Source organism: Streptomyces odontomachi (assembly GCF_024435355.1).
GTDB classification, from domain to species: Bacteria; Actinomycetota; Actinomycetes; order Streptomycetales; family Streptomycetaceae; genus Streptomyces; species Streptomyces odontomachi.
Map to the genome: position 1 here is coordinate 1 of NZ_JAMJWG010000016.1, position 230,686 is coordinate 230,686.

General features: G+C 71.3%; 185 protein-coding genes, 2 tRNA genes and 6 pseudogenes (1 of these 193 cut by a window edge). 69 read left to right on the forward strand and 124 right to left on the reverse strand.

The window, feature by feature from the left end; genetic code table 11:
* Positions 1 to 380 precede the first annotated feature (380 nt).
* The 4 genes from proC to NQO67_RS28545 all read right to left on the reverse strand — a co-directional run bounded on the left by proC (position 381) and on the right by NQO67_RS28545 (position 3,877).
* Positions 381 to 1,190 (reverse strand): pyrroline-5-carboxylate reductase, encoded by an 810-nt coding sequence (gene proC / locus NQO67_RS28530; RefSeq protein ID WP_255953178.1) that lies wholly within the window; start codon positions 1,188 to 1,190, stop codon positions 381 to 383.
* Positions 1,191 to 1,335: 145 nt separating this feature from the next.
* Positions 1,336 to 2,142 (reverse strand): ABC transporter permease, encoded by an 807-nt coding sequence (locus tag NQO67_RS28535; RefSeq protein ID WP_255953179.1) that lies wholly within the window; start codon positions 2,140 to 2,142, stop codon positions 1,336 to 1,338.
* On the reverse strand, positions 2,139 to 2,954 hold the full coding sequence (locus tag NQO67_RS28540) for an ABC transporter ATP-binding protein (protein WP_255953180.1): 816 nt from the start codon (positions 2,952 to 2,954) through the stop codon (positions 2,139 to 2,141). Before NQO67_RS28540 ends, NQO67_RS28535 begins: the two co-directional genes overlap by 4 nt.
* Positions 2,955 to 3,106: 152 nt before the next feature.
* Positions 3,107 to 3,877: a class I SAM-dependent methyltransferase gene (locus NQO67_RS28545; RefSeq protein WP_255953183.1), complete on the reverse strand. Its 771-nt coding sequence runs from the start codon at positions 3,875 to 3,877 to the stop codon at positions 3,107 to 3,109.
* 167 nt (positions 3,878 to 4,044) lie between these two features.
* Here NQO67_RS28545 and NQO67_RS28550 point away from each other — a divergent pair, with 167 nt between their 5' ends.
* Positions 4,045 to 6,723, forward strand: a complete 2,679-nt coding sequence (locus NQO67_RS28550; RefSeq protein ID WP_255953184.1) for a serine/threonine-protein kinase — start codon at positions 4,045 to 4,047, stop codon at positions 6,721 to 6,723.
* A 123-nt stretch (positions 6,724 to 6,846) separates the two neighbouring features.
* Here the strand turns inward: NQO67_RS28550 and NQO67_RS28555 are convergent, their stop codons facing one another.
* The 5 genes from NQO67_RS28555 to NQO67_RS28575 all read right to left on the reverse strand — a co-directional run bounded on the left by NQO67_RS28555 (position 6,847) and on the right by NQO67_RS28575 (position 12,198).
* A complete protein-coding gene (locus tag NQO67_RS28555) occupies positions 6,847 to 7,185 on the reverse strand; it encodes an SH3 domain-containing protein (RefSeq protein WP_255953185.1) in 339 nt (112 codons plus the stop codon).
* 228 nt (positions 7,186 to 7,413) lie between these two features.
* Positions 7,414 to 9,264, reverse strand: coding sequence for a dihydroxy-acid dehydratase (ilvD, locus tag NQO67_RS28560; RefSeq protein WP_255953186.1), 1,851 nt, complete (start codon positions 9,262 to 9,264; stop codon positions 7,414 to 7,416).
* Positions 9,265 to 9,527: 263 nt separating this feature from the next.
* Positions 9,528 to 10,157: a TetR/AcrR family transcriptional regulator gene (locus tag NQO67_RS28565; protein WP_255953187.1), complete on the reverse strand. Its 630-nt coding sequence runs from the start codon at positions 10,155 to 10,157 to the stop codon at positions 9,528 to 9,530.
* Positions 10,154 to 10,978, reverse strand: a complete 825-nt coding sequence (locus NQO67_RS28570) for a sugar phosphate isomerase/epimerase family protein (protein ID WP_255953188.1) — start codon at positions 10,976 to 10,978, stop codon at positions 10,154 to 10,156. Before NQO67_RS28570 ends, NQO67_RS28565 begins: the two co-directional genes overlap by 4 nt.
* A gap of 287 nt (positions 10,979 to 11,265) precedes the next feature.
* Complete coding sequence (locus NQO67_RS28575) at positions 11,266 to 12,198, reverse strand: Ppx/GppA family phosphatase (protein WP_255953189.1); 933 nt, start codon at positions 12,196 to 12,198, stop codon at positions 11,266 to 11,268.
* 71 nt (positions 12,199 to 12,269) lie between these two features.
* On the opposite strand from NQO67_RS28575, the gene NQO67_RS28580 reads away from it, so the two are divergent.
* Positions 12,270 to 13,160 carry a DUF3109 family protein gene (locus tag NQO67_RS28580; protein WP_255953190.1) on the forward strand — a complete coding sequence of 297 codons (891 nt, stop codon included), beginning with the start codon at positions 12,270 to 12,272 and terminating at the stop codon, positions 13,158 to 13,160.
* Between the two features lie 133 nt (positions 13,161 to 13,293).
* Here NQO67_RS28580 and NQO67_RS28585 read toward each other — a convergent pair whose 3' ends face one another.
* Positions 13,294 to 14,304 carry an RNA polymerase sigma factor gene (locus NQO67_RS28585; RefSeq protein WP_374119181.1) on the reverse strand — a complete coding sequence of 337 codons (1,011 nt, stop codon included), beginning with the start codon at positions 14,302 to 14,304 and terminating at the stop codon, positions 13,294 to 13,296.
* 647 nt (positions 14,305 to 14,951) lie between these two features.
* Between NQO67_RS28585 and radA the strand changes: the two genes are divergently transcribed.
* Positions 14,952 to 16,361 carry a DNA repair protein RadA gene (radA, locus tag NQO67_RS28590; RefSeq protein ID WP_255953191.1) on the forward strand — a complete coding sequence of 470 codons (1,410 nt, stop codon included), beginning with the start codon at positions 14,952 to 14,954 and terminating at the stop codon, positions 16,359 to 16,361.
* A 115-nt stretch (positions 16,362 to 16,476) separates the two neighbouring features.
* A complete protein-coding gene (gene disA / locus NQO67_RS28595; protein ID WP_255953192.1) occupies positions 16,477 to 17,601 on the forward strand; it encodes a DNA integrity scanning diadenylate cyclase DisA in 1,125 nt (374 codons plus the stop codon).
* A 135-nt stretch (positions 17,602 to 17,736) separates the two neighbouring features.
* Here the strand turns inward: disA and NQO67_RS28600 are convergent, their stop codons facing one another.
* Together NQO67_RS28600 and NQO67_RS28605 are read right to left on the reverse strand one after the other, a co-directional pair.
* Positions 17,737 to 18,555, reverse strand: coding sequence for a hypothetical protein (locus NQO67_RS28600; protein WP_255953193.1), 819 nt, complete (start codon positions 18,553 to 18,555; stop codon positions 17,737 to 17,739).
* 303 nt (positions 18,556 to 18,858) lie between these two features.
* Positions 18,859 to 19,647, reverse strand: a complete 789-nt coding sequence (locus NQO67_RS28605; protein ID WP_255953194.1) for a phosphotransferase — start codon at positions 19,645 to 19,647, stop codon at positions 18,859 to 18,861.
* Positions 19,648 to 20,157: 510 nt separating this feature from the next.
* Here NQO67_RS28605 and NQO67_RS28610 point away from each other — a divergent pair.
* The 5 genes from NQO67_RS28610 to cseC all read left to right on the forward strand — a co-directional run bounded on the left by NQO67_RS28610 (position 20,158) and on the right by cseC (position 25,666).
* The gene (locus NQO67_RS28610; protein ID WP_255953195.1) at positions 20,158 to 21,249 is read left to right on the forward strand and encodes an HhH-GPD family protein; all 1,092 of its coding nucleotides are present in this window, start codon (positions 20,158 to 20,160) and stop codon (positions 21,247 to 21,249) included.
* Between the two features lie 568 nt (positions 21,250 to 21,817).
* Entirely contained in the window at positions 21,818 to 22,357 is a 540-nt protein-coding gene (locus NQO67_RS28615; RefSeq protein WP_255953196.1) for a SigE family RNA polymerase sigma factor, read from the forward strand.
* An 89-nt stretch (positions 22,358 to 22,446) separates the two neighbouring features.
* Entirely contained in the window at positions 22,447 to 23,076 is a 630-nt protein-coding gene (locus tag NQO67_RS28620) for a hypothetical protein (RefSeq protein ID WP_255953197.1), read from the forward strand.
* A gap of 168 nt (positions 23,077 to 23,244) precedes the next feature.
* Positions 23,245 to 24,165, forward strand: coding sequence for a response regulator (locus tag NQO67_RS44635; protein ID WP_374119182.1), 921 nt, complete (start codon positions 23,245 to 23,247; stop codon positions 24,163 to 24,165).
* Between the two features lie 7 nt (positions 24,166 to 24,172).
* Positions 24,173 to 25,666 (forward strand): two-component system sensor histidine kinase CseC, encoded by a 1,494-nt coding sequence (gene cseC / locus NQO67_RS28635; RefSeq protein ID WP_255953198.1) that lies wholly within the window; start codon positions 24,173 to 24,175, stop codon positions 25,664 to 25,666.
* Between the two features lie 64 nt (positions 25,667 to 25,730).
* Here cseC and NQO67_RS28640 read toward each other — a convergent pair whose 3' ends face one another.
* The 3 genes from NQO67_RS28640 to NQO67_RS28650 form a co-directional block, all read right to left on the reverse strand.
* Entirely contained in the window at positions 25,731 to 26,177 is a 447-nt protein-coding gene (locus tag NQO67_RS28640) for a VOC family protein (protein WP_255953199.1), read from the reverse strand.
* Between the two features lie 97 nt (positions 26,178 to 26,274).
* On the reverse strand, positions 26,275 to 26,697 hold the full coding sequence (locus tag NQO67_RS28645; RefSeq protein ID WP_255953382.1) for a helix-turn-helix transcriptional regulator: 423 nt from the start codon (positions 26,695 to 26,697) through the stop codon (positions 26,275 to 26,277).
* A gap of 244 nt (positions 26,698 to 26,941) precedes the next feature.
* Positions 26,942 to 28,582 carry an MDR family MFS transporter gene (locus tag NQO67_RS28650; RefSeq protein WP_255953200.1) on the reverse strand — a complete coding sequence of 547 codons (1,641 nt, stop codon included), beginning with the start codon at positions 28,580 to 28,582 and terminating at the stop codon, positions 26,942 to 26,944.
* A gap of 160 nt (positions 28,583 to 28,742) precedes the next feature.
* Between NQO67_RS28650 and NQO67_RS28655 the strand changes: the two genes are divergently transcribed.
* The gene (locus NQO67_RS28655; RefSeq protein WP_255953201.1) at positions 28,743 to 29,342 is read left to right on the forward strand and encodes a TetR/AcrR family transcriptional regulator; all 600 of its coding nucleotides are present in this window, start codon (positions 28,743 to 28,745) and stop codon (positions 29,340 to 29,342) included.
* Positions 29,343 to 29,449: 107 nt separating this feature from the next.
* Here NQO67_RS28655 and NQO67_RS28660 read toward each other — a convergent pair whose 3' ends face one another.
* Positions 29,450 to 30,196, reverse strand: a complete 747-nt coding sequence (locus tag NQO67_RS28660) for a M23 family metallopeptidase (RefSeq protein WP_255953202.1) — start codon at positions 30,194 to 30,196, stop codon at positions 29,450 to 29,452.
* A gap of 517 nt (positions 30,197 to 30,713) precedes the next feature.
* Between NQO67_RS28660 and NQO67_RS28665 the strand changes: the two genes are divergently transcribed.
* Positions 30,714 to 33,860 (forward strand): NACHT domain-containing protein, encoded by a 3,147-nt coding sequence (locus tag NQO67_RS28665; protein ID WP_255953203.1) that lies wholly within the window; start codon positions 30,714 to 30,716, stop codon positions 33,858 to 33,860.
* Between the two features lie 79 nt (positions 33,861 to 33,939).
* Here the strand turns inward: NQO67_RS28665 and NQO67_RS28670 are convergent, their stop codons facing one another.
* From NQO67_RS28670 to NQO67_RS28720, 11 genes and pseudogenes are all read right to left on the reverse strand, one after another.
* Complete coding sequence (locus NQO67_RS28670) at positions 33,940 to 36,465, reverse strand: ATP-dependent Clp protease ATP-binding subunit (RefSeq protein ID WP_255953204.1); 2,526 nt, start codon at positions 36,463 to 36,465, stop codon at positions 33,940 to 33,942.
* Between the two features lie 1,011 nt (positions 36,466 to 37,476).
* Positions 37,477 to 37,812: a histone-like nucleoid-structuring protein Lsr2 gene (locus tag NQO67_RS28675; protein WP_255953205.1), complete on the reverse strand. Its 336-nt coding sequence runs from the start codon at positions 37,810 to 37,812 to the stop codon at positions 37,477 to 37,479.
* Between the two features lie 229 nt (positions 37,813 to 38,041).
* Positions 38,042 to 38,572, reverse strand: coding sequence for an amino-acid N-acetyltransferase (locus NQO67_RS28680; RefSeq protein WP_255953206.1), 531 nt, complete (start codon positions 38,570 to 38,572; stop codon positions 38,042 to 38,044).
* Positions 38,573 to 38,581: 9 nt separating this feature from the next.
* A complete protein-coding gene (locus tag NQO67_RS28685) occupies positions 38,582 to 39,178 on the reverse strand; it encodes a BlaI/MecI/CopY family transcriptional regulator (protein ID WP_255953207.1) in 597 nt (198 codons plus the stop codon).
* 399 nt (positions 39,179 to 39,577) lie between these two features.
* Entirely contained in the window at positions 39,578 to 39,766 is a 189-nt protein-coding gene (locus NQO67_RS28690) for a hypothetical protein (RefSeq protein WP_255953209.1), read from the reverse strand.
* A 13-nt stretch (positions 39,767 to 39,779) separates the two neighbouring features.
* Positions 39,780 to 40,841, reverse strand: a complete 1,062-nt coding sequence (locus NQO67_RS44640) for a hypothetical protein (protein ID WP_374119183.1) — start codon at positions 40,839 to 40,841, stop codon at positions 39,780 to 39,782.
* Positions 40,842 to 41,336: 495 nt separating this feature from the next.
* Positions 41,337 to 42,134 carry a type III pantothenate kinase gene (locus NQO67_RS28700; RefSeq protein ID WP_255953210.1) on the reverse strand — a complete coding sequence of 266 codons (798 nt, stop codon included), beginning with the start codon at positions 42,132 to 42,134 and terminating at the stop codon, positions 41,337 to 41,339.
* A gap of 134 nt (positions 42,135 to 42,268) precedes the next feature.
* Positions 42,269 to 43,336, reverse strand: a complete 1,068-nt coding sequence (nadC, locus tag NQO67_RS28705) for a carboxylating nicotinate-nucleotide diphosphorylase (RefSeq protein WP_255953211.1) — start codon at positions 43,334 to 43,336, stop codon at positions 42,269 to 42,271.
* A gap of 179 nt (positions 43,337 to 43,515) precedes the next feature.
* Positions 43,516 to 45,228, reverse strand: a pseudogene (locus NQO67_RS28710) (L-aspartate oxidase); the annotation flags it as partial.
* Positions 45,229 to 45,329: 101 nt separating this feature from the next.
* A complete protein-coding gene (gene panC, locus NQO67_RS28715; protein ID WP_255953212.1) occupies positions 45,330 to 46,379 on the reverse strand; it encodes a pantoate--beta-alanine ligase in 1,050 nt (349 codons plus the stop codon).
* Positions 46,376 to 47,347: a Rossmann-like and DUF2520 domain-containing protein gene (locus NQO67_RS28720; protein WP_255953213.1), complete on the reverse strand. Its 972-nt coding sequence runs from the start codon at positions 47,345 to 47,347 to the stop codon at positions 46,376 to 46,378. Before NQO67_RS28720 ends, panC begins: the two co-directional genes overlap by 4 nt.
* A gap of 257 nt (positions 47,348 to 47,604) precedes the next feature.
* On the opposite strand from NQO67_RS28720, the gene NQO67_RS28725 reads away from it, so the two are divergent.
* Positions 47,605 to 48,882 carry a threonine aldolase family protein gene (locus tag NQO67_RS28725; protein WP_374119184.1) on the forward strand — a complete coding sequence of 426 codons (1,278 nt, stop codon included), beginning with the start codon at positions 47,605 to 47,607 and terminating at the stop codon, positions 48,880 to 48,882.
* Between the two features lie 39 nt (positions 48,883 to 48,921).
* Here the strand turns inward: NQO67_RS28725 and NQO67_RS28730 are convergent, their stop codons facing one another.
* Both NQO67_RS28730 and NQO67_RS28735 read right to left on the reverse strand, forming a co-directional pair.
* Entirely contained in the window at positions 48,922 to 49,584 is a 663-nt protein-coding gene (locus NQO67_RS28730) for a response regulator (RefSeq protein ID WP_255953384.1), read from the reverse strand.
* A gap of 328 nt (positions 49,585 to 49,912) precedes the next feature.
* Entirely contained in the window at positions 49,913 to 51,127 is a 1,215-nt protein-coding gene (locus tag NQO67_RS28735) for a sensor histidine kinase (RefSeq protein WP_255953214.1), read from the reverse strand.
* A 250-nt stretch (positions 51,128 to 51,377) separates the two neighbouring features.
* On the opposite strand from NQO67_RS28735, the gene NQO67_RS28740 reads away from it, so the two are divergent.
* Complete coding sequence (locus tag NQO67_RS28740) at positions 51,378 to 52,481, forward strand: SAM-dependent methyltransferase (protein WP_255953385.1); 1,104 nt, start codon at positions 51,378 to 51,380, stop codon at positions 52,479 to 52,481.
* 17 nt (positions 52,482 to 52,498) lie between these two features.
* Here the strand turns inward: NQO67_RS28740 and NQO67_RS28745 are convergent, their stop codons facing one another.
* From NQO67_RS28745 to NQO67_RS28755, 3 genes are all read right to left on the reverse strand, one after another.
* Entirely contained in the window at positions 52,499 to 53,254 is a 756-nt protein-coding gene (locus NQO67_RS28745; protein WP_255953215.1) for a hypothetical protein, read from the reverse strand.
* On the reverse strand, positions 53,251 to 54,570 hold the full coding sequence (locus NQO67_RS28750; RefSeq protein WP_255953216.1) for a hypothetical protein: 1,320 nt from the start codon (positions 54,568 to 54,570) through the stop codon (positions 53,251 to 53,253). The genes NQO67_RS28745 and NQO67_RS28750 overlap by 4 nt, the downstream gene beginning before the upstream one ends.
* A 95-nt stretch (positions 54,571 to 54,665) precedes the next feature.
* Positions 54,666 to 55,817: an NADH-quinone oxidoreductase subunit D gene (locus NQO67_RS28755; protein WP_255953217.1), complete on the reverse strand. Its 1,152-nt coding sequence runs from the start codon at positions 55,815 to 55,817 to the stop codon at positions 54,666 to 54,668.
* A gap of 88 nt (positions 55,818 to 55,905) precedes the next feature.
* Between NQO67_RS28755 and NQO67_RS28760 the strand changes: the two genes are divergently transcribed.
* On the forward strand, positions 55,906 to 56,487 hold the full coding sequence (locus tag NQO67_RS28760) for a PH domain-containing protein (RefSeq protein ID WP_255953218.1): 582 nt from the start codon (positions 55,906 to 55,908) through the stop codon (positions 56,485 to 56,487).
* A 221-nt stretch (positions 56,488 to 56,708) separates the two neighbouring features.
* Positions 56,709 to 57,989, forward strand: a complete 1,281-nt coding sequence (locus tag NQO67_RS28765) for a PH domain-containing protein (RefSeq protein ID WP_255953387.1) — start codon at positions 56,709 to 56,711, stop codon at positions 57,987 to 57,989.
* Between the two features lie 29 nt (positions 57,990 to 58,018).
* On the opposite strand, the gene NQO67_RS28770 is transcribed toward NQO67_RS28765, so the two are convergent.
* From NQO67_RS28770 to NQO67_RS28780, 3 genes are all read right to left on the reverse strand, one after another.
* Positions 58,019 to 58,951, reverse strand: coding sequence for an aminoglycoside phosphotransferase family protein (locus NQO67_RS28770; protein ID WP_255953219.1), 933 nt, complete (start codon positions 58,949 to 58,951; stop codon positions 58,019 to 58,021).
* A 172-nt stretch (positions 58,952 to 59,123) separates the two neighbouring features.
* Positions 59,124 to 60,740, reverse strand: a complete 1,617-nt coding sequence (locus NQO67_RS28775) for a hypothetical protein (RefSeq protein ID WP_255953220.1) — start codon at positions 60,738 to 60,740, stop codon at positions 59,124 to 59,126.
* A 397-nt stretch (positions 60,741 to 61,137) separates the two neighbouring features.
* Positions 61,138 to 62,403, reverse strand: coding sequence for a serine hydrolase domain-containing protein (locus NQO67_RS28780; RefSeq protein ID WP_255953221.1), 1,266 nt, complete (start codon positions 62,401 to 62,403; stop codon positions 61,138 to 61,140).
* Positions 62,404 to 62,843: 440 nt separating this feature from the next.
* Between NQO67_RS28780 and folP the strand changes: the two genes are divergently transcribed.
* The 5 genes from folP (at position 62,844) to NQO67_RS28805 (ending at position 66,197) form a co-directional block, all read left to right on the forward strand.
* Positions 62,844 to 63,854, forward strand: coding sequence for a dihydropteroate synthase (folP, locus tag NQO67_RS28785; RefSeq protein WP_255953222.1), 1,011 nt, complete (start codon positions 62,844 to 62,846; stop codon positions 63,852 to 63,854).
* The gene (locus tag NQO67_RS28790; protein WP_255953223.1) at positions 63,851 to 64,318 is read left to right on the forward strand and encodes a nuclear transport factor 2 family protein; all 468 of its coding nucleotides are present in this window, start codon (positions 63,851 to 63,853) and stop codon (positions 64,316 to 64,318) included. Before folP ends, NQO67_RS28790 begins: the two co-directional genes overlap by 4 nt.
* 259 nt (positions 64,319 to 64,577) lie before the next feature.
* Positions 64,578 to 64,937, forward strand: a complete 360-nt coding sequence (gene folB, locus NQO67_RS28795; protein WP_255953224.1) for a dihydroneopterin aldolase — start codon at positions 64,578 to 64,580, stop codon at positions 64,935 to 64,937.
* Positions 64,934 to 65,545, forward strand: coding sequence for a 2-amino-4-hydroxy-6-hydroxymethyldihydropteridine diphosphokinase (gene folK / locus NQO67_RS28800; protein ID WP_255953225.1), 612 nt, complete (start codon positions 64,934 to 64,936; stop codon positions 65,543 to 65,545). The genes folB and folK overlap by 4 nt, the downstream gene beginning before the upstream one ends.
* 160 nt (positions 65,546 to 65,705) lie before the next feature.
* Entirely contained in the window at positions 65,706 to 66,197 is a 492-nt protein-coding gene (locus tag NQO67_RS28805; RefSeq protein WP_255953226.1) for a DUF3180 domain-containing protein, read from the forward strand.
* 458 nt (positions 66,198 to 66,655) lie between these two features.
* Here NQO67_RS28805 and folE read toward each other — a convergent pair whose 3' ends face one another.
* The 6 genes from folE to dacB form a co-directional block, all read right to left on the reverse strand.
* Positions 66,656 to 67,261 (reverse strand): GTP cyclohydrolase I FolE, encoded by a 606-nt coding sequence (gene folE, locus NQO67_RS28810; RefSeq protein ID WP_255953388.1) that lies wholly within the window; start codon positions 67,259 to 67,261, stop codon positions 66,656 to 66,658.
* A gap of 253 nt (positions 67,262 to 67,514) precedes the next feature.
* Complete coding sequence (gene ftsH / locus NQO67_RS28815; protein WP_255953389.1) at positions 67,515 to 69,551, reverse strand: ATP-dependent zinc metalloprotease FtsH; 2,037 nt, start codon at positions 69,549 to 69,551, stop codon at positions 67,515 to 67,517.
* A 286-nt stretch (positions 69,552 to 69,837) separates the two neighbouring features.
* A complete protein-coding gene (hpt, locus tag NQO67_RS28820; protein WP_255953227.1) occupies positions 69,838 to 70,398 on the reverse strand; it encodes a hypoxanthine phosphoribosyltransferase in 561 nt (186 codons plus the stop codon).
* Between the two features lie 68 nt (positions 70,399 to 70,466).
* Positions 70,467 to 71,687, reverse strand: a complete 1,221-nt coding sequence (gene tilS, locus NQO67_RS28825; RefSeq protein ID WP_255953228.1) for a tRNA lysidine(34) synthetase TilS — start codon at positions 71,685 to 71,687, stop codon at positions 70,467 to 70,469.
* 439 nt (positions 71,688 to 72,126) lie between these two features.
* A complete protein-coding gene (locus NQO67_RS28830; RefSeq protein ID WP_255953229.1) occupies positions 72,127 to 73,269 on the reverse strand; it encodes an Rv3626c family coenzyme F420 biosynthesis-associated protein in 1,143 nt (380 codons plus the stop codon).
* Positions 73,270 to 73,984: 715 nt separating this feature from the next.
* Positions 73,985 to 75,544 (reverse strand): D-alanyl-D-alanine carboxypeptidase/D-alanyl-D-alanine endopeptidase, encoded by a 1,560-nt coding sequence (dacB, locus tag NQO67_RS28835; RefSeq protein WP_374119191.1) that lies wholly within the window; start codon positions 75,542 to 75,544, stop codon positions 73,985 to 73,987.
* 133 nt (positions 75,545 to 75,677) lie between these two features.
* On the opposite strand from dacB, the gene NQO67_RS28840 reads away from it, so the two are divergent.
* Both NQO67_RS28840 and NQO67_RS28845 read left to right on the forward strand, forming a co-directional pair.
* Positions 75,678 to 76,169 (forward strand): inorganic diphosphatase, encoded by a 492-nt coding sequence (locus NQO67_RS28840; protein WP_255953231.1) that lies wholly within the window; start codon positions 75,678 to 75,680, stop codon positions 76,167 to 76,169.
* Between the two features lie 527 nt (positions 76,170 to 76,696).
* Positions 76,697 to 78,364 (forward strand): threonine/serine exporter family protein, encoded by a 1,668-nt coding sequence (locus NQO67_RS28845; RefSeq protein WP_255953390.1) that lies wholly within the window; start codon positions 76,697 to 76,699, stop codon positions 78,362 to 78,364.
* 231 nt (positions 78,365 to 78,595) lie between these two features.
* On the opposite strand, the gene NQO67_RS28850 is transcribed toward NQO67_RS28845, so the two are convergent.
* Together NQO67_RS28850 and NQO67_RS28855 are read right to left on the reverse strand one after the other, a co-directional pair.
* Positions 78,596 to 79,324 carry a DedA family protein gene (locus NQO67_RS28850; RefSeq protein WP_255953232.1) on the reverse strand — a complete coding sequence of 243 codons (729 nt, stop codon included), beginning with the start codon at positions 79,322 to 79,324 and terminating at the stop codon, positions 78,596 to 78,598.
* A gap of 452 nt (positions 79,325 to 79,776) precedes the next feature.
* Positions 79,777 to 80,571 (reverse strand): MerR family transcriptional regulator, encoded by a 795-nt coding sequence (locus NQO67_RS28855; protein WP_255953233.1) that lies wholly within the window; start codon positions 80,569 to 80,571, stop codon positions 79,777 to 79,779.
* Positions 80,572 to 80,804: 233 nt separating this feature from the next.
* On the opposite strand from NQO67_RS28855, the gene gad reads away from it, so the two are divergent.
* On the forward strand, positions 80,805 to 82,256 hold the full coding sequence (gene gad, locus NQO67_RS28860; protein WP_255953234.1) for a glutamate decarboxylase: 1,452 nt from the start codon (positions 80,805 to 80,807) through the stop codon (positions 82,254 to 82,256).
* Positions 82,257 to 82,311: 55 nt separating this feature from the next.
* Here gad and NQO67_RS28865 read toward each other — a convergent pair.
* From NQO67_RS28865 to NQO67_RS28875, 3 genes and pseudogenes are all read right to left on the reverse strand, one after another.
* A pseudogene (locus tag NQO67_RS28865) lies at positions 82,312 to 82,910 on the reverse strand (DinB family protein).
* Positions 82,911 to 83,170: 260 nt separating this feature from the next.
* On the reverse strand, positions 83,171 to 84,628 hold the full coding sequence (locus NQO67_RS28870) for an aldehyde dehydrogenase family protein (RefSeq protein ID WP_255953235.1): 1,458 nt from the start codon (positions 84,626 to 84,628) through the stop codon (positions 83,171 to 83,173).
* Positions 84,629 to 85,013: 385 nt separating this feature from the next.
* Positions 85,014 to 85,907 carry a Sco1979 family transcriptional regulator gene (locus NQO67_RS28875; protein ID WP_255953236.1) on the reverse strand — a complete coding sequence of 298 codons (894 nt, stop codon included), beginning with the start codon at positions 85,905 to 85,907 and terminating at the stop codon, positions 85,014 to 85,016.
* Positions 85,908 to 86,198: 291 nt separating this feature from the next.
* Between NQO67_RS28875 and NQO67_RS28880 the strand changes: the two genes are divergently transcribed.
* Entirely contained in the window at positions 86,199 to 86,687 is a 489-nt protein-coding gene (locus NQO67_RS28880) for an ATP-binding protein (protein WP_255953237.1), read from the forward strand.
* Between the two features lie 61 nt (positions 86,688 to 86,748).
* Here the strand turns inward: NQO67_RS28880 and NQO67_RS28885 are convergent, their stop codons facing one another.
* The 3 genes from NQO67_RS28885 to NQO67_RS28895 all read right to left on the reverse strand — a co-directional run bounded on the left by NQO67_RS28885 (position 86,749) and on the right by NQO67_RS28895 (position 89,304).
* On the reverse strand, positions 86,749 to 86,988 hold the full coding sequence (locus tag NQO67_RS28885) for a DUF397 domain-containing protein (protein WP_255953391.1): 240 nt from the start codon (positions 86,986 to 86,988) through the stop codon (positions 86,749 to 86,751).
* 893 nt (positions 86,989 to 87,881) lie between these two features.
* Positions 87,882 to 88,388, reverse strand: coding sequence for a hypothetical protein (locus tag NQO67_RS28890; protein WP_255953238.1), 507 nt, complete (start codon positions 88,386 to 88,388; stop codon positions 87,882 to 87,884).
* Between the two features lie 190 nt (positions 88,389 to 88,578).
* The gene (locus tag NQO67_RS28895) at positions 88,579 to 89,304 is read right to left on the reverse strand and encodes a class I SAM-dependent methyltransferase (RefSeq protein WP_255953239.1); all 726 of its coding nucleotides are present in this window, start codon (positions 89,302 to 89,304) and stop codon (positions 88,579 to 88,581) included.
* Between the two features lie 199 nt (positions 89,305 to 89,503).
* Between NQO67_RS28895 and NQO67_RS28900 the strand changes: the two genes are divergently transcribed.
* Complete coding sequence (locus NQO67_RS28900) at positions 89,504 to 91,207, forward strand: bifunctional 3'-5' exonuclease/DNA polymerase (RefSeq protein ID WP_255953240.1); 1,704 nt, start codon at positions 89,504 to 89,506, stop codon at positions 91,205 to 91,207.
* 81 nt (positions 91,208 to 91,288) lie between these two features.
* Here NQO67_RS28900 and NQO67_RS28905 read toward each other — a convergent pair whose 3' ends face one another.
* Entirely contained in the window at positions 91,289 to 92,104 is an 816-nt protein-coding gene (locus NQO67_RS28905) for an RNA-guided endonuclease InsQ/TnpB family protein (protein ID WP_374119185.1), read from the reverse strand.
* Between the two features lie 712 nt (positions 92,105 to 92,816).
* Here NQO67_RS28905 and NQO67_RS28910 point away from each other — a divergent pair.
* The 4 genes from NQO67_RS28910 to NQO67_RS28925 all read left to right on the forward strand — a co-directional run bounded on the left by NQO67_RS28910 (position 92,817) and on the right by NQO67_RS28925 (position 99,654).
* Positions 92,817 to 95,456 carry a polysaccharide lyase family 8 super-sandwich domain-containing protein gene (locus NQO67_RS28910; protein ID WP_255953241.1) on the forward strand — a complete coding sequence of 880 codons (2,640 nt, stop codon included), beginning with the start codon at positions 92,817 to 92,819 and terminating at the stop codon, positions 95,454 to 95,456.
* Positions 95,457 to 95,623: 167 nt separating this feature from the next.
* Complete coding sequence (locus tag NQO67_RS28915; RefSeq protein ID WP_255953242.1) at positions 95,624 to 96,532, forward strand: leucine-rich repeat domain-containing protein; 909 nt, start codon at positions 95,624 to 95,626, stop codon at positions 96,530 to 96,532.
* On the forward strand, positions 96,529 to 98,451 hold the full coding sequence (locus NQO67_RS28920) for a hypothetical protein (RefSeq protein ID WP_255953243.1): 1,923 nt from the start codon (positions 96,529 to 96,531) through the stop codon (positions 98,449 to 98,451). The genes NQO67_RS28915 and NQO67_RS28920 overlap by 4 nt, the downstream gene beginning before the upstream one ends.
* A gap of 198 nt (positions 98,452 to 98,649) precedes the next feature.
* Positions 98,650 to 99,654, forward strand: a complete 1,005-nt coding sequence (locus NQO67_RS28925; protein WP_255953244.1) for a GlxA family transcriptional regulator — start codon at positions 98,650 to 98,652, stop codon at positions 99,652 to 99,654.
* A 24-nt stretch (positions 99,655 to 99,678) separates the two neighbouring features.
* Here the strand turns inward: NQO67_RS28925 and NQO67_RS28930 are convergent, their stop codons facing one another.
* Positions 99,679 to 101,019 carry an MFS transporter gene (locus NQO67_RS28930; RefSeq protein ID WP_255953245.1) on the reverse strand — a complete coding sequence of 447 codons (1,341 nt, stop codon included), beginning with the start codon at positions 101,017 to 101,019 and terminating at the stop codon, positions 99,679 to 99,681.
* A 118-nt stretch (positions 101,020 to 101,137) separates the two neighbouring features.
* Complete coding sequence (locus NQO67_RS28935) at positions 101,138 to 102,046, reverse strand: LysR family transcriptional regulator (RefSeq protein WP_255953246.1); 909 nt, start codon at positions 102,044 to 102,046, stop codon at positions 101,138 to 101,140.
* A 139-nt stretch (positions 102,047 to 102,185) separates the two neighbouring features.
* On the opposite strand from NQO67_RS28935, the gene NQO67_RS28940 reads away from it, so the two are divergent.
* Positions 102,186 to 102,566 carry a YybH family protein gene (locus tag NQO67_RS28940; RefSeq protein ID WP_255953247.1) on the forward strand — a complete coding sequence of 127 codons (381 nt, stop codon included), beginning with the start codon at positions 102,186 to 102,188 and terminating at the stop codon, positions 102,564 to 102,566.
* 115 nt (positions 102,567 to 102,681) lie between these two features.
* Complete coding sequence (locus tag NQO67_RS28945) at positions 102,682 to 103,452, forward strand: type 1 glutamine amidotransferase (RefSeq protein WP_255953248.1); 771 nt, start codon at positions 102,682 to 102,684, stop codon at positions 103,450 to 103,452.
* Between the two features lie 69 nt (positions 103,453 to 103,521).
* On the opposite strand, the gene NQO67_RS28950 is transcribed toward NQO67_RS28945, so the two are convergent.
* Positions 103,522 to 104,154, reverse strand: coding sequence for a GntR family transcriptional regulator (locus NQO67_RS28950; protein ID WP_255953392.1), 633 nt, complete (start codon positions 104,152 to 104,154; stop codon positions 103,522 to 103,524).
* 292 nt (positions 104,155 to 104,446) lie between these two features.
* Between NQO67_RS28950 and NQO67_RS28955 the strand changes: the two genes are divergently transcribed.
* Positions 104,447 to 105,250 carry an aminotransferase class IV gene (locus tag NQO67_RS28955; RefSeq protein WP_255953249.1) on the forward strand — a complete coding sequence of 268 codons (804 nt, stop codon included), beginning with the start codon at positions 104,447 to 104,449 and terminating at the stop codon, positions 105,248 to 105,250.
* 110 nt (positions 105,251 to 105,360) lie between these two features.
* On the opposite strand, the gene NQO67_RS28960 is transcribed toward NQO67_RS28955, so the two are convergent.
* Positions 105,361 to 105,768, reverse strand: a complete 408-nt coding sequence (locus NQO67_RS28960) for a hypothetical protein (RefSeq protein ID WP_255953250.1) — start codon at positions 105,766 to 105,768, stop codon at positions 105,361 to 105,363.
* A gap of 499 nt (positions 105,769 to 106,267) precedes the next feature.
* Between NQO67_RS28960 and NQO67_RS28965 the strand changes: the two genes are divergently transcribed.
* The 3 genes from NQO67_RS28965 (at position 106,268) to NQO67_RS28975 (ending at position 109,486) form a co-directional block, all read left to right on the forward strand.
* A complete protein-coding gene (locus NQO67_RS28965) occupies positions 106,268 to 106,915 on the forward strand; it encodes an RNA polymerase sigma factor (protein WP_255953251.1) in 648 nt (215 codons plus the stop codon).
* A complete protein-coding gene (locus NQO67_RS28970) occupies positions 106,912 to 108,078 on the forward strand; it encodes a CU044_5270 family protein (RefSeq protein ID WP_255953252.1) in 1,167 nt (388 codons plus the stop codon). Before NQO67_RS28965 ends, NQO67_RS28970 begins: the two co-directional genes overlap by 4 nt.
* A 409-nt stretch (positions 108,079 to 108,487) precedes the next feature.
* Positions 108,488 to 109,486 carry a hypothetical protein gene (locus NQO67_RS28975; RefSeq protein ID WP_255953253.1) on the forward strand — a complete coding sequence of 333 codons (999 nt, stop codon included), beginning with the start codon at positions 108,488 to 108,490 and terminating at the stop codon, positions 109,484 to 109,486.
* 148 nt (positions 109,487 to 109,634) lie between these two features.
* Here NQO67_RS28975 and NQO67_RS28980 read toward each other — a convergent pair whose 3' ends face one another.
* Entirely contained in the window at positions 109,635 to 110,726 is a 1,092-nt protein-coding gene (locus tag NQO67_RS28980) for a LacI family DNA-binding transcriptional regulator (RefSeq protein ID WP_255953254.1), read from the reverse strand.
* A 275-nt stretch (positions 110,727 to 111,001) separates the two neighbouring features.
* Between NQO67_RS28980 and NQO67_RS28985 the strand changes: the two genes are divergently transcribed.
* The 5 genes from NQO67_RS28985 to NQO67_RS29005 all read left to right on the forward strand — a co-directional run bounded on the left by NQO67_RS28985 (position 111,002) and on the right by NQO67_RS29005 (position 117,691).
* Positions 111,002 to 112,339, forward strand: coding sequence for an ABC transporter substrate-binding protein (locus NQO67_RS28985; RefSeq protein WP_255953255.1), 1,338 nt, complete (start codon positions 111,002 to 111,004; stop codon positions 112,337 to 112,339).
* A gap of 91 nt (positions 112,340 to 112,430) precedes the next feature.
* Positions 112,431 to 113,420: a carbohydrate ABC transporter permease gene (locus NQO67_RS28990; protein ID WP_255953256.1), complete on the forward strand. Its 990-nt coding sequence runs from the start codon at positions 112,431 to 112,433 to the stop codon at positions 113,418 to 113,420.
* Positions 113,421 to 113,425: 5 nt separating this feature from the next.
* Positions 113,426 to 114,292: a carbohydrate ABC transporter permease gene (locus tag NQO67_RS28995; RefSeq protein WP_255953257.1), complete on the forward strand. Its 867-nt coding sequence runs from the start codon at positions 113,426 to 113,428 to the stop codon at positions 114,290 to 114,292.
* A gap of 65 nt (positions 114,293 to 114,357) precedes the next feature.
* Positions 114,358 to 115,665, forward strand: a complete 1,308-nt coding sequence (locus tag NQO67_RS29000; protein ID WP_255953258.1) for a family 1 glycosylhydrolase — start codon at positions 114,358 to 114,360, stop codon at positions 115,663 to 115,665.
* Positions 115,666 to 115,726: 61 nt separating this feature from the next.
* On the forward strand, positions 115,727 to 117,691 hold the full coding sequence (locus NQO67_RS29005; protein WP_255953259.1) for a glycoside hydrolase family 2 protein: 1,965 nt from the start codon (positions 115,727 to 115,729) through the stop codon (positions 117,689 to 117,691).
* 94 nt (positions 117,692 to 117,785) lie between these two features.
* Here the strand turns inward: NQO67_RS29005 and NQO67_RS29010 are convergent, their stop codons facing one another.
* The 8 genes from NQO67_RS29010 to NQO67_RS29045 form a co-directional block, all read right to left on the reverse strand.
* Positions 117,786 to 118,943 (reverse strand): Gfo/Idh/MocA family protein, encoded by a 1,158-nt coding sequence (locus NQO67_RS29010; RefSeq protein WP_255953260.1) that lies wholly within the window; start codon positions 118,941 to 118,943, stop codon positions 117,786 to 117,788.
* Positions 118,937 to 119,248, reverse strand: a complete 312-nt coding sequence (locus tag NQO67_RS29015) for an EthD family reductase (protein ID WP_255953261.1) — start codon at positions 119,246 to 119,248, stop codon at positions 118,937 to 118,939. Before NQO67_RS29015 ends, NQO67_RS29010 begins: the two co-directional genes overlap by 7 nt.
* Positions 119,249 to 119,298: 50 nt before the next feature.
* Positions 119,299 to 120,537 carry a Tm-1-like ATP-binding domain-containing protein gene (locus tag NQO67_RS29020; protein WP_255953262.1) on the reverse strand — a complete coding sequence of 413 codons (1,239 nt, stop codon included), beginning with the start codon at positions 120,535 to 120,537 and terminating at the stop codon, positions 119,299 to 119,301.
* 29 nt (positions 120,538 to 120,566) lie between these two features.
* Positions 120,567 to 121,457, reverse strand: coding sequence for a carbohydrate ABC transporter permease (locus tag NQO67_RS29025; protein WP_255953263.1), 891 nt, complete (start codon positions 121,455 to 121,457; stop codon positions 120,567 to 120,569).
* Positions 121,454 to 122,422: a carbohydrate ABC transporter permease gene (locus NQO67_RS29030; RefSeq protein ID WP_255953264.1), complete on the reverse strand. Its 969-nt coding sequence runs from the start codon at positions 122,420 to 122,422 to the stop codon at positions 121,454 to 121,456. Before NQO67_RS29030 ends, NQO67_RS29025 begins: the two co-directional genes overlap by 4 nt.
* Positions 122,412 to 123,704 (reverse strand): ABC transporter substrate-binding protein, encoded by a 1,293-nt coding sequence (locus NQO67_RS29035; RefSeq protein WP_255953265.1) that lies wholly within the window; start codon positions 123,702 to 123,704, stop codon positions 122,412 to 122,414. The genes NQO67_RS29030 and NQO67_RS29035 overlap by 11 nt, the downstream gene beginning before the upstream one ends.
* 235 nt (positions 123,705 to 123,939) lie before the next feature.
* On the reverse strand, positions 123,940 to 125,169 hold the full coding sequence (locus tag NQO67_RS29040) for an MFS transporter (RefSeq protein ID WP_255953266.1): 1,230 nt from the start codon (positions 125,167 to 125,169) through the stop codon (positions 123,940 to 123,942).
* 119 nt (positions 125,170 to 125,288) lie between these two features.
* The gene (locus NQO67_RS29045) at positions 125,289 to 126,530 is read right to left on the reverse strand and encodes an ROK family transcriptional regulator (protein ID WP_255953267.1); all 1,242 of its coding nucleotides are present in this window, start codon (positions 126,528 to 126,530) and stop codon (positions 125,289 to 125,291) included.
* A 112-nt stretch (positions 126,531 to 126,642) separates the two neighbouring features.
* On the opposite strand from NQO67_RS29045, the gene NQO67_RS29050 reads away from it, so the two are divergent.
* Positions 126,643 to 127,476, forward strand: a complete 834-nt coding sequence (locus NQO67_RS29050) for a phosphoenolpyruvate hydrolase family protein (RefSeq protein ID WP_255953268.1) — start codon at positions 126,643 to 126,645, stop codon at positions 127,474 to 127,476.
* A gap of 63 nt (positions 127,477 to 127,539) precedes the next feature.
* On the forward strand, positions 127,540 to 128,400 hold the full coding sequence (locus NQO67_RS29055; RefSeq protein WP_308295710.1) for a methyltransferase domain-containing protein: 861 nt from the start codon (positions 127,540 to 127,542) through the stop codon (positions 128,398 to 128,400).
* A gap of 115 nt (positions 128,401 to 128,515) precedes the next feature.
* Here the strand turns inward: NQO67_RS29055 and NQO67_RS29060 are convergent, their stop codons facing one another.
* The gene (locus NQO67_RS29060) at positions 128,516 to 131,380 is read right to left on the reverse strand and encodes a lectin (protein WP_255953269.1); all 2,865 of its coding nucleotides are present in this window, start codon (positions 131,378 to 131,380) and stop codon (positions 128,516 to 128,518) included.
* A gap of 212 nt (positions 131,381 to 131,592) precedes the next feature.
* On the reverse strand, positions 131,593 to 132,165 hold the full coding sequence (locus tag NQO67_RS29065) for a rhodanese-like domain-containing protein (protein ID WP_255953270.1): 573 nt from the start codon (positions 132,163 to 132,165) through the stop codon (positions 131,593 to 131,595).
* A gap of 71 nt (positions 132,166 to 132,236) precedes the next feature.
* Between NQO67_RS29065 and NQO67_RS29070 the strand changes: the two genes are divergently transcribed.
* The gene (locus tag NQO67_RS29070; RefSeq protein WP_308295711.1) at positions 132,237 to 132,515 is read left to right on the forward strand and encodes a metal-sensitive transcriptional regulator; all 279 of its coding nucleotides are present in this window, start codon (positions 132,237 to 132,239) and stop codon (positions 132,513 to 132,515) included.
* A gap of 147 nt (positions 132,516 to 132,662) precedes the next feature.
* On the opposite strand, the gene NQO67_RS29075 is transcribed toward NQO67_RS29070, so the two are convergent.
* From NQO67_RS29075 to NQO67_RS29085, 3 genes are all read right to left on the reverse strand, one after another.
* Positions 132,663 to 133,406: a sulfite exporter TauE/SafE family protein gene (locus tag NQO67_RS29075; RefSeq protein ID WP_255953271.1), complete on the reverse strand. Its 744-nt coding sequence runs from the start codon at positions 133,404 to 133,406 to the stop codon at positions 132,663 to 132,665.
* On the reverse strand, positions 133,403 to 133,798 hold the full coding sequence (locus tag NQO67_RS29080) for a rhodanese-like domain-containing protein (protein ID WP_255953272.1): 396 nt from the start codon (positions 133,796 to 133,798) through the stop codon (positions 133,403 to 133,405). The genes NQO67_RS29075 and NQO67_RS29080 overlap by 4 nt, the downstream gene beginning before the upstream one ends.
* Positions 133,799 to 133,924: 126 nt before the next feature.
* Positions 133,925 to 135,298: a rhodanese-like domain-containing protein gene (locus tag NQO67_RS29085; protein ID WP_255953273.1), complete on the reverse strand. Its 1,374-nt coding sequence runs from the start codon at positions 135,296 to 135,298 to the stop codon at positions 133,925 to 133,927.
* Positions 135,299 to 135,465: 167 nt separating this feature from the next.
* Between NQO67_RS29085 and NQO67_RS29090 the strand changes: the two genes are divergently transcribed.
* The 7 genes from NQO67_RS29090 (at position 135,466) to NQO67_RS29120 (ending at position 145,037) form a co-directional block, all read left to right on the forward strand.
* Positions 135,466 to 135,744, forward strand: coding sequence for a hypothetical protein (locus NQO67_RS29090; RefSeq protein ID WP_255953274.1), 279 nt, complete (start codon positions 135,466 to 135,468; stop codon positions 135,742 to 135,744).
* Positions 135,741 to 136,133, forward strand: a complete 393-nt coding sequence (locus NQO67_RS29095) for a DNA-binding protein (protein WP_255953275.1) — start codon at positions 135,741 to 135,743, stop codon at positions 136,131 to 136,133. Before NQO67_RS29090 ends, NQO67_RS29095 begins: the two co-directional genes overlap by 4 nt.
* 170 nt (positions 136,134 to 136,303) lie before the next feature.
* Positions 136,304 to 136,669, forward strand: a complete 366-nt coding sequence (locus NQO67_RS29100) for a hypothetical protein (protein WP_255953276.1) — start codon at positions 136,304 to 136,306, stop codon at positions 136,667 to 136,669.
* Between the two features lie 9 nt (positions 136,670 to 136,678).
* The gene (locus NQO67_RS29105; protein WP_255953277.1) at positions 136,679 to 137,623 is read left to right on the forward strand and encodes a hypothetical protein; all 945 of its coding nucleotides are present in this window, start codon (positions 136,679 to 136,681) and stop codon (positions 137,621 to 137,623) included.
* A complete protein-coding gene (locus NQO67_RS29110; RefSeq protein WP_255953278.1) occupies positions 137,623 to 142,470 on the forward strand; it encodes a CHAT domain-containing tetratricopeptide repeat protein in 4,848 nt (1,615 codons plus the stop codon). Before NQO67_RS29105 ends, NQO67_RS29110 begins: the two co-directional genes overlap by 1 nt.
* Before the next feature lie 195 nt (positions 142,471 to 142,665).
* Positions 142,666 to 143,724: a tyrosine--tRNA ligase gene (locus tag NQO67_RS29115; protein ID WP_255953279.1), complete on the forward strand. Its 1,059-nt coding sequence runs from the start codon at positions 142,666 to 142,668 to the stop codon at positions 143,722 to 143,724.
* Positions 143,725 to 143,792: 68 nt separating this feature from the next.
* Complete coding sequence (locus NQO67_RS29120) at positions 143,793 to 145,037, forward strand: ATP-grasp domain-containing protein (RefSeq protein WP_255953280.1); 1,245 nt, start codon at positions 143,793 to 143,795, stop codon at positions 145,035 to 145,037.
* Positions 145,038 to 145,100: 63 nt separating this feature from the next.
* On the opposite strand, the gene NQO67_RS29125 is transcribed toward NQO67_RS29120, so the two are convergent.
* From NQO67_RS29125 to NQO67_RS29165, 9 genes are all read right to left on the reverse strand, one after another.
* The gene (locus NQO67_RS29125; protein WP_255953281.1) at positions 145,101 to 146,060 is read right to left on the reverse strand and encodes an LLM class flavin-dependent oxidoreductase; all 960 of its coding nucleotides are present in this window, start codon (positions 146,058 to 146,060) and stop codon (positions 145,101 to 145,103) included.
* 2 nt (positions 146,061 to 146,062) lie between these two features.
* Complete coding sequence (locus NQO67_RS29130) at positions 146,063 to 146,935, reverse strand: LLM class F420-dependent oxidoreductase (RefSeq protein ID WP_255953282.1); 873 nt, start codon at positions 146,933 to 146,935, stop codon at positions 146,063 to 146,065.
* A gap of 24 nt (positions 146,936 to 146,959) precedes the next feature.
* Positions 146,960 to 147,943 carry an aldose epimerase family protein gene (locus NQO67_RS29135; protein ID WP_255953283.1) on the reverse strand — a complete coding sequence of 328 codons (984 nt, stop codon included), beginning with the start codon at positions 147,941 to 147,943 and terminating at the stop codon, positions 146,960 to 146,962.
* A 1-nt stretch (position 147,944) separates the two neighbouring features.
* Positions 147,945 to 148,736: a phytanoyl-CoA dioxygenase family protein gene (locus NQO67_RS29140; protein ID WP_255953284.1), complete on the reverse strand. Its 792-nt coding sequence runs from the start codon at positions 148,734 to 148,736 to the stop codon at positions 147,945 to 147,947.
* Positions 148,737 to 148,754: 18 nt separating this feature from the next.
* Positions 148,755 to 150,179: a cysteine--tRNA ligase gene (locus NQO67_RS29145; protein WP_255953285.1), complete on the reverse strand. Its 1,425-nt coding sequence runs from the start codon at positions 150,177 to 150,179 to the stop codon at positions 148,755 to 148,757.
* Positions 150,176 to 152,110: a hypothetical protein gene (locus tag NQO67_RS29150; RefSeq protein ID WP_255953286.1), complete on the reverse strand. Its 1,935-nt coding sequence runs from the start codon at positions 152,108 to 152,110 to the stop codon at positions 150,176 to 150,178. The genes NQO67_RS29145 and NQO67_RS29150 overlap by 4 nt, the downstream gene beginning before the upstream one ends.
* Before the next feature lie 112 nt (positions 152,111 to 152,222).
* The gene (locus NQO67_RS29155) at positions 152,223 to 152,411 is read right to left on the reverse strand and encodes a hypothetical protein (protein WP_255953287.1); all 189 of its coding nucleotides are present in this window, start codon (positions 152,409 to 152,411) and stop codon (positions 152,223 to 152,225) included.
* A 197-nt stretch (positions 152,412 to 152,608) separates the two neighbouring features.
* On the reverse strand, positions 152,609 to 153,895 hold the full coding sequence (locus NQO67_RS29160; RefSeq protein ID WP_255953288.1) for a cysteine--tRNA ligase: 1,287 nt from the start codon (positions 153,893 to 153,895) through the stop codon (positions 152,609 to 152,611).
* Between the two features lie 33 nt (positions 153,896 to 153,928).
* Positions 153,929 to 154,804, reverse strand: a complete 876-nt coding sequence (locus NQO67_RS29165) for a TauD/TfdA family dioxygenase (protein ID WP_255953289.1) — start codon at positions 154,802 to 154,804, stop codon at positions 153,929 to 153,931.
* Positions 154,805 to 154,944: 140 nt separating this feature from the next.
* On the opposite strand from NQO67_RS29165, the gene NQO67_RS29170 reads away from it, so the two are divergent.
* Positions 154,945 to 155,562, forward strand: coding sequence for an HAD family hydrolase (locus NQO67_RS29170; protein ID WP_255953290.1), 618 nt, complete (start codon positions 154,945 to 154,947; stop codon positions 155,560 to 155,562).
* Between the two features lie 63 nt (positions 155,563 to 155,625).
* The gene (locus NQO67_RS29175; protein WP_255953291.1) at positions 155,626 to 156,273 is read left to right on the forward strand and encodes a Type 1 glutamine amidotransferase-like domain-containing protein; all 648 of its coding nucleotides are present in this window, start codon (positions 155,626 to 155,628) and stop codon (positions 156,271 to 156,273) included.
* 51 nt (positions 156,274 to 156,324) lie between these two features.
* Here NQO67_RS29175 and NQO67_RS29180 read toward each other — a convergent pair whose 3' ends face one another.
* From NQO67_RS29180 to NQO67_RS29235, 12 genes and pseudogenes are all read right to left on the reverse strand, one after another.
* Positions 156,325 to 157,908 carry a class I adenylate-forming enzyme family protein gene (locus NQO67_RS29180; protein WP_255953292.1) on the reverse strand — a complete coding sequence of 528 codons (1,584 nt, stop codon included), beginning with the start codon at positions 157,906 to 157,908 and terminating at the stop codon, positions 156,325 to 156,327.
* Entirely contained in the window at positions 157,905 to 158,171 is a 267-nt protein-coding gene (locus NQO67_RS29185; protein ID WP_255953293.1) for a phosphopantetheine-binding protein, read from the reverse strand. Before NQO67_RS29185 ends, NQO67_RS29180 begins: the two co-directional genes overlap by 4 nt.
* Positions 158,172 to 158,375: 204 nt before the next feature.
* Positions 158,376 to 158,885: an N-acetyltransferase gene (locus NQO67_RS29190; protein ID WP_255953294.1), complete on the reverse strand. Its 510-nt coding sequence runs from the start codon at positions 158,883 to 158,885 to the stop codon at positions 158,376 to 158,378.
* A complete protein-coding gene (locus NQO67_RS29195) occupies positions 158,882 to 160,489 on the reverse strand; it encodes a pyridoxal phosphate-dependent aminotransferase (RefSeq protein ID WP_255953295.1) in 1,608 nt (535 codons plus the stop codon). Before NQO67_RS29195 ends, NQO67_RS29190 begins: the two co-directional genes overlap by 4 nt.
* A 58-nt stretch (positions 160,490 to 160,547) precedes the next feature.
* On the reverse strand, positions 160,548 to 161,399 hold the full coding sequence (locus tag NQO67_RS29200) for a ParB/RepB/Spo0J family partition protein (protein WP_255953296.1): 852 nt from the start codon (positions 161,397 to 161,399) through the stop codon (positions 160,548 to 160,550).
* 776 nt (positions 161,400 to 162,175) lie between these two features.
* A pseudogene (locus NQO67_RS29205) lies at positions 162,176 to 162,479 on the reverse strand (iron-sulfur cluster-binding protein); the annotation flags it as partial.
* A gap of 203 nt (positions 162,480 to 162,682) precedes the next feature.
* Positions 162,683 to 162,756 (reverse strand) — tRNA-Thr (locus NQO67_RS29210).
* Between the two features lie 117 nt (positions 162,757 to 162,873).
* Positions 162,874 to 164,679: an alpha/beta hydrolase gene (locus NQO67_RS29215; protein WP_255953297.1), complete on the reverse strand. Its 1,806-nt coding sequence runs from the start codon at positions 164,677 to 164,679 to the stop codon at positions 162,874 to 162,876.
* 281 nt (positions 164,680 to 164,960) lie between these two features.
* The gene (locus NQO67_RS29220; protein ID WP_255953298.1) at positions 164,961 to 166,166 is read right to left on the reverse strand and encodes a DNA polymerase III subunit delta'; all 1,206 of its coding nucleotides are present in this window, start codon (positions 166,164 to 166,166) and stop codon (positions 164,961 to 164,963) included.
* A gap of 217 nt (positions 166,167 to 166,383) precedes the next feature.
* Positions 166,384 to 169,602 carry a dTMP kinase gene (gene tmk, locus NQO67_RS29225; RefSeq protein WP_255953299.1) on the reverse strand — a complete coding sequence of 1,073 codons (3,219 nt, stop codon included), beginning with the start codon at positions 169,600 to 169,602 and terminating at the stop codon, positions 166,384 to 166,386.
* A gap of 169 nt (positions 169,603 to 169,771) precedes the next feature.
* Positions 169,772 to 172,597 (reverse strand): type I DNA topoisomerase, encoded by a 2,826-nt coding sequence (topA, locus tag NQO67_RS29230; RefSeq protein WP_255953395.1) that lies wholly within the window; start codon positions 172,595 to 172,597, stop codon positions 169,772 to 169,774.
* A gap of 464 nt (positions 172,598 to 173,061) precedes the next feature.
* Entirely contained in the window at positions 173,062 to 174,606 is a 1,545-nt protein-coding gene (locus NQO67_RS29235) for a DUF7059 domain-containing protein (protein ID WP_255953300.1), read from the reverse strand.
* A 40-nt stretch (positions 174,607 to 174,646) separates the two neighbouring features.
* On the opposite strand from NQO67_RS29235, the gene NQO67_RS29240 reads away from it, so the two are divergent.
* Positions 174,647 to 174,940: a hypothetical protein gene (locus NQO67_RS29240; RefSeq protein ID WP_255953301.1), complete on the forward strand. Its 294-nt coding sequence runs from the start codon at positions 174,647 to 174,649 to the stop codon at positions 174,938 to 174,940.
* Positions 174,941 to 175,196: 256 nt separating this feature from the next.
* On the opposite strand, the gene NQO67_RS29245 is transcribed toward NQO67_RS29240, so the two are convergent.
* The 4 genes from NQO67_RS29245 to bldG form a co-directional block, all read right to left on the reverse strand.
* Positions 175,197 to 175,754: a small secreted protein gene (locus tag NQO67_RS29245; protein WP_255953302.1), complete on the reverse strand. Its 558-nt coding sequence runs from the start codon at positions 175,752 to 175,754 to the stop codon at positions 175,197 to 175,199.
* A 455-nt stretch (positions 175,755 to 176,209) separates the two neighbouring features.
* Positions 176,210 to 178,675, reverse strand: coding sequence for a sodium-translocating pyrophosphatase (locus tag NQO67_RS29250; RefSeq protein ID WP_255953303.1), 2,466 nt, complete (start codon positions 178,673 to 178,675; stop codon positions 176,210 to 176,212).
* A gap of 1,160 nt (positions 178,676 to 179,835) precedes the next feature.
* On the reverse strand, positions 179,836 to 180,264 hold the full coding sequence (locus NQO67_RS29255) for an ATP-binding protein (protein ID WP_255953304.1): 429 nt from the start codon (positions 180,262 to 180,264) through the stop codon (positions 179,836 to 179,838).
* Between the two features lie 95 nt (positions 180,265 to 180,359).
* Complete coding sequence (gene bldG / locus NQO67_RS29260; RefSeq protein ID WP_010986038.1) at positions 180,360 to 180,701, reverse strand: anti-sigma factor antagonist BldG; 342 nt, start codon at positions 180,699 to 180,701, stop codon at positions 180,360 to 180,362.
* Between the two features lie 161 nt (positions 180,702 to 180,862).
* Here bldG and sftH point away from each other — a divergent pair, with 161 nt between their 5' ends.
* Positions 180,863 to 183,466: a DEAD/DEAH box helicase gene (sftH, locus tag NQO67_RS29265; protein WP_255953305.1), complete on the forward strand. Its 2,604-nt coding sequence runs from the start codon at positions 180,863 to 180,865 to the stop codon at positions 183,464 to 183,466.
* A gap of 225 nt (positions 183,467 to 183,691) precedes the next feature.
* Here sftH and NQO67_RS29270 read toward each other — a convergent pair.
* From NQO67_RS29270 to ssd, 7 genes and pseudogenes are all read right to left on the reverse strand, one after another.
* Positions 183,692 to 184,165: pseudogene (locus NQO67_RS29270) on the reverse strand (Rv3654c family TadE-like protein); the annotation flags it as partial.
* 3 nt (positions 184,166 to 184,168) lie between these two features.
* Positions 184,169 to 184,639: a TadE family type IV pilus minor pilin gene (locus NQO67_RS44370; RefSeq protein WP_374119186.1), complete on the reverse strand. Its 471-nt coding sequence runs from the start codon at positions 184,637 to 184,639 to the stop codon at positions 184,169 to 184,171.
* 136 nt (positions 184,640 to 184,775) lie between these two features.
* Positions 184,776 to 185,291 (reverse strand): DUF4244 domain-containing protein, encoded by a 516-nt coding sequence (locus NQO67_RS29280; RefSeq protein WP_255953307.1) that lies wholly within the window; start codon positions 185,289 to 185,291, stop codon positions 184,776 to 184,778.
* 135 nt (positions 185,292 to 185,426) lie between these two features.
* Complete coding sequence (locus NQO67_RS29285) at positions 185,427 to 186,161, reverse strand: type II secretion system F family protein (protein ID WP_374119192.1); 735 nt, start codon at positions 186,159 to 186,161, stop codon at positions 185,427 to 185,429.
* Between the two features lie 260 nt (positions 186,162 to 186,421).
* A complete protein-coding gene (locus tag NQO67_RS29290; protein ID WP_255953308.1) occupies positions 186,422 to 187,453 on the reverse strand; it encodes a type II secretion system F family protein in 1,032 nt (343 codons plus the stop codon).
* Positions 187,450 to 188,652 (reverse strand): TadA family conjugal transfer-associated ATPase, encoded by a 1,203-nt coding sequence (locus NQO67_RS29295; protein WP_255953309.1) that lies wholly within the window; start codon positions 188,650 to 188,652, stop codon positions 187,450 to 187,452. Before NQO67_RS29295 ends, NQO67_RS29290 begins: the two co-directional genes overlap by 4 nt.
* Before the next feature lie 68 nt (positions 188,653 to 188,720).
* A complete protein-coding gene (gene ssd / locus NQO67_RS29300) occupies positions 188,721 to 189,881 on the reverse strand; it encodes a septum site-determining protein Ssd (RefSeq protein ID WP_255953310.1) in 1,161 nt (386 codons plus the stop codon).
* Between the two features lie 581 nt (positions 189,882 to 190,462).
* On the opposite strand from ssd, the gene NQO67_RS29305 reads away from it, so the two are divergent.
* Positions 190,463 to 191,305, forward strand: a complete 843-nt coding sequence (locus tag NQO67_RS29305) for an HAD family hydrolase (protein ID WP_255953311.1) — start codon at positions 190,463 to 190,465, stop codon at positions 191,303 to 191,305.
* A gap of 439 nt (positions 191,306 to 191,744) precedes the next feature.
* On the opposite strand, the gene NQO67_RS29310 is transcribed toward NQO67_RS29305, so the two are convergent.
* Complete coding sequence (locus NQO67_RS29310) at positions 191,745 to 192,569, reverse strand: Fic family protein (RefSeq protein WP_255953312.1); 825 nt, start codon at positions 192,567 to 192,569, stop codon at positions 191,745 to 191,747.
* A 135-nt stretch (positions 192,570 to 192,704) separates the two neighbouring features.
* On the opposite strand from NQO67_RS29310, the gene NQO67_RS29315 reads away from it, so the two are divergent.
* The 7 genes and pseudogenes from NQO67_RS29315 (at position 192,705) to NQO67_RS44645 (ending at position 202,686) form a co-directional block, all read left to right on the forward strand.
* Positions 192,705 to 193,745, forward strand: coding sequence for an ATP-binding protein (locus NQO67_RS29315; RefSeq protein ID WP_255953313.1), 1,041 nt, complete (start codon positions 192,705 to 192,707; stop codon positions 193,743 to 193,745).
* A gap of 517 nt (positions 193,746 to 194,262) precedes the next feature.
* Complete coding sequence (locus tag NQO67_RS29320; protein ID WP_255953314.1) at positions 194,263 to 196,788, forward strand: SulP family inorganic anion transporter; 2,526 nt, start codon at positions 194,263 to 194,265, stop codon at positions 196,786 to 196,788.
* Positions 196,789 to 196,914: 126 nt separating this feature from the next.
* Positions 196,915 to 198,911 (forward strand): annotated as a pseudogene (gene acs, locus NQO67_RS29325) (acetate--CoA ligase).
* A 266-nt stretch (positions 198,912 to 199,177) separates the two neighbouring features.
* Entirely contained in the window at positions 199,178 to 200,449 is a 1,272-nt protein-coding gene (gene nhaA, locus NQO67_RS29330) for a Na+/H+ antiporter NhaA (protein WP_374119187.1), read from the forward strand.
* A 441-nt stretch (positions 200,450 to 200,890) separates the two neighbouring features.
* Positions 200,891 to 201,394, forward strand: coding sequence for a phage holin family protein (locus NQO67_RS29335; RefSeq protein WP_255953317.1), 504 nt, complete (start codon positions 200,891 to 200,893; stop codon positions 201,392 to 201,394).
* A complete protein-coding gene (locus NQO67_RS29340) occupies positions 201,391 to 202,329 on the forward strand; it encodes an alpha/beta fold hydrolase (RefSeq protein ID WP_255953318.1) in 939 nt (312 codons plus the stop codon). Before NQO67_RS29335 ends, NQO67_RS29340 begins: the two co-directional genes overlap by 4 nt.
* A 171-nt stretch (positions 202,330 to 202,500) precedes the next feature.
* A complete protein-coding gene (locus NQO67_RS44645) occupies positions 202,501 to 202,686 on the forward strand; it encodes a hypothetical protein (protein ID WP_255953319.1) in 186 nt (61 codons plus the stop codon).
* A 248-nt stretch (positions 202,687 to 202,934) separates the two neighbouring features.
* On the opposite strand, the gene NQO67_RS29350 is transcribed toward NQO67_RS44645, so the two are convergent.
* The 3 genes from NQO67_RS29350 to nth all read right to left on the reverse strand — a co-directional run bounded on the left by NQO67_RS29350 (position 202,935) and on the right by nth (position 206,281).
* The gene (locus tag NQO67_RS29350; RefSeq protein WP_255953320.1) at positions 202,935 to 204,134 is read right to left on the reverse strand and encodes a MarP family serine protease; all 1,200 of its coding nucleotides are present in this window, start codon (positions 204,132 to 204,134) and stop codon (positions 202,935 to 202,937) included.
* A gap of 271 nt (positions 204,135 to 204,405) precedes the next feature.
* Positions 204,406 to 205,170: an NUDIX hydrolase gene (locus NQO67_RS29355; protein ID WP_255953321.1), complete on the reverse strand. Its 765-nt coding sequence runs from the start codon at positions 205,168 to 205,170 to the stop codon at positions 204,406 to 204,408.
* A 13-nt stretch (positions 205,171 to 205,183) separates the two neighbouring features.
* Complete coding sequence (nth, locus tag NQO67_RS29360; RefSeq protein WP_374119188.1) at positions 205,184 to 206,281, reverse strand: endonuclease III; 1,098 nt, start codon at positions 206,279 to 206,281, stop codon at positions 205,184 to 205,186.
* A gap of 411 nt (positions 206,282 to 206,692) precedes the next feature.
* On the opposite strand from nth, the gene NQO67_RS29365 reads away from it, so the two are divergent.
* The gene (locus NQO67_RS29365; RefSeq protein ID WP_255953323.1) at positions 206,693 to 207,367 is read left to right on the forward strand and encodes a Crp/Fnr family transcriptional regulator; all 675 of its coding nucleotides are present in this window, start codon (positions 206,693 to 206,695) and stop codon (positions 207,365 to 207,367) included.
* A gap of 57 nt (positions 207,368 to 207,424) precedes the next feature.
* Here the strand turns inward: NQO67_RS29365 and NQO67_RS29370 are convergent, their stop codons facing one another.
* The 4 genes from NQO67_RS29370 to sp36 all read right to left on the reverse strand — a co-directional run bounded on the left by NQO67_RS29370 (position 207,425) and on the right by sp36 (position 210,279).
* The gene (locus NQO67_RS29370; protein ID WP_255953324.1) at positions 207,425 to 208,258 is read right to left on the reverse strand and encodes an MBL fold metallo-hydrolase; all 834 of its coding nucleotides are present in this window, start codon (positions 208,256 to 208,258) and stop codon (positions 207,425 to 207,427) included.
* Entirely contained in the window at positions 208,255 to 209,352 is a 1,098-nt protein-coding gene (locus tag NQO67_RS29375; RefSeq protein WP_255953325.1) for an NUDIX hydrolase, read from the reverse strand. Before NQO67_RS29375 ends, NQO67_RS29370 begins: the two co-directional genes overlap by 4 nt.
* A 248-nt stretch (positions 209,353 to 209,600) precedes the next feature.
* On the reverse strand, positions 209,601 to 210,071 hold the full coding sequence (locus tag NQO67_RS29380; protein WP_255953326.1) for a RidA family protein: 471 nt from the start codon (positions 210,069 to 210,071) through the stop codon (positions 209,601 to 209,603).
* 49 nt (positions 210,072 to 210,120) lie between these two features.
* Positions 210,121 to 210,279: a Sp36 family protein gene (gene sp36, locus NQO67_RS29385; RefSeq protein WP_009189813.1), complete on the reverse strand. Its 159-nt coding sequence runs from the start codon at positions 210,277 to 210,279 to the stop codon at positions 210,121 to 210,123.
* Between the two features lie 183 nt (positions 210,280 to 210,462).
* Here sp36 and bagA point away from each other — a divergent pair, with 183 nt between their 5' ends.
* Together bagA and bagB are read left to right on the forward strand one after the other, a co-directional pair.
* Entirely contained in the window at positions 210,463 to 211,446 is a 984-nt protein-coding gene (bagA, locus tag NQO67_RS29390) for an ATPase BagA (protein ID WP_255953327.1), read from the forward strand.
* Positions 211,447 to 211,624: 178 nt separating this feature from the next.
* Complete coding sequence (bagB, locus tag NQO67_RS29395) at positions 211,625 to 213,106, forward strand: ATPase BagB (protein ID WP_255953328.1); 1,482 nt, start codon at positions 211,625 to 211,627, stop codon at positions 213,104 to 213,106.
* A gap of 289 nt (positions 213,107 to 213,395) precedes the next feature.
* On the opposite strand, the gene NQO67_RS29400 is transcribed toward bagB, so the two are convergent.
* Entirely contained in the window at positions 213,396 to 213,755 is a 360-nt protein-coding gene (locus tag NQO67_RS29400) for a WhiB family transcriptional regulator (protein ID WP_255953329.1), read from the reverse strand.
* Between the two features lie 1,024 nt (positions 213,756 to 214,779).
* Here NQO67_RS29400 and NQO67_RS29405 point away from each other — a divergent pair.
* Complete coding sequence (locus NQO67_RS29405; protein ID WP_255953330.1) at positions 214,780 to 217,092, forward strand: transglycosylase domain-containing protein; 2,313 nt, start codon at positions 214,780 to 214,782, stop codon at positions 217,090 to 217,092.
* A gap of 258 nt (positions 217,093 to 217,350) precedes the next feature.
* Here NQO67_RS29405 and NQO67_RS29410 read toward each other — a convergent pair whose 3' ends face one another.
* Entirely contained in the window at positions 217,351 to 217,818 is a 468-nt protein-coding gene (locus NQO67_RS29410; RefSeq protein WP_255953331.1) for a GatB/YqeY domain-containing protein, read from the reverse strand.
* 339 nt (positions 217,819 to 218,157) lie between these two features.
* Between NQO67_RS29410 and NQO67_RS29415 the strand changes: the two genes are divergently transcribed.
* Together NQO67_RS29415 and NQO67_RS29420 are read left to right on the forward strand one after the other, a co-directional pair.
* Positions 218,158 to 219,087 carry a metallophosphoesterase gene (locus NQO67_RS29415; RefSeq protein ID WP_255953332.1) on the forward strand — a complete coding sequence of 310 codons (930 nt, stop codon included), beginning with the start codon at positions 218,158 to 218,160 and terminating at the stop codon, positions 219,085 to 219,087.
* Positions 219,088 to 219,248: 161 nt separating this feature from the next.
* Positions 219,249 to 219,322 (forward strand) — tRNA-Pro (locus NQO67_RS29420).
* Positions 219,323 to 219,589: 267 nt separating this feature from the next.
* Here the strand turns inward: NQO67_RS29420 and NQO67_RS44890 are convergent.
* The 14 genes and pseudogenes from NQO67_RS44890 to NQO67_RS29485 form a co-directional block, all read right to left on the reverse strand.
* Positions 219,590 to 220,808 (reverse strand): annotated as a pseudogene (locus tag NQO67_RS44890) (site-specific integrase); the annotation flags it as partial.
* A complete protein-coding gene (locus NQO67_RS29430) occupies positions 220,805 to 221,011 on the reverse strand; it encodes a helix-turn-helix domain-containing protein (RefSeq protein WP_255953333.1) in 207 nt (68 codons plus the stop codon). The pseudogene NQO67_RS44890 and the gene NQO67_RS29430, both read right to left, overlap by 4 nt.
* Positions 221,008 to 222,315 carry a replication initiator gene (locus NQO67_RS29435; RefSeq protein WP_255953334.1) on the reverse strand — a complete coding sequence of 436 codons (1,308 nt, stop codon included), beginning with the start codon at positions 222,313 to 222,315 and terminating at the stop codon, positions 221,008 to 221,010. The genes NQO67_RS29430 and NQO67_RS29435 overlap by 4 nt, the downstream gene beginning before the upstream one ends.
* Positions 222,316 to 222,444: 129 nt before the next feature.
* On the reverse strand, positions 222,445 to 222,702 hold the full coding sequence (locus tag NQO67_RS29440; RefSeq protein ID WP_255953335.1) for a SpdD protein: 258 nt from the start codon (positions 222,700 to 222,702) through the stop codon (positions 222,445 to 222,447).
* Positions 222,703 to 222,738: 36 nt separating this feature from the next.
* Positions 222,739 to 222,933 (reverse strand): hypothetical protein, encoded by a 195-nt coding sequence (locus NQO67_RS29445; protein ID WP_255953336.1) that lies wholly within the window; start codon positions 222,931 to 222,933, stop codon positions 222,739 to 222,741.
* A gap of 18 nt (positions 222,934 to 222,951) precedes the next feature.
* On the reverse strand, positions 222,952 to 223,143 hold the full coding sequence (locus NQO67_RS29450) for a mobile element transfer protein (protein WP_255953337.1): 192 nt from the start codon (positions 223,141 to 223,143) through the stop codon (positions 222,952 to 222,954).
* Positions 223,143 to 223,340 (reverse strand): hypothetical protein, encoded by a 198-nt coding sequence (locus NQO67_RS29455; RefSeq protein ID WP_255953338.1) that lies wholly within the window; start codon positions 223,338 to 223,340, stop codon positions 223,143 to 223,145. Before NQO67_RS29455 ends, NQO67_RS29450 begins: the two co-directional genes overlap by 1 nt.
* Before the next feature lie 23 nt (positions 223,341 to 223,363).
* Positions 223,364 to 224,050, reverse strand: a complete 687-nt coding sequence (locus tag NQO67_RS29460; RefSeq protein ID WP_255953339.1) for a DUF2637 domain-containing protein — start codon at positions 224,048 to 224,050, stop codon at positions 223,364 to 223,366.
* Positions 224,051 to 224,133: 83 nt separating this feature from the next.
* Positions 224,134 to 225,504: an FtsK/SpoIIIE domain-containing protein gene (locus tag NQO67_RS29465; RefSeq protein ID WP_255953341.1), complete on the reverse strand. Its 1,371-nt coding sequence runs from the start codon at positions 225,502 to 225,504 to the stop codon at positions 224,134 to 224,136.
* 5 nt (positions 225,505 to 225,509) lie between these two features.
* Positions 225,510 to 225,860 carry an SCO3933 family regulatory protein gene (locus NQO67_RS29470; RefSeq protein ID WP_255953342.1) on the reverse strand — a complete coding sequence of 117 codons (351 nt, stop codon included), beginning with the start codon at positions 225,858 to 225,860 and terminating at the stop codon, positions 225,510 to 225,512.
* A 124-nt stretch (positions 225,861 to 225,984) separates the two neighbouring features.
* Complete coding sequence (locus NQO67_RS29475; RefSeq protein WP_255953343.1) at positions 225,985 to 226,713, reverse strand: GntR family transcriptional regulator; 729 nt, start codon at positions 226,711 to 226,713, stop codon at positions 225,985 to 225,987.
* A 400-nt stretch (positions 226,714 to 227,113) separates the two neighbouring features.
* Positions 227,114 to 227,356: a hypothetical protein gene (locus tag NQO67_RS29480; protein WP_255953401.1), complete on the reverse strand. Its 243-nt coding sequence runs from the start codon at positions 227,354 to 227,356 to the stop codon at positions 227,114 to 227,116.
* A gap of 153 nt (positions 227,357 to 227,509) precedes the next feature.
* Complete coding sequence (locus NQO67_RS44830) at positions 227,510 to 228,070, reverse strand: DUF7848 domain-containing protein (protein WP_445195107.1); 561 nt, start codon at positions 228,068 to 228,070, stop codon at positions 227,510 to 227,512.
* Positions 228,071 to 228,813: 743 nt separating this feature from the next.
* Positions 228,814 to 229,554, reverse strand: a complete 741-nt coding sequence (locus NQO67_RS29485; RefSeq protein ID WP_255953344.1) for a GntR family transcriptional regulator — start codon at positions 229,552 to 229,554, stop codon at positions 228,814 to 228,816.
* A gap of 84 nt (positions 229,555 to 229,638) precedes the next feature.
* On the opposite strand from NQO67_RS29485, the gene NQO67_RS29490 reads away from it, so the two are divergent.
* Positions 229,639 to 230,686 carry the 5' portion of a DUF1152 domain-containing protein gene (locus tag NQO67_RS29490; RefSeq protein WP_255953345.1) on the forward strand. It continues 53 nt past the right edge of the window, so the window shows 1,048 of its 1,101 coding nt (coding positions 1–1,048); its start codon is at positions 229,639 to 229,641; the stop codon falls past the right edge of the window.

Below are 230,686 nucleotides of genomic sequence, written 5' to 3' on the forward strand. Positions count from 1 at the left end.
CTTCCCTTCGGTGTTTCCGACTCTATCAGACCGTCTTGCGTGGTCTGACGCCCTGTCATTGGGCTTCACGGGTTCCGCCGTTAAGCGGTTGCCGTGGTGTGAACCTTAGCGGAAACCTGTCCGCCGGGGCGAATCGAGGTCGCCTTGGCGTACGCGGTATTCCTCATTCCGGCACGCGCACATAACGAAAGAGACGACACGAAGTCGACAGTCTCGAGATGGTTGATGCGGAATGGTGTCCGGGGACCGACGGGTCGGCGCTCACGGCGGACAACTCGAGAGACACTACGAGCCGGGCCCAGGCGTGTCAACTTCATTTCGCCTGGCCAGCTCCTGCCAGAGCACGGTCCACTCCGAAGTCGACGTGGGGGACGGGCCGTTCAGCCGGTGCCGGTGGCGAGTTGACGGCTGCGGTCGCGGGCGGCTTCGAGGGCCGCGATGAGTGCGGCGCGTACGCCGTGGTTCTCCAGCTCGCGGATGGCGTTGATGGTGGTGCCGGCGGGCGAGGTGACGTTCTCACGGAGTTTGACGGGGTGCTCGCCGCTGTCGCGGAGCATCACCGAGGCTCCTATGGCGGCCTGGACGATGAGGTCGTGGGCCTTGTCGCGGGGCAGGCCGAGGAGGATGCCGGCGTCGGTCATGGCCTCGACGAGGAAGTAGAAGTACGCGGGGCCCGAGCCGGAGAGCGCGGTCGCGGCGTCCTGCTGGGTCTCGGGGACGCGCAGCGTCTTGCCGACGGCGCCGAAGACGGCCTCGGCGTGGGCCAGGTGCTCGCCGGTGGCGTGGGTGCCGGCGGAGATGACGGACATGGCCTCGTCGACGAGCGCCGGGGTGTTCGTCATGACGCGCACGACGGGGGTGCCCTCGGCGAGGCGTTGCTCGAAGTACGAGGTGGGGATGCCGGCGGCGCCGCTGATGATGAGGCGTTCGGCCGGGGTGTGCGGGGCGAGCTCGTCCAGGAGCGTGCCCATGTCCTGGGGCTTGACCGTGAGGATCAGGGTGTCCGCGGTCTTGGCGGCCTCGGCGTTGCTGACCGGTGCGACGCCGTAGCGGGTGCGCAGTTCTTCGGCGCGCTCCGCACGGCGGGCGGTGACCAGCAGGTCGGCGGGGGCCCAGCCGGCCCGGATCATTCCGCTGAGCAGGGCCTCGCCGATCTTTCCGGTGCCGAGGACTGCAACTTTCTGGGTCATGAGCCGTGCCCTTCGGGGAGTGCGTCGTCCGGCTCCAATCCTTGCACCCGGGGTGTGGAGCGGGGCGGACCGTCCGCGAGGCGGACGGCGTGGCGTGGGCCCCCCTGCCCACGGCAGCGGGGCCCACGTCCGTTCCGCCGGGCGGTCAGTTGGTGCGGCGGCGCAGGGTCGCGGCGCCGAGGCCCAGGACGAGCAGGGCGCAGCCGGCGACGATCACGATGTCTCGTACGAATTCGCCGGTGAGGTCGGTGTGCAGGACGACCTCGTTCATGCCGTCGACCGCGTAGGACATGGGCAGGACGTCGGAGATCGCTTCGAGTACCGGGTGCATGTTGGAGCGCGGTGTGAAGAGGCCGCAGAGCAGGATCTGGGGGAAGATCACCGCGGGCATGAACTGGACCGCCTGGAACTCCGAGCGTGCGAAGGCGGAGACGAACAGGCCCAGGGCGGTGCCGAGCAGCGCGTCGAGCAGGGCGACCAGGAGCAGCAGCCAGGGGGAGCCGGTCACCTCGAGGCCCAGGCCCCAGACGGCGACCGCGGTGGCGAGTGCCGACTGGATCACGGCGAGTCCGCCGAAGGCGAGAGCGTAGCCGCCGATCAGGTCGGACTTGACGAGGGGCATCGCGAGGAGGCGTTCGAGGGTGCCCGAGGTGCGTTCGCGCAAGGTCGCGATGGAGGTCACCAGGAACATGGTGATCAGGGGGAAGATGCCGAGCAGGGCGGCCCCGATGGCGTCGAAGGTGCGTTCCTGGCCGTCGAAGACGTAGCGCAGCAGTACCAGCATCACGCAGGGGACGACGATCAGCAGCGCGATGGAGCGCGGGTCGTGGCGGAGCTGGCGCAGGACGCGGGCGGCGGTGGCCACGGTGCGGGAGAGCGAGGGGCCGGAGTGGCGCCGGGGCGGCGTGGTGGTCGGAGCGGCCGGCTGGTCGGTGCGGGGGCCCGCGTTCATCGGGTGGTCTCCTTGCCTTGACGTGCGGGGTCGGTCGCCCGGGACGGTGTGGTGGTCCGGCCGGAGGCCTGGTCCACCAGGTGCAGGAAGGCCGCTTCCACGGTCGGGGTGTCGGTGGCGCTGCGCAGGTCGTCCGGCGTGTCGTCGGCGAGGATCTCGCCCTCCCGCATCAGCACGAGCCGGTGGCAGCGCTCGGCCTCGTCCATGACGTGCGAGGAGACCAGCAGCGTGGTGCCGCGTTCGGTGGCGAGGGAGTGGAAGAGGTGCCACAGGTCGCGGCGGAGCACCGGGTCGAGGCCGACGGTCGGCTCGTCGAGGACGAGCAGTTCCGGCGCGCCGAGCAGGGCGGCGGCCAGCGAGACGCGGCCCAACTGGCCGCCGGAGAGGTTGCCGGCGAGCGCGTCGGCGTGCGTGGTGAGGTCGACGTCGGTGATGGCGCGGGTGACGGCCTCGTGGCGGCGGCTTGCGGCGGCCCGGCCGGGGTCCAGGACGGCCGCGAAGTAGTCCAGGTTCTGCCGGACCGTCAGGTCCTGGTAGACGGACGGTGCCTGGGTGAGGTAGCCGATCCTGGGCCGCAGCGCCACGCTGCCCGCCGGTTCGCCGAGGACGTCGAGCGTGCCCGTGACGTTGGCCTGGGTGCCGACGATCGCCCGCATCAGGGTGGACTTGCCGCAGCCGGACGGGCCGAGCAGGCCGGTGATCTGACCTCGCGGAACGGTGAAGCCGAGACCGCGCAGCACGGTACGCCCGCCGCGTACGACGGTGAGGTCCGCGGCGTGCACCGCCGGGGGCTGGGCGGAATTATTCATCATGCGATGAATAATGGCGGGAGGCGGGTCGAGCGTCAAGCGGCTCGCTTCCCTCTCGGGTCTCGCTCGGGTCTTACTCGCCTCCCTCTCGCTTCCCTCTCGGTTCTCCCTCGGTTCGCTCCCGCTTCCCTCCCGGTGTCGGCGGCGACGGGGCCTCAGGTGGTCGGGCGTCTGGTCGTGAGGAGGTCGACGACGTAGGACTCCTCCAGCATCTCGTCGGGGAACTCCTTCCTCAGGTGCGCGCGCTCCTCGGTGAGGAAGGCGGTGGCGTCGTCCCTGGCCATGACCAGGAAGTGCGAGTGGCTGCCGAGGTTGGCGAGGTGTGCGTCCAGGTGCACGCGGCGGCTCCAGCGCACCTGGCTGTGGGTGAAGTCGACGTCCAGCTCGGTGCCGAGGGCTCTGAGACGGTCGGCGGTGCCGCGCGCGCCCGTCGTGGCGCCGCAGTGTCCGCTGATCCGTTCGTGCTGGGCGGCGAGCCAGGGGACGTCGGGGTCCGGGACGTTCCACCACAGGGCGAGCGTGCCGCCGGGGCGCAGCACGCGCATGGCCTCGGGGGTCGAGCGGGCGGGTTCGGTCCAGTGCCAGGACTGGGCGTAGGTGATGACGTCGGCGGTGGCGTCGGCCAGGGGCAGGGCGTTGCCGTTGCCGCGGACCAGGGGCACGTCGGGGAGAGTGCGGCGGAACTGCGACGCCATGCCGTCGCCCGGTTCCACGGCGACGACGTGCGCACCGCGGCCCGCCAGCAGCGCGGTGGCGATGCCGGTGCCGGCGCCCACGTCCACCACGCGGGCCCCGGAGAGCGGGCGGCCGGTGAGTTCCTCGACGGTGTCGAAGAGGGCGGGCGGGTACGAGGGGCGGTGGGCGGCGTACTGGGCGGCCACGGCGTTGAAGGAGTGGGCGCGGGACGGCCTGGGCGGGGTGGTCATGGCCCCATCCTGACCCTGACGAGGGGGCATGACCGCGTGGTGCCGGGCCACTGGGGCTACTGGCCGGTACCGCGGGCCGCGTCGGTGTGGCGCGATGAAGCCGCTACTTTGGTCGCAGACGACGGGACGGGACAGACGGGTCGGGGTTCCGGGGGAGGTCGACCACGATGCGGCTCCGTGCGGGGGATCCGGAAGCGATCGGCGGGTACACGCTCCAGGCGCGCCTCGGCGCGGGTGGCATGGGCACGGTCTTCCTGGGGCGCACGCCATCCGGCCAGCCGGTTGCGATCAAGCTGATCCACCAGCAGTTTCTGCACGACGACGAGTTCAGGACGCGGTTCCGGCAGGAAGTGTCGGCGGCGCGGCGGGTCAGCGGCAAGTTCACGGCGGCCGTGGTCGACGCGGATCCGGACGGTGCGTACCCGTGGATGGCGACCACCTACATCTCCGGGCCCACCCTCGCCCAGCGGATCGGCGAGCACGGCGCGCTGCACGGCCCGGAGCTGCGCACGCTGGCCATCGGCCTGGTGGAGGCGCTGCGGGACATCCACCGCGCCGGGGTGGTGCACCGCGATCTGAAGCCGTCCAACGTGGTGCTCTCACCGGACGGTCCGCGCGTCATCGACTTCGGCATCTCCCGCGCCACCGATCACCAGACGCTCACCATGACGGGGCGGGTGATCGGCACGCCGCCGTTCATGTCGCCCGAGCAGCTGCGGTCGCCGCGCGAGGTCGGGACCGAGTCGGACGTGTTCTCGGTCGCCACGCTGCTGGTCTACGCGGCCACCGGGCAGGGGCCCTTCGACGCCGACAGCCCGTACATGGCGGCGTATCAGGTGGTGCACGAGGCCCCGGCGCTCGGCCGGGTGCCCGCGCCGTTGCGGGCCGTGGTCGAGCCGTGTCTGGCCAAGGACCGCAGCGGCCGGCCCAGCGCCGACGAACTGCTGCGGCAGCTGCGCAACCTCCCCGAGGACCTGGTCCCACCACCGGCCACCGAGGAGCCCGCGAACGAGCACGAGGTGGCCGGTGCGGAGGGCGGCACGGAAGGCGGCGCGGAAGGCGGCCCGCCCGCGAGAAGGGATGCGGGGACGGCGGTCCCGGACTGGGTGATCGCGGGGAAGGACGCGGCAACGTCCCGTTCGCTCGGGAACGGTGCCGTCTCGGGCGCCGCGAAGGACGCGGACGACGAGGCGGACGCGGACGTGGCGACCCGGCTGCTGACCGGCGGTGCGTCGCAGGCGGCCACCGCCGCGGCGCCCGAGGCCACGCAGGGCCGGGGCACCGACGCCGACCCCGGTTCCGCCGACCGCCCCACCCTCTCCACCCGAGCGTCCGCAGCCGCACCCACCTCGGCGTCCGACGCCGACGACTTCCCCACCCACGTGGCCGCCGCCGTGACCACCGCGTCCGCGGCGTCCGGCGCACCCGCCGCCGCGGACGCCGGCACCGACAAGGACCCCGGAGCGCCCGCGCGCACGGCGCACGAGGCCCCGCTGTCCGAGGTCCGTGACCGCCCCCACGCCACGTTCACAACCCGTGTGCTGCGCAGGCGCTGGCGGACCGCCGTCGCCGTCGCCGCCGCGGTGGCCGCGATCAGTACCGGGGTCGCGCTGCTCGGTTCCGGCGGGAGCGACCAGGAGCGGGCGGCCGGCGGGGGTGCCGGCGCGGGCGGGAACGGGCGCGGCTCGGTCACCGTCAAGCAGGCCCCGTTGCCGCCCGGTTTCCAGCCGTGGCAGAAGACGGTCTCCGGCGGGCGGCAGATCCCGGACGAGCTGCGCTGCGTGGCGCGCGGCGACTCGGCCTACTGCGGTGGTGGCGGGCTGGTCGCGGCCCGGCTCAAGGTGGCGGACGGCACGCTGGTGTGGAAGCAGGCCTCGCCCGGGTTGCCCGTGCACGGCATGCACATGGTCGGGGTCGCGGACGACACGGTCGTCGGCTACCAGATCGCCGCCTCCGGCAGCGGCCCGTTGCAGATCGTGGGGCTGTCCACCACCGACGGCAGGCAGTTGTGGTCGGCACGGATCGCGGACAGCGCTGCGGCGTTCACGGGGCAGCCGACCGAGGCGACGTTGCTGGACGACACGGTGTTCTCGGTCAACGTGGACCGCACGGCGATCGAGGCCCGCCAGGCGCGCACCGGCAAGCTGCGCTGGGCCAGTGCGTTCCCCGCCGGTTCGCGATGCATCCCCTTGGTGGCCGGGAGCCACGCCTACGCGATGTGCGGGCCGGTGTCGGAAGCGAACGCCGCCGATGTGACGCACCCCGTCTTCCACACCCTCGATCCGGCGACCGGGCGGCTGGGCAACCCGGTACCGGTCACCGGGCACCTGGTGCCGATGGGCACCGCGGACGACGGTTCGCTGGTGGTGCTGCGGGAACGCACGGAGGGCACGGTCTTCGACGGGTACACGCACGTCGTGCGGATCGACCCGCGCCGTGCCCGGGCCACGTCCGTGCCCGTCGCCTCCTACTCGGGCACCGCGCCCGGCATGGCGGGCGGCACGCTCTACTTCTGCGGCGACGACGGTGTGATCCACGCGGTCGATCCGGTCACGGGCAAGGAGAAGTGGTCGACCCAGACGAGCGTGGAGGCGGCGTCGGGTCCCCGACTGGCGCGCGGGGTCCTGTACTTCGGCGCGGCGAGCGGGCGGGTGGTGGCCCTGGACGGGCGTACCGGGCGGATGCGGTGGAGCACGAATCCGCGTTCGCCGTCGTCCCACGGGGAGTTCACGGGGGAGTTCGGGTCGGAGCCGCGGGTCGCGGTGGCCGGGGGCGCGCTGGTCGTGACGGCGCGCGGCAACCTCGTCTTCTCGTTCGCCGCGGGGAAGCCACCGAAGGCTTCCTGAGCGCCGGGGCGCGTCCGAATGCCTCGCAAGCCCCGGGGGGGGCGTCCGAATGCCTCGAAAAGCCCCCGGGAGCGTCCGAATGCCTCGGAGTGCCGGGGCATCCGGACGTCCCTCCGTGCCTTCTCAGCAGCGCGGCGCCACGTAGCCGTCGGTGCCCGTGTCGATGTACGCGTCGGAGACGTAACGGCCACTGCCGACCCGGTCCCAGATGTTCGACGGGCCGAGGGGCCCCGGCACGTTCTCACCCGGTGTCTGGCAGTCGATGCTGACCCGGCTGCCGGCGCTCAGGCTGCCCACCTTGGAGTAGGTCGTGCCCGGTCCCGAGCGGACGTTGACGTTCGCGACGACCCGGTAGCTGGCGGCGGTCACGGCGGCCGCCGTGGCCACGTCCGCGGCGCCGATGGCTTCGGCGACGGCTGCGTCGGGCTCGGCCGCTCTGGGCGTTTCCATCCTGTCCGTCATCTGTCCTCCCCCTGATGTGCACGGCCCACGTCCGACGCGTGCCGTGCTCCCCCAATGGATGATCTCCGGCTGGTTCGCCACAGACAGAGACGTTCCGGGCGGCGCCGCAGTTGCACCGTTGGGCAACCGCGGTACCGGCCGGGGACGGAGGCGAGCACGGGGCCGAGAAAGGGCCGGGAAAGGACCGAAAAAGGGTCGAGAACGGGCCGAGAACGGGACGGCTGGTGGTCAGCCGAGCTTGGACACGTCGCGCACCGCTCCCTTGTCCGCGCTGGTCGCCATCGCCGCGTAGGCACGCAGCGCGGCGGAGACCGGGCGGTCACGGTCGGCGGGGGCGTACGTGCCGTTCAGGGCGGCGCGCCGGGCCTCCAGGGTGGCGTCGTCGACCAGCAGCTCGATGGCGCGCCCGGGAATGTCGATGCGGATCCGGTCGCCGTCCTCGACGAGCGCGATGGTGCCGCCGGACGCCGCCTCCGGGGAGGCGTGACCGATCGACAGGCCCGAGGTGCCGCCGGAGAAGCGGCCGTCGGTGACCAGGGCGCACGCCTTGCCGAGGCCGCGGCCCTTCAGGTACGAGGTCGGGTACAGCATCTCCTGCATGCCGGGACCGCCCTTGGGGCCCTCGTAGCGGATGACGACGACGTCGCCCTCCGTGATCTCCTTGCGGAGGATCTTCTCGACGGCCTGCTCCTGGGACTCGCAGACCACGGCGGGTCCCTCGAACGTCCAGATCGACTCGTCCACGCCGGCCGTCTTCACGACGCAGCCGTCGACCGCGAGGTTGCCGCGGAGCACCGCGAGCCCGCCGTCCTTGGAGTAGGCGTGGTCGACGTCACGGATGCAGCCGTTCGCGGTGTCGGTGTCCAGGCTCTCCCAGCGCTCCGACTGCGAGAACGCCTCGGCCGACCGCTTGCAGCCGGGTGCCGCGTGCCACAGCTCGACGGCCTCGTCGGACGGCGATCCGCCGCGCGCGTCCCAGGTCTCCAGCCAGGCCTTCACGGACGGGGCGTGGACGGTGTGCACGTCCTCGTTGAGCAGGCCGCCGCGGTACAGCTCGCCGAGGATCGCGGGGATCCCGCCGGCGCGGTGCACGTCCTCCATGTAGTACGTGCCCTGCGGGGCGACGTTCGGGGCGACCTTGGCGAGGCAGGGGACGCGGCGCGAGACGGCGTCGATGTCGGTCAGGTCGTAGTCGACGCCGGCCTCCTGGGCGGCGGCGAGCAGGTGCAGGATCGTGTTGGTGGAGCCGCCCATGGCGATGTCGAGGGCCATGGCGTTCTCGAACGCGGCGTGGGTGGCGATGTTGCGCGGCAGCACGGACGCGTCGTCCTGCTCGTAGTACCGCTTCGCGAGGTCGACGACGGTGCCGGCGGCCTTCTCGTAGAGGGCGCGGCGGGCGGTGTGGGTGGCGAGCACCGAGCCGTTGCCGGGCAGGGCGAGGCCGATGGCCTCGGTGAGGCAGTTCATCGAGTTGGCGGTGAACATGCCGGAACACGAGCCGCAGGTCGGGCAGGCGTTCTCTTCGATGCGGAGCATGTCGGCGTCCGAGACGGACTCGTTCACCGCGTCCGACATGGCGTTGATCAGGTCGAGCTTGCGGACCGTGCCGTCGACGAGGGTGGCGCGGCCGGCCTCCATGGGGCCGCCGGAGACGAAGACGGTCGGGATGTTCAGGCGCAGTGCGGCCATCAGCATGCCCGGGGTGATCTTGTCGCAGTTGGAGATGCAGATCAGGGCGTCCGCGCAGTGCGCCTCGACCATGTACTCGACGGAGTCGGCGATCAGGTCGCGGGACGGCAGGGAGTAGAGCATGCCGCCGTGGCCCATGGCGATGCCGTCGTCGACGGCGATCGTGTTGAACTCGCGGGGCACCGCGCCGGCCGCCTTGATGGCCTCGCTGACGATCCGGCCGACCGGCTGGAGGTGGGTGTGGCCGGGCACGAACTCGGTGAAGGAGTTGGCGACGGCGATGATCGGCTTGCCGATGTCCTCGCTGGCTACACCGGAGGCGCGCATGAGGGCGCGGGCTCCCGCCATGTTCCGGCCGTGCGTGACTGTGCGGGACCTCAGCTCGGGCATCGTCGCTCGTTCCTTCCTACGGGTTCGACCGCCGCGTACGAGCCTGACGTACGCAGCTCGCCCACGGGCGTGACACCTGCTGCGCCGGCCTCGTGGCTCGTCTCGGTGCGTATCGGTGCGTACGTCTCGTACGGCCGTCTCTCCGGGTACGACTCCTGCGCCGAGCCTACGCCGCGTCTCCAGGATTCGGACCGTCCGTCCGTCATCCGGGATGCGGACGGTGCCCGGGGCGGCGCGGACGCCGGCGGTGGGGGTGAGGTGCGTCACTCGGGGCTGGTGGCGAACCCCGTCAGGTGCCCCTGGACGACCGGGGCGATCCGCACGATGACGTCCTCCGCCGGCACGGACGCCAGCGGCTCGACCCTGATCACGTAGCGCAGGATGGCGGCGCCGACCAGCTGGGCGGCGGCGAGCTCGGCGCGTAGCCGCGCGTCGGGCAGCTCGATCCGGCCGGCGATCCGGCTCAGCAGCTGGGCCGAGACCAGTCGGCGCACGACGGCGGTGGCCGCCTCGTAGTTCAGCGCCGAGCGGACGATCGCCAGCAGTGGCGCCCGGGTCGCCGGATTCTCCCAGACACCGAAGAAGAACCTGGTCAGGCGCTCGCCGACATCTGTCACCGATCCGGCGGTCAGCACCTCGGAAGCGTGCAGGGCGGGCACGAAGGCGACCTCGACCGCGGCCTCGAAGACCTGCTCCTTGGTGCCGAAGTAGTGGTGGACGAGCGCGGAGTCCACACCCGCCGTCTTGGCGATGGCGCGCACCGACGCCTTTTCGTAGCCGCGCTCGGCGAACTCCGTGCGGGCCGCTTCGAGGATCCGGTCGCGGGTCGCCGGGCCCTGGCCGACCTGGCTGCGCGAGGGGCGCCCGCGGCGGCGCGGCGCGGCGGCGGTCATGACCCGGGCACCCGCAGCGGCGCGGCGAGGTGGAGCCGGGTGAAGGCGAGCGCCTCGGCGAGGTCCGCCTCACGCTCGGCGCTGGACATCGCCCGCCGGGTGTTCACCTCGATCACGATATGGCCGTCGAAGGCGCTGGTGGCCAGGCGTTGCAGCACCTCGGCGCAGGGCTGCGTGCCACGCCCTGGCACCAGGTGCTCGTCCTTGCCGGAGCCGGCGCCGTCCGCGAGGTGCACATGGCCGAGACGGTCGCCCATCCGGTCGACCATCTCCAGCGCGTCACAGCGGGCGGTCGCGGTGTGCGAGAGGTCGACGGTGAAGTGGCGGTAGTCGTGCTTGGTGACGTCCCAGTCGGGGGCGTAGGCGAGCATCTCGCGCTCGCGGTAGCGCCAGGGGTACATGTTCTCCACGGCGAACCGCACGTCCGTCTCGCCGGCCATCCGCCAGACGCCGGCGACGAAGTCGCGCGCGTACTGACGCTGCCAGCGGAACGGCGGGTGCACCACGACGGTGTCGGCGCCGAGCCGCTCGGCGGCGGACCTGGCGCGCTGGAGCTTGATCCAGGGGTCGGTGGACCACACCCGCTGGGTGACCAGCAGGCAGGGCGCGTGCACCGCGAGGATCGGGATGCGGTGGTAGTCGGACAGCCGGCGGAGCGCCTCGATGTCCTGGCTGACGGGGTCGGTCCAGACCATGACCTCCACGCCGTCGTAGCCAAGGCGCGCAGCCATCTCGAAGGCCGTCGCCGTCGACTCCGGGTACACGGAAGCCGTCGACAGAGCGACCTTCGCGTCCGGGATGCGTACGGCTGGTTCTGCCACGGGGACAAGGGTACGGGGGGTTCTGGGGCCCTGGATTGTGGCCCTCTTCACGTCAGGGTCCGGAAACGGGGTGTTGCCGGACGAGACCGGCAAAAGGCTCCTGATCCAAACAAATGGGCACGATCTGTACGAGCGGGCCTGATCTGGAGGAGCGAGCCTGATCTGTACGAGCGGGCCTGATCTGGAGGAGCGGGCCTGATCCCACCTGTCCCGACCTGATCCAAACAGGCGGCCCGTTCCATACCGGCGGTGCGTTCCGAACAGGCGGTGCGTTCCGAACAGGCGGCCTACATGCCCGGCATCCGGTCCAGGTGGCGCAGGATGACCCCCTCGCGCAGGGCCCACGGGCAGATCTCCAGGGTCTCGACACCGAAGAGATCCATCGCACCCTCGGCGACCACCGCCCCGGCGAGCAGCTGCCCGGCCCGCCCCTCCGAGACGCCGGGCAGCTTCGCGCGCTCGTCCGCCGCCATCCCGGCCAGCCGCGGCACCCAGCCCTCCAGCTCCTCCCGCTTCAGTTCCCGCTGCACGTACAGGCCCTCGGCCGACCGGGCCGCCCCGCCGATGCGGGCCAGCTGGCGGAACGTCTTGGAGGTGGCGACGACGTGATCGGGTGCCCCGAACCGGCTGAACTCGCCGACGACCCGAGCGATCTGCGCCCGTACGTGCTTGCGCAGCGCCTTGACGTCCGCCTGCTCCGGCAGGTCGCCGGGCAGCCAGGCCGCGGTCAGCCGGCCCGCTCCGAGCGGCAGCGACACCGCGGCGTCCGGGTCCTCGTCCAGGCCGTAGGCGATCTCCAGCGAGCCGCCGCCGATGTCCAGCACGAGCAGCCGGCCGGCCGACCAGCCGAACCAGCGGCGGGCGGCGAGGAAGGTGAGCCGGGCCTCCTCCTCGCCGTCCAGCACCGTCAGCGCCACGCCGGTCTCGCGCTTCACCCGGGCCAGCACGTCGTCCGCGTTGGAGGCCTCGCGCACCGCGGAGGTCGCAAAGGTGAGCAGGTCCTCGACGCCCTTGTCCTCGGCGGTCTGCAACGCCTCGCGCACCGTGTCGACGAGCTGCCCGACGCCCTCCGGCCCTATCGCGCCCCGCACGTCCAGCAGCTGGGCCAGCCGCAGCTCCGCCTTGTGCTTGTACGCCGGGAGTGGACGGGCGCCACGGTGCGCGTCCACCACCAGCAAGTGCACTGTGTTCGAACCCACATCGAGCACGCCGAGTCTCATATGCGGAACGCTACTGCCCGCGCCCCGCCCGGCCTCCCACGGGAGCGGCCCGGCACGCCTACTCTGGATGCGTGCCAAAGACGAACAAGGCAAACGAGTCGAACACAGCGAAGGTCGCGAAGGGGAAGAAGCGGTCGGCGCACACCGGCGGATCGGGGCACCCGTCCGAGCCGGACGAGCAGGGCCTGGACTTTCCGCGCGCCTGGGTGGAGTTCCCTGACCCGGCCGACGAGGAGCAGGTCTTCCGGTGCGACCTGACCTGGCTGACCTCCCGGTGGAACTGCATCTTCGGCTCCGGCTGCCACGGCATCCAGCCCGGTTATCCCAGCGACGGCTGCTGCTCGCTCGGCGCGCACTTCTCCGACGAGGAGGACGAGGAACGCGTCGCCTCCCATGTGGCCAGGCTCACGCCCGACATCTGGCAGCACCACGGGGTCGCCCAGCACACCGGCTGGGTCACGCAGACCGACGACGATGAGGGCGAACCGGACCGCCAGACCAGGCGCTACCAGGGCTCCTGCATCTTCCACAACCGCGACGGCTTCTCCGGCGGCGCGGGCTGCGCCCTGCACATCCTGGCGCTGCGCGAGGGCCGGGAGCCGCTGGAGACCAAGCCGGACGTCTGCTGGCAGCTGCCCATCCGCCGGACCTACGAGTGGATCGACCGGCCCGACGACACCCAGGTGCTCCGGGTGTCCATCGGTGAGTACGACCGCCGCGGCTGGGGTCCCGGCGGGCACGACCTGCACTGGTGGTGCACGTCGGCGCGGTCCGCGCACGGCGCGGGGGATCCGGTGTACGTCTCGTACCGTGCCGAGTTGATCGAGCTGATGGGCAAGGCGGGCTACGACCAGCTGGCCGAGTTGTGCCGTGACCGCCTCGCCGGAACCCTGCCCCTACTGGCCCCGCACCCGGCGGACCCGCCCCGGCTCCGGGAGGACTCCGGGGCACGGCAGGAGTAGCGGCTTTTTTCGGCGGGGCTGCGGGGGCGGTCCTGCCGGGTGCAGTCCCGCTGAGGTGCAGTCCCGCTGAGGTGCAGTTCCGCTGAGGTGCTGGGCTACGCGGTGCCGAGCCATGGCGCAGGAGCGGCGGAATTCACGGCCGGCGCAGCACCGGATAGCCGCGGCGATCGAAGCGGGGGCCGCCGGCCCGGGTGCGTGGGGCGGCGGCCGTCGCGTGCCGGAGCCCCGTGCGCGGGGCCACGACCAGCGGCAACGCGGTGTGCATCAGGCTGGTGCCCGGCCAGGTCCGTGCGTCGGCACGTTCCGCGGCGCGGCGGCAGCGTGGGCAGTCGTCGACGTGCCGGACGAGCCGGCGGCACAGCAGGGCGCCCAGCAGGTGCGGATCCCCGCCGAGCCAGGCCATCGCCGGGCAGCCACCGGTCCGCACCGCGAACACGGCGGCCTGGACGCGCTCCACCTCGCAGGCCGCGGCGGCGATCAGCTCACGCGCGGCGCCCGCACCACGCATCCCGAGCACGGCGGCGACCTCGGACGCGGTGAGGCCGTGCCGCACGGTGAGCTCCAGCGCCTCCCGCTGCTCGGGCGCCGTACCGGTGGCCTCCGGCCACACCAGCAGGGCCAGCTCACGCTCACACAGCTTGCGACGCTCGTCGAACGCGTACGGCTCGTCGTCGGGTCGGCCGTGGCGACGCGCGTCGCGCGGGGGGTCTGCGGGCTCCGCGCGGCGCTCGTCACGGAAGCAGCGGGCGGCGGCACGGGTGGCGAGGCCGCAGAGGGTTCCGCGGGTGTCCTGGGACACGGTCCCGGTGTGCGGGCCGGCTCCTCCGTCGGACGGCGTGCCGGTGACGGCCGGGGGCGCCGTGCGGGCCCGCCGGGTCGCCGCGAGCCGGGCCAGGCACGCCCAGCGGGCGAGCGCGTACAGCCAGGCGCGACGCTCGGCGACGTCACGAGGGGCCCGCCCGCGACGGCGCTCGGCCACCGCCAGTGCCGCCCCGAGCGCCGTCACGGCGGCGTCGTGGTCCCGCAGCACGGACAGGCAGTAGGTGAACAGGCCGTCGAGCTGGGCGTCCTCCCAGACGTGCGGGGACGCGGACCGGTCCTGCCGCACGGGGGCCACGGGTACCGAGCGGATCACGGATATCACCGGCGTCACCGGTGGCACGGACGTCACCGGTGGCTGGGGCGTCACAGACGGCACGGACGGCGCGGCCGGGACAGGCGACGCGATCGGGACAGGCGCCACAGACGACACGGGCAGCGCGGGCGGCGCAGGCAGCGCGGGTGCCACAGACAACCCAGGCGGTGCGAGTGGCGCCGATGACACGGGCGGCACGGGCAGCACGGGCGGCACGGGCAACGCGGGCGCCACAGACGACACAAACGCCACGGGCGGCACAGGCGGCGCCAGTGGCGCCGATGACGCGGATGTCAGCGGCACGACGGGTCGGGGCGCGGGTGGCGCTCCCCGCCCGCGCGTGCCACCCGGCGCGCCGGCCGTGCGGGATGCGCGAGGTGCGCGGGATGCGTGGTGTGCGCGGGCGATTCGCCCGGACTCGTCCGACCTGCTGTTCTTCACCTGTGTGACCGTATGCCGAACCTGCTGAATCCTTCCTTCAGAGGCGGGCGATTTAATCCTTACGGGTGATGAGATCAAGTAAATGCGGACATGCCGGTTGAGCCGTACGAGAGTTGGCGGTTTGGACCGAGTCGGACGTTCCCTTCGTCGTCCCACGCCGTGCTCGGTCCGCGCACCCGCCCGGTTGTCAGCGCCGGGCGCTACCGTTCCGTCCCATGGCTGCCCGTACGAAGTCCGCCAAGGACCGCCCCTCCTACCGCTGCACCGAATGCGGCTGGCAAACCGCCAAGTGGCTCGGCCGCTGCCCCGAGTGCCAGGCCTGGGGCACGGTCGAGGAGTACGGCGCGCCCGCGGTCCGCACCACCACACCGGGCCGCGTCACGACCTCCGCGCTCCCCATCGGCCAGGTCGACGGCCGCCGCGCCACCGCCCGCAGCACCGGCGTGCCGGAGCTGGACCGGGTGCTCGGCGGCGGCCTGGTGCCCGGCGCCGTGGTGCTGCTCGCCGGCGAGCCGGGGGTGGGCAAGTCGACGCTGCTGCTGGACGTGGCGGCGAAGGCGGCCGGCCCCGACCACCGCACGCTGTACGTCACCGGTGAGGAGTCGGCCGGCCAGGTGCGGCTGCGCGCCGACCGCATCAAGGCGATCGACGACCACCTCTACCTGGCCGCCGAGACCGATCTCGCAGCGGTACTCGGCCACCTCGACGAGGTCAAGCCCTCCCTCCTCGTACTGGACTCGGTGCAGACGGTGGCCTCGCCGGAGGTGGACGGCGCGCCGGGCGGCATGGCGCAGGTACGCGAGGTGGCCGGGGCGCTGATCCGGGCCTCCAAGGAGCGCGGCATGGCGACGCTCCTGGTGGGCCATGTCACCAAGGACGGCGCGATCGCCGGGCCCCGCCTGCTGGAGCACCTGGTCGACGTGGTGTTGCAGTTCGAGGGCGACCGGCACGCCCGGCTGCGCCTGGTACGCGGCGTCAAGAACCGCTTCGGCACCACCGACGAGGTCGGCTGCTTCGAGCTGCACGACGAGGGCATCACCGGCCTCGCCGACCCCTCCGGTCTCTTCCTCACCCGGCGTGCCGAGCCGGTGCCCGGCACCTGTCTGACGGTGACCCTGGAGGGCCGCCGCCCGCTGGTCGCCGAGGTGCAGGCGCTCACCGTCGACTCGCAGATCCCGTCCCCGCGGCGCACCACCTCGGGTCTGGAGACCTCCCGGGTGTCGATGATGCTGGCGGTGCTGGAGCAGCGCGGGCGGATCAGCGCGCTCGGCAAGCGGGACATCTACTCGGCGACGGTCGGCGGGGTGAAGCTCTCCGAACCCGCCGCCGACCTGGCGATCGCGCTCGCGCTGGCCAGCGCGGCGAGCGACACCCCGCTGCCGAAGAACCTGGTCGCGATCGGCGAGGTCGGCCTGGCGGGCGAGGTGAGGCGGGTCACGGGCGTCCAGCGGCGGCTCGCCGAAGCCCACCGGCTGGGCTTCACGCACGCCCTCGTTCCGGTCGATCCCGGGAAGATCCCGTCCGGCATGCGGGTCACCGAGGTCGCCGACATGGGAGACGCGCTGCGGGTGCTCCCGCGGAGTCGTCGTCGGGAGGCCCCACGGGAGACGGCGGAGCGCCGGTAGACTTTGCCCTGGTCTCGCCCATCCGTACGAAAGCGGAGTACTCCCCGAGTGCCTTGATGGCCTGGGAGGTGGCCTCCAGGAGGGCGGTCCTGACCCGCGACCGGAGGAGTGCGCAGTGGCAGCAGGCGAGCGGGCGTCGGCTCCCGGGAAGCCCGGCGGGAGCGCGGGCGCCGACGGGCTGATGCGCGCCTCCTTGAGCGCTGTGGCACCGGGGACGGCCCTGCGTGACGGCCTGGAGCGGGTCCTGCGGGGCAACACCGGAGGCCTGATCGTGCTCGGCTCCGACAAGACCGTCGAAGCGATGTGCACCGGCGGTTTCGTGCTCGACGTCGAGTTCACCGCGACCCGGCTGCGCGAGCTGTGCAAGCTCGACGGCGGCATCGTGCTCGACAGGGACCTCACCAAGATCCTGCGGGCCGGCGTGCAGCTGGTGCCGGACCCGACGATCCCCACCGAGGAGACCGGCACCCGGCACCGCACCGCGGACCGCGTCAGCAAGCAGGTCGGCTTCCCCGTCGTCTCCGTCTCCCAGTCGATGCGACTGATCGCGTTGTACGTGGACGGGCAGCGGCGGGTGCTGGAGGACTCCGCGGCCATCCTGTCCCGGGCCAACCAGGCCCTGGCCACCCTGGAGCGGTACAAGCTGCGGCTCGACGAGGTCGCCGGCACGCTGTCCGCGCTGGAGATCGAGGACCTGGTGACCGTGCGCGACGTCGCCTCGGTCGCGCAGCGCCTGGAGATGGTGCGCAGGATCGCGACCGAGATCGCGGAGTACGTGGTCGAGCTGGGCACGGACGGGCGGCTGCTGGCGCTGCAACTGGACGAGTTGATCTCCGGAGTCGAACCCGAGCGCGAGCTGATCGTGCGCGACTACGTGCCGACCCCGACGGCGAAGCGGTCGCGCACGGTGGACGAGGCACTCGCCGAGCTGGACTCGCTCTCCCACCCGGAGCTGCTGGAACTGTCCACGGTGGCGCGGGCGCTGGGATACACGGGAGCACCCGAAACCCTGGACACCGCCGTGTCACCGCGCGGTTTCCGGCTGCTGGCGAAGGTGCCGCGGCTGCCGCGGGCGATCATCGACCGGCTCGTGGAGCACTTCGGCGGACTCCAGAAACTGCTTGCGGCCAGCGTGGACGACCTCCAAACCGTGGACGGCGTCGGGGAAGCGCGGGCCCGGAGCGTACGGGAGGGGCTGTCGCGACTGGCGGAGTCGTCGATCCTGGAGCGCTACGTCTAGGACCGTCTTCCCGTCGCTGACAGCGGCTCGGGACCCCGCCTCTTCCCGTCGGCGCCAGCCCTTGCGCGGTTCCCGTCGGTGTCAGTCCTTGCGCGGTCCCCGTCGGTTTCAGTCCTTGCGCGGTCCCCGTCGGTTTCAGTCCTTGTCGAGGACGAACGACGTCTGGGTCTTGGCGAAGCCGGGGGCCTTGGCCTCCGCCAGGTAGGTGCCGGGGGCGGCGGAGTTGGCCGGGGGTGTGGCGCAGTGCGGGGCGCTGGGCTTGCGGTCCCAGGTGACGGTGTGCGTGATGCTGGTGCCGGCCGGGACACGGAGGAAGAGGCTGCCGCTGCCGGAAGGACAGTCGTCGGAGGCCCAGAGCTGCTTGTCGCCGTCGGCCTGAGTGATCGTCAGGACCGCGTTCTTCGCGCCGAGATCGAGCTTGCAGTCGGTGCCCGAGGTGTTCTTCGCGGCGAGTTCGAGGCGGGGTTTCTCGCCCGGGTCGTAGGTGTTGGCGTGGGTGTGCAGGGTCAGCTTCACGGCGCCCGAGGTGCAGGTGGGCAGGCTCGATCCGGCGGGGACCTCGTGGCCGACCGAGCCACCGCCGGTCTGCGCACCGCCCTCGCCCGCGCCACCCGTGGCGCCACCGTCCGTGGCACCGCCGTCCGTGCCGCCGGCGGAATCGCCGCCTCCGGAGTCGCCACCGCCACCGGACGAACCGCCGTCGCTCGACTCGTCACGACCGCCCGGATGCTGGCTGATCGCAGGCCCCGAGCTGGACGGACCCGGGGTGATGGACGGGGCGGGGCCCTTGCCGTCCGAACCACCGGAGTCGTGGTGCTTGTCGTTGCCGCTGCCGAAGACGACCAGCCAGACCAGGACCAACCCCACCACCACGAGCAGGGACAGCAGAGCGGCCCTCCGTCGCCAGTAGATGGAGGAGGGAAGCGGTCCAACCGGATTGCGCAGAGATCCCACGCGCAAACCTTACGAGACTCCGGGGCGTCCACCCGGCCCACCCTCCGTACCCGGTCCCAACTTTTGCGGATCATCGTCACGGGCTCGGGGGGCGGAGCGCCCGAACTGCCCGTTCCGGTACCGGCGGTGGCCCCGGCGCCGGACCCGGACCGACCGGATGTGTACGGAAGTCTCCGCTTCGTACGGCATGTGACCGACGGCGATCTCTACAGCGGCGTCACAGAGTTCGCCCATGACGCACCCAGGGCGATGGGCGGCTTCCGACCCGGCCAAGCCCCGCGCCCTACGGTTTTCGTACCCGCGTCATCCGTCCAGGAGCGCCCGTAGCCACTCCGCCTCGCGCTGCTCGATGTACTCCGCGTCGCTCCGCCAGACGTCGCCGTGTCCCTCGGCCCACAGCCTGGCCCACGGCTGGCGGTGCTCGGCGGCCTCGGTGCGCAGGAAGTCGTACATGGCGCGGGTGCGGCGGCCCAGCAGGGGCACGAGGCGGCGGCGTTCGGCCTCGTCCAGGCCGTAGGCGTCGACGAAGGTGCGCAGCCGGGCGGCGGCGTCGGCGCGCCGGAAGGCGGGGTTGGCGGAGAGCGGGAGGAAGCTGTGGGCGGCGTAGGCGAGGTCGCCGAGGCGGGTGCCGGGCGCGGCGCCGTCCCAGTCGATGAACACCCAGGACGCGGCGCCGTCCGTCACCAGGTTCCACGGCGCCAGGTCGTTGTGCGCGACGATCTCGTCGCCGCCGGTGGGCATGAGCGTCTGCCAGCGTGCGGTGGCGGGTGGCGTGAAGTCCCTTACGGCGTCGTGGAATTCACGGATCAGCCGGGCCACCCGCGCCAGGTGCGCCGCCGGGTCCATTAGCCGGAAGTGGTGCGGCCACACCGCGTCCCCCGGCGCGAACGCGAGGACCTCACGGCCGTGCTCGTCGCGGCCCAAGGGCCGTGGCGCCGCCCGGAACCCCACGTCCCACAGGTGCTGCAACAGGGCGTGCACGGCGGGTGTCCAGAAACCCGCGGGCCGGCGCACGGTGTCACCCACCCGCACCACGCCGGCGCTGACGTTGCCGCCCGTCAGCGGCACCTCTTCCTCGTCCGGTTCCGGCACCTGTTCCTCCCCCGGTTCCTGCCGCCCTGCCCCACCGCCCCGAACGGGCCTCCCCCCACCACCCTCAACGGGCGTGGGAGGTACCCCCATCAACCCCCTCAGTCTCACGCACCCGCCCACCCCGCCTCACCACGTTTTCCACCCGCTCCCCCACCGGCACCCGGCCGGGGCACAGCCCTCTCTCCACCTCACCGGCCTCACCGGCCTCACCGGCCTCACCCACGCCCGGTACCTCGCCCCCACCGGCGTCACCCACGTCCCACCGGACACGTCACTCACACGCCACTCACCTCCCGCCGGGTCGAGTACGCGACGGGCGGGCGGGCACACGTCCCACGTCCGCCCCCGCCCATCCCCCACAATGGGCGCCCACGCCCTGCCGGGGCGTACCGACCACCCGCCCCCCGTCCAAATGGCCCCACACCCCCACACCCCCACACCCCGGCCGGCCCACACCCCGGCCGCGTAAACCACGCACGCCCCACCCCCCATGGGAGGATCGGCCCTGCCATGACTGCGCCGCCGAAGAACACCCCCTGCACCGCGCCCGACGCCCCCACCACGCCCATGCCCCCCACACCCACCGCACCGGACACCGGCACCACGCCACCCTCCGGCCTCGCCACGCCCGCTGCCGCAGGCGCCCCCTCCGTCCCCGCCGCCACACACGCGCCGGCGACCCCCGAAGCCGTGCGCACCGACGCCGTGCCCACCGACGCTCTCGCCGCCGCCACCGCGCTGCACTCACCGGTCCTCGCCTGGTTCGACCAGCACGCGCGTGACCTGCCGTGGCGGCGTCCCGAGGCCGGGGCGTGGGGCGTGATGGTCAGCGAGTTCATGCTCCAGCAGACGCCGGTCAGCCGGGTGCTGCCGGTCTACGAGCAGTGGATGGCCCGCTGGCCGCGCCCCGCCGACCTGGCCGCCGAGGCCCCCGGTGAGGCGGTTCGCGCCTGGGGGCGGCTGGGCTATCCGCGGCGCGCCCTGCGGCTGCACGGTGCCGCGGTCGCCATAACGGAGCGGCACGGCGGCGACGTGCCCACGCAGCACGCGCAGCTGCTCGCGCTGCCCGGCATCGGCGAGTACACCGCGGCGGCCGTGGCGTCGTTCGCGTACGGCCAGCGGCACCCGGTGCTGGACACGAACGTGCGCCGGGTCCTCGCCCGTGCGGTGACCGGCGTCCAGTACCCGCCCAACGCCACCACGGCGGCCGAGCGCAAGCTGGCCCGCGCCCTGCTGCCCGACGACGCGGCCACCGCCGCCCGCTGGGCCGCCGCCTCCATGGAGCTGGGCGCGCTGGTGTGCACCGCCAAGAACGAGAACTGCGCCCGCTGCCCGGTCACCGACCGGTGCGCCTGGCGGCTCGCCGGCAAGCCGGAGCACGCCGGCCCGGCCCGCCGCGGCCAGACCTACGCGGGCACCGACCGCCAGGTGCGCGGCAAGCTGCTGGCCGTCCTGCGCGAGGCGCCCGGCGCCGTCCCCCAGCACGTGCTCGACCGGGTGTGGCACGAGCCCGTCCAGCGGGCCCGGGCGTTGGACGGGCTGGTCGCCGACGGCCTGGTCGAGCCTCTCCCGCACGGTATGTATCGGCTGCCCCTCACCTGACGGTCCGGTTCACCTGACCGTCAGGTCCGCCACGCCCCCTGCCCCCGCACCGCCCGGCATCGCCCGGTGCCACCGCCTGACCAGGCAATACCGCCCCCGCGCGCCCCCGTCCAGACCGTGTCGAACACCCCTCGCCGTCCGCCCCGTCACCGCACCGCTCGGTCACATCACGGCCTCGTCACACCGCCGCCGTACGGCTGTTACACAACCGACGGACAGCCGTGCGTCTGCCGCATGCTGGCCCCCGGATGGCCGTGACAACGCTGCCGTAGCGTCACATCCAACGTCGGAAGCGGTCCTCGCACCGCCACCACCAGGGCCTCAGTGGCCCGGGGCGGCGCGGACGACCGCACGGCAGCCGGCACACCGCCGGCAGCACACGACAGACGACAGACGACACACACGCACGGCAGGCGAGGCCCCCGGCCACGCCCGGACCCGCGGCACATCCGCGGCGCCGCACACGCCGTGCACCACAGGCGGCGCGCGACGGGGCGACCGGACGGCAGGGGGCCGTACGGGCCGCGCTGTGGACGAGACGCAACGGTCCGAGCGGAGGCGGTTTTCGATGGCGCATGGCCAGGTACTTGAGTTCGAGGAGTACGTACGCACCCGGCAGGACGCCCTGCTGCGCAGCGCCCGGCGCCTGGTGCCGGACCCGACCGACGCCCAGGACCTGCTCCAGACCGCTCTGGCCCGCACCTACGGCCGCTGGGACGGCATCGCTGACAAGCGGCTGGCCGACGCCTACCTGCGCCGCGTCATGATCAACACGCGGACGGAGTGGTGGCGCGCCCGCAAGCTGGAGGAGGTGCCCACCGAGCAGCTGCCCGAGTCCTGCATCGACGACTCCACCGAGCAGTACGCTGACCGCGCCCTGCTGATGGACGCCATGAAAGTGCTGGCTCCCAAGCAGCGCAGTGTCGTGATGCTGCGACACTGGGAGCAGATGTCCACAGAGGAGACCGCCGCCGCGCTCGGCATGACGGTCGGCACGGTCAAGAGCACGCTGCACCGGGCACTGGCCCGGCTCCGCCAGGAGCTGGAGCGCCGCGCCCTGGATGCGCGCGCGCTCGAGTACGGAGAGCGGGAGCGGTGCGCGGCGTAGGCAGAGCACATCCCCGGGGCGGCGGTGCCCCGGAGACGGCGGGCGGCCCTGAGCGGCCCGCCGGAACCCACGACCGCGCACGCGCCGGCGTGGATCACCGCCCGGCCGTCCGGCTCGCCGCGGCGGCGCTGCTGGCCACCACCGCGCTGCTGACCGGCTGTTCACCGACCAACGGCGTCGGCGCACGGGACGAGGGCCCGGCGCGCACCGACACCGTCGGCCACACCGCGGCCTCCCCGGCGTCGTCCGCGTCCCCCTCACCGGCCCTCGAGCGGGTCGACGCGGTCAAGCTCGTCATGGCGGACGAGCAGGTGGGCAAGGACGTCAAGCGGGCCCTCAAGCGCTGCGGGGCCAATGGCTACCCGGTCGACGTCAGTTACGGCAAGCTCACCGGAGCCGCCTCGGCCGACGTCGTGGTGAACGTGATGACCTGCGACTCGGTCGGCGTAGGGTCGTATGTGTACCGCCCGGACGGGGACCGCTTCCGCGACGTCTTCCGTAACGAGCAGCCGCAGGTCTACGCGGAGATCGATCGCGGCGATCTGGTGGTCACACAGAAGGTGTACCGGGAGGACGACCAGCTTGCGTACCCGTCCAGCGAGGACGTGATCACCTACAGCTGGTCGGCGTCGGAGGGCCGTTTCACGGAGCAGGACCGCACGCACAACGACTACAGCAACCCGGTGGGCGGCGGCAAAGCCCCCACCTCGGACAACTGAACGCGACCGGACTCCCGGTGGACCCGAAGGGCCCGGGCGCACAGCACACGGCCCCGCGCAGAGCGGACGGACAACGGACACAGCGGCGTGCAGAACACCGGCACGCGGGCACAAGACCCTCGCGGGCACACGGACATGCGAATAAGTGAAGGGGAGCGGCGGATTCGGATGGCGCAGCGGACGGAGCACACCCATGTCCTCTTCGTCGAGGACGACGACGTCATCCGCGAGGCCACGCAGCTGGCCCTGGAGCGGGACGGCTATGTGGTGACGGCCATGCCCGACGGCCTGTCGGGTCTCGAGGCGTTCCGCGCCAACCGCCCGGACATCGCCCTGCTCGACGTGATGGTGCCGGGCCTCGACGGGGTGAGCCTGTGTCGCCGCATCCGCGACGAGTCCACCGTCCCGGTGATCATGCTCTCGGCCCGTGCCGACTCGATCGACGTCGTACTGGGCCTGGAGGCGGGCGCGGACGACTACGTGACCAAGCCGTTCGACGGGGCGGTGCTGGTCGCGCGGATCCGTGCGGTGCTGCGGCGCTTCGGGCATGCGAGCGGGCCGCTGTCCGGCGCGGGCCAGGGTGCCGGCGGCAGCTTCGGAGCGGGCCAGGGCGCGGGCGGCACCTTCGGAGCAGGCTTCGACGGCGGACCGGCGGCAGGCGGCGGCGCCGTGCAGGGCCAGGGCGGGCACGGTGGGCACGGCGGAGGCGGTGGGCACGGCGGAGGCGGTGGGCACAACGGTGCCGACGAACGTGTCGCCCCCGACAGTGTGGAGCGGATAACCGCGACCTCTGCGGGCCATCGCGGGGTGCTCCGCTTCGGCGACCTGTGGGTCGACACGGAAGGCATGGAGGTGCGCCGGGGCGGTCAGCCGGTGGCGCTGACGCCGACCGAGATGCGGCTGCTGCTGGAGTTCTCCGCCTCGCCCGGCACCGTGTTCTCCCGCGACAAGCTGCTGCAACGGGTCTGGGACTACGGCTGGGGCGGCGACACACGGGTCGTCGACGTGCATGTGCAGCGGCTGCGCGCCAAGATCGGCCAGGACCGGATCGAGACGGTCCGCGGCTTCGGCTACAAGTTGAAGGCCTGACCCGGGCATGCGAACCCCACGCACTCCCCACACCCAGGCCAAGCCCCCGGCGGGCGACGGCGCCACGGCGCGCGTCGGTGCGGCGGCAGCGGGCTCCACCTCCGCACAGACCCGGGCCTCGGGCCGGCCCCTGAGACGCCGGCTGTTCGGCCGGCTGCGGCTGCACACCGGCCTGCGCTGGAAGGTGAGCGGGGCGATCGCGCTGGCCAGCGCCCTGATCGCGGTGATCCTGAGCCTGGTGGTGCACAACGCCGCGATGGTGTCGATGCTGGATTCCTCGCGTGATGTGCAGGACGAGCGCCTCCAGTTCGCGCAGCGGATCTACGAGGCCACCCAGCGGTTGCAGTTCGGCGCCGTGGTCGACGATCCGAAGCTGCCGCAGGAGCTGCGGCAGCGCACCGCTCAGGGCCGCCGGGCCACCTACATCTCGCAGGGCTCGACCGCGGACGGAGGCGCTCCGGACGTCTGGGCGGCGGTGCCGCTGAAGGACGGCCACGTCCTGTCGCTGCACACCCAGCTCGCCGACGGCACCACCCGGGTGATGCGGGATCTCGACCAGGCGCTCATCCTCGGCTCGATCGCGGTCGTGGTCGGCGGCTGCGCGCTGGGCGTGCTGGTCGGCGGCCGGATGTCACGGCGGCTGCGGAAGGCGGCAGCGGCGGCCGGCGCGGTGGCGCAGGGGCAGACGGACGTACGGGTGCGGGAGGCGCTCGGCGGGGTGGTGCGCGACGAGACCGACGACCTCGCGCTGGCCGTGGACGCGATGGCGGACACGCTGCGCCAGCGTCTGGAGGCCGAGCGTCGGGTGACCGCGGACATCGCCCACGAGCTGCGCACTCCGGTGACCGGCCTGCTGACGGCCGCGGAGCTGCTCCCGCCGGGGCGGCCGAGCGAACTGGTCAAGGACCGGGCCCAGGCGCTGCGCACCCTGGTGGAGGACGTCCTGGAGGTGGCCCGGCTGGACAGTGCGGCGGAGCGGGCCGAGCTTCAGGACATCCTGCTGGGTGAGTTCGTCAGCCGCCGGGTCGCGCTGCTGAACCAGGACGTACGGGTGCGGGTGGTCCACGAGTCGGAGGCCACCACCGATCCGCGTCGTCTGGAACGCATCGTCGGCAATCTGCTGGCGAACGCCGCCAAGCACGGCCGCCCGCCCATCGAGGTCACCGTCGAGGGGCGGGTGATCCGGGTGCGGGACCACGGAGAAGGCTTTCCCGAGGAGCTGGTCAGCGAGGGGCCGAGGCGCTTTCGCACCGGCAGTGCGGACCGGGCCGGGCACGGCCATGGCCTGGGCCTGACCATCGCCGCAGGTCAGGCGCGGGTACTCGGAGCCCGGCTGGCCTTCCGCAACATCCGCGGGCCGGGCGCGGCGCCCGATGCCGCGCCCGAGGGGGCCATGGCCGTGCTGTGGCTACCGGAGCACGCTCCGACGAGCACCGGCAGCTACCCGATGCTCCAACTGCCGGCCCAGTCGAGGGACAGCGGCCCTGGCCGCTCGGGGTGACACGCTCACCCCGGACGGCTCGGTCGGCTCAGCCGGCGCAGGCACTGCCCTCATCTGGGACGGCTCAGCAGGACCACTCCTTGTCCAGGTCCAGGCCGCCCTCGCGGGCCTGGGTGAACGAGAACCAGTTGCCGGAATCGTCACGGAACAGGGCCTCGGTGCCGTAGGGGCGCTCCTGGGGTTCCTGGACGAACTCCACGCCGCGCGCCTTGAGCCGCTCGTAGTCCCCCCACACGTCGTCGGTACGCAGCACGCCCGCGCCGAGCATGCCCTTCGCGACCAGTGTCCTCAGGGCCTCGGCCGACTCGGGGTCCGTGTTGCCCGTTCCCGGGACCATCAGCGTGAGCTCGACATCGGGCTGGTCCTTGGCTCCCACGGTGATCCAGCGCATGCCGCCCTCGCCCAGGGTCATGTCGTTACGGAGCTCGAGGCCCAGCTTTTCGGTGTAGAACTCCTTGGCGCGGTCCTGGTCCAGAACCCAGACGGTGGAGATGGCGAGTCCCTTGATCATGGTGTGCTCCATCAGTGCGAAAGGGCGTGCTTTCTTGCCTGCTCAGGGTGGCTTTCCCGGCCCTGGCGGGGTGTGCTCTCCTGCCCTGTCACGGTAGTCAGCCGCCGGCTGCCTGCGCTTCTCCAGAAGTGCGCTCTCCGCGGCTGGGGTAGCCGCCCATCCAGAGCATCACGTAACACCCGGGAACCAGGGCGCCGCCGCCCACGTGCTTCGCGCGGTACTCGCTGGGGGCCAGGCCGGTCTGTGCCTTGAAGCGGGCCGAGAAGGAGCCGAGGCTGGTGAACCCGACGAGATGGCAGATCTCCGTCACGGAGAGGTTCGCCGACCGCAGCATGTCCTCGGCCCGCTCTATTCGGCGGGCGGAGAGGTACTGGCCGGGCGTGCGACCGTAGACCGCTTTGAAGGTGCGGATGAAGTGATACCGGGAGTAGCCCGCGTGCGAAGCTATCGCGTCCAGGTCGAGATCGGGGTCGGCCCAGTCGCGGTCCATTGCGTCTTTGGCGAGGCGCAGCTGCCGCAGTCTTTCCACAGCTCCGATGCTGGCACACCCCACTGACAACGCCACGGGCAACGCCACGGGCAGCGCCTCTTACAACGCCGCTGACCTGTACTGATACCCGAGTCTCCGCCTCTGACGACTCCCTCGACGGGCTCCCGTGGACCTGCCCCGGCCGCGTGCACGGCGACGAACCCTCGGTGCGCGGCAAAGGACCCCCGGTGCGTGGGACGCGCACCGGGGGTCTCGGGGGCCGAGGTGGGCCCGCTCAGACGGCCTCTGCAACCGCCTTCGCGTGCCGCGCGGTGTCCCCGTCCGCGCCCTCGGCCGGCTTGGGAGGCTCGGCGGACTTGCCGGGCTCGACGGGCTCGGGCGACTTGGCACCCAGCCCGCGAAGCGGCGTCTCCTTGACGAACAGCGCCCCCAGCAGGGCGAGCACGGCCACCACGGCGCCCAGCAGGAACGCCGCGTGGGTGCCGGCGGTCACCGCGTGCTGGTAGGCGTCGCGTGCCAGGGCGGGCAGCTTGCCGAGGCTGTGGGCGTCCAGCTGGGTCGACTTCTCGGCGATCTTGCTGCCGAGGGTTCCGGCGCGCTGCGCCATCTCGTCCTTCACCTGGCTGTTGAAGACCGCACCCATGATCGCGACACCGAAGGACGAGCCGAGCGTGCGGAAGAGCGTGGTGGTGGAGGAGGCGACGCCGATGTCCTTCATGTCGACGCTGTTCTGCGCGACCAGCATGGTGATCTGCATCAGGCACCCCATGCCGGCACCGAGCACCGCCATGTCCAGACCGGAGACGAACCGCGAGGTCTCGGTGTCCATCTGCGCCAGCAGGACCAGGCCGACGATCATCAGCAGGGTGCCGGCGATCGGGAACACCTTGTACTTGCCGGTGCTGGTCGTGAACCGGCCGGCGACCAGCGAGACGGCCATCATCGACAGCAGCATGGGGAGCAGCAGCAGCCCGGAGTTGGTGGCCGAAGCGCCCTGCACCGCCTGCTGGTAGAGCGGCAGGAAGAGCGTGGCGCCGAACATCACGAAGCCGGTGATGAAGCCGATCACGGAGGTCAGCGTGAAGTTGCGGCTGCGGAAGATGTGCAGCGGCACGATCGGCTCGGCGGCCTTCGTCTGCACGACGAGGAACGTGACCAGCGCGAGAACGCCGGCGGCGGCGAGCCCGACGATGACGCCCGAGCTCCATGCGTACTCGCTGCCGCCCCAGGTGGTGACCAGCACGATCGCGGTGATGCCGATGGTCAGCAGCACGGCGCCCAGGTAGTCGATGCGGCCCTCTGCGCGCTTCTTCGGAAGGTGCAGCACGGCACTGATGGCGAGCAGGGCGACGATGCCCAGCGGGATGTTGATGTAGAAGGACCAGCGCCAGCCGAGGTGGTCGGTGATGGCGCCGCCCACCAGCGGTCCGCCGATCATGGCGGCGGCCATGACGCCGGACATCATGCCCATGTACTTGCCGCGGTCACGGGGCGGGACCAGGTCGCCGATGATGGCCATCACGCCGACCATCAGGCCGCCCGCACCCAGGCCCTGCACGGCCCTGAAGCCGATCAGCTCCCCCATGTTCTGCGACATGCCGCTCAGTGCGGAGCCGATGAGGAAGATGACGATGGACGTCAGGAAGCTGCCCTTGCGTCCGTACATGTCGCCGAGCTTGCCCCAGATGGGGGTGGAGGCGGCGGTGGCGAGGGTGTACGAGGCGACCACCCAGGAGAGGTGATTCAGGCCGCCGAGCTCCCCTACGATCGTGGGCATCGCGGTACCCACGATCATGTTGTCCAGCATGGCGAGCAGCATGGCGATCATCAGGGCAAGCAGCACCACCCCAACGCTCCGCGGCTCTTTGACACTGTCCTTGGGTACGGCATCATCCACCTGCTGAGCTTGTGTCATGTCCACTACTCCTTTGGGACTAAGGAGAACGACGTCATGCAGCAGGGCGGGCACTGTACGTTAACTTACTTGCCGCCCGGCTAGTCGAGCACAGCAGCAAGGTAATCTGGAAACTAGCCGGGCGTCAAGTAAGTACCGGGGAAGCAAGAGGGGTACCACGATGGAAGCCACGAAACAGCAGCGACGCGGGAACACCCGCCAGCGCATCCAGGACGTGGCCCTCGAACTCTTCGCCGAGCAGGGCTACGAGAAAACGTCCCTGCGGGAGATCGCCGAGCGCCTCGACGTCACCAAGGCCGCGCTGTACTACCACTTCAAGACCAAGGAGGACATCCTCCACGGCATCTTCGAGGACGTCGGCCGGCCGATGACCGAGCTGATCGAGTGGGGCAACCAGCAGCCGCACACCCTGGAGACCAAGCTGGAGGTGCTGCGCCGCTACAGCGACGCCCTGGCCACCGCCTCGCCGATCATGCGCTTCATGCAGGACAACCAGGCGACGATAAAGGAGCTGAACACCGCGGAGGCGTTCCGACACCGGATGCTCGCGCTGAACGACCTGCTGAAGGAGCCGGACGCCCCCCTGGTCGACCAGGTGCGCTGCATCTCCGCCCTGTTCACCATGCACGCGGGCACCTTCGCGATCAAAGACGCCGAAGGCGACCCCGAGGACAAGCGCAAGGCCGTCCTGGAGGTCGCCATGGATCTGGTGATACAGGCGCACGGCGGGGAGCACCGCACGGACCACAGCGGCCGGTGAGCCGCCGATCGACCGCCGATGAGCCGCCGCACGGGCGCGGGCCCGGCCGAAGCCGGGCCCGCCGTCCGTCACACGTGCCGGTCACACCTGCCGGTCACCCGCGTCCGTCACACATGCAGGCCGTGACGGTCCAGGAAGTGGACCGGGTTGACCGCGGACCCGTAGTTCGGGGTGCTGCGGATCTCGAAGTGCAGGTGCGGGCCGGTGGTGTTACCGGTGTTACCGGAGAGGGCGATGTGCTCGCCCGCCTTCACCGTCTCGCCGACGTGCACGTCGATCCGGGACAGGTGCGCGTACTGCGAGTACGTGCCGTGACCGTTGCTGATCACGATCGCGTTGCCGTACGCGGGACCGTCACCGCCGCCGTTCGGGCCGGCCTTGACGACCACACCGCTGTGCGCGGCCTGCACCGGCGTGCCGATCGGCACCGCGAAGTCCTGGCCGGAGTGCTTGTGCGACCACATGCCGCCGGCCTGGTCGAAGGACGCGGTGAGCTTGTACTTGTGCACCGGCTTGACCCAGCTCTTCGTCTGCTGGTGGGCCTTCTTGTGCGCGGCCTTCTTATGGGCGGCCTTCTTGTTGTCCGCGTCCTTGTCCGTGGCCTTGTGGGCGGCGGCGTGCGCACCGTCATGGGTGTCGCCGAAGTGACCCGCGGCACTCTGGCCGTGCCCGGTGACCTGGAGATGAGCAGAGGCAGTGTGGGCGGCCGGCGCGTGGTGCGCGGTCGCTCCGTCCGCAGCGGACGCGACCCCGACACCCAGCGCCGTCGCAACCCCCAGGCCGGCGGCCACGACAGTCGCACGGGTACGGATACGGGACGCGGCGGGACGGTGGGAGAGGGCACGCTTCAGCATTCGGTTACCTCCGTGTAGGGGAACCCGGTCGAGCAGATTCACTCATTGGCGTATGTGCCGGTATGCCGGGCTTGCTCCCCCTTGGTAAGCGGCCGGCGCCCGCCGGGTCAAAGAGCCCTCCTACTAGGCGTGGCCGTAGGTGCCCTTTCAGCATTCGATCGCCCACCATTCACCCCATTCACGCCCCTTACTCTCTAATCGGACTTATAAGGTCAAATAACACCAGACTGGAAGCCCATATCCACGCCCGGAACCGCCTCCGATGGCGCCCGACCTCCCGACGCATCAACCTGGAACCCCATAGCCCGTTTCGCCCCTTTACGCTCCACTATCTTCCCTAGTACCGTCGAAAACCCTGTGCGCCATGTCACCGCGAACGGCCTTTGGACAGCCGGGAAATGTGACGTGGGCTACGCCGGATTGGCGCCGCAGGATTCGTCACCGCTCGGGGGCACTCCGGGATTACGCTCATCGAGGCGACACGACGGCTCACGCACCGTATTCGGGGGAACATCGCATGGAGCCCGCAGTTCTCGGCAGCCGGCTGGCGTCCAGCCTGATGAGCACGCTGATCAAGAAGCTGTTCGTGGCCGAGGCCCCGGGCGCCGGCCTGGTGGACCAGCCGGTACGCATCTCGCGCCTCGTCTCCTTCCGCGGTGAGAAGCGCACGCTCACCTTGGCAGACGTGCGCAAGATCGCAGCGACGCTGGTGGGGCGGGCCGTCGGCGGACCCGGCGAGCGCCCCTTCCCTTCCGACGAGGACGATCTGGTCACCGAAAGGCTGACCTGGGCCCTGGCCGGACTCGGCGACCTCGACATGGACGACGTCCATGCGGTCCGCCTGGGCCACCGGGAACTGGCCAGGGAACTCCTCACCCGTTCCCCGGCCGCGGAGCTCTCCGAGGACGCCGCCCTCTTCGTGCGGTCGGCCACCGAATGGGCCTGCCTGCACATCCTGCACTTCTTCACGCAGCGCTCCACCTTCGTCGCGCGCACGCTGGTCGAGCAGAGCCGAGGCCAGGCCGAGCTGATCGCGAAGGTCGACGAACTGATCCGCCGCACACCGCGCCCCGACCACCACGACACAGCGTTCGAACGGCGCTACCGCGCGTACCTCACGACCCGGCACGGCAAGCTGACGATCTACGGCATCGACCTGAGCAACTCGCCCGGGAAGTGGCCGCTGGACACCGCGTACCTCAGCCTGGAGGCGACCTCCCCGAGCGGGGCGGTGGTCGGAGCGGGCGGGGATCACGCCCTCGATGCGCGCGGTCACCGAACGACGTCACCGGGCCCCTCCCCCGCCGACCAGGCCCTCGCCGCGCACGAACGCGTCCTGTTACGCGGCGTCGCGGGCTCCGGCAAGACCACCCTCGTCCAGTGGCTCGCCGTCTCCGCGGCAGCCGATGACCCGGGTGACCGGATGACCTACCTGCACGGCCTCGTCCCCTTCGTGCTCCCGCTGCGCACCCTCACGCGCCACGGCGAGCGGCTGCCCGCGCCCGCAGGCTTCCTGTCCGCCGTCGGCTCGCCGCTGGCCGGCGCCCAGCCGCCCGGCTGGGAGACGCGAGTGCTCACCGCCGGCCGCGGGCTGCTGCTGGTCGACGGCATCGACGAGGTGCCGGAGGCGGAACGCGGCCGCGCCCGCGCCTGGCTGAGCGAGCTGGTCGACGCCTTCCCCGGCAACCGCTGGCTGGTCACCTCACGCCCCTCGGCGGTCCGCGAGAACTGGCTCGCGGACGACCGCTTCACCGAGCTCACCCTCACCGCCATGAACCTGTCCGACGTGACCGCCTTCGTCCGGCGCTGGCACACCGCCGCACGCACCGGCGACCCCGACGAGGACACCCGGCTCGCCGCGTACGAGACCCAGCTCCTGGACGCTGTCAGGGCCAAGCCGGACCTCGGACGGCTCGCCACCAATCCGCTCATGTGCGGCCTGATCTGCGCCCTGCACCGGGACCGCCGCGGCTACCTGCCGCACGGCCGCAGGGAGCTGTACGAGGCCGCCCTGTCCATGCTGCTGACCCGGCGCGACCGGGAGCGCGACATGGCGGGTCCCGAGCTGAGCGAGGAGCCGCAGCTCCAGCTGCTGCAACGGCTCGCGTACTGGCTGATCCGCAACGGGCGCACGGAACTGGACCGCGAACGGGCGGAACGGATCATCGCCGAGGGGCTGCCCGCGGTCCCGGCCGCCAGGACGCTGGGCGCCGCCCCGGACGTGCTCCGGCACTTCCTCGTCCGCACCGGCCTGCTCCGGGAGCCCGCGCCCGGTGCGGTGGATTTCGTGCACCGCACCTTCCAGGACCACCTCGGCGCACGTGCCGCCGTGGAGGCGGGCGATTTCGGCCTGCTCGCCGCGCACGCGACGGATGACCAGTGGGCGGACGTCATCCGGATGGCGGTCGCGCAGGGGCGGCCACGGGAGCGGGCGGAACTGCTGGGGCTGCTGCTGGAGGCGGGGGATGCGGCCCCCGACCGCCACACCCGGGCCCGGACGTGGCTGCTGGCGATGGCGTGCCTGGAGCATGCGACGGAGCTGGCTCCAGGTGTGCGGGCGGAGGTCGAGGACCGGGCCGCGCTGCTGATACCGCCGCGGTCGGACGAAGAGGCACGATCCCTGGCGGCGTTGGGGCCGCTGGTGCTGGAGTTGCTGCCGGGGCCGGCAGGGTTGTCGGCCGACGAGGCACGGCGAGTGGTGGGCACGGCAGGGCTCATCGGGACGGATGCGGCATTGCCCGTGCTCGCACAGTTCAGTTCACATCCTGACATGGACGTGCGGATTCACCTGGGAAGGGCCTGGGGGCGCGTCGACGTCGACCAGTATGCGGGCGAAGTGCTCACCCACGTCGATTCGGACGACTTCTTCATCGAGGTGAAGTCGGCCGAGATGCTGCGGGCGCTTCGGTTCCTCGGCGACCGGGCGAAAATCACCGTCTACGGAAGTTTCGAGGCGTCGGAGCTGGCGGCTGCGCTACCCCCCGGCTGTCGAGAGCTGGTCGTCGCGGACAACCCCGACATACGGTCCCTGGCCCCGTTGACCGAGCTGAGGTCTCTGGAACGGCTGGGCCTGTACGAATGCCCGAACATCGCGGATCTCATGCCCCTGGTTGAACTGGGCCTCAAGAGCCTCAACCTGCTGGGTCTCGACGAGACCATCCCAGGCCTTCGGGAGCTCACCACGCTTCGAATGCTGGATGTGCGGCAGCCGCTTCCCGCAGGGCTTCTGGAATCTCTGCCCGTGGACGCAGCGCTCACCTCGATCTGCCTCAGCAGTGGCGCCTTCTCAGCCCGGGGGTTGAGGGGGCTCAGCCACTGGGCAACCTTGGAGGACCTCACCCTGATCGAAGCCGGAAACCCGCTCACCGCCTGGGACTGGGCTGAGATGGCCCAGCTGCCGTCCCTGACGGGACTGAGTCTGGACTCCGGTCTGCTGTCGCCGCGCATTACCGTGCACGCCCCGGCTCTGCCGAGTCTCAGGAAGCTGCGTCTGTACCAAGCCGATGACGGCATGGACCCGTCTGACCTGCCGCGGATCTTCCCGGGGCTGCGCGTGATCCGCCTTCTCCCGCCGCGGAGCACAAGCGTCGACGTGACCCGGTACGCCCGGCTCTTCCCCGATGCCGAGATCACGGTGTCCGAGCCCAAGCCCTGGCTCCTGTAACCGCTGCCCGCACACGAAGCTGCCCCTGGACCGAAACCGGCCCAGGGGCAGCCTCACAGTGAACGCACCGCGCGAGCGGCTACGCCTCCTTGCTCAGGTTCGGCCCGGCGCCGCCGGCCGCCTGCTCGACGGGCGGCATGTCGGGGAGCGCCGTCTTCTCCTCGCCCCGGAACGTGAAGGTCTTGGCGTCACCTTCACCCTCCGTGTCGACGACCACGATGTGACCGGGGCGCAGGTCTCCGAAGAGGATCTTCTCGGAGAGCAGGTCCTCGATCTCCCGCTGGATCGTCCGGCGCAGCGGCCGGGCGCCCAGGACGGGGTCGTAGCCCTTCTTGGCGAGCAGCGACTTGGCGGCCGAGCTGAGCTCGATGCCCATGTCCCGGTCCTTCAGCCGCTCGTCCACCTTGGCGATCATGAGGTCGACGATCTGGATGATGTCTTCCTCGGTGAGCTGGTGGAAGACGACGGTGTCGTCGACACGGTTGAGGAACTCGGGGCGGAAGTGCTGCTTCAGCTCGTCGTTGACCTTGGCCTTCATGCGCTCGTAGCCGGTCTTGACGTCGCCCTGGGCGGCGAAGCCCAGGTTGAAGCCCTTGGAGATGTCCCGGGTGCCGAGGTTGGTGGTCATGATGATGACCGTGTTCTTGAAGTCCACGACCCGGCCCTGGGAGTCGGTCAGGCGACCGTCCTCAAGGATCTGCAACAGGGAGTTGAAGATGTCCGCGTGGGCCTTCTCGACCTCGTCGAAGAGGACCACGGAGAACGGCTTGCGGCGCACCTTCTCGGTGAGCTGGCCGCCCTCTTCGTAGCCCACGTAGCCGGGGGGCGAACCGAACAGCCGCGAGACGGTGTGCTTCTCGCTGAACTCCGACATGTCGAGGGCGATCAGCGCGTCCTCGTCGCCGAAGAGGAACTCGGCGAGCGTCTTGGACAGCTCGGTCTTACCGACGCCGGACGGGCCGGCGAAGATGAACGAGCCACCGGGGCGCTTGGGGTCCTTCAGGCCCGCACGCGTACGCCGGATGGCCTGGGAGAGCGCCTTGATGGCGTCCTGCTGGCCGATGACGCGCTTGTGGAGTTCGTCCTCCATGCGCAGCAGCCGGCTGGACTCCTCCTCCGTGAGCTTGAAGACCGGGATGCCGGTGGCGGTGGCGAGGACCTCGGCGATCAGCTCGCCGTCGACCTCGGCGACGACGTCCATGTCGCCGGCCTTCCACTCCTTCTCCCGCTTGGCCTTGGCGGCGAGGAGCTGCTTCTCCTTGTCGCGCAGCGAGGCGGCCTTCTCGAAGTCCTGCGAGTCGATCGCGGACTCCTTGTCACGGCGGACACCGGCGATCTTCTCGTCGAACTCGCGCAGGTCCGGCGGCGCGGTCATCCGGCGGATCCGCATCCGGGAGCCGGCCTCGTCGATCAGGTCGATCGCCTTGTCCGGCAGGAAGCGGTCGGAGATGTACCGGTCGGCCAGCGTGGCGGCCTGCACCAGGGCCTCGTCCGTGATCGAGACGCGGTGGTGCGCCTCGTAGCGGTCGCGCAGACCCTTGAGGATCTCGATGGTGTGCGGCAGCGACGGCTCGGCGACCTGGATGGGCTGGAAGCGGCGCTCGAGGGCCGCGTCCTTCTCCAGGTGCTTGCGGTACTCGTCGAGCGTGGTGGCACCGATGGTCTGGAGCTCGCCGCGGGCCAGCATCGGCTTGAGGATGCTCGCCGCGTCGATGGCGCCTTCGGCGGCGCCCGCGCCGACCAGGGTGTGCAGCTCGTCGATGAACAGGATGATGTCGCCGCGGGTGCGGATCTCCTTGAGGACCTTCTTCAGGCGTTCCTCGAAGTCACCGCGGTAGCGGGAGCCGGCGACCAGGGCGCCGAGGTCGAGGGTGTAGAGGTGCTTGTCCTTGAGGGTCTCGGGCACCTCGCCCTTGACGATGGCCTGGGCCAGGCCTTCGACGACCGCGGTCTTACCGACGCCGGGCTCGCCGATGAGCACCGGGTTGTTCTTGGTACGGCGGGAGAGCACCTGCATGACGCGCTCGATTTCCTTCTCGCGCCCGATGACCGGGTCGAGCTTGGATTCGCGAGCGGCCTGGGTGAGATTCCGGCCGAACTGGTCGAGGACCAGGGACGTGGAGGGGGTGCCCTCGGCAGGACCGCCGGCGGTGGCGGTCTCCTTGCCCTGGTAACCGGAGAGCAGCTGGATGACCTGCTGCCGCACGCGGTTGAGGTCGGCGCCCAGCTTGACCAGGACCTGGGCGGCGACGCCCTCGCCCTCGCGGATCAGGCCGAGCAGGATGTGCTCCGTGCCGATGTAGTTGTGCCCCAGCTGGAGGGCCTCCCGGAGCGACAGCTCCAGGACCTTCTTGGCGCGCGGGGTGAAGGGAATGTGGCCGGACGGGGCCTGCTGGCCCTGGCCGATGATCTCCTCCACCTGCTGGCGGACAGCCTCAAGCGAAATCCCGAGGCTCTCCAGGGCCTTAGCGGCGACACCCTCACCCTCGTGGATCAGGCCCAGGAGGATGTGCTCGGTGCCGATGTAGTTGTGGTTGAGCATCCGGGCTTCTTCCTGAGCCAGGACGACAACCCGCCGCGCGCGGTCGGTGAACCTCTCGAACATCGTTAATCGCTCCTCAGAGCGGTCAGGCAGTAAGGGGACGCTCCCCTCCCTGTCCTTCCGCAGCTTAGTCCCGCAAGCGGGGACCGCTCATTCCAACTGCCGACTTCTGTCCGGATGACCCCCGCACAGGCGGGGAAACCAGCTGCCGAAGTAACGACAATTGCTCCAACCCGATGGTGCGAGACGATGTTCCCCCAGGCCAGACAGATAGCCTCCGCTCCACTACGCCCGTGGCGAACGGAACCGGTGCCCGTCCTGCGTGTCGCCCCTCCCCACTAGCAATCTCTTACCCGCAGCTACAGACGGTCCATGCGGCGCGCACGGTTTCCCTCCGCTACGGGCGAACATCCTTGCGCCACCGCGCGCTCAGACACGCCCTCCGAAGTCATACGGAGAGTACGTGGACAGACACGGAGAGGAATCGAACGGTACGGCGCGCTACGGCGACGCCTCCAGCGCATGCGGATACTTAGTTGACCATGTCAGCATTTGCCCGTTATGACCAGCTTTTCGCTGAGTGCGGTCGGTATTGGCCTGAAATGGGCGCTCTGAGGTGCGGACGTCCCAAAGGCGCGGGCGCGCTCAGCGATGGAGGGCGCAAGAGGGCACAAGGTGGAGGGCACAAGAAAGCGGCGCCACACAGCTGCGGCGCCGGAGCGCGGGCGTCTCGGAGAAGCGCACGCCGCGGCGACGCGCTCGCCGCCGTACAGACTCGCCGCCGTACGGACGGGAGCGTGCTCGAGCGCTCACCGCGGCGGTGTGCCGGCCACCTGGGGCAGCACGGGGGCCGCTCGGCCGGGACAGACCCGCAGGGGGCCGCGCTCGGCTGCGGCCCCCCGATCCCGGCTGCGGACCGGGTCGGCGACCCTGGCCCGCCGTCCCGACCGCAGGCGTGCCGTACGACCGCCCCCCGTCAGCGGACGGACCGGATGAACGCGTGCACCCGGTCGGGTACGGATGGTGCACCGGCGACTGTCTGCGCCGCCGGATCGGGCTACGAAGCGACCGCGCTCAGCGGTGGGAGTCTTCGTAGGCCTGGCGGATGTTCGCCGGAACTCGGCCACGGTCGTTGACCTCGTACCCGTTCTCCTTCGCCCAGGCGCGGATCTGCGCGGTGTCCTGGCTGCTGCCAGCCGCGGCACGCGCCTTTCCACGACCACCCGAAGCACGACCCCCGGTACGACGGCCGCCCTTGAGGTAGGGCTCCAGCAGACCACGGAGCTTGTCCGCATTCGAGGTGGTGAGGTCAATCTCGTAGGTCTTGCCATCCAGGGCGAACGTGACGGTCTCGTCCGCCTCGCCCCCGTCGAGGTCATCAACAAGAAGGACCTGAACCTTCTGTGCCACCGCAATTTCCTTTCAATCGATAACGTGCGGGCCGGTGTCCCGCGGCTCCGGCCGCCGTTTCGCCGTCCCCTTGTTATATGCACTACTGCAGTACGTCGGAAAGCAAACCGCTTTTCACGGAAAAACACAAACCCCTGGCAGAGTCCAACCGCTCCAAGGGCCCTGGAAACATGCGCGTTTCGGACATAGGGCACCGCGGCAGGAGTGACGGTGGGAATACCGTCGGCGATCACAGATGCAGAAGCATCCGGCTGTTGCCCAAGGTGTTCGGTTTCACCCGTTCGAGTCCGAGGAACTCCGCCACGCCCTCGTCATAGGAACGCAGCAGCTCGCTGTAGACATCGGTGTCGACAGGCGTCTCACCGATCTCCACGAACCCGTGCTTCGCGAAGAACTCGACTTCGAAGGTCAGGCAGAATACGCGTCGAACACCTAGCCACCCCGCCGTCTGTAGCAACTTCGTCAGCAGTTGGTGTCCCACTCCCGAGCCCTTGACCACCGGGTTCACCGCGAGGGTGCGTACTTCCGCGAGGTCCTCCCACATCACATGCAGGGCGCCACACCCCACGACCTGCGCGTTGTCGTCCCGCTCGGCCACCCAGAACTCCTGGATGTCCTCGTAAAGAGTCACCGTCGCTTTGTCCAGCAGGATGCCCTTGCGGACGTAGGTGTCGAGCAGGGCCCGCAGTTGGGCGACATCGCTCGTCCTGGCCCGGCGGACAGTGAGGGCTTTTGCGGTGACTTCGGGCTCGGCAGGCATGCCGGGACGCTATCGCCCGTGCCCTGTGCGCAGTGAGCCGGGGTTCTGGGAGCTGCCGTTCCGGGAAGGCGACGGGTTCTCCCGGGGTTCGTCCATCTCGCCCTGTTCGCCGTTCTCAGGGTTCTCGCCGTTCTCGGGGCGGCCCGGCTTCTCGGCCTTCTCCGCCTTCTCGGAGCCGTGCAAGTGTTCTGGCTCTTCCGGCTTCCCGGCCTCTTCGGCGTTCTCGTCCGGCGCGGGGCTCTCCTCATGTCCTTGGACGAGGCGTACCGCATCCCGCAGGGCTTCGCGCTGCTGGGGGGACATCATGCCGAAGAAGGCGACGAGAGCGGCCGCCGGGTTGTCGCTGCGGGACCAGGCTTCGTTCATCAGAGCGGCCGCGTACGCCGCACGTGTGGAGACCGCCTCATATCGATAGGCGCGGCCTTCGGCCTCTCGGCGTACCCAACCCTTCTGGTGAAGATTGTCCAAGACCGTCATCACCGTCGTGTACGCGATGGTGCGTTCCTGCTGAAGGTCTTCCAGGACTTCTCGGACGGTCACGGGGCGGTTCCACTTCCAGACCCGCGTCATGACCGCATCTTCGAGTTCTCCCAAGGGCCGAGGCACACCTGAACAATAGTCGGAGAAGTAGCCAATAGCAGCGCCAACGAGGCTTAGTGCGACAAACAGCAAAAAGGGAGCCCGTTGTTGATCTTCAATGTGGATCTTTGGTGGAGATCTCGGGAGTCGATCTCGGCGTCATCTCGGATGCGAGGTCAACGCCGGTGATGCGGCTCTGCCACGGGCGCGATAGCGCGCGCTCTACCACGCTTCGCCGGGGGCTCTGCCACCGTTCTTTCCCACGTTCTCGGGTCTCGGGTTCTCGGGTTCTCGGATGAGTTCCGTGGTCCCCGCGTCCTCCGGACGGGTGCCGTGGGCCGGCCGGGCCGACAGTTCCGTGTCGCCGGCCGTGAAAGGGCCGTATCCCGATTCGCGTACCGAAGGCGTCGGGCAGCCCGCCGGGTGTCAGGCGCCGGAGTCGCCGGTCGCGCCGGTGCCGCCGGTGCCGTGCTCGCGGCGCGCGATCGCGGCGTCCACGGCAGCGTCCTCCTTGGCCTTGTTCGCCCCGCCCTGGTTCTTCACCATGGTCACGATCACGCAGACGAAGAGCGTGGCCATCACCACGGGGGGCACGAGCGCAGAGACGTAGTCCATGCCCCCAGAGTAGCTAGCCCGCGGCCAGCTGCCGTGGGCACCTCCCGGCCACCGTCGACGAGCTCTTCCCGGGCGGCGCGGACCTGCGCTTGGGCGGGAAGACCTCGGCCGGGGTCGGCACGGGACGGCCCGGCGCGGCCGGCCTGGCGGGGGCGCGACGCTTCGGCTCCGACTCGGGCTTTGCCGGTTCGGGCGCGGGCTCGGACTCGGGAGCACGCTCCGGCTCGGGCGCCGTCTGGCGGTCGGGCGCCCCCTCTTCCTGCTCCGACTCCGGCCCGGTCTCCGGGGCACGAGACGGCTCTTCGCGCGGCTCAGCCGGCCCGGACGGCTCGGGTGCGCCGGCCGCCTCGGCAGCGTACGGGGCGTCGGCGGCCAGCCCGCCGGGGAGCGCCAGCAGCCGGCGGCGGGACACCGGGAAGACCGCCAGGGCGGGCGGCGGGACGGTCGCGACCGGGCGCGGCAGCGGGGCGCCGTGCGGCGGCGTGGCCCCGCGCGGGGCGGGCTCCTGCGGCACCGGTTCGTGCGGCACCGGCGCGGGGGGCGTGGCGCGCGGCCCGCTCGGAGCGCCGAGCGCCGTGCTGCGGGTGCCCGCGTGCACGCCCGAGGAGGTGCCACCGGAGCGGGGCGACGGTGCGCCGGGCGCACGTTCGGCGCGTGCCGCCGGGAGCGGAGCGCGGTCGGCGGGCCGGGCCTGGACGGTCTCCGCCACGACGGCGCGGCACCGGTCGAGCAGGGCGGCGGCGACCGGGTTGCCGCGCAGTGCGCGCAGCGCGGCGAAGTCGGCGGTCTCCGGCCGGTACCCGGTGTCCAGCACATCGCTCAGCAGGGCGAAATACCCGCTGGCGGTGCCCGGTAGGGCGGTGCGGTAGCGGGCGAGGTCGGCCAGCAGGAAGGCACGGAACCGCGCGCTCTCGCGAGCCGCATCGTCGACGGACTCGGCGAGACGGTAGCAGTCCTGAACGTCCTGCACCGTGGCGGAGCTGGGGTGAAGGGCGAGGGCGAGGGCACGGCGGAGCACACGCAGCTCTCCTGCGCCGAACGCCATGCCGCCGCGGGATCCGTAGGGCGTGGGCATGGTGTGACGATAGGGGCTAATCCGACAATTTTGTCTCACCGCTGGAGTTCGGCGTGTACGGCGCGCAGCGCACCATCGGCCAAAGCAGAGCACCCCCGGTCTGCGACCGGGAGTGGTCTGTACGGGCGTGGAAGAGACCGTATGGGCGTGAGAAAGGCCGTCCTGCCACCCGAGCAGGCGCACCCGAGCGGGCCCCGCCCGAGTGCCCGGCGGCTGCCCGGCCGCAGTGGTGTGCCCGCTTCGTGGTGGCGTCGTCGCCTAGGTCCTGTCGTCAAACTCCCGTCGTTGCCCGAAGGGCGGCCCGGCGGCGTCAGGTGCGTGTTCTGGGGGTCCCCCCTGCTCGAAGAGCTTGGGGGAGCGCCGGGCGCGAGTCCGCGTACGCATGGGGGCACCTCCCACGCCCTTCAGGCAGTGGGGGAGTACGTGGGCTTGTGCCCGGTGCGGCGAGAGGGCGTGCATGACGCCGCCGGGCAGACGGGAGTTTGACGACAGGGCCTAGAGCCGGCTCGCGTTCCGCTCGTACACCAGGCGCAGGCCGATCAGGGTCAGCCACGGCTCGTGCTCGTCTATCACGGTGGCCTCGCCGAGCACCATGGGCGCTAGGCCCCCGGTGGCGATGACGGTCACGTCGTCGGGGTCGTCGGCCAGCTCGGCGGCCATCCGGTGCACCACGCCGTCGACCTGTCCGGCGAAGCCGTAGACGATGCCGGCCTGCATGGCCTCGACGGTGTTCTTGCCGATCACGCTGCGCGGCCTGGCCAGCTCGATCTTGCGGAGCTGGGCGCCGCGCATGCCGAGCGCGTCCACCGAGATCTCGATGCCGGGGGCGATCACACCGCCGGTGTACTCCCCGCGCGCGGAGACCGCGTCGAAGGTGGTCGCCGTGCCGAAGTCGACGACGATCGCCGGGCCGCCGTACAGCTCGACCGCGGCGACCGCGTTGATGATGCGGTCGGCGCCGACCTCCTTGGGGTTGTCCATGAGGATCGGCACCCCGGTCTTGATGCCGGGCTCGACGAGGACGGCGGGCACGTCGCCGTAGTAGCGGCGGGTGACCTCGCGCAGCTCGTGCAGCACGGAGGGGACGGTCGAGCAGATGGAGATGCCGTCGATGCCGTCGCCCAGCTCCTCCCCGAGCAGCGGGTGCATGCCCATGAGGCCCTGGAGCAGCACGGCGAGCTCGTCGGCGGTGCGGCGGGCGTCGGTGGAGATCCGCCAGTGCTCGACGATCTCGTCACCGTCGAAGAGGCCGAGGACGGTGTGGGTGTTGCCTACGTCGATCGTCAGCAGCACGCGGCCACTCCTTCTTGGGAACCGTACGGTCTCCGGGACCATTCGGGGGTGGCTGGTGGGGCGACGGGAGGGCCGATCGTCAGCAGCACGCGGCCACTCCTTCTTGGAAACCGTACGGTCAAGAGCATGCTCGCCTACTCCGCCCCGCCCCGGTCCGTCTCGTCCGCCGCGGCGCCCGGGTCGGACTCCTGGGGTTCCCGCAGATCGAGCCCGATGTCGAGGATCCGCGCGGAGTGCGTGAGAGCGCCGACAGAAAGATAGTCGACGCCCGTTTCGGCGTATGCCCGGGCGTCCTCGAGCGTGAGCCGGCCCGAGGACTCCAGGAGCGCACGCCCCTGGGTGAGCGCGACGGCCTCCTCGGTCTCCACGACGGTGAAGTTGTCCAGCAGGATCAGGTCGGCGCCCGCGTCCAGCACCTCGCGCAGCTGGTGGAGGGTGTCGACCTCGACCTCGATGGGCAGGTCGGGGAAGGCGGAGCGGACCGCCTGGAAGGCGGGCGCCACGCCGCCCGCCGCGACGACGTGGTTGTCCTTGACGAGGGCGGCGTCCGACAGGGACATGCGGTGGTTCACACCGCCGCCGCAGCGCACCGCGAACTTCTCCAGGGCGCGCAGCCCCGGCGTCGTCTTGCGGGTGTCGCGCACCTTGGCCTTCGTGCCCTGAAGGACGTCCGCCCAGGCGCGGGTGGCGGTCGCGATGCCGGAGAGCCGGCACAGGATGTTGAGCGCGCTGCGTTCCGCGGTGAGCAGGTCGCGGGTGCGGGCGGTGACGCTGAGCAGCGGCTGGCCGGCGATGATCCGGTCGCCGTCGTCGACGTGCCGCTCGACCTCGAACTCCTCCGTGCAGACCACCGAGAGCACTGCTTCGGCGACGCGCAGCCCGGCGACGACACCGTTCTCGCGCGCGGTGAAGTCGGCGGTGGCGACCGCGTCCTCCGGGATGGTCGCGACGGTGGTCACGTCCACGCCGGCGTCCAGGTCCTCGGCGACGGTCAGGTGCGCGACGTCCTCGACGAGGATCGGGTCGAGCCCCTGGTCGGCCAGGAGGTCGGCGAGCGCCGGGTCGAGACCGCAGGCCATGGGGTCTTCGGCGCCCGCCTCGTGCGCATCGGCGTCGCCGGCGCAGCCACAGCCGTGGCCGCAGGAGTCGGTGCCGCCCTGGGGGCCGGGGGCGGCGGCGCTGGGAAGGTCGGGGGTGCTCACGTGGGTCACTGCTCCTGGGGGCGGGGGTGGTGCGGGCGCGCGGCGCCGGCGGCGGGGGTGGACGGGGCCGCCGGGTCGGCGGCGGGCGTGGGGCGCCCGGCTTCGGCGGCGGACGCGAGGGGTGCGGGGGTGGCTTCCGGGTCGGCCGCGAGGGGAGTTTCCCGATCGGGCGCTGGGGACGCTTCCGGGGTGGTCGGCGGGAAGGCCTCCATGGCGGTGGTGCGCAGGGCGAGGGTCCGGTCGGGGTTCAGGCGCACGACGATATGGCGGCGCCAGGTGTCGTCATGCCGCTCGGGGTGGTCCTCGCGCCAGTGGCAGCCGCGGGTCTCGGTGCGCTCGCGGGCCGCGGCGAGCAGCACCTGGGCGACGCACAGCAGGTTGGTCGCCTCCCAGCTGTCGACGCCGGGCTCCGCGGTCTTGCCCTGCTCGGCGAGGGCGTCGCAGGCGTCTTCGTGGAGCCGTCGCAGCTGGTCGGCGGCGTGCGCGAGGGAGGCTTCGGAGCGCAGTACCCCGGCGCCCTCGGTCATGATCCGCTGGATCGTGAACCGGGCCTCGGGGCCGAGCAGCGGGTGCGCCGGCACCTCGGGGGCCGCCACGGGAGCGGGCACGCGCTCCTGGAGGGCGCCCTGGGGCCCGTCGAGGGCAGGGGCGGAGCGCCGGGCCGCGATGTCGTCGGCGATGCGCTCCGCGTAGACGAGGCCTTCGAGGAGGGAGTTGGACGCGAGCCGGTTGGCGCCGTGCACGCCGGTGCAGGCGACCTCGCCGCAGGCGTAGAGCCCGGGGACGGTGGTACGGCCGCGCTGGTCGGTGCGTACCCCGCCGGAGGCGTAGTGCGCGGCGGGCGCGATGGGGACGGGCTCCGTGACCGGGTCGATGCCGTGTGCGCGGCAGGCGGCGAGGATGGTGGGGAAGCGCTGCTCCCACATGGCGGCGCCGAAGTGCCGCGCGTCCAGGTACATGTGGGCGGCGCCGTGCTCCCGCATGCGGCGCATGATGCCCTTGGCGACGATGTCGCGCGGGGCGAGCTCACCGAGTTCGTGCTGCCCCGTCATGAAGCGCACCCCGTCGGCGTCGACGAGGTGGGCGCCCTCACCGCGTACCGCCTCGGAGACCAGCGGCAACTGGCCCTCGGCGTCCGCGCCCAGGAAGAGCACGGTGGGGTGGAACTGCACGAACTCCAGGTCGCTGACCTCGGCACCGGCGCGCAGCGCGAGGGCGACGCCGTCGCCGGTGGACACCGGCGGGTTCGTGGTGACGGAGAAGATCTGCCCCATGCCGCCGGTGGCGAGCACCACCGCGGGGGCGTGCACGGCGCCCACGCCGTCGTGCTGGCCCTCGCCCATGACGTGCAGGGTGACGCCGGCGGCGCGGCCTTCGGCGTCCGTCAGCAGGTCCAGGACCAGGGCGTTCTCGACGGTGGGTATGTCGTGGGCGCGGACCGCGGCGACCAGGGCGCGGGAGACCTCGGCGCCGGTCGCGTCGCCGCCCGCATGGGCGATCCGGCTGCGGTGGTGCCCGCCCTCGCGGGTGAGGGCGAGGCCGCCGGTGGTGGCGGAGGTGTCGAAGTGCGCGCCGCTCTCGATGAGGCGGCGTACCGCGCCGGGGCCCTCGGTGACGAGGGTGCGCACCGCCGCGGGATCGCACAGGCCGGCGCCGGCGACCAGGGTGTCGTCGAGGTGCTGCTCGGGGGTGTCGCCCTCCCCGAGGGCGGCGGCTATGCCGCCCTGCGCCCAGCGTGTGGAGCCGTCGTCCAGCCGGGCCTTGGTGACCACGACGGTGCGCAGCCCGGCGGCCGAGCAGCGCAGCGCCGCGGTCAGGCCGGCCACGCCCGACCCGACGACCACCACGTCAGCGGTGAGCGACCAGCCCGGGGCGGGCGCGTGCAGACGGATGCCGGTGGGGGCGGGGGCCCCGGGAGCGGCCGGTGCACCGGCCGGGTGGACGGGTGGCTCGGGGTCGGGTGTCGTGCTCCGTACCGAATGCTGCGTGCCGGTCACTGGGCGGCTCCCAGGGGTCCGAAAGTGAGCGGGAGGTTGTCGATCAAACGGGTGCCGCCGACCTTCGCGGCGACCGCGAGGACGGCCTCCCCGGTGTGGTCGTCGGCGATCGGGGTGAAGTCGGCCGGGTCCACGAGGGCCACGTAGTCCAGGTGGAGCGGCGGCTTGCGGGTGGCCGCCTCGTCGAGCACCTGGCGGGCCGCGGCGAGCACGGCCTCACCGAGCACCCGGTGTGCCGGTGCGGTGTCCCCCGGACCACCGGGCACCGCTTCCGCGACGGCGTGCGCATCGGCTGCCGCGCGGGCCTCGCCGAGCGCCGTCAGGGCGTCGACGCGCTCCTGGGAGGTGGGGGTGAGCCGGGCGCGAGCGCGCAGCGCCTCCAGGGCGGCGAGCCGGTCGCGGGCCGCGAAGAGGGCCTGGGACAGCGCCAGGGCGGTGCGCCGCTCGGTGCCGGACAGGTAGCGGTTGCGGCTGGAGAGGGCCAGGCCGTCGTCCTCCCGCACGGTGGGGGCGGCGACGATGTCCACGGCGAAGTTCAGGTCCCGCACCATGCGCCTGATCAGCGCGAGTTGCTGGGCGTCCTTCTGCCCGTAGAGGGCGATGTCCGGGCGGGTGAGGTTCAGCAGCTTGGCGACGACCGTGAGCATCCCGTCGAAGTGGCCGGGGCGCGAGGCGCCCTCGTAGCGCTCGCCCATGGGGCCCGCCGCGATGGTCACCTGGGGCCTGCCGCCCGGGTAGACCTCCTGCGTGTCGGGCGCGAACACCACGTCGGCGCCCGCCTCCTCGGCGATCTTCAGATCGGCGTCGAGCGTCCTGGGGTAACGGTCCAGGTCCTCCCCCGCGCCGAACTGCAACGGGTTCACGAAGACCGTGACGACGACCTCGCCTCGCCGCTTGCCCTGGGATGCCGCGTCGGCGAGCTGTCGGGCCGTGCGGATGAGGGTGGCGTGGCCCTCGTGCAGGGCGCCCATGGTCATCACGACCGCGCGTGATCCGGTACGGGCGCGCGCGGACAGCTCGTCCGCGGTGTGCAGCAGCGTGGTCACCGGTTGCCTCCGTCCGAGCCGCCCTGACCGCCTTGGCCACCTTTGGAGCGCCCGGTGCCGCCCTCGGCACCGTGCGCCAGCACGCCGAGCAGGTCCTCGGCGAACTCGGGCTTGAGCAGTCCGTGGGACAGGGCCCGGTCGGCGGTGGCGCGTGCCATCGCCAGATAGCCGGCCACCATGGCCGGTGCGTGCTCGCGCAACTCGGCGACGTGCGCCTCGACGGTGCCCGCGTCGCCGCGCGCCACGGGTCCGGTGAGGGCGGCGTCACCGGACCGCAGGGCGTTGTCCAGGGCGGCGCCCAGCAGCGGGCCGAGCATCCGGTCCGGGGCCGCGACGCCTGCGGCGCGCAGCAGCTCCATGGACTGGGCGACCAGGGTGACCAGATGGTTGGCGCCGAGTGCGAGGGCCGCGTGGTACAGCGGCCGGGACGACTCCGGGATCCACTCCGGCTCGCCGCCCATCTCGATCACCAGCGCCTCGGCGGCGAGCCGCAGCTCCTCGGGCGCGGTGGTCCCGAAGGAGCAGCCGGCCAGCCGCTGGACGTCGACGGACGTGCCGGTGAACGTCATCACCGGGTGCAGCGCGAGCGGCAACGCACCGGCCCGCAGCGCGGGGTCGAGCACGCGGGTGCCGTACCGCCCGGAGGTGTGCACGAGGAGCTGCCCGGGGCGTACGGCGCCGGTCTCGGCCAGTCCCTCGACGAGGGCGGGCAGGGCGTCGTCGGGCACGGTCAGCAGGACCAGGTCGGCCCGCGCGAGTACCTCGCCGGGCGGCACCACCGGCACGTCGGGCAGCAGTGCCGCGGCCCGCCGGAGGGAGGCGTCGGACACCGCGGAGACGGCGACCGGACGGTGTCCGGCGAGCTGGAGCGAGGCGGCCAGGGCGGGCCCGACGCGGCCCGCGCCCACCACGCCGACGTCAAGACGCGCGGGGCGGGTGCTCGGATCGGGTGGGTGAGAGGTGTTCACTCGACGCGGCCCTTCCGTTCCAGTCCGCTGGGGTACCGGACGATTTCTCGTCATGTTAACGCTATTGGCGCACGAGCCTGTTCCGTTATCCACAGGCTGTGATCAACCGAAACGGCCTCGGAGGCGGAAACCGCGCGGAGTGGGGCGCTCCCGCACCCCGTGGGGCCTACGGAATGTGATCGTCCAGAAGTCCGGACACCAGCCGGCGACGGGACAAGCCGGTGGGCGCTCACGGTCGCGTAGGTCATGCTCATGGGATGGTCGAGAGCAATACGGACAGCGCCGACGAGGCCGACGAGGCCCGCAGCACCGGCGGCACGGACGACGGTGACGCCGGGGGCGCCATAGGTGACACCGGCGTGGACGCGGACACCGGCGACGCCGTGCACACCACCGGGACGGCCCCCGCGAAGGACACGTCCCAGCGCGCCCTGGCCGCCATGCGGACCGTTCGGCGTTCCCTGAACACTCCCAAGTTGAACGTCTCCATGGGCGAGCGCCTGAGACAGCTCCTGGCGGACGGCGCGGGCGTCCACGATCTGGAGCAGCCCGTCGACTTCTACGGCAACGGGATCGTGACGGCCCTGGAGGAGCGGGTCGCCGACCTGCTCGGCACCGAGGCCGCGGTGTTCTTCCCCACCGGCACCATGGCCCAGCAGGTCGCCCTGCGCTGCTGGGCCGCCCGCACCGGGAACCCGACCGTGGCCCTGCACCCGCTGGCCCACCCGGAGGTGTACGAACGCGGCGCCCTGAGCACGCTCAGCGGCCTGCGCACCGTGCACCCGACGACCGCGCCGCGCCAGCCGACCGCCGAGGAGGTGCGTGCGCTCGACGAGCCCTTCGGGACGTTGATGCTGGAACTGCCCCTTAGGGACCCCGGTTTCCTGCTGCCCTCCTGGGAGGAGCTGACGGCGCTGGTGGGCGCGGCGCGGGAACGCGACGCCGTGGTGCACATCGACGGGGCCCGCCTGTGGGAGTGCACCACCCACCTGGGGCGGTCGCTGGAGGAGATCGCCGGGCTCGCGGACAGCGTCTACGTGTCGTTCTACAAGTCGCTCGGCGGCCTCGGCGGCGCCGCGCTCGCCGGGCCCAGCACGCTGACCGACGAGGCGCGGGCCTGGCGGCACCGCTACGGCGGGATGGTCTACCAGCAGTTCCCGACCGCACTCGCCGCGCTGACCGGCCTGGACCAGGAGCTGTCCAGGCTGCCCTCTTACGTGGCCCACGCGCGCGTGGTCGCCGGTGCGCTGAAGGACGGCTTCGGTGCGGCGGGCGTGCCCTGGGCACGGGTGCATCCGGAGGTGCCGCACACGCACCAGTTCCAGGTGTGGCTGCCCTACGACGCCGGCGTCCTCCGGGAGGCGGCCCTGCGGCAGGCCGAGGAGACCGGCACCGGCCTCTTCTGGCGCTGGGCCGCGCACGGCGCCCCCGGCACCGCGTTCACCGAGGTCACCGTCACTGCCGCGGGCTTGGAGTGGACCCCGGACGACGTCAAGGAGGCGGTCGCGGACTTCGTGGCCCGGCTGCCGGAGTGAGTGGTCATACCGAAGGCCCGGTCGCGCCGGGGTGCGTGCTCACAGGGTGGTGCCGCCGCCCGCGCGCACCAGGCCGGTCTCGTAGGCGAGCACCACCACCTGTACCCGGTCGCGCAGGTTCAGCTTGGTGAGGATGCGTCCCACGTGGGTCTTCACGGTGGCCTCGGACAGCACCAGCCGGGCGGCGATCTCACCGTTGGACAGGCCCTGGGCGACCAGCACCATGACCTCGCGCTCCCGGTCCGTCAGCCGCTCCAGGTCCTTGTGGCGCGGGTCGCGCGGGGTACCCGGCAGCATCGGCGCGAACCGGTCGAGCAACCGCCGTGTGGTGGACGGCGCGACCACCGCGTCCCCGCTGTGCACGGACCGGATCGCGGTCAGCAGGTCCGCAGGGGGCACGTCCTTGAGCATGAAGCCTGACGCGCCCGCCTTCAGCCCGGAGAAGGCGTACTCGTCGAGGTCGAAGGTGGTCAGGATCAGCACCTTCGGGGGGTCGGCGGCCGCACAGATGCGACGGGTGGCCTCGACGCCGTCGAGCCGCGGCATACGGACGTCCATCAGGACCACGTCGACGGCGACCGACCGCAGCACGTCGACGGCCTCCAACCCGTCGCCGGCCTCCGCCACCACCGCCATGTCCGGCTGGGCGGCGAGCACCATGCGGAAGCCGGTGCGCAGCAGCATCTGGTCGTCGACGAGCATCACCCTGATCGGCTGCTCGGGCCCCGGTGGCGGGGGTGCGGCAGCCGGCTCGGGGGGAGTGCGGGGCGGGGGTGGCGTGGGCGGCAGCGGAGGCATCGGGGACATCCCTTCGTGGGCCGGGCGAAACAGCGTAGGAGGTGCGAGGGGGCGTGCAGGGGCGCACGCGGGTATCCGGGTCCGACGAGCGGTCGTGCCGCCGAGCGGCCGTGCCGACGAGCGCGCATGGACGGGGGTGCTGGATCGGCGGGCAGGGGTGAGCGTGCGACGCTCGGTGAGGGTGCGACGCTCGCCGGTGCGCACCGCCGCTCCATACGCGCTGCCACCACCATCAGTGCGCGGGTTTGAGCGGCAACAGGGCACTGATACGGAAGCCTCCCCCGGGGCGCGGGCCGGCGTCCAGGGTGCCGCCGACCATGCCGACGCGCTCCCGCATGCCGATCAGGCCCTGCCCCCGCCCGTCGGAGCCGCCCTCCTCGTACGCCTCGTCGGAGGCACCGGCACCGTCGTCCTCCACCAGCAGCCCCAGGCCGTCGTCGAAGTAGACCAGGCGCACGCTCGCACCGACCTCGGGACCGCCGTGCTTGCGGGTGTTGGTGAGCGCCTCCTGGACGATCCGGTAGGCGGTCAGCTCCACCCCGCTGGGCAACGGGCGGGGCGTGCCCTCCACCTTGAAGTCGACCGGCAGGCCTGCCGCGCGCACCTGGTCGATCAGCTCGTCGAGCTGCTCGACGTCCGGCTGCGGCACGTACTCGCCGCTCTCGCGCTGTTCGCCGGTGCGCAGCACGCCCAGCAGCCGGCGCATCTCAGCGAGCGCCTGGCGGCCGGTGCCGGAGATCGTCTCCAGGGCCTTCTTGGCCTGGTCGGGGGCGGCGTCCAGGACGTAGGCCGCGCCGTCCGCCTGGACCACCATCACCGAGACGTTGTGCGCCACCACGTCGTGCAGCTCGCGCGCGATGCGGGCGCGCTCCGCCGCGACCGCGACCTTGGCCTGCGCCTCGCGCTCCCGCTCCAGGCGGGCCGCGCGCTCCTCCAACTGGGCGAAGTAGGCGCGACGGGTGCGCAGGGAGTCGCCGAGCACCCAGGCCAACGCGAACGGCACCATCTGGAAGACCGTGACGAGCACCTTGCCGAGGGTGCTCGGGTTGTCCATGGGCCCCGTGAGCCGCGCCAGCTCCGCCACGGGTGCGGCGCACAGCCCCGCGATGAGACCGAAGCGCGACGCCCACCGCTGATCGTTGGCGGCCACCGTGAAGATGATCACCAGCATGGCGAAGTCGAGGGGCATCACCTGCACCCCGGCGGCCACCTGTGCGAGCCCGGCGACCGTGGCGAGCACCAGCATCCGGTCGGCCATGCGCCGACGCAGCGCGATCACCAGACCCAGGGCCAGGGAGATCGGGATCGCCGCAAACGACGGCTCGTCGTTTCGGACCTCGGGGCCGCTCGCCGCCAGACTGACGCCTTGGACACCGAGCAGGACGACGGCCCAAAAGCTGTCGACCCATGTCGGGTGTCTGCGGAGAAAGTCGTAAAGGCGCTGCACGTAACCCAGCGTAGAGACGCGTGCACCATGCAGGAGTCAGCCGAAGGGTCGATCCATGCGCTCGCCGTGTACTCCGCAAGGTGGAGGTCGCCTCGGAGCCGATGCCTAACCTGGGGCTGTGACGGATGAGCCGAACGCAGGACCGACACGGGACGCCGGCCCCGTGGCCGGCGGTGCAGTGACCAGCGCCGACAGCGGCGCCCATGGCGCCAGCGCCGCCGGGACGGGCGGGGCCGGGGGTTCCGATCCCGTGCACGCGGGGCTCGTCGGCTGGCGGCAGGCGGCCGAGGCGGCGCTGTACGGGCCCGGGGGCTTTTACCTGCGCCCGGAGGGCCCGGCGGGCCACTTCCGGACCTCCGTGCACGCCTCACCGCTGTTCGCCGAGGCGGTGGCACGGCTGTTGTGCCGGGTCGACGAGGCGTTGGGCCACCCGGCCGAGCTGGCGTTCGTCGACATGGGCGCGGGCCGCGGCGAACTCGTGACCGCCGTCCTCAAGGCACTCCCCGCCGACGTGGCCCCCCGGGCACGCGGCTACGCAGTGGAACGAGCGGCGCCCCCTCGCCCGGCGCCCGGCACGCAGCCGGACAGCGCCGACGCCGCCGTGCCGACCTGGTGCACTGAGCCGCCGCACGGCGTCACCGGCCTGCTCTTCGCCAACGAATGGCTGGACAACGTCCCGGTGGACGTCGTCGAGACCGACGCCGCCGGGGTGCCGCACCGCGTCCTCGTGCGCCCGGACGGCACCGAGGCGTTGGGGGACCCGGTCGGCGCCGGGCCCGACGCACGGTGGCTGGAGCGGTGGTGGCCGCTCGCGTCACGCCCCGGGCTGCGGGCGGAGATCGGCCGGCCGCGTGACGCCGCCTGGGCCGCGGCCGTCGGCTCGCTGCGCGCCGGTCTCGCGGTCGCCGTCGACTACCTGCACGTGCGGGCCGCCCGTCCGCCCTACGGCACGCTGACCGGCTTCCGGGAGGGCCGCGAGGTGCCCCCGGTCCCGGACGGCTCGTGCGACATCACGGCCCATGTGGCGCTGGACGCCTGCGCGGCGGCGGGCACGGGCGGCGCGGCGGGCGCGGGCGTACGCCCGGAGGACCATCCCCGTCTCGTCACCCAGCGTGCGATCCTCCAGGCGCTGGGCGTGCGCGGGGCGCGCCCACCACTGTCGCTGGCCGGCACCGACCCCACTGCGTACGTGCGCGCCCTGGCCGCCGCGGGAGAGGCCGCCGAGCTGACCGCGCGGGACGGGCTCGGCGCCTTCGGCTGGCTGATGCAGCCGGTGGCGATGCCGTATCCCGCCGGGTTCCCCCATCTGCCACCCGAGCATCTGCCAGCCGAGCCGCCACACCGGCGCCCATAGGACCCCGTCCGGACCCGTCAGCCGGTCGAGGCGGCCGTATCCCCGTCTTCCCTGCCCCCTCCGTCTCCCCCGTCTCCCCCATTTCCTCCGTCTCCCCCATCTCCTCCGTCTCCCCCGTCGGCGTGCCCCTCGATCTTCACGAAGGCATCGATCACGTAGTCCAGCTCCGTCTCGGAGCCCTTTCGGGCGATCACCAGACGGCGCAACTCGGCGTCGAGGTTCTGCAACCGGTTCACGCACAGCATGGTGCTCAACCGCACCTGCCGCTCCGGATGGCGCAGCAGCCGCTCCACCGCGGCCCGGTGCCGTGGGCCGAGGGGTGGCTCCGCAGCCGTGCCCATGGCGAGCGCCACCACGTACGCGGACGTCAGCAGACGCAGGCCGCGGAGTACGGCGCGCGGCGCGGTGTCCTCGGCCAGCAGCTCGTCCAGCACGGTGTCCAGCGGCACCGTCGGCACCGCCTGCGCCACGGCTCGGGCCAGCTCGGCGACGGTCTCGGCATCGTCGCCGCTCACGGACACGCAGCGGGTGCCGTGAGCGTGGTGCTCCAACTCCCGTACGAGCGTGTCGTGATCCGGATCGGCCGCGTTCTCGCCCCCGTCGCGCGAGGGGGTTTCCACCACCCACACCCGCTGAGTCGTCCCGCCGTGCTCGAACGGCTGGATGTAGTCGAGGCGCCAACCGCTTCGCGCGGCGAGAGCGGTCAGGGCGGCCGTGTCGGCGCTCTCGGCGAGCAGCAGGGTCCGCTCGCCGGCCGGTGCGCTGCCGCTCATGCGTCGTCCTCCTCGTCCTCGTACGTCTCGTCGCTCTCGTCGCCTTCGTCGTACTCGTCGTCTTCGTCGTACTCGTCGTCGTCGCCGTCCTCGTCGCCCCAACTCGCCACGGGACGGCCGGCGGCATCGACGATGATCGGAAGGTCGCTGAAGTAGTCGTTGAAGGCGTTGGAGCGGTCCGGTTCCCCGCCGCCGACGGTCAGGTCCTCGAAGACCTCCCGCAGCTCCGGATCGGTCTCGGCGAGGGCCGTCTCCTCGGCGAGCCACGGATATCCGTACCAGTTGGCCAGGCGGGCCAGCTCCACGCGGACCTCGCGGGACGGGTGGCCGACGAAGTCCGCGAGCCGCCGGGTGCGACGGACGTCCCCGCACCACAGCCCGGCGTGGACGCGCAGCGTCGTCGGGTCCACGTCGTCGTACGGCACGTCCAGGTGGTGGGCCAACTCGCCCTCGCTCGACACGAGGAAGCCGTTCAGCGCGCCGATGACGTCCAGTGGCAGGTCGGTCGGGTAGTCGACGTCCAGTTCCTGGTTGAGCCGCTCCACCACCGGGCGGTGGGAGGCGGGGGACGGCCGGTAGCGGACGGAGACGAACACCTCGTACCGGGTGTGGATCTCGAACGAGAGGTACGCACGTGAGTGCAGCATGCGCCAGGTCATGGACGGGACACGGCCGAGCCGCTGGGCCTGCGAGTTGTTGTCCCTGCCGGCTGCGAGGAAGGCGATCGGGGAGGCCTGGAAGTCGTCACGCAGCGGGTCGTTCGTCAGGGAGCTGGCCCAGTGGCCCGTCTCCGCGTACTGGACTCCGACGAAGTAGCGGTCCAGGTCGTGGCCGTTGAACTCGACCATGTCGCCGGAGTACACGTTCGGTAGCGCGACCTGAGTGGTCCGCCCCAGGTACGCACGGGTGAAGCCGGCCATGTCCAGGTCGTTGAGCGCGGGCTTGGGGTGGCTGTGGGAGACGACCTCGGCCAGGGCCTCGGGCTCCGGCTCCACCGGGACCCACAGCCAGGCGAAGTAGAAGGACCCGAGTGCGCACCACAGGCGCGACGGATCGGCGGGGTCCAGGTACCAGTGCACCGGCACCTCGCTGGGGATGCCGCGCTGCTCCACTTCGGGCCCGGTGCCGACCAGGACCTTGCCCTCGCGGATACGCGCGTCCAGGGACTCGTCGGAACCGGTGCGCATGGTGCCGAAGAGGGACACCTCGTCTTTCGGGTCGTCATCCCACGCCGAGGGAGGACGCCAGCCGATGCCCAACCGGGCAGTGCGGGGCGAGGCGGTGAGCTCCGCCCACCAGGGGGGTATCTCCGTCATGCGGAGACTGTAGGAGACACCACCGACATCACCGGGCCGCCCCGGGAAACCGGCAATCCGGTTCTCCGAGCCTCTACGTGGCCTCCACGCGGCCCCTACTTGTCGATGTCTCCCACCACGAAGAACATCGACCCGAGGATCGCCACCATGTCCGCGACCAGCGTGCCGGGCAGCAGCTCCGTGAGGACCTGGACGTTGTTGTACGAGGCCGAGCGAAGTTTCAGCCGGTACGGGGTCTTCTCGCCGGTGGACACCAGGTAGTAGCCGTTGATGCCGAGCGGGTTCTCGGTCCAGGCGTACGTGTGCCCCTCGGGGGCCTTGAGCACCTTGGGGAGCCGCTGGTTGACCGGACCCGGCGGCAGGTCGGCGAGCCGGTCGAGGCAGGCGTCGGCGAGGTCGAGTGCGTTGTGCACCTGCTCCAGGAGGCACTCGAAACGCGCCAGGCAGTCACCCTCCTGCCGGACGGCCACCTTGAGGGTGTCCTGGAGCTCCCCGTACGCCAGGTACGGCTCGTCGCGGCGCAGGTCGAAGTCGACCCCCGAGGCGCGCGCCACCGGGCCGCTCGCGCCGTAGGCGTGCACGGTCTCGGGCGCCAGCACACCCACGCCCCTGGTCCGCCCGCGGAAGATCTCGTTGCCGAGCACCAGACGGTCGTAGACGTCGAGCCGGGAGCGCACGGAGGCGATCGTCCCGCGCGCGCGAGTGGTCCATCCGGCCGGAACGTCCTCCTTGAGGCCCCCGACCCGGTTGAACATGTAGTGCATCCGGCCGCCCGAGACCTCCTCCATCACCGCCTGGAGCTCCTCGCGCTCACGGAACGCGTGGAAGACCGGGGTGATGCCACCGAGCTCCAGGGGATACGAGCCGAGGAACATCAGGTGGTTCAGGGCGCGGTTCAGCTCGGCGAGCAGGGTGCGCAGCCACACCGCGCGCTCGGGGACTTCCATGCCGAGCATGCGCTCGACGGCGAGCGCCACGCCCAGTTCGTTCGAGAAGGCGGAGAGCCAGTCGTGGCGATTGGCCAGCATGATGATCTGGCGGTAGTCGCGCGCCTCGAAGAGCTTCTCTGCACCACGGTGCATATAGCCGATGACGGGCTCGGCCTGGAGGATCCGCTCGCCGTCCAGCACCAGACGCAGCCGCAGCACACCGTGGGTCGACGGATGCTGCGGTCCGATGTTGAGCACCATGTCGGTGCTCTCCGCCGCACCACCGACCCCGACCGTGGTCTGTGTCCTGGGACTCATCACCGGCAGCGTCTCCTCCCATGCTCATCGATGGGCCCACTTGCTCATCGATGGCCCACTGCCAGTGTCTCCTACGTACGCTTGCGGCATGGAGACGGGGACTGGCGGCGCGATCGGATCCGGCGGGGCGGACGGGTCCCCAGTGGACGGGACCGGGACGGACGGGACCGGGACGGGCGCGTCCGAGACGGGCGGGTCCCGGCAGCCCGGGGACGGATGGCTCGGGTTGCCGCGCGGGCTGCTGCGGATGCGCCAGCTGATACTGGTCGCGTGGCTGGTGCCGGCGACGGTGGCCGCCGGCGTGTTGCCGGGAGTGCTCGCCGGGCCCGGCTGGGCGGGGTGCGCGGTCGTACCGTTCGCGGCACTCCTGGCCGGCCACCGCATGCTGGTGCGCAACTGGCGTTCCTGGAAGTACGCCGAACGGGCCGATGACCTGCTGATCAGCCGGGGCGTGCTGTGGCGCGAGGAGACGGTCGTGCCGTACGGCCGGATGCAACTCGTGGAGGTCACCTCCGGACCCGTCGAGCGGTACTTCGGCCTGGCCGGCCTCCAACTGCACACCGCGGCCGCGGCGACCGACGCCCGTATCCCCGGCCTGCTGCCCGAGGAGGCCGAGCGCCTCCGGGACCGCCTCACCGAACTCGGCGAGGCCCGATCGGCGGGGCTGTGACGACCGCCGGGACGGACGGGGCGCAGGACAACGCGCGACCCGTGGGCGACACGCCGGGGGCGGGTGGCATGCCGGGGGCGGGCGGCACGGCAGGGGCGGGAGGCACGGCGCGCGTGGGCGTGGGTGGCACACCGGGCGCGGGCGGCTCCCCGCGCGCAGACGGCTCCCCGGGCGAAGCGGGGACGCCTGCCCAGCGCGCCCCCGAGCCCGTCACCGCCGGGATGGAACGGCGCCTGCACCCGATCACCCCATGGCGTCGCGCCTGGGCGCCCATCGCGCTGGTGATCGGCTGGGCGGTGCACGACCCCGACACGGTGCAGCACCGGGTCTCCCAGCTCACCACCGCCGCGCTGCTCGCCGGCATCGCGGTACTGGTTGCGGGCGGCGCCCTGTACGGGTTCCTGACCTGGTGGTTCACCCACTTCGCCGTCACCGACACGGAGCTGCGGATCCGCACCGGACTGGTCTTCCGGCGCACCGCGCACATCCGACTCGACCGCTTGCAGGCGGTGGACGTCACGCAGCCCCTGCTGGCCCGTTTCGTCGGCGTGGTCAAACTCAAGCTGGACGTCGTCGGCACGGACAAGAAGGACGAACTGGCCTACCTGGGCGAACGCGACGCCCGGGAGCTACGCGCCGAGCTGCTCGCCCGCGCCGCCGGTTTCGCCCCCGAGACGGCGCACACGGTGGGCGAGGCACCGGCCCGCCAACTGCTGCACGTGCCACCGCGCACCCTGGCGCTCTCGGTCGCGCTGACCGGCTCCGCCTGGGGGCCGGTGGTCGTCGCGCTGGTCGTTCCGCCGGTGCTGTGGGTGCTCACGCACAGCCCGTGGACGGTCATCGCAGTGGCCCTGCCGCTGCTGGGCGGTGCGGGCGCGCGGAGCGTGGGCCGGTTCATCGCCGAGTACGACTGGACGGTGGCCGAGTCCCCCGACGGCCTGCGCATCGACCACGGCCTGCTCGACCGGGAGCACGAGACGGTGCCGCCGGGCCGGGTGCAGGCCGTCCGCATCATCGAACCGCTGCTGTGGCGCCGGCTCGGCTGGGCGCGCGTCGAACTGGACGTGGCGGGCTCGTCCAACTCCGTCCTGCTGCCGGTCGCGCCGCGCACCGCCGTGCCGGGCCTGATCGCCCGGGTGCTTCCGGGGGTGACGGCGCCGCAGGACTTCTCTCCTTCGCCCCGGCGGGCACGGTGGTGCGTGCCCGTCTGGTGGCGGGGTTACGGGTTCGCGGTCACCGAGGCGGTGTTCGCCGCGCGCCACGGGCTGCTGCGGCGCAGCGTGTCCCTGGTGCCGCACGCGAAGGTGCAGAGCGTCCGGCTGGTGCAGGGACCCTGGCGACGGGCCTGGGGGCTGGCCGACGTCCACGTGGACACCGGTGCGGGCAGCACCGTGTCGGCCCACCTGCGGGACGGCGCGGAGGCCGAGACCCTTCTCTATGCCCAGGCCGACCGTTCCCGCACGGGCCGGCGCACCGCACGGCCCGACCGGTGGATGGCGTAGAGCCCGGCCTTCGGTACCGCCGGCCCCGGCTAGCCGGGCTCCATGAGCAACTCCGCCATGTGCTCAGCGAATGCCGTGAGCCGGGCCAGCTCTGCTCCGCCGCGCGCGATCCGGAATCTGTGGCGGTGGCCCCACAGCGCGCCTTCGACGGCACGGAACTGGGCCCAGCGCCGGACACGTGCACGATCGAGTTCCGCGGCCTCGGCGAAGACGTCCACCGTGTGGTGGATGGCCTTGCGGACGTCGTCCGCTGCGAGGAAGGCCAGCGCCCGCGTCTTGAGCAGCGTGCCACCGTCGTATCCGGGGTCTCCCACGTATCCCTTGGGGTCGACGGCCAGCCATGGCTCACGGTCGGCCCGCAGGATGTTCCCGGGGTGGAGGTCGCCGTGGACGAGGCTGTGCGGCTGGCTGCGGCCCAGTTCACGCACGGTCGCCACAGCGGCGTCGACCAGGCGCTGCGGCATGCTGTGGGCCACCTGCGCGGCGTCCTTGCGCAGCTGCTCCTCCCAGCCCTCGGCCTGGTCCGCAAGCCGGGGCAGGCCGGGTGGTGCGGGCACGGCCAGCCGGCGGCTGATCCGTCCGGCGACCCTCGCCACCTCCTCGCCGCCTTCGAGCTCCGCCAGGGTCGTGCTCCTGACCCGTTCGAGCAGCATCGCGAAACGTTCGTCGTCGCGCTCGTACAGCAGGACGGCACCACGCCCGCCCCACGCCGCGAATCCGTCCGGCTCGTGGACGTTACCGGGGTGCGGATACGACACCTTCAGCACCGCAGGTCCCTCGGCCCGGCGTCGCACCGGGACGACGACCCCGACGCCCCCGTGCATGACCGCACCGTCCGGCACGCACCCCCAGCGCTCCAGCAGCTCGTCCACGATCCCGGGCAGCTCGGCGATCCAAGCCGCCCCGGCCGCTCCCTCGCGCTCGACGGTGTACCGCACGAACGCTTCCGGTACCACGATCATCTGGGCACCCTACGCGCCACCCCGATGCCGCCCCTCCCTGAGAAGCGACGTTCCGCAGGCCGCCTCAAGGACGGGGCTCCTAAGAGCGACGCTCCTTAAGAGACGCCTGCGGGTGAAGAGAGAGCTGCGGGGCTCTTTATAGGACGGGGACGGGGGCGGGGACGGGGACTGTTCAAGACACGGCGTTCCGCAACCCGGACACGTCGATCTGTTCCGTCTCGTCATGGGCGGTGAGGTCGATGACCTGGCCCGCACCGGTCTCCATCGCGCCGGCCGGTTTGAACCCGGCCTCCGCTTCGGCCTTGTGCAGGGCCAGCGCCTCGTCGCCCACCACGTCGGCGAGGTCCGCGTTGCGCACGGTGTCCAGCGCGGACGGCGAGTTGGCCGGCGGCGCCGTATCGGCCGCGGACTGGTTGCCGAAGAAGTCGAAACCGCCCTTGGGTGCGGGCCGCATGGGTGCCGCGGGGGGCACTGCGGTCGCCGCCGCCGGTATGGCGGGGTAACGACCCGATGCCGACGGCCCGCCGTCCGTCCGCCCGTCACGCTCACCACGCGCCTCGGCTTGCTGCTCCCCGGCGCCGGACGCCCGCTGCCGGGCCGCCACGGCCGATGGGGGCACCCCGAGACCGGGCCGCTGCGCCACCACACCCGGCCTGGCCGCCGCCCCACCCGGGCGGGGCGGCGGCTCCTGTGGCGGCACCCGTGGTACGACGTCCGCGTGCTTGTCGTCGGCCGGACGCGTGTCGTCCTGTCCACGCTCGCGTGCTCCATCGCCCCCACGCTCGCGTGCTCCATCGCCACCACGCCCGGGTGCTCCATCGCCCCCACGCTCGCGTGCCTCGCCACTCCCGTGTTCGCGTATGCCGTCGCTCGCACGCTCCCGTGTGCCGTCGCTCCCATGCTCGGCGGTGTCCGCCTCGGACGTTCCCGCCCGGCCCAGCGTGTCGAGCGCGGCCTTGGCCCGTCGGAACAACGCCGGAGTCGGTTTCGGGGCCGCAGGCGGCAGGGCACGCCTCCCAACGTCGGACCGCGGTTCCTCGCCCTTTCGCTGCTGCTCGACCTGCCCCGTCCCGGACGGCGCCCCGCCCGACCGCTCCGCCTCGCGCGCACCGGATCCGACGGGCGCCGCTCCGAACGGCGCGTCCTCGTACGGCGCCACTCCGGACCGTACGACTCCGGACTCCATCGTCTCGGCCGCCCGCTGGACCTCGGGCACCCGGGCGGTCGGCTGCTGGCCGTCGTGCCCCTGGCGCGACGAAGCCCGCGCCGCCTGCCACGGGGACACCGGACGCTGCGGTTCCGCCGGTACCGGAGTCATCGCCCGGGACGAGGGCGCCGCTTCGATGGCCAGCCGACGACGGCCTTCGAGGGCGCTGGCCCGCTCGGTCTCCGCCGTGGCGTACCGCCGCAGCAACGCGGCATGCTCGGTCCGCAGCGCGGTCAGCTCGGTCCGCTTCTGGCGGAGGCCCTGCTCCAGCTTGGTGCGTATCGCGCGCGACTCCTCAAGGTCGCCTTCGAGCTCGGCCACCCGTTCTTCGTGGCTCCACGCATCGCTTTCGCGTGCCCGACGCAGGTCCGCGACGCGCTTGCCCGCCACCCGGTCCCAGCTGCGCATCACGATGGCGCACACGACGGTCGCCACCGCGGCCGCCGCCGCCAGGGCACGCAGCACCTGCACATTCACCGACAACCAGGTGGCCGCGGCACAGACGAGGGAGATGCCGGCAATCGCCGAAGGCGGCAGCATCTTGTGCAGAGGCGGGGAGTGGCGGTGACGTCCAGGTGACATGGCCAGAAATTTACCGCGCGTAGCGCCCCCGTGGTGAACTGCCCGGCAAAATCGCCGTACCAGATGCCGAAGACATTCACCAGACATCGGAGAAGAGACGCCGGACACTCCTTTCGGCAGTCAAAAGCGGTCAAACATCGCATACTTGGAGTCGCCGCGCACTCACGCCCGGCGTCCCCCGTCTCGGCACATCACCACTCCGGAATGTCCGAAGTCGTACTGGACGAGCGCCCCGTGACCAGGTACTCGACCCGCCGGAAGCACGGACCGTCGGAGGTCCTGAGTACGCCCGATGTCTCCGAGTACGTCCAAGGCCGCCGAGTCCGTCCGGTCACGGAGTACCCCCACGACGTCCGAGTCCGTCCGGTCGCGGGTCCGTCCGCGTGCACGGAAACCGTCAGGCGGAGGCGCCGGTGAGCACGGCAGCCACGCGTATGGTCATCTCCTCCTCCGGCTCCAACGGGGTCGGGGTGTAGTTGAGTACGAAGCGGCGGCTCAGGTCACGGGTGGCCATCACGCGGGTGCGGCAGCCGGGGACCTCGCCGGTCTTCCCCCAGAAGGTCATGCCGCCCACCGGTGCCTGCTGGAGGCCCATGCTGTAGCGCGCGGGCGTGCCGTCCAGCATGCGCACGCTGTCGGGCGGCAGGGTGAACAGCTTGTCCATGGCACGCGGTGGCAGCAACCGCCCTGAGAACAGCGCCTGGAGGAACCTGTCGAGGTCGTCGACGGTCGAGACGATCTCCCCCTCCCCCCAGCTCGTGGACATGTTGAAGTCGGTGATGTCCGTCAGCGAACCATCGCTCATGCGCAGGTAGTTGTGGACATGGCGGCCGTGTAGACGGATGTCGTCACCGGGCAGGACGGTGCGGTGCAGGCCGAGCGGGCGCAGCACACGGGCCTGGATCGCCTCCGCGTACGGCCGCCCCGTGACCTGCTCGATGAGCAGGGCCAGCAGTACGTAGTTGATACCGCGGTACTCCTGCTTGGTACCGGGGATGAACTTCAGCGGGCTGTGCGTCACCGTGTCGACCCAGGCGCGTGGCGTCCACTGCTCGAAGCGGTTTCGGACGACCGCTTCGGGGGTGCTGTCGTCCGGTATGCCCTGGTGGTCGGGGAGTCCGCTGGTGTGCTGGAGGAGTTGGGTGACGGTGATACGGGCGGATTCGTCCGGCAGCAGGCCCGGGAGGTACCGCCCGATCGGCGCCCCGAGGTCCACGCGGCGCTCCGTCCACAGCTGGAGGACGACCGTCGCCACGAACGCCTTCGTCACGCTGCCCGCGCGGAAGGCGTCGTCCGGCCGGGGAGCGCGCCGGCTCCGGAGGTCCGCCATCCCGGCGGTGCCGTACCAGTCGTCCCCCGAGCCGCCGACCCGCAGCTGCGCGCCGACGGACGGGGGATGGGACAGGTCGGAGATCGCAGCTTGGAGCGCACGGGTGTCGAGCGGCGGCGGTGCGGCAGCACCCGCGGCCTTGGCACGGGCGGAACGGGAAACGCCGGCGGAAGCGGCCTCGGGCGCCGGGCCGGACGTCCGGGACGGCGCGGCCAGCGCCGTCCAACTGCCCGCCGAGACCCCCGCCACCCCGGCCAGCGAGCCGCCGATCAGAACGCGGCGAGACAGTGCACGGTGCGCGGCAGCAGGCCGTCGATGCAGGTGAGGTGTCATGCGTCCATGCTGGTCGCTGTGGCTCCCGCTGCCATCCGGGATGCCCCGCAGCCGTACCCTGACCCGCCCCCGACCCGTTTCCAACCCGAACACCCATACGCCTCAGGGGCGCGCGGCAACCACTCTCAGGGGCGCCCGACCGCTCCCCCTTCCCTCCGGGCGCCCGCCGCTCCCCCACCACCAGCCACACCACCGACACCCGCACAAGGCAGCCGGCAGACGCAGACGGCACACGGCACACGGCACACGGACACGCGCCACCCACCCCGCGCCCCGCGCCCCGCGCACCACGGCGACAGCCACGCGCCACGCGCCGCGCCACGCTCGCCCCGCACACCACGCCCGAAGCACGCGCCACGCCCCACGCACACACCCACCCTCACCCACGCCACGCCCACCACGGACCACAGACCACCCGCCCCCGGGCCTAGGCTGGACCCATGAGTACGTTGCGTGGTCGCGGCCAAGTCGCGGGGCTGCCCGAGTGGGGCCGATGCGCGGTGATGGGAGTCGTCAATGTGACGCCCGACTCCTTCTCCGACGGCGGCCGCTTCTTCGACACCACGACCGCGGTCAAGCACGGCCTCGACCTGGTCGCCCAGGGTGCGGACCTGGTCGATGTGGGCGGCGAGTCCACTCGACCCGGCGCCGCACGCGTGGACGAGGCGGAGGAGTTGCGGCGTGTGGTGCCGGTGGTGCGCGGGCTGGCGTCCGAGGGCGTGCTGGTCTCCGTGGACACCATGCGTGCCTCGGTCGCCGAACAGGCGCTCGCGGCCGGCGCCATGCTCGTCAACGATGTCAGCGGCGGCCTGGCCGACCCCGCGATGATCTCCGTCGTCGCGGACGCCGGTGTGCCGTTCGTGGTCATGCACTGGCGCGGCTTCCTTCAGGGCCCGAACATCCGCGGGGTCTACGCCGACGTGGTCAGCGAGGTCGTCGACGAGCTGCACGCGCGCGTGCAGGCCGTCGTGGCCGGCGGAGTCGACATGAAGAAGATCATCGTCGATCCGGGTCTCGGTTTCTCCAAGGACGTCGAGCACGACCTGACCCTCCTGGCGCACCTCGACGGGCTCGCCGCCCTGGGGCGTCCGATCCTCGTCGCCGCGTCCCGCAAGCGCTTCCTCGGCCGTGTCCTCGCGGGCCCCGACGGCACGCCGCCCCCCGCACGTGAGCGGGACGCGGCCACCGCTGCCGTCTCCGCGATCGCCGCGCACGGACGTGCCTGGGCGATCCGGGTGCACGACGTGGGCGCCAGCGCGGACGCGGTCCGTGTCGCGCAGGCCATCGAGAGCGCCAGGGATGCGAGCCCGCACCCGCACCGGCAGGACACGACCGCCGGTGCGCCCGGCACGACCGACGGTGCGAAGGAAACAGGACGCACCGGGGCTCCACGGAGCCCCGGACACCCGTCGGCCCGCACGGCCCCCCAGGGCACGGAAGGCGTCCTATGACCGGTCCCACCAGCACCGCCGCCGAGCAGGTGGAGGCCGTGAACACCGCCTATTACGAGGCGCTGGAACGCGGTGACTTCGAAGAGCTGGCGATGCTCTGGCTGGCCGACGGCGAGCCGGAGGTGTCCTGCGTGCACCCGGGTTGGCCGGTGCTCACCGGCCGCGGCGAGGTGCTCAGGTCGTACGCCCTGATCATGGCGAACACCGACTACATCCAGTTCTTCCTCACCGACGTCAAGGTCACCGTCACCGGCGGTACCGCCCTGGTGACCTGCACGGAGAACATCCTCAGCGGCGGCCCCGCGCCCGAGGACGGCGAGGATCCCGGGCCTCTCGTCGGCCAGCTCGTCGTGGCCACGAATGTGTTTCTGCGCACATCCGACGGCTGGCGGATGTGGTCCCACCACGGCTCGCCGGTTCTGGCCGAATCCGATGACGACGAGGGTGACGACACCGCCGACTGAGTGGGTATGGGGTGTGGTACGCCGGGGCTCTGGCCTGGTCGTCACGGTCTGCGCACGGCCCGAGTGGTCGGCCGGGCCGGGTCCCACGACCGGACGTCCCGCGTCGGTGAGGTGTGTCGGACGCCACAGCATCGCGCCCGGGGGTTACGCAGGGTCACAGCCCCAGGGCCGAGGGCCGTCGATGCTCACGGGTACATTCGCCCGGGGCAGGTGACCGACACCCGGCCCGACCACGACCGACGACGGCAGGAGGATTCGCGTGGACCGCATCACGCTGCACGGTCTTCGCGCCCGTGGGCACCACGGTGTGCTGCCGCGGGAGCGCGAGGAGGGCCAGCCCTTCATCGTCGACCTCGTGATGGGCCTGGACGTCCGGGCGGCGGCCGCCGACGACGACCTGGCGAAGACCGTGGACTACGGCACCGTCGCGGAGCAGGTCACGGCCATCGTCACCGGGGAACCGGTCGACCTCATCGAGACGCTGGCCGAGCGCATCGCCCAAGCGTGTCTGAAGCACGAGAGGGTCCAGGAGGTCGAGGTCCGCATCCACAAGCCTCAGGCGCCGATCACCGTTCCCTTCGACGACGTGACCGTCACCATCACCCGGAGCCGCGTATGACCGCATTCTTTGCCGAGGGGCAGAGCGACCCGACCGTGCAGCCGGTGCCCGCCTCCGTGGTGCAGAAGGTGGACGATGCCGACACCACCCTGAGCAACCCCAAACGGGCCGTGATCTCCCTGGGCAGCAATCTCGGCAACCGTCTGGAGACCCTCCAGGGCGCGGTGGACGCGTTGGAGGACACCCCGGGCCTGCGCGTCAAGGCCGTCTCCCCGGTGTACGAGACGGAGCCGTGGGGCGTCGACCCGGGCAGTCAGCCGTCGTACTTCAACGCGATCGCCGTCGTGAAGACCACCCTGCCGCCCTCCTCCCTGCTGGAGCGCGCGCAGGCGGTGGAGGAGGCGTTCCATCGGGTACGCGAGGAGCGGTGGGGGCCGCGCACGCTCGACGTCGACATCGTGGCCTACGCCGAGTTGGTCTCCGACGATCCGACGCTCACCCTCCCGCATCCACGCGCCCACGAACGCGCCTTCGTGCTGGTGCCCTGGTACGACGTCGAGCCGGAGGCACAGCTGCCGGGCCGTGGACCGGTGGCCGAGTTGCTGGCCGCGCTGCCCAGGGAAGGCGTGGTGCCGCGTGTCGATCTGGAACTCCGGTTGCCGGAGTAGTCGTTAAGGTCTATCGGAAAGGTCCGCTGGGTGGCCGGGACGGGATCCGACGTCCCCGCCGGGGCCTGACGATCGAGCGAGGTATCCCGGCGGAAGGATCGCTGCCGGCACCGGAGGTCCGCCTGGAGCCGGTGCTCGGCACCGTCGGCGAAGGGGCGATGTGAAGCAGCTGCGCATCAGGGTGCTGGCCGGGGTGTTCCTCGTGGCCGGAGTGCTGGCCTGGGCGGGCGCCCGGCTGTGGGACTCGGTGGGCACGCTGCCGCGGGTTCCGCTGGCCGCGCCCATCGTGCTCGCGATCATCGCCGTCATCCTGCTGGCCACCGCGCTGTCCATCCGCTCCCGGCTACGCGCTCAGCGTGAGCGGCGGCCAGGGGCGAAGGGCGTCGATCCGATGGTGGCCGCACGCGCGGTCGTCTTCGGCCAGGCCAGCGCCCTGGTGGCGGCGCTGGTGGCCGGCATGTACGGCGGCACGGGCGTCTTCCTGCTGGAGTTCCTGGACGTCCCGGCCCGCCGCGACCAGGCCATCTATGCCGCTTCCTCGGTCCTCGCCGGGGTCGCCGTGATAGCGGCCGCGATCTTCCTGGAGCGGGTCTGCAAGCTCCCCGAGGACGACGACGAGGACCACGGGGCAGGGGCGGCCCGCACGGAGTAGCGCCGCGGGCCCGCGGCCAGCCGCAATGTGCGGCTCCGCCGCGCGGGCGCGAGCAACACCCGCCGACATGGGGGCACCTCCCGCTCGAGCGAAGCCGAGAGTGGGGGAGTTCCGGGCACGACAGCAACAGCCCCTTGAGGTCGGTGGCGACGGCGACGGTCTCGTCGGGGCTGGTTGCGCAGTTCCCCGCGCCCCTGAAAGTGGGCACTACGTGCCCAACACTCGGGCCCCAAGGGGGCGCAACGCGCCCACCCAAGGGGCGCGGGGAACTGCGCGAGCAACCCACCACCGGCCCGGTGATCCGGACACGACACAAACAGCCCCCTCAGGGCGGTGGCAACCCGACGGCCGCGTCGGAGCTGGTCACGCCCGCAGCGGAGCGGAGCCGCAAGGAACCGTTTCCGCGGCCACCGGACCCTCGGTCAGCGAAGGACCCTCGGCCGCCGGGATCGGCCCGCTCAGCGAGCCATGATCAGGCTCATCGCCTCATTACGGGTGGCCGGATCACGCAGCTGGCCGCGGACCGCGGAGGTGATCGTCTTGGCTCCGGGCTTGCGGACACCACGCATCGTCATGCACATGTGCTCGCACTCGACCACGACGATCACGCCACGCGGCTCCAGGATCTTCATGACCGACTCCGCGATCTGGGTGGTCAGCCGCTCCTGGACCTGTGGCCGCCGAGCGTAGACATCGACGAGCCGGGCCAGCTTCGACAGGCCGGTGATCTTGCCATCGCCGGACGGGATGTATCCGACGTGTGCCGAGCCGACGAAGGGCACCAGGTGGTGCTCGCAGGTGCTGACCACCTCGATGTCCTTGACCAGCACCATTTCGTCATGGCCGAGGTCGAAGGTGGTGGTCAGCACGTCTTCGGGGCGCTGCCTGAGGCCGGCGAAGATCTCCTGGTAGGCGCGTGCCACCCGCGCCGGTGTCTCCCGCAGTCCCTCTCGGTCCGGGTCCTCGCCGACCGCGATCAGCAGTTCCCGTATGGCGTTCTGTGCGCGCTTCTCGTCGAACTCGCCTATCGGGCGGTCGCCCTCCAGGGCCAGCGGGTCGGTCATCTGCTCCTCGCTCACTTGCCTATCCGTACATGCGGTGCGCCTCTTCCACGACTGACGGCGGCGCTTTCTACGACTGACGGCGCTGTTCTCGACTGGCCGTGCATCCGCCTGGCAGAACGGCACCGGGGCACACGGCGACGCCGCGTCCCCCGCTAAAACCTGGGGGACGCGGCGTTCATTCCAAGCCGTCGCTCCTGACATCCGACGTCACACCGACCGTTTTCGCGGCCTGTCGGACGCCCGGAGCCCGGGGTCAGTTCTCCGGACGCTCCTCGGACATCGAGTCGCTGGGCCGCAGGGGGCTCGGGTCCGTTCCGCCGGTGGTGATGGCGGTGGCCGTGCCGTTCGCCCCGTTGGTCAGGGAGAGCTCCTTGGGGGAGAGCACGGGCGGCCGGGTCGACGGGGTGCGCCGTGAGGAGCCGGTCCACGCGGGGCGGGCCGGGCGCTTCACCAGCGGGGCGAAGACCTCGGCGATCTGCTCCTTGCCGAGGGTCTCCTTCTCCAGCAGCGCGAGGACGAGGTTGTCGAGGACGTCGCGGTTCTCCACCAGGATTTCCCAGGCTTCGTTGTGCGCGTTCTCGATCAGCTTCTTGACCTCTTCGTCGACCAGCGCGGCGACCTCTTCCGAGTAGTCGCGCTGGTGGGACATCTCACGGCCGAGGAACGGCTCGCTCTGATCGCTGCCGAACTTGATCGCGCCGAGCCGCTCGGTCATGCCGTACTGCGTGACCATGGCGCGTGCCGTGGCCGTGGCCTTCTCGATGTCGTTGGCCGCGCCGGTGGTCGGGTCGTGGAAGACGAGCTCTTCCGCGGCCCGGCCGGCCAGCATGTAGGCGAGCTGGTCCAGCATCTCGTTGCGCGTGGTGGAGTACTTGTCCTCGTCGGGGAGGACCATGGTGTACCCCAGGGCACGGCCTCTGGAGAGGATGGTGATCTTGTGCACCGGGTCGGAGTTCGGTGAGGCCGCCGCGACCAGGGCGTGACCGCCCTCGTGGTACGCGGTGATCTTCTTCTCCTTGTCCGACATGATCCGGGTCCGCTTCTGCGGGCCGGCCACGACGCGGTCGATCGCCTCGTCCAGCATCTGGTTGTCCACCAGCTTGCGGTCGCTGCGGGCGGTGAGCAGGGCGGCCTCATTGAGGACGTTGCTCAGGTCGGCGCCGGTGAAGCCGGGGGTGCGGCGGGCGACGGCGGCCAGGTCGACGTCGGGCGCGACCGGCTTGCCCTTCTGGTGGACCTTGAGGATCTCCAGACGGCCCTGCATGTCCGGGCGGTCGACCGCGATCTGGCGGTCGAACCGGCCGGGGCGCAGCAGCGCCGGGTCGAGGATGTCGGGTCGGTTGGTGGCGGCGATCAGGATGACGCCACCCTTGACGTCGAAGCCGTCCATCTCGACCAGCAGCTGGTTCAGCGTCTGCTCGCGCTCGTCGTGGCCGCCGCCGAGGCCCGCACCGCGGTGCCGGCCGACGGCGTCGATCTCGTCGACGAAGACGATGGCCGGGGCGTTGGCCTTGGCCTGCTCGAAGAGGTCGCGCACCCGGGAGGCACCGACACCGACGAACATCTCCACGAAGTCGGAACCGGAGATCGAGTAGAACGGCACACCCGCCTCGCCCGCGACGGCGCGCGCGAGGAGCGTCTTGCCGGTACCGGGCGGGCCGTAGAGCAGCACGCCCTTGGGGATCTTGGCGCCGACCGCCTGGAACTTCGCCGGCTCCTGGAGGAATTCCTTGATCTCCTGGAGCTCCTCGACGGCCTCGTCGGCCCCGGCGACGTCATGGAACGTCGTCTTCGGGGTGTCCTTGGTGATCAGCTTGGCCTTGGACTTCCCGAAGTTCATGACTCGGGAGCCGCCGCCCTGCATCTGATTCATCAGGAACAGGAAGACCACGACGATCAGCACGAAGGGCAGCAGTGAGAGCAGGATCCCGACGAACGGGTTCTGCTTCGAAGGGGAGACCGTATAGCCGTCCGGAATCTGCTTGCCCTCGAACTTGGCCTGCAGAGTCTTGGCCAGGTCGACGCCCTGGTCGCCGATGTAGCTCGACTGGATCTTGCTGCTGCCCTGGACCTTGGTGCCGTCCTTCAGCTCGACCTTGATGGTCTGCTCATCGCCGGTGCTGAGCTTGGCCTGCTTCACCTGGTTCTTGTCGATCGCCTGAACGACCTGACCGGTGTCCACCGTCTTGTAGCCACCGGACGAACTGACGACCTGCATCAACACGACCACGGCAAGGACGGCCAGCACGATCCACATGACCGGCCCACGGAAGTATCGCTTCACGTCCATCCATACGGAGCGGTGCCGCCCCGTCCCTCCTGCCATAGTGAGTTTGATAAAGACTGTTCTTCGGACGGTACCCCAGCATTGTCACCCGTAGCTGCCGGGGACGGCTGGGTGGGGGCACCTCCCACGCCCTTCAGACAGTGGGGGAGTGTCCCCGCATGCTCCAACGGCCAAAACCCCGTGAGGGTTCCCGGTCGTGCTGTGGCATCCGCCTCCCCGGCAGCACTCCGGTCCGCCGCCGCGGCCGGTTTCGCGCCCGGCACCGGGCCGGCCTTCGGGGACGCGCCGCTCAACCGCCGTAGACGTGCGGTGCCAGGGTGCCGACGAAGGGGAGGTTCCGGTACTTCTCGTCGTAGTCCAGGCCGTAGCCCACGACAAACTCGTTCGGAATGTCGAAGCCGACCCATTCCACGTCGATCGCGACCTTCGCCGCCTCCGGCTTGCGCAGCAGGGTGCACACGTTGAGGGAGGCCGGCTCGCGCGAGCCGAGGTTGGAGATGAGCCAGGACAGCGTCAGTCCCGAGTCGATGATGTCCTCGACGATGAGGACGTGCCTGCCCTTGATGTCGGTGTCGAGGTCCTTGAGGATCCGCACCACACCGGACGACTGGGTACCGGCTCCGTAGGACGACACCGCCATCCAGTCCATGGTGACGGGGGTGGCGAGTGCGCGGGCCAGATCGGCCATGACCATCGCGGCGCCCTTGAGGACGCCGATGATGAGCAGATCCTTGCCCGCGTACGTCGCGTCGATCTTCGCGGCCAACTCGGCCAGCTTCGCGTCGATCTGTTCCTTGGTGATGAGCACCGACTTGAGGTCGGTGCCCATGTCTTTCGCGTCCACCCGCATCACTTTCGTCGTCCGAGCCGCTGACCGATCCGTTTCGGAAGACCCTGCGCGCGGCGGTGGTGCTTCGGTCAGCCCTGCCGGATCACCAGTCTGCCATCCTGCCGCTGGGCGACGACCTTGCCGGGGAGATTGATGGCTCCCTGGCCCCGCCACCCGGTGATCAGCCGATCGACTTCCTCGATGTGCCGGGCGAACAGCGAGCCGGCGGGGGCGCCGGCTCCGATGGCGGCGCGGCGCAGCACGCGCCGGCGCACGGCGGGCGGCAGCGCACGCAGTTTGGCGCACTCCAGGAGCCCGGCGGCGTCGCGCACGGTGGCCTCGGCCTGGTCGGCCCAGGCGTCCAGGGCGTCGGCGTCGTCGCGGGAGAGTTGGGCGGTGCGGGCGAGGGCTTCGACGACGCCCTTGCCGAGGGCCTTCTCCAGGGCGGGCAGGCCCTCGTGGCGCAGCCGGGAGCGGGTGAACGTGGGGTCGGTGTTGTGGGGGTCGTCCCAGACCGGGAGGGACTGCGCGAGGCAGGCCCGGCGGGCGGTCTGCCGGTCCAGGTGCAGGAAGGGTCTGCGGTAGCGGCCGGCGGCGCCGGAGACGGCGGCCATTCCGGACAGCGAACGGGTGCCGGAGCCGCGGGCCAGGCCCAGCAGGACCGTCTCCGCCTGGTCGTCGCGGGTGTGCCCGAGCAGGACGGCGGCGGCTCCGTGCCGTTCGGCGGCGGCGTCCAGGGCGGCGTAGCGGGCGTCGCGTGCGGCGGCTTCCGGTCCTCCGGTGCGGCCGACGGACACCGCGATGGACTCGACCGGGCCGAGACCGAGGGCGCTGAGCCGGTCGGCGACCTCGGCGGCGCGCAGGTCGGATCCTTCCTGCAGGCCGTGGTCGACGGTGATGCCGCCGGCCCGGACGCCCAGCTTGGGCGCCTCGAAGGCGAGCGCGGAGGCCAGTGCCATGGAGTCGGCGCCGCCGGAACAGGCCACGAGGACCAGCGGGCCGGGGGCGGGGGCGGCCGGGGTGGCGGCGCGGGGCGCGGGGGCGGCGGCTCTGGTGAGCGGCGGCGCGGTGGGGTCGCCGGCCGGCGGCGCGGACACGGTGCCGGTCAGGGCGCGGGCCGACCCGGCGCCGGGAGCGGGGCTGGAGTGGGTGGCGGTGTGTGCGCACGGTCCGGTGGCCGCGCGACCGGCGAGTGCGGCGGCCGCGCGGAGGTCGGCGCCGGCCCGCTGGGCGGCGTGGTCGCTGAGGACGTCGTGGAGTACGCGGCGGACCGCCAAACGTATCGCCGCGACCGCGGGATGGGGACCCATGTCCGGTTCCCTTCGTGGAGTACGGGGGGTGAGGCCCGGATGTCGACTGGTTGCTGAGCCACTGCGGATGTGGCGGTCACCCTTCGCGATCACCGTCACAGCCACCGGTCGCCGGACCGGCCAGTCACTCAGAGTGTGTCGATGGTGACAGAACCGAGCCATTCCCCGAGCATCGCACGCCTACCCATGACCCACGGTCCCTCGGACGGGTGATTGTGCGAGGTTCTTCCGCCCTCGACTGGAACCGGCGTACGCATCCGCGTGCACACCGGAGCGTGACGATGCCCCGAACGGGTCGGGTCTGGCCGGGGGTGCCGGATGGACGCGGGGCGTGCGCGGTCGCTCTGCATGGGCATGCATGGGCACGTATGGGCATGGATGGGCATGGATGGGCAGGGATAGGCCCGTCTGGTCGATCCGTGCGGGTCCATCTTGTCGATCATGGTTCCGGCCGGCGGTGCACCCGCGCGATCCAGTCGGCCGGTTTTGCGATCTCGGCCTTGGTCGGAAGGGTGTTGGGAGATGTCCAGACGCGGTTGAAACCCGCCACGCCGACCTCGTCGACGACGGTGCGCACGAAGCGTTCGCCGTCGCGGTACTGGCGCAGCTTGGCGTCGAGGCCCAGGAGCTTGCGGAGCGCTTGGTCGAGCCGGGACGCGCCGCGGGCCCTGCGCTGCTGGAACTTCTCGCGGATCTCGGCGACGGACGGCACGACGGCGGGCCCCACGCCGTCCATCACGTAGTCGGCGTGCCCTTCGAGCAGCGACATCACCGCGGTGAGCCGGGCGAGGATCTCCCGCTGCACCGGGGTCTGCACGATCTCCACGAGCGACCGGCCGCCGTCGCCCGCGTCCCCCTCCTCGCTCTCCGGACGGCCGCCGGCGAGCGACTGGGCGGCCTGCCGGATGCGTTCGAGAACGGTCATCGGGTCGACGTCGGTCTCCTGGAGGAACGACTGGATCTCGCCCTCCAGATGGTCACGCAGCCACGGAACAGCGGTGAACTGGGTCCGGTGCGTCTCCTCGTGCAGGCAGACCCACAGGCGGAAGTCGTGCGGGGCCACGTCCAACTCGCGCTCGACGTGGACGATGTTGGGGGCCACCAGCAGGAGGCGGCCGCCGCCGTTCGCCGCGCCGGGCAGATCGCGGCTGGCCGGCGCGAACGTCTCGTACTGGCCGAGCACCCGGGAGGACAGGAACGACAGCAGCATGCCCAGCTCGACGCCGGTCACCTTGCCGCCGACGGCGTTCAGGACGACGCCGCCAGGGCCTGAGCCGCGCCGCTGCTGCATCTTGTCCAGCAGGGGCGCGAGGATCTCCTTGAAGCCCGCGACGTTGGCCCGCACCCAGCCGGGTCGGTCCACCACGAGTACGGGGGTGTCGTCGGCGGCGTCACCCGCCATCCGGGTGAAGCCGCGTACGTGCTCCTCCGACGCCTTGGCGTGCCGTCGCAACTCCGCGACGACCGCCCGGGCCTCGTCGCGGCTCACTTCCGGCCCCGGCCGCACGAGGCGGGTCGCGGTCGCCACCGCGAGATTCCAGTCGACCATCCCGGGAGATGCGGCACCACCGATGCTCGTCATGCGTCAACGGTACGTGGTTCGCTCCGCTAAGGCTGCGGTACGACCGCGGGCGCACGGGGGCGGGGCCCCGTGGTCCCCCCTCGCGGGGTGCGGGCCTTGCCGGGCGGGGCGGTGTCCTGGGGAAGCGCCCTTCCAGGGCGGGTGGGTGCGCACGGCGGCACGGCCCTTCGGGCCGGACCGGCCGGGTGGGGTGGCCAGGTCGTGTCCGGACCGTTCCACCGGTGGCTGGTCGCTCGCGCAGTTCCCCGCGCCCCTTCACGGGGTGCACTTGTCCGCACGGTTCACGAGGACGCCCCTAAAAAAGGGGCGCGGGGAACTGCGCGCCCAGCCACAACGAAACCATCACGCCGCCACCGGAAAGGGGCGCGGCGAACTGCGCAACCAACCACGACGGCGCCGTCACAGCCCCACCAACCCAAGGGGGCACCCCGGAAAGGGGCGCGGGGAACTGCGCGATCAACCACGACGGCGCCGTCACAGCCCCACCAACCCGGAGGGGCTCGGAAAGGGGCGCGGGGAACTGCGCAACCAACCACGACGGTGCCGTCGCAGCGCCGCCGACCCGGAGGGGCTCGGAAAGGGGCGCGGGGAACTGCGCGATCAAGCGCGATGAAACCGCCGCATCGGCGCCGGCCCAAGGGGGCACCCTCGACCGCGCCGGGCGCGCCGGGCGTGCCGGAACCGCCCGCAAAGGGAGACGTTGGCCAGGGATTGGTTAGCTGCACCCGCACTGGGTGAGGGCCGTGGCCAGGTGGTCCAGGCCCGCCTGGGTGGCGGGGGCGGAGGGGGAGTCGGATGTCATGAAGGCGAAGGCCAGGAGCCGGCCGTCGTGGTCGACGACGGTGCCGGCGAGGGTGTTCACGCCCGTCAGGGTGCCCGTCTTGGCCCGCACCAGACCGGTCGCCGGCCGGTCGGCGGCGGCACCGTAACGATGCTCCAGCGTGCCGGTGAAACCGGCCACCGGCAGCCCCGTGAGGACCGGCCGGAGTTCCGGACGACCCGGGTCGCCGGCCTTCGCCAGGAGCGCGGTCAGCAGGTCCGCGGTGAGCCGGTCGGCGCGGTTGAGGCCGCTGCCGTCGGCGAACCGGGCTCCGGACATCGGCAGCCCCAGACCGGCCAGCCGGGCCCGGATCGCCTGCGCGCCCCCGGCGAAGTCGGCCCGCCGGTGGGCGGCGAGCGCGGTCTGTCGCGCGAGCGCCTCGGCGATGTCGTTGTCGCTGTTCGTCAGCATCCGTTCGACCAGCGACGACAGCGGCGGCGACGACACGGCGGCGAGCCGCTCGGCGTGCCGCGCCGCCTTCCCCGAACCGGGCTTGCCCTGCACGCCGACACCGTGGTCCTTCAGGAATCCCGCGAACGCGGCGGCGGCGTCGCCCGACGGGTCGGTGGAGCGCGGCGCCGGGCCGCTGGTGGAGTGGTCGAGGCGGCCCTCGTCCGCCGTGAGCGCGGTGATCGGGGCGAGGTTCTCGTTCGGCCCGATGGGGTGCAGGCGGGGGCCGGCGTAGAGCGAGTCGTCGTAGGCCAGCGTGACGTGGCCGATGTGCCGGTCCGCCAGGGCGTGCGCGGTCGCCGTGGCGAGCTTCTCCAGGCTGGCCTGGGGGCCCGCTGCGGAGCGCGCCGTGAGGGTGGGGTCGCCGCCGCCGACGAGGACGACCCGGGGTGTGCCGTGCCCGTCGCCGTCCTCGAGTACGGCGCGCGTCTCGATACGGTGCTCGTCGCCCAGCGCGGAGAGCGCCGCCACCGCCGTGGCCAGCTTCGTCGTCGACGCGGGCGTCAGCGCCTTGCCCGCGTCACGGCCGTAGACCTGCCGTCCGGTGGCCACGTCGACGACGGCGGCGGTGCGGCTGCGGCCCAGGGAGGCGTCCGCGAGCAGCGGGTCGAGCAGCGCCCCGAGTCCGTGCGCGGTCGGCACCGCACCGGCGGCGCCCCCGGAGCTGGAGCCCTGCGGGGACCCCGAACGCGCCGGGCCGCCGGCTGCGGGCGCCCCGAGCGCCGCGAGCACCTCAGGGGCGCTGGGGGCGGGTCCGGGCTTGTCGTCGCCGCCCCGTGCGCCGTGATCTGCGCCACCTCCAGGCCGCTGACCCGCCGCCCAGTCACGCTCGGCCGTACGCTGGCCAGTGGAGTCCCACGGCCCGGCGGCGGAGACCGCGCCGGCCGCGATCACCAACCCGAGCACGGCGGCACCCGTCGTGACCTGCCATGTCTTCAGAGCCATGGGATGCACCCGCTCCGGGAGCCGCACCAAGGTCCGCGCCGCTGGCAGCTTGGCGCGCAGCCTGGCCCACGGCCCGTGCTCCGGTTCTGGCTCTGGCAGCTCCGGCACAACAACCAGCCCCTTTCGCGATCACACACCTGCGTGAGGGACACTTAACCATCAGAAGTATGTGCTGATCATGGAGGAGCCACCGGTGGAGTTCGACGTCACGATCGAGATCCCGAAGGGTTCGCGTAACAAGTACGAGGTGGACCACGAGACCGGTCGTATTCGCCTGGACCGTCGACTCTTCACGTCGACCAGTTACCCGGCGGACTACGGTTTCGTCGAGAACACCCTCGGTGAGGACGGCGATCCGCTGGACGCGCTGGTCCTGCTGGAGGAGCCGACGTTCCCCGGCTGCCTCATCAAGTGCCGCGCGATCGGGATGTTCCGGATGACGGACGAGGCCGGGGGCGACGACAAGCTGTTGTGCGTGCCGGCGTCCGACCCACGGGTCGAGCATCTGCGGGACATCCACCATGTGTCCGAGTTCGACCGCCTGGAGATCCAGCACTTCTTCGAGGTCTACAAGGATCTTGAGCCCGGCAAGTCGGTCGAGGGTGCCAACTGGGTGGGCCGAAGCGAGGCGGAGACCGAGATCGAGCGGTCTTACAAGCGCTTCAAGGAGGAGGGCGGTCACTGATCCGCCCCGGTTCGTAGGAACGGGCCGCGCGATCCTCCACCGGAGGGACGCGCGGCTTCTTCGTGTGCGCCGGGCGCTGACCGCGTCGGGTGCGCACGGGCTGGGACGGCTACCCCCTGGGCCGCCCGTGAGCGGGCGTACGGTCCTCGGGTCCGCACCCGGCCGACGCAGCACGTGAGCAGCCTGTGAGCAGCACCTGAGCAGCGCATCAGCAGAACGCGACAGCTTCATGCAGGTCGATGCAGGTCTACACGGGCGGCCTAGCGGACAAGCGGATCCATGCACGGTCGTGCACGCCCACACAGTCCCGGGCGCGCCTGTACAGGCCCGGCGTACGCCTGTGCCTGTATACGACATCCTGTACGACTATTGCTGTCCATATACACAAATCCCCCCATTACCGCAACCATCAGTTGAGTACCCCAAACGGCGCGCAACCACCCAGACCACCGCGGCGCCGATCGAGGCGCACAGAAGGAGCTAGTTCGGTGACCGATTCGGGCTACGCGGGCTCCGCAGGTCCCGCCGTGCCCCCGAGCCACGACAGGCCCCCGGGCGCGGAGGACCACAAGCCGACGTCGGACGAGGCACGAAGCGCGTTCGCCCAGCCCAAGGGCGTGCACGCGGCTGCGCAGGTGTCCGAGGACGAGTCGCAGACCACGTCGGAGTTCGCGATCCCGGAAGGCCTCATTCCACCGCAGGCCCATGCGGAGCGCGAGAGCTCGGCGTTCAGCAGACCCCCCACGTACAACCCGCGCACGGCTCACCCCGCCTTCACTCCGCCGGTCGGCATCCCCCAGGTCCGGCTCACCAAGGAGCTCCCCTGGCAGGACCGGATGCGCACGATGCTGCGCATGCCGGTCGCCGAGCGGCCCGCGCTGGACCCCAAGCCCCGGCACGAGGCGGACGAGGCCACCCCGGCGGTGCCGCGTGTGCTCGACCTGACGCTGCGTATCGGGGAGCTGCTGCTGGCGGGGGGCGAGGGCGCCGAGGACGTGGAGGCGGCGATGTTCGCCGTCTGCCGCTCCTACGGTCTCGACCGCTGCGAGCCGACGGTCACCTTCACGCTGCTGTCCATCTCGCACCAGCCGTCCCTGGTGGACGACCCGGTCACGTCCTCCCGGACGGTGCGCCGCCGCGGCACCGACTACACCCGGCTCGCGGCGGTCTTCCAGCTGGTCGACGACCTCAGCGAGGAGGACAGCCAGATCTCCCTGGAGGAGGCCTACCGGCGCCTCGCGGAGATCCGCCGTAACCGCCACCCGTTCCCCGGCTGGGCGCTGACCGCGGCCAACGGCCTGCTGGCCGGTGCCGCCTCGATCATGGTGGGCGGTGGGCTGCTGGTCTTCGTGCTGGCGGCCATCGGCGCGATGCTGGGCGACCGACTGGCCTGGCTCTGCGCGGGACGCGGGTTGCCGGAGTTCTACCAGTTCACGGTGGCCGCCATGCCGCCGGCCGCGCTCGGTGTCGCGGTGACACTGCTCCAGGTGCCCCTGGACACCTCGGCGGTGATCACCGGTGGGCTCTTCGCGCTGCTACCGGGGCGGGCCCTGGTGGCCGGCGTGCAGGACGGCCTCACCGGCTACTACATCACCGCCGCCGCGCGCCTGCTGGAGGTGCTGTACTTCTTCGTCGGCATCGTCGTCGGCGTGCTGTTCATCCTGTACTTCGGCGTACGCGTCGGCGCTCAGCTCAACCCGGACCAGGCGCTGGGCGTCGTGGACCGCCCCGGCTGGCAGATCGTCGCCTCGATGCTGGTCTCCCTCGCCTTCGCGGTACTGCTCCAGCAGGAACGCTCGACGGTGCTGATGGTGACGTTGAACGGTGGCGTGGCCGGCCTGGTCTACGGCGCGATGCACTACACCGGCCATCTGTCGACGGTGGCCTCGACGGCGGTGGCGGCGGGCCTGGTCGGCCTGTTCGGCCAGCTCTTCTCGCGTTACCGGTTCGCTTCGGCACTGCCCTATGTGACGGCCGCGATCGGGCCGCTGCTCCCGGGTTCGGCGACGTACTTCGGGCTGCTCGGATTCGCGCAGAACAACGCGATGGCGGGGCTCGTCTCGCTCACCAAGGCCGCGGCGCTCGCCATGGCCATCGCGATCGGGGTGAACCTCGGTGCCGAGGTGTCCCGGCTGCTGATCCGGGTGCCTGCCGCGGCGAACCGGCGTGCGGCCAAGCGCACGCGCGGGTTCTGATCGGGGGTTCTGGTCGGGGGGAGTCCCCGACGGCCCGGGGTGCACCCGAAAGGGGCGCGGGGAACTGCCCGCCCAGCCACGATGCGGCCTTGCGGTCGCCACCGGCCCGGAGGGGCAGTTCTGTCGTATCCGGGCCACCGGCCGGTGGGGGCTCGGCCGGTGGGGGCTGGTCGCGCAGTTCCCCGCGCCCCTTTTTCCCGCGCCGCCCTTGTGGGGCACGTTACAAACAGGTCACCGCTTGGCGTGCCGGCCGCGGCCTACGGACGTCGCTCCTCGGCGCGGCGCCCCCGGGCCACCGGGGTTGCCGGAGCCTCCGTGCCCACCGGGCCCACCGCCCCGTTTCGCCTTCCCCCGGGCCCGTAGGAACTCGATGGCTATCGGCACCACCGAGATCAGCACGACGAGGACGAGCATCGCCTCGATGTTGTCCCGTACGAAGGCGTGCTTGCCGAGCCAGGCGCCGAGCAGGGTCACGCCCGAGCCCCAGAGGGCGCCCCCGAGGACGTTGAACATCAGGAACGGCCGGTAGCTCATACCGCTGACGCCCGCGATGATCGGTGTGAAGGTCCGCACGACGGGCACGAAGCGGGCCAGGACCAGGGATTTCGGACCGTGCCGCGCGAAGAACTCGTGCGCCTTGGTCACGTTCTCCTGCTTGAAGATCCGGGAGTCCGGGCGCCGGAAGAGCGTCGGGCCGACCTTCCTGCCGAAGAGGTAGCCCGCCTGATCGCCGAGGACCGCCGCGAGCACGACGAGCGCGCAGGCCTGCCACAGCGGGACGTCCAGCTGGTCGGTGGTGATCAGCAGACCGGTGGTGAACAGCAGCGAGTCGCCGGGCAGGAAGAAGCCGATGAGCAGTCCGGACTCGGCGAAGACGACGAGTAGCAGACCGAGCAGCCCGAAATGGTTCAGCAGATAGTCGGGGTCCATCCAGCTCGGCCCGAGGGCAAGCGTCATCACGTTTCCGGGCTCCTGAGGGGTGGGCGGCGCGGTGTGCCTCCGGCTACACCGACAAAACTACCAACGCGCGGCTCTGGTCCCGGGTTCCCCGGGGGCCCTCCTCGGGGGCGAGGGCGCCCCTGGCGGCGGTGCGCTTCCAGCTGACGCTGGGTACCCCCCTATATCCGTCGCCCCCCCTTCTTTCAGGGGCGCGGGGAACTGCGCGCCCAGCCACGATGCGACCTTGCGGTCGCCACCGGCCCGAAGGGGTTGTTCCTGTCGTGCCCGGACCACCGACCCGAAGGGGCTGTTCCTGTCGTGCCCGGACCACCGGCCGGTGGTGGGCTGGTCGCGCAGTTCCCCGCGCCCCTTACAGGGCACCGTGGCGGGCCTTGGCCGCCAGAGGACGCCCCCCGGGCCCCCGGAGGGACGTCGTGGCGGCGCCGGCCGCCGGAGAACCCCTGCGGTGCGGATCAGGAGTGGCGGGCCGCGTTCGCGAGGATCGCGGCGCGCTGGTACGCCGCGAGCCCCGGCTTCAGCTTGTCGATGTTGCGGATGAAGCGCTCGTCCGCGATGTACATCTCAGCGAGGCCCCGGTGGATCTCGTAGGTGCAGTCGTAGTGGTTGCGGCAGATGAGCTGCCGGTGCTCCTCGGCCACGTCCATGGCCGCCTCGGAGTCGGGGTCCTCGCCGGCCTCCAGGAGGGCGACGAAGCGCCGGGCGATCTCGTCGCCCTCCTCCTGGATCCGTATCCAGTCCTGCTTGGTGTACGAGGCGGATCGGCGCAGGGACTCGCGGTACGCCTCGGTGTCGCCCCAGCGCTGCTGGGCCTCCTCGGCGTACTCGTCGGGGTCGAAGTCGCCGAAGACCTCGAACTTCTCTTCCGGTGTGAGATTGATGCCCATCTTCCGTGCCTCCATCGCTGCCCTGACGGCGGCGGCCATCTGCTCCAGCTTCTCGATCCGGGTGGCCAGCAACCGGTGCTGGCGGCGCAGGTGCTCGTACGGATCGGCATCCGGGTCGTCGAGCAGCACCGCGACCTCGTCGAGCGGGAAGCCGAGCTCCCGGTAGAACAGGATCTGCTGCAATCGGTCCAGATCCGCGTCGCCGTACCGCCGGTGCCCGGCGCGGCTGCGGGCGCTGGGTGCCAGGAGCCCGATCTCGTCGTAGTGGTGCAGTGTCCGCACGGTGACCCCGGTGAATCCGGCGACCTCTCCCACGGAGTACAGGCGCCCCGGGGATTCCGCCGATGCGGGCGATGCGCACATGGCCTTCGCCTTTCGTTCGGTACGCGTCACAGACTGCTACCTCACGCAGGGTGAGGTGCAAGCGGATTGGGCACCGGTCACGGCCTTGCCGGCCTCACCGGGCGAATTGCCCGATTTCTTCGTATTCTCGGCCGGAGGGCCGAGGCGAGGAACCCGCCACCACGGCGGCCGCGCCCGCACGCCCATCGCGGACACCCGGCCCGAGCCGGGCGAGCAGGGCGAGGAGGGCCCCGATGCCGCTACACCACGGACCCGACCGGGACGGCCACCGTGCGGCCTCGGTGAACCCCTTCTACGGGGAGGCCGACCCGCTCAGCGGCATGACCGAGGCCCCGCCCAAGCACCGGCTCCCGGACGGCCCGCTGCCCCCCACCGCCGCGTACCGCCTCGTGCACGACGAGTTGATGCTGGACGGGAACTCGCGGCTCAACCTGGCGACCTTCGTCACCACCTGGATGGAGCCGCAGGCCGGTCAGCTGATGGCGGAGTGCCGGGACAAGAACATGATCGACAAGGACGAGTACCCGCGCACCGCCGAGCTGGAGCGGCGCTGCGTGGCGATGCTCGCCCACCTGTGGCACGCGCCGGATCCCGCCGCGGCCGTGGGCTGCTCCACGACCGGGTCGAGCGAGGCGTGCATGCTCGCCGGGATGGCGTTGAAACGACGCTGGACACGGCGCGTCGAGCGGCAGGGCGGACGGGGTGGGCGGGGCGGCTCACGAGACGGACGGGGGGCGGACGCCGGGAGGCGGCCGAATCTGGTGATGGGCGTCAACGTGCAGGTCTGCTGGGAGAAGTTCTGCACGTTCTGGGAGGTGGAGGCGCGCCAGGTGCCCATGGAGGGGGACCGCTTCCACCTCGACCCGACGGCCGCCGCCGAGCTGTGCGACGAGAACACCATCGGCGTGGTGGGCATCCTGGGCTCCACCTTCGACGGCAGCTACGAGCCCATCGCGGACCTCTGCGCCGCCCTGGACGACCTCCAGGAGCGCACCGGACTCGACGTCCCGGTGCATGTCGACGGTGCGTCCGGCGGCATGGTCGCGCCGTTCCTCGATCCGGACCTCGTGTGGGACTTCCGGCTGCCGCGGGTCGCCTCGATCAACACGTCGGGGCACAAGTACGGCCTGGTCTACCCGGGCGTGGGATGGGCGCTGTGGCGGTCGATGGAGGAGCTGCCGGAGGAGCTGGTGTTCCGGGTCAGCTACCTGGGCGGGGACATGCCCACCTTCGCCCTGAACTTCTCCCGGCCCGGGGCGCAGGTCGTCGCGCAGTACTACACGTTCGTACGGCTGGGCCGCGACGGGTACCGGGCCGTGCAGCAGGCCTCCCGGGACGTGGCCATGTCGCTGGCCGGGCGGATCGAGGAGTTGGGCGACTTCAGGATGCTCACCCGCGGTGACGAGCTGCCGGTGTTCGCGTTCACGACGGCTCCGGAGGTGACGGCGTACGACGTCTTCGATGTCGCGCGCCGGCTGCGCGAACGCGGCTGGCTGGTGCCCGCGTACCCGTTCCCGGCGCACCGCCAGGACCTGTGCGTGCTGCGCATCGTCTGCCGCAACGGCTTCTCCACCGACCTGGGCGACCTGCTCCTGAACGACCTGGAGCTGTTCCTTCCGCAGCTGCGCGCCCAGTCCCGCCCGCTGACCCACGACCGGGCGGCGGCCACCGGCTTCCACCACTGAACCGCCATCCCGCCACACCGCTCCGCGCGCCGCGCGCCGCGCGCCGCAGCTACGTCTACGCCTCTGCCCCCGCCTGCTTCCGCTCCTGCTCCCGTTCCAGGACCACGAGGTCGATGGACGACCTGCCGTCCAGGGACTCCCGCAGGATGTCCGCGTGCCCGGCTATGGGGGTACCCCCTGCTCCTTAAGAGCTTGGGGGAGGGCGAACTCCTCGATGAGGTGGAGCACCAACCACCGCATCGAGACGACGCCGTCCTTGGGGAACCAGGGCACCGGCGGCAGCGGGAAGGTGTCGTCGAGGCTGGGTACCGTGCGGATGAACTCCTCGGTCTCGCGGCGTACGTCGTCCCAGAAGGCGAGGACGCCCTGGATGGTCTCCCCCTCGACGAGGCGGAACCCCTCTGCCCAGGTGTCCTCGGTGCGCACCTTGTCGTTCGGCTTCTGCTGGGCCATCCGCAGCCAGTTCAGCTCGGCCTCGGCGGCATGCTTGACCAGCCCGGACAGCGACAGCTCGCTGGCGCACGGGTGCTCTGCCGCCTGCTGCTCGGTCAGGCCGAGCACGGCACGGCGGATGCCGCCGCGCTGCGCCTCGGCGAAGGCCAGCAGTGCCGCACGCTCGTCGCCGTGGGGTTCTGCGGGAACGTGAGTGACCATGGGGACCGCCTTCCAGGGCTGCCAGGGTTGCGGATGCAGGGCTTCGGGGATGTCACGGCGCCGGCACCACCCGGGCCGCCGCCGTTCTTCCCGGTGTCTGTGACGCTACGGCTCCTTGCGGCCAGATCCGGTCCGCAATCCCGGACGACCTCGCACGATCCCCTGAGAGACGGATCCGGGCTCCCGCAGAACGCGCTCCTTCGAAACGCGCTCCCCCGGAACGCGCTCCCCCGGAACGCGCTCCCTCGGAACGCGCTCCTTCAGAACGGGAACGTCCGCCGGCCGTGCTGCACGGAGATCCACTTCTGGGTGGTGAAGGCGTCCACCATGTGCTCGCCGTTCAACCGCCCGAGCCCCGAGCGCTTCTCGCCGCCGAAGCTGACGGCGGGTTCGTCGTGCACGGTGCTGTCGTTGACGTGGATCATGCCCGTGTCGATCCGGCGGGCGAAGCGCACGCCGCGCTCGACGTCGGCGGTGTGCACGGCGCCGCTGAGGCCGTACGGGCTGTCGTTCACGATGCGTACGGCCTCGTCCTCGCCGTCGAAGGGGATGAGCAGCGCCACCGGGCCGAAGATCTCCTGGCGCAGTACCGGGGAGTCCGGCGGCAGACCGGTCAGCACGGTCGGTTCGACGAGGTTGCCCTCGGCCCGGCCGGCGACCAGCGCGGTGCCGCCCTCGGCGAGCGACTGCGCCACGACGGCCGTGATCGCGTCGGCCTGGGCGGAGTTGATGACCGGGCCGATGACGGTCTCCGGGTCGCTCGGGTCGCCGGTCTTGAGCGCGGCGACCTTGGCGGTGAACTTCTCGGTGAACTCCTGCTCCACGGCACGGTCCACCAGGATGCGGTTGGCGGCCATGCAGACCTGGCCCTGGTGCACGTAGCGGCTGAAGACGGCGGCGTCGACGGCGTAGTCGATGTCGGCGTCGTCCAGCACGGTCAGGGCGCTGTTGCCGCTGAGTTCCAGGATGGCGTGCTTGAAGTGGCCCCCGCAGACCCTGGCGACATGGCGGCCCACCGCGTCGGAGCCGCTGAAGGAGATCACCTTCGGCACCGGGTGGTCGATCATCGCGTCGCCGATCTCGGCGATGTCGGTGATGACCACGTTCAGCAGGCCGCTCGGCAGCCCCGCGTCCTCGAAGAGCTTGGCGACCAGCGCCCCGCCGCAGATCGGCGCCTCCTCGTGCGGCTTGAGCACGACCGCGTTGCCGAGCGAGAGGGCGGGCGCGACGGACCTGACGGCGAGCAGGAAGGGGAAGTTGAACGGGGTGATGACGCCGACCACGCCCACCGGGACGCGGTAGACGCGGTTCTCCTTGCCGTCCACGGGTGAGGTGATGAGCCGTCCTTCGGCGCGCATCGGCAGGTGGACGGCCTCGCGGAGGAACTCCTTGACCAGGTGTACCTCGTACGCCGCGTTCAGCCGGGTGCTGCCCAGTTCGGCGACGAGGGCCTCGGTGATCTCCTGTTCGTGCTCCTCGACCACGAGCAGCGCATGCTCGAACACCAACCGGCGGGTGTACGGGTTGGTGGCGCCCCAGGCCTGCTGGGCACGCTCCGCCGCGCGGTAGGCGAGATCCACCTCCTCGACGGTGGCGGTGGTGATCGACGCGAGTTTCTCACCGTTGTAGGGATTGACGTCGATGTTGTCCCAGGATCCGCTGCCGCCCCGCCATTCGCCGTCGATGTACTGCCGGGCCAGGTCGGTGAAGAAGGACATGTCATCCCCTTACTGCAGGAAAACACTGCAGAGTGCAGCCGCGCCATGCGCTATGGGCTGCATCGTACTTGTCATTCAAGTCGGTTGGACCGATGAATCGTGGGCGGCGTCAGGGACTTTGATGTGCTGTAAGCCGCTGTTCGGCCGGTCGAATCCGGCGCGTCTCCCGGGCGTCTCCGAGACGTCTTTCCGAGGGCCTGCCGGGCGACTCAAGGGACGTGCCACGGGGCGCGGAGAGGCGGAGGGGGTGGCGCGCTGCGGATCCCGCGTTCGGGTCGCGGGGGCAGGTGGGCGCAACGGCAGCGGGCCGTGGTGCGGAGCCGCTGGCACCGGCCGTTGGCGGGCGTGCGCAGGGCACGGGGCACGGGGCCGGGCGGGTGCCCGATCAGACCTGCTGGAGCAGGCTCCTGAGCAGATCACGGGTGTCGGCGGGGCCCGGGGCGGTCTGCTGGAGTTCGGTCATGGCGCGTTCGTACTGCTCGACGTCCTCGCGTTTGTCGAGGTAGAGGGCGCTGGTGAGCTGCTCCAGGTAGACCACGTCGGAGAGGTCGGACTCGGAGAAGCTGAGCATGGTGAACGCCCCGGACTCGCCGGCATGACCGCCCGCGCTGAAGGGCATGATCTGCAACGTGACATTGGGCCGCTCGGAGACCTCTATCAAGTGCTGCAACTGACCGCGCATCACGTCACGCCCGCCGTACGGCCGGTGCAGGGCGGCCTCGTCGAGGACGATGCGGAACTCGGGCGCGTTCTCCGAGACGAGTACTTTCTGCCGCTCGAGTCTCAGCGCGACACGGCGCTCGACCTCCGCGGCGGAGGCCCCCTTCATGCCGCGCGAGACGACCGCGTGCACATACGCCTCGGTCTGCACGAGACCGTGCACGAACTGCACCTCGTACAGCCGGATGAGGGAGGCGGCACCTTCCAGGCCGATGTAGGTCTGGAACCATCCGGGCAGTACGTCGGAGTAACTGTGCCACCACCCGGCGACGTTGGCCTCCTTGACGAGCGAGAGCAGCGCCTCCCGCTCGGTCTCGTCGGCCACGCCGTAGAGCGTCAGCAGATCCTCGACATCCCTCACCTTGAAGCTCACCCGACCCAACTCCATGCGGCTGATCTTCGATTCGGAGGCACGGATCGTGTAGCCCGCTGCTTCGCGGGTGATACCGACCGCTTCCCGCAGCCGTCTCAGGTGCGAGCCCAGCAGGATGCGCCGCACCACCGAGCCCCCACCGGTGCCCGATGCCTGGGGATAGCCCCAAGACTGCCCTGCGGTCACTTCGTCAGCCCTCCTACACCGTCTTCAGGATGCGAAGTCTGCCACTAAAACGCTCCACCCCGTACTCATCCGGTTACGGAAACAGAGAATCCACGAAAGTGCACTACGGAAAGTTCCAGGAATAAATACTGCACAACCCGCGCGATGGCGAGCATACCGGGCACGTGCACGTGCATCTGCCCTTGCATCTGCCCTACGCATTGGGAACGATGGTCACGCATCACATACCACGGCAGCACCACCGCAGCACGCCAGCAAGCGCTACGGCCGCGAAACCCGGGAGTGCCTCGCATGGGGACGAAGAGATCGACCATGCTCGTCGATCCGTTAAGGCAGGGACTTCCTCCGCTCGATCCCGCGACGGCCTCCAGCGCTGCATCCTGCGCTCTGCACGCACGCTACGAAGCGGTGCGTGACGCCCGGCAATTCACCCAACGAACCCTATACGGCTGGGGTTTGGCGAACCGCTTCGACGATACCTGTCTGGTCGTTTCCGAGCTGGTGACCAACGCCCTGAAGCACGCCTTGCCGTCGGACGCCATGTGCGAGGGAGAGCCGCCGGTCCGGTTGCACCTGATGCACTGGACGTCACGTCTGGTGTGTGCGGTACGCGATCCGAGCCAGGAGAGCCCGGTCGCGGTCGAGCCGGAGGCGGCGGACCTGGCGGCGGAGTCGGGGCGCGGCTTGTACCTCGTCGAGTCCTTCAGCGACGGATGGGGATGGCATCCGCTGGCGGGGGCGCTGCGCGGCAAGGTCGTGTGGGCGCTGTTCCACGTGTGACGCCGCCTTCCGCGCCCTCGAGTCGCCGTCCGGTCCGCCGCTTCAGACGGGAAGGGCGGGGTCAACCCGCCACGAGATGGTCGAACTCACCATCTTTGATGCCCAGCAGCATGGCTTCAATCTCGGCACGCGTATAGACCAGGGCCGGGCCATCGGGGTCCCGTGAATTGCGTACCGCCACTTCTCCCCCAGGCAGTTTGGCGAACTCCACGCACGAACCCTGGGAGTTGCTGTGCCTGCTCTTCTGCCAGGCGACTCCGTGAAGCTCCGTGGCCGCCATGCCGTTGTACACGTGGTGCACAGGTTGCTCCCCGGTGGTGCAGTGGTCAATGTGGCGTTTGTTGCAGCGGTCAACTGCTTCGGAATCATAGCTGTGTCCACGTGTAAACGCATGGGCATATGCACCTTGCAGATGCATGAGCAGATGCACGTGCACGCGATGTGTTCCACCGATTACAGCCGACACCCCTTGAAGTGCCGACCCTCGGTTGCCGCTTCCCCGGAATGAGGAACACAGTCCTGATTGCCTAAACAGCCCATCCAAGCCCCCTCGGGCGCTCCCCCGTTCGAAGAAACTGCCGCCCTGCTCAATAGAGACGAATAACACCCGCTTCTTGTTCCATCTCCCTCCTGCCTGGGACATCTGGCTCAATCCGACCCACGGAACTGCCCCCTCCAACCGGCCGCCGACACCTTCCGGACGGACCGGCGAACCGGCGGTAAACCGGAGGGACCGGAGAGAAAGCGGAGGGACCAGAAGAGAAGTGCCGAGAAGCACCGGGAAGCACCATGAAGCGCCAACAAGCAGCCCGCAGGACCGAGCAGGGCCAAGAACCGCCAACCGCGGAAAAGCGAAAGAAAGCAAAGGTAGTCAAGGGGCCGGGTAACGAACTGGGGAATCCATTGAAGCGTCCGGACACCCGATGGAAGTGCTCGGATACTGACGGCATCGAAATGTTTCGCGGGACCGGAATCCGGTAGGCACCTATCGCCGGCCCGGGCGCTATGGAAGGTCGCGAAGGGCAGGGCGGGGCCGAGGAGTCAGGGCGCGGCGGAGCCGGTGGGCCACGAGGGGATACGGCGACGGGCCGCGGTCCCCGTGGTGCTGCGGGGACCGCGGCCCGGTGGGCAGGTCGCGGAGTGCCGGCGGTCCGGCGGTGGGGACTGGTCGATTCGGTGCCGTCCCCGGAGGAGTCAGGAGGACGGCATGCCCGCCGTGGGGAGACCCTCGGGGAGCTGGCCGTCCTTGGACTTCGTGTACGACTCGTCGCCGAAGCCCTCCCAGCTGACCACCATCGTGGTGGCGTTGACGGACTTGACCATGCCTTCGCCGCGGTCGTGGCCCTTGGTGCACTTGAGGTGGATCATCTTCATGCCCATCTCTTCGCCACCTGTGCCGCTACAGCTGTTGCCGTCCGACGCGAAGAGTCCGGCCTTGCCCTTGGTGATCACCAGCGCGACGGTGTTGCCACCGGTGGTCGCGACCCAACTGCCCTCGATGCTCCCCTTCGCGGCCTCGCCGCCGGAGCCGCCCGAGTCGTCCGCCGACTTGGACGGCGACGCGGTGGCGGACGACGAGCTGTCCGCGCCCTTGTCGCCGTCGTCGTCGCTGCTGCCGCAACCGGTCAGCACAAGAGCGCCGATCAGGCCGCCGGCGAGGGCGCCCAGCCGAACGCGTGCGGGCAGAGAAGCCGAAGTCATTGTGTCCCCCCTAGGCCTGAGCAAGGCAAGGTGATGGTGTGCGTACGGAGGTGGATCCGGCGGCCAGGACCGCCGGAGCGCATCTCCTGGTTGCAGCAAGTTATCAAGGCCCCCGCTGCGACCTTCCGAGTGCGGCGCGAAGAATCGGGGGACGTGCGGTGAGCAATCCTGACCGCTCCGGCACGAAGGATCACGGTCGCCGCGCGTGGAAGACGAGCTCCCTGCCCGGCCGATCAGGCGCATCGCGCACGTCCTCCACCACATAGCCGTGGGCGAGCAGGTCCTGCTCGACCTCCTGCCGCCCGCGGAAGCGCAACGTCGATTCCGCCGCCAGCACCTGCCCGTCCGCAGCGAACACGCAGGTGTCCCGGAAGGTCACCAGCGGCAGGCTCACGTCGATCAGCTCGAACCAGCTCCGCACGGCGCCGACGCCCGGTACCTCCGTCACGCGCAGGGACCTCTCGCGATTCCACTCCTCCCAGGCGCGGCGCGCCGGATCCCGCGTCTCGAACACCAGGAGCCCGCCGGGGCGCAGTGCGTCGTACGCCCCTCGCAGCGTCCCGTGCCAGGTCTCTTGGTCGACGATGGCCTGGGCGACGTTCGCGGTCATCGTCGCGAGGTCGACCTGCAAGGGCGGAAGGGTCGTCGCGTCACCGCAGATCCAGCGGACCCGCGCACCGCCCGGTTTGGCGCGGGCGATATCGAGGGACGCCCGGGCCGGATCGACGCCGACGACGTCGATCCCGCGCTCGGCCAGCAGCAGGGCGAACACACCCGTCCCGCAGCCGATGTCCAGCACGCGCTGCGCCCCGTACTCCTCCGCCGCCCGGACGTAGGCGTCGAGGTCGCTGCGGTCCGGGTTGAACGGGTCGTAGAGCGCGGCCAGTCGTGGATGTCGGTAGCTCTCGTCAGCCATGGCGGCGAACGTACGCGGAGTCGGGCGCGGACACCCACCGGATTTCGGCGGGGCCCAGCGGCGCCCGGCGGGGCCCGGCGGCGCCCGGCAGCGTTCGACCGTGTCGGTCGCCGCGCTGCTGACGTCGGGACAACCGCTTGCGTCGGGACCGCAGCGCGTCGGCGCCGCATTGTCAGTGCCGGGTGCCAGAATCGCTCGTATGAACGAACGGTGGGCGGTGACACCGACCGAGGGCGGCGGGGCGCGACTCGTCGCCCTCACCGCCGACGGCTCGCCCACCGGCGGGATACGCGAGGAGCCGGACCTCGTTCGCGCGATCGCTGCGCGACCCCAGGTCACGCGCTGGGTCTGGCGGGCGACAGCCGACGTCTATCCGCGGCTGCTCGCGGCGGGCGTCCGGGTGCCGCGGTGCTACGACATCGAGGCCGCGGAGGCGCTGCTGCTGGGGCACGAGGGGCGGTTCGGCGAGCCCCGTTCGGCAGCCGCCGCATCGGCGCGGCTGCACCACCGCGCCGTGCCACCGGATCCCCCGCAGCGCGCCGCGGAGCCCGGCGCGCAGTCGTCGCTCTTCGAGCCCGCACCCGTTCCCGTTCCGTTGGAAGACCTCCTGGAGGTGTACGCGGAGCAGCAGCGGCGGCATGCGGCGGCCGTGCATCCGGAGCGGATGCGGCTGCTGACGGCCGCCGAGTCGGCGGGCATGTTGATCGCGGCCGAGATGCACGGCGCCGGGCTGCCGTGGCGCGCCGACGTGCACCGCGCGGTGTTGCAGGAGTTGCTCGGGGAGCGGTACGCGGGCGGTGAGCCGCGCCGGCTGGCGGAGCTGGCGAGCGAGGTGTCGGCGGCGTTCGGGCGGCGGGTGCGCCCGGATCTGCCGGCCGAGGTGGTGAAGGCGTTCGCCGCCGCGGGCATCAAGGTGCGCTCGACGCGCCGCTGGGAGCTGGAGTCGGTGGACCATCCGGCGGTCCCGCCTCTGATCGAGTACAAGAAGCTGTACCGCATCTGGGTGGCGCACGGCTGGTCGTGGTTGCAGGACTGGGTGCGGGACGGCCGGTTCCGCCCGGAGTACCTGCCCGGCGGCACGTCGTCGGGCCGCTGGGTGACCAACGGCGGGGGTGCGCTCCAGATCCCGAAGGTGATACGGCGCGCGGTGATCGCCGACCCCGGATGGTGCCTCGTGGTGGCCGACGCGGCCCAGCTGGAACCGCGGGTGCTGGCCGCGATCTCCCGTGACCCGGGCCTCATGGAGGTGGCGGGCCGGTCCGGTGACCTGTACCAGTCGGTGTCGGACCGCGCCTTCGCGGGCGACCGGGCCCAGGCCAAGCTCGCGGTGCTGGGCGCCATATACGGCCAGACGTCCGGCGACGGCCTCAAGAACCTCGCCGCGCTGCGGCGCCGTTTCCCCAAGGCGGTGGCGTACGTCGACGACGCGGCCCGCGCGGGTGAGGAGGGCCGGCTGGTGCGGACCTGGCTGGGCCGTACCAGCCCGCCCGCGACGGCGCCCGACGGCGAGGCGGACGCCGGGGCCGTGGGGCTCGACGAGGCCGGCATCCCGCAGGAGCCGGATCCCGGCGCGGGTGACACCGCACGTGGCGGCGCAGGAGGCGAGTCCCGGGCCCGCGCCCGGGGACGCTTCACCCGGAACTTCGTCGTGCAGGGCAGCGCGGCCGACTGGGCGGTGCTGATGCTGGCGGCACTGCGTGGGCGGTGCGCCGGAATGGCTGCGGAGCTGGTGTTCTTCCAGCACGACGAGGTCATCGTGCACTGCCCCGTCGAGGAGGCCGAGAGGGTGTCGGCGGCCGTGCAGGAGGCGGCGGACGAGGCGGGACGGATCATGTTCGGCGAGGTCCCGGTGCGGTTCCCGTTCGCCGCGGCGGTGGTGGACTGCTACGCGGACGCGAATTGACTCCTCCCCCCATAAACGAGGGGGATTCCTAGCTCACGTTGCCTGCGGTCCGACGACTCAGCAGGTCTTACACGATCAGCACTAGCCGGGTTGAAGACCAGCCCGGACCAGCATCACGCGTGCGGAGTTCTTGTCTCTGGGCGAGACAGCTCCGCACGCGGTGCAGGTATACGTTCTCTCGGAAAGAGGTGGTGCGTGCTTGGCTCTCGCTCCGCACTGTGCGCAGGCCATCGTGGTGTGCGCGGGGTTGATCAGGTGCACGATACGCCCGCGCTTGCGCGCCATCTCCAGCAGAGTCCTTTTGGTGGCACCAATGGTCGCGTCTGCGGCCTTGCGCGCCATCGTGGTCTTCGCCAAGAACTTGGGACGGAAGTCCTCTACCGCGATCTCGTCATGGTCGGTCACCACGCGCTTGGCCCACTTGCGGCCGGTGTCCTGCCGCTGAGCGGCCACCTTCCGGTGCAACTTCGCCGTCTGCCGTCTGGCCTCCCGGTAGCCCTTGGAAGCGGCCTGTCCACGCTTGGGCCTGCGGCGGCTCATCATGCGCTGGTAGCGGGCCAGCTTCTGCGCGGTGGTCCTTCCGTGCTGTGGGTGCGGAAGATCGTGGGCATCGGATGTGGTGGTCGCGATGTCCTTCACACCCCAGTCCACCCCGATCACCCGGCCGGTTTCCGGCAGGGCCTCGCTCACGCGGGCCACGACGAAAGAGGCGTACCACGCCCCGGTAGCATCCTGATACACCCGCACCGAACTGGGCCGCTTGGGCAGCTGACGCGACCGCACCAGGCGCACGACGATCCCTCCCGCCAGGTGCAGGCGCCCTTCTTTCAGGCGGAATCCGCGCTGGGTGTAGTTCAGCGTCACCCGCGCCTCGCGCTTCCTCTTGAACTTCGGCATCCCGGCCCGCTGCCGCCTCGGCAGTTGGACCCGGGCAGGGAGCCACGGTCCAAACCCCTGGCCGCGGCCGTCCCAGGCCATACGCATGGGGCACGGGTGAGGTCCCGAGGTCCGTCAGGTCACCGTCCAGACGAAGCTCGCACAGTCGGGTCGCCCGCGGGTTCGGGCCGGTGGCAGACGCGTGAGCCCGGAAGGTGGCAGCGGCAATGGGACGGCAGGTCGGGACATCTGCGGGCCCGTTGGCTTGTTGGCCCCGCCGGGGCCACGTGTGGGTGCGTGTGGGGGACGTGGCCCCGGCGAGACCCTCCTGTGGGGGGTGGGGATGGTCGGTTGTGGGGGGAGGGGGAACCGTCCCGGTCCGGAAGTGGCGGCGAACCGGAGGTGGTGGCGAAGTGGTGGCGGAGGGCGGTCCAAACGTTGCTGACACGCCGGTATGCGTTCACTTCTTGACGTTGTAGCGCCCAGGGGCGGGGGTTGCGGTATCAGAGAGCGCTCTCTGAATGCCCCGATGATGGCGACGGAGGCGATGACTCGTCAAGAAGGTGAACACAAATCAGTACGGTCGTTGTGCGTGAACCGCTTGCGAAGGGAGGTGCGGGGAACGCCGCCGCATTCTCGGGCCCTGACGCATTGACACCGCCCGACCCCGTTGCTTGGATGCGGCGGTCTGGTGAGCGTTTTCCGGTCAAACGGTCGAAATCTGGAGAGCCCCATGGAGCTGTCGCGTCGCGCCCTGTTGTCCGTGGTTCCCGCAGGCGCCCTGCTGGCGCTGGCCGAGCCGCTGCGGGCGCGGGCCGCCGACGCGGCCACACCCCCGCAGCCGGCGGGCGGCGCGGCGTTCCAGCAAGCGGCCGGCGCCGACGACGACTTCGCCCGGCTGATCGGCAACACCGTGGCCGTCCTCGCCGGCACCGCGGAGTCCAACGCACGCCCCGAGGTGGCCGCCAAGCTCGCCGCCATCGCCTCGACGGCGCGGTCCCATCTCACCGCGATGGACAAGGCGGGGGACGGCGAGCTGTTCCAGGGCGTCGGCAGCCTCGGCACCAGCGACCCGAACCTGACGAAGTCGTACCAGTACCTGTACGAGATCGCGCTGGCCACCCGCACCGCGGCGGACGGCAACGACCTGTACGGCGACGAGACCGTGCAGCGCCGCGTCATCGACGGTCTGACCTGGCTCTACGACCACTACTACGGTGATCAGTCGAAGGGCTACTACGGCAACTGGTTCAACTGGGAGATCGGCATATCCCAGCAGGTCAGCAAGGTCCTGGTGCTGTTGAGGGACCAGCTGGCCGGCTATCGCCCCGACCTGCCGGCGAGCTACGTCGCAGCGATGGACGGCTACCTGCGCAACGGCAAGGACGGCGACGTCGATCTCGACTCCCGCTTCCACACCGGCGCCAACCTCGCCGACATCACCACCGACCGGATCCTCCAGGGCGCCGCCCTCGGTGACGACGCCCGGGTGAGCAAGGCCGTCGCCGACCAGCTCACCGTGCTCGCCACGATCGACCCGTACCGGCTCCAGCACGGTGTCACCGACGGCTTCTACGCCGACGGCTCCTACCTCCAGCACGCCTCCGTCGCCTACACCGGCAGCTACGGCATCGGGCTGCTCAGCCGGGTCGTCGGCACGTTGCGGCTGCTCGACGGCACCAGTTGGCTGCCGCAGAACGACCTGGCCGGGGTGGTTCGCGGCTGGGTCGTGAACGCCTTCGCGCCGGTGCTCTTCGAGGGCTGGATGATGGAGATCGTCAAGGGCCGCGGCGCGTCGCGCACCAAGAGCGGCTACAGCGACGCCGCCACCGTCGTCGAAGCCGTCGTCGACCTGGCCGCGTACTCCCCCGCCGCCGACGCCACCGCGCTGAACGGCTACGTCAAGTTCGTCCGGGCCGCGTCGAAGGTCGCGGTCGACCCGACCGCGTTCGTCTCCCCGGTGACCGTCGCCCGCTACGCCGACGTCGTCGCCGACCCGTCCGTACCGGCCCGCGACCTCAAGGACGCCTCCTACACGGTCGCGTTCAACGCCATGGACCGCACCGTCCACCACCGCCCCGGCTACTGCTTCGCGCTCGCCCGCAGCTCACGGCGGATCAGCAAGTACGAGTACATGAGCGGCGAGAACCTGATGCCGTGGTTCCTGGGCGACGGCGCGCACTACCTCTACCTCACCGGCCAGGACCAGTCCCAGGCCTTCGGCGTCGACTACTACACGACGGTCTCCCCGTACCGCCTCGCCGGCGTCACGGCCCCCGTCGAGACCCGCAAGACGATCCCCGAGCTGTACGGCACCCAGTGGTACGACAACCCGGACGCCGGGTTCACCTCGTCATCGGAGTCGCAGAACACGTACGTGTACTTCCCGTGCGGCACCTCCTCCCACTCCGGTGGCGCCACGCTCGGCGCGTACGGGACGGCGGCGCTCGTGCAGTCCGACGACGCCGCGTACGCCGCGAAGCAGGCCGGCAAGCTCCCGGACGACTTCGTCGTCTACCGCAATGCGCGCGCCACCAAGTCGTGGTTCCTCTTCGACGACGAGATCGTGGTGCTCGCGGCCGGCGTGGGCGATCCGGCGGGGCGCCCGGTGACCACGACGGTGGACAGCCGGATCGCGGGCGCGTCGGACACCGTCACCCTCACGGGGCGGCTGCGCGACGGCTCGCCCTGGCAACCGGTCACCGGCGGCGCCCCGGAGCCGGCCCCGCTCGCCTGGCTGCGGTACGCCGCGGCCGGCGGGCAGACCGCGATCGGCTATGTCTTCCTGGACGGCGGCTCCGCGCACGCTCCGGCGGACTCCCACGGCCCGCGGCCCACCGTCGCCCTCGACACCGTCACCCGCAGCCGCAAGGTCGTCAACGCGTCCAACGCCGACACCCAGGTCACCAAGCAGGTCTTCGACGTCTGCTTCGAGCAGGCCGCCGGCGCACCGGACACCGCGCTGGCCTACGCGCTCGTGCCGGGCGCCACCGAGGCGCAGCTGGCCGGATACGGCTCCGGCGGCCCGGTGTCGGTACTCGCCAACACCACCCGGCTCCAGGCCGTCCACCACACGGGCCTCGACCTGCTCGCCGTCAACACCTTCACGCCGGGCGTCCACCACGCCGACCGGCTCGCCGTCGAGGGCCCCGCTTCGGTGCTGGTGCGGGGCGCCGACGACGGCACCGTCTCCCTCGCCGTCAGCGACCCGACCACGGAACGCGACACCGTCACGCTCACCCTCCACGGCCGCACCCTGCGCCCGCTCGCCGCGGACGACGGCATCCGGGTCACCCGGGTCCCCGGCGGCACCCGCATCGAGGCGACGACGCGGCACGGGTACGGGAGGAGTCTGACGGTGCGGTTGGGGTGAGGGAGGACCGAGTCGACCGTCGAGGTGAATCGACCGTCGGGGTGAATGAGTCGACGGTCGAGGTGAATGAGCGGCCGTCAACTCGCCCGCATCACACAGTCGTTGTGTTACTGACACGTAGCCCCGGCGCCGGTTCGACTGTCAGTGCGGGCCTCTAGGCTTTTCCAATGGAAGCTGCGGTACTCGAACAAACTCTGCGCGATCACCCCGATGACCTCGCCTCCTGGCACGCCTACGGCGAGCAGCTCGTGGCGCAGGGCGATGCCCGGGGCACGCTGATCCGGCTGGAGGAGCGGCGGGCGTGCGCGCGACCCGCCGACCGCGAGGCGCTGGGGCGTGAGATCGACGCGCTCGTGACGGAGCACCAGGAAGCCTGGGACGCTGCCCTGCCGGCGGGAGTGACCGTCGTCGCGCGAAGACACGGATTCCCCACCGGGGTCGCCGTCACCCTCTCCGACGACGCGCCCGCCATGATCGAGAAGGTCCTGCAAGAGCGCTTCGTGACCGGCATGCGGATCAAGGGAGTCAAGGGCACGGACGACGATGACGACGAGGACGACTGGGACGAGGAGGAGGACTGGGACGAGGACGACGAAGAGCCGGACCCCAGGCCCGTCGACGTCAGTGCCCTCGCCACGCTCGACCTCGGCCGGCTCGTCGAGCTCGACCTGTCGTACCTGCCCATCGGTGCGGCCGGTGCTGCACTGTTGGCCTCCACGGCGAGCAGCCGCCTGGAGACCCTCGACCTGAGGTACTGCTACATCGGCGACGCCGGTGTGGCCGCCCTCGCCGCGTCGCTGCGCTTCGACGGCCTGCGCCGCCTGCACCTCCAGCGCAACAAGCTCACCGCCGAGGGCGTGCGCTCCCTGGGCCTCTTCGGCGGACTCACCGAGCTGGACCTGCGGTACAACCCGATCGGCGCGGAGGGCGCCGAGGCGTTGCTGGAGGCGCCGTTCATCGGCTCGCTCAAGCAGGTGCAGCTGTACCGCGACGACGTGTCCGACGAGGGCGCGGCGAAACTCGCGTCCGCCACCCAGCTCTCCCCCGTACTGCGCAGCTATTGGAGAAGTGTATGAGCGCCGAGCTCCGCGACCGTTTCTTTGCCCTGTCGACCGGTACGGCCTCCGCGGACGAGGTCGCCCGCTACCTCGCCGAGGTCGACGCCATCGACACCGAGCCCGTCACCACGCTCGACGGTCTCGCGATCTCCTGGCACCCCACGGCACGCCACAAGGCGGTGCGCTTCGTCGACGCCGAGCGCATCGACGCCGACGTGCGCGAGCTGTTCGCCCGGCCGAGCACGGCAGCGCCGTACCTGGCCGCCGTCTTCGTCGATCCACGCGAGCTGTCCTTCCGCACCTTCGAGAACATCCTGCCGCTCGACCGGCTCTTCGAGGACACCCCGCTGAAGCTCGACCTGACGGACCGCGTCGAGCTCACCGAAGGGGCGTACACGTTCTCCCTGGGGCTCCCGGACGCCGCCCGCGCCTGCCTGGAGCGCCTGGACTCGCTGGACCTGTACGTCCCGCCGCTGAACGCCGGTTCGCGCGGCGGCGAGCGCTTCATCTTCCACTCGACGCTGCTCGCCGAGGCGCTCACCGAGGCGGTGACCGCGGCGGCCCCGGAACCGCTGCGCGAAGGCTTCTCGCATGTGAACCCGGTGTTCCGGTGCAACCGCTTCGAGCCCGGTGACCCCCTCTTCCACCGCCACCGCGACACGCCCTACTACGACGCCGAGCGCCAGCACGTGTCCCGTTACACGGTGCTGATCTACCTCACCGGAGGCACCGGCGATCCCGCGCTGGACCTCACCGAGGGCGTGGAGCTGACCACCGTCGCCCCCTTCACCTGCGTGATATTCGACCAGCGGTACGAGCACGAGGGCGCGCCCTTCCAGGACGGCCGCAAGGTCTTCCTGCGCACCGAGCTCATCTTCACCGAGTCCGAGGTGGCCCATGACCCGGAGATCGGCGCCCTGTTCAGCAAGGCCACCTACCTGACCGGCGAGAGCGTCTTCGCTCCCGAGCTCGCCCGGCACGCCGACGCGTACTACAACCAGGTGGCCGAGGCCCACTGGAGCGGCCTCACACCCCGGGCCGACCGGGAGCCCTTCGTCCACAAGCAGTTCCGCGGCCTGCATTTCGTCACGAACGGCTACGACTTCTGGTTCGCCAGGAGCGAGGCGCTCTCCCTCACCGAATGCGCCGCGATCGCACTGCTCGACTACTTCAACTGCAAACTCGGCGAGAACGCGTTCCGTGCCCTGTGCGAGACGGAGGTGATCGAGGCCGACGACGCCGCCTGGATCCCCGACTTCCTTGCGGGCAGGGCCGGTGAATCCGTCATCGCGCCGGTCGACAAGTCCTTCTTCTTCCCCGACCCGGAGGCACCCGACCCTTCGGTCTGCTGCCCGTTCCACCAGTGGTCGGGATTCGACGCCACGCGCCACGAGGACATCGTCGATCTGTACACGGACGCCCAGAGCTTCGCGGAGGCACACATCCTGCCGGCGCCGATCGTGATGCTCGGCGAGGATGTGCTCCTCGATCCGGAGAAGTTCGTGATCCAGGACAACGCCATCCACGTGCTCGGCAAGGAGTCGCTCAAGCCGGTGAACTTCGCGGCGTGCTGGAACGCGGGCGGCCTCCCGGAGAACTACATCGACGTCGCCACGACCGTCGACGTCGCGCACTTCCTCGTACCGCCGATCCTCTTCACCGATTCCGAGCGCCTTTACCACCTGCGGTTCGACTTCTTCCGCAATTCCTGGATGGTCAAGCACCAGCAGGCGAAGGTCCCCGTTCCCATGATCTACCGCGGGGTGTGCGACGACGGCGACCCCCAGCCCTGGATGGAAGCCGTCGACCGTTCGCTGGTCCCCGACGAGGACCACTCCGAGCGCCAGGCGGCCCTGTGGTGGATCGACGCACCCGCGGCCACCGGCGAGCTGTACGAGAGCCTCATCGAAGCCGACTACGACGAGGACGAGGACTAGAGACGGCTAGGGACAACTGGAGACGGCTGGAGACGACTGGAGAGGCATCGGGTCGGGGCCGCTCCTCCGGGTGGCGCACCCCGCTTCCGACCGTCGCTTCCCGGCGATCGGAAGCGGGCGGCCCCGGGGCGAGGGAACCCGTGAAAGGCAATTCGGCCTCCCGTTGACCCGGGCAGGTGTGGCAACGACCATGGGGATATGCCAAAATCCGTGGCCCTGGCCATCAGCGACGGCATCCCCTTATTGGAAGTCGCGGCACCCTGCGAGATCTTCGGCACCAAGCGGCGCGGGCTCGCCGACTCCTGGTACGACTTCACGGTCTGCGGGTCCCACACGGCCCAGATCGGCGGCTGGTTCCAGGCGGGCAGGGCACGCCCCCTTTCCGCCTTGGCGGAGGCCGACACGGTCATCGTCCCCGCCTGTCGCAGTGTCGTCGACGGGCCGTCCAAGGAGTTGGTCGACGCGGTGCGCGCGGCCCATGCCGCAGGGGCCCGCATCGTGTCCATCTGCACCGGTGCCTTCGTGCTGGCCGCCGCCGGCCTGCTGAGGGGCCGCCGGGCCACCACGCACTGGATGCACACGGACCTGCTCGCCGCCCGCCATCCGGAGGTGCAGGTCGACCGGGACGTGCTGTACGTGGACGAGGGTGACGTCCTCACCTCCGCCGGCAAGGCGGCCGGCTTGGACCTGTGTCTGCACATCGTCCGGCTGGACTACGGCGCGGCGGTGGCCAACGGCCTGGCCCGCATCCTGGTCATGCCCCCGCACCGGGACGGCGGTCAGGCCCAGTTCGTCGCGCCCGCGGCGCCCCGTGGGCAGAGCGCCGCGCTCGGCGAGCTGCTGCACTGGGCCACCGCCCGGTTGGACGAGCCGCTCACCGTGCCTGACCTCGCCCGCCACGCGAGGATGAGCACCCGCACCCTCAACCGCCGGTTCACCGCGGCCACCGGCATGACCCCGTTGCAGTGGCTCCTCAGCCAGCGGATCTACCACGCCCAGCAGCTGTTGGAGACCACGGACCACAGCATCGAGCAGATCGCCGCCCAGACCGGCATGGGCACGGCGACGACCCTGCGGCGGCACTTCAACCGCACGGTGGGGGTGCCTCCGGACACCTATCGGCGCACGTTCCGCGCGGGCGTGCTCCGGCAGGGGAACGGCGTGCCCCGGCAGGGGAATGGGGCGTCGCGCCCGGGGGCCTGACGCGCGCCGGGCGCCCGCGTGGGATCACTCCTGCGGCACGGCAGCGCGTCGCGTGCCGGCGACGGCCGTCACGGTCAGCAGCAGCGCCGGGAGAAGCAGGACCGCGGCGAACACGGCCAGCATCGGGTACCCGAAGGTGGAGACGGTGATCCCGGCCAGCGCGGTGCCGCCGGCACCGCAGACCAGCATCAACGTGTCCGAGAAACCCTGCACCAGCAGCCGCTGCTCGGCGGCGACCGACTCGGACAGCAGGGTCGATCCGGTGACCAGCATGCAGGACCAGCCGAGTCCCAGCAGCAGCATGCCGAGCGCCGACTGGAAGGTCACCATGGCCGGCGACGTGCCGAGCAGCAGCAGCGCGAGCCCGCTGGTGAGCAGACCGCCGAGCAGCGCGGGCGGCCGGCCCAGCCGGTCGGCGGCCAGGCCGAACAGCGGCGAGAAGCCCGACATGCCCGCCAGGTGCATGCTGAACACCAGGGCGACCAGGCCGATGCCGGACGTGGCGCCGTGGTCGTGGTCGGCGTGGCCCATGTGGAGCATCGTCATCGACATCATGGACACCATGACCGTCTGGCTGGTGGCCAGCGTCACCACGCTCAGTCGGGCACCGGGCACGGCGAGGGTGCGGGACACCGCCTGCCGCCACTGCCCGCGCCGCTTCGACGACCGGCCGGTCGCGGCCTGAAGGTCGCTTCGGGCGGTGAGCAGCGGATCGGGGCGCAGCCGCAGCGTGACCAGCGCCGCCGCCATCACGAACCCGGCCAGCGAGAAGAGGAAGTCACCGGACAGGTCGGGTATGCCCACCATGCGGGCGACGGCCGCGCCGGCACCGGCCAGGTTCGGCCCGGTGATCGTGCCGATCGTGCCGGACCACAGCACGAAGGACACCGCGCGCCCGCGGTTCCGGTCGGACGCCAGGTCCCCGGCGGCGAACCTGGCCTGGAAGCCGGCGGCCGAAGCGAAGCCGTAGCAGGCCATGCCGACCAGGTATATCCAGAAGTTGCCCGCCACCGCGCCGAGCACGCATATCACCGCGCCCACCGCGCCCATCAGGTACCCGGTCACCAGGCCGCGCCGGCGCCCGCCGCGGTCCGCCAGGGTGGCCAGCACGGTCGCGGCGAGCGCCGAGCCGAGGGTGGAGGCGGTCAGCTCGAACCCGACCAGGGTGATCGAGTCCGCCAGTTGGGCCGCCAGCAGCGTGGCGACTCCGGTGCCGGTGGCGACGCCCACCCCGGCGACTATCTGGGTCAACGCCAGGGTGCGTACGGTGCGGCGCTGGAGCGCGGCACGGTCGGATGGACCGTCGGACAGGGGGGTGGCGACTGCCTCTGCCTCTTCCGCCTCGTCTGCCTCGTGCTGGTCCATCGCCGCTCCAGGTTCTGCCGACGTCAGGACCCGGTCAGCGCCGATACATGACGATGCCGTTGTCGTGGGCACCCTCGTGCCCGGTCGGTTGCCGGCCGCACAGCACGGTACGTCACCCTCAGGTGGGAACGGTTTCCGGCCATGTGGCGGGCGTCGCGAAGGCGCGGCGGCAGTGCCGTATCAACTGCCGGAGGGCGGGGTTCGCCGACTGCCTCCAGGCCAGCGACAGCAGCGCCGCCGCGTCCACGTCCTCGATCCGGCGCGCCGTCAGCAGGGGCTCGTGCTGGGTGACCATGGACTCGGTGAGGACGGCCGCGCCGAGGCCCCGGATCGCCAGGTCGGCGACGGCGGTGGGGGCGCTGGCCTGGCAGGCGATGTCGGGCCGGATGCCGCGCGTCGCACAGGCCTGGTCGAAGACGGCGCGGACCCCGGTGCCCGTCGGCAGGCTCACCAGCGGATGGGCACCGAGGTCGGCCAGCCTCACCCGGGATCGTTCGCCCAGCGGGTGTCCCGGCGGCACGGCGACGACGAGCCGCTCGCGCACGATCTCGTACGCCTCGAGGCCCTTCGGCGTCGCCTCGGCCGTACCGATCAGGGCCAGGTCGAGCGTGCCGGCGCGCAGCCGCTCCACCAGGCGGTCGGAGGTGTCCTCGTGCAGCGTGATCTCCACACCGGGGTGGTCCTGACGGAATGCGGAGAGTGCGTCGAAGAGGGGGGTGATCGTGCAGGCGGTCACCATGCCGACCACGAGCCGGCCCCGGATCAGGCCGTTCACCTCGTCGACCGCCTGGCGCAGTGCCGCGGCGGAGGCCAGCGCGGCGCGGGCATGGCCCAGCGCGGCCGTCCCGGCCGGGGTGAGGCGTGCGCTCCGCCCGGACCGGTCGATGAGCATGGCCCCCAGCTCCTGCTCCAGCTGCCTGATCTGGGCGCTCACCCCGGACTGGCTGATGTGCACCCGCTCGGCGGCCCGGGTGAAGTGCGCCTCCTCGGCTACCGCGACGAAGTACTCCAGCTGCCTCAATTCCATAACCAGTAATTCTAGCAATCATGATTACCATCTGTTGGACTTCTCATGAGCGGTCGCTGATCCTTGATCGTGAAGGGCGGGAGTCCGTCCCGGCCGAGGAGGGACGGGAGTCCCTCCCACCGAGCGAAAGGATCAGGCCGTGTCGCAGCACGAGAAGGCCCAGCACCCGGAGGACCTCACCCGGCTGTTCGTCCGGTACGCCAACGCGGGGGACGCCGAGGGCGTCGCCTCCCTCTACGAGGAGGACGCCGTCATGGCCTACCCGCCGGGCCACCAGACGGTGGGCCGCGCGGCCATCCGGACGCTCTGGGAGAAAGTGCTGGCCAACGCCCCGCGCTTCGAACCGGAACCACCGCTTCCCACCCTGGTCAGCGGCGACATCGCGCTCACCTCGACACCACCGAAGGACGGCACGGGTGCCCGCGCCCAGGTCGTCCGTCGCCAACCGGACGGCACCTGGCTCCGTCTGCTGGACCAGCCGGAGTTCATGACACCGGACACCGCGCGGACGACCGGCTGAGGGACGCGTCTTGCCGGTTCGCACCCTGCCGATCGGCACGCTGCCGGCACGTACCCCGCCGGCCCGTACCCAGCCGGTCCCCGTGCTCCCCTTCCGTGGCCTCTAGGCTGGGCGCATGGCAACCGCGCTGGTGGTGCAGAACTCCAAGACCGGCGGTCCGGGCCGCTGGGGGCCCTGGCTCACCGAGGCGAGCCTGACGCCGCAGGTCGTGCAGGCGCACACCGGCGCACCGCTCCCGTCCCGCCTGGAGCATGACGCGCTGATGGTGCTGGGCGGCGGGTTCATGCCGGACGACGCGGCCCGTGCCCCGTGGCTCCCGGCCGTACGGCGCCTGGTGGGCGAGGCCCTGACCCGTGGCGTGTGCTACTTCGGCATCTGCCTGGGCGGCCAACTCCTGGCACAGCACGCGGGAGGCGAGGTACGGGCCGGCCACGGGACGCCGGAGTTCGGCAGCACCCGTCTGACCCTGCGGCCCGAGGCGGCCGGTGACCCGCTCTTCGGCGACCTGCCGCCCGCGGTGTCCGCGATCGAGAACCACATCGACCAGATCACCAGGCTCCCCGCGGACGCCGTCTGGCTCGCCTCCTCAGACGACTGCCCCCACCAGGCCTTCCGCCTGGGACCCGCCGCATGGGGTGTGCAGTTCCACCCGGAGGCCGACGCCGATCGCATCCAGCGCTGGGCGACCCCGCGTCTGGCTGCGCACGGCGTCGACCGCGACGCCCTGCACCGCGAGGCACTGGCAGCCGAGCCGGCCTCGGCCGAGGTCTGGCGGAGGGTCGCCCACCGCTTCGCCCGCCTGGCCACGGGCGCCGCTGCCCCGGATGCCGCTGCCCCGGGCGCCCCTGCCCCAGGGACCCGGCGGACCGGGTCCACCACGCCGTAGTCCGACGGTCGGCCGGCTCACCCTGTTCCGCGTTCTCCGCCTTCTCCGCGTTCTCCGGGTTTTACGGGTTTACGGGTTTACGGGCTCTCCGGAGGGGTCGACCTCCGGCAGCGTCTCGATGACGCTGCGCAGATGGGCGCGGGCGGCGCGTTCGGCGGCGTCGGGGTCATGGGCGCAGACGGCTTCGATGATCGCCAGGTGCTGCGGAAGGGAGACGTGCGGCCGGCCGGGGTGCATGGCGAGCTTGAACTGGTGGCGGACGCTCTGCGCGCGCAGTCGCTCCAGCACCTCCGACGCCGTCCGCTGGCCGCTGATCGCCCTGATGCGGCCGTGCAGTTCCTCGTTCAGCCGGGAGTAGCCGAGCACATCGCCGGAGGAGACGGCCGAGCGCATGCTCTCCCCGATCTCCGCCAGTTCCTCGGTCTCCTCCTCGGTGATCCGCTCAGCGGCCTTGGCGGCGCACAGTCCCTCGACCACCAGCCGCACCTCGGTGATCTCGACGGCCTCGGCGAGCGAGATCGCACGGACCCGGGCACCACGGTTCTGGACCCGTTCGACGAGGCCTTCCTTCGCCAGCTCCAGCAGGGCGGCGCGTACGCTCGCACGAGCGGCGGCGAACTGCTCGGACAGGTCGGCCTCGACCAGGCGCTGGTTCGGCACGAACTCACCGCGGAGGATGGCCTCCCGGATGCCGGTCACCACCGATGGGCGCCCGCTCTCGGCATCGGCAGCGCGGGCGGCCGCACGGCTGCCGTCACCGCTGCCGCTGCCCCTGCCGCCGCTCCTGCTGCTGGTTCTCCCCTTGGGCTTGCTGTGAGCATCGCCCTCGCCGGTCGGCACTGCCTTTCCCCCATCCGCAGGTACGCACGTTCCTCATCCGCGGGTCACACACGCGTCCGCGTCCCAGGTTACGTGCGCTCCCTCGTCCAGGGTCGAGCGCACGGCCGGGCCCGCACCCCCTGGCCCGGGACGAGCCCTTGCCAGACTGTGCCGCATGGCCCTCCTGAACGGACACCCGGCGGACCCCGGCGCCGTGCGTGCCCTCGCGCTCGGCAACTACGGCCACTTCACCACCCTGCGGGTGGAGGACCAGCACGTGCGCGGCCTCGGCCGGCACCTGGAGCGGCTGGTGCGGGACTGCCGCGCGGTGTTCGGCACCGACCTGGATCCGGAGCGTGTCCGGCACCAGCTACGCGAAGCCGTGGGGGGCAGGTCCGGCGCCTTCGTCGCCCGCGTCACCGTCTTCGATCCCGGCCTGGACCTGGAACGACCGGTCGCGGCGAAGGATCCGCACGTCCTCGTCACGCATCGACCGGCCGGCCCGCAGCCGCCGCCCCCGCTGACGGTGCGCGTCACCCGGTACCAGCGGGACGTACCCGAGGTGAAGCACACCGCCCTGTTCGGTGCCCTGCACCACCGGCGCGCCGCGCAACTGGCCGGTTCCGACGACGCCCTGTTCGTCGACGCATACGGCCACATCTCCGAGGGCCCGACCTGGAACGTCGGTTTCGTCGACGCCGACGGCACGGTGGTGTGGCCCCGTGCGGACGTCCTGCCCGGCATCACGATGGCCCAGCTGAAGGACCTGCACGAGCACCGCACCGTCCCCGTCGTCGCCGCCTCCCTCACCGGCATGCGGGCCGCCTTCGCCACGAACACCGCCGTCGGGGTCCGGGAGATCGTTGAAATCCGGGGGATCGACGCCGCCGATGACGGCCGGGTCCGGTACGCGCCCGAGCATCCGGTCCTCGCGCGGCTGCGGGAGGTCCATCTCGCCCTGCCGGGAGAGCGGCTGTAGGGCACGGGCCATGAGTTCGGCGATCGCGCCGTCAGGCACGGGGACAGCGGTGCGACGGTCAGCCGCCCTTTCCGGGGACGGCTGACCAGCGGATGGCTTTCGCTACATCACTAATAGCACGACAACCACGTCATTTGGCCATCGCCATTGTCGTCAAGATAGCGGAGATCGAGATCGGCCTCGGAAAGCCATCCGGGAACGGTGCTGCCCTGCGGGCGCACGTACCACCACACGTTGCCGTACGAGTTCTCGGTGAAACACCGGAGGTACACGTACGTTCCCGAACTGAGCGGCTCGATGTTATAGCAGTCCCCGTAGAATCCGTCTTTCAGATTGCGGTTTGCGGTGAGGTAGGCCGCGCCTTCACCATTGACGCTGGAAGTGTTCGACTGCGAGCAGGTGGTGGCTGTGGCGTTCGCCGCAGGGCTGGCCGTGAACATGGCACCTGTGGCAGCAACGGACAGGGCCACGGTTGTCGCGAAGGCGCGCGCGTGGCGGCCCTTCAGAAGTTTCGTCATTCCTTCCTCCCCCTTTCGGGCATCCTTTGATCCCGGAGTCGCCTGGACTCCTCTGGTGTGACGACCGAGCACCATGGTGAAGGGTTCAGGCCTGAAGGACGTTGACGGCGAGCGCCAACACGTTGACGATGCGCGCCACAAGTGGAGCGCCGGGATATCGCCGGCCAGGAAGCCTGCCGAGGCCTGGTCGAAGGCGACCGTGTCTGCCCCGTGCAGGCCAGGGGCGGTGGTGGTCAGGTGGCTGGGTGGCCGCGGGCCAGTGGCCGGTGCCGTCCCGGGGCTGGAGCTTGCGCTTCTGCCGGCAGGGTTCGCAGGCGTAGACGCTCACGCCGGGTCCGCAGCCCTGCCCGGTGGTAGGTGCGGTACGGGTGACGGGCGGTGGCGCGCACGGTCCCGGTCGCCCCGCCGCACCGGCGGCGCGACGTGAGACATGCCACAGGAACCCCTGCCGGCTCGCGGAGAGACAACGGGTGTGAGGAACACAGACGACGGAGACGGCATGCGTGCGCGCATCCGGGCGGGAGACCGCCAGGCGTTCGCCGATCTCTACGAGGAACACGCGCGGCTGGTCTACAACCATGCCCTGCGGCTGACCGGCGACTGGTCGACCGCGGAGGAGGTGATGTCCGAGACCTTTCTGGCCGCATGGTCGCACCGGGCACGGCTGGAGCCCGAGGGCGGTTCGCTCGCGCCCTGGCTGCTGGGGATCGCGACGCACAAGGCGTACAACGCCAACCGCGGTCTGCGGCGGCGGCTCGCCTTCCTGGCCCACCGGCCACCGCCGCCGGTGCCCGACTTCGCGGAGGAGACGGCCGGCCGCCTCGACGACGCCCGCCGGCTGGCGGCGGTCCACGCCGCACTGAGCGGGTTGCGCCGGGAGGAACGGGAGGTGCTCGCCCTGTGCGTGTGGTCGGGTCTTGACTACGCGCAGGCCGCCGAGGCGCTCGGGGTCCCGGTGGGCACCGTGCGCTCGCGTCTCTCACGTGCCCGCACCCGCCTCGGCAGGCTCAGCGAAAAACGTCAGAAACACCAGAGACGTCAGCAGCATCAGGAACATCGGGAACGGCCGGAACCGCGGAAGGGCCGCGGAGAGGGAAGAAGTGAAGCCGCTTTCGCGGCACTGCCCCTACGGGAGGAAAACCCATGAACGCCACCCCGCCGTCCCGTTCCGGCCCCCAGTCGGACGACGTGGAGGAACTGGCCCGACTGCTGCCGCGGCCTGTGGAGTTCGACCTGCCCGCCGGGCGTCACCTCCACCACAAGGACATCCTGATGCAGCACATCGACCACGACCGCGACGCCACCACCCCGCAGGCCACCGCCCCGCAGGCCACCGCCCGGCAGGCCACCACCACGCAGGCCACCGTCCCGCAGGCCACCACTCCGCTCCCCGCACCGCTCCGGCGCAGGCTGCTGCGGCCGGCCGTGCTCGTCCCGGCCGCCTCGCTGGCCCTGGCCGGGACCCTGGCCCTCACCCTGACCGGCGGAGGTGAAAGCGCCCCCGCCTCCCCGTCGCAGAGCCGCGCGCCGCAGGCCGTCATCGCGCTCCACAGGATCGCCGACGCCTCCCTGAAGACCGCCGTCACACCGGTCAAGGACAGCCAGTTCGTCTACGTCCGCAGCCTCGTCCAGGAGAACACGGGGACCTTCGACGGCCCCGTGAAGCTGGGCAGGCCCTACAAGAGCGAGCGGTGGATGTCGCAGGACCCGATCCCCGTCACCGTCGTCGGCTGGATGCGCGACACCGGCCAGGACGCCCAGATGTCCGGTGAGGACATCCCGATCGAGACCTCCGTACCCGACGGTTCGGACAGCAGCGGCGCCCAGGCACCCGGGTTCGACCGGCCCACCTACCGGTGGCTGGCGTCCCTGCCGACCGCCCCCAAGGCGCTTCTGAAGCTGCTGGCCTCGCACAGCGGGGCGGGCGAGCACGAGTCCAAGGACCAGGCGGTCTTCGAGATGATCGGGGACATACTGAGCACCAACCTCATGCCGGCCGAGAACGCCGCGGCCTTCTACCGCGCCATGGCCGAGATCCCCGGTGTGCGGGAGGTCCCCGACGCGGTGGACACGGCCGGCCGCCACGGCATCGGCATCACCCGCGAAGACGGCTCCACCGCGAACCGCGACGTGTGGATCTTCGACAAGCACAGCCTGACGCTCCTCGGCTCGCGCTGGTACACCACAGCGGACAAGAAGCCCGGCAAGGCGAACGTCCCGGCCGGCTCCGTCGCCATCCTCCAGCGCGGCGTCGCCGACCAGCACGGCATGGTGCCGGAGAAGGACGGCGGAACCTCCACCACCGGCTGACCCACCGGCACACGGGCCTGCCGTCACACGGGCCTGCCGTCACACGAGCCCGCCGGCACCCGAGCCCGCCGGCGACTCCGGCACCGGTGGACAGCGGGCGGACTGCGCCCAGTTCAGGCCGGTCCTGGAGAAGATCCGCATCCCAAGGACCGATCCCGGACAGGCCCTGGCCGCTATCGTGCTGATGCGCTGACGTGCTGACGTGCTGACCTGCTGACGAAGACGGGGAGCTGGGACCGTGGTCGCGGACCCGGCTCCCTGAGGCCTGAACAAGGGGGCTGTTGAGATGAAGCCACACGTGTTATCCGCCGCGCTTGCCGTGTTGGCCCTGACCGCAATCACAGGATGCGGAGGATCGGGGGATGGGAAGCCGACCGCTACTGCCGAGCCCAGTAACACGGCACCGCCGATGGGTAAGAATTCGGTTGTCGGCGTTGTGGGTTCGAATCCGGCGACCAAAGCGGTGGGAACCCCTGAGACCGCCCGGGTCGTTGGCCTGGGCTACGAGTTCAAGCTTCTGGGTACGGCGAAGCCCTCAGTCGTCACCACCGGCGAAGGGCCGCGCCAGGCCGCACGGGGACAGCAGATTCTCCTGGTTCGATACGACGCGTTCGGCCACCTGGGCGAGCAGTCCGACTCGGGTGGCGGTACACCCACGACCACGAACAGCGTCGCCTTGGTGGTGGACGGAACTCGCACCGTCCTGGACTCGGAGGCGCTGTCGACCGGAGCGAGCCGAACCGTCGCGATGTCCGTCGCCAGCGGCGCCCGTGACGTGGCTCTCGAGGTCGACACGGGAGGTCTCGTCCAGTCGCTTTCCTTGGTGACCGGCAGACGCTCCGGGGATGATCCGGTGTTGCTCTACCGGACGGACGTCAGCGGTGAAGACGAACCGGACGGCGCCAGCGTCACGACAGACATCACCAAGCGACTCTCCTTTCCGTTTGCCCTCATTTCTTCGAACGGACAGCAGGACACGTTCCCCGACGGGAAATACCCGACCATCGTCAACGTCGAAAAGGCGAATCTCACCTACACCCTCACCCAACCCAACTACGAGCTCAAGTACCCTTCCAGCCCGGACAAGGCGTTCCTGACCCTGGATACGGAGGTGACCGGGGGCAACAGTTGGCGCACGGCGCTCCCGACGAAAGACTTCACTCTCACCACCGACGAAGGGGAAGCGATCCAGGCGCAGCGATTCGACGACCCGGAGCTGAAAACAGGGAAAATCCAGGAACCCGACAACGCCTTTTTCGGAGGCAGGATTTACTGGGAAGTCCCCGCCGACCTCAAGTCGGCCAAGATCGTGATCACCGCCACGAAGAATCACCAGATGGGGTCATTTTTTCGCAGTTCCGTGCTCGACTATCACAACAAGAAGCAGACCATCGGCGTTCAGTTCTGACCGAGTGCCGAGATTGCGGTCCGTGGGCTCCGGCCGGCAGCCACTCACAGCCCGGCGGTGACGGACTCATACGCTGGTGACCACATGCCCTGACCGGGATGGTCGCACGCCGGCGGGCCCGGGCCGACTCGGCCGGCGCCGCCCGTACTCACCCCGACGCCGCCCGACCCGCACCGACGCCGTCCGCGGTCGGCGGCCGACCACCGGTGCCGGTACCGAGGCGGCCACCGGTGCCGGTACCGGTGCTGTCCCGCACGGCGAGTTCGTGAGCGACGGTCACCGTCCTCGGCGGCCCGTCGGCGTCGTCGGTGCGGGAGGCCAGGAGGTCGAGTGCGGCCTCGGCGATCTGGCGTTTGTCGGGGGTGACGGTGCTCAGGGTAGGCGTGCTGAACGCGCCTTCCTCGATGCCGTCGAAGCCGATCACGGCGATGTCCTGCGGGACGCGCAGACCGTGGTCGTGTGCGGCGCGGACGGCGCCGAGGGCCAGCAGGTCGTTGAAGCAGAACACGGCGTCGGGTCTGCGATGCTGCGCGAGCAGTCGGTTCATGGCCGCGGCGCCGTCCGCGCGGTGGAAGCTCTCCACCGACGCCAGCAGGGCGGGGTCCGCCGACATGCCGTGTGCGGCGAGGGTGTCCCGGAAGCCGTCGAGCCGGAGCTGGGACGTGGGGTGTGAACCACGCGGCTGCGGGCCGATCGCGGCGATCGCTCGCCTGCCAAGACCGATCAGGTGCTCGGTGGCCAGCGCGGCCGCCGCGTGGTTGTCGATGACGACGCGGTCGTGCGGGCAGTCGGGCGCGTGCTCCCCCAGGAGCACCATCGGCACGGTGTCGGTGCGGCGGGCGAGTTCGTCGGCCGGCATGGCGAGCGGGCTGAAGATCAGGCCGTCGCTCTGCTGGAGGCGCTCGCCCTGGAAGGTGAGCCGTTCGCGTTCCAGGTTCCCCTGGGTCTGGTCGATCAGGACGGTCAGCGAACGGGGCTCGGCCGCCCGGATCATGGCGTCTGCGAGCTCGGCGAAGTACGGCGCGGTCAGCTCCGGCACCGCCAGGGTGATCACCTCGGTACGACCGCGGCGCAGGTTGCGGGCCGCCATGTTGGGCCGGTAGCCCAGCGCCGCCACGGCCGCTTCGACCCGTTCACGGGTGGGTGCGGTGACCCGGCCGGTGCCGTTGACCACGTTGGAGACGGTCTTCACGGAGACGCCCGCCAGTGCGGCCACGTCCCGGAGCCCGGGTCGGCGCATCCTTCCCCCTGTCGTTCCGAAGATATGCGTCAGATGTGCGTCATCTGTCGTGCTCTGAATCGTGCTGAAGATATCCGTCAGATATGCGTCATCGCAGGTCAGCACAGTGGGTCTCCAGATCGGCACTCCCCGTGCCGAATCAAGACCCATCCATTGACCATGCGCAAGCCACTTTGCCGAATCGAGACTGTACAACGTTTACCACAACGTTGTATCAATATCTCGGCTCACCCGGAGACCGGGGTGATGGAGAACGGGTTGACGGAGGAGTGCTCGTGGATTCGAAGCAGCCAGACCTGCGCGGGCGCAGGGTGCGTAGGGCGGCGTGCATGGTGCTCGTGGGCGGGCTGGCCCTGAGCGCCTGCGCGGGCCAGGGCGCCGGTCACAGCGCGGGCGACGGGGCGAACAGCGGCGGCAAGGTGACCCTGAAGTTCTGGAACGGCCTGACCGGCGGCGACAAGGCCACGGTCGACAAGCTGGTCGGCCAGTTCAACGCCGCGCACAGGGACATCGAGGTCGAGTCGAACCCGATGCCGTGGGACGTCTTCTATCAGAAGCTCCTCACCAGCGTCAGTTCCGGCAACGGCCCGGACATCGTCGGCATGGACAGCATGCAGATGTCCAAGTACGCGCACAGCGGGGTGCTGCAACCCGTCGACGACTTCTACTCCGGTTCGTCCGCGTCCCCGGTCGCCGCGAAGCTGGTGAAGTCCGCGGTGCAGGCCTCGAAGTTCGACGGCAAGAACTACGGCGTGCCGATGGAGACCGCGCCGCTGATGCTCTACTGGAACAAGGCGCTGTTCAAGAAGGCCGGCCTCGACCCGGACAGGCCGCCGACCACGCTGGCGCAGTTCGAGCGGGCCGCCGCCAAGCTCAGCAAGGACACCGACAAGGACGGCAAGCCCGATCAGTACGCCATCGCGGTGGCCGATCACGAGACCATCCCGATGTTCCCGGTGCTGATGTGGGGCAGCGGTGGTGGTGTGGTGAGCCAGGACGGCAAGAAGGCGACGCTCGACGATGCGGCGACCGTCTCAGCGGTCCAGCACTGGACCGACCTGATCCGCAAGAAGAAGGTCTCACCGGTGGGCCTCAGCGGCGCCGACGCGGACAAGCTGTTCCAGACCCAGCGGGCCGCCATGGAGATCGTCGGCCCCTGGGACACCAGCACCTTCACCCAGGCCGGGGTCGACTACGGCGTGACCATGCCGTTCGGCGGTTCGCAGTCGCGGGTGACCGCGGCCAACGTCACCTCGCTGGGCCTGACGTCCAGCGACCCGGCCACCAAGAAGGCGGCCTACACGTTCTTCTCGTTCTGGAACAGCAAGCAGTCCCAGCTGACGATGGCGAAGGGCACCGGCTTCCCGGCCAACCGCAGCGACATCACGGCGAAGGACCTGAAGGGCTACCCGTATGCGGCGGCGTTCGGCGCCCCGCAGGTGCTCCGCTCCTCCCGGTCGTTCCTGCCGGGCCTGGTGAACGCGCCCGGCATCCAGGACCAGGTCTTCTACCCCGCCCTGGAACGCATCCTCAACGGCCGGGGCAGCGTGCGGTCGGTCCTGAAGCAGGCCGACTCCGACGTGCAGAAGCAGCTGGAGCAGACCGGCCAGTGACCTGAGCCAGAGATTCGCCGGTGGAGCGGGGAACCCCGCGCGTCCCGCACACGCCCCCGCTCCACCGATCGCGCCGTCCCGAAGGTGAACGATGCCCACACAGACCACGCCGCGGCACCCGGCCGCCGCCACCGGCCACGGCCCTGACCCCGGTTCCGGCCGCGGCACCGGCCGGCCGGGTCGCTCAGGCCGGCGCTTCCGGCTCTCCTACCAGGGCCGGCAGGCGCGGGCCGGCTGGCTCTTCCTCACCCCGAGCCTGCTGATCCTCGCCGTCTTCGTCGTCTGGCCGATGGCCCAGGCGGGCTATCTCTCCTTCACCAGCTACAACCTGATGCAGACGGCCCAGTGGGTCGGCCTGGACAACTACCGCCACATGCTGCATGACCCGGCGGTGTGGCGGGCGCTGAAGAACACGCTGGTCTATGCCGCGGTGAGCACCCCGGTGAGCGTGGTCCTGGCGCTCGGGCTCGCGCTGTTCCTCAACCGGGCCATGGCGCTGCGCGGCTTCCTGCGCACCGCCGTCTTCCTGCCCTTCGTGGTCTCCCTCGGCGTGGTCTCCATCGCCTGGTCGTTCCTGCTCGACGGGAACATCGGGCTGCTCACCGACTGGCTGTCGCACCTGGGCGTCACCACCGAGCAGGGCTGGCTCCAGGACCCGTCCTACGCCATGCCCGCGGTGATCGCGGTGGGCGTCTGGAAGAACGTCGGCTTCTACATGATCATGTATCTGGCCGGTCTCCAGTCCATACCCGGCGAGCTGTACGAGGCGGCACGTGCCGACGGCGCCAACGCGTGGCAACGGCTGCGGAACGTCACCTGGCCGCTGCTGGCCAACCAGACCATGCTCATCACGATCATGGCGGCGATCGCCACCCTCCAGGCCTTCGACCAGATCTACGTGATGACCCACGGCGGCCCGTTCTTCCAGACCGAGACGCTGGTGATGTTCACCTACCGCGTCGGCTTCCAGCAGAACCAGTTCGGCTACGGGGCGGCCGTCTCCTGGGTGCTGCTGGTGCTGGTCTTCGTGCTGTCGATGCTCCAGTTCACGTACTTCCGCAAGCGGGCGGTGTCCTTCTGATGACCATGACCCGACCTTCCGCGGCCGTCCGGCACGGCGACCCGCGCTCCCGGGCCCTGACGACCGCCTGGCGCGTCGCCGTCGCGGTCGCCGCGCTCGCCATCGCCTTCGCCGTGCTGCTGCCGATCATCTGGATGGTGCTGGCCTCCTTCCGGCCCGAGACGGACATCGTCACCAGCCCGCCGACGCTGTGGCCGCGCGCCTTCACGCTCGACAACTACCGGGAGATCTGGCACGCGATCCCGTTCGCCGGCCTGTACCGCAACACCGTCGTCTTCGCCGGGTCGGTCACCGTCATCTCGTTGTTCTTCGACTCGATGGCCGCGTACGCGCTGGCCCGGCTGGAGTTCAAGGGGCGCAACGCGATCTTCGTGATCATCCTGGTCATGCTGATGCTGCCGTTCCAGATCACCCTGATCCCGCTGTACGACCTGCTGAACCACCTCGGCCTGGTCAACACCTTCGCCGGCATGATCGTGCCGCGTGCGACCAACGCGTTCGGCATCTTCTTCCTGCGCCAGTTCTTCCTGGCGCTGCCGAAGGACATGGAGGAGGCCGCGCGCATCGACGGCGCGTCGGAGTGGCGCATCTACTGGCAGATCGTCCTGCCGCTGGCCCGGCCCGCGCTGCTGACCCTGGGGCTCTTCCACTTCCAGTACAACTGGAACGACCTGCTGTGGCCGCTGATCATGACGTCGAACAACGACCACGCGACCCTGCCCGCCGGGCTGTCGCTGTTCATGGGGCAGCACGTCACCCAGTACGGGATGCTGATGGCCGGCGCCGTGCTCTCGCTGCTCCCGGTGATCCTGCTCTTCCTGCTCATCCAGCGAAGCTTCGTGCAGGGCATCGCCACCACCGGCATCAAATGACGAACCCACCGGCACCACGCCCGGCCTCACGCCCGGTGCCACGCGACGAAAGCGAGCCCTTCACCATGGCCCCCTGGTTCAGGGACGGCAGCCTGCACTTCGCCGTCGGCATCGAGGACACCTTCGTGCCGCAGGAGGGCGTCGGCCGCCGCAAGCTCGACGAGTACGAACTCACCCAGCACTACCACCAGTGGAAGGACGACCTCTCGCGCGCCGCGGACGCCGGCGCCGGCATGATCCGGTGGGGCATTCCGTGGTACCTGGTAGAGCCGTCCCCGGGCACGTTCGACTGGGAGTGGACCGACCGCGTCGTGGCGCACCTGAGCGACCTCGGGCTGCGCTGCATGGTCGACCTGATGCACTACGGGACGCCGCTGTGGCTGGACAACCAGTTCCTCAACCACCGCTACCCGGACGCCGTCGCCGCCTACGCCGAAGCGGCGGCCGTGCGCTACCGCGGTGTGCTGGACTGCTGGACGCCGCTCAACGAGCCGATCATCAACGCGGTGTACTGCGGCGAGCAGGGCACCTGGCCGCCGTACCTGCGCGGCGAGGACGGCTTCGTGAAGATCGTGACCCAGCTCGCCAAGGGCATGGTGCTCACCCAGCAACGCATCGCCGCCGCCCAGCCGGAGGCGACGTTCGTGCACGTCGACGCCGGTTTCCGCTGGACCGGGCAGTGGCCGGCCGGGGCGCGCGAGCACCTTGAGGAACGCCGCTTCCTCGGCCTCGACCTGATCACGGGCCGGGTGGACGCGGACCACCCGATGCGCGACCACCTCACCGCGCACGGCGTGACCGAGGCCGAACTCGCCTGGTTCACCGAGAACGCGGTGACACCCGACGTGATCGGGGTCAACTACTACCCGGCGTTCACCACGGCCCACCGGAACGCCGGCACCGGCGAGCTGACGCCCGAAGAGGCCGGCACGGACGGTCTGGTGGACCTGCTGCACACCTACGCCACCCGCTACGAGCAGCCCCTGTTCCTGTCCGAGACCAGCCGCGGCGGCTCGGTGGAGGAACGGCTGGCCTGGCTGGAAGAGAGCGTCGCCCTCGTGCACCGGCTGCGGGAGGAGGGCATGCCGCTCGTCGGCTACACCTGGTTCCCGTTCTTCGCGCTCGTCGACTGGCTCTACCGGGAGTCCACCGAGCCGGTGGACCGCTGGCTGGTCCAGATGGGCCTGTACGACCTGAAGCGCGACGCGGGCGCGATCCTGCGGCGCGAACCCACCGCACTGGTGGACCGCTTCCGCGCCTTGGCGAAGGACGCCCAGGCCAAGGAAGCACAGACCAACGACGCCCAGGCCAAGGAAGCACAGACCAAGGAGGCCCAGGCCCCCGCGCCGACCGACGGCACCCAGACGTCATGACGGCAGGGCCTGCGCGCCCCTCCACCCCCCACCCACACCCCTGCGGAACAGGAGCGACGCGTTGAGCGCGCACGACACGGCAACTGAAGAAGGCCTCCACCCCCGCCCGCAGTTGTGCCGGCCGCGGTGGACGGACCTGAGCGGGGTGTGGCAGTTCGCCTTCGACGACGAGGACCGCGGCACGGGCGCCCGCTGGCAGCACGACGCCGCCGCCTTCGACCGCACGATCACCGTGCCCTACCCCCCGGAGTCGCCGGCCTCCGGCATCCGCGACACCGGCTACCACCCGGTGGTCTGGTACCGCCGTGCGCTGCCGCTGGACGCGGCGGAGCTGGGCGGCGACCGTGCCGTGCTGCGCTTCGGCGCCGTCGACTACCGGGCCACCGTCTGGGTGGACGGCACCCGGGTCGGGGAGCACGAGGGCGGCATGACCCCCTTCGCGTTCGACATCACCGACGCGCTGGCCCCGGACACCGACGAGCACACCGTCGTCGTACGTGCCGAGGACCTCCCCGAGGACGCGGCCCAGCCCCGCGGCAAGCAGGACTGGCAGACCGACCCGCACGTCATCTGGTACCACCGCACCACCGGCATCTGGCAGCCCGTCTGGCTGGAAGTGGTCCCGTCGACCCATGTCACGGAGCTGTGCTGGACGCTCGACCTGGAGCGCTGCGCGGTCCGCATGGAGACCGGCGTCCGCCGTGCCCCGGTCCCGTGGGAAGCCTCCGACCTGCTGCTCGCCGTGCACCTGCGGCTGGCGGGCGAGCTGCTGGCGGAGCACACCACGCTGGTCGCCGGGCCGGTCGGCGACGGCCAGGTCGTCCTGGACATCCCCGTCCCGGCACTGCGCAACGGCCAGGACCGCGACCGCCTGCTGTGGTCCCCCGAGTCGCCCACCCTCGTCGACGCCGAGGTCCGGCTGTGCAGCCGCGCGGCGGACGGGACGGTCCGCACCATCGACGAGGTGACGAGCTATCTCGGCCTGCGCACGGTGGGCACCGCTGACGGCCGGTTCCTGCTCAACGAGCGGCCGTACTACCCGCGCATGGTCCTGGAGCAGGGCTACTGGCCGGAGTCCCATCTCGCCGCACCCGACACTGCGGCACTGCGCCGCGAGGTCGAGCTGATCAAGGAACTCGGCTTCAACGGCGCCCGGCTGCACCAGAAGGTGGAGGACCCGCGCTTCCTGTACTGGTGCGACCGGCTCGGTCTCATAGTCTGGGGCGAGATGGCGGGCGCGTTCGCGTTCGGCCCTGAGGCGGTGCGCCGGTTGACCACCGAGTGGATGGACGTGGTCCGCCGCGACCGCGGCCACCCCTGCGTGGTGACCTGGGTCCCGTTCAACGAGAGCTGGGGCGTCCAGGACATCGCCCACTCGCCCGCGCAACGCAGCTTCGTCGAGTCCGTCGTCCACCTCACCCGGGCGCTCGACCCGTCCCGCCCGGTCATCTCCAACGACGGGTGGGAGATGCCGGACGGCGACGTGTGGGCCATCCACGACTACGCCGCGACCGGCGAGGAACTGCGGGAGCGCTACGGGACCGCGGCGGCCGTGGACGCGATGCTCACGCACGGCCGTCCCGGGGGCCGGCGCGTCGTGCTGGACCCGGACCCCGCCGATCCACGCGGCGGGCGCCCGGTGATGCTCACGGAGTTCGGCGGGCTCAGCTTCCGTCCACAGGGCGAGGAGTGGTTCGGCTACTCGACGGTGACGTCACCCGCCGAACTGCTCGAGCGGCTCGACGAGCTCACCCGCGCGATCGCGGACTCCCCCGTGCTGGCCGGTTTCTGCTACACCCAGCTCACCGACACCGAGCAGGAGACGAACGGCCTGCTCACCGCCGAGCGCACCCCGAAGCTGCCACCCGAGCAGGTCCACCGGTTGTTCTCGCGCCCCTCGGCCGCGATGCCCACCGAGGCGCTGGAGCAGCACCGCCGCAGCGTCGAGGAGGCCCAGTCGGCCCGGCCCGACGCCGGGCGGCGCGCTCCGGAGTCCGTCGACGGCGGTCCCCGCGGTCAGGGCTGAGCCGAAAGACCCTGACGCGACGCCGCTACGCCGCCCCTCGGGCACCAGTGGTCGGCCGCCGTTTCGCGGAACGGGGCCGGGTGCATGCGTGGGCTCACTCCCCCGTCGTGCCCGAGGTGAAGTCCGGGATCTCCACCGCCTCGCCACCGCGCATGGCCGACTCGTGGGCGCACACCCCGGGTGCCGTCCAGGCCGCCGCGGTCAGGGCGTCGACGGCGGGGGTGCGCCCCTCCACGATGCTGCGGACGAACTCGTGGACCAGGTGCGGGTGCGATCCGCCGTGGTGCGCCCCGACCTCGAAAGGCGTGCCGTGTCCCGGGTCGAAGGTGGTGGGACGGGTGAAGCGGCGGATTTCCTGCGGCAGCCGCGCACCGAAGTCGGGCAGGTCGACGCGGCGGCTCTCGGCGGCCCTGCCCCGCCGCCCGGCCTCCTGCGGACCCATGCTGAACCGGACCGGCCCCTCGCCCTCGACCTGCTCCCACTCGAAGCCACCGTCGTGGCCGTAGACGGAGAAACCTTCCTGGTAGGCGCGCCCGGTGTGGTGGAAGGCCATGGTCACCTCGGCTGCCAACCCCCCGTCGGCGAGCTGGAACTGGGCGGTCTCAAGCGGGAAGGGGTTGTCGTAGTCGTGCACCAGGTCCTCGCGCAGCCGTCCCGATCCCAGGCAGCGGACGGTCACGGCCCGGGTGTCGGCCAGCGCGAGCAGCGGGGAGAGCGCGTGGGTGACGTAGTACATGGGCGGGAAGCCCCACCAGTAGCTGGGGAATCCGTGCAGGTCCTGGATGTGGTACCCGCGCAGGAAGGTGAGTGGCCCCAGCGCACCGGAGTCGCGCAGGTGACGGGCGTAGAAGTACTCGCGGCCGTAGACGGCCGTCTCCATCATCATGTAATTGCGCCCCGACGCGCGTTGCGCCGCTATGAGCCGGTGGATGTCCGCCAGGGAGGTGGCCATCGGTACGGCGCAGGCGCAGTGCTTGCCGGCCCGCAGCACCTGCGCCACCTGGTCGGCGTGGAAGGCGACGGGCGAGAGCAGGTGTACCGCGTCCCACCGGTCGTCGCCGAGGACGTCCTCCAAGGTCTCGAACCGGTCGTGCAGACCGTACTGTTCGCCGACCGTGTCCAGGCGCCCCGCGTCGGGGTCGCAGATGCCGACCCTGGCGACGTCGGGGTGGCTGAGGTAGACGGGCAGGAAGTCGCTCCCGAACCCCAGGCCGACGACCACCACGGACAGGCCTTCCGGTGCGCTCACCATGTGGGGACGACCTCCTCCTCGCCCCGGAGGAAGGTCACTCCGCCGGTGGCGAAGTTGGGGACGTCGGCGGAGGCCGCTCGTCCCTCGGGCGAGGCGAGGATCGCGTCCATGGCCGCGCGGCTCTCGGCGTACAGGTCGACCACCAGGTGGTACGGGGAAGGGTCCTGGTCCGTGGCGAGGTGGTTCATGGTCCAGCCGGTCAGTCCCTTCATCCGCCGCGCGATCGGGATGTGCACCTCGCGGTAGTAGTGGTCGAAGGCTGCCGGGTCGGCGGGTGTGCCGTAGAGGATCGTCATCCGGTGCATGGCGGCTCCGTGCGTGGTGGCGGTGTGGCGGTGTGACGGTGTAGCGGTGGTCAGGGTGCGGGCGTGGCGGGTGCGGCGGGGCTCGTCCGGCAGAGTCGGGCCAGGTCATCGGCCATCGCCGCGCCGAACGCCGGGTCGTTCAACCGCAGGCCCGATCGGTGCACCGTGACGGCTGGTGAGAGTGCGGAGGTCAGCGCGGAGACCAGGGCCGCGTCGGCGCGCGGGTCGTGGAAGGCGCCGCCGGGTTCGGAGAGCCGGGAGAGGCCGTCGGCCGGCAGGTGGAGGGAGACGGGGCCACGGGCCGCGTTGAGCTTCCGGGCGAGCCGGCGGCCCAGTTCGGCGCAGTCAGCGACGCTGGTGCGCATCAGGGTGACGTTGGCGTGGTGGGAGTGCAGGAGGCGGCCGGCGTAGCGCGCCGGGACCGAGGCGCGCTGGCCGAACATCACCATGTCGAGGCCGCCGAGCGACACCACCTGGGGCAGCCCGCGTGCACCCGCGGCGGTGAGCCGGTCGGGGCCGGCGGAGCACACCCCGCCGAGCAGGTCGTCGGCGAGTTCGGTGGGTGTCAGGTCCGCTACGCCGACCAGCAGGCCCTGGCTCGCGAGGGCCTCAAGGGACCGGCCACCGCTGCCGTTGCCGTGGAAGACGAGGACGTCGTAGCCCTCGGCTTCCAGCCGTGCGCGCAGGCCGTCCACCGCCGCGGTGGTCAGCCCGATCATGGAGGCGCCGATCAGGGGGCGGGTGCCGGCCGGGGCGCTCCGCGGGGCGGTCACCATCCCGGCGGTGGCCGCCGCGGCGTTGTCCAGCACCGGGATCGAGACGGCGTTCAGGCCGGCGACGTCCACGACGGAGTGCACCATGGTGATGTCCGATGTGCCCACGTAGGGGCGGGTGTTCCCGGAGGCCATCGTGGACACCATCACCTTGGGAACGCCGAGCGGGAGCGCCCGCATCGCCTCGGTGGCGATCGTGGTGCCGCACGACCCGCCGAGCGCGAGGACGGCGTCGAGCCGCTCCTCCTCCCGCAGACGCCTGACGACCGCGGCGGCGCCCCGGCCCATGGCCGCGACCGCCGCCTGGAGGTCGCCGGCCGCCGCAAGGCCCGCGAGGTCGGCGCCGCCGGCCTCGGCGACGGCCGCCCGGTCGACGTCCGCCGCGAAGCCGGGGGTGCCCAGCACGCCGGTGTCGACGACGAGGGTGTGGCAGCCCCGTGCGGTCAGGCGCCGTTGCAGGTGGGCGCACTCCTCGTGCTTGGTGTCGAGGGTCGCGATCAGCACCACGGTGCGCACCGTGTCTCCTTCCGTTCGCGCCGGGCGGGTCACTTGAGCGCTCCCGTGAGGAGGCCGGCGGTGAGTCTGCGCTGGCTGACCAGGAAGATGACGAGGATGGGCAGGGTCGCAAGGGCCGCCAGGGCCATGAGCCGTCCCCACTCGGTCCCGTAGAGGCTGATCTGCTGGGCCAGCAGGGCGCTGATCGGATAGCCCTCGGGAGTGGTGAGCAGCGTGGTGCCGTAGATGAACTCGCCCCACGAGATCATGAAGACCATCACCGCGACCGTGACCACGCCGTTGCGCGCCATCGGGACGATCACGCTGAAGAACATCCGCGGCAGCGAGGCCCCGTCGACCAGCGCCGCCTCCTCCAGCTCCGGAGGGACGGAGAGGAAGAACGGCCTCAGCAGCAGCACGGCGAACGGGATCTGCAACGCCGTGGTGGCCAGCACCACCCCGAAGATGGTGTTGGTCAGGTGCACGTCGGCCAGCAGGCTGTAGAGCGGGATGACGGACATCGGCTGCGGCACCATCTGGAGCACGATCATGATGCCGAGGAACACCGCGGTCGCCCGTGACCAGGCCCTGGTGCGGCGCCGGGCCAGACCGTACGCCGCGGGCACCGCGAGGAGCACGGTCAGCAGCGTCGTACCCGCGGCGATCTGGGCGGAGTTGAGCAGCGCGGGGACGGCGTCCGCGAGGACGGCGCGGTAACTGTCCAGCGTGGGAGAGAAGAGCAGTCCGGAGGGGTTGCTGAGCACCTCGGACCTGGACTTCAAGGACGTGGCCAGCAGCATGAGCACCGGCACGAGATAGCCGACGAGCAGGACGACCCGCCCGACGGCTCCCACCCGGTCGCGCTGGTGGGGCCCGCCCACCACGGGACGGTTGCGCGGGCCGGGGCGCCCACCCGGGCGGGACGCGGGGACGAGGGTCACAGCGACAGCTCCTTGCGTGCGGTGCGCAGGTAGACCAGGCCAAGGCCGAACACGATGAGCAGCGAGACGCTGGCGACCACGCTGCCCTGGCTGAAGTCGAACTTGGTGAAGGTGTCCCGGTAGGCCAGGAACGGCAGGGTGGCCGTGGACGTGCCGGGCCCGCCGCCGGTGAGGACGTAGATGAAGTCGAAGCTGCGGAACCCGTACATCACCGTGAAGACCGCGAGGATCAGCAGGGTGGGCCGCAGCAGCGGCAACGTGATCCTGAGGCGGGTCTGCCACAGCCCCGCGCCGTCGATCGCCGCCGCGTCGTAGAGCTCCGCCGGGATGCTGAGCATCGAGGACTTGATGAGGATGACGCTGAACGGCAGGCTCGCCCAGGCCGCCACGATCGACACCGACCAGATGGCCAGGGCTGGGCTGCTGAGCCACGGTACGGGGCCGAGGCCGGCCAGCCCGAGACTGCTGTTGACCAGCCCGTCGTCGGCGAAGAGGAACTTCCAGACGTTGCCGATGACCACCGGCGGGGTGGCCCAGATGAAGACCATGACCCCCTGGAGCACCCCCGCCCCGCGCAGCGGGCCGGTGAGCCAGCAGGCCGCGAGGAAGCCGACGACCACGTTGACGACGAGGAGGAAGGCGGTGAAGTAGGCGGTGGCCAGCAGCGAGGTCCAGAACTCGTCGCCGGTGAGGACCGGGGCGTAGTTGGCGAACCCCACCCAGTGCCAGCCGTTGAGCAGGGTGCGCGGAGTGATGTCGCTGAGCCCCATGCGGATCAGCACGAGCAGCGGCAGCGCGGACAGCGCCACCATGAACAGCACTGCGGGGCCCACGTACCAGCCCATGGTCCAGCTCCCCAGCCGCGCTCCGGCGCCGGCGCCGGTCCGCCGGCGCGCCCGGGGTCCCGGGGCCGCCGGGGACGGGGCGGACGAGGGGACGTGCCTGGTCGGTGTCTCAGCAGCCACCGCCGCCCTCCTCGAAGTCGTCGTGGATCTTGTCGCGCAGTTGCCGGGCGGCCTGGGCCGGGTCGAGCTTGCCGCCGACCAGCGAGCTGAAGACGGTGCCGAGGTCGGTCTGCGCGTCCAGGGTGTTGCGGTTCTGCGGCCAGGGCCGCAGCGCCGTCGGGCCGAGGGCCGTCAGGAAGGGCCGGGCCAGCTCGCTGCCGCTCACCTCGGGTTCCCGCTGCGCGTCGCGCCGGGTCGGCAGCGCGCCGCTGGCCCGGAACGTGGCGAGTTGCCCCTGCCGGGAGAGCGTGGCCGTGCGCAGGAAGTCCCACGCCAGGTCCTTGTGCGCGCTGTAGGCGCCCACGCCGACCGACTCGCCGGCGAACGACGCGTGGGAGCCCGCGGAGCCGGCGGGCACCATGGTGGATCCGTACCGGAAGCCGGGGTGCCCGGCCTGCAAGGCGCCGACCTCCCAGCTGCCGCCCATCACGAAGGCGTACTTCCCGGTGGTGAACTGCTGGAAGGAGTCCTCCGGGCCGAGCGCGGCGGCGCTCGGGGACAGGTAGCCGTGCCGCCGCCAGGAGTCGATGCGCGTCAGGACCCGCTGGGTGGCGGGTGAGTCGATGGTGCAGTAGTTCACGCCGTCACCGAGCAGCCAGTACACGAGCTGCCAGGCGCTCTGCACGTTGGGCTGCGCGCTGAAGGCGAGCGGGCGGTAGCGCCCGTCGGCGGCGATCCTGGCCATCGCCGACTCCAGCTCGGTGACCGTACGGGGCGGCTTGAGCCGGTACTTCGCCAGGATGTCCTGGTTGTACCAGAACCCGAGGTCGTTGAAGCGCCAGTGCAGGGCGTACAGGTGCCCGCCGTCCTTCCAGAGCGCCTCCTTCTGGAAGACGCCCCGGTCGGCGTAGTGCTGCCAGCGGTCGCGCAGGTCGGTGTAGACGCCCGCCTGGGACAGCAGCGCGAAGTCGGCGACCGGGTTGCCGATGATGACGTCGGGCCCCTCCCCGGTCCCGCCGGCGGCGAGCAGCTTGGGGCCGAACTCGTTGATGGGGATCGAGACGTAGCGGACGGGGACGTGCGGGTACCGCTGGTGGAAGAGGGTGGTGAGGCCGGCGAGGGTGTGGTCGGTGTCGGAGTCCTTGAGGTAGGTCCACACCGTCAGTCCCCCCGCGCCGGCCCCGTCGCCGGCGAGCGAGGCGCGGGTGACGACGCATCCGGTGAGCGCGAGGCTCAGCAGGATCCCCAGTCCCGTGGTGACCAGACGGCGGGTGGCTCGGCCTGTGCTGCGGTGGATGCGCATCGGACCTCTGCTGGGGTGCGGAAGGCGCGGTGGCGCAGGAGGTGTACAGCGCACCACGACGCCGGCCCTGGCCGGTCACCGCGGTGTGCGTCGACCGCGATTTATGTCGAGCGTCAACGTAATCGTGGCGAAATCCCGCGTCAATAACCTGGTTTCGATCAGCTCCCGAATAATTGGCGGCCGGCTCGGCGGGGTCGGCAGGGCGGAGCCGGCCGCGCCGGTGCAACGCCGTCCGTCAAGCGTCGTCGCCCGGCCGCGCGGGTGCCGGCACGGCTGCGACGGGGCCCGGTGCCGCCGGCACCCGGTACAGGGCCGGGACGCCGACCAGCGGGCCGACCCCCAGCAGCAGGAAGGCCCAGCGCCAGCCCACCACGCCGGACACCAGCGGCAGCACCCAGATGGAGGCCGCGCTCACCGCGTACCCGAGCGCCATCTGCGTGGTCAGTGCCGTCCCCACGGTCCGCGCTGACGCGAAGTCCCCCACCAGGGCGGAGTACATCGGGGAGTCCCCGATGATCGTGACGCCCCACAGCACGAGCACCGCCACCACCACCGGCTCGGGCGCGTCCGGCAACAGCGGCGTCAGCAGGCAGCAGAGTCCGGAACAGGCCAGGCAGGCCATCGCCACCCGGGCGCGCCCCCACCGGTCGGCGGCCCATCCGGCGGCGAGGCAGCCGACCACGCCGCTCGCCCCGATCACCAGGAAGGCGCCCCGGGACGGCGTCAGCAGGACGTCCAGCGGCGAACCGTTCCTCGCGCAGCGGGCCGTGAGGGACGGCAGCCACGTCCACATCGCGTACAGCTCCCACATGTGGCCGAGGTACCCGAGCGTCGCGAGGCGCTGCCGGCGGTCCCGCAGCAGCGCCCACACGGCGTCACGCCGCGGCGGCCGCGCGGGCGGCACGTACGGCCCGAGCCGGCATCCCAGAGCGAGCAGCCCGGCGAGTGCGGCGGCCCCGGCGGCGCAGGACAGCAGCGCCCGCCAGCCCGGCAGCGGCAGGTCGAGCGCGAGGCGCGGAGAGGCCGTGCCCAGGGTGAGCGCGGCGACCACGGTGGCGACGGCGGTGCCCCGCCGGGCCCGGTACCAGGACGTCACCACGCGCATCCCGGGCGGGTAGACGCCGGCGAGCGCGACCCCCGTGGCGGCGCGCAGGGCGAGCGTCGGGCCGTACCCGAGGTCGAGCACGACGGGTGCCACCGTCGTGAGCGCGGTGAGCAGCGCGCTCGCTGCGATCAGGAGGCGCGGCGCCACCCGGTCGGTCAACCGGGCGAGCGCGGAGGCCACCGCGCCTGCGGCGAAGCCGAGTTGCACGGCGCCGGTGAGCCAGGAGGCCTGCCCGGCGTCGATGTGCCACTCGGCCCGCAGGTCGCCGATGACGGCGGAGACGCTGAACCAGCAGGAGATCGCGAGGATCTGGACGGCCGTGACGAGGGCGAGCTGGCCACCGGCGCCGGTCCGCCGCACCGATCCGTGGGCCCCGGGTGCACCGCGCTGGCCAGCGGCAGGGCGGCCCCGGTTGTCCCGGTGAGGAGCCGCCGGCCCGCGCGTGCCGCCCGGCAGCCGCAGGCGGGCGCCCCGCAGCCTCACGCGGGCACGGACCCGCTGACGAGACGGTCGACGTGCCGCGGGCTGAGGGTGTGCTCGATGACGGCGAGGGCCGCGCCCCGGACGCCGGCGCGCTCGCCGAGGCGGGCGGGTTCCAGCACCAGCGGGCGGGCCGCGGACGGCAGCGCGGCACGGTAGATCGCCTCGTGCATCCCGGCGAGGAACTGGTCGCCGGCGTCGACGAGATAGCCCCAGGCGGTGATCACGTCCGGGTTCAGCAGGTTCACCATGGCGGCCACCACCTCCCCCGTCTGCCGCCCGGCGCGGCGCAGCGCCTGGCTGGCCTCCACCACGCCCGACCGGGCGAGCGCGGCGAGGTCGCGGGCCGAGTGGGCCTCGAACCCCTGCCGGCCCAGGGACTCGGCCAGCGCCGCGCCACCGGCGACCGTGTTGAGGCAGCCGGTGCTCCCGCAGGTGCAGGGCAGATCGGAGTCGCGCACCTTCACATGCCCGATCTCCCCGGTCCGGCCGGCCGCGCCGCGCACGATCCGCCCCTCCACGACCAGGCCGCACGCGATGACCGTGCCCACCTTCAGGCACAGGAACATGCGGGACTCGGGCCAGTAGGCCTCGCGTTCGCCGAGGGCCATCAGGTTGACGTCGCGGTCGACGAACACGGGACAGCCGAAGACCTCGGAGAGCCGTTCGCCGAAGGAGGAGGCCGACCACGAGGCGCCGCCGTCCCCGGGCGAGCCGTAGAACTCCACCTCGCCCGGGAGGCCGATGCCGATCCCGAACACCCGGGTGCCCGCACGGCCCGCGTTCGCAAGAGCCTGCGCGAACCCCTTCTGGAGCAGGTCGCACAGGGCGTCGGGGCCCGCGGCGAGGTCCTGTTCCAGCTGCTCGCTGCCGAGCACCTCGCCGGCCAGGTCGGTCACGGCCACGCGGACCCCGCTCACCCCGACCTGCCCCGTCAGGGTGACGCCTGCGGACGGGTTGAAGGCCCATCGGGCAGCGGGCCGCCCGCGCCCCTGGGAGGTCTCCGTGCCCGAGGTCACCAGGCCGTGCCGGCCGAGGATGTCGAGCCGCTCGGCGACGGTGGAGCGCGCCACCCCGAGCGCGGCCGCGAGGTCCGACGTGCTGCTCGCCGGGGACCGTCGCAGGAGGTCGAGGACCTCGCCGGCGCGCGCGAAGCGCGGCGGCACGGGGGAGGCGTCGGGCGGGGGCGTCATCCAGAGTCCACGCTCGGAGTCCATGACGCGATACGGCTGCTTCGACACAGAACGACGATACACCGACCGAACATCTCTTGTTGACGTCGATTTCCCCACTAAATATGTTGCTCATCGACGAAAATGATCGAGTAGGGAATCCAGCAGGAGAGAGGTACCCATGTACACGCGGGCACAGGTACTCAAGCGGCTTCGCGCCCAGGTCGGTGCGGGACACCCCCTCGTCGGGGCCGGCGCGGGCAGCGGCATCTCCGCCAAGTACGCCGAACGCGGCGGCGCCGACCTCATCCTGGTCTACAACTCGGGCAAGTTCCGCATGGCCGGACACGGTTCCAACGCGGGCCTGCTCGCCATCGGCGACGCCAACGCGATCGTGCTGGAGATGGGCGAACGTGACGTGCTGCCGGTGGTGCGCGAGACTCCCGTGATCGCCGGGGTCAACGGCACCGACCCGACCAGGGTCATGCCCATCTTCCTGGCCCGGGTGGCGGACACCGGGTTCAGCGGCGTCATCAACTTCCCCTCCCACGGCCTCCTCGACGGCCGGTGGCGGCAGAGCCTGGAGGCCACCGGCTTCGGCTACGACCGTGAGGTGGAGATGATCCGCACCGCCCACCGCCGCGACCTGTTCACCCTGTCCTACTCCTTCACCCCCGACGAGGCGCGCGCCATGGCGGACGCGGGCGCCGACGTGGTGGTGGCGCACATGGGGCTCACGACCGGCGGGGAGATCGGGGCGCAGGGCTCGTGGGCGAAGTCGCTCGACCAGTGCGCGGTCCTCATCAACGAGATCGCCGAGGCGGCCCGGGCCGTCAACCCCGAGGTCATGGTGGTCTGCCACGGCGGTCCGTTGGAGACCCCCGCCGACGTCCGGGCGGTCCTCGCCGAGACCGATGTGCAGGGGTTCATCGGGGCCTCCACGATGGAGCGGCTTCCCGTGGAGACCGCGATCGAAGGCGCCGTCCGCGGCTTCAAGGACCTCGCCCTGCGGTAGGCGGAATCCGGGCGTGCACCGGCGCTTGACTTCATGTCCACGTGAAGTCGCAGCCTGACGCCCATGTCCGAGACCGAGTCCGTGAACCAGTCCGTGAACCAGCCCGTGAACCAGTCCGTGAACCAGCCCGAGAACCAATCCGAGAACGGGTCCGAGAACCAGGAAGCGGTGGCCGCACGCCGCGACACCGAGGCCCTGTTGTCCGTCCTCGACGCGGCGGACCGGGTGCCGAGCGCCGCCCGGCTGCGGGTCCGCTCCTACGAACTCCTCGCCCTCGTCCCGGGCTCGACCGTCGTGGACGTGGGGTGCGGCGCCGGGCGCGCCGTCGCCGAACTGGCCGACCGCGGCGTCCACCCCGTGGGGGTGGACCCCGACCCGGGGATGCTGGCCGCGGCGCGCGACCGCTGGTCGACCGGCGAGTTCCACCGGGCGACGGCGGAGGACCTGCCGTTCCGCGACCGCAGCGTGCGCGGCTACCGTGCCGACAAGGTCTTCCATGTGCTCGACGAGCCCGAGCGCGCCGCTGCGGAAGCCCGCCGCATCCTCAGCCCCGGCGGCCGGATCGTCCTGACCGGGCAGGACTGGGACGCGTTCATGATCGACGCGGCTGACGCGGCCCTCACCCGCACCATCGTGCACGCCCGAGCCGACCTCCTCGGCGCACCCCGCGCCGCCCGCCGGTACCGCACCCTCCTCCTGGACGCCGGGTTCGTCGACGTCACCGTCGAGGTGCACACCCATGTGTTCACCGACGCCTCGATGCTGCCGCTGCTCGTCAGGATCGCCGAGGCGGCCTGCGCGGGCGGCACGGTCCGCCGGGAGGAGGCCGACGAGTGGCTCGCCGACCAGCGACGACGCGCGGAGTCCGACCGTTTCCTGCTCGCCGTCCCGATCTTCGTGGCAGCCGCGTCCGCGCCCGCCTGACGCGCAGACGCCGGCGTCTGACGCGCAGGCCCGGCGCGCGTCGGGCCGCCGGGTGGCGCCGGGTGGCCGTCCGACGCGCGCCGGAGCGCAGGTCGGCCGGCCACCCGGCAGGAACTCACCCCGCCAGCGTCCACGTCTGTGCGGAGGTGCCGTTGCAGTCCCAGATCTGCAATCGCGTCCCGTCGTCCGTGGCGGACTGCGGAACGTCCAGGCAGCGCCCCGAGGCGGGGTTGACCAGCGCCCCGCCGCCCTTCGCCCACCACTGCTGGGCTCCGGTGCCGTTGCACGACCAGAGCTGGACGAGGGTGCCGTTGGCGGTGCCGCTGGTGACGACGTCCAGGCACTTGCCGAACGCGCGCAGCGTGCCGTCGGAGGCGAGCGTCCACTTCTGCGCGTCCGAGCCGTTGCAGGTCCACAGCTGGACGGCCGTGCCATCCGCCGTGCTGCTCTGGTTCACGTCGACGCACTTGCCGGCGATCCCGGTGATGGGCCCGGTGACCGGGTCCTTCGGGCCGACGTCGAAGGACGGCGGGGCGTCGGCGGGGTCACTGCCCCAGGTGGTGGCCGTCGAGGACAGCGTGTAGTCGAGCGTGCCGCCGCCGGTGACGAACGACTCGGGCAGCCACGGCTTGCTGCTCGCCGCACCGTTCACCGCGAGCGACGTGACGTACTTGCTGGACTCCGAGGCCTGCGGGGCGTTGATCGTGATGACCTTGCCGTTGCCCCGGGTGATCACGGTGGTCGGGAACAGCGGGCTGGCCAGCGCGAGCTCGGCGCGCCCCGGCGCCTCCGGATACATGCCGAGGCTGGCCCACACCGACCACGACGCCATCTCGCCGAGGTCGTCGTTGCCGACCTCGCCGTCAGGGGTCGCCTTGAAGACCGTCGTCAGCGCCCGGCGCACCACGTCCTGCGCCTTGGCCGGGGCGCCCGCGTAGTCGTACGCCCACGGGGTCTCCAGCGTCGGCTCGTTGCCGAGATACGCGTACGGGCTGCCGGGTCCGGCGTTGAGTTTGGTGAAGAAGTCGTCCAGCCGGGAGCGCACCGCCGTGTCGCCGCCCATCGCGTCGAACAGGCCGCGGTAGTTCCACGGCACGGCCCAGGTGTACTGGGCCGCGTCGCCCTCCACGTACTCGTTCTCCTGGGTGGGGCTGAACGCGGGCCAGGTGTGGTCGGCGTTGCGCGGCTTGAGGTACTTCTGGCCGGACTCGAAGAGGTTGCGCCAGTTCTCCGCACGGTGCAGGAACGTGTCATGGGTCGAGGTGTCGCCGACCCGCCCGGCGAGCTGGGAGACGGCGAAGTCGGCGCCGGCGTACTCCAGGGTCGTGGCGGCGCTGCCCCAGACACCCGAGGCGCCGGACCTTATGAAGCCCAGGCTGTCGTAGTCACCGTGCCCGGGACGTTCCCGGTCGTCGGAGGCGCCCGCCACGGCCTGGCGCACCGCGGCCGACGCGTCGAAGTCCGTGCCGCCGAAGGCGTAGATGCTCGCCTCGATCGACGGCAACGGATCGCCGTTCATCACGCCCGTACCGCCGTTGGCCAGCGTCCAGCGGTCCGCGTAGCCGGCCTGGGCGGCCTGGTTGACCGCCGACTGGGCGATGTCGGAGGCCTCCTTCGGCGCGAGCAGCGCCACGAGTTGCACCTGGGAGCGGTAGACGTCCCAGCCCGAGAAGTCCGCGTACTGGGCGTGCCCGGCGGCGACCGTGTGCACCGCCTTGTCGAAGCCCATGTACTGGCCGTTGACGTCGCTGAAGACGCTCGGGTGCAGCAGCGAGTGGTACAGGCCGGTGTACAGCACCTGCTTCTGGGTGGTGGTGCCGCCGGTGACCGAGATCCGGCCGAGCATGTCGTTCCACGCGGCGCGGCTCTTGTCCCGCATGGCGTCGAAGCCGGTGCCGCCCTGCTCCGCCACCTCGTTGGCCTGGGCGCCTGCCAGGCTGACGAAGGACACGCCCACGCGCACGGTGACCGACGGGTCGGCCGAGGTGTCGAAGGAGACCAGTCCGAGCGCGCCGGCCGCGGCGGACCCGGTGGACTCGGTGGACTTGGCGGACTTGGCGGACTTGGTGGACGAAGCCGAGGGGTGGCTCTGCCGGACCTTCTTCGTACCGGCCGCGTTCTGGCTCGCCACGGTCTTCGGCGCCTGCTGTGCCACACCGGCCGTGTGACCCGAGACCGACCTGCGCGAGGTGTCGAGCTTCCCGTCGGACAGCACGCCCGACGTGGTGAAGTCATGGTCGAAGGTGGCGTGGAAGTACACCCGGTAGCGGTTGCCCGCACCGCAGAAGCCGCCGCTGTCGGAGTACCCGGACACCGTGTTGGTGCCGATGCTCAGCGAACCGCTGGCCGCGTTGAACGCCTTGGCCGCGTCGATCGTCAACGACGCCTGCTGACCGGCCGGGTAGGTGAACCGCGCCGTGCCCGAGTGCTGTGCGGCGGTCAACTCGGTGCGCAGCCCGTTGTCGAACGTCACGGCGTACGAGCCGGGTGAAGACGACTCGTCGGCGTGGTCGAAGGTGGAGTAGTCCACGGGTGAGGAGCCGAGGACCGGCATGAACGGGATGTTGCCGTAGTCACCGCAGCCGGCACCGGAGATGTGCGTGAGGCTGAAGCCGCGGATGCGGTTGTCGTCGTAGTAGTAGCCGCCGTGCTGGTACTGCACGGTGTCCGGGCTCCACTGCACCATGCCGAACGGCGCACTGGCCCCGGGGAAGGTGTTCCCTGCCCCGCCCCCGTTGCCGTAGTCCACGTCGCCGGGCTGCGTGCCGACGAACGGGTTCACGTACTGGGCGGGATCGTCGATCGCGGCCGGTGCGGCCCGGTGCACCTGCGCGGGCACGCCGTCGAAGGGCGCGGCGGCCGCGGTGGTGGCCACGGCGGCGGTCAGTAACAGCGCGGTGCCTGCGGAGAGCGCGACGCGGGGCCAGGTCCGGAGGCGGGGTCTGGGTCTGGGGGCGGGGGTTTCGTGCTCGCGTGTCAAAGGAGCTCCCTGACATCGTTGTCAAATTGCGGGACAACCTTCAGGGAAGCGACATGTTCATGCCCAGTCAAGGTGTCGAACCGGTCGAACAGGCGGAGCCCGCCGTGCCGTGACGGCCTGCTCGGCCGGGGCGACACACTGGGAACGGCCGCCGAACCACCACGACGACGATGCGCGGGTGGCCCGTCGCCGATGACTCCGCGGCCGCCGGTTCAGGCGGCCAGCCGCCGCAGGGTCTCCTGGAAGGAGGCCGTGCCCTTGGGCGGCCGGTTGTGCGGGAGCTTGGCGAGGACGGCGGCCATGCCGCAGGTGTTGGTGACACCGGAGAAGACCAGTCCGGCGCCGACGGCTCCGGACAGCCAGTGCGCGCGGGACCTGGCGAGCCCGGCGGCGAAGCCCAGGACGACGAGCGATCCGGCGGCCAGGCGGACCTGGCGGTCCATGGGCCAGGTGGTGCGGGCCCCTGCGGGCCGCTCGACGTCGTGTCCGGCCGCCGCCCAGGCACTCGTGCCGCCGTCCAGGGTGGCCGCCTCGATGTCCAGCGCGGCCAGCTGTGCGCAGCCCTTGGCCGAACGGGCTCCGGAGGCGCACACCACCAGCAGGGGGCCGCGTGCGGCGGTGGTCCGCAGGGCGTCGGCGGCCTCGCCCAGGCGGTCCAGGGGGATGTTGTGGGCGCCCGGCAGATGGCCTGCGGCGTACTCGCCGGGCGAGCGCACGTCGACAATGGTGTATTCGCCGTAGCCGGTGGCCGCCTGGCCTGGGGTGATGACGGTGGGGCTGATCACGAGACACTGCCTTTCAGTGGTTGGTGCCCCTCCACGGTAAAATACCCAGAGGGGTATCCAGAGGAGGGTGTGTGCAACTCGACATGACGGCCGACGAGCTGAAGTCGGCACTGAACCGGTTGCGGCGGGCCCAGGGCCAGCTCGCGGGGGTCATCCGCATGGTCGAAGAGGGCCGGGACTGCGAGGACGTCATCACGCAGCTGGCCGCCGTCTCCCGCGCCCTGGACCGGGCCGGGTTCTCGATCATCGCGACGGGCTTGCAGCAGTGCATGACCAGCGAGGACCCGGAGATACGGGACTCCGCCCAGATGCGCGCCCGCCTGGAGAAGCTCTTCCTGTCGCTGGCCTGAGCGCCGAACCTGAGCACCGGTGGCACCGGTCCTGAGCGCCGAACCTGAGCACCGGTCCTCAGACCGGTCCCGGCTCCCGCGAGGCCTGTGATGACGGCCACCCGGACCCGAATCCGTCCCGGTCGGCCGCCGCAGGCCCGCGGTGTGTCACAGCAGGGCGCCGATCCCCATGGCCACGGCGACCACCAGCAGCATGCCGCCGAAGACACGCTGCAACGCGACCGGCGACACCTTCGCGGCCAGCCGCCTGCCGTCCCAGGCGCCCAGGATCGCGGTCGCGGTGAACGGCATGATCAGGGTCCAGTCGAGCGTCGTGGCGGTGGCCGCGCGGGCGGCCAGGGCCACCAGCGCGTTCGCGACGACGACCAGCAGGCTGGTGCCCACCGCCGCGCTCATCGGCACGGCGAGCACGGCCACCAGCGCCGGGACGGCGAGAAAGCCGCCGCCGACCCCGAGGAAACCGGTCACCGCACCGAGACCGGCCCCCGCTCCGGCCGCACGCGGTGCCGACACCCTCCCGCTCCCGCAGGGCGCGCCGCGCCGCAGCATGCGCACGGCGGCCAGCACGGCGAGCGCGGCGAAGGCGAGCGTCAGCACGGTGGCCGGGAGGTGTGCGGACAGGGTTCCCGCGGCCGCGGCGGGCACGAGTCCGGCCGCGGCGAACAGCAGTCCGGCCCGCCAGCGCACCTGCCCGGCGCGGGCCTGGGCCAGCAGCGCGGTGAGCGATGTGATGATCACGATCACGAGGCTGGCGGTGGTCGCCTCGGCAGGGCTGAATCCGAGCAGATAGATCAGGGCCGGAACGGTCAGGATGCTGCCGCCCGCGCCGAGGGAGCCCAGGGCCAGGCCGACGAACGCCCCCGCGACCAGGGCGAGGATCAGCACGGTCATATGACCGTGCCCGCCGCCCCGTTCCCGTCCCGTACGGGTAGGCCCTGCCGGGCCCAGGCCGTCATGCCGCCGGTCACGTCCACCGCCTGCACTCCGCGCCCGGCCAGGAGGCGGGCCGCCCGCTGGGAGCGGTTGCCCGAGCGGCAGATCAGGACCGGACTGCGCCCGTCACGGCAGCCGGGCACGTCCGCCGCACCGGCGGTCAGCAGCGACAGCGGCAGGTGCAGCGCTCCGGGCACGTGACCGGCCGCGTACTCGTGCGTCTCACGGACGTCGAGCAGGACGGCGGTGCCTTCCTGTGTCATGCGGTGGGCCTGGGCGGGAGTGACGCGGCTGGGGATACGTCGGGAGAAGAGCCGCTGAGCGAGGAGTGCAAGTCGGGAGAAGAGCATCTGATCGTTCCTTGAGTGATGCCCCCGCCTGCCGCCCTACGGGCGATCAGGCAGACGGGCGCCGTGCTGTGCAGTGCAGTGCCGGGTGGCCACGGCGAGCTTCAGCTCCGGGTGGCGCGGCGGGCTTCAGCTCCCGGTGCGTGCGGCGAGCACCAGTCCGGCGTCACCCGCGGCGGCGTAGCCGTCGTCGACGGCGACCACGGCACGGCCCGCGGCGTCGAGCACGGAAGCGGCGATCGCCGCCCGCATGCCGCCCGCGCAGTGCACCCACACCGTGCCCGCGGGCACCTCGTGCAGCCGCTGGTAGAGCTGGTGGACGGGGATGTGCACGCTGCCCTCGATCCAGCCGCCGGCCCGTTCGGCGGCCCGGCGCACGTCCAGCACCACGACGTTCTCGCCCCGCTCGCGTGCGGCGGCGAGATCGGCGAAGGTCGCCCGCCGGAACGACGTCAGCGGGGCCTGCTCACTGCCCCAGTCGGCCGGGGAGCCCACGGCCGCGGCGGCCGGGCGGTCGATGCCCACGCGAGACAGTTCCCGCTGGGCGCGGGTGATCTCCTCGGCGGTCCGCGCGAGCAGCGTCACCGGCTTGCCCCAGGGGACCAGCCACGCCAGATAGGTCGCCAGCTGCCCTTCGACCTCGAAGTTGAGCGAACCGGCGACATGCCCCTGGGCGAAGGCCACCCGGCTGCGCAGGTCGATCACCCACTCGCCCGCCGCCAGCCGCCGCGCGATCTCCGCCGCGTCGGCGCGCGCCGGCTCGGTCAGGTCGATCGGTACGGGACCGGCGGCGTTGGCCGGTGCCATGTGCGCGTAGTAGGACGGCACGTCGTCGAGACCGGCCAGCAGCTCCTCGACGAAGGTGTCCACGTCCTGGGCCAGCGCCGGGTTGGACGCCTTCTCCGCGCCGATGGTGGTGTGCCGACCGCTCGCCTGGGTGGCAGAGCAGAAGCTGCCGAACCCGTGGGTGGGCAGTACCGCGACCTCGTCGTCGAGCTCGTCGGCCAGCCGGTGCGCTGAGGCGTGCTGGGCCCGCGCCAGCTGCCCGGTCAGCCGGGGTTCCACCAGGTCGGGCCGCCCCACGCTGCCGATCAGCAGCGACCCGCCCGTGAAGGCGGCCACCGCCCGGCCGTCCTCCTGGAGGACGTACGAGGTGTGGTGCGGTGTGTGCCCCGGGGTGGCCACGGCGCGCAGCGCAAGGCCCGCATCGATCTCGGCCACGTCCCCGTCCGCGACCGGAACCCTGGCATACGCCACCGTCGCGGCGGCCGGCACCAGGTAGCGCGCGCCGGTGAGGCGGGCCAGCTCCAGGCCGCCGCTCACGTAGTCGTTGTGCACATGGGTCTCGGCGACCGCGACGATCCGTACCCCGCGCTGCGCCGCTGCGGTGATCACCCGGTCGATGTCCCGGGGCGGGTCCACCACCACCGCGGTCCGGTTTCCGCCCGCCAGGTAGCTGCGGTTGCCCAGGCTTCCGGTTTCCAGGATGTCTGCGAAGTACACGGCCTCTCCCTCGTCGGATTGGTACCCCCCGGGGTATCTGCCAGCCACTTCACCGTAACAGATATACCTAGGGGGGTATTCTGAGGAGCGGTGCGGCGCCGGTCACGCGAGCCGCAACGCCGCGAGCGCCATCGAGCGAATAACAAGAGTTTTGTTAAAGTAGTCCCATGGCCGCCACCCCAGACCCCGCGCCCGGCGAAGGCCCCGTCCGCCCGGTCTCCGTCTCCCTCCACGAAGGCACCATCGCCGCCCTCAAAGCACGCACCGGCAAGCGCGGCATGTCCGCTTACGTCGAAGCCCTCATCCAGCGCCAACTCGAACGGGACCGGGTGCGCGAACTCATCGAAGACGCGGAGACCGAGCACGGACCGGTGGATCAGGCAGCGGTCGAGGCCAAGCGGGCCGTGCTGCGCGGCGACACGGCCGGCTCGGCGGACGCCGCGTGAGCGGCACCCTCGTCCTGGACTGCGAAGGCCTGTCCAAACTCGTACGACGCACACCCGAACTCACCGAATGGCTCGCCGCGGCCGAAGCCGAGGACGTCCGCGTCGTCACCAGCTCCGTCACCCTCGTCGAAGCCCGCGACCCCAGGACCAACCAGGCCCGCTTCGACTACGCCGTCTCCCGCGTCAACATCATCGCGCCCACCGAAGCCATCGCCCGCCACGCCAGCAGACTCCTCGCCGCAGCCGGACTCCACGGCCACGAGTACGCCCTCGATGCGACCGTCGCCGCCACCGCGATGGCCTCCCCCTCCCCCGTGACCGTCCTGACGTCCGACCCCGAGGATCTCCTGATGCTGTGCAGCTCCGGCGTCCGAGTGATCAAGATCTGACGTAATGCGATGCCGGCGCGGCCCGTGCCCTGGACGGGAAGCGGACCCGCGCGGCCGGCGCCTCCGCCCTCTAGCAGCATTCCTCGGAAGCCACAACAACGGGCCCGCGGTGCGACGGGCGCGGCTAGCCTGGTCGGACGACGCGCTCAGGCGTGTGAGGGGGCAGACCGTTGGCGGAGTCCGTGATCGGCATGGCGCGTCTGTGCCTCAACCTTCCCCGACTGCGGCGGAAGGCCACCCTGTTGGGCCGGTCGGCGGAGGTGGACGCGCTGGTGAGCAGGGCGCAGACCGGCGGAGTGACTGAGGACGAAGTCATCGACCTGGCCCTTCGACTCGGTCTCCCGGACACCACGCTGCGGAGCATCCCGCTGCTACCGGGCGCCTCCGGAGGTTCACCGGTCGGGGAGTTGTTCGACTGCCCCAGGGAACAGGGCCGGTGCAGCCGCGAGGAGTGGCTGGCGCCGAGTGCTCCCGTCCCTGAGTGCGCCCTGCACCCGGACCACCCCGCGGAACTGCGTCGGCGGATCCTTTCGTAGGCCGGCGTCGTGAGCGCGTTCTTCGGTGAGTTGGCCAAACGGCTGGCCGAGAAGTGGCTGACCCTTCTCGCGCTGCCTGGCGTGTTGCTGTTGGCGGTGTCCGCTGCCGCCGCGACGCTCGGGTTCCGCCACGCTCTGGACGTCCGTCGCCTTCTCCAGAGCAGCGAGGCGCTGGTCGGTCACGCCGACCGCACCTCGTTCGCCGCCGTCGTGCTCGCCGTGGCCGGCCTGCTGATCGCCGCGGCGGCCGTCGGACTGCTCGCGCAGGCGGCGGGGGCAGGCGTGCGGCGGACGTGGCTGGCGACCGCGCTGGTCGGGCGGGGCGCCTGCGCCCGGTGGGGGGCCGGGTCCGCCGCGGGCACCACGAGGTGCCGCAGTGCGTCGCGGTTCTGCGGAGTCGCCTGCCGGCGTTGCCGCTGGGAAGCCGCCCAGGAGGCGTACGAGTCCGCTTGGGCCGCGGACGCGTCCGCCGAGGTGTTGAGCGCGCTGGCCCTGCGCCGCAACCGGATCTGTCTGGCGCAGCCCAGGCGACGCACGTGGATGGGTGATCAGGTCACGGCGGCCGAGACCCGGATCCGCAACCGCTACGGTCTGGACGTGGCGCACGTCTGGCCCCGCCTGTGGCTTGTCCTGCCGGACGGTGTGCAGCAGGAGTACCGGGACACCAGGGGCGCGTTCGACCGCGCGTCCGTCCTCGTCGGCTGGGGGCTGCTCCACTTCGTGATCGTGGTGGGGACCTGGTGGTGGCCCGCCCTGGTGATCGGGTGCGGAACCTGCTTCGTCGGCTGGTTGCAGGGCCGGCACGCCATAGCGGCCCTGGCCGGTCTCACCGAGGCGTGCTTCGACCTGCACGCCCGGGATCTGGCGACGGCCATGCACCTGCCGGTCGAGGACGGACCACTCAGTAAGCCCATGGGCCGGGACCTCAACGCCCGGCTGCGCAAGGGAGCGTGATGCCGCGAGATCTCCCTCCCACGCTGGACCGGCTGGTCTCGGCGCTCGACCGGTATCTCCGCACCCACGACGCGGACATCATCGAGTCGGCCGAGTTGCGGGAGAGCGCCGCGGAACTGTCCGACCGGTTGTTCGGCGACCTCACCATGCACGCGATGGTCGGCCGGTACCACTGGCTCTGCCACGGGCATGAACCAGCGGACGGCGAGCACCTTGCGGCCGCGCTGGGGCACTTCCAGATGGTCTACGACGCCATCCCGGTCCCGTTGCTCGACCTGCTGGCCCGCCGCAGGGCCGAGGGCACCTCCGCCCAGGCGCACCTGAACGAGCTGGGCTCCCGGGCCACGCAACTGCTTCAGGCGGGCCTGGAGGGCAAGGACAGCGCACGCCTTCAACAGGCCATGTCGCTCTTCGACGTCGCCTTGAGCCTCGCCCCCGCCGGACATCCCCAGCGCCCCCTGGTGCTCGCCGGACTGGGCGCGGCGTCCACCGAGCTGTACCACCACACCCATGACGCGGGAGACCTGGACCGGGGCATCGAGTGGACCGGTGCGGCGGCCCGCACCATGCCTCCCGAAGACCCCCGCCGTGGCCAGACATGGGGCAACCTCGCGACGGCACTGCTGCGCCGGCACGAGCACGCCGGCTCACCCGCCGACCTGGACGGCGCCATCGATGCGCTACGGCAGAGCCTGCTGAGCGGACCGGCCGACGACCCGGAGCGGCCCGCCCAGCTCATCCGGACGGCAGAGGTGCTGCACGACCGCTTCGCGGCGACCCGGGCACCCGCCGATCTCGACGAGGCCATCGACCTGACCCGCCAGGCGTTGGCCGGCCCCGGACCGGCCCCGCAGGTGCGTGCCGGCTGGCTCTCCAACCTCGCCGCGACTCTGCAAGCACGGGCCAAGCTCACCGACGACCTCCGTGACGTGGACCAGGCGATCGAGGCCTGCCGGCAGGCGGTCGCCCTCCCCGTCACCGGCGGTACGAGGGCGACGGCGCTCACCAACCTGAGCACCGCGCTGCAACTGCGCTTCCAGACCACGCGCGACCCGGCCGAGCTGGACGAGGCCGTCACCGCCGGCGAACGGGCGGTGTCCGGGCTCTCCGTCGAGCACGCCCGTTACGCGGACTGCGCACACAACCTGAGTGCCGTGCTCCAGCGGCGGGCCGAGGGCACCGGCAGCCCGGAAGACATCGCCGAGGCGATCCGGCTGAGCAGCCTGGCCGTCGCCCGGACACACGAGGACTCCCCGCAGCGACCCGTGCGGCTGAGCGGCCTGGGGACTGCGCTCCAGGCCCGCTTCCAGGTGACCGGTGCCGTTGCCGATCTCGACGAGGCCGTCCGGTCGCTGCGCGAGGCCGTGGCCGGCGGCGACCCCGACGAAGAGCAACACCTGGCGCTCGTCTCGAATCTGGGAGCGCTGCTGAGAGCACGGTTCGAGCAGACCGCCGATCCGGAGGCCCTCGCCGAGTCCCTGGCGCTGGCCGAGCAGGCACTCGACGCGACGCCCACCGGTCACCGGTACCGGGCCACGTATCTGTCGAACCTCGGTGAGGTACTACAGGCCCGCTCCGAACGCGGCCGTGAGGGGAGCGATCTCGACCGGGCGGTGGCGCTGCTTCGCGAGGCGACGGCCGAAAGCCCGCCTGGACCACGCCGCGCCGATTCCCAGGACGCTCTTGCCAAGGCATTGGTCACCCGTTACGCGCACAGCGCCGACCCGGCCGACCTGACGGACGCGATCGGGCTCACCGAGGCCGCCCTGGCGACCGTGCCCGCGGGGCGCCCGAAGCGCGGGACGTTTCTGCTCTCCCTGGGCGTCAAACTCCTCGAAGAGCACCGCCGCACCCATGCCCCGTCCCTCCTGGAACGTGTGATCGCGCTCTGCGAGGAGGCGATCCCGCTCATCCCGGCGGCTCACTCCGATCATCCAGCCGTCCTGGCCACGCTCGGCAGGGCGCACCTGGCGCGGTTCAACGGCACGAAGGAGCCGGCCGCCGCGGACCGCGCCATCGACTTCCTCGGCCGGGCGGCAGCGGACGGCCGGGGCAGCGCCGCGACCCGGGCCCGGTACCTGAGCAGCCTCGCCCTGGCCTACCGGTCCCGCGCCCGGCACACCGACGACCCGGTCGACCTGGATCACGCCGTGGGCTGTGCCGAGCAGGCCACTCGGGCGCTCTCCGCCGACGATCCGCAACGGGCGACGACGTGGCACGACCTTGCCACCGCCCTGATCGAACGGGCGGAGCACAGGGGCGCCGGTGCTGACCTGGACCAGGCCGTCGCGGCGGCAAGGCACGCCGTGACCGAGACACCCGAAGACGACCCCGAACGTGCGGAACGGATGTCCTGTCTGGGAGTGGCTCTTGAACTACGGTTCGACGGCTCCGGCGACCCGGCGGATTTCGACGAGGCGCTGAGCCTGGGCCGCACAGCGGTCGCGCTCTCCGCCGCGGACCCGGACAGGCAACCCGTGTTCCTGACGAATCTGGGTGTCCGGTTGCTGACCCGCTTCCGCAGGTCGGCCGATGTGGCGGACCTCAACGAGGCCGTCGAACACGGTCGGCGCGCGCTGGCCGGCACGGCGGCCGCGGGCGACCACCATGTCACGGCCCTGTCGAACCTGGCCGTCCTGCTGTCCAGCCGCTTCGGCCATCTCGGGCACAGCGACGATCTCCAGGAGGCCATCGCCCTGAACCGCCGGGCGGTGGCAGCGGCCCGGGTCGGCTCCGGGGCCATGGCGATGGCCCTGGCCAACCTCTGCTCCGTGCTGCGGTCCCGGTTCGAGTCCGAAGGCGAGCGCACCGACCTCGACGAGGCGATCGAGGCGGGGCGCGAAGCGGTGGACCTGACGCCCGCCGGCCATACGAAGCGCCCGTCCTACCTGTCCATGCTGGCCAACGCGCTGGGAACGCGTTTCGGGCACGGCGGCGACCCCGCCGACGGCGAGCTGTCCATCACGCTCTCCCGGCAGGCACTGGACGCCGTACCGGTGAACGACCCCGGCCGCGGCTTGTACCTGTCCAATCTCGGCATCCGGCTCCAGGCCGAGTTCGACCGGTCCCAGAACGGTGCGGCGCTGGACGAGGCCATCGTGCTCGCCCGTGACGCGGTCGCGGCGACCAGGCCGGACGACGCGAGAAGTGCCGCGTACCTGAGCAATCTGGCCACGGCGTTGCGGGTACGACACCGGACGACGGGCGAAGCGGCCGATCTGGAGGAGGCGGCAGACCTCTACCGGCGGGCCGGGCAGATGTCCGAGGCCACACCGGAGTTGCGCTGTGCGGCCGGCCGGCTGTGGGCCGTCGCGGAGGCCGACCGGGAGAACTGGGCCGGCGCCGCCGGGGGCTTCGCGCTCGCCGTGGAGCAGTTACCGCTTCTCGCCGATCGGAACCTGACCGATGCCGACCGTCGGCGACGGACGTCGGAGCTTCCGAATCTGGCCGCTGCCGCCGCGGCGGCAGCCATCAACCACGGTGACCTCGGCGTGGCGATGACCATGCTGGAACACGGCCGGGGCCTGCTCCTCGCCGACATCCTGGACACGCAGATCGACCTCAGCGAGCTACGGGACCGCGACGCCGCGCTTGCGGATCGCTTCGAACGGGTCCGGAACGACCTCAGCCACCAGTCCTTCCTGCGGCAGTACGGTCCGGAGGAACCCGCCGACGGCCAAAGCCTCGACACGCTCCACCGGTTGGCAGCGGATCTGGTGCACACCCTCTCCCGCATCCGGACGATCCCGGGCCTGGAGCGCTTCCTGCTGCCCCCGCTCCTGCCCACGGTCGCACCCGCCGCCACGGACGGACCGGTCGTGGCCATCAACATCAGCATCTACCGGTGCGACGCTCTGGTGCTCACCCCGGACGGCGAGGTCCTCCTGGTGCCGTTTCCCCACCTCACCATGGACCGGGTCGTCGAGTGCGCGCTCACCGTCTTCCGGGCGACCGGCGCTCCGGACGAGGACTCCAATGACGTCCTGCACGAGCAGCTGGCGTGGCTGTGGGATGAGATCGCGGAGCCGGTGCTGGAGCGCCTGGGATACGACCGGCCGCCTGGACCCGGCCAGCAGTGGCCACGGCTGTGGTGGCTCCCCACCGGCCCCGCCGCGCAGTTGCCGTTGCACGCGGCCGGTCGGCACCGCGCGGGTGGTGCGTCAGGAGGGCGCACCGTGCTCGACAGGGTGATCTCGTCGTACACCCCCACCCTGCGCGCCCTGCACCACTCCCGGACCAGGGCGACGGACACACCGACGAACGCGGACGTGCTGGCCGTGGCCATGCCGGACACCCCGTATCTCGTCGAGGCGCCGCTACCGAGGGCCCAGGAAGAGGCGGCGCTGGTCACCCGTGCCCTCCAGAGCTCGAGCGGACCGCTGATCGGTCCCCAGGCCACCTGCGCCGAGGTACTCGGACGGCTGGCCACCGCGTCCTGCGCTCATTTCGCCTGCCACGCCGCGAGCGACCTGGGCGATCCGTCCGCGAGCTATCTGCTTCTGCACGATGGCCTGATCTCGGTCAGGGACATCGCACGTATGACCCTGGAGCGACCGTGCCTGGCCTACCTGTCCGCATGTTCGACCGCCCGCTCCCCGTTGCTCTCCCACGATGACGCCGTGCACATCTCGGCTGTCTTCCAGGCGGTGGGTTACCACCATGTGGTCGGCACCCTGTGGCCGATCAGCGACTTCATCGCCCCACGGGTCGCACAGTCCGTCTACTCGAAGGTCGCCAGCCAGCCGGAGCAGGTCGCCCACGCACTCCACGAGACCCTGCACGATTTTCGGAAACGGTACCTTGAGAGCCCTCTGACCTGGGCTTCCCATATCCACATCGGACCTTGAGGCACCCCTGGCCGTGCCACGCACGACCGGAACAGCGCCGGGGTGCGCGACCCACGATCCGTGATCGGTCCGGCGGTGTCCACGGCGGCGAGCGGCCCGGTGAACATCGTGTTCGAGTGCGTCCGGACCGCGGTCGAACGCATGGCTGAACAGTGCGTTACCGGTGCTTCAATGCTGGCGACAACGGGAGGGACGATGTCCGAGCTGGACCGGTCCACAGCCCGTGCGCTCGCTGTGCTGCGGGGCGGCGGGGACCTGCGGGAGCTACTGGTACTGACCACGCGGCGCCGTCGTCTGGACCTCTCCGACCTGACGCCCGAAGCGCAGGCGGCGCTGCTGGCCGCGCGCACGCTCGAGGTGTGCCCCTCGACGGCCGCCCTGGCCGCACGCATCACCACCGCGGCGACCACCGGCAGACCGCTCGTGGTCAAGTTCACCGTGGAGCCGTTCGGTACGGAGTTCCACCTCGGCAACGCGGTGCCGCTGCTGGTACTGAACCGGCTGCATCGCATGGGACACCGTGTGGTCCTCGTCCTCGGCACCGTGACGGCGAAGGCGGGCGACGCCTCGCGGGGAGCCGCGCCCGGCTCCGTCACGACGGACGAGGAAATCCTCGGCAACTTCGCCGCCTACCGCGCGCAGGTGGCCCCGTTCGTCGACTTCGAGGCCGTCCGGGTGCGCCACAACGGGGAGTGGCTCGCGCGGGTGCCCCTGCCACGCCTGTTGGCCCTGGCCGCCCACGTGCCGACGTCGCTGTGGCGCGGCGATGCTCCGACGACCGTGGCGCAGATGCTGTACGCGGTGGCGAAGACGATGGACTCGCTGGAGATCGGGGCCGATGTGGAGGTCGGCGGCAGCTACCTGACCGACGCCATGGCCGTGTGCCGCCACGTCATGGCGGCGGCCGGCGCCGAACCCGAGATCGCGCTGGCCACACCGCTGATCGAAGGTGTCGGGGGCGGCACGCTGATGAGCGCCTCCCGAGGCAACCACGTGCCGCTGTCGGCCTGCGCGCAGGACGTGTTCGCGCGGCTGAACTCCGCACCCCACCACCTCGTCCCGTCCTACCTGCGGACGCTGACGGAATGGCGGGACGTCGAGATCGACGCTGCCCGGCACGAGCTGGCCCCGACCGCCCTGCGGGCCCTGGCCGCGGCCGACGTCACCGCCGCACTGCACGGGTACGAGGCGGCACTCCACGAGTGGGACGCGCACGGTCCCACGACGAAAAAGAAGCGCCGCGGCAACCGGTGACGGCCACACCCGGCACTCCTGGGTGTGCCGATCCCCCGAACAACCGCGGTCGACCCACGAAGAAAGGTATGGACCCGATGAAGGTCCTCATGCTGCGTCACAACCTGCACCAGCTCGTGCTGGACCAGGCCGACGAGGTGTACGCGGTCTTGGACCGGTCCGCGGGCTGCCGCGCGCTGCCGCCGGAGACCCTGCGGAGGTTCGCGGGCGTGTACCGGGTGTCCTCCTACGACTCGCTGGAGGAGCTGAGCGCGGTGGCGGGTGACCTGCTGACCCGCGGCACCGGCATCGACCGGGTCGTCAGCTTCGCCGAGTTCACCCAGTACGCCGCCGGCTACCTGGCGCACCTGCTCGGGCTGGAGCACTTCTCCCCGATCCTCGCGCTCGCCACCCGCGACAAGCGCGTGACAAAGGCGCTGGCCGCCCGGGCCGGACTGCCCGTCGCACGGTGGTTCTCGATCCCCGACATCACCGACGCTCCCGATCCGTCGGTGATCGAGGAGGCGGTGGGCTTCCCGCTCGTCCTCAAGCCCGCCGGGGGCTGGGGCACGCTCTCCACCGTCAAGGTGCACGGGCGGGCGGAGCTGGCGGACGTCCTGGCGGGCTACACGACCGAGGCCGAACTCGTGACACAGCAGGCGTTGGTGGAGGAGTTCATCGACGGCGAGGAGTTCCACGTCGACGCCGTGTGGCGGGACGGCACGCCGTGGATCTTCCACATCAGCCGGTACCTGTCTCCGCGGCTGCACGCCTGGACCCGGCACACGCCGCACGGCTCGGTGCTGCTCGCGGAGCGCGACCACCCCGAACTGCACGAGCAGGTCAGGCAGTTGCACCTGCGACTGAACAAGGCGCTCGGCCTGGAGCGCGGCGCGACCCACCTGGAAGTCTTCCGGGAGCACGGCACCGGGCGGCTGCTCGTCTCGGAGATCGCCTCACGCGTGGGCGGGGCAAACATTTCCGACATCGTGGCCGCACGCCAGGGGGTGCACGGCGGCGTGGTGGCACTGCACGAACTGCTGGACGGCGACCTGTCGGCGTTGCCCTTCACCGAGGGCTCCTTCGCGTCGGTCGGCGGTCTGTGGCTGGTGCCGGAACGCTCCGGCCGCGTCGCCGCGCTACCCAGCCGTGCGGAGCTGCTGGCCCACCCGAACGTCATCGACGCCGCCGTGTACCGGCAGCCGGGCGACACGGTGGAGGTGACCCATCCGTCCGCCTGGTGCGTGATGATGGTGGTCGGCGCCGATTCGGAAGCCGAACTCCTCAAAGCCGTCGATGAGTTGATGTCGACCTACCGGGTCGAGATGGCCTGAGCCCGACGGGAGAGGGCCGCCAGGGCGTGCGTCGAGCCGCCGTGGCGGCCCTCCGGGGTCGGCCTATCGGGTCGGGGCCGCCCGAGCGGCCAACGCCCGGACGGCGGGCGCGACCTCGGTCGCGACGAGTTCGAGCGTCTGCCAGTCCACCGGCGCCTTGACGGCGAGCAGGAAGTCCCGCACGCCCATCCGCACGTACGGCCGCAGGGCCTCGACGCACTCCTGTGCCGTGCCGAAGCTGAGGTACTGCGCCCGCAGCGCCTCGGGGGTGTCCGCCAGTTCCGTCGCCGTCCTACGGGCCGTCTCGGCAGCGTTGCGGGTGACGACCGCGCGGAACGTGATGGACTTGCGGACGTCGTGGGGGTCCCGGCCGACGGCGGCGCAGGCGGCGTCGAAGGCGTCCGCCTTGCGCCGGTACAGCTCGGGGGAGAACGGCAGCGCGTTCCAGACGTCGGCGTGCCGGGCGGCGATGCCCACGGTGCGGCGGATGCCGTCGCCTCCGACGATCAGCGGCAGGTGGGACTGCAACGGCTTGGGCGCGAGGCGCGCCCGCTCCAGCCGGACGTGCCTGCCGGTGAACGTGGTCTCGTCGTCCGTCCACAGCCGGCGCAGGACCGTGCAGGTCTCTTCCAGCATGTCCAGGCGCACCCGCGCCGGCGGGAACGGGATGCCGTACTGCTCGTAGGCGCGGTCGGTGCCGCCGGCCCCGACACCGAACTCCAGCCGGCCGCCGCAGACATGGTCGAGGGTGGCGGCGATGTTCGCGGTGAGCGCCGGATGCCGCCAGGTGACGGGCGAGACCAGCATGGCGCACCGGATCCGCCGGGTTCGGGCGGCCAGCGCGGCGAGCAGGGTGTTGCCCTCGAAACAGGGCCAGTCGGGTGGGAAAGCCCACGGTCGCAGGAAGTCGAACACCGATATCCAGTCGTACTCCAGGTCCTCGGAGCGTTCCCACAACTCCAGACAGGCCTCGAAACTGCCGTGCAACTGTCCGGAGTGCACGCCGAAGCGTATGCCGGCCATGCTCAGAGCTCCCTGACGGTCGGGACGACCCGCTCGCCGAGCAGGGCCAGCGGTTCGATGCTCTCCACCCGGGGGACGCCGCCGATCACCGTCTGGATGCCGAGTTGCGCCAGGGCGCCCAGGTCGTCCAGGATCCGGGGGACATCACGGCCGCCCGGGCCCGGGTCCAGCACGTAGTAGGCGCTCTTCTCGACACTGTCGTAGTCCCGGCCCTCCCGCTCGCAGTGCTCCCGGAGCACCTCCAGCTTGCGCGGCAGGTCCGGGCCGGGGAAGAGGTTGCACACCTGGGCGTACTTCGCGACCATCCGCAGCGTCTTGCGCTCGCCCATGCCGCCGATCATGATCGGCGGATGCGGCCGGGACAGCGGCTGCGGCGAGTTGAGCGTGCGTGCGGCGTGCACATGCGTGCCGTCGAACGGCTCGTCGCCCGGCGCCCACATGCGTAGGCACAGGCGCAGGGTGTCCTCCAGCCATTCGAACCGCTCAGCGACCGGCGGGAACGGCAGCCCGAGGCCGTGGTTCTCCTCGGCGTTCCAACCGGCGCCGATACCGAGCACGGCCCGGCCGCCGGAGAGCACGTCGAGCGTGCTGACGGTCTTGGCCAGCAGGCCCGGGTGCCGGTGGGTGACCGCGGTGACCAGCGTCATCAGGTGCGCCCGTGAGGTGTGGGCGGCGAGGAAGCCCAGGGTGGTGTACGCCTCCAGCATCTCCTGCTCGGCCGGGCCGACCGAGCTGACCTGGAAGAGGTGGTCGGCCACCGCGATGTAGGCGAACCCGGCGGCGTCCGCCTCGGCCGCGACCCGGCCCAGCTGCGGCCCCAGTCGCGCCGGTCCGCCGGACCAGGTGAAGTCCCTGATCTGAACGCCGAGTCTCATCGTTCCTCCTGACGCCGACGGCGGTCACTCCGCCGTGAACTCGTGCACGGTGCGACGGTGGTAGACCTGCCCGGGGTCCAGCCGCACGGACGGGAAGTCGGGCCGGTTCGGCGCGTCGGGCAGCGCACTGGTCTGGAGGCAGATCCCGGCGCGGGGGCGGGCGAAGCGGTCAGCGGTGTAGACGCCGGTGCCCGGTGCGTCGGTGCGGACCCGCATCACCCGACCGCTGCCCGGATGTGCGAGCTCGATCGTCTCGTCGGCGCCGTCCAGCACGAAGAATCGGTCGATCGCGGTGCCTCGCAGGGGCCTGCTCCGGGTGAAATCGTGCTCGGTGCCGTGCACCGGTTCGGGCTGCCCGGCCACCGGCACCATCCGCTCGCCGAACCGGATCGCGCGTGAGCCGCCGATGCGCAGGGTGTGCTCGTCGATGGTGCCCTCGCCCGCGAGGTTCCAGTAGGTGTGGTTGGTGAGGTCCACCACGGTGGGCCGGGTGGTGGTGGCCCGGTGCTCGAACTCGATGCCGTGCTCGACGAGCCGGTACACGGTCCACGCGGTCAGCTCGCCCGGATAGCCCTGGTCACCGTCCGGACTGACCAGGCGCAGGGTGAGGGATGCCGTCGCCGGGTCGGGCTCGGCCTCCCACACCATGCGGGAGAAACCCTCCCGCCCGCCGTGCATGTGGTGTCCGCGATCGTTGAGGTCGAGCCGGTGCTCGACTCCGTCGAGCACGAACCGGCCGTGGCCGACGTTGCGCGAGAAGCGTCCGACCGTGGCACCGAGGTAGGGGTTCCTCGGGTCCTCGTAGCCGGCCAGGTCACGAAAGCCCAACGCGACGTTGACCGGGTCGCCGTCCCGGCCCGGCACCCACAGCTCGGTCAGGGTGGCCCCGTATGTCCAGATCACGGCCCGCAGACCGTGGCCGCCGGCGAGTTCGTAGGCGTCGACCCGGCGCGGGCCCTGGCGGGTGGAGCCCGCGGTGACGCCGACCGGGCGGCGGGAGATCGGCATGTCAGATGTCCAGGACGAACCGGGCCGCGGGGCTCAGCCGGGCGCGGGTCTCCGGGCGTGCGTACCGCGCCTGGTCGAGCTGCTGCGGGTTCCCGCGGCGGGTGAAGTAGGCGTGCAGGGCGCGCCGCGGGGAACCCGTGCGGTTGCGCGTGCCGCCGTGCCAGAGATGTCCGTTGAAGAGCAGCAGCGAGCCGGCGGGAGCCAGCACCAGGCGTTCGTCCGGATGCGGCGCGAAGGGGTCGTCGAGGGCCTCCTCGGGAGCCCGGCCCCAGCGGTGTGAGCCGGGGACGACGCGGGTGGCGCCGTTCTCCTCGACGAAGTCGTCCAGGAACCACATGGAGTTGCACGCCTGGTACACCCCCGGAGCGGGGCTCTCGCCGGACCAGTCCGCGTGCAGCGCCTGGTGTCCCTCGCCGGGCAGCGCGGCCCGGCTGCTCACCGACGAGAGTGTGAAGTCGTCGAGGATGTGGGCCACCCCGGCGAGCAGCACGGGGCTGGTGAAACACACGTCGAACTCCGTGCCCTTGTTCACCAGGTCGGACAGCCGCATGGTGCCGGACTCCTGGCCGACCTCGCTGCCCCCGCGGGCGCCTTCCGCCGCGGTCAACCGGGCCAGGCGGGCGCGGAAGGCCTCCAGCATCGTCGGGGTGAAGACATCGGGGAGGAACGCGTAGCCGTCCTCGTCGAGGCGCTCGATGACGTCCGGTCCCGGCATCCCGGGCCGGACGCCCAGCTCCGCCAGGGTCCGACCGATGCCGGCGTCGGTGCACGAACCGGTCCGCACGGTGGTCACAGGTCTCTCCTCACGTCGTCAGGAGAGGGTGAGCGAGTCGTCGCTCACCTCTACTCCGAGCCGGAGCAGATCGGCACGGAGCCGGTCGGCGAGCGGCCAGTCGCGGGCTTGGCGCGCCTCGTCCCGGGCCGTGACCAGGCGGCGGACGACGTCCTGGTCGGACCCCCGCGCGGGCCGGGTGTCCAGTTCGGCGCGGGTGAGGGTGCCCAGGCCGAGGCCGAGCAGCGCGTCGGCGGCACCGACCAGGATCCGGCGCCCCGTGTCGGTCAGCGTGGTCGCGTCCGCGATCTCCTGGAGGACGGCGAGTGCCTGGGGCGAGTTCAGGTCCGCGCACACGGCCGCGTCGAGACGGTCGAGCAGCGCGCGTGCCGTGGCGTCCTCGGCGGGAATGCGGTGGAGGGCCTCCTCGTGGGTCTGCACCTCACGGACGGGCCCGGCCGGCTCCAGGCGCGCGACCAGCCGGCGCAACGTCTTCCCCGCGATGTCCAGGGAGTCCTCGGCCACCGTCTGCTCTCCCCGGTAGTGCCCGCCGAGCAGGAACAGCCGCACCGACATCGGGTGGGTGCCCGCGGCCACGATGTCGCAGAGTCGCATCGACGTGCCGCCGCGCACCATCGGCCGGTCGTTGAAAGTGAGCATGTCGTGGTGCAGCCAGTGCCCCACCCAGGGCCGTCCGTCCCCGAGGTACGCCTCGCTCTGGGCGATCTCGTTGACGTGGTGCAGTTCGCGGTGGTGCTTTCCGCCGGTGTGGATCTCGAAGTGCTCCCCCAGCAGGGCGGTGGCGATGGCGGAGCAGCCGATGTGGGCGCCGGGCAGGCCCCAGCCCCACGGCGAGGACCAGCCCCGGCGGACCGCCGACGGAGCCACGCACCGCCACAGCGCGAAGTCCGCGGGGTTGCGCAGGTCGGCCGGCCGGGTTCCCTCGCGCTGCGCGTCCGGGTCGAGCCCGGCCATCTCGCCGTAGGCGGGGAAGCGCGCGGTGTCGAAGTAGAGCCCGGTGTCCGTCGGGTAGGCGAAACCCTTGTGTTGGAGGACCTGTGCGAAGCTGATCATCTCCCGGACGAAGCGCGAGGGACGGGGAAACTCGTCGGCGCGCAGGAAGTTCAGCGTGGCGAGGTCCTGCTGGAAGACGCCGGCGTAGTGGGTGGCGACCGCTTCCACGGGGTCGGCCGGGTCACCGAGACCGGATGGCACGGACAGCGGGGCGCCGTCGCGGCCACGGTCGATGTCGGTCACCATGAACACGTGCCGGGTCCGGTGTCCCTTCCAGCGCAGTGTGCGGCGCAGCACGTCGAACCCGGTCGCGCCGCGCAGGACACCGAGATGGGGGTGGGTGAACACCAGCGGCCCACAGCTGAAGATCCGCACCGTCCCGCCGGGGCGGACGTCGGCCAGACGCCGGCCGAGGGAGTTGAACAGCCGCAAGGGGCGCCCGCCGCTCATGCCTGCGCCTCCCGCACCGTCAGCGGCCGGCGCAACGCGCACAGCCCCCCGTCCACGACGACCGCTGCGCCCAGGTTGTAGAACCCCGGGGCGAGCGTCCGCGGCGGGGTCCAGTGCAGCACCAGGTCCCGTCGGACGCCGACGTCGACCATCCGCGTGCACGGCCCCACGTCATAGGTCGTGGGGGCGAGCTGCCGCAGGGTGATCTGGCCGGTCATGGCGCCGATGCCGTCCTCCGGCCAGTGGCCGAGCCGGACGCGGTACTCGACGGGCTCGCCCGGCGTCACCGTCCCGGGGCCGTCGAGCCAGACCAGTCCCAGGTCCGCGTCCGTGTCGCTGAGGTCGGCACAGCGGTCGCAGTGCGCCACGGTCCGGCTGGTGCCGGTGGCCAGGACGTGGTGTTGCACCAGCGACGTGCGGGACGCGCAGTAGGGGCAACGGACCTCGGTCATCGGACCGGGTGCCATTCGCACGCCGTAGAGGCTTGCCAACTCCGGCGTGCAGTCGAGGGAGAGCCGGAGGAAGGCCGCCTGCACCGCCTCGTGCAAGGCGGCCCAGCCGGACGACTCGGCGGCGGCGAGGGCGGCGAGGTCCTCGTACCATCCCGAGAGGCCGGCGCCGCCCGTCGTCATGGTCCCCCATCTGCACAGCCGCTCCACCGTCGGGCCGACCTGGTCGGCGAGGGCCGCCGGATAACCGAACCGGTCGGGCATCGCGGCGGCGGCGTCACGGAACAGCCGGTCGGTGAACGCCAGCCGGACCCCGGACGTCCAGACCCGGCGGATGGTCCGGTGCTCCTCGTTGGTGTGCACGCTCTCCACCCGCACGGGGTGTTCGTGCCGCTCCGGCCCGGCGTGCAGCCAGGTGGTGAGCGCGTTGCCGCGCACGGGGGCCACCCACAGCGGGGCGTCGTCCCGCCCGTCGACGAGGACGACGCGGTCCGCGGCGGTGTCCGTGCGCAGCACTCCCGACGACCCGGCAAGCGTGGTGTCCGGTGCCGCGTCACCGCCGTCGAGGACGGTGGTCGGGTCTCCGACCAACAGCCACGGCGGATCGTCGTCGACGGTGGTGGGGTCGGCCAGATAGGCGGCGTTGAGCATCATGACCACCTCGCCCAGCGGCATGCCGCGGTCGGCGAGCAGACAGGCCGCGAGAAAGGCCGCCTCGTCCTGGCGCCAGTGCTTGTACGTGGTGATGACCTGTCGCACGGCGCCGGGCCGCAGCAGGCCACGCAGGACGCCGCCCCGCTGGTCGAAGCGGGAGCGCGCGGGCAGCACGCCGTCACAGACACCCAGGATCAGCACGTCGCCGGGCAGTTCCCTGGGGGCGATCAGCCGCGGCTGCTCCAGCGTGCCGTCCGGACCGGGCTTGGCCGCGCGGCACGGACCGCCCGCCGCACACGGCAGGTAGGGAGTGGGGGTCTCGCCCTCGGCCTCCCGCAGCCCGCACAGCACGGCGTGGCCGAGCGGGGAGTCGATACCGTTGCTGTGGGTGCTGACCCCCGTGATCCGGCGTTCGGAGCGCAGCAGGGGATCAGGGTCCTTGGCCGCGGCGTCCAGCAGGTCCAGGGAGCCGTAGGTGCCGTGCATGGAGGTCAGCGGCGAGACCTGCAACCATGCCGCGGCACCGGGGCGGTGGGTGGCGGTCCAGTCGGCCAGGTCGTGGGCATGGTCCTCGGCGGCAGCGGTACCGCGCCAGCCGTCGATCAGTCCGACGGGAACACCCGCGTGGTGGGCGTTGCGCACGATCTCGGCCAGTGCATGGAAATCGACATCGGAACCGAGGGACAGCACCATGCCGCCGGGCGCATGGTTCAGCTCCGCCAACAGCTCCGGGACGTCCGCGACGATCGTCGCGTCCTTCCCCCTGGCCGCGGCGAACACCTTTGCGGCGGCGGCCCCGCCGGGCAGCCCGGCAACGATGAGATTCATGCCTGCTCCATGGTGTCGGTGTCGGTGTCGGTGTCCGTCGTTCGTCCAGAGATCCGGGCCTGGACCGGGCGGCCTTCCGAAAGGACGGCCGCCCGGTTGCTGGGCGCTGCGGTTACCAGCAACTGGAGCCGCAGGGGTCTCCCAGCTGCGGGCCGTCCACCACGACAGCCTGGGTCGGAGCGGCCTGGGCCGGAGCGGCCTGGGCAGCCACGGGCATGCCGGCGGTCATGCCGACGCTGACAGCCGCGGTGGCGCCAGCGGCGACAGCCATGCGCTTCATCTGCTCGGACGTGAGAATCACGTATCTTCACCTCCTTCTTTTCCTCAACGGGACAAGGTCGCGGGGAAGAACCTAAGTTCCGTGCGGTGGTTCAACAACGACCGTTCCGGCACCGGGTGTTCGACCGCGGACCGTCCGCAGTCGAAGCCCGGAACGCGCAAAGCACCGTGCCCGGCAAGGGGCACGGTGCTCCGCACGAAGGGTGGCGAACGCCTCGGTCAGCCCGAGATCGGCGGGATGGCGTCCACAACGGTGTCCGCGGTGGCCAGGTGAAGGCCGAGCACGTGGTCGGCGACCGAGGAGACGAGCCCGCCGGGGTCGCGGTCGGGCTCGTGCAACGCCTCCTCCAGGACGGTGAGGGCCGTCGCGGTGTCGAGGTCGTCGGTCAGGGCGTCGGTGAACCGCGTCAGAAGGCGCGCCCCCGCCTTACCGTCGGTCCGCTCACGGGCTTCGCCCCAGTCAGGTGGCTCCTGAAGCCGGGCGGAGCGGGCCAGCGTGGCCAGCTCGACCAGCGCGTGCTGCGCCTGGGAGAGGGCGTCGAGGGTGAACGGGGGACGCGCACGGTAGTGGCCGCGCAGCAGGAGCACCCGGAGCGCCAACGGGTGGAAACCCGCGCCCCGCAGATCCGCCAGGGACGGCGCGCCGGCGGCACGGCGTAGCTCCTCCGCACCGGTGCGCAGGGGCGCATGGTGCATCCACTTCCCCACCCACCGTGCCCCCGCCGGAAGCAGCGCCTCACTCTGCGCGATCTCCGCCGGGTGGTGGTGAAGACGCTGGGCCTCGCCACCCACGTGCACTCCGATCCGCGCTCCGAGGGTCGCCGCGATGGCCGAGCAGCTGATGTGCCAGCCCGGCCGACCGGGGCCCCACGGCGACGCCCATCGTCTGGCCCGGAGGTCACGCCAGTCCCCCGCCCGCCACAGGGCGAAGTCGTCGGGATGGCGGCGCCGGTGGTCCGTCTCGGTCCGGGCCCGCACGGCGCGCACGTCGCTCCCCGGATCGCCGAACACCTCGAACTCGGTCAGCCGGCCGGTGTCGAAGTAGACGCCGCTGTCGAGCCGGTAGGTGAATCCCGCGCGCTCCAGCTTCCGGACGAAGTCGATGACGAGGCCGACGGCCGTACTGGTCAGCCGCTGCTCCGGCGGCAGCACGCCCAGGGCCAGCAGGTCGTCGTGGAGCATGGCGGCATGGCGCTCGGCCCGTGACTGGTCGGATCCGGCGTGTGCCGCCGGCGCCCAGGGCACACCCCCGGTCGGGGCCTGCGGCGCCGGCGGGACGGTCAGGTCGGGTACGGCGAGCAGGAACCGGGTGGGCGTGCCCAGCCAGTGCAGCGTCCGGCGCAGCACGTCGGTGCCGACGAACTGGGCCAGGTGACCGATGTGGGGTGCGGAGGCGGGCATCGGCCCACAGCCGAACAGGCTCAGCTCACCGTCGCCCGGCAGCAGCGCGGTGGCCGTCGCGTCGGCGGTGTCGTGCAGTCGCAGCCGCGGTGTGTCGTAGGACAAGGCGGTTTCTCCGTCCTTTGGGATCGGTACGGTTCAGCGCGCCGTGACACGTATGCGCTGGAGGTGGCGGGGGGTGCCGCCGCCGAAGCGGCCCGCCGTCCGACCGTGGAAGAACCAGGTGTTGTCGATGACCGCGAGGGTGCCGCGCCGCCACCGGACGCCGAACGCCTTCTCCGGCCGGTACATGGCGGCCAGCAGGGCGGCCAAGGCGTCGTTGACCTTCGCCACGTCCTCCGGGGACGACCGAGTGCCCTCCGCCGTGTCCGAGGAAGGCCGCGCGTCCGACCCACCGTCCGGAGACCGCCGGACGTCCCCTTCGGCCCGCCAGTGCAGGGGCCGACTGCTGAAGTCGCGGAAGGAGAAGACCGTCCGGCCGCCTTCGGTGCGGGCCACCGTGGGTACTCCGGGGGCATCCCGGTAGCGGAGTGCGCGCAGGACGTGCAGGGCCCGCGGGGCGAGCCGTTCGGCGACGGCCCGCATCGGTACGAGGACGGTCTGGGCGGCCGTGTCACTACCGCCGGGATCCTGGCACATCAGGACGATGTACCGGGGCTGGTCGGCCAGTGGCCGTCCGCTGCCCTCGCTGTGCAGGGTCAGCGGTCCGGTGGAGAAGGGCTGGAGCGCGACGTCGTCCGTGCCTCCCCGCCCGCTGACCAGGTTCAGGATGCGGCCCTGCGCCACGTACGGCTGCACCGTCGGATCGGTCTCCTCCGCGACCCGGCCCAGCTCGGCGCCGAGCGCGAGGAGGTCCGCCGGGTCCAACGGCCGGTCAAGACGAGCGAGCGCCAAGCCGGTGTCCCTCAGGCGTTCGCACACCCACGGGGCGAGCCGGTCGCGCCCGGCGGGGACGGGCCGCGCCTCGGGCGCCGGCAGCGCGAAGCCCTCCAACAGCCGTGTCCGCAACGCCACATGCAGATGATCCGAGCGGGGCGTGAACGTTCCCGACACCACCACGACAGCTCCGTTCGACGACCGGCTCGAGTATCGGGACGGCGGCGGCGGCCGGCAATCACCACCGTGAACACCGGCGTCCGCGCTACGGTCGCCGGGTGCCCCCGCCCCTCGTCTGCTTCGACCTGGATCTCACGCTGGTGGACAGCACCCCGGCGGTCGCCGCGGTGCTCACCTCGGCGGCCCGGAGCCTGACCCTGCCGGTGGACGTGGCGGCGGTGGTCGCCGGTCTCGGCCCGGCTCTGGAGGACCTGCTCGGCGCACAGCTCCAGCCGTCGCAGGCACGCCGGCTCGCCCGCGCCTACCGCGACCGCTACGCGCTGGAAGGGCCCCGGCACGCGAGGACGCTCCCAGGTGCGCACGCGGCCCTCCGGGCGGTGCGCACCCGTCACGGTGCGGTCATGGTGGTCACCGGACAGCGCGAGCGCACGGCGCGGGCGCATCTCGCCCATGCGCGGCTCGACGTCGACGCCGTCGCCGGCTCGGTGTGGGGACCGGAGAAGACCGAGATCCTGCGGGCCCGCGGTGCGTTCGCCTACGTCGGGGACCATCCCGCGGACATCGCCGCGGCGCACGCCGCCGACGTGTGGGCGGTCGGTGTGACGAGCGGCCGTCACGATGCCGCCGACCTGGCCGCCGCCGACGCGGTGCTGCCGTCCCTGACCGCTTTCCCGAACTGGTGGGAGCGCGTTCGACCGATGCCGCGGCGCACTTGAACGGACGGTACGCGGTGCTGCTCCACGGGAGGGTGACCGGGACGCTCTGCTAGCGTCTCGCGCATGCGGCTGTATCTCTCGTCCGTCGGTCTCGGACCGCGCCGGACCGAAGTGTCACGTCTGCTCCGCGGGGGCGAGCGCGCCGGGGTCATCCTCAACGCCTACGACTTCCGCACTCCCGAACGGCGCGCCGAGTCACTGAAGTTCGAGATGAAGGAACTGTCGGATCTCGGTCTTGAACCCGAAGAGGTCGACCTGCGGAACTGGTTCGGCGACCCGGCGGGGCTGGAGGACACCCTCCGGAGATTCGACCTCCTGTACGTCCGCGGCGGCAGCGTGTTCGTGCTGCGCCGCGCCCTCGCCGCGAGCGGTGCGGACCGGCTGCTGCCCGGGCTGCTCGCCGAGGACGCCTTCGTGTACTCCGGTTACAGCGCGGGGATCTGTGTGCTCGGCCCGACTCTGCGGGGCATCGAGGGCCACATCGACGACCCGTCGTTCGTTCCGGACGGGTACCCCGACACCCCGACCCCGTGGGACGGGCTCGGCGTCCTGCCCTACGCCATCGCCCCGCACTACCGCTCCGACCACCCCGAGTCGGCGGAGATCGAGCGCTCCGTGACGTACTTCATCGACCATCACATCCCCTTCGTCGCGCTGCGCGACGGCGAGTCGATCGTGGTGGACGACACCGGAACACGCGTCGTCTCCTGACGTTCAACGCCCGGGACGGGCGTGCCGGCGGGTCCGGCACACCACGGGACGTCAGAGTCCGAGCTGGTCCCGCAGGTGCGGCCGGAGGATCTTGCCGGTCGCGGTGCGCGGCACCGCCGCCACCCGCACGATGCGGTGCGGCAGGGCCGTGAGCGGGAACCCCGTCCGCAGATGGGTCAGGATCTCGCCGGTGCGGTCGGACGCGGTCACCACGACCGCCGTGATCCGTTCACCGTCGAATCGGTGCGGCACGGACACGCACGCGGCGTCACGGACGTACTCCAGCCCGCACAGGGCACGTTCCAACTCGTCCAGGGAGACGGCCTCGCCCCGTACCTTGGCGATGTTCTTGATTCGACCGGTGATGACCAGCAGCGGATCGCCCACCCCACCGCGATCGAGCAGGTGTCCCACATCACCCGAGTGGAACCAGCCCCCGCGGAACGCCTCGGCGGTGGCCTCGAGGTCGGCGCCGTAGCCCGTCATCACACTGTGGCCACGCATCCGTATCTCCCCGGTGCCGCCCGCCCGGCACGGCGTGCCGTCCTCCTCGAAGACGGCGACCTCGGTGCCGAACACTGCACTGCCGACCGACGGCGTGTCCGTTTCCAGCATGACGCCGCGGTACTCGTCCGCGGACAGGTCGGTGGGAAGGGTGGTGGAGAAGTTCGTCGTCTCCGTCAGCCCGTAGCCCTGCACGATCCGGACGCCGAACCGGTCGACGACACGGCGTGCGGTGGACACCCCGAGCGGCGCCGCCGCCGTGAGGAAGTAGTCGAAACCCGAGGGCAGTTCCGGCTCGCGCCAGGTCTCCAGCAGCGCCTCCAGCGCGCTCGGCACCGCGCTGGCAATCCGCGGCCGGTGCCGACGCAGCAGGTCGGGGTAGTCGAAGGCGGCGAAATGCGCGGCGAGAACGACGTGCGCGCCCGCGTTGAGCGGTGCGAAGAGCGTGGTGTTGACACCGTTGGCGTGGTGGATCGGCAGGAAGCCGAGCACCCGCTCCCCTGGGCCCAGCCGGTGGTGACGGCAGAACGCCTCCGCGTTGACGGCCACGTTCCGGTGGGACTGCACGACGATCTTCGAGGCCGCGGTGGAACCCGAGGTCGCGAACAACACCGCCGCAGACGCGGGGTCGAGGGGCACCCGCGGCCCGGTGCAGGCCGGGTCGGCAGCCGTCCGCGTGAAGTCCGGAACGGTGACGGCCTCGCCCAGCGGGCAGTCGACGACGCCGGGAGAACGCAGCAGGACACCTGCCCCCTGCGACCGCATCTGGTCGCGCATCCGCTCGGCAGGGTCGGCGGGCCCGAGCATCTGGCAGGACGCGCCCGCCCTCAGCACACCGAACAGCGCGACGACGGAGCACGGCTCGTTGAGCGGCACCAGGGCGACGACGTCGCCGGGGCGCACCTCGAGTTCGGTGCGCAACCAGTGGGCACAGGCCGCACTCGCCGCGTCGAGTTCGCCGTAGCGCAGCGTCGACTCCGCCCCGTCGGCGGACACGGCGGTCAAGTAAGGGGCGTCGGGGCGGATCCGCGCATGGTCGGCCAGGGCGGCCGGCATCGTCGGGTACCGCCCCAGGTCCCGCTCGTAGTGGATGCCCCGATAGCGGTGGACCGCTGCCGCGTCCGCGCTCATTCTTCACCCGCGGGGCCGAGCAGGCCGCGGACGACCGCCACGACACTCGCCACGGTGGCGAAGGTCTGCCGGTTCATCGCCTCGGCCGGGAAGAGGATCCCGAACTCCTTCTCCAAGGCGGCGATCAGTGCCACCACCCCCATCGAGTCGACCCCCCGGTCGGCGAGCGGCCGGTCCGTCGCGTCGGTCCCCGGCTCCGGCAGGTGATGGGGGCCGGCGAGGTCGACGACCAGACGGTCGACGGCGGCGGTCAGTGCGTCCACGGCGATCGGCTCCTGCTCTTCGTGAGGGGGTGGATGCTGCCGGCGGACCTTCGTGGCGGTGCATGCGGCCGGCTGGTCTTCGTGAGATGTCGGGGCGGCGGACCTTCGTGGAGGTGCGTGTCCTCAGGGGTCGGTGTTCCGACGTGCGTCGTGTGCACGGGGAATCAGGCTTCCCCCCGGTGCCGCCGCCCTCCGGACGAACCGTCACCGGGCGAACCGGCCGAGGTCGCAGGCGAGATAGATTTGCCGCATCCACCCCTCGGTACGCACCGGACCGTACCGCTCGAACCCGAAGGCCTCCAGGAGGCGGACGACTCCGACCAGGTCGGGGTTGGTCTCGGCGCGCAGGGCGTCCGCGCCCTGCGCGGCCGCCACTTCCATGGCCCTGCGGACACACGCGGGCCCGTACAGTTCGCCGTCGGCGAACCGTTCGGGCCGTACGGCCAATCGCCGCAGGTACGCGGGGCGCACAGCGGGCGGGAAGATCGCGAGGTCGACATCGAAGGCCGGCGTCGCGGTGAGCGTGAAGACGGCCGCCGCAGCGCCGTCGACCCGCAACATGTGCACCAGACCCTCGTCGACGAGGTGCCGCGTGCTGTGCGCGTTGCGCCGCGGCACGGGCAGTCCGTACCGGTCGGCGACGTACCGATCGGACGCGAGGAGCAGATCGTGGACCTCATCGGGGTCAGTGGCCGTCGTCCAGTGTGCCGTCACGATGTGGCCTTCCGCCGGTCGCGCCCTGCGAGCCGATCCAGCGCCGTGGCGAGCTGGTTCCACGGCCGGGCGGTGGTGAAGCGCACGACGGGGCCGGCGAGACAGAAGGTGAGGACACCGGGGAAGACGGACACACCCGTCTCACGGAGCAGGGTCCGGAAACAGGTGTAGGAGTCGGCGAAGCCCTCGATGCGGGCGGCGAGGTTGATCGAGGTGCGGGCGGGCAGCGCGGAAACACCGGGCAGCGCCAGGCCCGCCGTGAAGGCGTCACGCTGCTCCAGCAGTGCGCGTTCGCGGGTGCAGCGCTCGGCGCGGTAGCCCTGGTAGGCGGCTTGGAGGTCGTCGATCGCGATGCCGTAGTGGGACTCGAACTCCGCGAGCTGAGCGGGGCCGACTTCCTCCAGTCCGCAGTACGACCAGCGTTCCATGCGGGCGAGTACCTCGACCAGCGTGTAGAAGACCGAGGGAGGACCGCCCAGGGTGGTGGAGACGTATTCGTAGTACTCGTCGACGAAGGCGTCGTCCGCAAGCAGCCAGCCGACCTTGAGGCCGGGCGCGGACCAGTTCTTCGACAGGCTGCTGACCCGCACCACATTGCGGGCCGCCCGCGCCGCGGAACACGGGTAGGTGTCGCCGAGCCATTCATGGCACTCGTCGAGCAGAATGACGGTGGAGGGCGCCGCCGCCTCGATCAGACGCGTGATCTCGGACTCGGGCAACAGAGCCCCGGTCGGGTTGGCCGCCGTCTGGAGCAGTACCAGGGGCGTGTCCGGGCGCAGGGCGTCGATCAGCGGTTGTGCGGACGCGAGCCCGTCCACCGAGGGCAGGGGCACCAGACGGATCGCGCCGCGCCGGGCGACGGACTCGACCAGCGGCGGGTAGTTGGGCATCGCGCAGACGGCGGGTGCCGTGGCTCCGCGCAGCACGAAGTCGGCCAAGCCGCTGATGGCGTACGTCGCGCCCATGGTCAGGGCCACGTTCCGCGGTCCGTAGGCGACACCGTGGGGCATCCGCGCGCTCTCGTAGCGCGCGACAGCCTCGCGGGCGCTGGTGCGACCGCAGGAGTCGGAATAGCCGTACCAGTCGCGCGTCAGGGCGTAGGACAAACAGTCCTTGAGCACGCACGGCAGTCCCCACTGCTCCTCGTCCACCGACCCTCCGGAGAGGATGATGTCCGCGCTCGGACGCAGGTCACCGTAAAGGTCTTCGCGGAAGTAGAAGTTGAAGAGCGCCTTCACCAACGTCGAGGTGGCCCGCGAGCAGAGCACCTCCTCCACGGTGACGTCCCGCAGGGGAGTCGAGGCGCGCCAGAGCTCCGCCGCCTCGCTACGGTGCCCCGGCGTGCCGACCTCAGCCTCGACCCGACCAAGGAACAGATCGCGCAGCTGCCGTGGATCGCCGGGGTCGGCCGCCCTCCGGTACACCTCCAGCCACCGCTCGTCGGGTTGGGGGTCGAGACCGGTCAGACCGCCGGAGACCGCCCCCCGCACCGTGGGCGGGACCCGTGCCGGGGCGCGGGACGGAAACGACACGGGCAGCGCCGAGAACAGCGCCGGAGGACCGGGCACGGTCGTGGACGGGGCGGTAGGCGTGGGAGTGATCACAGGAGGCTCCAGGTCTGGCGGCGAGGCACGGGCTTTCGCAGGTGAGCGAGATGTGCGGTCACGGTTCGTCCTGCTGCCGCTGCTGGAGCAACGTGGCGAACTCCTGCCACCGAAAGGCACACTGCCCGGCGAGTTGCGCCACCATGTCCCTGCGGTACGAGGGCACGGTGTCGGCGAAGGTCTCCCACTGGTCGGGGGCGATGGCGTTCGTGTTGAGCAGGCGCAGCAGCAGTCGGCCGATCTCGTTCAGCCGCAGCGACGGATCACGACGCAGCTGCTCCAGGATCATCGTCGGCTCGGGACATCGCTCCGGCGTGGTCGGCACCGGTGGTCGGGGCACCATGTCCGCACCGGAGCGGCGGGACGGTGGCACGGGGTCCTCACCCCGGTTGATCCGCTGGCGCACGTCGCTGGCCGTGCCCAGGGAGATGCCCGCCAGCGTGCACACCTCCCGCAACGGCATTCCCGGATTCGCCCGCATCAGCTCCCCGGCGCGGCGGCGCCCCGGCGTCACGTCCGCGGGCCGCATCCGTCCGTCCCTGCCCACCCGTGCCACCACTTCGGTCGCCCCGGCGTGTCGCCGCACGGACGCCACCAGCTTCGCCGATATGGCCGCCACCGACGCGATCGTCCGGTCCGACCACTCCGGGTGCGTCCGGACGATCCGCGCCGCCGCCGCCGTGCGCTCCGCCAGGGTCAACGGCAGCCCGTGCGTGACGTTGCGCCGCACCGCGAGCACGAAGGCCGCACCGGCGTCCCCCTCGAAGAACCGCACCGCGATGTCGGATTCTCCGCGCAGTTTCGCCGCCAGCACCCGATGAGCCCCGTCGATCACCCGCATCGTCGGCCGATGCACCGTGATCGGAGGCAACTCACCCTCCTGCTCCGCCAGCACCCACACGTGTTCCATGCTCACCCCCGCCGCCCGCGGGGAGTCCCCCTCCCGCAGCGACTCCAAGCGCGCGCGTACCACCGGCGCGTGATCCACTTCCGTCTGCACGGGCTCGGACGCGTCGACAGCACAATCCCCGTGCCCGGCTGCCGCACCCGGGGCGGCGGAACCCAGTAATTCCTTCACGAACCATCCCCTTTCGTGATCCGTCACCGACACCGGCCCGGACCTCCGCATGACGACCCCGCCGCACTCGAGGAGGAGGGGAGCCGACCGGACCGGACCGGCACAGTGCGGTGTGATGTGGCGGGACCGCGCCGGAAGCGCGCATGGCCGTCGACCGTGACGGCGTCCCCACGACCGCTGTCCCGGCCTCGGCCCGCTGGGGACAGGGCCCTGGGCCCGGCCGGTCCGAGGTGCCGCTCCGGTCCGGTCCCACCGTGACCGGCACGACGACATCCGTCGGGCCGCACGCGGACGACGAAGCGTCAAGGACCACCAGGACAGCGGGCGATAACCCTTGTTGTCCGCGGCGAGGCACCACGACACATGACACGCGCCGACACCTGACGCACCCGGGCGTCGCGCGCTTCATGGCAGATCCCCCTCGAACTCCTCGCTGATGTCCGGGTCAGTGTCCGCAGGAGAGCCGGGGACTCATCCCGGGCGGCACATGTTTCGATCCCCTCTTTGGCCGCCGGCAAGTGGCCTCTGTCCAGGGCCGATACCGCCGTGCAGGCCAGGACGTGCGAGGGCGGTCCCGTCTCCCCGAGCGCGGCGCCGTTGGCGGGCCCCGGCGGGGCGCGGGACCAGTCGACGACCGGCCCGTCGCGGCACAGCAGCAGCGGCCCGAGCCGGCAGTGGCCGCAGTGCCCCGTACCGCAGCGCATCGTGCGCTCCAGGGACACCCTGGTCCGGTCCGGTCCGGTCCGGTCTAAGACCGCGATGGACCAGTTCACGGGCGGTGGCCCGCATCATCACCTCAGGGCCGCAGACGAACGCCGCTCCGGTGGGCGAATCGAACGTCACCCGCTCCAGCAGCGTGGTGACGACGCCGACGTCGCCGGTCCACGCCTCGTCGGGCCGGTCGACGGTCACGTGCACCCGAGCACCGCCAGACCCCGCCGGACTGCCGCTCCACTCCCCCGGATCAGGCTCGCCGCACACCCGCTGTCCGAATGCGCTCCCCTGGCGCTCCGCTGGCCTCCAACCGTCACATCCGAAGGTCAGCGAGAACCCCGCAAGATCACCCGAAAAGCAGAAAGCCCAGGTCAGATAGAGTCTGACCTGGGCTTCACCGGAGCCGCCTTCGGGATTCGAACCCGAGACCTACGCATTACGAGTGCGTTGCTCTGGCCATCTGAGCTAAGGCGGCTTGCTTGTCGCACCGTGGTGCGATCGGAAGCGTCGCCAAGTCTACACAGTTTCCGAGGGTGCTCCGTACGGGGGCGGGGGCGCCGGGGCGGGCGCCCGGGGACGGTGGGGTGGGCGGCTATGAGCAGCGCTTTCCGTTCGAGGGCGGGGTGCCGGTCAGGAGGTAGTGGTTGATGGTGGAGTCGATGCAACTGCTGCCGCGGCCGTAGGCCGTGTGGCCGTCGCCGTCGTAGGTGAGGAGTCGGCCGGAGTCGAGTTGGGCGGCGAGGGCGCGGGCCCAGGTGTAGGGGGTGGCGGGGTCGCGTACGGTGCCGACGACCACGATGGGGGCCGCGCCCTTGGCCTCGATGCGGTGCGGGTGGCCGGTGGCGTGTACCCGCCAGTACGCGCAGCTCAGGGAGGCCCAGGCCAGGCCGTCGCCGAAGACGGGAGAGGCCTTCTCGAAAGCGGGCAGGGCCTGGGTGACCTGCTGGGGGGTGGTGAAGGCGGGGGGCAGGTCGAGGCAGTTCACGGCGGCGTTGGCGGACATCAGGTTGGCGTAGCGGCCGTCGCCCTCCCGCTCGTAGTAGCTGTCCGACAGGGCCAGCAGGCCGGAGCCGTCCTGGTGGCTGATCGCCATGGTGAGGGCCTGGCGCAGCTCGGGCCAGGCGGCCTCGTCGTACATCGCGGCGATCACGCCCGTGGTGGCCAGCGACTCGCCGAGCCGCCTCGGCGCGGCGCCGCGTGCGGCGGGCTCGGGCTGCGGCGCGGCGTCCGTGGCGCGGGTGGGCGTCATACGGCCAGGTCCCGTCCGTGCAGGCCCCATCAGGCCAGGCCCGATCAGGCCAGGTCCCATCCGCACAGGCCCCGTCCGCACAGGCCCCGTCCGGGTGGGCGCGGCGTTCCCGTGGCTTCCGGTGCCGTCCGGGTGCTTCGGGTCGTCGGAGCGGACCGGGATGGGCGCGCGGTCCAACTGCCGGAAGAACGCCTTCAGGCGCTTGCCGACCTCCTCCGCGCTCCTGCCGGGTGCCGTGCGGTCGTCCGTGCTGATGCTGGTGCTGGTGTCGCCGCCCGTGTCGGGGTGGTCGGCCGCGGCGGTGAGGGGGCAGTCCGAGCGTTTCGCGCAGTCCTGGGCGAAGGCGCGGAAGGCCGTCTCGAAGCCGGCCGTCTGGCCCAGGTTCATACGGCGGGCCGACAGGCTCGGGTCCATCGCTCCGTCGAGTACGAGACGGCCCACGCGCTGCGGGTACAGGCCCGCGTAGGTCGCGCCGAGGAAGGTGCCGTACGACGCGCCGACGTAGGTCAGCTTGCGGTCGCCCAGTGCGGCGCGCAGGACGTCCATGTCGCGGGCCGCCTCGACCGTCGAGACATGCCCGAGGATCTTGGCGGAGTGTTGCGCGCAGGCGGCTGCGAACGTCTTGTAGGCCGCCACGAGTCGATCCCGCTCACGCTGGTCGTCCGGAGTGGTGTCGGTCTGGGTGTACGCGTCCATCTGCCGGCCGTCGAGGCAGGTCACGGGCTCGCTGTGGTCCACGCCGCGGGGGTCGACGGCGACCATGTCGTAACGGGCGCGTACCTGGGCCGGATAGCCGACCGCCGCGTAGGCCTGGAGGTAGCCGATCGCCGAGCCGCCCGGACCACCCGGGTTGACCAGCAACGACCCGATCCGCTTGCCGGGACCGGTGGCCTTCTTGCGGGCGACCGCGAGCCCGACGTCGCCCGAACCCGGCTTGTCGTAGTCCAGCGGCGCCTTCATGGTGGCGCACTCGAAGCCGGGTGCCGCGCACGGGTGCCAGCTGAGCTTCTGGTGGTAGTAGCCGGACAGCGCCTTGGGTGTGGCCGCCGGCAGTGCGACCACGGCGCCGTTCTCGGCCATGGAGTTCTCCGCGGAGCAGCCGGCGGCGAGCAGGCTCGCGACGGCCAGCAGGACGGCGGCGGTCCGCACGGTGCGCCGGGGACGCCAGGGCCACGGGGAAGAAGCCCCTGGACTACCGGGGGTGGCGGACTCTGCGGACTCCGCGGACTCCGAAGGGGGCTCCGCGGAGTGCGCGGCGCGCCGCGGGGGCTGGGCGGGGCTGGGACGGCCGGTGCGGCGGCAGGTGTTCACCAGCAGATTTTAACTCTGTGGAGTTGATTGGTCGCGTTCAGTGTTCGAAGAGGTCTCGCGTTCAGCGTTCGAAGGAGTCTCGCGTTGAGTGTTCGAAGGGGTCCCGTACGAGGTCGGGGTCAGCCGGACCGCAGCGCCAGGGTCATGGCCTCCACCGCGAGCAGCGGCGCCACATTGCGGTCCAGGGCCGCGCGGCAGGCGGCGATCGCGTCTATGCGGCGGAGTGTGGCCTCGGGCGACGAGGCGCGCGCCAGGCGTTCCACCGTGTCCGCGACGTCCGCGGTGGACAGGGCGAGACGGGAGCCGAGCTGGAGGGCGAGGACGTCGCGGTAGAACGCGGTGAGGTCGATCAGGGCCAGGTCGAGGCTGTCGCGCTGGGTGCGGGTCCTGCGGCGCTTCTGGCGGTCCTCCAGGTCCTTCATCACGCCCGCCGTGCCGCGCGGCATCCGGCCGCCCTGGGCCGCACCCAGGGCGGTCCGCAGCTCCTCGGTCTCCCTGGTGTCGACCTCCTCGGCGACCTGCTTGGCGTCCTCGGACGCCGCGTCGATCAGCTCCTGGGCGGCCTTGAGGCAGCCGCCCACGTCGTCGACGCGGAGCGGGAGCTTCAGGACGGTGGCGCGCCGGGCGCGGGCGCGCTCGTCGGTGGCGAGCCGGCGGGCCCGTTCGATGTGGCCCTGGGCGGCGCGGGCCGCCGCCTCGGCCGCCGGTGGCTCGATGCCGTCCCGCCGTACCAGCATGTCGGCGACGGCGGCCACGGCCGGGGTGCGCAGGGTCAGGTGGCGGCAGCGGGAGCGGATGGTGGGGAGCACGTCCTCCAGGGAGGGCGCGCAGAGCAGCCAGACCGTGCGGGGCGCGGGTTCTTCGATGGCTTTGAGCAGGACGTTCCCCGCGCCCTCGGTGAGGCGGTCGGCGTCCTCCAGGACGATGACCTGCCAGCGGCCGCCGGCGGGCGACAGCTGTGCGCGGCGTACCAGGTCGCGGGTTTCCTTGACGCCGATGGAGAGCAGGTCCGTACGGACGATCTCGACGTCCGCGTGGGTGCCGGCCAGGGTCGTGTGGCAGCCGTCGCAGAAGCCGCAGCCGGGGGCTCCGCCGAGCGCCCGGTCGGGGCTGACGCACTGGAGCGCGGCGGCGAAGGCCCGCGCGGCGGTGTCGCGGCCGGAGCCGGGCGGGCCGGTGAACAGCCATGCGTGCGTCATCCTGGACGCCTCTGGCAGCGGGGTGTCCTGGGCGACGGCGGTGACGGCGGCGTCGGCATCACGGGCCGCGGCGTCGAGTTGGGCACTCACCTGCTCCTGGCCCACCAGGTCGTCCCATACGGTCATGGGGTCACCGCCGTCGTGTCGTTCCGGGTCGTGTCGTCCTGCGCATGGCGTTCTGCTCGTCTCATGCCGAGTCGTCCTGCGCAGTTCATTGTGCGGCACGGCACTGACAGCGGGGCGGCACCGGATGACGACCCGGCACCGTCATGGGGTGCGCCGGGGCGCACGCGGAAACGGCCACAGGCGCGGGGCCAAGGCTCCGCGCCTGTGCACGACACCGTCAGCGACCGCGACCGTGGCCTCCCGAACCGCCCCGCCCGTCCTCGTCGTCATGCGGGCCGAGGAGTTCGTCGGCGAGGGTCGGCAGGTCGTCCAGGGGGGTCTCCTCCGCCCAGTCGGGGCGGGGGCGCCGGCGCGCGGCGTCGGCGTCCACCTGGGGGATCGGACGGGTCTCGTCCGTGGGCCCGATGCTTCCGGACTGACCCGGCGGCGGCGCCGCGTGGTCGTCGCGGAAGTAGCCGGGCGGCACGCGGTCCGCGGGGCCACCCGGCGGTGCCGGGGGCACGTCTCCGGGGTGGTCGTCACGCACCGGCGGCAGCACCGCCGTCTCGTCCGGGGCACCCGAGTCGTCGATCTTCGGCAGCACGGCCGTGTCGTCGGGGCCGAACTCCGAGGGGCGCACCACCGGCGTGGGCACCGTCTCGACGACGTCCGGCGACTCGTACGGCCGCCCGCCGGACGCGCGGGCGGCGCCACCCGCACCCGGGCCACCGCCGCGCCACGGGTCGGCCGATGCGGAGCCCTCCGAACCGCCCGCCCCGGACGAACCCTCACCCGGGGACCCGGCGGAACCCGACCCCGAGCCTCCGCCCGGGCCCTGCTCACCGGACCCGGCCTCGGTCGATCCGCCTGCGGCGGGCCCGCCGCTCTCGTGCTCGGCGCGCTCACGCTCCGCGCGCTCGTGCTCGGCGCGCAGCAGGGCCTCTTCCGCCCGGCGCTGCTCCTCCTGCCGGCGGGCTTCCTCGGCGGCGCGTACCCGGGCCTCGTCCTCGGCCTGTTGGCGGCGGCGCGCCTCTTCCGCGGCGCGCTCCTGCTCGGCGGCGAGCATCCTGGCGCGTTCCTCTTCGGCGCGGCGGCGGGCGTCTTCGGCGCGCTTTTTGGCCTCCTCCGCCTGGCGCTCGGCCTCACGGTCCCGCGCCTCGGCCAGCTCCTGCTGGCGGCGGGCCTCCTCGGCGGCGAGCGCGGCCTGCCGCTCGCGCTCCACGCGCTCCTCTTCGGCGCGGCGCGCGGCCTCTTCCTCGGCGCGTCGCCTGGCCTCCTCCTCGGCCGCCTTGCGGGCCTCTTCCTGGGCCTTCTTCTCGGCGTCGGAGAGCGGCAGCATGGCGTCGAGGCGGCGGCGGATCACCATGGTGACGGCGTCCGACTCCTGGCTGGCGTCGACCACGAGGTACCGGCCGGGGTCGGCGGCCGCCAGGGTGAGGAAACCGCTGCGCACGCGCGCGTGGAACTCGGCCGGCTCCGACTCCAGGCGGTCCGGCGCCTCCGTGAACCGCTCGCGCGCGGCCTCCGGCGCGACGTCGAGCAGCACCGTCAGATGCGGCACGAGGCCGCCGGTGGCCCAGCGCGAGATCCGGGCGACCTCGGTCGGGGAGAGATCGCGGCCGGCGCCCTGGTAGGCGACGGAGGAGTCGATGTACCGGTCGGAGATGACGACGGCGCCGCGCTCCAGGGCGGGGCGCACGACCGTGTCGACGTGTTCGGCGCGGTCGGCCGCGTACAGCAGGGCCTCGGCGCGGTGCGAGATGCCCGCCGACTGGACGTCGAGCAGGATGGAGCGCAGCCGCTTGCCCATGGGGGTGGCGCCCGGCTCACGGGTGAGCACCACCTCGTGCCCCTTGGCGCGCACCCATTCGGCGAGCACTTCCGCCTGGGTCGTCTTGCCGGCGCCGTCGCCGCCTTCCACGACGATGAAGAAACCGGTGGCCGCCTGTGCCTCCACCGGGTCGGCGCCGCGTACCGCGTCACGCAGGTCGTGCCGCAGGGAGACACCGGAGCGGTCGTCGACCTTGGCGAGCAGCAGCGCCGCCACCGGCAGCAGGAGCGCACCGACCAGCATCAGGGTGTACGCGGCACCGCCGTGCGCGAAGACGAACTTGCCGCTCTCCACCCGGTGCCGCCCGATCGCGCCGGCCAGCACGGGGGCGGCCACCGCGGCGACGGCGACGAAGACGCGCACCACGGCGTGCAGATGCGCGGTCGTACGGGCCTGCCGGGCGGGCTCGGTCTCCTGGTTGAGCAGGGTGTGGCCGGTGTTGGCTGCGATGCCGGCGGTGAACCCGGCGACGGTGACGATGCCGAGGACGGTCGCCACGTCGGGGACCAGTCCTGCGGCGAGCAGGGCGATACCGGTGAGGGCGGTGGCCAGCGCCATCAGCCGGCGCCGGGACAGGAACGGCAGCACGGACGGGGCGGTGCGGATGCCGAGCGCTGTGCCGCCGGTCAGGGCGAGGGCCAGCAGGCCGAACGTCACCGGGCCGCCGTCGAGATCGATGGCGTGCAGCACGGCGACGGCGACGGCGGCCGAGATCGCAGCGGCCACCGCCGCGCAGGCGAAGACCAGCAGCGGAACGGCACCGGTGCGGCCCCGGTCGACTCCTGCGGCCGTCCTGGGGCGGCGCAGGCCCTCGATGGGGGACTTGGGGCGCGGGGTGTCGACCGCGGGCAGCTCGAGCGAGGCCAGCACGGAGAGCGAGGCGGCGAACAGCCCGGCTGCCACGTACGAGGCGAGGGCGGCCTGGTGGCCGTCGAACCAGACGACTCCGGTGGCCAGGAGGTTGCTGATGAGGGTGACGGCGACGAGGGCGGCGCCGGCCGTCGGCAGCGTCAGGAAGCCGGTGCGCAGCGACAGGCGGCGCAGCGCGTCCATGTGGTCGGGTAGCGGCCGGACGGCGGCGCCTTCCAGGGGCGGTGCCGGCAACAGGCTGGGCGCGACGCTCTCCCGGCACACCGTCCAGAAGCGCTCGGCGACTCCGGTGACGAAGGCGGTGACGAGCAGCAGGGCGGGCGCGTCCTGGGGGACCCAGTCGATCCACAGCGGCGCGATGATCAGCAGGACGGCGCGCAGCCCGTCCGCACCGAACAGGGTCCAGCGCCGGTCGAGTGGTCCGCCGGGGGCGGTGAGCGCGCTCAACGGGCCGAGGAGCACGGCACCGAACAGGAGCGTCGCCAGGATGCGGGCGGCGAAGACCGCGGCGACGGCGAACGCGGCACCGCGGTAGTCCCCTCCGAAGGAGCCGTCCGCGACGGCGGCCTGGAGGACCAGGACGACCAGCACGAGCAGGGCAAGGATGTCGCCGGTCCCGGCGATGATGTGGGCGCTCCACAGCCTCTTCAGCTGGGGTTGGCGCAGCAGCGCACGAAGGGCACGCTCACGTGAATCTGCGACCAGGTGGTCGTCTGGGGCCGTGGCGTCGGCCGTGGGCTGCTCGGCTCGCGTCATCCGTCCAGCCTATCGGGAGCGACTGACAGGGCGACGGCTGGCCGCCCTTAGGCGCCGGTTCCGGTCCGGCAGTCGATCGCCGGTTCGCCTCATGCCCAGGTAGGAGGCCCGGGCCGGCCCCGGACCGCGGAAGACGAGACGGTGGTCCCGTACTCCCCCGGCTGGTGCCTCACTCCCCCGTCGGCTTCTTCGCCGCGGACTTCGCCGTCGTCTTCTTGGCCGCCGTCTTGCTGGTCGTCTTCTTGGCCGTCGTCTTGGCGGCGGCCTTCTTCGCGGGGGCCTTCTTGGCCGCCGTCTTCTTCGCCGCGGTCTTCTTCGCCGTCTTCTTGGCGGGGCCCTTGGCACGCTTCTCGGCGAGCAGCTCGAAGCCGCGCTCGGGGGTGATGTCCTCCACGCTGTCGGCCGAGCGAAGCGTGGCGTTGGTCTCGCCGTCGGTGACGTACGGGCCGAAGCGACCGTCCTTGACGACGACGGGCCGGCCGCTCTCCGGGTCCTCGCCCAGCTCCTTGAGCGGCGGCTTGGCGGCCGCCCGACCGCGCTGCTTGGGCTGGGCGTAGATCGCGAGAGCCTCGTCCAGGGTGATGTCGAAGAGCTGCTCCTCGCTCTGCAACGAGCGTGAGTCCGTGCCCTTCTTCAGGTACGGGCCGTAGCGGCCGTTCTGCGCGGTGATCTCGACGCCCTCCGGGTCGGTGCCCACGATCCGCGGCAGCGACATCAGCTTCAGGGCGTCGTCGAGCGTGACGGTGTCCAGGGACATCGACTTGAACAGCGAGGCGGTGCGCGGCTTGACCGCGTTCTTACCGGTCTTCGGGGTGCCCTCGGGCAGTACCTCCGTGACGTACGGACCGTAGCGGCCGTCCTTGGCGACGATCTGGCGCCCGGTCGACGGGTCGGTGCCCAGCTCGAAGTCACCGCTCGGCTTGGCCAGCAGCTCCTCGGCGTACTCGACCGTCAGCTCGTCGGGGGCGAGGTCGCCGGGCACGTCGGCGCGCTGGTGGCCCTCCTCGTCGCGGTTGCCGCGCTCGACGTACGGGCCGTAGCGCCCGACGCGCAGCACGATGCCGTCGCCGACGGGGAACGAGGACACCTCGCGGGCGTCGATCGCGCCCAGGTCGGTGACGAGCTCCTTGAGGCCGCCGAGGTGGTCGCCGTCGCCGTTGCCGGCGGCGGCCGCGGCACCGTCGGCGCCCTGGGCGTCGCCCTCGCCGAAGTAGAACCGCTTCAGCCACGGCACGGACTGCGCCTCACCGCGTGCGATGCGGTCGAGGTCGTCCTCCATGCGGGCGGTGAAGTCGTAGTCGACGAGCCGCCCGAAGTGCTTCTCCAGGAGGTTGACGACGGCGAAGGACAGGAAGGACGGGACGAGTGCGGTGCCCTTCTTGAAGACGTAGCCGCGGTCCAGGATCGTGCCGATGATCGACGCGTACGTCGACGGGCGGCCGATCTCGCGCTCTTCCAGCTCCTTGACCAGCGAGGCCTCGGTGTAGCGGGCCGGCGGCTTGGTCGCGTGGCCGTCCGCGGTGATCTCCTCGGCGCTCAGCGCATCGCCCTCGGCGACCTGCGGCAGGCGGCGCTCGCGGTCGTCCAGCTCCGCGTTCGGGTCGTCGGCGCCCTCCACGTAGGCCTTCAGGAAGCCGTGGAAGGTGATCGTCTTGCCCGAGGCGCTGAACTCGGCCTCGCGGCCGTCGCTCGCCCGGCCGCCGATCTTGACGGTGACGCTGTTGCCGACCGCGTCCTTCATCTGGGAGGCGACGGTCCGCTTCCAGATCAGCTCGTACAGCCGGAACTGGTCACCCGTGAGACCGGTCTCGGCCGGGGTGCGGAACCGGTCACCGGAGGGGCGGATCGCCTCGTGCGCCTCCTGCGCGTTCTTGACCTTGCCGGCGTAGGTGCGCGGGCGCTCCGGCAGGTAGTCGGCGCCGTAGAGCTGTGTGACCTGCGCGCGGGCGGCGGTCACTGCGGTGTCGGAGAGCGTCGTGGAGTCCGTACGCATGTAGGTGATGAAGCCGTTCTCGTACAGCTTCTGGGCGATCTGCATGGTCGCCTTCGCGCCAAAGCCGAGCTTGCGGCTGGCCTCCTGCTGGAGGGTGGTGGTGCGGAACGGCGCGTACGGGGAGCGGCGGTACGGCTTGGACTCGACGGAGCGCACCGCGAACGCGGACTGCTCCAGTGCGACGGCCAGTGCGCGGGCGTTCGCCTCGTCGAGATGGAGGGTGTTCGCGCTCTTCAGCCGCCCGCGGGAGTCGAAGTCCCGGCCCTGGGCGACACGCCGTCCGTCCACGCTGGTCAGCCGGGCCACCAGGGACGCCGGGTCGGACGAATCACCCGCACGGCCGGTGGCGAAGGTGCCGGTCAGGTCCCAGTACTCGGCGGAGCGGAACGCGATGCGCTCGCGCTCGCGCTCGACGACGAGCCGGGTGGCGACGGACTGGACACGCCCAGCGGACAGCCGCGGCATGACCTTCTTCCACAGCACCGGGGAGACCTCGTAGCCGTACAGCCGGTCGAGGATGCGGCGGGTCTCCTGGGCGTCGACCAGCTTCTTGTTCAGCTCGCGGGGGTTGGCGACGGCGTCCCGGATGGCGTCCTTGGTGATCTCGTGGAAGACCATCCGGTGCACCGGGATCTTCGGCTTGAGGACCTCCTGGAGGTGCCAGGCGATCGCCTCGCCCTCGCGGTCCTCATCCGTCGCCAGGAAGAGTTCGTCGGACTCGCGCAGCAGTTCCTTGAGCTTCTTTACCTGGGACTTCTTGTCAGCGTTGACGACGTAGACGGGCTGGAAGTCGTGCTCCACGTCCACGCCGAGGCGGCGCACCTCGCCGGTGTACTTCTCCGGGACTTCGGCGGCGCCGTTGGGGAGGTCACGGATGTGCCCGACGCTCGCCTCGACGGTGTATCCGGGCCCGAGATAGCCCTTGATCGTCTTCGCCTTGGCAGGCGACTCGACGATGACGAGTCGGCGGCCGCCCTGTGCGGTCTCGCTGGTCGGGGACAACTTCGCTCTTCTCTCCGGTCGACGCTCGGTGGACATGTGCTGACGGTGCGGAGTGTGACGGTACATCCCGCCCCCGTGTCAAACGGGGAAAGCCCGCAACGGCCACTCGAACGGTAACCCGACTTTCCCGGTTCCTGCCGCCCGGCGTCACGACCTGCCCGTACGGGCTATGCGGAGGGTTATCTCTCAATTTTCCGTCGGGCCGTCCGGTGGGCCGGCTTCCCAGCCTAAACCTGACGGGAGCCGTGCCCGCCGGACGCGGCTGCCGGACGGGACGGGCGTGGGGGCGCCGATGCGATCGGATTCACACCGTTTCGCGCCGTGCCGCTCCGCCGCGCCGCTCCGCTCCGGGGGCGCGCCGGCGGGGCGCGCGGGCCGTGTGCGGGGCGGCGACCTGCGCGCCACAGTCCCCGCCCCGCCGGGGCACGCAGCTGCCCGCGGCCGGCGGCACCGCCGGTCCCGTGCTACCCGACCGGTTCCAGGAAGCCCTGCTCCATCAGGAGGCGGATCCGCGGGGGCATGCTGTCCCGCAGCCGCACCGGGTCCTCCCCGATCAGCTGAGCGATCGCATCGAGGATCCGCCCGGCGGGGAGCGTGCCGTCGCATGCGCCGGCGAAGCCCGCGCCGACCGTGTCGACCCGGGTGGCCCTGCGCATCCCACGCTGCTGGCGCAGCACGATGTGCTCGGGGTCCTCGGCGCCGGGCAGCCCGACCTGCTCCTGCACGACGTCGGGCGCGAGCCTCAGATGACTGGCGAGCAGCGCCGCGTCGTCGTACGTGCGGAGCTGGTCCCGGCGGCCGAAGTGCGCCCGTACGGTCCCGCCGAGGGGCTGCTCCACGGGGTGCGGCCACTCCTCGACGGTGACGGACGGCGCCTGGGAGCCGGTCCTGCGCAGGGTGATCCACCCGAATCCGACGGCCGTCGTGCGGCGCCGCGCGAACTCCTCCAGCCAGGCGTCGTAGCGCGCCGCATACCCGGCCGGGTCCATACGGTGCTCACCCGCGTCGCGCAGCCACAGTTCGGCGTACTGGGTGACGTCCTGCACCTCGCGCTGGACGATCCACGCATCGCAGCCGCTCGGGACCCAGGAGCGGAGGCGTTCGGTCCAGTCCTCGTCGGCCACGTGCTGCCAGTTGGCCAGAAACTGCGCATACCCTCCCTCGTTCAGACGCTGCCCGGCGCCCTGGACGAGCGTCCGGCACAGGTCGTCCCCGCCCACTCCGGCTTCCCGGTAGGTGAGGCAGCCACGGGACCGGGCGTCGCCGGACGCGGCCGGGACGGTGCCCACCGGGGAGATCACGAACGGCGGATTGGACACGATCAGGTCGTACGTCTCGTCGCCCACCGGCTCGTAGAGCGAGCCCTCGCGCAGGTCGGCGGCCGGGGCGCCGGACAGCGCGAGGGTCAGTGCGGCACACCGCAGGGCCCGGGGGTTGACGTCGGTGGCGGTGACCCGGGACGCGTGCTGGCTTGCGTGCAGCGCCTGGATGCCGGAGCCGGTGCCGAGGTCGAGGGCGGCGGTCACGGGGGTGCGCACGGTGAGCTGGGCGAGCGTCGTGGAGGCGCCGCCGACGCCGAGCACCACGTCTGCGTCGGCGGACCGGCCGCGCCCGCCGATGCCCGAGGCGCCGCCGACCGCGCACCCCAGGTCGGAGACGATGAACCAGTCCTTTTCCCGCTCCCCCGGTCCGGCGTAGGGCCGCACGTCCACGGTCGCCGCGACCTGCGCACCGTCCCCCGCTCCGCCGGTGGCCCGGGCGGTGCCCGCAGGGGTCAGCCAGCCGCTCGCCAGGCACTGCTCGACGGGCAGGATGGCGGCCGCGCGGGCCCTGGGGACGGGCTGCTGGAGCAGGAAGAGGCGGACGAGGGTCTCCAGCGGGGTGTCACCGCGGGTGGCACGCAGCGCGGGCACCGTCTCGCCGCGCGCCAGGGCCGCGTACGCGGGAGCCCCGAGCAGGCCGAGCAGCCCTTCGTCGGTGAAACCCGCGGCCAGCAGCGCGTCGCGCAACCGGGCAGCGGCCTCGGCTCCTTCGGACGTCCTCGGGGCAGTGGAGTCGGAGGACGGCGGCGGGGACGATCCGGCGGATCCGGCGGATGGGGCAGACGAGGTGGATGAGGTGGATGCATCGGACGCGGTGGATGCGGCGGATGTCGAGGACGCGTCAGGTGGGCTGGGTGGGGCGGAGGAGGCGGATGCGGGCGACGATGCGTTGGGCGACAGGGGCAGACCTGCCGGGCTGGTGCTACTCACGGGACCATTGTGTCGACTGGAACCGGCCATCCTGTCGATCAGCGAGACGATCCACGCCATCCCTCGTAACGACCTTCGCCATCCCTCGTAGGGAGGGGGCGTCAGCCAGCCGGCCGGAGGCGTCGGCGGGGAAGGGCGCCCGGCAAGACGCATGGTCCAGCGGCCAGCAAGACGCATGGTCCAGCGACGAGCAGGACGCATAGTAAGGAGGAGGGGCCCGCGAGGAGGGGGCGCCGAGCCGTCCGGCGTGTGCGTGCGCCCGCGCTCGGGGACCCGTGAGCCGTGGGCGGTGCCCTATGAGCCGCGTGGGCCGTGGGGCCACGCGCCGTGGGGCGTGCGCCGGGGTGTCAGCTCTCCGAGCCCGGTGTGGTCGTGGTCTTGCAGCTCTCCTGCTTGCCCATCGCCTCGCCGACGTCGCCCTCTTCGAGCTTCTTCAGGGCGTCATCGCCGTTCTTGACCAGCGTGCCCAGGCGCGTGGCCACGTCATCGAGGCCGTCGGCGAACTTCGACTGGTCCTTGGTGTCCAGGCCGTCGACCTGCTTCTTCAGATCGGCGTAGGAGTGCGCGGTGTCGTTGAGCTCCTTGACGGCGTCCTGCTTCTTGCCGTCGCCACCGTCGACGGGGGGTGCACCAGCCTTGGTCACCGCGGCGGCGATCGCCCGGTAGGCGTCGGACATGTCCTTGAAGGCCTTGGAGTCGGTCTTCTGGACGTCCTCCGGCTTGCTGTTGTCCGAGGTCACCTTCTGGATCTCGGTATTGGCCAAGCCGATCTTCTTCGCCTGCGGCTGCACGTCGTCGCAGACGGACTTGGCCCAGGCGTCGAGCTCCTTGTTGCTGTCGCACGCCGACAGCGTCAGTACGAGTACCGCGCCACCGGACAGTGCGGCTGCGAGCTTCTTGTTCACCTGGATGGGCCCCTTCTCCAATGACTTCCGGCCCCGGAACATACACGCCGCCCGCCCACCGAGCCCACGCTGTATGCCCGACTATGGATGCGCTTAGGGTCATTTGCCCGAGGAGAGAGATGGCTCACGGGTCACGGCCGACGGTGTCGAACCGGCCACCCGGCTCACGCGTCGGCACCGTCAGCGGATCACCCTGCGGCACGCAGCCGACGCGGGGCCTCCGCGGCGCCCTCGCGTTGCCTCCGCGGCGGGTTCGTGGTGGGTTCGCGGTGCCGTCGCGAGGCAGAGCGGCCGGACACGGGCGGCGGCCATAACGGCGGCGGCCACACACAGGCGGGCGGGCAGCGCGTCGATGCGCGCTGCCCGCCCGTCCCTTGACCGTCGATCAACGAGATGATCGACGGTCAGCACTCATTCGTCGCCGGAAATGGCACCGGTCGAAGGCCGGTCCGGTGTCACGACACCACTGCCGCGTCCGCCGACTCGTCTACCTTGCCCCCTTTCCCGTTGCCCTTGCCGGCCTTGCCTTGCGCGCTGTCCCCTTTGTCGGCGTCGTCCCCACCGTCGGTGTCGTCGCCCACGGCGATACCGCGCCGCTTGGACACGTAGACCGCCCCGATGATGATGCCGAGGGCGAGGATCGCGATGACCGCCCGCAGACCGGCGTTGGCACTGTCGCCGAAGCTGAACTTGACGACCGCGGGCGCGATGAGCAGCGCGACGAGGTTCATCACCTTCAGCAGCGGGTTGATCGCCGGGCCCGCGGTGTCCTTGAAGGGGTCGCCGACGGTGTCGCCGATCACCGTCGCGGAGTGCGCCTCGCTGCCCTTGCCACCGTGGTGGCCGTCCTCGACGAGCTTCTTGGCGTTGTCCCAGGCACCGCCGGAGTTGGCGAGGAACACCGCCATGAGCGTCCCGGTGCCGATGGCACCCGCGAGGTACGCGCCGAGCGCCCCGACGCCGAGCGTGAAGCCGATGGCGATCGGCGCCATCACGGCGAGCAGACCCGGAGTCGCCAGTTCACGCAGCGCGTCCTTGGTGCAGATGTCGACCACGCGGCCGTACTCGGGCTGCTCGGAGTAGTCCATGATCCCGGGCTTCTCCTTGAACTGCCGCCGCACCTCGAAGACCACCGCGCCCGCGGAACGCGACACCGCGTTGATCGCGAGACCGGAGAAGAGGAAGACGACGGCCGCGCCCGCGATCAGGCCGACCAGGTTGTTCGGCTGCGAGATGTCCATCACCAGGTTCATCGGAGCACCGCTGCCGACCTTCTCACCGACGTCGTGCGCCGCCGAGGTGATCGCGTCACGGAACGACCCGAACAGCGCCGACGCCGCCAGTACGGCGGTGGCGATGGCGATGCCCTTGGTGATGGCCTTGGTGGTGTTGCCGACCGCGTCGAGGTCGGTGAGCACCTGCGCGCCGGCGCCCTCGACGTCGCCGGACATCTCGGCGATGCCCTGCGCGTTGTCGGAGACCGGTCCGAAGGTGTCCATGGCGACGATCACACCGACCGTGGTGAGCAGGCCGGTACCGGCGAGCGCCACCGCGAACAGCGCCAGCATGATCGACGTACCGCCGAGCAGGAACGCCCCGTACACGCCGAGGCCGATCAGCAGCGCCGTGTAGACGGCCGATTCGAGCCCGAGCGAGATGCCGGAGAGCACGACGGTCGCCGGGCCGGTCAGCGAGGTCTTGCCGACGTCCATGACGGGGCGCCGGTTGGTCTCGGTGAAGTACCCGGTGAGCTGCTGGATGAGGGCGGCGAGCACGATGCCGATGGCCACGGCCACCAGGGCCAGGACCCGCGGATCGCCGTTCTTGGCCTTGATCGCCGCGTCGGTCACACCGTCCAGGCTGGCGTACGAGGACGGCAGGTAGGTGAAGACCGCGACGGCGACCAGGACCAGGGAGATCACCGCGGAGATGAAGAAGCCGCGGTTGATCGCGGACATGCCGCTGCGGTCGGAGCGGCGCGGGGCCACCGCGAAGATGCCGATCATCGCGGTGATCACGCCGATCGCGGGCACGATCAGCGGGAACGCCAGGCCCGAGTCGCCGAAGGCCGCCTTGCCCAGGATGAGCGCGGCGACCAGCGTGACGGCGTAGGACTCGAAGAGGTCGGCGGCCATGCCCGCGCAGTCGCCGACGTTGTCGCCCACGTTGTCGGCGATGGTCGCGGCATTGCGCGGATCGTCCTCCGGAATGCCCTGTTCGACCTTGCCGACCAGGTCGGCGCCGACGTCGGCGGCCTTGGTGAAGATGCCGCCGCCGACACGCATGAACATCGCGATCAGCGCGGCGCCGAGGCCGAAGCCCTCCAGCACCTTCGGTGCATCGGCCGCGTACACCAGCACCACACAGGAGGCGCCCAGTAGACCGAGCCCCACCGTGAACATGCCGACGACGCCGCCCGTGCGGAAAGCGATCTTCATGGCCTCGTGCGAGACGGTGGTGAGATCCTTTTCTGGCTCGCCCTCGCCCGGAGTGGCCTTTCTCGCGGCGGCCGCCACGCGCACGTTGCTGCGCACGGCGAGCCACATGCCGATATAGCCGGTGGCGGCCGAGAAGGCCGCGCCGATCAGGAAGAACACCGATCGCCCGGCACGCTGATTCCAGTCGTCCGCAGGCAGCAGCAGGAGCAGGAAGAACACCACGACGGCGAATACGCCGAGGGTCCGCAGCTGACGGGCCAGATAGGCGGCTGCGCCTTCCTGGACCGCGGCTGCGATCTTCTTCATGCTGTCGGTTCCCTCGCCCGCCGCGAGCACCTGGCGGACCAGGATTCCGGCGACAGCGAGTGCGGCGAGGGCGACGATCCCGATGACCGCCACGATCAAGCGGTTGTCGTCGGTCAGTACTGCGGCTGCGAGGGTTGAGGGGTGGTCAATCTGTTGTGGGGTAGAAAGCCCCGCCATTCGTCCTCCTTGACGCTTGGGCTGAGCTCAAGATGTGGACGGATTGTAGGGAGCAGATCCAGATCTAAACAGGGCGCCGCAATCGGAATTGGCCCGCACCTGCCCCTTCGTGAATGATCAAGCTAATGATCACCCAGGATGAGCCACCCACGAAAGATGTAATGCCTCTAAGGCATTGACGCGAGGCTAATGATCGATAAGCAGGTCATCCATCACTGGAAAGGTCCAGATAAACAGTGCAGATGAACTGAATAATGACCCATGAGGCGATCAAATAAATGATCAGCTGATTGATCAAGGGATTGCCGGCGGCAGAATGACAATCCCGCTGGTCGTACGGGTCGCACCGAGGCTCCGCCGGACGCGGGGGCCGGCAACGTGCGGGTGGTGCAGGGGCGGGTCGGGCGTGTCGGCGGGGCTCGGCAGCAGGTGAGGGCGCGGGCTCGGGTAGCCGACGAGCCCCCCTGGAGCCCCTGCCAGGGCGGCGGCGGGCGGAGGCCGCCTGGGAGGGACTGCTGCGGGGAGTGGGCCGCGCAGCCGAGCCGGGAACGGGCCCCACCGGGTGGCTGTCCGGCGGGGAGTCGTACCGGAGACGTCAGAGACGCGGGCGAAAGTCTGGCGCAGAAGTGACGGTCAAGACGCCTGCTACGCCTGGGATGCCCGGGGCAGAGACGGCACCCCTGCTGCCGGTGGAGCCCGCGACAGGGCAGCGCGCGGTCCTCAGGACCACAGCGTTTCGCGGCACCGGATTCGCTGCGCTGGATGTCCCTCTCCGGATGTCGCCGCACTGGATGTAGCTGCGCTGGATGTCCCTCTCCGGATGTCGCCGCACTGGATGTAGCTGCGCTGGAGGTCTCTGCGCTGGAGGTCTCTGCTCTGGACGTAGCCGCACGGGATGTCACCACGCCGTCACGCGGCGGACGAGTCGCTGGCGTCGGATCCGGGTGCCGGGTCCTGTCCCGCTGGCTCCGTGGCTCCGTGTCGGCTAGGCCCTGTCGTCAAACTCCCGTCTGCCCGGCGACGCCATGCACGCACTCTCGCCGCACCGGGCACAAGCCCACGTACATCCAGTACGCGGACTCGCGCCCGGCACGCCGAGAGCACGCACCTGACGCCGCCGAGCCGCCCTGCGGGCAACGACGCGAGTTTGACGACAGGACCTAGGGCAGCAGCGCGGTGGGCGGCGTGGGCCAGCTCATGCGGATGTGGCCGCCCGCCTCGTCCGTCTTGACCTCCACGTCGTCGACGAGGCCGCTGATGACCGCGAGGCCCATCTCGTCCTCGCTCTCACCGTCCGCCTCGGCGCCCGCACCCGCCCCGCCGGGGCCGACGGTGGCATGCGGCGCCTCATCGCCGACCTCGATGGAGAACTGCTTCTCGTCCTCGATCAGCAGCACCCGTACCGGCGCCGAAACGCCGTTGCTCTGGTGCAGGCCGACGGCGCGGGTGCAGGCCTCGCCCACGGCGAGCCGCACCTCGTCGAGCACGGCCTCCTCGACCCCCGACCTGCGCGCCACCGCGGCCGCCACCAGACGTGCCGTCCGCACATGCTCAGGCAGCGCACTGAAGCGGAGTTCGACGGTGGCCATGCATCCCCCTTGGCGTACGAAATTGCTTGAGGGGGCCGGGCTCGCCGCCCGGCCCCCCGAGAACACAACCCGGACACACGGTCCGGGGCACCGGCTCAGTCGGTGGCCGCGACCGCTTCCTCGACCGAGGTGTGGATCGGGAACACCTTCGTCAGGCCGGTGATACGGAAGATCTTGAGAATGCGCTCCTGGTTGCAGACCAGGCGCAGCGAGCCCTCGTGGGCGCGCACTCGCTTCAGGCCACCGACCAGCACGCCGAGCCCGGTGGAGTCGAGGAAGTCCACGCCCTCCATGTCGACGACAAGATGGAAGTTGCCGTCGTTCACCAGCTCGACCAGCTGTTCGCGCAGCTTGGGCGCGGTATACACATCGATTTCGCCACCGACCTCGACGACCGTACGATCGCCGACAGTACGAGTCGACAGGGACAGGTCCACGGATCCTCCAGCACCTTGCTATCGAGCGGTCGCCCCTAGGGACACCTCGGCTTGAACCCCCGGGACGGATCGCCAGCCGCGATGGCATTCAATCACTTACGACAGACGTGCACGACGCCTTGGGTCCATTGTCCGTCGTGCCGGTGACACACTCGGTGCCGATGCCCAAGAATCTCCGTCCCGATCGATCCCCAGCGGACACCGCAGCCCGGCTCTCCCCGCAGGCGGTACTAGACCGTCTGGCCCCGGGGCGTGACCCGGCTTCGCGCATCACCCATACGGAGCACTTGCCCCCACGTGCGGGGCGCCATGCCGTCTGGCCCGACCGTATCCGACCGGAGATCATCCGCGCAGTCCAAGCGGCAGGAATCGAGCATCCCTGGGCCCATCAGGCGCTCGCGGCCGAACATGCACTCGACGGCGAATCCGTCGTCGTGTCCACGGGCACCGCCTCCGGAAAGTCCCTGGCCTATCTGGTGCCGGTGCTGAGCACCCTGCTGGACGGCTCCGAGGCGCCGAACGGGCGCGGCGCGACCGCCCTCTACCTGGCGCCCACCAAAGCCCTCGCCGCCGACCAGCGCCGGATGGTGAAGGAATTCGTCCAGCCACTCGGCAACGCGGTGCGGCCCGCCGTGTACGACGGCGACACGGCCGTTGAGGAACGCGAGTGGGTACGCCAGTACGCCACCTATGTACTGACCAACCCCGACATGCTGCACCGGGGCATCCTGCCGTCCCACCCCCGCTGGTCCTCCTTCCTGCGCGCGCTGCGCTATGTCGTCATCGACGAGTGCCACACCTACCGCGGTGTCTTCGGCTCGCACGTCGCCCAGGTACTGCGCCGCCTGCGCCGGCTCTGCGCCCGCTACGGCTCGACGCCCGTCTTCCTGCTCGCCTCCGCCACCGCCGCCGAGCCGGCCGTCGCGGCGCGCCGGCTGACCGGCGTGCCGGTGCACGAGATCAGCGACGACGCCTCGCCGCGCGGCGAGCTCGTCTTCGCCCTCTGGGAGCCACCGCTCACCGAGTTGCACGGCGAGAAGGGCGCCCCCGTCCGGCGCACCGCCACCGCGGAGACCGCGGACCTGCTGACCGACCTCGTCGTGCAGGGCGTTCGCACCGTCGCCTTCGTGCGCTCCCGGCGGGCCGCCGAGCTGATCTCGGTGATCGCCCAGGAACGGCTCGCCTCGGTGGACCGCTCCCTGCCCGGCCGGGTGGCCGCCTACCGGGGCGGTTACCTCCCCGAGGAGCGGCGTGCCCTCGAGCGCGCCCTGCACACCGGCGAACTCCTCGGCCTCGCCGCCACCACCGCCCTGGAACTCGGCGTCGACGTCTCCGGCCTCGACTCCGTCCTCATAGCCGGCTACCCGGGCACCCGCGCCTCGCTGTGGCAGCAGGCGGGCCGTGCCGGACGCACCGGGCAGGGGGCGCTGGCGGTGCTGGTCGCACGCGACGATCCGCTGGACACCTATCTCGTCCACCATCCCGAGGCGGTGTTCCAGCAGCCCGTGGAGTCCACCGTGCTCGACCCGGACAATCCGTACGTACTGGCACCGCACCTGTGCGCCGCTGCCGAGGAGATGCCGCTCACCGACGACGACCTGCCCCTTTTCGGCCCGGCGACCGAGGAACTGCTGCCCCAGCTGGAGGCGGCACGGCTGCTGCGTCGCCGTACGAAGGCCTGGCACTGGACCCGCCGGGAGCGGGCCGCCGACCTCACCGGCATCCGCGGCGAGAGCGGCGATCCGGTGCAGATCGTGGAGGCCGGAACGGGACGGCTGCTCGGCACCGTGGACGCGTCGGCCGCGCACACCACCGTCCACGAAGGCGCCGTCCACCTCCATCAGGGCCGCACGTACGTGGTGCGGGAGCTGGACCTGGAGGGCGGTGCCGCGCTGGTCGAAGCGGCCGAGCCGCCGTACACCACCATGGCCCGCGACACCACCGCCATCTCCATTCTCGACACCGACACCGAAGTGCCCTGGGGCGACGGCCGCCTCTGCTACGGCTCCGTCGAGGTCACCAACCAGGTCGTCTCCTTTCTGCGCCGCCGGGTCATCACGGGCGAGGTGCTGGGCGAGACCAAGCTCGACCTGCCGCCCCGCACGCTGCGCACCCGTGCGGTGTGGTGGACCGTCACCGAGGACCAGCTGGACGCCGCCCGTGTCAATCCCGAGCAGTTGGGCGGCGCCCTGCACGCTGCCGAACACGCCTCGATCGGCATCCTGCCGCTCTTCGCCACCTGTGACCGCTGGGACATCGGCGGCGTGTCGATCCCGCTGCACCCCGACACCCTGCTGCCCACCGTCTTCGTCTACGACGGCCACCCGGGCGGCGCCGGATTCGCCGAGCGCGCCTTCCACACGGCACGCGAGTGGCTCACCGCGACCCGCGAGGCCATCGCCTCCTGCGAGTGCGACGCCGGCTGCCCCTCCTGCATCCAGTCCCCCAAGTGCGGCAACGGCAACGATCCCCTGCACAAACGGGGCGCCGTGCGCCTGCTGACGGTGCTGCTTCGGGGGGCGGAGGGGATGGATGCGACGGATGCGATGGTGGGCACGGAGGGTGCGGGAAGCACGGAGAGTGCGGGAAGCACGGAGGGTGCGGGAAGCACGGAGGGTGCGGGAAGCACGGAGGGTGCGGGAAGCACGGAGGGTGCGGGAAGCACGGAGGGTGCGGGAAGCACGGAGGGTGCGGGAAGCAGGGAGGTGGCGGGAAGCAGGGAGGTGGCGGACGCGGCAGACGCGGCAGACGCTTCCAGTGGCTGACGGAGCGCGTTGCGTGGTGGGGCTGGTGGGGCTGGCGGTGGGCCCGGTGGGGTGTCCCCGCTGCCCCGGTGGCGCGTCCCACGAACCCGGTGGTGGGACCGATGGCGCGTCCGGCGAGTCCCGCGCGTCCGGTGGCGGATCCGGTGGCGCCGGTATCGGACCCACGGGGCCCGCACGGGCCCTGACCTTCGGGGTGAAGGGACCGGAATCCACGGCCGCTGTGACGTCCGAGATCTGACCGCGCACCGCGCACCGCACGACCCTGGCCCCCTGCGCCGCGGCAACCCGTCCCGCTGCGTCGCAAGCCTGCGCGCGGCCCTCACTCCAGTGGTCCGCAGCCGCGAGAGCGGCGAGATCGGCGGCACCGCCTGCCCGGTGCCGGGCCGCCACCACCTGCGCCACGGTCAACAACGCCCCGAAGACCAGCATCAACATCACGATCACGGCGACCGCTCCCACGGTGGCCGAGCCACGGTCACCCCCGAGGCCGGAACCGGCATCGGGCGGGGGATGCGCCAACGGGGTGGCAGACGCGGACGTGGGGGTGGCAGACGTTGGTGAAGGGGCGGCAGGCGTGGGTGAGGGGGCGGCACGTGTGGGAGAGGGGGCGGCACGTGTGGGAGAGGAGACGGCGGCGATGCCTCGCCTGAGTGCGTCCGGCGCGGCGGCCACCTGCTCCGGTGGGATGGTTGTTGTCATGGCTCAGCCGCCCCCCGATGCGGTCGGCCGGTTCCGATCAACGGCCGCGGTGCCCAGGCCACCGGTCACAGTGCCCAGGTCACCCGTCACAGTGCCCACGTGGGCCTTGGCGGCGACGTGTGGCTGGGTTCCGTCAGCAGCCGCATGGGCTCCGTCATCGGCCGCACCGCTGTCCCCCACCGTTTCCTCGGCCATGGCAACGGCCTCCTGGTGCAGGTGCAGCGCGAGCAGCGCGGGGCCCGGAGTGTCCGCCTCCACACGGACGCGTACCAGGTCACCCTCGCGCCGCAGCGTCACCCGGGCGCCCTTGGGTGCTGCCTGCTCGGCCGCCGCCACCGCCGCGTCGTACGGATCCTGACGGGCCGCCGCTCGGGCCCCGGCCCGAGCGGCGTCGATGCACTGGATCTGGGCTCCAGCGGCCAGCAGCGCCCACAGGAGGCCCATCGCGAACAGCACCAAGGCGGGTAACACCACGGCCGCCTCCGCCGTGACGAATCCGGCGTCCCGACCATCGGGCGCCCCCCGGTCCACGCCCGCTGCTCGGGCCCGAGCACCCCGAACACCACGGGCGTCAAGCACCCGCGCGTCACGCACCCGCGCGCCACGGACCTCAGAACTGGACACCGAAGGCCTTCCCCACCATGCTCTGCAACGCCGCCCGAGCCCAAGAACTCGTCAGGACCTTGCCGAGCACCGCGGCGAACCCGGTCGCCGCAATCAGGCCCACCGCGTATTCGGAAGTGGCCATCCCCGCATCCCGCGTTGCCGCCCGCGCCACCTCCCGCACACGGCGCACCCGTGCCAGCCGGCGCACACCGGCCGAGGCTGCCCCTGCCCCCGCCCCCGTCTGATCGCGCTTCTCACGCTCCCCGTGCTCCTCACACTTCTCGTGCTCCTCACACTTCGCGACGGTGCGGCTCACCGCCCTCGAGCTCTGGTCCGTGACCTGTGCCGGCGGCCTTTCCGGCGGGCCCTGTTCCACCGGGCACGGTGTGCGTGGCCCCGAGGCGGGACGTCCCCCGCGTCGGGCTTTCCGTCCCCCACCCGCACTGGGCGCGGACTGTGTCGCTCCCGTCGTCGAATCTGTTCCCGCTGGACGCTGCTTCGGTGCTGCTTCTACCTGCATGCGTGCTGCCCTCTCCCTTTGGTTGTCCTTGATCTGCTGCTCGTGCCTGATCTGCTGCTCGTGCCTGATCTGCCGCTTGTCCCTGATCCGCGGCTCGTCCTCGCCCGCCCCGCGAGCCCGTTCGTCGTCGACGTCTCAGCGACCGCCTCCCCCCAGCAGCCCGCCCGCCAGCCCGATGAGGATCGGCACGACGCCGACCGTGATGAAGGCGGGCAGGAAGCACAGCCCCACCGGCGCGGTGATGAGGACGGCGGCACGGCGCGCCGTGGTCGTCGCCGACCGGCCCCGCTCAGCTCGGGCCTCCGCGGCCAGCCGGGCGACCGGCGCGGCCGCCGGAGCGCCCGAGTCGCCCGCGCGCTCCAGCAACCGGGCGAGGTGGCGGGCACCGGGGACCGAGGCGAGCCGGCGCCACGCCTCCGCCGGCTCACCGCCGAGTCGTAGTTCCGCGGCGCCCCATGCCAGCCGCCGGCCAACCGGCCCCTCCAACGACTCCCCGACCACCCGTGCCGCCGTCACCGGGTCGGCACCTGCCGCAATGCATGCCGCCAGCAGGTCAGCGGCGAGTGGAAGTTCCCGTACGGCGCGGGCCGCGTCGAACTCCTCAACCGGTACCGGTCTGCTCTGCCACCACCAGACGCCGCCACCGCACAGCATCCCGAGCAGGCCGCCCAGGACCCCTCCCACCAGCGCGTATCCGGCACACACCGCCCCGGCCGCCAGCAACCACCGCCGCACAGCGCCACGAACCAACCGCCTCGGGCGCTGCTTCTTCCTGCCCTCGGGGTGGCGCCCTTTCTCGTCCACACGGCGGCGCCCTCCGGACTTGTCCTCAGGCCGGTGGCTTCCACCCGTCTCCGCACCACGCGGCACCCCGACCCGAACCACACCGCCCAGCACCCCAAGGCGGGCCGCACCACGCGGCACCCCCGCTCCCGGCGCCGCACCGGGTCCCGTGCCAGGCACCGACGCGGCCGCAACCCGATCCGTGCCCGAGGAGCCACCCCCGACCACCGCCACGAGTCTGCGCAGCGTCCTGCGACGTTGCCGCCAGGCGCCCACCGCAGCCGCGAGACAGAGTGCACCGACCGCGGCGCACATCGTTGCCCCCAGCCTGTGGATAACGTCCGCGTTCATCCCTTCTCCCCCTTCCGTACGATCCCCAGCGCCCACCAGAGACCTGCGCCTTCGAGCACACCGCCGATCGCGAGGCAGCCGAGGCCGGCGCCGGTGTGCAGGAGCACGTGCAGGGGGCGGGCGCCCAGCACCGTGCCCAGCAGGAGGCCAAGGACGGGGAGCCAGGCGAGCAGTACGGCGGTGGTACGGGGTCCGGCCAACTGGGCCCGCAGATCGGCGCTTTGCTCACGCTCGGCGCGCAAGGCGCCCTCCAGCCGTTCGAGACCGGCCGCGAGACCGGCGCCGCTGTCCACGGCGACCCGCCAGCAGGCGGCGACCCCCAGCAGGCCTTCGGCACCGGGCTCGCGTGCCGCGCCGGCCAGCGCGGCGGGCACGTCGCCACCGAAGCGGGCCGCGGCCAGCACGGCCGCCTGCGTTGCGGCCAGGGTGTCCGCGGTGCCGGCCACGGCCAGCAACGCCTCACCTGGGTGCCGGCCGGCCCGGACCTCGCCCGCGAGCGCACCGCACAGCCCGATCACCGCGTCGGCCCGCTGCTCCCGTGCCCGCCGGGCCTCGTCCGCCCGCGTCACTCGCCGTGCCACCGGAAGAGCCGCGATGCCGAGCAGCAGCGGCAGCACGGAACCGCCCAGGACGGCCACGATCGTCCCGGCCACCAGGCACCACGTCTCACGGCGGGCCACCAGCCGCAGCAGGCCGGCCCTTGACCGGAACTGCCCGCCCCGGCCCGGCGGAACCCCCGGAAACGAGCCCCGTCCCGCCAGAGTCACCGCTTTTCCGCCCTGATCCCGCGACGAACCGGGCTGTGCCACGGCCCCGGCAAGGAAGAGCCCGCGTGCCCGCCGCACCGTCTGGTCCGCACCGCCCAGCTGCCATCCGGCGACGGCGGCGCAGCACATGGCCACGCCCACGGCGAGCCATGTCACCACCGGCCCCACCGGAACGGACCCGTGTGCCAGGGCCAGGGTCAGGGGCAGTGCCAGGTCGGGGCAGCGGGGCAGGAGCGGTCCGGCCGCCACCAGTGCCGTCATGTCCCGGCACCTCCCAACAGCTCCGAGAGCCGCTGCCACCCGTCCTCGTGAACGAACGCCCCGGCGCTCCAGCGCAGCGCCGGCACGGTGACCACCAGGCCCGACGTGCTCCGCTCCACCACGTGCACCTCGGCGATGCGGCGCCGCCCGGTGCGGTCGCGTACCAGGTGGAGCACCGCCGAGAGGGCAGCCGCCAGCTGGCTGTGCAGCGCGGCGCGGCCCAGCCCTGCCGCTGTGCCCAGGGCCTCCAGGCGTGCGGGGACATCCGCCGCGGTGTTGGCGTGCACGGTGCAGCAACCGCCGTGGCCGGTGTTGAGCGCGGCCAGCAGGTGGACGACCTCGGGGCCGCGCACCTCACCCACCACCAACCGGTCGGGCCGCATGCGCAGGGCCTGGCGCACCAGGTCCTGGAGGGTGATGAGCCCGGCGCCCTCCTGATTGGCGGGCCTCGCCTGGAGGCCCACGACATGGGGGTGGTCGGGTCGCAACTCCGCCGAGTCCTCGGCGAGGACGATCCGCTCCGTGCCGGCCACCAGGCCCAACAGGGCGCTGAGCAGCGTGGTCTTGCCCGATCCGGTGCCGCCGCTGATGAGGAACGACAGCCGGGAGTCGATCAGGGCCCGCAGGATCCGGTCCCCACCGGGCGGGATGGTGCCGGCCGCCACCAGCTCGGCGAGGGTGAACGCCCGGGGGCGCACCGCCCGCAGGGATAAATAGGGCGAGCCGACGGCCACCGGTGGAAGCACCGCATGCAACCGGGTGCCGTCCGGGAGGCGGGCGTCGACCCAGGGGTGGGCGTCGTCCAGCCGGCGTCCGGCCACGGCTGCCAGGCGCTGGGCCAGGCGGCGGACCGCGGCACCGTTCGGAAAGGTGACACCGGTCAGTTCGAGGTCACGGCCCCGGTCCACCCAGACCCGGTCGGGCCCGGACACCAGGACATCCGTCACGGCAGGGTCGGCGAGCAACGCTTCCAGAGGCCCCGCGCCGACCAGCTCCGAGCGCAGGTGCTCCGCGGCGCCCAGCACTTCCGCATGGCCGAGGACCCTGCCCTGCGCGCGGAGGGCTTGGGCGACCCGGGCGGCAGTCGGCTCGTGACCCTGCTCGGCAAGCCACTGGCGCACCCCGTCGAGCAGTCCCCGCTCGGTCCCGGCCCGCCCCGACACCGCGCTCCCAGAGGGGATCTCACCCCTGCGAGCCATCTCACCCCCACGGTGCACCGCCCCTTCAGCGAGGGCCGAACTCAACAGCCCTCCGGCGCCGCCCCCGCTCACCGCTCCCCCTCCGGGTCCCGGGCCTGCGTGGCTCCGGCGGCCGGGCGGTCCCCCGGCAGGCGGTCCCACAGGGCGGTGCAGAAGCGGGCGAGGGGGCCCTTCGGGTCGTGGGCGGGTGGTGTGCCGGTGTCCTGGGCGGAGGGCAGATCGGGGTCCCGGGGCAGCTCGCCGGCGAGCGGGAGCCCGAGCAGGCGTGCCACCTCCTCGGCTGGAAGCCCGCCCGGGCCGCCGTCGGAGCCGCCTGGACCGCATGTCCGCACGATGACCCGCAGATCCCGCAGCACCATGGTCGCCGCGGCGGCGGCCCGCGTGGCGGCGGCGACCGCGCGCAGCTCGGCGGGCACCACGAGGAGCCCGAGGTCCAGTTGGGCCAACGCTTCGGCCGCGCTCTCGTCCACCCGGCGGGGCAGGTCGACGATCACCACGCCACCGCGCCGGCGAGCGGCCGCGAGCACCGTCTGCATGGCCTCCGGCGTCACCACGACCGGGTCGCCGCGGTCCCAGCTGAGCAGGCGCAGGGAGTGCAACTCGGGCAGCGACTCCTCCAGGGCGCCACCGCCTACCCGGCCCCTGGCCGCGGCCAGGTCCGGCCATCGCAGGCCCTGCGCGGACTCGCCGCCCAGCAGGACGTCCAGCCCGCCGCCCAGCGGGTCGGCGTCGACCAGCATGGTGCGCCGTCCGGAGCGGGCAGCGGTGACCGCCAGTCCGCAGGCCAGGGTGGAAGCGCCGGCCCCGCCGCACCCACCGATGACGCCCAGGGTGAAGGCCGGCCGTCCGACGCCCTCCACCACGTCGGCGATGCGGTCCACCAACCATTGTTCGTTGTCCGGCAGCATCAGGACGTGGTCCGCACCGATCTCGACGGCGCGCCGCCAGACGCCGGGGTCGTCCTGGTCGCGGCCGACGAGGATCAGGCCCGTGCGGCGGGCGGCACCGCGCAGTCTGTGGACGGCGTCGTCGCCGACCACCACGAGCGGGGCCTCGCCCCAGGCGGCCCGGCGGTCGGGGAGTCCGTGGTGGACCTCCGGTCTCGCACCGGCGACCGCGCACAGCCGCAGCAGATCGTCCAGCAACTCGATGTCCTCGGTGATGATCAGCGGGACGCACCGAGGTGCTCCGCCCGTCTCCCGCCGCTCCTTCGAGACAGCTCCAACCACGATTTCCAGCCCCCTTCGCCGCGCGACTCGCGATGCCCCCGCGGGCCCTCGAATGCCCCTTCACACGAAGAAACCGCGCAGTGGACGGCTTACATCGCGGCGAAAAGAACCAGCCATTGAACCGGCTCAACCGAACCGCCGCTGAACTTCGCGAGCAGGGCGCGCGGGAATCACGGTGCCGCGAACGCGGAAATCGTGTGGATCTTGATCGAAAACTGTGGACAACCGGGCGGTTGTGAATATCCCCATCACCCATACCAGTGAGATCGGGGAGAGGTCGTGACATCCGCCCCAGGGCAGCCCGAAAATTACGGAGAGTGACGATCTTGGATGGACGCAAGAAGGGGCGTGATCATGGCCACACGGCCTACAGAAGAGGGGGAGGCGGCGGCGAAACCCCTCCGGACATGCGACGACCCCCGCCGGGGGGGAGAGCGGGGGTCGTCTCCACGGCCGACTCGGGGGGGGAGGAGCCGGGCCGGGTTAGCACGGTCGCGAACGATCCGTGACTTCCATGGTGTACCCGAGAGCCTTCTCAGGCAAACCCACGCGCCCCAGCTTACGCCGAATGGCGGGCGCATATGCTCGGGCCCGTGGAAAACCACTCCTTGCCCCGCACTGCAGCCTTCTTTGACCTGGACAAGACGGTCATTGCGAAGTCGAGCACGCTCACCTTCAGCAAGTCGTTCTACCAAGGCGGACTGATCAGCCGCAGGGCCGTACTGCGCACCGCCTATGCGCAGTTCGTCTTCCTGGCGGGCGGCGCCGATCACGAGCAGATGGAGCGCATGCGCACCTACCTGTCCAACCTGTGCCGTGGGTGGAACGTCCAGCAGGTGAAGGAGATCGTCGCAGAGACCCTGCACGATCTCATCGACCCCATCATCTACGACGAAGCGGCCTCCCTCATCGAGGAGCACCATCGAGCGGATCGGGATGTGGTGATCGTCTCCACCTCCGGCAGCGAGGTCGTCGAGCCCATCGGTGAACTGCTCGGCGCGGACCGCGTCGTCGCCACCCGGATGGTCGTGGGCGACGACGGCTGCTTCACCGGGGAGATCGCCTACTACGCCTACGGACCCACCAAGGCGGAGGCCATACGGCAACTCGCCACCTCCGAGGGATACGACCTGTCCCGGTGCTTCGCCTACAGCGACTCGGCCACGGACCTGCCCATGCTGGAGTCGGTCGGCCATCCGTATGCGGTCAACCCGGACCGCGCGCTGCGGCGCGAGGCGGTGCTGCGCGAATGGCCGATCCTCGACTTCCACCGCCCGGTACGGCTGAAGCAGCGGTTGTCGTCCTTCGCGGTTCCGCCGCGGCCGGCGCTCGTCGCCATGGCCGCCGTCGGCGCGGCAGCCGCCACCGCCGGTCTCGTCTGGTACGCGAACCGGCGCCGCGCCTCCGCCACGGCCATCGTCTGAGCCAGCACCCTCAACCCGTCGCCCGATTTACGGTATTTGAATCTAAAAGTAAAGACCTCGCGGGCAGGGGTTTCCTCCCGTGCGCCTCAGGAGTACAAAGGAATGGACGGCCCGCGAGACCAGGAGCATCCGCGAGGATCCTCTGAAGACGCAGATGGCCCACGGACCGATGCATGGTCGTCCGGCACCCACGCGACGTCGACCCGTCGATTACGGGCCAGCCGCACCGGGCAACGGGCAACGTCCCGACCTGATGGGCACCATATCGAGGCGCATGGTAACCGGACGGGCATGCCAGCGGCGGTACGAGTTCTCGTACCGCCGCACTCTTGCGTCACGTCTGCCACGTCCATACGCGCCCATGTGACATCCTCACGCGCCCATGTGACGTCCGCACGCACCCCGTGTCACGTTTGAACGCGCCCGCGTCCCGTAGGACTCACGCAGCGCCGCGTTGCAACGCCTCGCAGACCGCCGTCGACTCCCTCGCACCCAGTTCGACGGCGCGTCCCACGTGCGTGATCCAGGCCGCCATCCCCTCGGAGGTGCCGGAGACATAGCCTGCGAGCGCGGTCCGGTACGCCGCGATCCCCAGTTCGGCGTGGCCCACCTCCACAGGGCAGACCGCCTTGGGATCGAGACCGCTACCCACCAGGGCGATACGCTCCGCGGTCCGCGCCACCAGGCCGTTGTGCGAGGCGAAGGGGCGCAGCGCAAGCAGTTCCCCGTGCACCACGGCAGCCGTCACCAGGGCGGGCGCCGAAGTGCCGGCGACGATCACCCGGGACAGGCCCTCCAGCCGGCCGGACACCTCGTTCGCATCCGGCAACGGCAGGTCGATCAGGGGCTCGTCAGCGGACTCACCCATCCGGCGCGGGCGCCCCACCCGCTCGTCCTGCTCGGCGGCGGCCACCAGGTGCAGCCTGGCCAGCACCCTGAGCGGGGACTGCCGCCAGATGGACAGCAACTGGCCCGCCTCCGCGGTCAGGCGCAGCGCAGCGCCGACGGTGCGCGCCGAGGCGTCGCCTCGGAAGTCGGTCCGCCTGCGCACCTCTTCGAGCGCCCAGTCGGCGCCGGACAGCGCAGCCGACGCACGCGCACCGCGCAGCGCCGCCTCCGAGGTGATCTCCTGGCTGCGGCGGCGCATGACACGGTGCCCGTAGAGGCGATCCACGGCGCCCCGTACGGACGCCACCGAGTCCACCACGCCAGGCAGCTCGGCCAGGGCGGCGAGCGGATCGGTGGACGCTCCTGTCGTACTCATGAGTACGACCCTACGTCCCCACCCGACCGCCTCCCCACAAGCCGCCCTCCCGTCGGCAGGGACACACCCCACGATGGAGTGGTCTCCGGACCCCGGCGAACACACAGGGCAGCGTCATGACTACTCTTGGTGAACATGAAGATCGCTTTCGTGGGAAAGGGCGGCAGCGGCAAGACGACCCTGTCCGCCCTCTTCATCCGCCACCTCGCGGCCGTGGGTGCCCCGGTGGTCGCCGTGGACGCCGACATCAACCAGCACCTGGGTGCCGCTCTCGGACTTTCCGAGGACGCGGCCGCCGCACTGCCCGCCATGGGGGCGAGGCTGCCGCTGATCAAGGAGTACCTCCGCGGCTCCAACCCGCGCATCGTCTCGGCCGACACCATGATCAAGACCACCCCGCCGGGCCGCGGCTCACGCCTGCTGCGGGTGCGCGAGGACAACCCGGTGTACGACGCCTGCGCCCGCCGCGTGGAACTCGACCCCGGCCAGGCGCGCCTGATGGTCACCGGGCCGTTCAACGACTCCGACCTCGGCGTGGCCTGCTACCACTCCAAGACGGGCGCGGTGGAGCTCTGCCTGAACCACCTCGTCGACGGTCGCGACGAATACGTGGTCGTCGACATGACGGCGGGCTCGGACTCGTTCGCCTCCGGCATGTTCACCCGTTTCGACATGACCTTCCTGGTGGCCGAGCCGACCCGCAAGGGCGTGTCCGTCTACCGGCAGTACAAGGAGTACGCGCAGGACTTCGACGTCACCCTCAAGGTGATCGGAAACAAGGTGCAGGGCCCGGACGACCTCGACTTCCTGCGCGCGCAGGTCGGGGACGACCTTCTGGTGACGGTCGGCTCCTCGGACTGGGTGCGCGCCATGGAGAAGGGCCACCCGCCCCGCTTCGACGACCTCGAAGCCGACACCCGCCACGCGCTACGCACCCTGCACCACGCCGTCGACACCGGATACGCCGGGCGCGACTGGGAGCGGTACACCCGCCAGATGGTGCACTTCCACCTGAAGAACGCGCAGAGCTGGGGGAACGCGAAGACGGGCGCCGACCTGTCCGCACAGGTCGACCCGGAGTTCATCCTGCGCGAGACACCGGCGGACACGACGCCGCGCGAAATCATCGACGCACCGGGCGGCGGCATGGCGGCCTGCGCATCCGGCTCGACCTAACCACTGACGGCACGGAGCACCGACGGGACGGGGAGCCGGCACCCACCAAGAGGCGCCGCATCAACCATGGGCGCCACGCCACGGCGAGACGGCACGGCTCTCCGCCCCGACCTCCCCGCAGCCACCTCCACACACCCACCCCACACCGCGGCTTCGCGCCCACGGTCGCCCACGACAGCCCATGACCGCCCACGGCCGCCCTCAGCCGGACTCGACCGGACTCAGCCGGACTCGGCCGCCCTCAGCCGGACTGAGGCACGACGCAGAAGAGAAACAGGAGGGCAGAGATACGCCCCAATTAATATGACAATCTAATCAATCACACTAACCACTCATGCGGGTGGATCACCACCCCATTCGCCCTATTTATCCAGACGCCTTCTTTACCTTGCATTACGGTTCATTTACCGGCAGTTGAGCAAGTCCGGGGGCGTCCGCAGGCCGTGCATCGGCGGCTGCGTTCAGGCCGTTCCACCGAACCGTCCATGACCGCCGTTGCCTCAGGAGACGTCACGCCATGCCGTCCTGCACCCCTTCCCGCGCCGAAGAAGCCACGCTCGTGGAGCTCACGGCGCCCGCCCGCGAACCGCACGGCCGGTCGGCACGGGCCCGTCGGTTCCGGGTCGCCGGGGCAGATGTGTCCGCCTCGATCACGGTCTTCCTGATCGCCCTGCCGTTGTCCCTGGGCATCGCGCTGGCCACCGGAGCACCGCTTCAGGCAGGACTCGTGGCGGCCGCGGTGGGCGGTCTGGTCGCCGGGTGGCTCGGCGGCTCCCCCCTCCAGGTGAGCGGCCCCGCGGCCGGGCTCACCCTGGTCACCGCCGAGCTCATCGATCGTTTCGGATGGCGCACCACCTGCGCGATCACGGCCCTCGCGGGGCTTGCCCAGATCGGCCTCGGCTGTCTGCGGGTGGCACGCTCGGCGCTCGCCGTGAGCCCGGCGATCGTGCACGGCATGCTGGCCGGCATCGGCCTGACCCTCGCTCTCGCCCAGCTCCACATCGTCCTCGGCGGCACGCCGCAGAGCTCCGTGGCCGCCAACCTGCGTGCTCTGCCGGAGCAGTTGAGCCACCTCCACCCGGCCGCGTTCTCCATGAGCCTGCTGACGTTGGCGCTCCTGCTGAGCTGGCCACGGCTGCCGAGCCGGGTGCCGAAAACCGGCGATGCCCCACGCACCGGCCTGCCCCGCCTCACGCCCCTCGCGCGCACCGTGGCCAAGCTCCCTCCGGCGCTGGTGGCCGTCGCCGGCGCCACCACCGTCGCCTCCCTGGCCGGGCTCCGGCTGCCCCGTGTGGAGCTGCCGTCCTGGCGCGCCCACGTCCTGGCCGGCCTTCCGGACGGGCCACCTTCCGGCATCGTCACCGCCGTGCTCACCGTCACGCTGGTGTGCAGCGTGCAGTCGCTGCTCGGCGCGCTCGCCGTGGACAGGTTGATCGCCGAGCGCGGCGGTGTGCAGGACCGGACGGGCCGTTCCGATCTCGACCGCGAGCTCCTGGGCCAGGGCGCGGCCAACATCGTCTCCGGCGTACTCGGCGGACTGCCCGTCGCCGGGGTCGCGGTGCGCAGCTTGGCTGGGGGTCCCCCCTCCGGGGGAGCGACCGCGGGCGCGGTCGGTCGGAATTCCAGCGTGCTGCACGGGGCGTGGCTGGCGGCAGCCGCCCTGCTGCTGGTCCCGGTCCTGGAACTGATTCCGCTCGCCTCGCTGGCCGCGCTGGTGATGGCCGTCGGCATCCGGATGGCCTCGCTGCACCAGGTGCGCACGGTCACCCGGCACCGCGAGATGCCGGTCTACGCGATGACCACGCTGGCCGTGGCCTTCCTGGGCGTGTTGCACGGGGTGGCGTCGGGCATCGCGACGGCGATCGTGCTGGCGCTGTTCCGGTTGACGCGCCTGCGGATCGACCACGAGGAAGGCCCCGACGGCATCCACTGCCTCCGGGTCAGCGGGCAGTTGACCTTCCTCGCCGTGCCGCGGCTCAGCCGCGCGCTGCACCGGCTGCCTGCGGACGCGCATGCCGTGGTCGAGTTGGACGGGACGTTCATGGATCACGCGGCCTTCGAGTCGCTGCGGGACTGGCGGTCGACCCGGCTGGCCCACGGTGGCACGGTCGAGTTCGCCGGCCCCGCGGGCAGACACATCGCGGAGCCGGAACGCGCCTCCCACTCCCCCTGCCACCTGTGGACCCCCTGGCGCAATCACCACCTGTGCGCCGTCGGACCGGTCGCCGAGCCGGGCGGGTCGGCGGCGCAGCAGGCCGTGCCCTTTCCCGGTGCTCGGCCGGTGCACCAACTGGCCAGTGGTATCGGCGCCTTCCAGCGGCACACCGCGCCCCTGGTCCGCCGGGAGCTCGCCCGGCTCGCCCGTGAAGGACAGCGGCCCGCACAGCTCTTCCTGACCTGCGCCGACTCGCGGCTGGTCACCTCGATGATCACGTCCAGCGGCCCGGGCGACCTCTTCGTGGTGCGGAACATCGGCAACCTCGTCCCGCTCCCGGGCAAGCAGAGCGGGGACGACTCCGTGGCGGCCGCGATCGAGTACGCGGTGGACGTGTTGCAGGTGCGCTCCATCACCGTGTGCGGCCACTCGGGTTGCGGCGCGATGCAGGCCCTGATGGCGGGCGCCCCCAAGAGCGAACGGCAGGCAGGCACCCCCAAGGACGAACGGCAGGGCGGCACCTCGTCCGCCACGTCGACCGTCCGCCCCGGGCCCACCACGAGGACCCCCCTCCAGCGCTGGCTGCGGCACGGCGCGCCGGCCCTGAAGGCGATGCGGTCCGCCGAACCACCGCTGGTGGCACTCGCCGGGCGCCCACCGGCCGACGAGATCGAGCAGTTGTGCCTGACCAACGTCATCCAGCAGCTGTGGCACCTGCGGGCCCACCCGTCCGTGGCGCACGGTCTCACCGCCGGCACCCTCGACCTGCACGGCATGTACTTCCACGTCGCCGAGGCCCAGGCGTACCTGCTCGCCGACGACGGCGTCCGCTTCGATCAGGTCGCCCCGGCGCCGCTGGTCCCCCGGTCCGCGTGCCCGCTTCCATAAGCGCACGGCAGGCGGCCTACGCTGGCCTGGACGCCACCGTTCCGCCCTGTGCACCTCCCGAGCGGAAAAAGGTCTAAACCAATTCTTCCGTCGGCCCTTGTCACCGGGGGCGCCGTCTGGTGAGCTGTGGCGTGGGACACAACCGACCCTTGGGAAAGGCAGATGTCGTGAGCAACGAAAGCCTGGCCAATCTGCTCCGCGAAGAGCGCAGGTTCGCGCCCCCCGCCGACCTGGCCGCGCACGCCAACGTCACCGCGGAGGCGTACGAACGGGCCAAGGCTGACCGGCTCGGTTTCTGGGCCGAGCAGGCCCGTCGACTGACCTGGGCGACCGAGCCGACCGAGACCCTGGACTGGTCGAACCCCCCGTTCGCCAAATGGTTCAAGGACGGCAAGCTCAACGTCGCGTACAACTGCGTCGACCGGCACGTCGAGGCGGGCAACGGCGACCGGGTGGCGCTGCACTTCGAGGGTGAGCCCGGTGACACCCGGACGATCACCTACGCACAGCTGAAGGACGACGTCTCCCGCGCCGCCAACGCCCTGACCGAGCTGGGCGTGCACGCGGGCGACCGGGTGATGATCTATCTGCCGATGATCCCCGAGGCCGTGGTGGCCATGCTGGCGTGCGCCAGGATCGGCGCCGCCCACTCGGTCGTCTTCGGCGGGTTCTCCGCCGACGCCATCACGGCCCGCATCAAGGACGCCACCGCCAAGCTCGTCATCACCGCCGACGGCGGCTACCGCCGGGGCAAGGCGACCGCGCTCAAGCCCGCCGTGGACGACGCCGTGGGCCGTACGGACACCGTCGAGAAGGTGCTGGTCGTCCGCCGCACCGGTGGTGACGTGGTGTGGAACGACGACCGCGACCTCTGGTGGCACGACGTCGTCGAGGGGCAGTCCACCGAGCACACCCCGGAGGCGTTCGACGCCGAGCACCCGCTCTACATCCTCTACACCTCCGGCACCACCGGTAGGCCGAAGGGCATCCTGCACACCTCCGGCGGCTACCTCACCCAGGTGTCGTACACGCACCACGCCGTCTTCGACCTCAAGCCGGAGACGGACATCTACTGGTGCACCGCTGACATCGGCTGGGTGACCGGCCACTCCTACCTCGTCTACGGCCCGCTCTCCAACGGCGCCACCCAGGTGATGTACGAGGGCACCCCTGACACCCCGCACCAGGGCCGCTTCTGGGAGATCGTGCAGAAGTACAAGGTCACGATCCTGTACGCGGCGCCCACCGCGATCCGCACGTTCATGAAGTGGGGCGACGACATCCCCGCCAAGTTCGACCTGAGCAGCCTGCGGGTGCTCGGGTCGGTGGGCGAGCCGATCAACCCCGAGGCCTGGATGTGGTACCGCAAGCACATCGGACACGAGCGCTGCCCGATCGTGGACACCTGGTGGCAGACCGAGACCGGCGCGATCATGATCTCGCCGCTGCCCGGCGTCACGGAGACCAAGCCGGGCTCGGCGCAGCGCGCGCTGCCCGGCATCTCGGCCACCGTCGTCGACGACCAGGCCGAAGAGGTGCCGAACGGCGGCGGCGGTTACCTGGTGCTGACCGAGCCGTGGCCGTCCATGCTGCGCACCATCTGGGGCGACGACCAGCGTTTCCTGGACACCTACTGGTCGCGTTTCGAGAACCGGTACTTCGCCGGTGACGGCGCCAAGAAGGACGACGACGGCGACGTGTGGCTGCTCGGCCGCGTCGACGACGTGATGCTGGTCTCCGGCCACAACATCTCCACCACCGAGGTGGAGTCCGCGCTCGTCTCGCACCCCTCGGTCGCCGAGGCCGCGGTGGTCGGCGCGACGGACGAGACGACCGGTCAGGCCATCGTGGCCTTCGTGATACTGCGCGGCACCGTCAGCGAGGACGACAGCCTCCTCGGCGAGCTGCGCAACCACGTGGGCAGCACCCTGGGCCCGATCGCCAAGCCCAAGCGGATCCTGGCGGTGGCCGAGCTGCCGAAGACCCGCTCCGGCAAGATCATGCGCCGGCTGCTGCGCAACGTCGCGGAGAACAAGGAACTCGGCGACGTCACCACGCTGACGGACTCCTCGGTGATGGACCTGATCCAGAAGAAGCTGCCGTCGGCACCCAGCGAGGACTGAGGCCACTCCGCCCCGGGCTGCGCAGCCCGGGGCGTGCAGTGCCGGCTGCGGGACCCCGTCGGGGAGGGTGCGCCTGATCGTGCGCCCGCACCGGCGGGGTTTTCGCTGTCCTCACCCCGGCGGGGGATTCGGTTGTCCCCGCCCCTTCCCGATGCCTCCGACGTGGCACGGATCAACGCACGGGGACCCACGACCCACAGGGAACCCGCGCGGGACCGCCCGCTGACGGGATCACGTCCCACGCATCTGGAGGTGCCCTCGTGGCCGTGCCCGAGAGCCGTCGCAAGGCATTCGGACGTCTGCCGCTGCCCGAACGGCGGTTCCTGGCGGACGCCCTGCGCGCCGAGACGGTCGGCGGCATCCTCCTCCTGGTGGCCTCGGTCGCCGCACTGGTCTGGGCGAACACCCCGCTGAAGGGGGGTTACGAGACGGTCCGGCACGCGCATGTCGGGCCATCGGCGCTCGGTCTGCACCTCAGCCTCCAGCACTGGGCCGCCGACGGGCTGCTGGCCGTCTTCTTCTTCGTGGCCGGCATCGAGCTGAAGCGCGAACTGGTGACGGGTGAGCTGCGTGACCCGCGAACGGCCGTGCTGCCGGTCGCCGCCGCCTTCTGCGGCATGCTGGCGCCCGCCCTCGTCTACGTACTGGTGAACGCCGTGGGCGGCGGATCACTGGCCGGCTGGGCGGTGCCCACCGCCACCGACATCGCCTTCGCGCTGGCCGTCCTCGCCGTGACCGGCACCGCCCTGCCGTCCGCGCTGCGGGCCTTCCTGCTGACGCTCGCCGTCGTCGACGACTTCTTCGCCATCCTGATCATCGCCGTCTTCTTCAGCGGCACCATCGACTTCGTGGCACTCGGCGGCGCCGTGGTCGGACTGGGCGTCTTCTGGCTGTTGCAGTGGCGCTGGAACGTGCACGGCTGGTACGTGTACGTGCCGCTCGCCCTGGTGATCTGGGCGTTGACGGTGAACAGCGGCATCCATCCGACCATCGCCGGCGTCGCCATGGGCCTGACCCTGCGCTGCCACCCTGTCGAGGGCGAGGAGCGTTCCCCCGGCGAGCACATCGAGCATCTCGTCCGCCCGCTCTCCGCCGGGCTGGCGGTGCCGCTGTTCGCGCTGTTCAGCGCGGGCGTCGCGGTCTCCGGGCAGGTGCTGTCCGAGGTGTTCCGCGCGCCGGAGACGCTGGGTGTGCTGCTCGGTCTGGTGGCCGGGAAGACCCTCGGGGTGTTCGGCGGCACCTGGCTGACGGCGCGTTTCACCCGCGCCCAGCTCAGCGAGGAGCTGGCCTGGCCGGACCTCTTCGCGGTCGCGGTGCTCGCCGGCATCGGCTTCACCGTGTCGCTGCTCATCGGCGAACTGGCGTTCACCACGGACCCGGTCCAGACGGACGAGGTCAAGGCCTCGGTCCTGGCCGGCTCCATCATCGCCGCGGTCGCCGCCGCCCTGCTGCTGAGGATCCGGAACGCCACCTACCGGCGGCTCCTGGAGGACGAGGAGCGCGACGCGGCCAACGGTGGCGCGACCAGCGGGCCCTGACGGCGTCACGGCACTCCTGACGGCGCCACGGCCCTCCTGACCGGTCTCAGGCCCCGGACGGAGTCCAGAGGTGGGTGTGGGGCAGCGTGGGCGGGCGTGAGACCGGTGAGGCATGCGCGGGGCGCGCGCCGGTGCAGCCCTACGTGGCGAAGACGTGCCGAAGCGACGGGCGGGCGCACCGTGGACACGACCGTCCGGCATGATCTGGGGCCAACGGGTACGAGACGTTGCAAGCCCACGGCTGCAACGGCTCCACCTGCCTCCGACGGGGGCCGACCGGCCGTGCCACACCGCACGGAAGCCGTACGCCGGTGCCGTGGGTCACCACGCCACCGGACACGACGCGGTACGACGGTGCCGTGCGACAACGCGGTACGACGGTGCCGTACGACACCGCGCCGTGCGGCGAGAAGAGAACGAAAGCGGGAGAGGGAGTACGCGATGAGCGCATCCGCAGCCGACGAGCCCGTCGGGGCCGAACGCAGCTTCGGCACACTGGTGGCGTCGGCGACCAGCGAGATGTCCGCGCTGGTGCACGACGAGATCGCGCTGGCCAAGGCCCAGCTGCGGCGGGACGTCAAGCGCGGCGCCATGAGCGGCGGTGCGTTCCTGGCAGCCGGCGTGCTGCTGACCTTTTCCCTGCCGATGCTGAGCTTCGCCCTCGCCTACGGCATCCAGCTCTGGAGCGGTTGGCATCTGTCGGTCTGCTTCCTGCTGTCGTTCGCGGCCAGCGTGCTGCTGGCCGCGATCCTCGCGCTGATCGGGCTGGTGTTCGCCAAGAAGGCGAAGAAGAGCGGCGGCACCCGGAAGGCCGTCGCTTCGGCGAAGGAGAGCGCCTCGGTCCTACACAACGTCAAGCCGCATCCCCGCCAGGTCCTCCCTGCGCAGGACGCCTCGGACTCCGGCCGCGACACCGGTGTACCTGTGGCACGCTCGACCTCATGACCGACCCTGCTACATCCTCGGCGCAGCCGGCCTCCGCAGTTCGGATCGAGGGCCCCTGGAGCCATCGCGACGTGGCCGCCAACGGCGCGCGCTTCCACATCGCGGAGCTGGGCGATGGGCCGCTGGTCCTGTTGCTGCACGGCTTCCCGCAGTTCTGGTGGACCTGGCGACACCAGCTGGTGGCGCTCGCGGAGGCCGGTTTCCGCGCGGTCGCCATGGACCTGCGGGGCGTGGGCGGCAGCGACCGCACGCCCCGGGGGTACGACCCGGCCAACCTCGCCCTCGACATCACCGGCGTCGTACGGTCCCTGGGCGAACCGGACGCCGCACTGGTCGGCCATGACCTGGGCGGTTATCTGGCGTGGACGGCGGCCGTGATGCGGCCGAAGCTGGTGCGCCGGCTGGCGGTGGCGTCCATGCCGCACCCCCGGCGCTGGCGCTCGGCGATGCTGTCCGACGTCAAGCAGACCTCGGCGAGCGCGCACATCTGGGGCTTCCAGCGCCCCTGGGTGCCCGAGCGGCAGTTGGTCGCTGACGAGGGCGCCTTGGTGGAGCGGCTGATCCGGGACTGGTCGGGCCCGCGGCTGCCGGACGAGAGCGCACTGGCCGCGTACCGTCGCGCGATGTGCATCCCGTCGACGGCGCACTGCTCGGTCGAGCCCTACCGGTGGCTGGTGCGGTCCCTGGCACGGCCGGACGGGATCCAGTTCAACCGCCGTATGAAGCGGCCGGTGCGGGTGCCGACGCTGCACCTGCACGGGTCGCTGGATCCGGTGATGCGGACACGCAGCGCGGCCGGCTCCGGTGAGTACGTGGAGGCCCCGTACCGCTGGCGGCTCTTCGACGGCCTCGGCCACTTCCCGCACGAGGAGGACCCGCTCGCCTTCTCGGCAGAGCTGGTCAACTGGCTGCGGGATCCTGAGCCCGACCGCTGAGTCGGACGGTTGCGTGGGGTCGCTGGGTCGGGGCTTCGGGGACGGCTCCACGCCCCCGCGCTGCGCCGGTCACAGCCACTTTCCAGCCAGAGTGCTCATTGCCCCTCGCATAGGCCGATTGGCGCTACGAGACGCGGTTACCGACCTTGCGACGGGGGCAGAGGTCAGGGTATGGGCTGGACGCACGACTACAGTGACGTATCGGGCAAGCGCCGCTCGGCCACTCCGCTGAATTCGCTTCGCGGCAGTGGCTCCTACCAGGTAGAGCAGGCATCTGAGGAAGTCATGGGGATCCCCCTCATCTTGCGGCGCAGGGCCCGCTGGGTCTCCGCGCGGCTACGCCATCCCCGCACCTGACGGCATCGACCGCCAGATTCGGTACCCCGCCGTGACGGCCGTTCCGGCCGGCGTGTGGATCACGTTCACTCGGACGTAGCAGCGCTTGGTTCCGGCCATTCGCGCTACGACGCGTCATGGGTCGCGCACGGCTGGTCATGGAGTGCTGCGACTCACGCGGCCGCAGGCGGGTGTCGTTGCAGAGCGCGACACGGGTGTCCATGCAGTGCGCGGCGCAGGTGTCCATGCCGCACGCAGCACATCGCGCGTCACATCGCGCACCCTTCGCTGTCGACCTGCTGGTTCGCGGTGCGTCCGGTGGTGATGTCGCTGCGGATCTCGTCCGCGGTGAGCGCGTAGCCGGTGTCCGGGTCGTCGAGGGACTTGGCGAACACGACCCCGTAGACCTTGCCGTCCGGGGTGAGCAGCGGGCCGCCGGAGTTGCCCTGGCGCACGGTCGCGTACAGCGAGTAGACGTCACGGCGCACGGTGCCGCGGTGGTAGATGTCCGGGCCGTTGGCGGTGATCCGGCCGCGTACCCGCGCCGGGCGCACGTCGTACGCGCCGTTCTCCGGGAACCCCGCGACGATCGCCCCGCTACCGCTGCCGGCGTCCGTCGAGGCGAACTGGAGCGCCGGTGCCTTCAGGTCCGGCACGTCGAGGACGGCGATGTCGCGCTCCCAGTCGTAGAGCACCACCGTGGCGTCGAGCAGGCGCCCCTGGCCGCCTATCTGGACGGTGGGCTCGTCGACGCCGCCGACGACATGCGCGTTGGTCATGACGCGGCGGTTGTCGAAGACGAAACCGGAGCCCTCGAGGACCTTGCCGCAGCCCTGCGCGGTGCCGACGACCTTCACGATGGAGCGCTGGGCCTTGGCGGCCACGGGGCTGCTGCCGAGCGCCGGGTCGGGCGGCCGTACCGGGTGGATGGGCTCGTTCGAGAACGGGCTGAAGACCTGCGGGAACCCGTTCTGCGCGAGGACGGCGGAGAAGTCGGCGAACCAGGTGTTGGCCTGGTCGGGCAGCGTCCGGGAGACGCCGAGCAGCACCTTGGAGGTACGGACCTCCTTGCCGAGGGTCGGCAGGGTGGTGCCGGCGAGCGCGGAGCCGACCAGCCAGGCGACCAGCAGCATGGCGACGACGTTGACCAGCGCGCCGCCGGTCGCGTCGAGGGCGCGCGCCGGCGACCAGGTGATGTACCGGCGCAGTTTGTTGCCCAGGTGGGTGGTGGCGGCCTGACCGACGGAGGCGCAGACGATCACGATGACGACGGCGACCACGGCCACGGAGGTGCTCACCGTGGCCTTGTTGGTGACGTAATCCCAGATCACGGGCAGCAGGTAGACCGCGACGAGCCCGCCGCCGAGGAACCCGATCACGGACAGGATGCCGACGATGAAGCCCTGCCGGTAGCCGACCCATGCGAACCAGACGGCGCCGGCGAGCAGCAGGTAGTCCAGTACGTTCACCGTTCGTAGCCTCGCCTTGTCTCAGCGCGGGCGGCGCCGCCGGCCCTGCGTCTTTCCTCGTCGCTCACTGTCCGTCGCTCACTGTCCGCGTGGTCCGTCGCTCACTGTCCGCTTGGTCTGCGCTCGCTCATCAAGGTCTCAGTGCGCCGTCTGCACGCCCCGTCGCGCGCTGTCCGCGCCGCGTTCCAGGCACACATACCGCGCCCATCACCACCCGAACGCGCCAACTCACGGATGGTGATTCTGATGCGTTGTCCGACGGCCTACCTTGTCATGCGTGCCAGTCGAGCGGGACCTGCCGTGTGACGTCCCAGGGGCGCTCCCAGCCGGCGTAGTGCAGGATCCTGTCGATCACTCCGGCCGTGAAACCCCAGACCAGCGCGGATTCGACCATAAACGCCGGGCCTTTGTAACCGCTGGGATGAATGGCCGTCGCGCGGTTCTCGGGGTCCGTGAGATCCGCCACGGGTGCGGTGAAGACCCGGGCGGTCTCGGCCGGGTCCACCACGGCGACCGGGCTCGGCTCGCGCCACCACCCCAGTACGGGTGTGACGACGAAACCACTCACCGGGATGTAGAGCTTCGGCAGCACACCGAACACCTGTACGCCACCCGGATCGAGGCCGGTCTCCTCCTGCGCCTCGCGCAACGCGGCACGCAGTGGTCCCGCTCCGGCGGGGTCGCCGTCCTGCGGATCGAGCGCGCCACCGGGGAACGAGGGCTGGCCTGCGTGCGACCGCAGCGATCCCGCTCGCTCCATGAGCAGCAGCTCGGGCCCGCGCTCGCCCTCGCCGAAAAGGACCAGCACGGCCGACTGACGCCCCCCGCCGTCCTCGGGCGGCAGGAAACGGCTCAGCTTGGCCGCGTCCACGGTCTCGAGAGCGCCCAGCACCGGATCGAGCCAGTCAGGCAGTCCGTCGGTACGGACGTCGACGGTGGCGGGGAGGGGCGCCGGCCCCGACGAGGGGGCCGGCGCGGATGTGGGCGCAGGGCGCTTTACGGCGTCGGCCTGCGCCGCTTCGTGGCACCTTGTCATCCGCGGCGCCCCGTCACGCCGCGCCCAGGGGCGGCGCGGCGATGCCGCCCGCCTCCAGGTAGGCGGCGGGCGGCTTGAGGCGCTGGCCCGGCATGCCGCCCTTCTCGTACTTGAGCAGCTTCTTCGCCTTCTCCGGGTCCGTCTCGCCCTCGCCGTAGGCGGGGCACAGCGGCGCGATGGGGCAGCCGCCGCAGGCCGGCTTGCGGGAGTGGCAGATGCGCCGGCCGTGGAAGATCACGTGGTGCGAGAGCATCGTCCAGTCGCTCTTGGGGAAGAGCGCGCCGACCGCGGCCTCGACCTTGTCCGGGTCGGTCTCGTCCGTCCACTTCCAGCGCCGCACCAGCCTCCCGAAGTGGGTGTCCACCGTGATCCCGGGGACCCCGAAGGCATTGCCGAGCACCACGAACGCGGTCTTGCGGCCCACACCGGGGAGCTTGACCAGTTCCTCGAGGGTGCCCGGGACCTCGCCTCCGAAGTCGTCCCGCAGGGCAATGGCGATCCCTATGATCGACTTCGTCTTGGCGCGGAAGAACCCGGTCGGCCTGATCAGCTCCTCGACCCGCTCCGGATCGGCCGCGGCCAGGTCCTCGGGCGTCGGATACGCGGCGAACAGGCCGGGTGTCGTCTGGTTCACCCGCAGGTCGGTGGTCTGGGCGGAGAGCACCGTGGCGAGCAGCAGCTGGAACGGGTTCTCGAAGTCGAGCTCGGGGTGGGCGTAGGGGTACACCTCGGCGAGCTCGCGGTCGATCCGCCGGGCGCGCCGGACCAGCGCGGTGTGGCTCTCGGGCCGCGCCGGCGTCTTGGCGGTCTTCGCCGCCGTCGCCTTGCCGGCCTTGGGCGCCGCCTCGGCCTTTGCGGTCTTCGCGGGGGCCTCGGCCTGCGCGGTCTTCTTGGCCTTCGCCGCTGCGGTCTTCTTCGCGGGCGCCGCCTTCTTCGCGGGCACCGAGGCCTCCTTCGCCGCCTTTGTTGCTTTTGTCGCCTTTACCGGCGTTGCCTTCGCCGCCTTCGCCGCCTTCGTCGTCCGTGCGGTACGTGCCGCCTTACGGGCTGTAGATGCCGCTTCCGCAGCCTCCCCGGACCCTTCCGGGGTGGCCGAGTGCTCCGATCCCACCGAACTCACCGCTGCCTCTGCCTCCGCTTCCGTGCCACTTCCGCCCGTGGCGCCGGATGTGCCGTGCTTGTCGTTTCGCCGGCCCCGGTCGGAGCCTGTTCGCCCACAGCGGAATTCTGGCGCTCATCCACCGGTCCGGGTCCCTCGGCCCGCGCTCCCACCGGCTCTTTGGACACCCGGCCAGCCTAAAGCCAGCCGCCGACATCCGCCCCGGACCTCGTGGATCAGCCCCCAATTGGCCCCCTCCCTCACGGTAGGGCGCGTCGGTACGGCAGACTTGTGACTGATCACACTGTTTGGACCGTCCAGCACAATGGGGAGCAGGAACACCTGGAGCCAGCTCCTGGATCCCAGGTCCCTGGACCCATATCCCTGGATTCCGCCCGGTGCAGGCCGACAAGGAGAGAACTCGTGGACGACGTTCTGCGGCGCGCCCCGCTCTTCGCCGCGCTCGATGACGAGCAGGCCGCGGAGCTGCGCGCTTCCATGAGCGAGACGACCCTCGCACGCGGTGACGCGCTCTTCCACGAGGGCGACCCCGGTGACCGCCTGTACGTGGTCACAGAGGGCAAGGTCAAGCTCCATCGCACGTCCCCCGACGGCCGGGAGAACATGCTGGCCGTCCTGGGCCCCGGTGAGCTGATCGGCGAGCTCTCCCTGTTCGACCCGGGCCCGCGCACGGCCACGGCCACCGCGCTCACCGAGGTCAAGCTCCTCGGCCTGGGCCACGGCGACCTCCAGCCCTGGCTGAACGCCCGCCCGGAGGTCGCCTCCGCCCTGCTGCGCGCCGTCGCCCGGCGCCTGCGCAAGACCAACGACCAGATGTCCGACCTGGTCTTCTCGGACGTTCCCGGCCGTGTCGCCCGTGCGCTCCTCGACCTGTCGCGCCGCTTCGGCGTGCAGTCGGAGGAGGGCATCCACGTGGTGCACGACCTCACCCAGGAAGAGCTGGCCCAGCTGGTCGGCGCCTCCCGCGAGACGGTCAACAAGGCCCTGGCGGACTTCGCCGGGCGCGGCTGGCTCCGGTTGGAGGCCCGCGCCGTGATCCTGCTGGACGTGGAGCGGCTGGCGAAGCGTTCCCGCTGAGGGAGCCCCCACCTACCTGCCGGGCCCGCCCCCGGCCCTCGAGCGCCGTCACGGGCCTCACGAGATCAGCCCGTGCTCCCCGAGGTAGTTCAGTTGTGCCCGGACGGAAAGCTCCGCAGCCGGCCACAGGGAGCGGTCCACGTCCGCGTACACATGGGCTACCACGTCCGTGACCGTACGGTGGCCCGCCTCGACGGCGCTCTCGACCTGGGCGAGCCGCGAGGCGCGATGCGCCAGGTAGAACTCGATGGCGCCCTGGGCGTCCTCCAGGACCGGGCCGTGACCCGGCAGCACCGTGTCGACACCGTCGTCGACCGTCAGGGAACGCAGTCTGCGCAACGAGTCCAGATAGTCGCCGAGCCGTCCGTCCGGATGCGCCACCATCGTGGTGCCGCGGCCGAGGATGGTGTCCCCGGTCAGTACGGCACGGTCGGCCGGCAGCAGGAAGCAGAGCGAGTCTGCGGTGTGACCGGGGGTCGGTACGACGATCATCTCCAGGCCGCCGACGCGGATGACGTCGCCTGCCGCCAGGCCCTCGTCGCCCAGCCGCAGGGCCGGATCCAAGGCGCGCACCTTTGTGCCCGTCAGCTCGGCAAACCTCGCAGCGCCCGCCGCGTGATCGGGATGGCCGTGCGTCAGCAGGGTGAGCGCGACGCGCCGCCCCGTCTCCTCGGCGGTACGTATCACCTGACGCAGATGCCCTTCGTCCAGCGGCCCCGGGTCGATCACCACGGCGAGTTCGGAGTCCGGCTCCGAGACGAGCCAGGTGTTGGTGCCGTCGAGGGTCATCGCGGAGGCGTTGGGCGCCAGCACATTGACGGCCCTGGCGGTGGCGGGCCCGGAGACGACCGCGTCACGCGGCTGACCTGGGAGGGCGTCTGCGGCGGTCATTCGGGGTCCTTCCCGGTGGTGTCCTTCGAGCCCGGGGCCGGGGCGCCCTTGGGCTCCGCCCGGCGCGAGGCGTCCGCTGGTGCCTCGCCGCCCGGCGCACCCACCGGCGTTTCGGCCCGGACACGTCTGGTGAACTCCTCGTATCCGGGCCAGATGAGCTCCACCTCGCCGTGCACCAGCCGGGCCTGGGCCATCACGGCGGTCAGGTCACGGTCGTCGGCGGCGGCCAGGATCTCCGCGACGTTCCCGTATGCGCTCAGTTCGCGCAGGGTGGCGATGGTCGGCGGCAGCATCATCAGCTCGCGCGCGTCGTAGCGTGCTGCGGCCTCCGCCGGGCTGATCCAGACGGTGCGGTCTGCCTCACCGGACGTCTTCGCGGTGCGTTGGCCCGCGGGGAGGGCTGCCGCGAAGAACCATGTGTCGTAGCGGCGTGACTCGAACTCCGGCGTGATCCAGCGGGCCCAGGCACCCAGCAGGTCGGAGCGCAACACCAGTCCGCGGCGTGCCAGGAACTCCGCGAACGACAGCTCGTGCGCGACCAGCTCCGCCCGGTCGGCCTCCCAGTCGGCGCTGGTGATGTCCGAGACCAGGGCGTCCGGCGCGGGCCCGGCGAGGAGCACGCCCGACTCCTCGAACGTCTCGCGCACCGCGGCGCAGACGATGGCCTGCGCGGCGGCCTCGTCGACTCCGAGCCGGTCCGCCCACTTTGCCCGCGACGGGCCGGCCCAGCCGACCAGCACATCATCGTCCCGCGGGTCGACGCCGCCGCCCGGGTAGGCGTAGGCACCGGCCGCGAACGGCATGGACGTACGACGGCGCAGCATATGGACGGCGGGCCCGGAAGGTGACACGAAACCGGCCGGCGCACCCGGGTCCGGACCGCTCTGGCGGTCGGACTCCCGGCCGTCCGGCGCACCGGGCTCCCGACCACCCTGCACATCCAGCTCAGGACCAGTCCGCGCACCGGTCTCCGGTGTGTCCCGCAGCAGCATGACCGTGGCGGCGCGCCGCGCAGGGACGACCTCCAGCTCGCCACTCGCCAGCGCACGGATACGGTCGGGCCACTCCGGGGGGTACCACTGACCAGATGCCATGGTCGGAGGCTAACCCGCACCCGGCCTCTCGTTCGAGCCCTCCGGCGTCCCGGTCGAACCCCTGCCGAGCGCGTCCGAGCCCCTTGGGGCTTCCCGCGGCCCTCCGTCCGCCCGGCTACTCTGTGCTGCCCGGCTACCCGGCTGCCGGTCGGAACGAATCAGCCGAGCCCGCCCGGGGCGGACTGGCCCAGGGGCCGACTGGCCCGGGGCGGGCTGCCCGAGCCGCCCACCCGAAGAGGACCCGTCGCTCAGTCCTCCGCCAGCTCCACCTGGATCTCCACTTCCACCGGAGCGTCCAGCGGGAGTACGGCGACCCCGACCGCGCTGCGTGCGTGCACGCCCTTGTCGCCGAGGGCGGCGCCGAGGAGTTCGCTCGCGCCGTTGATGACGGCGGGCTGGCCCGTGAAGTCGGGTGCGGAGGCCACGAAGCCGACGACCTTCACCACCCGGACGATCCGGTCGAGGTCACCCGCGATGGTCTTGACCGCCGCCAACGCGTTCAGTGCACAGGTGCCGGCGAGTTCCTTGGCTTCCTCGGGGGCGACCTCCGCGCCCACCTTGCCGGTGACCGGCAGCTTGCCCGCCACCATGGGAAGCTGACCCGACGTGTAGACATACGCCCCGGAACGGACGGCGGGCTGGTACGCGGCCAGCGGCGGCACGACGTCGGGCAGCGCGAAACCCAGCTCGGCCAGCTTGGCCTCCACGACACCGCTCATGCCCACCGCTTCCCTGCTCGTCGTGCGACCGGGCCCTGGACGGGGCCGCTCACGCCTGCTTCTCCCGCTTCAGATAGGCCACCAGCTGCTCCGGATTGGGCCCGGGCACGACCTGGACGAGCTCCCAGCCGTCCTCGCCCCAGGTGTCCAGGATCTGCTTCGTGGCGTGGACGAGCAGAGGGACCGTTGCATATTCCCACTTGGTCATGGGCCGACTGTAGCCGCTGGGAACCGCGCAGCGTGGCCGCGTCCGTATCCATGCGAGCACCGTACTCGCGACCCGCCACCCGCCCTCCGAGTTATCCACAGGCCCGGGTTGTTCCGCGGGGTTATCCACAGGATTGGGAGACCTCGTGCGTGCGTTGCCGTCGCACTGGTTAGTCTCGAATACGTGAGCAGGCTCCAAGTCGTCAGCGGCAAGGGCGGTACCGGCAAGACCACGGTCGCCGCGGCCCTCGCGCTGGCCCTTGCCACCGAGGGACGGCGCACCCTACTCGTGGAGGTGGAAGGCAGACAGGGCATCGCGCAGCTCTTCGAGACGGAGGCGCTGCCGTACGAGGAGCGGAAGATCGCCGTGGCCCCGGGTGGCGGTGAGGTGTACGCCCTCGCCATCGACCCGGAGTTGGCCCTGCTGGACTACCTCCAGATGTTCTACAAGCTCGGCAGCGCGGGCCGAGCGCTGAAGAAGCTCGGCGCGATCGACTTCGCGACCACGGTCGCACCGGGCCTGCGGGACGTGCTGCTCACCGGCAAGGCATGCGAGGCCGTGCGCCGCAAGGACAAGCGCGGCCGCTTCGCATACGACTACGTGATCATGGACGCCCCACCCACAGGCCGCGTCACCCGCTTTCTGAACGTGAACGACGAGGTGGCAGGCCTCGCGCGGATCGGCCCGATACACAATCAGGCGCAGGCCGTGATGCGCGTGCTGAAGTCGTCCGAGACGGCGGTGCACATGGTGACGCTGCTGGAGGAGATGCCCGTTCAGGAGACCGCCGACGGGATAGGCGAGCTGCGCGCCGCGCGCCTGCCCACCGGCCGCGTCATCGTGAACATGGTGCGTCCCGCCCTGCTGGAGGAGGCGTCCCTCGCCCTGGTCAGGGACGGCGCTCCGGCGCGTACCGCACTCGCCAGGTCGCTCTCCGCCGCGGGCCTCGGTGGCGCCCGTCGGGGTGGTGGCGCCGAGCGTCTGGTCAGCCCGCTGCTCGGGCAGGCCGCCGAGTACGCGGAGCGCCATGCCCTGGAGTGCGACCAGCGCGCCGTCCTCGCCGGCCTCGGTCTGCCGCTGCACGAACTACCGCTGCTGGCGGAGGGCATGGACCTGGCGGGCCTCTTCCAGCTGGCGGCGCTGCTGCGGGAGCAGGGGTTCGCATGAGGCCGGCGCATCCCGTCCCGGGGGCTCGGGCCCGTCCGGCCCGCAGGAAGTACCGGAAGAGCAGGCCGGACAGCCCGGCCATGTCAGACAACCGAGTGAGGTCAGGGGGGCCGGGCGGGTTCATGGCAGGTGATCGCGTACGAGGCCGGACGGTGTTCGGTCCAGGGCAGGTGAGGTCATGACGTCATCCGCTGCGAAGAGCACGGGCAGGGGGCCGGCCGGCAGCCTGTCCTCGGTCCGCGGCCTGGACGTGGATCCGCTGCTGGACGACCCGGAGACCCGCATCGTGGTGTGCTGCGGCTCCGGCGGCGTCGGCAAGACGACCACGGCCGCCGCGCTGGGCCTGCGGGCCGCGGAGCGCGGCCGGCGGGTGGTGGTGCTCACCATCGATCCCGCCCGCAGGCTGGCCCAGTCCATGGGCATCGACTCGCTCGACAACACCCCGCGCCGGGTCAAGGGCATCGACGACGCGGCCGGCGGCGAACTGCACGCGATGATGCTCGACATGAAGCGCACCTTCGACGAGATCGTCGAGGCGCACGCGGAGCCCGAGCGGGCCCGCGCCATCCTGGAGAACCCGTTCTACCAGTCCCTGTCGGCCGGTTTCGCCGGTACGCAGGAGTACATGGCGATGGAGAAGCTGGGCCAGCTGCGGTCCCGTGACGAGTGGGACCTGATCGTCGTCGACACCCCGCCGTCCCGCTCCGCGCTGGACTTCCTCGACGCACCCAAGCGGCTGGGGTCGTTTTTGGACGGCAAGCTGATCCGGGTGCTGATGGCACCGGCGAAGGTCGGCGGCCGGGCCGGGATGAAGTTCCTGAACGTGGGGATGTCGATGATGACGGGCGTCCTCGGCAAGCTCCTGGGCGGTCAGCTGCTCCGTGATGTGCAGACGTTCGTGGCGGCCATGGACACCATGTTCGGCGGGTTCCGTACCCGCGCGGACGCCACGTACCGGTTGCTCCAGGCACCGGGCACCGCGTTCTTGGTGGTGGCCTCGCCGGAGCGGGACGCGCTGCGTGAGGCGGCGTATTTCGTGGAGCGGCTGGCCGCGGAGCAGATGCCGCTCGCAGGGCTGGTACTGAATCGCGTGCACACCAGCGATGCCGCGCATCTGTCGGCCGAGCGCGCCTTGGCCGCCGCTGAGGCGCTGGACGAGACCGAGGTCCTGGAGGAGCCGGAGCTGCCGGACCAGCCGCAGGCGGCTGCGACTGAATCCGAGGCCGAGGCTGCGGCTGCGGCTGCGGCTGCGAACGAGTCGGGGGCGCGGGGCGAGGAACCGTCAGCGGACGGCGCTGAGACCGCGGCGGCGGATGCGGAAAATCTCGGCCAGGACCGCATGACCGAACCCATCCGTGGGAAGGCTGAAAATCGTACGTCCGCCGATCCTCCCTCGTCCGGCTCCCCACCCGGACCTTCGGCGGCCCGGGGCACCTCTCCCGACCCCCACGCCGTGGATCGTCTGACGTCCGGTCTGTTGAAGCTGCATGCCGAGCGCATGCAGCTGCTCGCGCGCGAGCAGCGCACCCGCGACCGTTTCACGGCCCTGCACCCCGAGGTCAGGGTCGTCGAGGTGGCCGCCCTACCCGGTGATGTCCATGACCTCGCAGGCCTACGGGACATCGGAGACCGACTGACCATGCCCGCAGAGGCCGACTGACGTCCAGGTCACAGTTACCGTCAAACGGCCAAGCCATACGGGCGAGTCACATGTGCGGAGTCACACGAGTCCACGGGCCATGGGCACGCTCATGCATCAGGTCATACATCACATGGGCACGGCTCATGCATCACATGGGCACAGCCATGCTGAGGCACGAAGACCGAGGCAAGATCATGGCGACGGCACGAAGATCACTGCGGCCCAGGAGCGGCGGCAACCCAGAAACGGCCTAGGAGTAGCGGCCCAGGACCGCGGCCGGGAACAAAGAATGCCGTGCCGATACCGCCTACCCGACGGCCGCGTAGCTTTCGTACGCGTCCTCGTAGGAGCCGTCGGCCACATCGGCGTCGAGCGGCAGCAGGCCTGCGCCTCGCTCGTACTCCGTGCGTGCGGTCTCCAGGAGCCTGCGCCAGGAGGTGACAGTGGGGCGTCTGCGCAGCAGCGCTCGGCGCTCCCGCTCAGTCATCCCACCCCACACACCGAATTCGACGCGGTTGTCCAGCGCGTCCGCCAGGCACTCGGTCCGCACCGGGCATCCGGTGCACACCGCCTTGGCCCTGTTCTGCGCTGCTCCTTGTACGAACAGTTCGTCCGGATCGGTCGTGCGACAGGCAGCCTGCGCACTCCAGTCGGTTACCCAGCCCATACCGGCGCCGTCCTCTCCCGAATCGAGGCTCCCCCACGGCGGCAGCGGCATATTCACCGCAGCCAGTTGAGGACGTTACGGAAGGTGGGCAGAGCGCAACACCCCCCTCGGGCCCAATCTTGAATGGCCCGAACGGACTATGCGTACGCGGCAGATCACCCAACGGAGTGACCTGAGTGCATAAGCAGCTAACCCGACTAATCCGGATGATTCACCCGGAACATAGCGGGCATCAACTGCCATTCGCCAAGCAACCGGACACTCCTCGCCGGCGTCCGACGCTGACACGACCAGGCAACCGCGTGACGACCAGGTACCGCCTCCGCCTTCAAGCCGGGCCATCCGCAATGGGCCCCGCACCGACCCCACGACCACCGCAAACGCCGCGAACGTCACGGAGAACACGAACCGACCTACGGGAGCCCCTCGCGGGAGCAACCTCAAAAGACCCAGGACAACCCGAACAATCCGAACACAACCCGAGCAGACAAGACCATCCAAGCGATTGCGATGAACAGGGCATGACCAGGGACGACTAGCAATAACCAGGGACAACCAGGGCCACTAGAACGAACCTCAACGAATCACGATGACCCGCCTCAGAATGACCTGACTCAGAGCGACCTAGAACGACATATAACGACGTGGAGCGACGTAGAACGACCCGATGAGCGGCCTGCGAGACTCTCGAGCCGTACGGGCCTTACGGGCCCTACGAGACCCGTGAAGCCGGCGACACTTCGAAACGTACGAAACCTGCGAACGAACCTGTGCGGGAACCTACGGACGAACCTATGGTGGGAGAACCATGCGACGCCCCGGCCACCTCGGCCGGATTCGGGGACGACCGAGGTCAATGAGCCACCGCACTGCCGAAACGGCCGTCGTACGAGTCGTACGAGATGACGGCCGCAAGGTCTGCCGTGAGGATGGCGTCGCCGTGACGGTGTTGCCGTGACAGTTGAGAGCAGCTTAGGCCAAGGCCTGTATCCCTGTCCGGCGAATGAGAACGTACGCTTCCTCCATGGGAAAGATGCGCTCGGGTGACGGTGACGAGTCACCGGTTCGGCAGGCCGTCAAGTTCCTCGCTGTCAGCGTGCTCGCGGGCGCCGTGCTGGCCGGGATCGCGCTCCCCGCGGCAGGTGCGCTGGGGCTCGCCGCCAAGGGGACCGTCCAGGGATTCGACGACATCCCGGCCAACCTCAAACGACCACCGCTGAGTCAGCGCACCAGCATCCTGGACGCCAAGGGCGACCAGATCGCCGCGGTCTACTCCCGTGACCGCACGATCGTCGACATGAAGCACATATCCCCGTATATGCAGCAGTCGATCGTTGCCATCGAGGACTCGCGCTTCTACAAGCATGGCGCGGTCGACCTCAAGGGCATCCTGCGAGCGCTCAACCAGAACGCGCAGAACGGTGGCGTGGCCCAGGGCGCTTCGACGCTGACCCAGCAGTACGTGAAGAACGTCTTCATCGAGGAGGCGTACGACCCGGCGACGGCGAAGGACGATCCGACGAAGATCGCCGAGGCCACCCAGCAGAGCATCGGTCGGAAGATCAAGGAGCTGAAGTACGCGATCCAGGTCGAGGAGGAGCTCGGCAAGAAGCAGATCCTCGAGAACTACCTGAACATCACGTTCTTCGGTGAGCAGGCCTACGGCATCGAGGCCGCCTCCGAGCGGTACTTCTCCAAGCACGCCAAGGATCTCGACCTGCCGGAGTCGGCCCTGCTGGCCGGCCTGGTCCAGTCGCCCAGCCGGTACGACCCGGTGAACGACCCGTCCGAGGCCACCAGGCGGCGCAACGTGGTCCTGCAACGCATGGCCGACGTCGGCAACGTCTCGCAGGCACAGGCGGACGCGGCCAAGAAGAAGCCGCTCGGCCTGAAGGTCAGCAAGCCGGACAACGGCTGCATCACGGCGGTCAAGGGCGCCGGCTTCTTCTGCGACTACGTACGCGACGTCTTCCTCACCGACCCGACCTTCGGCAAGACCAAGGAAGCCCGCGCGAAGAAGTGGAACAGCGGCGGTCTGACGATCCGTACCACCCTTGATCCCCAGGCGCAGGAGAGCGTCCAGAACTCGATCAAGAAGCACGTGTACGCGACGGACGAGGTGGCGACCGCCGTCACGCTCGTCGAGCCGGGCACCGGCAAGATCGTCGGCATGGGCCAGTCGCGACCGTACGGCTTCAAGAACAACGAGACCCAGATCAACCTCTCGGTCAACCACGACATGGGCGGCGGCGCCGGCTACCAGCCCGGATCCACGTTCAAGCCGATCGTCGCCGCGGCGGCCCTGGAGCGCGGCACGCCGGCGAACAAGGTGTACTCGGCGCCGTACCAGATGCCCTATCCGAGCCCCGTGTCGGCCTGCGACGGCAAGAACTGGGTGAACTCGGAGGGCTCGAAGCTCTCCAACGAGAACGAGTCCGAAAAGGGCCCGATGGGCATGAAGGAGGCGACCGCCAAGTCGGTCAACACCTACTACGTGCAACTGCTCGCCGACATCGGCATCTGCCCCGTCACCAACATGGCGGACAAGATGGGCGTCCGGCGTGCGGACGGAAAGCCCCTGGACCAGGCGCCGTCGATCGCGCTGGGCTCCCAGGAGATGTCACCGCTGACCATGGCGAGCGCGTACGCCACCTTCGCGTCGCGCGGCATGTACTGCACGCCCATCGCCATCGAGTCGATCACCGGCCCGGGCGGGAAGTCGCTTCCGGTGCCGAAGTCGAGCTGTCAGCGCGCCATGTCCCAGAAAACCGCGGACACCGTGAACACCCTGCTCAAGGGCGTGGTCCAGGACGGCACCGGCCAGCAGGCGGGGCTCCCGGACCGGGCGAGCGCCGGTAAGACGGGTACGACGGACGAGCGGTACGCGGCATGGTTCGTCGGCTACACGCCGAACATGTCCGGCGCCGTCTGGGTCGGCGACCCCGCGCACAACCGGAAGATGACCAACATCACCATCGGCGGTGTTCCGCACGACAAGGTCTACGGCGCCGACGTCCCGGGCCCGATCTGGAAGGACGCGGTCGGCGGAGCCCTCCAGGGCAAGCCGGCTCCGAACTTCAACCTCGTCCACATCCCCGACACTCCCGGGCACGGCAAGGACAAGGGCAAGGGCAAGGACAAGCCGGGCCACGGCCACGACACCACCTTCCCGCCCCCCAACTTCATCGGCGGCACCAGCAACGGCGGCACCACGGACGGCGGCGCAACCGGCGGCACCGTCGACGGCGGCCTGACGAACGGCGGCACCGCCAACGGCGGCACGGGCGGAAACGGCCGGCCCGGTGGAGGAGGGAACGGGGGCTGGCCGCAAGGATGACCGGCTCCGGAGTACGGGTGCCGGTTCCTCGGCCGCGGCGGGCGTAGCGGCCGAGGCGGCGGCGGGCTGCGGGGCGCGGCGGCCACGGGCTGCTGGGTCCGGCGCCCACGGGCTACTCGGCCCTGGCCCGGCGACAACGGGCCGCGAGGCCCCTGCTGGCCCCGTTGCCCGGCGCTCGGGCTCGCGCTCGGGGCGCTCAGGGCTCGGAGCTGCGGCGGCCCGGGGCCCCGGCAGCACCCCCCTGACCGCCCCGACCGACTAAACCCCCGCGAGGATCTTCTTCACGAGGGCGGCGACACGGCCGCCCTCGGCCCGCCCGGCCACCTTCGGGTTCACGATCTTCATGACCTGGCCCATGGCACGCGGCCCCTCGGCACCGGCGCCCTTCGCCTCCGCCACGGCCTCGGCGACGATCTGCTCCAGCTCATCGTCCGACAGCTGCTTGGGGAGGTATTCGGAGAGCACCTCTCCTTCGGCCGTCTCCCGCTCGGCCTGCTGGGTGCGCCCACCCTGCGCGAAGGCCTCGGCGGCCTCCCGGCGCTTCTTCGCCTCGCGGGTGATCACCTTCAGCACCTCGTCGTCGGAGAGCTCACGAGCGGACTTCCCCGCGACCTCCTCCTTCGTGATCGCCGAGAGGGTCAGCCGAAGCGTCGCGGAGCGCAGCTCGTCGCGCCCCTTGATCGCCGAGGTGAGGTCTTCCTGAAGCTTGGACTTGAGCGTGGTCATGGCCTGATTGTGGCAGTCCCGGGGAGCCGTGCGCCCGAAATTTGCGAGGGCGTGCGAGGCGGGTGTGGACGGGGCGTGTGTACAGGGCGGTGTACGGGGCCTGCGGGGCCGGTCCCGTTTCCCTGCTCGGGGGCCCTGCTCGGGTGGCTTCTCCGATTACAGGGCCTCCCTGATTAAGGCTAAGGGGCTCCCCTACCCAAGGGCTCCCGTTGCTCAAGAGGCCCAAGACGCCCAAGAGACCCAGGAGGCTCAAGAGACCCATGAGGCTCCTCGGGAGTGGTCCGGTCTCCCCGCGCACACGCCCGTAGCGCTCGACGTGACGTCTGACACGATGGAGGTATGCGCGCGCTATACGGAGTACCCCTGGGAATCACGGCGGTCGGCGCCGCCGGTCTCGTCTACTCGGTGGGCATCGAGGCCCGCTCCTTCCGACTGCGAAGGATCACCGTCCCGGTACTGCCACCCGGCATGGCCCCGCTGCGCGTGCTCCAGGTCTCCGACATCCACATGGTCAGCGGCCAGCGCAAGAAGCAGCGGTGGCTGCGCTCCCTGGCGGGCCTCCGCCCGGACTTCGTGATCAACACCGGCGACAACCTCTCCGACCCGGAGGGCGTACCCGAGGTCCTGGACGCGCTCGGCCCGCTCATGGAGTTCCCGGGCGCCTACGTCTTCGGCTCGAACGACTACTACGGCCCCAAGCTGCGCAATCCGGCCCGCTACCTCGTCGAAAAGACCCAGCGCAAACACGGCCTCAACGGCAACCCGCCGGCGGTGGGCGCCATCCACAACCCCTGGGAAGGCCTGCGCGACGCCTTCGACGGGGCGGGTTGGGTGAACCTCACCAACACCCGCGGCTCCCTCAAGATCGACGGCATGGAGATCGGCCTCACCGGCCTGGACGACCCGCACATCCGCCGCGACCGATACGCGGAGGTGGCGGGCGGCCCCGAAACCGGCGCCGACTTCTCCATGGCCGTCGTGCACGCCCCCTACCTGCGCGTGCTGGACGCCTTCACCACGGACGGTTACCCCCTGATCCTGGCCGGTCACACCCACGGCGGCCAGCTCCGCATCCCCTTCTACGGCGCCCTGGTCACCAACTGCGACCTCGACACCGACCGCGCCCGGGGCCTGTCCACCCACGACGCGGACGACCACACCTCCTATCTCCACGTCTCCGCAGGCTGCGGCACCAACCGCTACACACCGGTACGGTTCGCCTGCCCGCCGGAGGCGACGTTGCTGACGCTGGCACCCCGGACGGAGTGACCCCTCTCGTCCGCGAAGCGCGTGCCGCTTCGACCGCCGCCCGGTCGCCCCGGGGTGCGGGGCCCCGGATGCGGGCCCCGGCGCGGGCGGCAAAACCAGATTTCGTCTCGGGCCCCCGGTGGGATAAAGTAAGCGTCGTCGCCACGGTTCGCGGTCGACATCGGGGTGTAGCGCAGCTTGGCAGCGCGCTTCGTTCGGGACGAAGAGGTCGTGGGTTCAAATCCCGCCACCCCGACGCAGGTCAGAGACCCAATCGCATGATCGCGATTGGGTCTCTGAGCGTTCGTACAGCAGTGGAGTACAGCAACGGCTATGGCTGCTGGTGGCCGTCTTTGGCCGGCTCTCTCGGCTCCCCTGGCTCCCCCGGCTGGGGTTTCTGCTTGCGCTTGCCTTTCTTCTGCTTCTGCTTCTGCTTCTGCTTCTCCTTCTTGCGCTTGTCCTTCTTCGGCTTGCCCTCCTTCGGCCCGTCGTCCTTCTGCCTGTCGTCCTTGTGCTTGCTGCCGCCGCCGAGGGCCTTACCGAGCTTCCGGAGCGCCCGCCGGGTCTCGGCCGAGGGCACGTGGGTGTAGACCTCCATGGTCACGGCGATCTCGGAGTGCCGGAGGATCTGCATCGCGATCCGCGGGTGGACGTCGAGGGCGGCCAGCAGTGAGGCACAGGTGTGACGGGTGTCGTGCACACGGATCCGACGGACTTCAGCACGGTCGCAGCGGCGGTCGAACTCGCGGGTGAAGTTCCGCGGCTCCACCGGAGTCCCGTACCGGGTGGTGAAGACCAGGTCCGATTCCGTCCAGAGATCCTTAGCACGCTCCCTCGCCGTCTCCTGTTCCTTCCGCCGCAGCCGGAGGGCGGTCAGGCAGACGTCCGGCAGCGGCAGCACGGCTTCGGATGCCTCGGTCTTGGCCGTGTCCGTGTGGAGCAGTCGCCGACGGACACGCTGAAGCTGGTGCCGGACGTGCAGCTCCCCCGTGTCCAGATTCACGTCCGACCAGGTGAGTCCCAGCACCTCGCCCTTACGGAGGCCGAGGACAAGGATCAGGACGTACGCGGCGTATAGGTAGTCGCGCCAGGTCTGCGCGTTCTCCAGGAAGGTGCACGCCTCCTCGACGGACCACGGGTCGGGCCGCTTACGCCGGGCCCGTTGCACCTTGACCAGCTGGGCGACGTTCTTGGAGATGCGTTCTTCCACGGTGGCGTTGGTCAGCGCGCTCCGCAGGATGGTCCGGGCGTCGTTGACCGAGCGCTTGGAGAGGGTTTGCCCGCAGCACCCCCCCCTTGGCGCAGCAGCGTTGCCGTTCCTCCGGTCGTTTGGCGTCCTTGCCCTGCGCACAGCACTGGCAGGTCTCCGCGAGCTTGTTGAGCCAGCTCCGCATGTCCTGGACGGTCAACCGGTCGAGTCGCTTCGTGCCGAGGAACGGCACGATGTAGAGACGAACGGTCGTCTCGTACGTGGCGGCGGTAAGAGGGCGGAGATTGGGTTCCACCACCTCCTTGAGCCAGTACGTGAGGTACTGCGCGAGGGTCGGTGTGTTGGTGGCCACCGGCCCTTTCTTCGCTTCGGCGTGGAGCTTGAGCCACTTCTCGTGCACGTCCTTGCGCGTGGGTCCGTACACGTACTTGCGCTTACGGTTGCCGTCCGGGGTGGTGACCCAGGCGTAGGCGGCGTAGCCGTTCCGGTAGGCGTAGATCGAGCCTTCGCCATTGCTCCGCTTGCCGCTCATGCCGACCACCTATCCGCGTCCGCAGTAACGCGCTCTATGTACTCGTCGACCCAGGCCGGAAGGATCCGGCGGTTGCGGCCGACCTTCACGGAACGGATCTCGCCCGTGAGGATGAGCGACTTGGTCTTGGAGAGGCTGAAGCCGAGCATCACGGCGACCTCGGCCGTTGTGTGCCACTTCCGGCGGATCGTGGCCGGAGTCATCGGGTGGGTTCTCCTTCCGTTCCGGGGGCCGGTTCGAGGGATGCAGCGAGCCAGGCTTCGGCGGTGCTGAGGCCGGTTCCGGCGAAGACCCAGTGCGAGAGGACGAGGGTGGTTTCGGTGTCCTGCGGCACTGCGACGGGCGGGGCGGTCTGGGCTCGGCGCCAGTCGGCGCGGGCGGTGCGTAGGGCGCCGAGGGTGGTGGAGTAGCGGCGGGACTTGGTGGAGAAGTGGCCGCGGAAGCCGAGCATGTGGGCCCAGGCCCGTAGGCGGAGGCCGGCCAGGTCGCGGCGGGCGCCGAGGGTCCAGGCGGTGCGGATCATGCGTCGGGCGTGGTCGGAGATGCTGACCTGGGCGAGTTCGGCGAGGAAGCGGAGGGGCCGGTCGAGAGTGCCGGTCGTGGTCTCGGCACCCTTGGTGGCGTACTTGGCGATGTAGGCCGCCACGGCGCGGTCGGTCAGCTCCTGGTCGTGATCGAAGGCGGCGGAGCGGATCGGGCGGACGTCGAGTTGCCGGCCGAAGGTGAAGGCGTGCGTCCGGTCGTCGATCTGTGGTCCGTCGACGCGTGCGGCGGTGACGGCGGCCTGGATGGCGTCGGTCAGCAGCTCCACGGTGGCCCAGGGCGGGGGCGCGGTGTCACCGCCGTCGGGGCCGTCGAGGCGAATGACCGCGTGGAAGTGGACGGCGCCGCGCTTCTGGTACTCGGCCACTTTCGCGAAGGAGACGCGTGCGTGCTGCTGGAGCTTGCGTTGGGTCAGGCCGGCGCGCTTGGCGACCTCGCGGCGAAGGTAGATCGTGAAGCGCCGCCACAGGGCCCCGGCGTGTGCGTTCCAGAGGACGGCGGCTTCGTAGTCGTAGGTGTCCGGGGTGAGTGGGGTGCCGAGTGTCGGGTCTTGTTCGTCGTGGTGGTGGCCGCAGCGGCAGGGGCGCCCGCTGGTGGGGCGGTTGTGGACCGGGCCAAAGCTCGGTGCGGTGAAGGTGGCGAAGACGCGCGGGTGGGTGGCTACCTGGTCCGGGGTGCCTTTGCCGCCGCGTAGGCCGGCGGTGATCAGTTGGTAGGTGTCGCGGCGGTAGGTCTCTGCGCAGGCCGGGCAGCGGGTGGCGCGGCGGTTGTTGCAGCGGACGAGGAGGTGGCCGGCCGGGAGGGTGGTCGAGTCCAGGTGGTTGAGGATGCGGCCTATCTCGCCGGTCGTGGTGTTGATCTCGTGTTCGGTGCGGTGGCCGTCGAGACGTATGGGGCGCGTGCAGCCGCCCAGGCCGGATAGTTGGCGGGCCAGCTCGGGCATGGTGCCGAGCGAGGCCAGCATGGTGAGGTCCGCCAGCGGGGGCGGGATGTTGCGGGTGATGATGGGAGTTCCCTTCGACTGTTCACGGTTGGGAGGGACGGCCCCGGGGCGGCGGGATGCTTGGCGGCTTGTTGCCGCCCCGGTGGCCGGTCAGCGTTTGTTCGTGCTGGTGAGGAGCGAGCGCAGGACGACGGCGGCGATGGCCACGGACACGGCCGAGATGGCGACCGCCGCCAGGAGCGCGGTCAGGACTATGCCGACGACGACCACGGCGGCCACCGCGCCGACTCCGAGCCCGACGTATGGGGCGACCGGGCGGCCAGCGTTGGTGACGGGGGCGGGAGTCCGGTCCTGCTGGACGTAGACCGTCGGCAGGCTCGGGGGGTCGGGCAGCTTGGGTTGGAACACGGCGGACTCCTTGTCTTTGAGGGGTGTCGGTGGCTGTCAGTGGTGGGTGCCGTCGACGACGCCGACACCGCCGCGAGTGCCGGTCTCGATGGCGGGTGCGAGGAAGGTGTGGGAGAGCCAGAAGCCGAACAGGGCGATCACGACGGCGACCCAGATGCGGACACCGAGGAACTTGATCGAAGCCCAGGCAATGGCGCCCAGGATCAGGACGAGCGGGAGCGAGACGGTCAACGAGACCTCCGGAGCGGATCAGCGGACGGCGCAGCGATGTGTGCGGGCGGCCAGCTCGGCGGCGGCGCGGCTGTCGTAGTCGGTGGAGAAGCCGCAGCGTGGCGCCGTGCAGGCGGCGGTGTGCTTCTCGCGGCCCCGGGAGTCGTAGGAGGTGCCGACCTGGACCGGGCCGATGCGGACGACGTTGCGGAAGCGGCGGTTTGCGGACATCAGGTGGTCTCCTTCGTGTTCTCGTTCTCGCCGGTGAAGTCGGCGATGTGGTCGGTGAGCCAGCGCCGGATCTCGTCGCCCTCGTCGAGGTCGGCGGTGAGGATGACCGGTTCGGCGATGAGCACGGCTTCGGTGAAGCGGTTCTGTCGGGTCAGCTCGGCGGCGCGTTGCAGCACGCGGAGCGTGGACGGGCGCACGGTGGGAAGTCCTCCGGGTTGGGTCAGGTGAGTTGGGCGGCGATGGCTTCGGCGAGCTGCATGGGGACGCCGAGCCGGGCGCGCAGGGTCGAGGTGTCGATGGCCGTTCCGGTCCGGGCGTGGTGGTCGTCGGCGACCTTGCGCGCGAGCGTGACGAGCGCGGGCGGGACGGCGGTGGCTGCGGGAGACGGAGCCGATGGAGCCGGTTTCGATTCGGGTTCCATCTCCGGCTCCGTCTCCGGTCCCGGTCCCGCGGTGGGCAAGGCTTGTGTCGGCGGAACCGCATCCGGTGCGTCCGGTGCGCTTGGTGCGGGATCCGACTCGGGCTCCCGTGCTGGCGTCTGGTCTGCGGTCCCGTGGGCGAGCAGGGTGCCGCCGAGGAAGGCGACTGCGGGCCAGCCGGCGACGAGGATGCGCAGCCAGGCCGGTACGGCGCCCAGGTCGAGGAGCCCGGCCGTGGCGACGTTGGCGCCGAGCGAGGCGGTCAGCGCGATCAGGAACCAGCACCAGCCGGCCGCTTTCGCACCGCCGAGGCGCAGCCGTCGCCATGCCGCCACCAACAGCAGGTCGACGGAGACCGGATAGGCCCACGCCTTCCATCCGTGCTGCCCGGCGGCCGAGGCCAGATCGTGCAGGTGGGCGAAGGACAACGCGGCGGCGATCACCGCTTGGATCAGTACGGCGTCGACGCGGACGGGCAGGGCACGCACAGCGCGACTCCTTCCGGTTCCGGGCATGGGTGGGGTAGGGACGTGGCTTGGGGGGCCGCCACAGGCCGTTGGGTTGGGTGCGGTCAGTCGGTGACCGGACGAGGCGCGGTGACCGGCCCGCCCTTCACGGGCACGGGCGGGACGTACGGCCGGAAGGGCGAGAGGGCCGGTACGTCCGGAGCGAGATGCGCAGTTGCACGGCAGGAGGCCGCGGCATCGGCGAGGGAGAGGAAGGGTGTACGGATGCGGGACCAGCCGCCGGACGTGTCGCCGGCGACGGCCAGCCCCGGCAGCTCGGCGGCGATGGCGCAGGAGGCGTAGACCGCTTCAGGGGCGATGTCGCCGAGCGCCATCTCGGCGGACGCTTCGTCGTTCACGCGGTGGCAGACCCGGCCGGAGAGCTGGGCGCGGAGCATCGTGGCGCCCTTGCCCAGCTCGGCACCGAAGCGCTGGCCGCACACCTCCAGGTAGATCCCGGCCGCCCGGCCGAGCTGGGCGAGGCGGATGAGCTGGGTGACCATCTCGTCGCGCCGTTCCTCCTCCTTCCTGGTGGCGACGAGGAACAGTTCGGCCACCTCGTCGATGAACAGCACGATGGGAGCCGGTCGTTCGCTCTCCGGAAGGCCCCAGATGTCTGAGGTGATCAGCTCTTCCGGGGTGCCGTTGGCAACACCCTGCCGGGACTTGATCAGGTCGTAGCGGTCCTCCATCTCCTTCACGAGCACGGGAAGCAGCTCGGCCGCCTGCTCCGGATCGGTCGCCAGGGCGGAGAGCCGAGACGCAAAGGGCGCCAGCTCGACCCCGCGCTTGCAGTCGATCCCGACCAGGACGACCGGCTGGGCGGCCAGCCCGGTCAGCAGGTTCCGCAGGTACATGGATTTGCCCGACAGCGTGGCGCCGAGCACCAGTTCATGCGGAACAGCCCAGTAGTCGCGGACGAACGCAGTCGCGTCCTCCCGCAGCGCCACCGGCACCCGCAGCAGCCCGCCGCCGCTTCGACGAGGCATGCGCACCTTGCGCAGGACGTCGAAGCCCACCAGGCGCAGTTCGACGACTCCGGGTTTGACGTCCCTGACGTAGACGGCGTGCACGCCCCAGGCGTGGCGAAGCCGTTCGGCCGAGGCGGCCACGTCCGCCGGTTCCTGCCCTGGGGCCAGCCGCAGCCGGATCCGCAGGCCGGTCGTGGTGGGCCGGAGCATGCCCCGACGTGGCGGTACCGGCCGCACTTCACGACGTGTGGTCGCCCGGACGGCCAGCGCCCGCCACCGGGACGGCGCGACGGTCAGGCCGCAGGCGTCCATGGTCGACGAGTACGAGGCCATCAGTCGGACCACCGAGGCCGGTAGTCCGACCGTCGACCAGTACGCCGCCGGGTGAGCCTGCCGGGCGTAGACCGCACCACCTATCGCGGTGCACGCCCCGCCCAGTTCAGCCCAGGTCCCCAGGTCGGTCACGGCAATCAGCCCGCCTGCTCGGCCGGGAAGGCACCTGGGGCGACGGCGGTCGCCCGGAAGGCGATGCCGTGCCGCTGCTGACCGTTGAAGACGCTTTCCCACGGCCGCGCCAGAAGCCCCGGCAGCGATACCGGAGCACCGACGGTCAGGCCTTCGGTCACTCCGCTCTCGGGGATGGTGACCTGGAGCAGGGACGACTCACCCTCGTCGATGAAGACGACGCCGACGGTCATCAGCGCCTCGCCGCTCACGGCGTCCTTGGCGATCTCGCCGGTCTGCCGGTCGCGCACCTTCGGTGCAGGAGCCTCGGTCAGCAGGATCGTGGCGGACGAGGCATCGATACGGATCACACGCACAGGTTTTCTCCTTGATTCAGTCGATCAACCTGTCACCTGACAAGTTGACTTAGCAAGTTCGAAGGTAGAGATGCCAAGTTGACTTGTCAAGTGAGATGTATGGGGAACTCACCCCCAGCACCACTCAGTTCAGGCGGTAGGTGTCTTCCAGCTCCTGCCGATCGGCAGGCAGCACCACGTCAACGACCTGCAAGGCCCGCCCGGATGTGTCGCACGCGACGACGAGAACACCGAGCACGGGGACGCCGTCCGGCAGGCCGAGAAGCTCGGCTTCGTCGGCCCCTGGCAGTCGAGCAGAGACCCGCTCGGTCACGTGATCGAAACTGACCCTCTTCCGCGCCTCCAGGTGCTTGCGAACGCTTCCGCTCAGCACCTCAGCGTTCTCCAGCTCGGTGCCCTCCACCAGGTCAGCCGGGAAGTACGACGAGACCAGCTCGATCCCTTCGCCGTCCTCTTCGAGCAAGAAGCGACGCATCAGAACCTTGGCACCCTTCGGCAGGCCAAGCACCGATGCGACCCGAGCCGGAACGGGAACCCGGTCGACTTCAACCAGCCGTCCCGTGGTCTGTGACTCGTCGCGGTCAAGCGCCGCGCGACCCCGACGGTCCTTCTGCTCGACGACTTCGGGGCGGCCCCGGACGATCGTGCCGTATCCCTGCCGGGACTCCAGCCAGCCGTCCCGCTTCAGCAGCTCCAGCGCCCGAACCACGGTCGGGCGGGACATGCCGAAGGCCTGTACGAGCTGATTCTCGCTGGGGACCCGGGTGCCGGGTGGGTAGGTGCCATCCTCGATGCGGCTCTGGATCGTCTGCGCGAGGCGCACGTACTTGGGTGCCGCCACTTCATACGCCATGGACACTGCCTATCGAGATTGGCCAAGTCAACTGGTCAACCAGACTACCGACGTTTTCGCCGTCGCAGTAGCAGCGGAGCGTGTTCTCTCCTGGACGGCCAGGCGGCAGGCCTCCCGCAGAATGCCGGCGGCAACGGGTTCGGGCTCGGGCTCGGGGCGGCCAGCTCATCTCCTCTGGACGCCCCGCCCGCTCAGACGAAATGGGAGGTGAGCGGGCGGAGCGGTGTCCCTCACCGCGGTGCGGCACCCCAGCCAAGGGGGCGGACCGGGGCAGGAGCCCGAACCCGTCGGTTCGATCAGGGCGCGTCGGGGGGCGTCACCCATGCTCCAGGCTCGTCCGGTCAGAGGGACTACCCGACCGCGCACGCCACGGGGCGGCCGGCCGGGATCCTTGGGTGTCTCACGTCGATGACGGCCGTGCCTTCGTGAGCACGTCGGCGAGCATGCGGGCGGTGGAGAGGTTGCAGCGCCCCAACTCGATCAGCGGCTCGCCGGTGACGTACGCTGCGCTTTCAACCCACAGGGACGGCAGAACGATGCCGACCGCACCCAGGGCCGCGCGAATCTCCTCACACACCGTCTCGGCCTCTTCGACCGCCCCGCACGCGGCCCGTCGCTTGCCGCCCACATTCGCCTGCTTCACTGCGCACCCTCGCTTCCTGCTTCTCGCTTGCCTCGCTGATGTAGATCTGTGTCCCGCACTTGGTGCAGTGCGTTTCTCCTTTGGGCACGTCGTGCTCGCACTCTTCAGCCATGACCCGCACCCGGGACGCCGAGCGCACTCGGAGAGCCGTACTCATCGGCCCACCTCCAGCAGGAGCGAGACGCAGAAGACGACACCCAGGCCACCGGCCGCCACGACGAGCGCTAACAGCCCGGGAAGCTTCCAGGTCCGCCGCCCCCGAGGCCTTGTTCGCCGGAGAAAAGCGGACATCCGACGGCACCGTGGAGGACGGGGACGGGCGTGCCGGGTACGTCCGCCTTGAGACCTCCCACCCGTCCCTGTGGCGGGCAACAGTTGGCTGAGGACGATCGGCGGCTCGGTGGTGACTGCGACTGCCGGACCACCGGTGTTTGGGTCCACACGCCAACGCCTGCGTTCCGTCGACAGATACGAGCGGTGCGACGGATGAGCGCGCGTGTGCTGCATCATCCAGACCTGCACTGGACGAGCGGTGCCGCTCTCCTGCGCGGACGCCTCCTTGCACTTGGCGCACTGCGCCCCATAGAGAACGTCCAGGGCACTGTGACCGCCGGCCATGCTCAGAACCCAGTCCCGGCCCTTCAGGACGGCGTCCCCGTCCTGGCCCGGCCACGGCACGGTCGTGGCCGCGGGGGTGGTCGTTGCGCTCATCATCCGGCCACCCTCACGCCGTGGATCACGCGCGGACCGATGTCGATGCCGTACACCGCAAGCCACAGAGCGCGCCGCCGAAGGCGTTGTGTCTGGAGCTGCGCGCGCCGTTCCCGGATGGCATAGACCGGCCGGGAGCAGTCACGGTTTACGGCCGGCCGCACGGCCACTGACATCCGCAGCCGATGCGGGGGCAACGCCCTGGCCCAGCGACGCGCGGAACCGTCGACGACTCCCCCAGGCCGCCCCACCAGCACGAGCAGCCGCAACAACCTTCCCAAGATCTCTCGACTATGGTCGATCATGTCGACCTGCCTCCAACAGGTTCGGCCACGCCCCCGGATCGCGGCGCATGCGATTGCGGGGGTCTGTACGTGGCATGCCGATGTCGGGCGCCGGGCTGAACGACACTTCGGCGACCTGGCCTTGCACGTCGGATGCACCGTCGTTCCCATGAGATGCACCCACCGCGCTCACTTCTCCTCGCCAGTGCCGTCGCAGTCGAGACAGCGCCGTTTCGATGTGCTGCGAACGCGGTCATTGGCGACGGAGAGCGCGAGAGCCGTACGGGAGCCGACTCGCTTCCAGCCCCGTCCTCGGCACCCACGGCACGTCGACCGCGGACTCTTGTCCGGCCGCTGACCCGTCACTCCGCGCCCCCTTCAACTGAAGTGGCCTTAGCCACTTACTGGATAGTGGCATTAGCCACTTCGGGATGCAAGCGGTTCGGCGCAACGCACCCTCGATCAGGTGAGCAGGTAGCCCTTCTCGAAGGTCCAGCGGTGCGGGGGATAGGTGGCTTCGGCGAACTCCAACGGCCGATCCTGCAGGTCGTAGACCACGTGATGGATGATCAGGACCGCCGCACCCGGCTCCAACTGAAGGTCGGCCGCCTCCTCGTCCGTCGCACTCCGGGCACACATGCGATCTTCGGCATAGGTGCCCTGCCGCCCGGTCATCTGCTCCACGTACATCAGCGTTCCCTCACGAATCCGCTCAGGTTCCGTGAGCTTGGGCGCCCGCTGACCGACATCGGGACCGAACCACGACGTGGACAACGTGATGGGCCCGTCCTGGTTGTTCGTCACCCGCCGCCGATGAACGGCACGGCGATCCTTCACCAGGCCCAACGCCTCAGCGACGTGATCCGGTGCATCCAACCAGCCGGCCGACGTGATGACGGCGTACTCGCCGGGCGTGTAGATCTTCCCCGTCTGCTTGGCCCGGCCGTACAGCTCACGAGCCCGCCGGTTGACCTCCAGCCCCCGCACATAGGTGCCAGATCCCTGACGCTTCTCGACCAGGCCCTGATGACTCAGCGCCTCCAGCGCTCGCGCGGCCGTCGGTCTCGACACCTTCCAGTCCGCAGCCAGCTGCCGTTCTGAAGGAACCTCGTCCCCCGGCCTGAGGTCGCCCCGAAGAACCTGATCACGAATGAAGTGCGCGATCTGGAGATACTTCGGCTGGGCCTCTTCAATCTGCGGCATCCGCCCTCCCCTCCTCGCTAAGTGGCCATAGCCTCTGGCCACTATAGGATGAGTGGCTAGACCCCGACCCCGTACGCTGACCGCATGACGCGGTTGATCATCGCAGCAGGCGGAGGAGGCGACGCCGTCGCCGCCGCCATGCTCGACACCGCCCTGTACGGCGGCGCAGAAGAGACGGTCGTCTTCACGTACGCATGGGACCGCCTACTGATCGACCCGGTACCGGGCCCCCGAGGACCGGACAACTTCACCGGCCTCAAGCAGCTCACTCCGACCGTCTGGTCAGGGCCGGCTGAAGCACGCCCCATCGCCCCCGCAGGCTCCACACTCCCTCGCCTCGCCGCAGAACTCCCGCACACCTTCACGCTGATCAACCCCCGTCAGGGGGCCCAGGGCGTCACCCGTCAGCTCGACGAACTGGTGAGTCAGCTGTCGCCGGAGTCCATCGACCTCCTGGACGTCGGCGGCGACATCCTGGCCCGCGGCGACGAACCAACCCTCAAGAGCCCATTGGCCGACGCGCTCACGCTCGCAGCCTGCTGCCAGGTAAACGCGAACGTGCCTGTCCGCCTACTGGTGGCCGGCCCCGGTCTCGACGGCGAACTCCCGCTGGAAGACCTGCGCGGCATGTTCGGCTCCCTCGTCCACACGTTCACGCCGAAGGACGTGGAAGCCATCGGTTCCGTTCTGGAGTGGCACCCGTCCGAGTCAACGGGCATGCTCGCGGCCACGGCCCGGGGCGTACGGGGCACCTGCGAGATGCGCGACGCAGGCCTTCCAGTCCCACTCACCGACGAGAGCCCCACGGTCCACGAAGTCGACCTGGACGACGCGTTCAACCGCAACCAGCTGGCCCGCGCCATCGCAACGACCACCAGCCTGGACGACGTCGAGGCCCACAGCCGCGAAATCTGCGGCTACTCGGAAATCGACTACGAACGCAACAAGGCCGCATGGCTCAAAGAGCAGCCACAAGTGGAGCTGAACCCCGAAGCGGTGCTCTCCCGGCTCGACCAGTTCGAGACCGAGGCACGAGCCCGCGGCATCACTCACACGACGTTCCGCCACATCACCGAAGTCCTAGACCTCAACGGCTCACTACGCGAGGACCTGCGCCATCTCCTCATCAGCA

Coding starts and splice junctions, on each gene's coding strand:
- proC (WP_255953178.1), bottom strand. CDS start 1,190: ATGACCCAGAAAGTTGCAGTCCTCGGCACCGGAAAGATCGGCGAGGCC.
- NQO67_RS28535 (WP_255953179.1), bottom strand. CDS start 2,142: ATGAACGCGGGCCCCCGCACCGACCAGCCGGCCGCTCCGACCACCACG.
- NQO67_RS28540 (WP_255953180.1), bottom strand. CDS start 2,954: ATGATGAATAATTCCGCCCAGCCCCCGGCGGTGCACGCCGCGGACCTC.
- NQO67_RS28545 (WP_255953183.1), bottom strand. CDS start 3,877: ATGACCACCCCGCCCAGGCCGTCCCGCGCCCACTCCTTCAACGCCGTG.
- NQO67_RS28550 (WP_255953184.1), top strand. CDS start 4,045: ATGCGGCTCCGTGCGGGGGATCCGGAAGCGATCGGCGGGTACACGCTC.
- NQO67_RS28555 (WP_255953185.1), bottom strand. CDS start 7,185: ATGACGGACAGGATGGAAACGCCCAGAGCGGCCGAGCCCGACGCAGCC.
- ilvD (WP_255953186.1), bottom strand. CDS start 9,264: ATGCCCGAGCTGAGGTCCCGCACAGTCACGCACGGCCGGAACATGGCG.
- NQO67_RS28565 (WP_255953187.1), bottom strand. CDS start 10,157: ATGACCGCCGCCGCGCCGCGCCGCCGCGGGCGCCCCTCGCGCAGCCAG.
- NQO67_RS28575 (WP_255953189.1), bottom strand. CDS start 12,198: ATGAGACTCGGCGTGCTCGATGTGGGTTCGAACACAGTGCACTTGCTG.
- radA (WP_255953191.1), top strand. CDS start 14,952: ATGGCTGCCCGTACGAAGTCCGCCAAGGACCGCCCCTCCTACCGCTGC.
- NQO67_RS28610 (WP_255953195.1), top strand. CDS start 20,158: ATGACTGCGCCGCCGAAGAACACCCCCTGCACCGCGCCCGACGCCCCC.
- NQO67_RS28615 (WP_255953196.1), top strand. CDS start 21,818: ATGGCGCATGGCCAGGTACTTGAGTTCGAGGAGTACGTACGCACCCGG.
- NQO67_RS44635 (WP_374119182.1), top strand. CDS start 23,245: ATGGCGCAGCGGACGGAGCACACCCATGTCCTCTTCGTCGAGGACGAC.
- cseC (WP_255953198.1), top strand. CDS start 24,173: ATGCGAACCCCACGCACTCCCCACACCCAGGCCAAGCCCCCGGCGGGC.
- NQO67_RS28640 (WP_255953199.1), bottom strand. CDS start 26,177: ATGATCAAGGGACTCGCCATCTCCACCGTCTGGGTTCTGGACCAGGAC.
- NQO67_RS28650 (WP_255953200.1), bottom strand. CDS start 28,582: ATGACACAAGCTCAGCAGGTGGATGATGCCGTACCCAAGGACAGTGTC.
- NQO67_RS28655 (WP_255953201.1), top strand. CDS start 28,743: ATGGAAGCCACGAAACAGCAGCGACGCGGGAACACCCGCCAGCGCATC.
- NQO67_RS28660 (WP_255953202.1), bottom strand. CDS start 30,196: ATGCTGAAGCGTGCCCTCTCCCACCGTCCCGCCGCGTCCCGTATCCGT.
- NQO67_RS28665 (WP_255953203.1), top strand. CDS start 30,714: ATGGAGCCCGCAGTTCTCGGCAGCCGGCTGGCGTCCAGCCTGATGAGC.
- NQO67_RS28670 (WP_255953204.1), bottom strand. CDS start 36,465: ATGTTCGAGAGGTTCACCGACCGCGCGCGGCGGGTTGTCGTCCTGGCT.
- NQO67_RS28680 (WP_255953206.1), bottom strand. CDS start 38,572: ATGCCTGCCGAGCCCGAAGTCACCGCAAAAGCCCTCACTGTCCGCCGG.
- NQO67_RS28690 (WP_255953209.1), bottom strand. CDS start 39,766: ATGGACTACGTCTCTGCGCTCGTGCCCCCCGTGGTGATGGCCACGCTC.
- NQO67_RS44640 (WP_374119183.1), bottom strand. CDS start 40,841: ATGCCCACGCCCTACGGATCCCGCGGCGGCATGGCGTTCGGCGCAGGA.
- NQO67_RS28725 (WP_374119184.1), top strand. CDS start 47,605: ATGGTCGAGAGCAATACGGACAGCGCCGACGAGGCCGACGAGGCCCGC.
- NQO67_RS28730 (WP_255953384.1), bottom strand. CDS start 49,584: ATGCTCGTCGACGACCAGATGCTGCTGCGCACCGGCTTCCGCATGGTG.
- NQO67_RS28745 (WP_255953215.1), bottom strand. CDS start 53,254: ATGAGCGGCAGCGCACCGGCCGGCGAGCGGACCCTGCTGCTCGCCGAG.
- NQO67_RS28750 (WP_255953216.1), bottom strand. CDS start 54,570: ATGACGGAGATACCCCCCTGGTGGGCGGAGCTCACCGCCTCGCCCCGC.
- NQO67_RS28755 (WP_255953217.1), bottom strand. CDS start 55,817: ATGAGTCCCAGGACACAGACCACGGTCGGGGTCGGTGGTGCGGCGGAG.
- NQO67_RS28760 (WP_255953218.1), top strand. CDS start 55,906: ATGGAGACGGGGACTGGCGGCGCGATCGGATCCGGCGGGGCGGACGGG.
- NQO67_RS28765 (WP_255953387.1), top strand. CDS start 56,709: ATGGAACGGCGCCTGCACCCGATCACCCCATGGCGTCGCGCCTGGGCG.
- NQO67_RS28770 (WP_255953219.1), bottom strand. CDS start 58,951: ATGATCGTGGTACCGGAAGCGTTCGTGCGGTACACCGTCGAGCGCGAG.
- NQO67_RS28775 (WP_255953220.1), bottom strand. CDS start 60,740: ATGTCACCTGGACGTCACCGCCACTCCCCGCCTCTGCACAAGATGCTG.
- NQO67_RS28780 (WP_255953221.1), bottom strand. CDS start 62,403: ATGACACCTCACCTGCATCGACGGCCTGCTGCCGCGCACCGTGCACTG.
- folP (WP_255953222.1), top strand. CDS start 62,844: ATGAGTACGTTGCGTGGTCGCGGCCAAGTCGCGGGGCTGCCCGAGTGG.
- NQO67_RS28790 (WP_255953223.1), top strand. CDS start 63,851: ATGACCGGTCCCACCAGCACCGCCGCCGAGCAGGTGGAGGCCGTGAAC.
- folK (WP_255953225.1), top strand. CDS start 64,934: ATGACCGCATTCTTTGCCGAGGGGCAGAGCGACCCGACCGTGCAGCCG.
- folE (WP_255953388.1), bottom strand. CDS start 67,261: ATGACCGACCCGCTGGCCCTGGAGGGCGACCGCCCGATAGGCGAGTTC.
- ftsH (WP_255953389.1), bottom strand. CDS start 69,551: ATGGACGTGAAGCGATACTTCCGTGGGCCGGTCATGTGGATCGTGCTG.
- hpt (WP_255953227.1), bottom strand. CDS start 70,398: ATGCGGGTGGACGCGAAAGACATGGGCACCGACCTCAAGTCGGTGCTC.
- tilS (WP_255953228.1), bottom strand. CDS start 71,687: ATGGGTCCCCATCCCGCGGTCGCGGCGATACGTTTGGCGGTCCGCCGC.
- NQO67_RS28830 (WP_255953229.1), bottom strand. CDS start 73,269: ATGACGAGCATCGGTGGTGCCGCATCTCCCGGGATGGTCGACTGGAAT.
- NQO67_RS28855 (WP_255953233.1), bottom strand. CDS start 80,571: ATGTGCGCATCGCCCGCATCGGCGGAATCCCCGGGGCGCCTGTACTCC.
- gad (WP_255953234.1), top strand. CDS start 80,805: ATGCCGCTACACCACGGACCCGACCGGGACGGCCACCGTGCGGCCTCG.
- NQO67_RS28870 (WP_255953235.1), bottom strand. CDS start 84,628: ATGTCCTTCTTCACCGACCTGGCCCGGCAGTACATCGACGGCGAATGG.
- NQO67_RS28880 (WP_255953237.1), top strand. CDS start 86,199: ATGGGGACGAAGAGATCGACCATGCTCGTCGATCCGTTAAGGCAGGGA.
- NQO67_RS28890 (WP_255953238.1), bottom strand. CDS start 88,388: ATGACTTCGGCTTCTCTGCCCGCACGCGTTCGGCTGGGCGCCCTCGCC.
- NQO67_RS28895 (WP_255953239.1), bottom strand. CDS start 89,304: ATGGCTGACGAGAGCTACCGACATCCACGACTGGCCGCGCTCTACGAC.
- NQO67_RS28900 (WP_255953240.1), top strand. CDS start 89,504: ATGAACGAACGGTGGGCGGTGACACCGACCGAGGGCGGCGGGGCGCGA.
- NQO67_RS28905 (WP_374119185.1), bottom strand. CDS start 92,104: ATGCCGAAGTTCAAGAGGAAGCGCGAGGCGCGGGTGACGCTGAACTAC.
- NQO67_RS28910 (WP_255953241.1), top strand. CDS start 92,817: ATGGAGCTGTCGCGTCGCGCCCTGTTGTCCGTGGTTCCCGCAGGCGCC.
- NQO67_RS28915 (WP_255953242.1), top strand. CDS start 95,624: ATGGAAGCTGCGGTACTCGAACAAACTCTGCGCGATCACCCCGATGAC.
- NQO67_RS28920 (WP_255953243.1), top strand. CDS start 96,529: ATGAGCGCCGAGCTCCGCGACCGTTTCTTTGCCCTGTCGACCGGTACG.
- NQO67_RS28925 (WP_255953244.1), top strand. CDS start 98,650: ATGCCAAAATCCGTGGCCCTGGCCATCAGCGACGGCATCCCCTTATTG.
- NQO67_RS28930 (WP_255953245.1), bottom strand. CDS start 101,019: ATGGACCAGCACGAGGCAGACGAGGCGGAAGAGGCAGAGGCAGTCGCC.
- NQO67_RS28935 (WP_255953246.1), bottom strand. CDS start 102,046: ATGGAATTGAGGCAGCTGGAGTACTTCGTCGCGGTAGCCGAGGAGGCG.
- NQO67_RS28945 (WP_255953248.1), top strand. CDS start 102,682: ATGGCAACCGCGCTGGTGGTGCAGAACTCCAAGACCGGCGGTCCGGGC.
- NQO67_RS28955 (WP_255953249.1), top strand. CDS start 104,447: ATGGCCCTCCTGAACGGACACCCGGCGGACCCCGGCGCCGTGCGTGCC.
- NQO67_RS28960 (WP_255953250.1), bottom strand. CDS start 105,768: ATGACGAAACTTCTGAAGGGCCGCCACGCGCGCGCCTTCGCGACAACC.
- NQO67_RS28965 (WP_255953251.1), top strand. CDS start 106,268: ATGCGTGCGCGCATCCGGGCGGGAGACCGCCAGGCGTTCGCCGATCTC.
- NQO67_RS28970 (WP_255953252.1), top strand. CDS start 106,912: ATGAACGCCACCCCGCCGTCCCGTTCCGGCCCCCAGTCGGACGACGTG.
- NQO67_RS28975 (WP_255953253.1), top strand. CDS start 108,488: ATGGGTAAGAATTCGGTTGTCGGCGTTGTGGGTTCGAATCCGGCGACC.
- NQO67_RS28980 (WP_255953254.1), bottom strand. CDS start 110,726: ATGCGCCGACCCGGGCTCCGGGACGTGGCCGCACTGGCGGGCGTCTCC.
- NQO67_RS28990 (WP_255953256.1), top strand. CDS start 112,431: ATGCCCACACAGACCACGCCGCGGCACCCGGCCGCCGCCACCGGCCAC.
- NQO67_RS28995 (WP_255953257.1), top strand. CDS start 113,426: ATGACCCGACCTTCCGCGGCCGTCCGGCACGGCGACCCGCGCTCCCGG.
- NQO67_RS29000 (WP_255953258.1), top strand. CDS start 114,358: ATGGCCCCCTGGTTCAGGGACGGCAGCCTGCACTTCGCCGTCGGCATC.
- NQO67_RS29010 (WP_255953260.1), bottom strand. CDS start 118,943: ATGGTGAGCGCACCGGAAGGCCTGTCCGTGGTGGTCGTCGGCCTGGGG.
- NQO67_RS29015 (WP_255953261.1), bottom strand. CDS start 119,248: ATGCACCGGATGACGATCCTCTACGGCACACCCGCCGACCCGGCAGCC.
- NQO67_RS29035 (WP_255953265.1), bottom strand. CDS start 123,704: ATGCGCATCCACCGCAGCACAGGCCGAGCCACCCGCCGTCTGGTCACC.
- NQO67_RS29050 (WP_255953268.1), top strand. CDS start 126,643: ATGTACACGCGGGCACAGGTACTCAAGCGGCTTCGCGCCCAGGTCGGT.
- NQO67_RS29055 (WP_308295710.1), top strand. CDS start 127,540: ATGTCCGAGACCGAGTCCGTGAACCAGTCCGTGAACCAGCCCGTGAAC.
- NQO67_RS29075 (WP_255953271.1), bottom strand. CDS start 133,406: ATGACCGTGCTGATCCTCGCCCTGGTCGCGGGGGCGTTCGTCGGCCTG.
- NQO67_RS29080 (WP_255953272.1), bottom strand. CDS start 133,798: ATGCTCTTCTCCCGACTTGCACTCCTCGCTCAGCGGCTCTTCTCCCGA.
- NQO67_RS29090 (WP_255953274.1), top strand. CDS start 135,466: ATGGCCGCCACCCCAGACCCCGCGCCCGGCGAAGGCCCCGTCCGCCCG.
- NQO67_RS29110 (WP_255953278.1), top strand. CDS start 137,623: ATGCCGCGAGATCTCCCTCCCACGCTGGACCGGCTGGTCTCGGCGCTC.
- NQO67_RS29115 (WP_255953279.1), top strand. CDS start 142,666: ATGTCCGAGCTGGACCGGTCCACAGCCCGTGCGCTCGCTGTGCTGCGG.
- NQO67_RS29120 (WP_255953280.1), top strand. CDS start 143,793: ATGGACCCGATGAAGGTCCTCATGCTGCGTCACAACCTGCACCAGCTC.
- NQO67_RS29125 (WP_255953281.1), bottom strand. CDS start 146,060: ATGGCCGGCATACGCTTCGGCGTGCACTCCGGACAGTTGCACGGCAGT.
- NQO67_RS29130 (WP_255953282.1), bottom strand. CDS start 146,935: ATGAGACTCGGCGTTCAGATCAGGGACTTCACCTGGTCCGGCGGACCG.
- NQO67_RS29135 (WP_255953283.1), bottom strand. CDS start 147,943: ATGCCGATCTCCCGCCGCCCGGTCGGCGTCACCGCGGGCTCCACCCGC.
- NQO67_RS29145 (WP_255953285.1), bottom strand. CDS start 150,179: ATGAGCGGCGGGCGCCCCTTGCGGCTGTTCAACTCCCTCGGCCGGCGT.
- NQO67_RS29150 (WP_255953286.1), bottom strand. CDS start 152,110: ATGAATCTCATCGTTGCCGGGCTGCCCGGCGGGGCCGCCGCCGCAAAG.
- NQO67_RS29175 (WP_255953291.1), top strand. CDS start 155,626: ATGCGGCTGTATCTCTCGTCCGTCGGTCTCGGACCGCGCCGGACCGAA.
- NQO67_RS29180 (WP_255953292.1), bottom strand. CDS start 157,908: ATGAGCGCGGACGCGGCAGCGGTCCACCGCTATCGGGGCATCCACTAC.
- NQO67_RS29200 (WP_255953296.1), bottom strand. CDS start 161,399: ATGGAACACGTGTGGGTGCTGGCGGAGCAGGAGGGTGAGTTGCCTCCG.
- NQO67_RS29220 (WP_255953298.1), bottom strand. CDS start 166,166: ATGACCGTATGGGACGACCTGGTGGGCCAGGAGCAGGTGAGTGCCCAA.
- tmk (WP_255953299.1), bottom strand. CDS start 169,602: ATGACGCGAGCCGAGCAGCCCACGGCCGACGCCACGGCCCCAGACGAC.
- NQO67_RS29250 (WP_255953303.1), bottom strand. CDS start 178,675: ATGGCGGGGCTTTCTACCCCACAACAGATTGACCACCCCTCAACCCTC.
- NQO67_RS29255 (WP_255953304.1), bottom strand. CDS start 180,264: ATGGCCACCGTCGAACTCCGCTTCAGTGCGCTGCCTGAGCATGTGCGG.
- sftH (WP_255953305.1), top strand. CDS start 180,863: ATGCCCAAGAATCTCCGTCCCGATCGATCCCCAGCGGACACCGCAGCC.
- NQO67_RS29280 (WP_255953307.1), bottom strand. CDS start 185,291: ATGCAGGTAGAAGCAGCACCGAAGCAGCGTCCAGCGGGAACAGATTCG.
- NQO67_RS29290 (WP_255953308.1), bottom strand. CDS start 187,453: ATGACGGCACTGGTGGCGGCCGGACCGCTCCTGCCCCGCTGCCCCGAC.
- NQO67_RS29295 (WP_255953309.1), bottom strand. CDS start 188,652: ATGGCTCGCAGGGGTGAGATCCCCTCTGGGAGCGCGGTGTCGGGGCGG.
- NQO67_RS29305 (WP_255953311.1), top strand. CDS start 190,463: ATGCTCGGGCCCGTGGAAAACCACTCCTTGCCCCGCACTGCAGCCTTC.
- NQO67_RS29310 (WP_255953312.1), bottom strand. CDS start 192,569: ATGAGTACGACAGGAGCGTCCACCGATCCGCTCGCCGCCCTGGCCGAG.
- NQO67_RS29315 (WP_255953313.1), top strand. CDS start 192,705: ATGAAGATCGCTTTCGTGGGAAAGGGCGGCAGCGGCAAGACGACCCTG.
- NQO67_RS29320 (WP_255953314.1), top strand. CDS start 194,263: ATGCCGTCCTGCACCCCTTCCCGCGCCGAAGAAGCCACGCTCGTGGAG.
- NQO67_RS29335 (WP_255953317.1), top strand. CDS start 200,891: ATGAGCGCATCCGCAGCCGACGAGCCCGTCGGGGCCGAACGCAGCTTC.
- NQO67_RS29340 (WP_255953318.1), top strand. CDS start 201,391: ATGACCGACCCTGCTACATCCTCGGCGCAGCCGGCCTCCGCAGTTCGG.
- NQO67_RS44645 (WP_255953319.1), top strand. CDS start 202,501: ATGGGCTGGACGCACGACTACAGTGACGTATCGGGCAAGCGCCGCTCG.
- NQO67_RS29355 (WP_255953321.1), bottom strand. CDS start 205,170: ATGACAAGGTGCCACGAAGCGGCGCAGGCCGACGCCGTAAAGCGCCCT.
- NQO67_RS29370 (WP_255953324.1), bottom strand. CDS start 208,258: ATGACCGCCGCAGACGCCCTCCCAGGTCAGCCGCGTGACGCGGTCGTC.
- NQO67_RS29375 (WP_255953325.1), bottom strand. CDS start 209,352: ATGGCATCTGGTCAGTGGTACCCCCCGGAGTGGCCCGACCGTATCCGT.
- NQO67_RS29380 (WP_255953326.1), bottom strand. CDS start 210,071: ATGAGCGGTGTCGTGGAGGCCAAGCTGGCCGAGCTGGGTTTCGCGCTG.
- sp36 (WP_009189813.1), bottom strand. CDS start 210,279: ATGACCAAGTGGGAATATGCAACGGTCCCTCTGCTCGTCCACGCCACG.
- bagB (WP_255953328.1), top strand. CDS start 211,625: ATGACGTCATCCGCTGCGAAGAGCACGGGCAGGGGGCCGGCCGGCAGC.
- NQO67_RS29400 (WP_255953329.1), bottom strand. CDS start 213,755: ATGGGCTGGGTAACCGACTGGAGTGCGCAGGCTGCCTGTCGCACGACC.
- NQO67_RS29405 (WP_255953330.1), top strand. CDS start 214,780: ATGGGAAAGATGCGCTCGGGTGACGGTGACGAGTCACCGGTTCGGCAG.
- NQO67_RS29410 (WP_255953331.1), bottom strand. CDS start 217,818: ATGACCACGCTCAAGTCCAAGCTTCAGGAAGACCTCACCTCGGCGATC.
- NQO67_RS29415 (WP_255953332.1), top strand. CDS start 218,158: ATGCGCGCGCTATACGGAGTACCCCTGGGAATCACGGCGGTCGGCGCC.
- NQO67_RS29430 (WP_255953333.1), bottom strand. CDS start 221,011: ATGACTCCGGCCACGATCCGCCGGAAGTGGCACACAACGGCCGAGGTC.
- NQO67_RS29435 (WP_255953334.1), bottom strand. CDS start 222,315: ATGCTGGCCTCGCTCGGCACCATGCCCGAGCTGGCCCGCCAACTATCC.
- NQO67_RS29450 (WP_255953337.1), bottom strand. CDS start 223,143: ATGTCCGCAAACCGCCGCTTCCGCAACGTCGTCCGCATCGGCCCGGTC.
- NQO67_RS29475 (WP_255953343.1), bottom strand. CDS start 226,713: ATGGCGTATGAAGTGGCGGCACCCAAGTACGTGCGCCTCGCGCAGACG.
- NQO67_RS44830 (WP_445195107.1), bottom strand. CDS start 228,070: ATGATGAGCGCAACGACCACCCCCGCGGCCACGACCGTGCCGTGGCCG.
- NQO67_RS29485 (WP_255953344.1), bottom strand. CDS start 229,554: ATGCCGCAGATTGAAGAGGCCCAGCCGAAGTATCTCCAGATCGCGCAC.